Annotated in this window: 165 protein-coding genes, 6 tRNA genes, 5 pseudogenes and 1 riboswitch (1 of these 177 running past the window's edge); of the genes and pseudogenes, 84 read left to right on the top strand and 92 right to left on the bottom strand. The window is 41.9% G+C overall.

Annotated elements, in window-relative coordinates; all coding sequences use genetic code 11:
- On the bottom strand, positions 1-552 hold the beginning of the coding sequence (locus tag PR709_RS06000; protein ID WP_121874778.1) for a YbfB/YjiJ family MFS transporter. Its footprint begins 618 nt before the window's first position; only the first 552 of its 1,170 coding nucleotides appear in the window; its start codon is at positions 550-552; its stop codon lies beyond the left edge, outside the window.
- A 248-nt stretch (positions 553-800) separates the two neighbouring features.
- Here PR709_RS06000 and moeA point away from each other — a divergent pair, with 248 nt between their 5' ends.
- The 4 genes from moeA to PR709_RS06020 all read left to right on the top strand — a co-directional run bounded on the left by moeA (position 801) and on the right by PR709_RS06020 (position 3,862).
- Entirely contained in the window at positions 801-2,042 is a 1,242-nt protein-coding gene (gene moeA, locus PR709_RS06005) for a molybdopterin molybdotransferase MoeA (protein WP_272570824.1), read from the top strand.
- Positions 2,042-2,800 (top strand): molybdopterin-synthase adenylyltransferase MoeB, encoded by a 759-nt coding sequence (gene moeB, locus PR709_RS06010; RefSeq protein WP_163885428.1) that lies wholly within the window; start codon positions 2,042-2,044, stop codon positions 2,798-2,800. The genes moeA and moeB overlap by 1 nt, the downstream gene beginning before the upstream one ends.
- Before the next feature lie 162 nt (positions 2,801-2,962).
- On the top strand, positions 2,963-3,298 hold the full coding sequence (locus tag PR709_RS06015; protein WP_004917906.1) for a zinc ribbon domain-containing protein YjdM: 336 nt from the start codon (positions 2,963-2,965) through the stop codon (positions 3,296-3,298).
- A gap of 216 nt (positions 3,299-3,514) precedes the next feature.
- Positions 3,515-3,862 carry a hypothetical protein gene (locus PR709_RS06020; RefSeq protein WP_169342108.1) on the top strand — a complete coding sequence of 116 codons (348 nt, stop codon included), beginning with the start codon at positions 3,515-3,517 and terminating at the stop codon, positions 3,860-3,862.
- Between the two features lie 386 nt (positions 3,863-4,248).
- Here PR709_RS06020 and PR709_RS06025 read toward each other — a convergent pair whose 3' ends face one another.
- The 13 genes from PR709_RS06025 to PR709_RS06085 all read right to left on the bottom strand — a co-directional run bounded on the left by PR709_RS06025 (position 4,249) and on the right by PR709_RS06085 (position 16,479).
- A complete protein-coding gene (locus PR709_RS06025; RefSeq protein ID WP_014657791.1) occupies positions 4,249-5,259 on the bottom strand; it encodes an MrpH family fimbial adhesin in 1,011 nt (336 codons plus the stop codon).
- A gap of 54 nt (positions 5,260-5,313) precedes the next feature.
- Positions 5,314-5,859, bottom strand: coding sequence for a fimbrial protein (locus PR709_RS06030; protein WP_014657790.1), 546 nt, complete (start codon positions 5,857-5,859; stop codon positions 5,314-5,316).
- Positions 5,860-5,868: 9 nt separating this feature from the next.
- Positions 5,869-6,411 carry a fimbrial protein gene (locus PR709_RS06035; RefSeq protein ID WP_121874776.1) on the bottom strand — a complete coding sequence of 181 codons (543 nt, stop codon included), beginning with the start codon at positions 6,409-6,411 and terminating at the stop codon, positions 5,869-5,871.
- Entirely contained in the window at positions 6,408-6,911 is a 504-nt protein-coding gene (locus PR709_RS06040; protein ID WP_014657788.1) for a fimbrial protein, read from the bottom strand. The genes PR709_RS06035 and PR709_RS06040 overlap by 4 nt, the downstream gene beginning before the upstream one ends.
- Positions 6,912-6,922: 11 nt before the next feature.
- Entirely contained in the window at positions 6,923-7,534 is a 612-nt protein-coding gene (locus PR709_RS06045; RefSeq protein WP_004917893.1) for a fimbrial protein, read from the bottom strand.
- 32 nt (positions 7,535-7,566) lie between these two features.
- Positions 7,567-8,316 (bottom strand): fimbria/pilus periplasmic chaperone, encoded by a 750-nt coding sequence (locus PR709_RS06050; protein WP_004917891.1) that lies wholly within the window; start codon positions 8,314-8,316, stop codon positions 7,567-7,569.
- A 79-nt stretch (positions 8,317-8,395) separates the two neighbouring features.
- The gene (locus PR709_RS06055) at positions 8,396-10,894 is read right to left on the bottom strand and encodes an outer membrane usher protein (protein ID WP_272570825.1); all 2,499 of its coding nucleotides are present in this window, start codon (positions 10,892-10,894) and stop codon (positions 8,396-8,398) included.
- A gap of 37 nt (positions 10,895-10,931) precedes the next feature.
- Positions 10,932-11,462 carry a fimbrial protein gene (locus PR709_RS06060; RefSeq protein WP_004917888.1) on the bottom strand — a complete coding sequence of 177 codons (531 nt, stop codon included), beginning with the start codon at positions 11,460-11,462 and terminating at the stop codon, positions 10,932-10,934.
- A gap of 45 nt (positions 11,463-11,507) precedes the next feature.
- Positions 11,508-12,023 carry a fimbrial protein gene (locus PR709_RS06065; RefSeq protein ID WP_014657784.1) on the bottom strand — a complete coding sequence of 172 codons (516 nt, stop codon included), beginning with the start codon at positions 12,021-12,023 and terminating at the stop codon, positions 11,508-11,510.
- A gap of 141 nt (positions 12,024-12,164) precedes the next feature.
- A complete protein-coding gene (locus PR709_RS06070) occupies positions 12,165-12,491 on the bottom strand; it encodes a helix-turn-helix domain-containing protein (RefSeq protein ID WP_004917882.1) in 327 nt (108 codons plus the stop codon).
- Between the two features lie 982 nt (positions 12,492-13,473).
- On the bottom strand, positions 13,474-15,072 hold the full coding sequence (locus tag PR709_RS06075) for an ABC-F family ATPase (RefSeq protein ID WP_014657783.1): 1,599 nt from the start codon (positions 15,070-15,072) through the stop codon (positions 13,474-13,476).
- A 355-nt stretch (positions 15,073-15,427) separates the two neighbouring features.
- On the bottom strand, positions 15,428-15,886 hold the full coding sequence (locus tag PR709_RS06080; RefSeq protein WP_004917876.1) for a GNAT family N-acetyltransferase: 459 nt from the start codon (positions 15,884-15,886) through the stop codon (positions 15,428-15,430).
- A gap of 17 nt (positions 15,887-15,903) precedes the next feature.
- Entirely contained in the window at positions 15,904-16,479 is a 576-nt protein-coding gene (locus tag PR709_RS06085) for a TIGR00730 family Rossman fold protein (RefSeq protein ID WP_004917874.1), read from the bottom strand.
- A gap of 363 nt (positions 16,480-16,842) precedes the next feature.
- Here PR709_RS06085 and rhtA point away from each other — a divergent pair, with 363 nt between their 5' ends.
- Entirely contained in the window at positions 16,843-17,730 is an 888-nt protein-coding gene (gene rhtA, locus PR709_RS06090; protein WP_004917873.1) for a threonine/homoserine exporter RhtA, read from the top strand.
- Between the two features lie 289 nt (positions 17,731-18,019).
- Positions 18,020-18,523: a DNA starvation/stationary phase protection protein Dps gene (dps, locus tag PR709_RS06095; protein ID WP_004917871.1), complete on the top strand. Its 504-nt coding sequence runs from the start codon at positions 18,020-18,022 to the stop codon at positions 18,521-18,523.
- 90 nt (positions 18,524-18,613) lie between these two features.
- Here dps and dinG read toward each other — a convergent pair whose 3' ends face one another.
- Positions 18,614-20,722 (bottom strand): ATP-dependent DNA helicase DinG, encoded by a 2,109-nt coding sequence (gene dinG / locus PR709_RS06100; protein ID WP_014657781.1) that lies wholly within the window; start codon positions 20,720-20,722, stop codon positions 18,614-18,616.
- A 241-nt stretch (positions 20,723-20,963) separates the two neighbouring features.
- Between dinG and PR709_RS06105 the strand changes: the two genes are divergently transcribed.
- Together PR709_RS06105 and sseA are read left to right on the top strand one after the other, a co-directional pair.
- Entirely contained in the window at positions 20,964-21,125 is a 162-nt protein-coding gene (locus PR709_RS06105; RefSeq protein WP_014657780.1) for a hypothetical protein, read from the top strand.
- Between the two features lie 27 nt (positions 21,126-21,152).
- Positions 21,153-21,992 (top strand): 3-mercaptopyruvate sulfurtransferase, encoded by an 840-nt coding sequence (gene sseA / locus PR709_RS06110; RefSeq protein WP_004917864.1) that lies wholly within the window; start codon positions 21,153-21,155, stop codon positions 21,990-21,992.
- Between the two features lie 137 nt (positions 21,993-22,129).
- Here the strand turns inward: sseA and PR709_RS06115 are convergent, their stop codons facing one another.
- The 3 genes from PR709_RS06115 to rhlE all read right to left on the bottom strand — a co-directional run bounded on the left by PR709_RS06115 (position 22,130) and on the right by rhlE (position 24,843).
- Complete coding sequence (locus PR709_RS06115; protein WP_014657779.1) at positions 22,130-22,378, bottom strand: GlsB/YeaQ/YmgE family stress response membrane protein; 249 nt, start codon at positions 22,376-22,378, stop codon at positions 22,130-22,132.
- A gap of 165 nt (positions 22,379-22,543) precedes the next feature.
- On the bottom strand, positions 22,544-23,506 hold the full coding sequence (gene dusC / locus PR709_RS06120) for a tRNA dihydrouridine(16) synthase DusC (protein WP_004917859.1): 963 nt from the start codon (positions 23,504-23,506) through the stop codon (positions 22,544-22,546).
- The gene (gene rhlE / locus PR709_RS06125; protein WP_036943538.1) at positions 23,506-24,843 is read right to left on the bottom strand and encodes an ATP-dependent RNA helicase RhlE; all 1,338 of its coding nucleotides are present in this window, start codon (positions 24,841-24,843) and stop codon (positions 23,506-23,508) included. The genes dusC and rhlE overlap by 1 nt, the downstream gene beginning before the upstream one ends.
- Before the next feature lie 291 nt (positions 24,844-25,134).
- Between rhlE and cecR the strand changes: the two genes are divergently transcribed.
- The 5 genes from cecR (at position 25,135) to PR709_RS06150 (ending at position 30,908) form a co-directional block, all read left to right on the top strand.
- Complete coding sequence (gene cecR / locus PR709_RS06130; RefSeq protein WP_004917856.1) at positions 25,135-25,821, top strand: transcriptional regulator CecR; 687 nt, start codon at positions 25,135-25,137, stop codon at positions 25,819-25,821.
- Positions 25,822-25,905: 84 nt separating this feature from the next.
- Positions 25,906-26,898 (top strand): secretion protein HlyD, encoded by a 993-nt coding sequence (gene hlyD / locus PR709_RS06135; protein ID WP_004917855.1) that lies wholly within the window; start codon positions 25,906-25,908, stop codon positions 26,896-26,898.
- 12 nt (positions 26,899-26,910) lie between these two features.
- Positions 26,911-28,653, top strand: a complete 1,743-nt coding sequence (locus PR709_RS06140; RefSeq protein WP_042116411.1) for an ATP-binding cassette domain-containing protein — start codon at positions 26,911-26,913, stop codon at positions 28,651-28,653.
- Positions 28,650-29,789: an ABC transporter permease gene (locus PR709_RS06145; RefSeq protein ID WP_004917851.1), complete on the top strand. Its 1,140-nt coding sequence runs from the start codon at positions 28,650-28,652 to the stop codon at positions 29,787-29,789. Before PR709_RS06140 ends, PR709_RS06145 begins: the two co-directional genes overlap by 4 nt.
- 12 nt (positions 29,790-29,801) lie before the next feature.
- Positions 29,802-30,908, top strand: coding sequence for an ABC transporter permease (locus tag PR709_RS06150; protein ID WP_014657773.1), 1,107 nt, complete (start codon positions 29,802-29,804; stop codon positions 30,906-30,908).
- A gap of 126 nt (positions 30,909-31,034) precedes the next feature.
- Here PR709_RS06150 and PR709_RS06155 read toward each other — a convergent pair whose 3' ends face one another.
- From PR709_RS06155 to moaA, 5 genes are all read right to left on the bottom strand, one after another.
- The gene (locus PR709_RS06155; protein ID WP_004917846.1) at positions 31,035-31,742 is read right to left on the bottom strand and encodes a Bax inhibitor-1/YccA family protein; all 708 of its coding nucleotides are present in this window, start codon (positions 31,740-31,742) and stop codon (positions 31,035-31,037) included.
- 200 nt (positions 31,743-31,942) lie between these two features.
- On the bottom strand, positions 31,943-32,395 hold the full coding sequence (moaE, locus tag PR709_RS06160) for a molybdopterin synthase catalytic subunit MoaE (protein WP_004917845.1): 453 nt from the start codon (positions 32,393-32,395) through the stop codon (positions 31,943-31,945).
- A 1-nt stretch (position 32,396) separates the two neighbouring features.
- Positions 32,397-32,642, bottom strand: a complete 246-nt coding sequence (moaD, locus tag PR709_RS06165; protein ID WP_004917843.1) for a molybdopterin synthase sulfur carrier subunit — start codon at positions 32,640-32,642, stop codon at positions 32,397-32,399.
- Positions 32,639-33,118: a cyclic pyranopterin monophosphate synthase MoaC gene (moaC, locus tag PR709_RS06170; protein ID WP_004917841.1), complete on the bottom strand. Its 480-nt coding sequence runs from the start codon at positions 33,116-33,118 to the stop codon at positions 32,639-32,641. The genes moaD and moaC overlap by 4 nt, the downstream gene beginning before the upstream one ends.
- Before the next feature lie 27 nt (positions 33,119-33,145).
- Positions 33,146-34,126 carry a GTP 3',8-cyclase MoaA gene (gene moaA / locus PR709_RS06175; protein WP_014657771.1) on the bottom strand — a complete coding sequence of 327 codons (981 nt, stop codon included), beginning with the start codon at positions 34,124-34,126 and terminating at the stop codon, positions 33,146-33,148.
- Positions 34,116-34,256: riboswitch (molybdenum cofactor riboswitch) on the bottom strand. (Overlaps the previous gene by 11 nt.)
- A 529-nt stretch (positions 34,257-34,785) precedes the next feature.
- On the opposite strand from moaA, the gene yvcK reads away from it, so the two are divergent.
- Positions 34,786-35,694 carry a uridine diphosphate-N-acetylglucosamine-binding protein YvcK gene (yvcK, locus tag PR709_RS06180; RefSeq protein WP_004917836.1) on the top strand — a complete coding sequence of 303 codons (909 nt, stop codon included), beginning with the start codon at positions 34,786-34,788 and terminating at the stop codon, positions 35,692-35,694.
- A gap of 76 nt (positions 35,695-35,770) precedes the next feature.
- Here the strand turns inward: yvcK and uvrB are convergent, their stop codons facing one another.
- Entirely contained in the window at positions 35,771-37,789 is a 2,019-nt protein-coding gene (gene uvrB, locus PR709_RS06185; RefSeq protein WP_004917833.1) for an excinuclease ABC subunit UvrB, read from the bottom strand.
- Positions 37,790-38,649: 860 nt separating this feature from the next.
- Between uvrB and PR709_RS19550 the strand changes: the two genes are divergently transcribed.
- The gene (locus tag PR709_RS19550; RefSeq protein WP_115113655.1) at positions 38,650-38,769 is read left to right on the top strand and encodes a contact-dependent growth inhibition system immunity protein; all 120 of its coding nucleotides are present in this window, start codon (positions 38,650-38,652) and stop codon (positions 38,767-38,769) included.
- Positions 38,770-38,869: 100 nt separating this feature from the next.
- On the opposite strand, the gene bioD is transcribed toward PR709_RS19550, so the two are convergent.
- The 4 genes from bioD to bioB are packed head-to-tail and all read right to left on the bottom strand — an operon-like array spanning position 38,870 to position 42,485.
- Positions 38,870-39,544: a dethiobiotin synthase gene (gene bioD / locus PR709_RS06190; RefSeq protein ID WP_004917829.1), complete on the bottom strand. Its 675-nt coding sequence runs from the start codon at positions 39,542-39,544 to the stop codon at positions 38,870-38,872.
- Positions 39,537-40,313: a malonyl-ACP O-methyltransferase BioC gene (bioC, locus tag PR709_RS06195; protein ID WP_071599662.1), complete on the bottom strand. Its 777-nt coding sequence runs from the start codon at positions 40,311-40,313 to the stop codon at positions 39,537-39,539. Before bioC ends, bioD begins: the two co-directional genes overlap by 8 nt.
- On the bottom strand, positions 40,294-41,448 hold the full coding sequence (gene bioF / locus PR709_RS06200; protein ID WP_004917826.1) for an 8-amino-7-oxononanoate synthase: 1,155 nt from the start codon (positions 41,446-41,448) through the stop codon (positions 40,294-40,296). Before bioF ends, bioC begins: the two co-directional genes overlap by 20 nt.
- Positions 41,448-42,485, bottom strand: coding sequence for a biotin synthase BioB (bioB, locus tag PR709_RS06205; RefSeq protein ID WP_004917825.1), 1,038 nt, complete (start codon positions 42,483-42,485; stop codon positions 41,448-41,450). Before bioB ends, bioF begins: the two co-directional genes overlap by 1 nt.
- A gap of 93 nt (positions 42,486-42,578) precedes the next feature.
- Here bioB and bioA point away from each other — a divergent pair, with 93 nt between their 5' ends.
- Positions 42,579-43,850, top strand: coding sequence for an adenosylmethionine--8-amino-7-oxononanoate transaminase (bioA, locus tag PR709_RS06210; RefSeq protein ID WP_004917823.1), 1,272 nt, complete (start codon positions 42,579-42,581; stop codon positions 43,848-43,850).
- 39 nt (positions 43,851-43,889) lie between these two features.
- Here the strand turns inward: bioA and pgl are convergent, their stop codons facing one another.
- Positions 43,890-44,876 carry a 6-phosphogluconolactonase gene (gene pgl / locus PR709_RS06215; RefSeq protein WP_004917821.1) on the bottom strand — a complete coding sequence of 329 codons (987 nt, stop codon included), beginning with the start codon at positions 44,874-44,876 and terminating at the stop codon, positions 43,890-43,892.
- Between the two features lie 335 nt (positions 44,877-45,211).
- Between pgl and PR709_RS06220 the strand changes: the two genes are divergently transcribed.
- Positions 45,212-46,030 (top strand): pyridoxal phosphatase, encoded by an 819-nt coding sequence (locus tag PR709_RS06220; RefSeq protein ID WP_004917819.1) that lies wholly within the window; start codon positions 45,212-45,214, stop codon positions 46,028-46,030.
- Between the two features lie 104 nt (positions 46,031-46,134).
- Here the strand turns inward: PR709_RS06220 and modC are convergent, their stop codons facing one another.
- The 4 genes from modC to PR709_RS06240 form a co-directional block, all read right to left on the bottom strand.
- Entirely contained in the window at positions 46,135-47,208 is a 1,074-nt protein-coding gene (gene modC / locus PR709_RS06225; RefSeq protein WP_004917817.1) for a molybdenum ABC transporter ATP-binding protein ModC, read from the bottom strand.
- Between the two features lies 1 nt (position 47,209).
- Positions 47,210-47,899 carry a molybdate ABC transporter permease subunit gene (modB, locus tag PR709_RS06230; RefSeq protein WP_004917815.1) on the bottom strand — a complete coding sequence of 230 codons (690 nt, stop codon included), beginning with the start codon at positions 47,897-47,899 and terminating at the stop codon, positions 47,210-47,212.
- An 18-nt stretch (positions 47,900-47,917) separates the two neighbouring features.
- Entirely contained in the window at positions 47,918-48,688 is a 771-nt protein-coding gene (modA, locus tag PR709_RS06235) for a molybdate ABC transporter substrate-binding protein (RefSeq protein WP_004917813.1), read from the bottom strand.
- Positions 48,689-48,924: 236 nt separating this feature from the next.
- Entirely contained in the window at positions 48,925-49,074 is a 150-nt protein-coding gene (locus tag PR709_RS06240; RefSeq protein WP_014657766.1) for an AcrZ family multidrug efflux pump-associated protein, read from the bottom strand.
- 246 nt (positions 49,075-49,320) lie between these two features.
- Between PR709_RS06240 and modE the strand changes: the two genes are divergently transcribed.
- From modE to gpmA, 4 genes are all read left to right on the top strand, one after another.
- Positions 49,321-50,112, top strand: coding sequence for a molybdenum-dependent transcriptional regulator (gene modE / locus PR709_RS06245; protein WP_042116407.1), 792 nt, complete (start codon positions 49,321-49,323; stop codon positions 50,110-50,112).
- Between the two features lie 167 nt (positions 50,113-50,279).
- Positions 50,280-51,764: a molybdate ABC transporter ATP-binding protein ModF gene (gene modF / locus PR709_RS06250; RefSeq protein ID WP_004917805.1), complete on the top strand. Its 1,485-nt coding sequence runs from the start codon at positions 50,280-50,282 to the stop codon at positions 51,762-51,764.
- 212 nt (positions 51,765-51,976) lie between these two features.
- Positions 51,977-52,807 (top strand): CPBP family intramembrane glutamic endopeptidase, encoded by an 831-nt coding sequence (locus PR709_RS06255; RefSeq protein ID WP_004917804.1) that lies wholly within the window; start codon positions 51,977-51,979, stop codon positions 52,805-52,807.
- A gap of 171 nt (positions 52,808-52,978) precedes the next feature.
- A complete protein-coding gene (gene gpmA, locus PR709_RS06260; protein ID WP_004917803.1) occupies positions 52,979-53,731 on the top strand; it encodes a 2,3-diphosphoglycerate-dependent phosphoglycerate mutase in 753 nt (250 codons plus the stop codon).
- An 83-nt stretch (positions 53,732-53,814) separates the two neighbouring features.
- Here the strand turns inward: gpmA and PR709_RS06265 are convergent, their stop codons facing one another.
- From PR709_RS06265 to nadA, 4 genes are all read right to left on the bottom strand, one after another.
- Positions 53,815-54,501 carry an outer membrane protein gene (locus PR709_RS06265; RefSeq protein ID WP_004917800.1) on the bottom strand — a complete coding sequence of 229 codons (687 nt, stop codon included), beginning with the start codon at positions 54,499-54,501 and terminating at the stop codon, positions 53,815-53,817.
- Positions 54,502-55,051: 550 nt separating this feature from the next.
- Entirely contained in the window at positions 55,052-56,107 is a 1,056-nt protein-coding gene (aroG, locus tag PR709_RS06270; protein ID WP_014657762.1) for a 3-deoxy-7-phosphoheptulonate synthase AroG, read from the bottom strand.
- Positions 56,108-56,474: 367 nt separating this feature from the next.
- Complete coding sequence (gene pnuC, locus PR709_RS06275; protein WP_004917797.1) at positions 56,475-57,191, bottom strand: nicotinamide riboside transporter PnuC; 717 nt, start codon at positions 57,189-57,191, stop codon at positions 56,475-56,477.
- Between the two features lie 77 nt (positions 57,192-57,268).
- Positions 57,269-58,309 carry a quinolinate synthase NadA gene (gene nadA, locus PR709_RS06280; RefSeq protein ID WP_004917794.1) on the bottom strand — a complete coding sequence of 347 codons (1,041 nt, stop codon included), beginning with the start codon at positions 58,307-58,309 and terminating at the stop codon, positions 57,269-57,271.
- A gap of 249 nt (positions 58,310-58,558) precedes the next feature.
- Between nadA and PR709_RS06285 the strand changes: the two genes are divergently transcribed.
- Entirely contained in the window at positions 58,559-59,434 is an 876-nt protein-coding gene (locus PR709_RS06285) for an aminoglycoside 6-adenylyltransferase (protein WP_004917792.1), read from the top strand.
- A gap of 79 nt (positions 59,435-59,513) precedes the next feature.
- On the opposite strand, the gene phoC is transcribed toward PR709_RS06285, so the two are convergent.
- From phoC to sdhC, 23 genes are all read right to left on the bottom strand, one after another.
- Entirely contained in the window at positions 59,514-60,260 is a 747-nt protein-coding gene (phoC, locus tag PR709_RS06290) for an acid phosphatase PhoC (RefSeq protein ID WP_004917790.1), read from the bottom strand.
- A gap of 465 nt (positions 60,261-60,725) precedes the next feature.
- Positions 60,726-60,801 (bottom strand) — tRNA-Lys (locus PR709_RS06295).
- A 32-nt stretch (positions 60,802-60,833) separates the two neighbouring features.
- Positions 60,834-60,909: transfer RNA gene (locus PR709_RS06300), tRNA-Lys, on the bottom strand.
- A gap of 158 nt (positions 60,910-61,067) precedes the next feature.
- Positions 61,068-61,143, bottom strand: a tRNA-Lys gene (locus PR709_RS06305).
- A 154-nt stretch (positions 61,144-61,297) separates the two neighbouring features.
- Positions 61,298-62,065: a cell division protein CpoB gene (cpoB, locus tag PR709_RS06310; protein WP_004917784.1), complete on the bottom strand. Its 768-nt coding sequence runs from the start codon at positions 62,063-62,065 to the stop codon at positions 61,298-61,300.
- A 22-nt stretch (positions 62,066-62,087) separates the two neighbouring features.
- Positions 62,088-62,585 (bottom strand): peptidoglycan-associated lipoprotein Pal, encoded by a 498-nt coding sequence (pal, locus tag PR709_RS06315; protein WP_014657760.1) that lies wholly within the window; start codon positions 62,583-62,585, stop codon positions 62,088-62,090.
- A gap of 42 nt (positions 62,586-62,627) precedes the next feature.
- The gene (gene tolB, locus PR709_RS06320) at positions 62,628-63,920 is read right to left on the bottom strand and encodes a Tol-Pal system beta propeller repeat protein TolB (RefSeq protein ID WP_004917780.1); all 1,293 of its coding nucleotides are present in this window, start codon (positions 63,918-63,920) and stop codon (positions 62,628-62,630) included.
- A 139-nt stretch (positions 63,921-64,059) separates the two neighbouring features.
- Positions 64,060-65,178, bottom strand: coding sequence for a cell envelope integrity protein TolA (tolA, locus tag PR709_RS06325; RefSeq protein ID WP_004917777.1), 1,119 nt, complete (start codon positions 65,176-65,178; stop codon positions 64,060-64,062).
- 36 nt (positions 65,179-65,214) lie between these two features.
- A complete protein-coding gene (tolR, locus tag PR709_RS06330; RefSeq protein WP_004917775.1) occupies positions 65,215-65,637 on the bottom strand; it encodes a colicin uptake protein TolR in 423 nt (140 codons plus the stop codon).
- 17 nt (positions 65,638-65,654) lie between these two features.
- Positions 65,655-66,338: a Tol-Pal system protein TolQ gene (gene tolQ / locus PR709_RS06335; protein ID WP_004917773.1), complete on the bottom strand. Its 684-nt coding sequence runs from the start codon at positions 66,336-66,338 to the stop codon at positions 65,655-65,657.
- Positions 66,335-66,730, bottom strand: a complete 396-nt coding sequence (gene ybgC / locus PR709_RS06340) for a tol-pal system-associated acyl-CoA thioesterase (RefSeq protein ID WP_004917771.1) — start codon at positions 66,728-66,730, stop codon at positions 66,335-66,337. Before ybgC ends, tolQ begins: the two co-directional genes overlap by 4 nt.
- Before the next feature lie 133 nt (positions 66,731-66,863).
- Positions 66,864-67,151: a cyd operon protein YbgE gene (gene ybgE / locus PR709_RS06345; RefSeq protein ID WP_004917770.1), complete on the bottom strand. Its 288-nt coding sequence runs from the start codon at positions 67,149-67,151 to the stop codon at positions 66,864-66,866.
- Positions 67,152-67,157: 6 nt separating this feature from the next.
- The gene (cydX, locus tag PR709_RS06350; RefSeq protein WP_008912071.1) at positions 67,158-67,271 is read right to left on the bottom strand and encodes a cytochrome bd-I oxidase subunit CydX; all 114 of its coding nucleotides are present in this window, start codon (positions 67,269-67,271) and stop codon (positions 67,158-67,160) included.
- A gap of 12 nt (positions 67,272-67,283) precedes the next feature.
- Positions 67,284-68,423 carry a cytochrome d ubiquinol oxidase subunit II gene (gene cydB, locus PR709_RS06355; protein ID WP_004917768.1) on the bottom strand — a complete coding sequence of 380 codons (1,140 nt, stop codon included), beginning with the start codon at positions 68,421-68,423 and terminating at the stop codon, positions 67,284-67,286.
- 14 nt (positions 68,424-68,437) lie between these two features.
- Positions 68,438-70,006: a cytochrome ubiquinol oxidase subunit I gene (cydA, locus tag PR709_RS06360; protein ID WP_004917765.1), complete on the bottom strand. Its 1,569-nt coding sequence runs from the start codon at positions 70,004-70,006 to the stop codon at positions 68,438-68,440.
- Positions 70,007-70,931: 925 nt separating this feature from the next.
- Positions 70,932-71,804, bottom strand: a complete 873-nt coding sequence (sucD, locus tag PR709_RS06365) for a succinate--CoA ligase subunit alpha (RefSeq protein WP_004917763.1) — start codon at positions 71,802-71,804, stop codon at positions 70,932-70,934.
- A complete protein-coding gene (gene sucC / locus PR709_RS06370; RefSeq protein ID WP_004917759.1) occupies positions 71,804-72,970 on the bottom strand; it encodes an ADP-forming succinate--CoA ligase subunit beta in 1,167 nt (388 codons plus the stop codon). Before sucC ends, sucD begins: the two co-directional genes overlap by 1 nt.
- Positions 72,971-73,104: 134 nt before the next feature.
- Positions 73,105-74,319, bottom strand: coding sequence for a 2-oxoglutarate dehydrogenase complex dihydrolipoyllysine-residue succinyltransferase (gene odhB / locus PR709_RS06375; RefSeq protein WP_004917758.1), 1,215 nt, complete (start codon positions 74,317-74,319; stop codon positions 73,105-73,107).
- A 14-nt stretch (positions 74,320-74,333) separates the two neighbouring features.
- Positions 74,334-77,141, bottom strand: coding sequence for a 2-oxoglutarate dehydrogenase E1 component (sucA, locus tag PR709_RS06380; RefSeq protein WP_004917756.1), 2,808 nt, complete (start codon positions 77,139-77,141; stop codon positions 74,334-74,336).
- 302 nt (positions 77,142-77,443) lie between these two features.
- Positions 77,444-78,160, bottom strand: a complete 717-nt coding sequence (locus PR709_RS06385) for a succinate dehydrogenase iron-sulfur subunit (protein ID WP_004917754.1) — start codon at positions 78,158-78,160, stop codon at positions 77,444-77,446.
- 35 nt (positions 78,161-78,195) lie between these two features.
- Complete coding sequence (gene sdhA, locus PR709_RS06390; protein ID WP_004917753.1) at positions 78,196-79,962, bottom strand: succinate dehydrogenase flavoprotein subunit; 1,767 nt, start codon at positions 79,960-79,962, stop codon at positions 78,196-78,198.
- Entirely contained in the window at positions 79,963-80,307 is a 345-nt protein-coding gene (gene sdhD, locus PR709_RS06395; RefSeq protein WP_004917752.1) for a succinate dehydrogenase membrane anchor subunit, read from the bottom strand.
- Positions 80,301-80,690: a succinate dehydrogenase cytochrome b556 subunit gene (sdhC, locus tag PR709_RS06400; protein WP_004917750.1), complete on the bottom strand. Its 390-nt coding sequence runs from the start codon at positions 80,688-80,690 to the stop codon at positions 80,301-80,303. The genes sdhD and sdhC overlap by 7 nt, the downstream gene beginning before the upstream one ends.
- Positions 80,691-81,305: 615 nt before the next feature.
- Here sdhC and PR709_RS06405 point away from each other — a divergent pair.
- On the top strand, positions 81,306-82,592 hold the full coding sequence (locus PR709_RS06405; RefSeq protein ID WP_004917748.1) for a citrate synthase: 1,287 nt from the start codon (positions 81,306-81,308) through the stop codon (positions 82,590-82,592).
- 71 nt (positions 82,593-82,663) lie between these two features.
- Here the strand turns inward: PR709_RS06405 and PR709_RS06410 are convergent, their stop codons facing one another.
- Positions 82,664-83,428 carry an AraC family transcriptional regulator gene (locus PR709_RS06410; RefSeq protein WP_272570829.1) on the bottom strand — a complete coding sequence of 255 codons (765 nt, stop codon included), beginning with the start codon at positions 83,426-83,428 and terminating at the stop codon, positions 82,664-82,666.
- A 102-nt stretch (positions 83,429-83,530) separates the two neighbouring features.
- Here PR709_RS06410 and PR709_RS06415 point away from each other — a divergent pair, with 102 nt between their 5' ends.
- On the top strand, positions 83,531-84,658 hold the full coding sequence (locus PR709_RS06415; RefSeq protein WP_272570830.1) for a multidrug effflux MFS transporter: 1,128 nt from the start codon (positions 83,531-83,533) through the stop codon (positions 84,656-84,658).
- 67 nt (positions 84,659-84,725) lie between these two features.
- On the opposite strand, the gene PR709_RS06420 is transcribed toward PR709_RS06415, so the two are convergent.
- Complete coding sequence (locus PR709_RS06420) at positions 84,726-85,469, bottom strand: type 2 GTP cyclohydrolase I (protein WP_004917742.1); 744 nt, start codon at positions 85,467-85,469, stop codon at positions 84,726-84,728.
- A gap of 488 nt (positions 85,470-85,957) precedes the next feature.
- Entirely contained in the window at positions 85,958-86,164 is a 207-nt protein-coding gene (locus PR709_RS06425; protein ID WP_014657758.1) for a YbfA family protein, read from the bottom strand.
- Between the two features lie 410 nt (positions 86,165-86,574).
- Here PR709_RS06425 and kdpF point away from each other — a divergent pair, with 410 nt between their 5' ends.
- The 7 genes from kdpF to PR709_RS06455 all read left to right on the top strand — a co-directional run bounded on the left by kdpF (position 86,575) and on the right by PR709_RS06455 (position 94,914).
- Positions 86,575-86,664, top strand: a complete 90-nt coding sequence (gene kdpF, locus PR709_RS19555; protein ID WP_071243399.1) for a K(+)-transporting ATPase subunit F — start codon at positions 86,575-86,577, stop codon at positions 86,662-86,664.
- 1 nt (position 86,665) lies between these two features.
- Positions 86,666-88,369 carry a potassium-transporting ATPase subunit KdpA gene (kdpA, locus tag PR709_RS06430; protein ID WP_004917735.1) on the top strand — a complete coding sequence of 568 codons (1,704 nt, stop codon included), beginning with the start codon at positions 86,666-86,668 and terminating at the stop codon, positions 88,367-88,369.
- A gap of 13 nt (positions 88,370-88,382) precedes the next feature.
- Complete coding sequence (kdpB, locus tag PR709_RS06435; RefSeq protein ID WP_004917733.1) at positions 88,383-90,446, top strand: potassium-transporting ATPase subunit KdpB; 2,064 nt, start codon at positions 88,383-88,385, stop codon at positions 90,444-90,446.
- Positions 90,447-90,456: 10 nt separating this feature from the next.
- Positions 90,457-91,050, top strand: a complete 594-nt coding sequence (gene kdpC, locus PR709_RS06440; RefSeq protein WP_014657757.1) for a potassium-transporting ATPase subunit KdpC — start codon at positions 90,457-90,459, stop codon at positions 91,048-91,050.
- Between the two features lie 8 nt (positions 91,051-91,058).
- Positions 91,059-93,779, top strand: coding sequence for a two-component system sensor histidine kinase KdpD (gene kdpD / locus PR709_RS06445; protein ID WP_036943513.1), 2,721 nt, complete (start codon positions 91,059-91,061; stop codon positions 93,777-93,779).
- Complete coding sequence (gene kdpE / locus PR709_RS06450; RefSeq protein WP_004917729.1) at positions 93,751-94,434, top strand: two-component system response regulator KdpE; 684 nt, start codon at positions 93,751-93,753, stop codon at positions 94,432-94,434. Before kdpD ends, kdpE begins: the two co-directional genes overlap by 29 nt.
- Before the next feature lie 84 nt (positions 94,435-94,518).
- The gene (locus tag PR709_RS06455) at positions 94,519-94,914 is read left to right on the top strand and encodes a DUF5329 family protein (protein WP_223854703.1); all 396 of its coding nucleotides are present in this window, start codon (positions 94,519-94,521) and stop codon (positions 94,912-94,914) included.
- A gap of 135 nt (positions 94,915-95,049) precedes the next feature.
- Here the strand turns inward: PR709_RS06455 and glnS are convergent, their stop codons facing one another.
- Positions 95,050-96,717, bottom strand: a complete 1,668-nt coding sequence (gene glnS / locus PR709_RS06460; RefSeq protein ID WP_014657755.1) for a glutamine--tRNA ligase — start codon at positions 96,715-96,717, stop codon at positions 95,050-95,052.
- 149 nt (positions 96,718-96,866) lie between these two features.
- On the bottom strand, positions 96,867-97,682 hold the full coding sequence (locus PR709_RS06465; RefSeq protein WP_042116401.1) for a sulfite exporter TauE/SafE family protein: 816 nt from the start codon (positions 97,680-97,682) through the stop codon (positions 96,867-96,869).
- A 218-nt stretch (positions 97,683-97,900) separates the two neighbouring features.
- Here PR709_RS06465 and PR709_RS06470 point away from each other — a divergent pair.
- Positions 97,901-98,116, top strand: a pseudogene (locus PR709_RS06470) (transposase domain-containing protein); the annotation flags it as partial.
- Positions 98,117-98,238: 122 nt separating this feature from the next.
- Positions 98,239-98,874 (top strand): annotated as a pseudogene (locus PR709_RS06475) (IS3 family transposase); the annotation flags it as partial.
- Positions 98,875-99,643: 769 nt separating this feature from the next.
- Here PR709_RS06475 and PR709_RS06480 read toward each other — a convergent pair.
- From PR709_RS06480 to nagE, 11 genes and pseudogenes are all read right to left on the bottom strand, one after another.
- Complete coding sequence (locus PR709_RS06480; protein ID WP_148493735.1) at positions 99,644-100,930, bottom strand: DUF2235 domain-containing protein; 1,287 nt, start codon at positions 100,928-100,930, stop codon at positions 99,644-99,646.
- A 69-nt stretch (positions 100,931-100,999) separates the two neighbouring features.
- On the bottom strand, positions 101,000-101,560 hold the full coding sequence (locus PR709_RS06485) for a DUF2235 domain-containing protein (protein WP_004917712.1): 561 nt from the start codon (positions 101,558-101,560) through the stop codon (positions 101,000-101,002).
- Entirely contained in the window at positions 101,553-102,065 is a 513-nt protein-coding gene (locus PR709_RS06490; RefSeq protein WP_004917710.1) for a DUF3304 domain-containing protein, read from the bottom strand. Before PR709_RS06490 ends, PR709_RS06485 begins: the two co-directional genes overlap by 8 nt.
- A 123-nt stretch (positions 102,066-102,188) precedes the next feature.
- Positions 102,189-102,344 (bottom strand): hypothetical protein, encoded by a 156-nt coding sequence (locus PR709_RS06495; RefSeq protein WP_004917708.1) that lies wholly within the window; start codon positions 102,342-102,344, stop codon positions 102,189-102,191.
- Position 102,345: 1 nt separating this feature from the next.
- Positions 102,346-102,608 (bottom strand): annotated as a pseudogene (locus PR709_RS06500) (PAAR domain-containing protein).
- 563 nt (positions 102,609-103,171) lie between these two features.
- Entirely contained in the window at positions 103,172-103,615 is a 444-nt protein-coding gene (locus tag PR709_RS06505; protein ID WP_004917703.1) for a hypothetical protein, read from the bottom strand.
- 60 nt (positions 103,616-103,675) lie between these two features.
- The gene (locus PR709_RS06510) at positions 103,676-104,038 is read right to left on the bottom strand and encodes a DUF4087 domain-containing protein (RefSeq protein ID WP_004917701.1); all 363 of its coding nucleotides are present in this window, start codon (positions 104,036-104,038) and stop codon (positions 103,676-103,678) included.
- Positions 104,035-104,700: a glycoside hydrolase family 19 protein gene (locus tag PR709_RS06515; protein WP_004917699.1), complete on the bottom strand. Its 666-nt coding sequence runs from the start codon at positions 104,698-104,700 to the stop codon at positions 104,035-104,037. Before PR709_RS06515 ends, PR709_RS06510 begins: the two co-directional genes overlap by 4 nt.
- A gap of 2 nt (positions 104,701-104,702) precedes the next feature.
- Entirely contained in the window at positions 104,703-104,915 is a 213-nt protein-coding gene (locus tag PR709_RS06520; protein WP_042116398.1) for a hypothetical protein, read from the bottom strand.
- 707 nt (positions 104,916-105,622) lie between these two features.
- A pseudogene (tssK, locus tag PR709_RS06530) lies at positions 105,623-106,557 on the bottom strand (type VI secretion system baseplate subunit TssK); the annotation flags it as partial.
- A gap of 1,041 nt (positions 106,558-107,598) precedes the next feature.
- On the bottom strand, positions 107,599-109,626 hold the full coding sequence (gene nagE / locus PR709_RS06535; protein ID WP_272570831.1) for an N-acetylglucosamine-specific PTS transporter subunit IIBC: 2,028 nt from the start codon (positions 109,624-109,626) through the stop codon (positions 107,599-107,601).
- Between the two features lie 458 nt (positions 109,627-110,084).
- Here nagE and nagB point away from each other — a divergent pair, with 458 nt between their 5' ends.
- The 6 genes from nagB (at position 110,085) to PR709_RS06565 (ending at position 114,001) form a co-directional block, all read left to right on the top strand.
- Positions 110,085-110,891, top strand: coding sequence for a glucosamine-6-phosphate deaminase (gene nagB / locus PR709_RS06540; protein ID WP_004917685.1), 807 nt, complete (start codon positions 110,085-110,087; stop codon positions 110,889-110,891).
- A 77-nt stretch (positions 110,892-110,968) separates the two neighbouring features.
- Positions 110,969-112,132, top strand: coding sequence for an N-acetylglucosamine-6-phosphate deacetylase (nagA, locus tag PR709_RS06545; RefSeq protein WP_036943497.1), 1,164 nt, complete (start codon positions 110,969-110,971; stop codon positions 112,130-112,132).
- A gap of 11 nt (positions 112,133-112,143) precedes the next feature.
- Positions 112,144-113,367, top strand: a complete 1,224-nt coding sequence (gene nagC / locus PR709_RS06550; RefSeq protein WP_004917681.1) for a DNA-binding transcriptional regulator NagC — start codon at positions 112,144-112,146, stop codon at positions 113,365-113,367.
- 361 nt (positions 113,368-113,728) lie between these two features.
- Positions 113,729-113,805 (top strand) — tRNA-Met (locus PR709_RS06555).
- 5 nt (positions 113,806-113,810) lie between these two features.
- A tRNA-Leu gene (locus PR709_RS06560) sits at positions 113,811-113,895 on the top strand.
- 31 nt (positions 113,896-113,926) lie between these two features.
- Positions 113,927-114,001, top strand: a tRNA-Gln gene (locus PR709_RS06565).
- 1,175 nt (positions 114,002-115,176) lie between these two features.
- Here the strand turns inward: PR709_RS06565 and PR709_RS06570 are convergent.
- The gene (locus PR709_RS06570; RefSeq protein ID WP_004917671.1) at positions 115,177-116,292 is read right to left on the bottom strand and encodes a DUF3829 domain-containing protein; all 1,116 of its coding nucleotides are present in this window, start codon (positions 116,290-116,292) and stop codon (positions 115,177-115,179) included.
- A gap of 770 nt (positions 116,293-117,062) precedes the next feature.
- Between PR709_RS06570 and PR709_RS06575 the strand changes: the two genes are divergently transcribed.
- The 5 genes from PR709_RS06575 to PR709_RS06595 all read left to right on the top strand — a co-directional run bounded on the left by PR709_RS06575 (position 117,063) and on the right by PR709_RS06595 (position 124,831).
- Positions 117,063-118,295 (top strand): lipase/acyltransferase domain-containing protein, encoded by a 1,233-nt coding sequence (locus PR709_RS06575; protein WP_072502904.1) that lies wholly within the window; start codon positions 117,063-117,065, stop codon positions 118,293-118,295.
- Between the two features lie 195 nt (positions 118,296-118,490).
- Positions 118,491-119,567, top strand: a complete 1,077-nt coding sequence (locus PR709_RS06580) for a lysophospholipid acyltransferase family protein (RefSeq protein WP_272570832.1) — start codon at positions 118,491-118,493, stop codon at positions 119,565-119,567.
- Positions 119,561-120,439, top strand: coding sequence for a phosphatase PAP2 family protein (locus PR709_RS06585; RefSeq protein ID WP_040132906.1), 879 nt, complete (start codon positions 119,561-119,563; stop codon positions 120,437-120,439). The genes PR709_RS06580 and PR709_RS06585 overlap by 7 nt, the downstream gene beginning before the upstream one ends.
- On the top strand, positions 120,423-122,933 hold the full coding sequence (locus PR709_RS06590) for a PEP/pyruvate-binding domain-containing protein (protein WP_004917664.1): 2,511 nt from the start codon (positions 120,423-120,425) through the stop codon (positions 122,931-122,933). The genes PR709_RS06585 and PR709_RS06590 overlap by 17 nt, the downstream gene beginning before the upstream one ends.
- Before the next feature lie 548 nt (positions 122,934-123,481).
- Positions 123,482-124,831 carry a dicarboxylate/amino acid:cation symporter gene (locus PR709_RS06595; protein ID WP_004917663.1) on the top strand — a complete coding sequence of 450 codons (1,350 nt, stop codon included), beginning with the start codon at positions 123,482-123,484 and terminating at the stop codon, positions 124,829-124,831.
- Positions 124,832-124,843: 12 nt separating this feature from the next.
- Here the strand turns inward: PR709_RS06595 and PR709_RS19560 are convergent, their stop codons facing one another.
- Complete coding sequence (locus tag PR709_RS19560) at positions 124,844-124,945, bottom strand: DUF3289 family protein (RefSeq protein WP_071599641.1); 102 nt, start codon at positions 124,943-124,945, stop codon at positions 124,844-124,846.
- Between the two features lie 107 nt (positions 124,946-125,052).
- Positions 125,053-126,240 carry a 3-demethoxyubiquinol 3-hydroxylase gene (ubiF, locus tag PR709_RS06600; protein WP_004917659.1) on the bottom strand — a complete coding sequence of 396 codons (1,188 nt, stop codon included), beginning with the start codon at positions 126,238-126,240 and terminating at the stop codon, positions 125,053-125,055.
- Positions 126,241-126,635: 395 nt separating this feature from the next.
- Between ubiF and miaB the strand changes: the two genes are divergently transcribed.
- From miaB to lnt, 5 genes are all read left to right on the top strand, one after another.
- Positions 126,636-128,066 (top strand): tRNA (N6-isopentenyl adenosine(37)-C2)-methylthiotransferase MiaB, encoded by a 1,431-nt coding sequence (gene miaB, locus PR709_RS06605; protein WP_004917657.1) that lies wholly within the window; start codon positions 126,636-126,638, stop codon positions 128,064-128,066.
- 86 nt (positions 128,067-128,152) lie between these two features.
- Positions 128,153-129,154: a PhoH family protein gene (locus PR709_RS06610; RefSeq protein ID WP_223854883.1), complete on the top strand. Its 1,002-nt coding sequence runs from the start codon at positions 128,153-128,155 to the stop codon at positions 129,152-129,154.
- Positions 129,151-129,618, top strand: coding sequence for an rRNA maturation RNase YbeY (gene ybeY / locus PR709_RS06615; RefSeq protein WP_004917654.1), 468 nt, complete (start codon positions 129,151-129,153; stop codon positions 129,616-129,618). The genes PR709_RS06610 and ybeY overlap by 4 nt, the downstream gene beginning before the upstream one ends.
- A gap of 181 nt (positions 129,619-129,799) precedes the next feature.
- Complete coding sequence (gene corC, locus PR709_RS06620) at positions 129,800-130,684, top strand: CNNM family magnesium/cobalt transport protein CorC (RefSeq protein ID WP_004917652.1); 885 nt, start codon at positions 129,800-129,802, stop codon at positions 130,682-130,684.
- Positions 130,684-132,228, top strand: a complete 1,545-nt coding sequence (lnt, locus tag PR709_RS06625) for an apolipoprotein N-acyltransferase (RefSeq protein ID WP_004917650.1) — start codon at positions 130,684-130,686, stop codon at positions 132,226-132,228. Before corC ends, lnt begins: the two co-directional genes overlap by 1 nt.
- 70 nt (positions 132,229-132,298) lie before the next feature.
- On the opposite strand, the gene PR709_RS06630 is transcribed toward lnt, so the two are convergent.
- Both PR709_RS06630 and PR709_RS06635 read right to left on the bottom strand, forming a co-directional pair.
- Positions 132,299-133,222 (bottom strand): hypothetical protein, encoded by a 924-nt coding sequence (locus PR709_RS06630; protein ID WP_004917648.1) that lies wholly within the window; start codon positions 133,220-133,222, stop codon positions 132,299-132,301.
- On the bottom strand, positions 133,219-134,241 hold the full coding sequence (locus tag PR709_RS06635; protein ID WP_004917647.1) for an SPFH domain-containing protein: 1,023 nt from the start codon (positions 134,239-134,241) through the stop codon (positions 133,219-133,221). The genes PR709_RS06630 and PR709_RS06635 overlap by 4 nt, the downstream gene beginning before the upstream one ends.
- Before the next feature lie 150 nt (positions 134,242-134,391).
- Here PR709_RS06635 and PR709_RS06640 point away from each other — a divergent pair, with 150 nt between their 5' ends.
- Positions 134,392-135,105 carry an NUDIX hydrolase gene (locus PR709_RS06640; RefSeq protein WP_004917646.1) on the top strand — a complete coding sequence of 238 codons (714 nt, stop codon included), beginning with the start codon at positions 134,392-134,394 and terminating at the stop codon, positions 135,103-135,105.
- A 74-nt stretch (positions 135,106-135,179) separates the two neighbouring features.
- Here PR709_RS06640 and PR709_RS06645 read toward each other — a convergent pair whose 3' ends face one another.
- From PR709_RS06645 to PR709_RS06660, 4 genes are read right to left on the bottom strand one after another with little or no spacing between them, the layout of a single operon-like run.
- Complete coding sequence (locus tag PR709_RS06645; protein WP_004917645.1) at positions 135,180-135,680, bottom strand: protein disulfide oxidoreductase; 501 nt, start codon at positions 135,678-135,680, stop codon at positions 135,180-135,182.
- Between the two features lie 7 nt (positions 135,681-135,687).
- Positions 135,688-136,416 carry a DsbA family protein gene (locus PR709_RS06650; protein WP_004917644.1) on the bottom strand — a complete coding sequence of 243 codons (729 nt, stop codon included), beginning with the start codon at positions 136,414-136,416 and terminating at the stop codon, positions 135,688-135,690.
- Positions 136,413-138,470, bottom strand: a complete 2,058-nt coding sequence (locus PR709_RS06655; protein ID WP_004917643.1) for a protein-disulfide reductase DsbD family protein — start codon at positions 138,468-138,470, stop codon at positions 136,413-136,415. Before PR709_RS06655 ends, PR709_RS06650 begins: the two co-directional genes overlap by 4 nt.
- Before the next feature lie 47 nt (positions 138,471-138,517).
- The gene (locus tag PR709_RS06660) at positions 138,518-138,913 is read right to left on the bottom strand and encodes a hypothetical protein (RefSeq protein ID WP_004917642.1); all 396 of its coding nucleotides are present in this window, start codon (positions 138,911-138,913) and stop codon (positions 138,518-138,520) included.
- A gap of 482 nt (positions 138,914-139,395) precedes the next feature.
- Between PR709_RS06660 and PR709_RS06665 the strand changes: the two genes are divergently transcribed.
- The 5 genes from PR709_RS06665 to PR709_RS06685 all read left to right on the top strand — a co-directional run bounded on the left by PR709_RS06665 (position 139,396) and on the right by PR709_RS06685 (position 143,242).
- Complete coding sequence (locus tag PR709_RS06665) at positions 139,396-140,289, top strand: amino acid ABC transporter substrate-binding protein (protein ID WP_014657717.1); 894 nt, start codon at positions 139,396-139,398, stop codon at positions 140,287-140,289.
- Positions 140,290-140,403: 114 nt separating this feature from the next.
- Positions 140,404-141,144 (top strand): amino acid ABC transporter permease, encoded by a 741-nt coding sequence (locus PR709_RS06670; RefSeq protein WP_004917640.1) that lies wholly within the window; start codon positions 140,404-140,406, stop codon positions 141,142-141,144.
- A gap of 1 nt (position 141,145) precedes the next feature.
- Positions 141,146-141,826: a glutamate/aspartate ABC transporter permease GltK gene (gene gltK / locus PR709_RS06675; RefSeq protein WP_004917639.1), complete on the top strand. Its 681-nt coding sequence runs from the start codon at positions 141,146-141,148 to the stop codon at positions 141,824-141,826.
- Positions 141,823-142,548 (top strand): amino acid ABC transporter ATP-binding protein, encoded by a 726-nt coding sequence (locus PR709_RS06680; RefSeq protein WP_004917638.1) that lies wholly within the window; start codon positions 141,823-141,825, stop codon positions 142,546-142,548. The genes gltK and PR709_RS06680 overlap by 4 nt, the downstream gene beginning before the upstream one ends.
- A 160-nt stretch (positions 142,549-142,708) precedes the next feature.
- On the top strand, positions 142,709-143,242 hold the full coding sequence (locus PR709_RS06685) for a GNAT family N-acetyltransferase (protein WP_004917637.1): 534 nt from the start codon (positions 142,709-142,711) through the stop codon (positions 143,240-143,242).
- Positions 143,243-143,252: 10 nt separating this feature from the next.
- Here the strand turns inward: PR709_RS06685 and PR709_RS06690 are convergent.
- A pseudogene (locus PR709_RS06690) lies at positions 143,253-143,653 on the bottom strand (GFA family protein).
- A gap of 431 nt (positions 143,654-144,084) precedes the next feature.
- On the opposite strand from PR709_RS06690, the gene leuS reads away from it, so the two are divergent.
- From leuS to nadD, 4 genes are read left to right on the top strand one after another with little or no spacing between them, the layout of a single operon-like run.
- Positions 144,085-146,667 (top strand): leucine--tRNA ligase, encoded by a 2,583-nt coding sequence (leuS, locus tag PR709_RS06695; RefSeq protein ID WP_004917635.1) that lies wholly within the window; start codon positions 144,085-144,087, stop codon positions 146,665-146,667.
- A 12-nt stretch (positions 146,668-146,679) separates the two neighbouring features.
- On the top strand, positions 146,680-147,219 hold the full coding sequence (lptE, locus tag PR709_RS06700; protein ID WP_014657715.1) for an LPS assembly lipoprotein LptE: 540 nt from the start codon (positions 146,680-146,682) through the stop codon (positions 147,217-147,219).
- Entirely contained in the window at positions 147,219-148,253 is a 1,035-nt protein-coding gene (holA, locus tag PR709_RS06705; protein ID WP_004917631.1) for a DNA polymerase III subunit delta, read from the top strand. The genes lptE and holA overlap by 1 nt, the downstream gene beginning before the upstream one ends.
- Positions 148,243-148,899 carry a nicotinate-nucleotide adenylyltransferase gene (gene nadD, locus PR709_RS06710; RefSeq protein WP_004917630.1) on the top strand — a complete coding sequence of 219 codons (657 nt, stop codon included), beginning with the start codon at positions 148,243-148,245 and terminating at the stop codon, positions 148,897-148,899. Before holA ends, nadD begins: the two co-directional genes overlap by 11 nt.
- Here nadD and PR709_RS06715 read toward each other — a convergent pair.
- Complete coding sequence (locus PR709_RS06715) at positions 148,890-149,612, bottom strand: YbgA family protein (RefSeq protein WP_225829595.1); 723 nt, start codon at positions 149,610-149,612, stop codon at positions 148,890-148,892. The genes nadD and PR709_RS06715 overlap by 10 nt on opposite strands.
- Positions 149,613-149,927: 315 nt before the next feature.
- Between PR709_RS06715 and rsfS the strand changes: the two genes are divergently transcribed.
- The 9 genes from rsfS to lipA all read left to right on the top strand — a co-directional run bounded on the left by rsfS (position 149,928) and on the right by lipA (position 158,546).
- Entirely contained in the window at positions 149,928-150,254 is a 327-nt protein-coding gene (gene rsfS, locus PR709_RS06720) for a ribosome silencing factor (protein WP_004917626.1), read from the top strand.
- Between the two features lie 2 nt (positions 150,255-150,256).
- On the top strand, positions 150,257-150,727 hold the full coding sequence (gene rlmH / locus PR709_RS06725; protein ID WP_004917624.1) for a 23S rRNA (pseudouridine(1915)-N(3))-methyltransferase RlmH: 471 nt from the start codon (positions 150,257-150,259) through the stop codon (positions 150,725-150,727).
- A gap of 32 nt (positions 150,728-150,759) precedes the next feature.
- Positions 150,760-152,649 carry a peptidoglycan DD-transpeptidase MrdA gene (gene mrdA, locus PR709_RS06730; RefSeq protein ID WP_004917620.1) on the top strand — a complete coding sequence of 630 codons (1,890 nt, stop codon included), beginning with the start codon at positions 150,760-150,762 and terminating at the stop codon, positions 152,647-152,649.
- 4 nt (positions 152,650-152,653) lie between these two features.
- The gene (gene mrdB / locus PR709_RS06735; RefSeq protein ID WP_004917618.1) at positions 152,654-153,766 is read left to right on the top strand and encodes a peptidoglycan glycosyltransferase MrdB; all 1,113 of its coding nucleotides are present in this window, start codon (positions 152,654-152,656) and stop codon (positions 153,764-153,766) included.
- A 12-nt stretch (positions 153,767-153,778) separates the two neighbouring features.
- Positions 153,779-154,756 carry an endolytic peptidoglycan transglycosylase RlpA gene (gene rlpA / locus PR709_RS06740; RefSeq protein WP_004917617.1) on the top strand — a complete coding sequence of 326 codons (978 nt, stop codon included), beginning with the start codon at positions 153,779-153,781 and terminating at the stop codon, positions 154,754-154,756.
- Positions 154,757-154,982: 226 nt separating this feature from the next.
- Entirely contained in the window at positions 154,983-156,191 is a 1,209-nt protein-coding gene (gene dacA / locus PR709_RS06745; protein ID WP_004917615.1) for a D-alanyl-D-alanine carboxypeptidase DacA, read from the top strand.
- Positions 156,192-156,290: 99 nt separating this feature from the next.
- On the top strand, positions 156,291-156,554 hold the full coding sequence (gene ybeD / locus PR709_RS06750; RefSeq protein ID WP_004917614.1) for a DUF493 family protein YbeD: 264 nt from the start codon (positions 156,291-156,293) through the stop codon (positions 156,552-156,554).
- A 258-nt stretch (positions 156,555-156,812) separates the two neighbouring features.
- The gene (gene lipB / locus PR709_RS06755) at positions 156,813-157,457 is read left to right on the top strand and encodes a lipoyl(octanoyl) transferase LipB (protein WP_014657709.1); all 645 of its coding nucleotides are present in this window, start codon (positions 156,813-156,815) and stop codon (positions 157,455-157,457) included.
- A gap of 123 nt (positions 157,458-157,580) precedes the next feature.
- Positions 157,581-158,546 (top strand): lipoyl synthase, encoded by a 966-nt coding sequence (lipA, locus tag PR709_RS06760; protein WP_004917612.1) that lies wholly within the window; start codon positions 157,581-157,583, stop codon positions 158,544-158,546.
- Positions 158,547-158,688: 142 nt separating this feature from the next.
- Here the strand turns inward: lipA and cspE are convergent, their stop codons facing one another.
- Positions 158,689-158,898 (bottom strand): transcription antiterminator/RNA stability regulator CspE, encoded by a 210-nt coding sequence (cspE, locus tag PR709_RS06765; RefSeq protein WP_014657708.1) that lies wholly within the window; start codon positions 158,896-158,898, stop codon positions 158,689-158,691.
- A 206-nt stretch (positions 158,899-159,104) separates the two neighbouring features.
- Positions 159,105-159,575 carry a methylated-DNA--[protein]-cysteine S-methyltransferase gene (locus PR709_RS06770; protein WP_004917609.1) on the bottom strand — a complete coding sequence of 157 codons (471 nt, stop codon included), beginning with the start codon at positions 159,573-159,575 and terminating at the stop codon, positions 159,105-159,107.
- Positions 159,576-159,865: 290 nt separating this feature from the next.
- On the opposite strand from PR709_RS06770, the gene nrdH reads away from it, so the two are divergent.
- From nrdH to PR709_RS06830, 12 genes are all read left to right on the top strand, one after another.
- Complete coding sequence (gene nrdH, locus PR709_RS06775; RefSeq protein ID WP_014657707.1) at positions 159,866-160,093, top strand: glutaredoxin-like protein NrdH; 228 nt, start codon at positions 159,866-159,868, stop codon at positions 160,091-160,093.
- 9 nt (positions 160,094-160,102) lie between these two features.
- Positions 160,103-160,516, top strand: a complete 414-nt coding sequence (gene nrdI / locus PR709_RS06780; protein ID WP_004917606.1) for a class Ib ribonucleoside-diphosphate reductase assembly flavoprotein NrdI — start codon at positions 160,103-160,105, stop codon at positions 160,514-160,516.
- A 10-nt stretch (positions 160,517-160,526) separates the two neighbouring features.
- A complete protein-coding gene (gene nrdE, locus PR709_RS06785) occupies positions 160,527-162,659 on the top strand; it encodes a class 1b ribonucleoside-diphosphate reductase subunit alpha (RefSeq protein WP_272570833.1) in 2,133 nt (710 codons plus the stop codon).
- A gap of 13 nt (positions 162,660-162,672) precedes the next feature.
- Complete coding sequence (gene nrdF / locus PR709_RS06790; protein ID WP_004917602.1) at positions 162,673-163,644, top strand: class 1b ribonucleoside-diphosphate reductase subunit beta; 972 nt, start codon at positions 162,673-162,675, stop codon at positions 163,642-163,644.
- A 726-nt stretch (positions 163,645-164,370) separates the two neighbouring features.
- Positions 164,371-165,573, top strand: coding sequence for a glycine betaine/L-proline ABC transporter ATP-binding protein ProV (gene proV / locus PR709_RS06795; protein WP_004917599.1), 1,203 nt, complete (start codon positions 164,371-164,373; stop codon positions 165,571-165,573).
- Positions 165,563-166,741, top strand: a complete 1,179-nt coding sequence (proW, locus tag PR709_RS06800) for a glycine betaine/L-proline ABC transporter permease ProW (RefSeq protein ID WP_014657705.1) — start codon at positions 165,563-165,565, stop codon at positions 166,739-166,741. Before proV ends, proW begins: the two co-directional genes overlap by 11 nt.
- Before the next feature lie 86 nt (positions 166,742-166,827).
- Complete coding sequence (gene proX, locus PR709_RS06805; protein ID WP_053110342.1) at positions 166,828-167,826, top strand: glycine betaine/L-proline ABC transporter substrate-binding protein ProX; 999 nt, start codon at positions 166,828-166,830, stop codon at positions 167,824-167,826.
- A 157-nt stretch (positions 167,827-167,983) separates the two neighbouring features.
- Entirely contained in the window at positions 167,984-169,183 is a 1,200-nt protein-coding gene (locus tag PR709_RS06810) for an MFS transporter (RefSeq protein WP_004917593.1), read from the top strand.
- A 656-nt stretch (positions 169,184-169,839) separates the two neighbouring features.
- Positions 169,840-170,364, top strand: coding sequence for a transcriptional repressor MprA (gene mprA / locus PR709_RS06815; protein ID WP_004917591.1), 525 nt, complete (start codon positions 169,840-169,842; stop codon positions 170,362-170,364).
- Between the two features lie 218 nt (positions 170,365-170,582).
- Positions 170,583-171,764 (top strand): multidrug efflux MFS transporter periplasmic adaptor subunit EmrA, encoded by a 1,182-nt coding sequence (gene emrA / locus PR709_RS06820; protein WP_004917588.1) that lies wholly within the window; start codon positions 170,583-170,585, stop codon positions 171,762-171,764.
- 14 nt (positions 171,765-171,778) lie between these two features.
- Positions 171,779-173,314 carry a multidrug efflux MFS transporter permease subunit EmrB gene (gene emrB, locus PR709_RS06825; RefSeq protein WP_036943452.1) on the top strand — a complete coding sequence of 512 codons (1,536 nt, stop codon included), beginning with the start codon at positions 171,779-171,781 and terminating at the stop codon, positions 173,312-173,314.
- Positions 173,315-173,404: 90 nt separating this feature from the next.
- Positions 173,405-173,833, top strand: coding sequence for a hypothetical protein (locus PR709_RS06830; protein ID WP_004917584.1), 429 nt, complete (start codon positions 173,405-173,407; stop codon positions 173,831-173,833).
- On the opposite strand, the gene PR709_RS06835 is transcribed toward PR709_RS06830, so the two are convergent.
- Both PR709_RS06835 and PR709_RS06840 read right to left on the bottom strand, forming a co-directional pair.
- Complete coding sequence (locus PR709_RS06835) at positions 173,819-174,355, bottom strand: hypothetical protein (protein ID WP_272570834.1); 537 nt, start codon at positions 174,353-174,355, stop codon at positions 173,819-173,821. The genes PR709_RS06830 and PR709_RS06835 overlap by 15 nt on opposite strands.
- A gap of 122 nt (positions 174,356-174,477) precedes the next feature.
- Positions 174,478-175,521: a tRNA/rRNA methyltransferase gene (locus PR709_RS06840; protein WP_272570835.1), complete on the bottom strand. Its 1,044-nt coding sequence runs from the start codon at positions 175,519-175,521 to the stop codon at positions 174,478-174,480.
- A gap of 180 nt (positions 175,522-175,701) precedes the next feature.
- Between PR709_RS06840 and PR709_RS06845 the strand changes: the two genes are divergently transcribed.
- From PR709_RS06845 to PR709_RS06860, 4 genes are all read left to right on the top strand, one after another.
- Positions 175,702-176,415, top strand: coding sequence for a tRNA-uridine aminocarboxypropyltransferase (locus PR709_RS06845; RefSeq protein ID WP_014657699.1), 714 nt, complete (start codon positions 175,702-175,704; stop codon positions 176,413-176,415).
- A gap of 205 nt (positions 176,416-176,620) precedes the next feature.
- Entirely contained in the window at positions 176,621-179,266 is a 2,646-nt protein-coding gene (locus PR709_RS06850) for a bifunctional acetate--CoA ligase family protein/GNAT family N-acetyltransferase (protein ID WP_272570836.1), read from the top strand.
- Between the two features lie 168 nt (positions 179,267-179,434).
- Positions 179,435-180,790: a CDP-diacylglycerol--serine O-phosphatidyltransferase gene (pssA, locus tag PR709_RS06855; protein WP_004917572.1), complete on the top strand. Its 1,356-nt coding sequence runs from the start codon at positions 179,435-179,437 to the stop codon at positions 180,788-180,790.
- A gap of 73 nt (positions 180,791-180,863) precedes the next feature.
- Positions 180,864-181,211 (top strand): YfiM family lipoprotein, encoded by a 348-nt coding sequence (locus PR709_RS06860; RefSeq protein WP_014657697.1) that lies wholly within the window; start codon positions 180,864-180,866, stop codon positions 181,209-181,211.
- A gap of 34 nt (positions 181,212-181,245) precedes the next feature.
- Here the strand turns inward: PR709_RS06860 and PR709_RS06865 are convergent, their stop codons facing one another.
- Complete coding sequence (locus PR709_RS06865) at positions 181,246-182,382, bottom strand: immunity 26/phosphotriesterase HocA family protein (RefSeq protein ID WP_272570837.1); 1,137 nt, start codon at positions 182,380-182,382, stop codon at positions 181,246-181,248.
- Positions 182,383-182,842: the final 460 nt, after the last annotated feature.

Here is a 182,842-nt window from a genome sequence, read left to right on the forward strand (position 1 = left end):
AATTAGTGCTAACCCACCGTAGATTAACCAACCTTGGCTGGCAGATAATTGCCAATCTTGGATGGCTACCGCAAACAGACCGCTAAGAAATATTCCAGCTCCGGTTCCAGCAAATACCGCCACACTTAATGCAGGTCGATTTAATTTTGCTAAATTCTCATTAGCCCAAGCAACCACGAGTACCAGTGCCATGCCACTCGCCCAGCCAATAAAAAAACGGGCAATACTATGTAAAAGAGGGCCATCAAGAAGTGCGGAAATCAAGGTTATCGCAACGGCTCCCCATATTCCCAACCACATGCGTCTTTCAACGTGTTGACGCGCACGCATTGCATCAAAGGAGCCCAACAAATACCCTAAATAATTAAAAGCAGCGACCACACTGGCTGTAGAGAGTGTAAGTTGATGCTCTTCAATCATTAAAGGGACTTGGGGAGTTAGCGTAAAGCGCCCTATCCCCATAACAACAACGAGCGAAAGAAATCCACTAAAAGCAATATGGAAGGCGGCTGCACTACGGCTAGGGTGCGCCTGTTCATTGGCGGAAACCATAAATTCCTTAGTTTCATTTAGAATGCAATAATTAATCAGATTACTGTTTAACATAACATTAACAAAAATACAATTTATGTCCGTAAGGCTATCTAAGGCATTTATTCGCGCGAGACTTCTCGTAAAATCCAACGAAAAGCTATTCTTAATCAATTTCTATTCATTCACCCCTCGCGATATCTCTGCCATAATAAGCAGCACGACAAAATCTTAAGCCTCAATGGCAAAGCAGAATAATAGGGGTACTAATGGACATGTGTCATACCGCTGGGTTGATCTCACTTGAGCAAGCACTCGATAAAATACTCACTCAAACACAAACAGTGACTCACTCAGAGCGCATTCCGCTCACAGAATCAGCCCAACGCATCACCGCAGCCGACATCATCTCGCCAATGAATGTTCCCCCATTTGATAACTCTGCAATGGATGGATATGGTTTTCGTTTCGCTGAGTGGGATGGGAAAACCCCTATGCCTGTAGCAGGAAAATCATTCGCAGGTCAACCAATGCAAGGGGAGCTTCCGCACGGTAGCTGTGTGCGCATTATGACTGGCGCCCCTATTCCACAAGGTGTCGATACTGTCGTCATGCAAGAGGAAACGGAAGAGACAGCTCAAGGGGTCGTGTTTACAGGTACAGTTAAAAAAGGCAGCAATATCCGCCGTGCTGGGGAAGATATCGCAAAAGGTAGTAGTGTGATCCCCGCGGGTACTCTGCTATCCACGGCTCAATTGCCTCTTATTGCTTCTTTGGGTATTTCAACGGTTGATGTACACCGCCGTCTAAAAGTTGTGGTATTTTCTACGGGAGATGAGTTGCAAGCGGTGGGTCAACCACTCAAAGAGGGGCAGATCTACGACACTAACCGTTTTACTGTTCGCCTAATGCTCGAAAAACTTAACTGTGAGGTTATCGACCTTGGTGTTATTCCTGATTCCCCTGAAAAGCTCAAGCAGACCTTTATTGATGCAGATAACCAAGCTGATTTAGTGATTAGTAGTGGTGGCGTCTCCGTGGGTGAAGCGGATTACACCAAACAAATTTTAGAGGAGCTAGGAGAAATCGGCTTCTGGAAGCTAGCAATCAAACCCGGTAAACCATTTGCTTTTGGTAAACTCCATTCAGCGTGGTTTTGTGGATTACCGGGTAACCCAGTTTCCGCGGCACTCACCTTTTATCAACTCGTGCAGCCGTTGATTGCTCGCCTTTCTGGGAATAGCCAATGGAAAGCGCCAATGAAATTTAAAGTTCCTGTTACCACACCGTTGAAAAAAAGCCCCGGTCGTCTGGATTTTCAACGCGGGATCCTAAGCGTCAATGAAGATGGGCAACTGCAAGTTGCAACAACTGGCCACCAAGGCTCACATGTATTTAGCTCCTTTAGCTTAGCCAACTGCTTTATCGTCTTAGAAAGGGAGCGTGGGCATGTCGCGGTAGGCGAAACCGTTGATGTCGAAATGTTTAATGACTTACTCAAAAGCGAATAATGACCGTGCAAGAGCTTACCGATCAAGAGATGTTGCGTTATAACCGCCAAATCATTTTACGTGGATTTGATTTTGACGGGCAAGAGAAACTCAAGGCCAGCAAAGTGCTGGTCATTGGCCTTGGTGGTTTAGGTTGCGCAGCCACACAATACTTAGCTGCCGCTGGTGTAGGTCAACTCACTTTAGTCGATTTCGATACTGTTTCACTGTCTAATCTACAGCGACAAACCTTGCACCGTGATGCGACGATTGGTCAACCTAAAGTTGATTCAGCTAAAGCACAGTTAGCCGCAATCAATCCACATATTTGTATTGAAACGGTCAATGCACAGTTGGACGATGCGCAACTGAATGAACGGATAATGGCCCATGATGTTATCCTTGATTGCACTGATAATGTGGCTATTAGAGAGCAGTTAAATCGCTTATGTTTCCAGCATAAGAAACCACTTGTTTCCGGTGCCGCTATCCGTATGGAAGGGCAGCTATCTGTTTTCACCTATCAAGAAGGAGAGCCTTGTTACCACTGCTTGAGCCGCTTGTTTGGTGAAAATAGTCTAACCTGTGTAGAAGCCGGCGTAATGGCGCCTTTGGTTGGTACGATAGGTACACTCGAAGCAATGGAAACCCTCAAATTGCTCACCCAATATGGCAAGGTCAATACTGGTAACGTGTTGTTTTTTGATGCGATGACGATGGAATTCCGCCAATTCAAACTGACCAAAGACCCCCATTGTGAAGTGTGCGCACACCAATAATTTCTTCCATTAGGGCGGTGACAAATGCACCGCTCCATTAAGAATATTCCTAAAAAATAAATTATTTTTGCTTTAACCTTATACTATCCCCTTTCGTGTTGGCTGACATCAATAAGCAGTCATCACTTTACATTTTTAAATAAGTTACTGAGAGTATTTAATATGCAATTCCCTCCTTGCCCGAAATGTCAGTCTGAATACACCTATACTGATAACGATATGTATATCTGCCCTGAGTGTGCGCATGAATGGAATGATGCCGAGCCTGTAGAAGAAAGCGATGAGTTGATCGTTAAAGATGCTAACGGGAACCTATTAGCGGATGGCGATACCGTCACTGTCATTAAAGATTTAAAAGTGAAAGGTAGCTCATCAATGTTGAAAATTGGTACTCGAGTAAAAGGCATTCGCTTAGTCGAAGGCGACCACAATATTGATTGTAAAATTGATGGTTTCGGCCAAATGAAGCTGAAATCTGAGTTTGTGAAAAAGAATTAATTAACTTGTTCAGTTAAATACTAAGACCTAGCTCAGCTAGGTCTCAAAGTGCGAATAAAGTCCTCATTTTTTATTGAGGCGTTTGATCTAAAAAGGTTCCAGTATCCCCACCTCGTCAGCTGACAAAATTCCCCCCATGAAACTATGATTAACTTTGATCTCAATCGGATGTTTGTATAGGCTGTACCGTAAGATATTATTAGTCTGGTAAATTAAGTGATCGATAAGAGCCAATTTAAAAATCTGAAGTTTTTTGAAAATGAACCATTGGTTCACCATTTGAATTACCCTCTGTCGGAAACAGCCGAAAGAAACATACTGAATGGCTGGCTTCCTTCATGCATGGAAGATAAATGGCTATCATACAGTGAGGATGGCTGTGTTTTCGTTCACAGAAGCTGGACTGGGCATTTGATGTATAAATTCACGATCCGTGATGGAAAGATACAACGCGTAGAGATTGCGATGGATGATTTTGTGAATATGACTGTCGAGCGAAAAATCGAGGTCTTTTTATCACTTTTACCGCATTTATCAAAAGAGCATTCGAACGGTTGGGAGTAGCGTAGCCTCTCTGTATGATCAGGGCGCTACGTTCATCTCTATATGCTTGTTGTCGAATTAATTTCTTAGAAAGAATGATGTCTAGATTAGTCATCACCTTTGAGAACTCATTTAACGATAACAGTCTGTTGGCCTAGCTCAGCTAGGTTTCAGAGCGTTCACAAACTTAATGAGGCTTAGATTCGGTCTCGAAACATAATAAATGATGATTAGAAAAATCATTTTTTGACCGACAATACACATTGGGAAACCACACTGTTCCCGATGTTATCAATACATAATCTGCTAAATAATTTTTAGAAACGTGCTTAAAAGGATTGGTCAGTCAATAAAGCAAACGGCTCACAATAACGAAAGCGAGCCGTTTAAAGTCTATATAATACTCTTTAAAACATACTCGTTACTAATACCACAGTTCCCTGATATTCCCCAGCAGCAATACTTCCTGAACTATGTAATGTCGATTCCACATTAAAAGGCGTTTTTACATTCATAGCCGTATCAATCGTGTATTGTTCATTACCTGAAGAGCAAGTGTTGCGTGCACAGACCTTTGCTTCTGAATATAAGCCTGGTGCAAGAATGGTATTGCTGGTAGTGCCGTTACCGAGTAACTGTGTGGTCACTTTGGTATTCCCTGTACAGGTTACATACCCTGTGGCCGTTGCCTTATGTCCATTGAGCTGATTAGAATCTACCGTTCCATGATCCAGTAATGTCGACATCTCAAATGTACAAGCAATCGGTACTTGGGGTGTAGAACGTGTACAGTCCGCTTCATCGATGCCACTACCTGCAACTAAAGAAGATGATGTGTTATTCGCACCATATACATTCACCCGCCAACATATTTGTCTAAAATCGTTCGGATTCGCCACACTAGATATAATTATTGGAGCCGCTTGGCCTACCCCTCTAGTACCTGACATTTGAAACAGCGATAGATCATTTAAGACACTTTCACAACTCCGATTTGCGGTATACCTATAATATGAATGGTTTAATCGTCCAGATGAATTGATGTAGCGTGTTCCTGTCGGTGGTGGAGTTAAGAGAAAAGCGCCATACCTATCATAAACAACGCTTCTTAGTAACAAAATTATTTCAATTTCCACAGTACACTGGTTGACTGTTCTCATCCATGGAAACTGATTCACTGGCGCATAGTGGAAAAGACGGTATGAAGAAATATTGACATTAGAACAACTCCCATTCGTTAAATTTTGGGGGTTATAACAGCGCCCTGAACTCGAAGGGATCCTCACTTCATAACTGTTAACACCGATCCACTGCGAATTTATCCAAGGTGTTGATGCAAAACTTTTAGTGCCTAACAATAACAATACACTAAATAACAGATAATTTTTAAATAAACGTTGACCCCATATGTTTTTCATATGATCCTCGATTTAAACTGAATTATTGGCCCGTTGAAGACATATTTCAGCCACTTATTGGTAGCTTAGGGTGTATGTCATGGTGGCAGAAAAATTACCGGGTTTGATGCTGTTATTGGCAATCGCTCCCGCTTTTCCTTGAAGATAAGCACGTAATCGGATCGTCATGGCACCATTTTTTATCGGCTGTGATGGATAAGATACTCCACTCGTCGGATTCAATGGGAGTTTCACACCACTTAACGTTTCAATACCGATTGCGGCTCCCGATGCCTCACTATTGGCATCAAACTCTAAAAGCCCATCCGGCGTGGCGTTGCCATTAAAAATAGTCGTTACTGAATTTGCAATTGAAGCGTCACAATCTTTCAATTGAAGCTCAAATTCCTTACTTAAGATCCTGCTGTTTGAGTACAACTCTTTCGTTGAGATACTATTGAACTCAACAGAAAAGTTCTCAAATTCAGGCACAATTTCGCAGGGTTCTGCTACCAATGTGCCGCCATATGTCACTTGGCTACTATTTGTGGCAGCATATAAATTTGCAGAAAGCGCCCCCACCAACGAACTTACCCCTAAAAAAATACCCATATGCTTCATTTTTCCTCCTTAGGGGTACTGCAATGCAATGGTTGCAATCGCTTCAAAAGGGCCTTCCTGTAAGTTCACTTGTGGATCCTTTACAGGTACGGCATAGAAATTCAGCGCCGTAAAGCCATTACTAGGCAAATTAAAGGTGAAGTGGCTATTTGGTGCCACAACACTTCCATTTTCATTTCGATATAAACGTACACCGAGACCTGTTACATCGGCTTGTAACGCATTGGCATCAAAACCATTCGCAGCATCACCGCTATAAGACAGTGCTAAAGATGAAGGTCGTGACGTATAACTTCGACAATCTATATTTACGGTAAAAGGCCGTTGATGGTCGATACCGTTAATTTTATTGATACCTATGTCTTGGAAATCAATCTGTATTGATTGATTAATTCCTTTATCGCTATAAACATCACAAGGGGGATTTTCAAGTAATGTTCCTTTAAATTTCACATCCACGGTATTGGCTAATGCAGGCGACATATAAGCGCCTATCATAAAGGCAAACATGGGCTTTATTAGACCTAGTCGCCTGTTTTGTTTGCTCATCATAGGTACTCCACACTTAATGTGCCTGATGCATTGAATACCCCAGCATTCACCGAACCCCCATTTTTTAATACAGGGACTGCGGTTAATTTAGGTAATGTGTTAAAGTAGAAATCAACCCAACGTCCTGGCTCAGTTGCCGTGCCATCAACGCGAATTTCTAACCCCAAATCACTCTCTGATGTTTCAAGATACTGGGTGTTAAAACTGGCTGGCGTTCCACTAAATTTGAGTTTCAATGCTGGATTATTCGCAGAGCCATCACAAGCTAATGTGTAAGGGATCGACGTTTCATAACGCTGTCCATCAATATCCTTAATAACCATGTCAGGGAAATCAACAGTGATAATTTGGTTTTGATTAACGGTACAGGTTTGCTGTAATACTTTGACTTTAATCCTTAAAGTATAAATATCCGCACTAGTATTGGTACTCACTAATAAAATGCTACTGAGCACTAGGCTACGCAAACACCTCACCCGATGAATAAACGATTTTTTCATTATCACTGCTCCTATTCATAGAGCATCTGGAATGAGATCACCGCATGGTATGCTCCAGCGATTAAGAGTGATCCCGTCCTAACCGGTGTAATCGTGTAGGTCAGTTGACGTTGGCCAGAGGGTAATAACACAGGGTGACTCTCTTCCCCTAAAGACAGAACCGTACCTGACGCGTTACTTAGCTGTAACCCAAACCCTTTTGCCCCCTCGACTAAAGCCAAGTTAGGCATTTCATTTGTTGATGGTGCTACAAAGCGTATTTTTACCGCTGGCTGAGAGTGACTCCACGCTGTTTGTCCTGTTTTTTCATCAAGTAATGATGTTGGATGAGAAATACAATCTAATAGCTCTATTTGAAAAGGAACCGCCCGCCCTTTTGCCCCAATACGATTAAGTTGCGCAGTTTCAAAATTACCCATATCAATAGATTGGTATTCAGATGTCATCGCTAAGCGGCACGGACTTTCCGATAAAGAACCACGAACATACAACACGCCTTGTTGACCATCGACATCCCAATTATTCGCTGAATTATATAGCTGAGTATTTTCATTCATTGCCCATCCCAATGGCGCCCCTATTAGCAGCGTCCAAAAGATAGCCAATCGCTTATGTAAAGTCATTTATCTACCCTCTTTCATAGGCACCATTAGCCTTATTTCTCTGCTGCATCTGGATCAACATGGCACGTACTTCCTTGACAACTGAAAGTGAGATTAGGGCGACCACCATAGTCATTAACATAAGTCAGCACTGGCGTATTACCGAGTTGATGACTATTCACGCCAAGATTTTGCTCACTAAAAGGGGCTAGCATAATCGGCTTAAAATCTTTAATTGGTGCAGACTGATTACTTTCACCAGCTTCAATAACGGTGACATAATAAGGCGTTGGATTATTTATCGTTACGCTATTCCCCTCTTTTAATAAGGTTAATTTTTGTTGCCAAGGAACGGTATTTAGTCCGCTAATAATGGCTTTTGGCCTATAAAAAAGTTTGACCCGTGTTTGTAGTGCAATTTGTAATGTATTGGGTTTATCACTTTTAGGCGGAATTTCCCGTAAATTGAAATAAAACAACGACTCTCTATCTTGTGGTAATGAATTGATAGCGGGTAATGCTTCAATTTTTACTTGGCTTGATTTCGCAGGCTCAATACGTTGAATAGGCGGTAACACAATTAATGGAGAGGTGATTTTTTCTCCTTTTTCATTTTCTATCCAACCTTGAGCTAAATACGGAAGTTGTTTGTTATTATTAGCGACATTTAACGATACCGATTTCTGCATTCCCTCAAAAATGATACGCGTTCGGTCCATTGAAATAGCCGCTAATACATTGGTGCTGGATAACACGCAACTGGCTAACCCAACCCCTGCAATAAATTTGGTGTTTAGTTTCATTTAATCGTTACCTTCCTATGTAGTACCTAATGTGGTTTATCAATGATTGTTCTGGGCATTTAAGCTATATGCATGACAGCTATACACGGCACGGCAATAACAATGCGTGTTCACTATTTTGAAGTGGCTCAGGGAAGGTGATTTGACATTGAGCATCACCCCCCCACTGCACACTCATCACTTCATTTGCGTTGATCCCACTAACATAAGCGCTTCCTGAATCACCGACGATGCCGACTTCTTGCCCTTTTTGATTAAAGATTTGAGCCCCAAATGGTGGGAAAGAATGATCTGCCAAACGGATCTCCACCATTCTCTTTTGCCCTGATATGACAGAGAATTTGCGGTAACCAACAGCACCTTCTGTCAAAGTGGCTTGAACAACAGATTGTTGAGCGTCAACATCATTAGGCAACGCATTGAGATCGATACTGGCTTTATTGCGATAATAGCTACTGAGCTCAGTCACTACCGCTTTACCAAATCGGTTTGACGTTATCGGGCTGCCATAACCTTTGATAGGAACATCAGAAATACCATCAGTATCAACTAATAGACGCGTTCCTCCCATCGAACTCATACGATGGAAAGCACCGCCATTTGGTGTTAGTGTTAAACCACCATTAAAAGAAGCTCCCACTGCGCTATATTGCCCACGCATATAGCTAGCATTAGCTGTAATGCGCGAAAGATCGCCTTGATGAGTCACGAACGCACTACTTGATAGCCCCTTACGCGTATTCCCTACACTCAATTGATAGCTATTACGTTCATCAGTGCTGTTGTAATACGTCATACGATTGGTTGTATCGTGACGGTTAGTATCGAGCGAGTAGCCGATTTGTACCCCACTGCCCCATGGAATATTCACCGATAAATAACCGCTATCGTCATGGCTCTCTTGGTAAATACTACGATTTGCCGAAACCGTTAGACTGACGTTTTTAATCGTTCCAATATCAAAATATTTGGAAAACATAACGCTGTAATAATCATTATCAGGACGATCCCAGAAGGTTTGATGATTATAATTGAGGTAAACAGATGCGCCTGCGTCACTAAAATTCTTGCTCATCGATACGGTGTATTGCTCCTTACTACTGCCGTAACGTTCACCATATTGCCTAGCACTTAGATAGTCAGACATAGTCATATAGTTGCGATCAGAAAAACGGTAGCCCGCAAATTGAATTTGACTGTCGATCGCTTCGAAACGTTTTGAGTAATTCACACGATATGAGCCACCATGTATGCGCTCTTCACTCGGTAATTTAGAAATCGAGTGCGTAATATCTCCTGAAATAGCCCCCCAACTGAGCAAATCACGTCCTAGGCCTAATGAGAGTGCATTATAATTTTGGCTATTTAGCGTTCCACTGAACAAAGACCAGCCATTAGTCACCCCCCATGAAAACTCCCCTGTGGCAAAGCTATCACCTTGGCTATGTCGATCGATATCCGTTGGCTGCCCTAAAGCTAACTTATATTGCACTTGTCCCGGACGCGTTAAGAAAGGTAGACTTGCCGTATCTACTTGGAACTGTTGCGTCGAACCATCTTGCTCTTTTACAGTGACATCAAGCTTGCCGGAAACCGCATCACTCAAATCTTGAATACGAAATGGGCCAGGTGCGACCTGTGTCTCGTAAATAGTGCGTCCTTGTTGGCTAATCATCACTGTCGCGTTGGTTTGTGCGATCCCTGTTACCTCTGGCGCATAACCACGTAAGATCGGTGGCATCATATTGATATCCGAGCGCAAGCTACCACCAATAAAGCGGAAACTATCAAAAATATTTGACTGTAAGTAATCCTCACCCAGTGTTAGTTTTGACTGTAATGATGGAATTGCACGATAGGTATAAAAGCGGTTCCAACGAAAATCGTTATTCGTTTTTACGTATGACTGAGTATTATAATCTAAACGGCTTTGCCACTCTGCACGCCAGCGCCAAGCACCTGTATTGATGCCGACAAGCCCGTTACCATTTAGTGCATAAATATCGTTACCATCATTGTAAGAATGATTGGCTGTCGCGTTTAAATTGTAATCCAACATTATTGCTGGAATACCTTCATCCCAACGAGAAGGTGGATCCCAATTAGGTGCACTATATTCTAAATAAGCCTGAGGAACGCTTACATTTAAAGAAGATGTTGAAAAATCCCCAGTAATTGACATCCCTGCTAAGCTATTAGGATCCACACATTGATTATCGTTCCACCATGCCAGTGAATTATAAGCGTCTTTCGTTAGCCCCAACTTTTGTGTTTCTACGGGTGAAAGACAGGGTTCACTTCCTTTTGGATCATTTTTAGGCGTAATAAATTTAACGGGTATTTCTGATAATTCATCGCCATTCACTCTGAGAGTCAAAGAATAGCTACCCGGTATAATATAGTTGGCGCGGGAAAAATGATTTAAATTAATATTTTTTTTATCTTCGACATCTAACACATCCGTGTTAAATTCAATATCATTATGAGCAATAGAGTTTATTGGGTATATATTTAACGCAACTGAAATATATAAATAAACCATATTTGGCCGATAGGAAACCAATTTACATGAATACATATAAGCATCCCTAATTAAATAATTTCATCAATGATTTTTAATAATATTCAAGTTTGAATCGAATCGCAGAGTAATAAGACCCTGATTGTAATGGTTTGGTATTGGAGACTAATCTCACATGATAATCCAATCTCATTGATGGTGGAGTAATATCTATTTTTGATACTGGCCTACCGGGAATAATATTTATATCGCTCGAATTTCTTAAAGATAACCCCACACCCTGAGCATCGCCAAAAATTGAAAAAATATTATCTTCAGATGGACCATCAAAAGTTAATTCAACTGCATTCCATAATTGATTCTGGCTGTTATGTCTTATTAAATTGCAATTAATAAGATGAATTGAAAAACTTTTTTCCGGACCTTTTCCATCTTGTTTAATTAAACTTATAGGAATCGTTCCTAAATCAATAGATTGTTCTTTCGAGCCTGTTGCGATTGCACATGCTGCATCTGTAATTTCTCCTTGAATAGTTAACAACCCTGTTTCTTCATCAGCATGTGCAAATGAAAGGACTCCAGAAATCAAGAAGGCCATAGTGGTATAATACATATTTTCTTTCATACTGAAGTCCTATGTTCAAAATTAAATATCAATACTTTTCAAGTATTATTTGTACTCTAATAAGAAATTAGATACTGCGGTAAAATCACCAGGAACAATCGCTTGGCCACTTAATCCTTGTAAATAAGCAGAAAAGTTCAGTGTATTTCGACCTGTTAGTAGGTTTTGGTTAGTGACCGATGAGCCATCGAATTTCACTTTTTCACCATTCATGCCTATAACCACAACACCTGCACCTGATGCTGAACCTTGTATCGCTAACATATCGCTATCAGTACCAATTGCACCGCCAGTAAAAGAAACATCAACTGTTTTCAGTGTGCTAACATCACAATCAACTAATTGAATATTAAAATTTTGTGCAGTAGATTTACCACCATCCGCTAATGAAGCATTGGAGATTTTACCCATTGGTACAATTTGGCTAGCAGTGTCAGCACTGATACCGCATGGAGCATCAATGATTTCACCTTGAAAAGATACCGTGCCACTTCCTGCGGCAAAAACGGATGAACTCATTACCCCGGAAATTAATGCTGCTAAAATAATTTTTTTACTCATAACTGCCTCTATAAAATAAGATAATAGATACCCATTATAATAAGGGGTATTGTTTCGTTTTATTTCCCATTGAGAAAATAAACATAATATCCAATATGGATATTATGTTTATTCTTACATATGATTTTAAATAAAAAGAATTTATATAACTAAAAAGTCATTCCTACTGGCATTGTTAATATCTAATATATAAATATCACTTAACTTCATTTCTTCTAATATATATTGAATTAAGATTTCATAACTAATATCTAGCGCTAATATAAAATTAAATAGCGTATCGACACTAATATGATTAATTCCCCTTTCATATCTCGAGATTTGTTGTTGAGAGATATTTAATTTAACTGCAATTTCATATCCAGATAATCCCTTTTCTCTTCTTGCTCTTTTCATGGAGGCACCAACTATCTTTGTAATAGACTTACCATCATTGGTGCTAGAATAATTAAATTTTTCTATATGCATATAGCGTCTCCACTCCTGATATTTAAGACTAATACTTACTACTTCCTTTTGTCGCGATAATTATACGAATTTAATTTATTATTTAAATACCTGTGAAAATCTCACTTTATCTAAATATAAAAAAAACCATCAATACAAAAAAATAATCTCATTTGATTACAATGAGTTATGATGATCTAATTTTGATGATCTTTATTGGAAGATGATAATCACCACAATTACTCACTTCTGGTGATTTTATGACGATATATATTATAAAAATAAGGCATATTTTTGGTCATTTAAGTTATGACTGCTCAACAATTAACCATCAAATTATGAGTAAAAAGTCAATTGTAAATCATGTACATCTATTTACTCATTTTTTAACTACTCCTTATTAAAATACAATAACATGTTAATATCGACTTAATTTATAGGGATATAAGACATTGAAAAGATATTTTATACAAATAAATTAAATTAATAAATTAATGACAATGGCTCTGAGGCTATTTCCTAATACAGCACATGTTTTATATTGAGATCACCATATATCGCTTAATATTGAGTTATATAAACTTAATGATATCTCTCAGAGGAGCCACTACCTCTAGCACTCGCTACCAAAGTAGAAAGTTACATTATGTGGTCACAGGCCATTAAAACTGCTCGCGGGAAATGTTTAGTGAAAACGATATTGTCAGTTGAGTTAAGCTGAATGCGTATTACTTGAGGAAATGCGTTTTTGAGTATTTCGTAATGGTGAGCCGAAAATAACCCTAGCGGCACTGAATGTCATTTTCGGTTGACGAAACCACATGAAGACGCCAAAACGGGTCGAGGGCTTGCTGCAAATTTCACTAATTTTTTAATATTACCTACTTTATTGGGTAATTTAACCTATCTAAAACAGGTAACGATGCCATTTAAATTGCAGGTTCAGTCATCTCAGACCTAGCTTAAAGCTAGGTCTTCCATTGACTATCTGACGCCAGTAAACTTATTCAATCACACCTTGGCTCTTCAAATATTCATCATAAGTTCCTTTGAAATCAATGACTTTATCTTCTTTGATTTCTAAGATACGACTTGCTAATGAACTGACAAATTCACGGTCGTGAGAGACAAAAATCAATGTGCCTTTATAAAGCTCTAAGGCTAGGTTTAAGGACTCAATAGATTCCATATCCAAGTGGTTGGTAGGTTCATCCATAATTAAGATATTTGGTTGTTGCATCATTAGCTTACCAAATAACATGCGACCCTGCTCACCCCCCGACAGTACTGATACTTTTTTCTTGATGTCATCTTGAGTGAAGAGTAAGCGTCCTAAAACACTGCGAACCGCTTGTTCATCATCGCCTTCACTTTTCCACTGACTCATCCAGTCAAAAACGGTCAGATCTGTTTCGAAGTCTTCTGCATGATCTTGTGCATAATAACCAATAGCACTATTTTCAGACCACTTAACCGTACCACTCTTAGGAGGAAGTTCGCCAACGAGTGTTTTCAAAAATGTGGTTTTACCGATACCGTTCGCACCGATAACCGCCATTTTTTCCCCTACTTCAAGTAATAAATTTAAGTTTTTAAACAGCGGAGCTTGATCATAACCATTCGTCACCCCTTCCAACTCAAGGGCATTACGGAATAATTTTTTCTCTTGTTCAAAACGAATGAATGGGTTTTGACGGCTAGAAGCTTTAACTTCCTCAAGCTGAATTTTATCAATTTGACGTGCTCGAGAAGTGGCCTGTTTTGATTTTGAAGCATTCGCACTAAAGCGACTCACAAAGGATTGCAATTCGGCAATTTGCGCTTTTTTCTTCGCATTATCTGCAAGTAGGCGCTCTCTGGCTTGTGTTGCAGCAATCATATACTCATCATAGTTACCCGTGAACAAACGCAATTCACCGTAATCTAAGTCAGCCATATGCGTGCAAACCGTATTCAGGAAGTGCCTATCATGGGAAATAATGACCATAGTGCAATTACGATCGTTCAACACTTGCTCTAACCAACGAATAGTATCAATATCCAAGTTGTTGGTTGGTTCATCGAGTAACAAAATATCGGGATCTGAGAACAGTGCTTGAGCCAACAGTACCCGTAATTTCCAACCTGGAGCGACTTCACTCATCGGGCCGTAATGCTGCTCGACAGGAATGCCCACACCGAGTAACAGTTCACCCGCACGAGCTTCCGCACTGTAGCCATCCATTTCACCGTAAGCGACTTCAAGATCAGCAACGCGGTAGCCATCTTCCTCACTCATTTCAGGAAGTGCGTAAATACGGTCGCGCTCTTGTTTTACATTCCATAGCTCAACATGCCCCATAATGACAGTATCGAGCACTGTGTATTCTTCGAAGGCAAATTGATCCTGACGGAGTTTACCAATGCGCTCATTAGGGTCAGTGGTACTCACATTCCCCGCAGTTGGTATAAGATCGCCCCCTAATATCTTCATAAATGTCGATTTACCGGCGCCATTTGCCCCGATTAAACCATAACGGTTCCCTGTTCCGAATTTAACGGAAATATTTTCAAACAGCGGCTTACTGCCAAACTGCATAGTGATATTGCTTGTCTGTAACACTTCTATGCCTTTAATTTACGATGTCGAGGATACCCAACCAAATAGCGGCGCATTATGCCACAATCATTCGCTTAGATCTTGTACTGATTGCATCTCCCTAGATGAATAGTAATCCATCCAGCCCTGTATATAATCAAACGAGGTAAGCATTTATCGGTTATGCCACAATATACCAATACTTATTATTGCTATTATGGCAATATAATAAATGGAATTAAAAAGTCGTATGATGAACTTTAAGTTCTAAATAAAAATATTGTTCGCTAAGGCAACTTAATATCGCGATAATAAAAGATAGAATTTATTTATAATGTCGTGATGGCCTAATATTTATTATTAGACCATCAATGGTATTTTATAACTTAATTCCCATGGTACGCGTGATTTCTGTTAACCCCTCTCTCTCATAAAACTTAATTGCCTTATGGTTTTGTGCTAACACAGTAAGCTCTAAATGGCTTAATTGATTGTCTTTTGCCCATGTTTTCATTTGCTCAATTAATTGATGCCCCACTTTTTGGCCTCTCAACTCGGGAGATACGACAAGGTCAAAAATATAGGCAAATTGCCGAGGAACCATACAATTATAAGGCGGTGCCGTTTGCTTTTGAGCAATGCAAAAGCCTTTAACTTGCCCATCATATTCCGCCACGAGCAAATGAAAGTTTTCATCACTGATGGTATTTTCAACAAAATCTCTCATCTGTTTAGCAGGCTGCATTCTTTCACTATCAAGCGCTGCCATTTCAGTAAATAACAGCTCATAGAGAGACAGCACAGCTTCAATATCGTGTTTTACTGCACAGCGGATCATAAATACCTCACCGAAGTTTAATCATAAGTTTTAACCGATGGCGCAAGATAGGTTTCAAAACGATCGAGTAGTGCTGCTGGATCATTTTCAACTATCGCCATATGGCGATATTTTTCCTGTAAAAAAGCCTCATCAGCCATTTTGTTCGTCATATCAATTAGTGGCTGCCAATAGTTATTAATATTAAATAGCCCACAAGGCTTAGTGTGTAGCCCTATTTGACTCCAAGTGAACACCTCACTAAATTCCTCAAGAGTGCCGTAACCTCCAGGTAGAGCAACAAAGCCATCGGCAAGCTCAATCATCTTACTTTTACGTTGATGCATCGTGTCAACTTTATACAATTTAGTCAGATTTTTATGAGAAATTTCACGCTCTTCAAGTAGTGAAGGAATAACTCCAATTGCTTGACCACCTTGAGATAAAATAGTGTCGGCCACCGTGCCCATAATACCAACGCTTGCCCCACCATAAACTAAAGTAATATTGCGCTTGACCATTTCTTCTGCAAATTTAATCGCCTGTTGCTTATAAACTTCATTAGCTCCCATGCTGGAACCACAATAAACGGCAATACTGTTAATTTTTCTCATTTTTTCCTCGTTTTTATCGTGTTTTTATGGAAAATAATTATACGTTACATAAGGATAAGCTCAACACACATTCTCATCCCGCCCTCATCGACATATAAAACTCTGTCTAAAATTAATTAAAGCGCCTACACATGGGGTATATAGTCAACAAAATAAATATTAAATGCTATGTTTTATCGTGCTCTCTATTTTATAAATACATATTATCCATGTTAAATTTATGTCATAATCACCGCTTATGTTATGTACCTGAGTTGTTAATAGTCAGCACGTACATTTTCTTTGTCAAAATTTTCTTTTATTGAAGAATAATCAGCCATTTTTTTGCTGATTTTATTACGTATTTCTGAGGTTCAACGATCCATGTCTGCCGATACTAAAAAGAGTGCCTTTCCTCTATTACCCGTGGGATTGCTATTACTGGCAATGACCTCAATTCAGAGCGGAGCATCTCTAGCTAAAACACTGTTTCCTGTTATCGGTGCACCAGGAGTGACTGGGCTACGCTTATTGCTTGCGACCATTATTTTATTTGTCATTTTTAAACCTTGGCGATTAAAGTTTAGGCGAAACTCTCTTATTCCCCTGTTAACTTATGGTCTTTCTTTGGGGACCATGAACTATTTGTTTTATTTATCCTTAGAACGAATTCCACTTGGGATCGCGGTAGCACTTGAGTTTACAGGGCCACTGGCTGTTGCAATGTTTTCATCCCGCCGCCCCATTGACTTTTTATGGATAGCGTTGGTCATCGTTGGGCTGCTCTTTTTATTGCCTATCGGTGATGATATTAATGGCCTAGATCTTGTCGGTGCCTTATATGCCCTTGGTGCGGGCGTTTGTTGGGGGATCTATATTATTTTTGGCCAACGGGCTGGCGCAGGTTATGGTGCCGCAACCGTAGCAATAGGCTCCTTTATTTCAACCCTGATCTTTTTCCCTATTGGGTTAATGCAGACAGGTGCTGAAGTTATGTTTGACCCTGCTATTTTGCCGTTGGCGTTGGCTGTTGCTGTTCTCTCTACAGCCTTTCCTTATACCTTAGAGATGATAGCGCTTACCCGACTTCCAGCAAAAACCTTCGGGACTTTGATGAGCCTTGAGCCTTGTATGGGGGCATTCCTTGGAATTGTCTTCCTCCAAGAGCATTTAACCGTTACTCAATGGTTAGCACTATTATGTATTGTTTGTGCCTCAATAGGCTCAACATCCACAGCACGCCCTAAAACAAAAATAGAAGAGGTTTCTTAAATAAATAGAGGAAGAAATTTCTTTATTATTTAATTTGTATAAAGGTTAATAAAGTTAACAACATTTTCTTTATTAACCTTATTTATTGTAAACTTTCTTTAATATCATTGAAATATTAGCTTATTAATCCTATAGTAATATTTATTAAGCGTTTATTTAATTATAAGCCGTTATCAATTTTACCTATCAAAGTAATAGAATATTGCATTATGACAAGTTGGTTCTGTTGTTTTATATTAATTAACAGAAACAGATTATTGAATAATTAATTACTTATAAGGGGAAGATTATGAGTACAGCTAAATTAGTAAAAGCACCTCAAGCAAATCTTTTATATACCCGCAATGATGTTGAGGATAGCGTTAAATTAGAGTCTATCAATATTTTGAATGTTATGGTCATCCATTTTACTGATCTTTCTTTAATGACCAAACAAGCACATTGGAATATGCGCGGTCGTAACTTTATTGCCGTACATGAAATGCTAGATGGCTTCCGTACCACTTTAGTTGAGCACCTTGATGAATTTGCTGAGCGTGCTGTACAACTTGGTGGAGTTGCAATTGGTACGACTCAGCAAGTCAATAAATTTACATCGTTAGAAGCTTATCCAATTGATATCCACGATGTTCAAGATCACCTAAAAGCATTAGCTGACCGTTATGCGGTTGTGGCTAACGATATTCGTAAAGCTATCGATGAAGTCGAAGATGAGGATACCGCGGATATGTTTACTGCGGCATCACGCGACCTCGATAAGTTCTTATGGTTCTTAGAAGCTAATATTGAGTAATGTCGATAAAAATAGTCAACGTTGATTGACCCCTTGGCCACACTAATGTGTGGCCTTATTGTTATTATACTATTAAGAAAGACGTTAACGTTACGTACCGCTTGGCATAGCCGGCCGTTCAATCGGGAACACGGGTAATGCGTTCAGCAACCGCTTACCATAATTTTTGGTGATCAATCGATTATCATAGATAACAATCTCACCATAGCATTCATGGCTACGGATCAACCTTCCTGCTTGTTGAATCAAATTAAATGATGCACTTGGTAAACTTTGTACTTCAAACGGATAACGTTTAAGCGATTTTAACCATTCACCTTCAGTAATAATCACGGGGTTAGTCACCGGTGGAAAAGCGATTTTATGGATATGTACCTGTGTTAAATACTCACCTTTTAAATCAAGCCCCTCCGCAAATGACTGCAACCCTATCAGTACACTGGTTAACCCTTTATTGATCCTGTCACAATGGGTTTCAACTAACCGATAACGCGGCTGATCCCCTTGCACTAACAATTGTAGGCGTAAATCTTTTACATGTTCCAGAAACCCTTCCATCGCTCGCTGGCTACTAAACAACACTAGCATACCTCGATGAGTACCTTTTTCTAATTGATGCCGGAAATACGTTGCCATCTCCGCTAAATGTAGCTCTTCATTCGAGATAGTTGGTTCGTACTTCATTTGAGGAATAATCAGTTTACCCTGTTCAATATGATTAAAGGGTGAAGACAGCGTCACAAAACGGTCATCACTTTTTTCTGATAACCCACTCAATTCTTGAAAACGAGAGTAGCTATTAAGTGAGCGTAACGTCGCTGATGTGATCACGATGTGTGGCACATTGCGCCATAATAGCTGCTGTAATTGCTCACTAACCCGTATCCCAGCACAGTGCAGAAATAAACGAGACTGGTTTTTCTCATAACGACGGCTAAGCCATTTCGAAATTGGCGCTCCTGATGTTTGGTCAATTGACGCTAACCGCCATAATTTCGCCATATTTTCAAAATAGCCCATTGCTCGGCTAGTTAATAGAATAGAGCGATGTAAGCGAACAATATCCTGTTTAGCCGTTTGCTCGGTTAAATCATTGAGAATTGATTCCGCTAACCCTCTTAGCCCGTCGGTCAGTTTGAAAAGTTCTTGGCAACATAGCTGCATTGCCTCAGGCAACAGCCCCATCGGAAATAAGTACTCATTATCCTTTGAGGTTTCTGGTAATAATGCGTTGGTTAGTAGCGAAAAATCACGAAATGCTTCTCTTAACTTTTCCGCGTGCTGCTGTAACCGCTCTGGGTTCGCTAATTTTGGTGGCTTGGCTGGCCTAAACTGAGCGAGATATTGCCCCACATGATGAAGAAAATTATCCACCTGTGCTGTTAATTGAACGAGTGTGATCTCGCCTTCCACTTCCAACGCATCCCTTGCTACGTCAGGCACATGATGCCCCTCATCCAGTACTAAAAGGAGTTTTTTAGGATCTGGTAATACCGATTCGCTTTCCATTGCCGCCATCACCAGCGCATGGTTTGCAACCACCACATCCGCATCTTCAATTTCCCGCCGAGCAATAAAAAAGGGACAACGCTGATAAAATTGGCAATTACGGCCTAAGCAGTTCATTTTGTCAGTGCTGACCTTACGCCATAAGCTATCGCTAAAAGCACGCTTATGGTGATCCCGTAAGCCATCCCATGCAAAACTATGAAAATCATTACGTAGCTGCTGGCAAATCGCTCTCTCTTCACTGTTTGCGATTTCGGTTTTATCTTCCACCAGCAACATTAAGTCAATTTGTTCGCCTTCTGCGGCACAGATTGCTTCCAGATTGCGTGGACACACATAGCGTGCTCGCCCAAAAGCCCCTGTATATTTAAGATCAGGAATAATTTTACTGAGTAAGGGCAGATCCTTACTGAATATTTGATCTTGTAATGCAACATTCGCAGTACTGACAACCAATGTTTTGCCTTCTTCTCGGCCAACAGCAATACCCGGTATCAAATAAGATAATGTTTTACCAACCCCTGTAGGAGCCTCAATAACCAAATGCCGCCCTTCTTCGTCCGCCAAATTTTTAGCAACTTCAGCAATCATTTGGCGCTGAGGCGCGCGGGATACGAACCCGTCAATGTGCTGTGATAACCCTTTGTACCATTGGGTTATATGTTCTTTCATTTTATTTGACAGGGACATAGGCTCACTGCTGTTCACATTAGAAGATATAGGATAACCAAGTAGGTCAATAACATCGAATTAAACAATATATGCTTACGAAGGCGCTCGCAAAAACTACTGTTTAAAAAACCATTATGCCATAAAATTGGGAACAGGTTGGCAAATTCCGGATCCATCCGCACAAAAAAGAGTATTTAACTTGTCTGCAACAAACATCGGGTTATACTTTGGGTTTATTTCTTCAATTCAGGCTATAAAAATGAAAAAGGTTGTTATCGCGCTTTGCGCACTCTGCGCATTCGGCTCCATCGGTGGAATTGTCTTAGCTGGCATGAATATTTATACACGCTCAACGACACCTATTGAGCAGAGTCAGGCACAGCAACCCTCAATTATACCTTCAGCGGGTCAGGTTCAATAATATTTACATTCAGGATGAAGATAATTTATGTATGACGCTTATTTTGTAACACCCGAATGGTTACATGACCATTTGTCTGACTCTAACCTTATCGTACTAGATGCTTCATCTCCGCCCCCAACAGCACCCTATGATTGCCGACAACGTTGGTTAGAAGAGCATATTCCAAGCGCACAGTTTTTTGATCAAGATAAGGTTGCTGATACTCGAACACCCCTACCTCATATGCTGCCTGACGCTGAAACTTTTAGCCGTGCGGTCGGTGAAATGGGAATTAACAATAACACTCAGGTTATTATTTACGCCCAGAATAATTTATTCTCAGCACCACGTGCGTGGTGGACATTCACCACAATGGGCCATAAAAATGTCAAAATTCTCGCGGGTGGCATTGAAGCATGGAAAGCACTCGGTTTCCAAACTGAATCCGGTGAGGTCACGCCGCCAGCCCCACAGCACTATACCGCTCAGCGCCACGGTGACAACGCATTAAATCAAACACAAATGCTTAACCTCGTAGAACAGGGAAAAGTACAAATTATTGATGCTCGTGCCGCGGCACGTTTCTTAGCGCAAGCACCTGAGCCTCGCCCAGGGCTACGTATGGGCCATATCCCCGGTAGTAAAAACATGCCTTGGGATCAATTAGTTGAAAATGGTGAATTTAAATCACCGGCCCAACTTAAAGCCCTATTTGCAGAGCAAGGTATTGATATTCATGCCCCTTCCGTCACAACGTGTGGCTCTGGTATGACGGCGGCTGTGGTGCTCATGGCTCTGACTCTATTAGGCAACACAAATGTTAAGCTATATGATGGCTCTTGGGCAGAATGGGGCCAAGACAATGGGTTACCTATAGAGTCTTAATTATTCATCTAATCAAAAGATTAATTGAACTAAAAATCGGATTAATACTTAATCAACATTAAATAGTATTCAAAAAAATAACCCTCTATTCACGGAGAGGGTTATTTCTTTCAAATCGAGATAAGTTTAGTCAATCGCTATTTGGCAAATATCCCAGCTAAAAATAGCACGACGATCGCACCGATAACCGCAACAACAAAACTACCGAAATTGAAGCCGTCTACTTTACCTTTACCGAAGAAGGTACTGATGTAGCCACCCACAACAGACCCAACAATTCCGAGTACAATAGTCATGATAAAACCAATATGGTAAGTGCCTGGCATAATCCATTTAGCCAATACCCCTGCAATCAGACCAAAAATGACCCAAGAAATGACTCCCATCATCGACCTCCAAACGAATTAATACGGTAAAAATAGATTTTAACCATGTTAGTTTGCCATCTTATGACATACGATTTAAGTCAATTTAGCATGATTAAAAAAGCCATTAGCCCTTTAAGTTAAGAACTAATACTCTATTTTAGCAAATCATAAACAACCGAATGATTAAAATTCCATCATTTTTGCTGGCTTTTTTACTTCAGATTCGATCACTTCGGCGATCTGGCGAGCACTCTTTAGCGCTCGGATCAGAGAAAATAGTCTGTCTGCTTGCTGATATTCTTTACGTAAATAACCTAACCATTGCTTGATACGTGCGGCATGGTAATTCCCCGTATCTCCTTGTTTTTCAAGCTCTGTATATTTTAATAGCAAGCTGCCGACGTGCTCCCAAGCCATTTTGGGCTGATTGCTTTTTATGACATGACTTAAATTAGGCGTATGCAGAGCGCCCCGCCCAATCATAATCGCATCACATCCCGTTATTGCTAGGCAGTGCTGAGCACTTTCATAATCCCACACCTCACCATTGGCAATTACAGGGATGGATAAGCGGCGGCGAATATCGCCAATAGCTTGCCAATTAATCTTTTCAGCTCGATAGCCATCTTCTTTGGTACGGCCATGCACCGTCAATTCCGTCGCTCCAGCCTGCTCCACGGCATCTGCGATTTCATGACAAAATTGGCTATTATCCCACCCTAACCTGACTTTAACAGAAACAGGTAATTCCTCTGGAACAGCCTCTCGCATCGCCTTTGCGGCACGATAAATAAGCTCTGGTTGCTTTAGTAAAGTTGCACCACCCCCATGGCCATTCACGGTTTTAGAGGGGCATCCACAATTCAGATCTACCCCCCATGAACCCAGCGAAACTGCCCTATAGGCGTTTTCAGCTAACCACTGAGGGTGCTGCCCCAATAACTGAACGCGTACTAACGTACCTGATGGTGTCCGACTGCCATGACGCAATTCCGGACATAACCGATAAAACGTTTTTGCCGGTAAAAGGGTATCGACAACTCGTACAAACTCAGTAATACAGAGATCGTAATCATTGACCTCACTGAGTAAGGAGCGCACAAGCGAGTCAAGTACCCCCTCCATCGGGGCAAGTAACACACGCATTAGCCTTCACCGCGTCCCTGACGCACTTTTTTTTGTGCGCTTTTCCATGGTGAGGCTGATGCCGATTTATCTTTTGAGCTATCAGCACCAGTACGTTCGCGGCGCGGCTTCACAGACGTATTATGGCGTTTATTTGCACTACGCCTTTCATTATTACGCTGCGGCGCTTTTTGGATAGGTTCAGGTTTAATGGAAGGATCAGGCTCATAACCTTCTATCGCCATAACAGGAACCGGTTTTTTTAGTAGCTTTTCAATATCTTTTAGCAGCTTTAACTCATCAACACATACCAGTGAAACAGCCATTCCTGTTGCGTCTGCTCGCCCTGTACGACCAATACGGTGAACATAATCTTCCGCTACATTAGGCAGTTCAAAGTTAACAACATACGGCAATTGTTCGATATCTAAACCACGTGCCGCAATATCTGTCGCCACCAGTACTCGAACATCACCTGATTTAAAATCTGCTAATGCACGTGTACGCGCGCCTTGGCTCTTATTACCATGAATTGCCGCCGCTTTTACGCCATCTTTATTTAGATGTTCAGCAAGGCGGTTCGCACCATGTTTTGTGCGTGTAAAAACAAGAACTTGCTGCCAGTTTTCACGGCCTATCATGTAAGATAACAGCTCTGCTTTACGTTTCTTATCGACATGATGGACAAACTGGGTGACTTGCTCAGAAGCCGAGTTACGAGGAGCGACTTCGATCGTCACAGGGTTATCCAGTAATTTATTCGCTAATTGTTTAATTTCATTAGAGAATGTAGCTGAAAACAGCAGGTTTTGACGTTTTTTAGGTAACTTACTGATCACACGGCGAATATCATGAATAAACCCCATATCAAGCATACGATCGGCTTCGTCCAAAACAAGGATCTCAACTTGAGATAAATTGACCGCATTTTGATGCTCTAGGTCGAGTAATCGCCCCGGCGTCGCAATCAAAATATCAACACCACCACGTAACTTCATCATTTGTGGGTTGATGCTGACACCACCAAACACGACAAATGAGCGGATCCTTAAATGACGGCTATATTCCTTAACATTCTCAGCGACTTGCGCAGCCAATTCACGTGTCGGCGTTAAGATCAATGCCCTAATCGGTTTGCGATCTTTTCCAATTCTAGGAGTCGAAATTAATTTTTGTAAAATGGGTAAGGTAAAACCCGCCGTTTTCCCTGTTCCTGTTTGAGCACTCGCTAAGAGGTCGTGACCATCAAGGACTGCTGGGATAGCTTGCTGTTGGATAGGCGTAGGGGCTTCGTAGCCTAACTCATTAATGGCGAGCAAAATTTCCTCGTTTAATGCGAGGTCTGAAAAACTAGTCAAATTAAATTACTCCGGACTTCACCACTCTGAATGATCAGAGGCAGTTCGAGGGGAAGGATTGTAGATGAAGAAAAGATGCAAACTGCCGTGCAATTGCGGGAAGTCTAACATTATTTGGCTCTAATAAGTATATTAATTTAGTTTAGAAAATAAATTAATACAAAATTACTCAAATATAGTATATATAACTATTACAAACTAGAATATGTCGTTTTCCGTCACTGAATTATGCAAAAAGCCGTGTAGAGCTTGTTAGGTTGATATTTAGTTTTGAATGTTTAAGGAAATTTCATGATTACAAACACACCGTCAACACATCGAGGAGAAAACGCCAGAGTGCAGTTGCTATGCTCAGCTGCAGATGTCTATGGTGAATTAGGTCTCGACGGAGCAACAACCCGCAAAATTGCTCAAGTTTCGGGGCAAAATATTGCCGCCATTTCCTATTATTTTGGTTCGAAAGAGGGGCTGTATCTCGCTGTAGCCCAATTGATTGCGAACACAATAAAAGAAAACTTTAGCGAGACAACCGCGGAAATTGATACATATCTTCGTCAAACCAATCCCCCTCCTGATGAGGCCATCAAACTCTTGCAAAAAGCATTAGTCGGTTATAATTACTTTCAGCTAGAAAAAAAGAACCTGAGTTTTTCTCGAATACTCGCTAGAGAGCAACTCAACCCAACCGAAGCCTATACCATTATTCATGAGCAGGCTCTCGGACCTATTTACACCAAATTAAACCGTCTTATTGCCATTTATATAGGCTCCGATCCCAACAGCCTAACCACCTTAATCCAAACCCATGCCATCTTAGGGGAAACGCTCTCGTTTCGTATCGCAAGAGAGACGTTACTTCGGCAAACTGGCTGGAAACATATCAATGAAGAGGAATATAAAATCATTAACCAAGTACTGATAGAGCACACCAATATCTTGTTGGAAGGATTGCGTCATCGCAAAGAGGCACAAAAGTGATATCATTAATCCATAAAAAACGGTTATAGATTATCGAACTATCTATTTTTAGACATGTAATCTACACGAAGAATAAGGTTAATTATGAACAATAAACGTCGTTCAATCTTTTTAATTCTTATTGTCATAGTAATCGGTCTCGCTGCGGGTGGTTATTATTGGTATCAATCACAGCAAGATAAAACATTAACCTTATATGGTAATGTTGATGTACGAACCGTCAACCTTGGTTTTCGTGTTGGTGGGAAGCTCGCGTCTTTGAATGTTGATGAAGGCGCGCGCGTTACCCCCGGTCAAGCTTTAGGCCAGCTTGACCAAGCGCCTTATATCAACGCATTAAACAAAGCAAAGGGCGTTAGAGACAGTGCAAAAGCCCAGCTAGCTATGAAAGAAAAAGGCTATCGCACTCAAGAAATTGCACAAGTTGAAGCAGAGGTTGCCCAAAAACAAGCGGCATGGAAATACGCTGAAAGTTTTTACCAGCGCCAAAAAGGACTCGCAGCCTCCCATGTGATTTCTGCCAATGAGCTAGACAATGCAAAGACAAATCGAAATCAAGCACTTGCCGCATTAAAAGCCGCACAAGATAAACTAAACCAGTATCAAAGCGGTTTCCGTCAAGAAGAGATAGCGGCTGCACGAGGCGAATGGCTACAAGCTGAAGCGGCTGTTGCACAGGCAGAATTAGACTTAAAAGATACCGTATTAACAGCCCCCTCAGATGGAACCATCCTAACGCGAGCCATTGAGCCTGGCAGCATTGTCGGTGCTGGTAATACTGTATTTAGTGTCACTCTCACGACGCCTGTTTGGGTAAGGGCTTATGTCGATGAGCCTAATTTAGGGATGGCCGTTCCTGGTCGAGAAGTTTTGCTCTACACCGATAGCCGTCCAGATAACCCTTATCACGGTACCATTGGTTTTGTATCACCAACCGCTGAATTCACGCCAAAAAGCGTACAAACTCCGCAATTACGTACTGATCTTGTATATCGGCTACGCATCGTTGTCAGCGATCCTGATGAGGCACTACGCCAAGGCATGCCAGTTACCATCCGCTTTGCTGAAATTCAGTGATAAGAGTGCATGATGAGTAAGCACGATGACTGCATTCGTCTTCAAGGGGTTGAAAAAACATTTCAGGGTTTAGACTCCCCCGCAGTAGAGAGCTTAACGGCCGAGATCTATGGTGGCTCGGTAACGGGTTTAGTCGGCCCAGACGGTGCAGGCAAAACGACGTTAATGAGAATGCTTGCCGGTTTATTAAAACCTGATTCAGGCACAATCAGTCTAATGGGATTAGATCCGATTAAAGACAGCGTACAAGTGCATGCTAATTTAGGATATATGCCACAAAAATTTGGCTTATATGAAGATCTGACCGTCCAAGAAAATCTTGATTTATATGCTGATTTACGTGGCGTCCTCGGTGAAGAGAGAGAGAAAATTTATCGTCAGTTGCTCACCTTTACTGATTTAACAAATTTTACAGGTCGGCTTGCCGGTAAATTATCCGGCGGTATGAAACAAAAGCTAGGGTTAGCTTGCACACTGATTGGCAGACCAAAGGTGCTACTTTTAGACGAGCCTGGGGTTGGGGTTGATCCCATCGCACGACGCGAATTATGGCGAATGGTACACACTTTAGCCGATGAGGGGATGCTGATCCTTTGGAGTACCTCCTATCTTGATGAGGCCCAACAGTGCAAACATGTTTTGCTCCTTAACCAAGGCCAATTGCTTTTTTCAGGGAAACCTCAAGATCTGACCCAAACTATGGTTGGTCGCTCCTATTTATTAGATGTTCCGGCCGCCAATAAACGTACAATATTGCAAAATGCCCTCGTTCTTCCGGAAACCAGCGATGGCGTGATCCAAGGGCGTTACATCCGCTTAATATTAAAGCCTGATGCGTCTAAAACGTCGCTACTTCACCGTTTGCATATGCCTGATGGGAAGCTGATTGAGGCAGAGCCACGTTTTGAAGATGCTTTTATTGATCTCTTAGGTGGGGGGCCTTCCCATCGCTCAGAATTGGCGGCTATCATGCCGCAAATCCCTGCTAATCCAAGTGAAACCGTTATTGAAGCGCGTGATCTAACGAAAAAATTTGGTGATTTTGCCGCGACGGATAGCGTCAATTTTCAAGTAAAACGCGGTGAAATTTTTGGCTTACTCGGCCCCAATGGTGCGGGGAAGTCAACCACCTTTAAAATGATGTGTGGATTGATGAGACCAACCGAAGGTCACGCCTTAGTGTTAGGAATGGATTTAAAGACCAGCTCAGATAAAGCACGGCAACACCTCGGCTATATGGCGCAAAAATTCTCGCTCTATAGCAATTTAAAGGTTGGGCAAAATCTCAAATTCTTTTCTGGTGTTTATGGTCTGCATGGTAAGCATCAAACACATAAAATAGCTGAAATGGTTGAGGCCTTTAATTTTAAGCCAATTATTAATCAAATAACTGATTCACTCCCTCTTGGCTTTAAACAACGCCTTGCCCTTGCCTGCTCCCTTATGCATGAGCCAGATATTTTATTTCTTGATGAACCGACATCGGGGGTCGACCCTCTCACTCGACGTGAGTTTTGGCTACATATCAACGGCATGGTCGATAGAGGCGTAACCGTCATGGTGACAACTCACTTTATGGATGAAGCAGAGTATTGTGATCGCATAGGATTAGTGTATCACGGCAAGATCATTGCCGCAGGTACGCCAGATGAGCTAAAACAGCAAGTCGCTAGTGAAAGTCATCCAAATCCATCAATGGAAGATGCTTTTATTGGGTTGATACTTGATTATGATAAACAGCGGGAGGAACAATGACCGCCAACGCGTCTCATTTTTCTTGGCGTAGACTCCGTGCATTATGCATTAAAGAAAGCAAACAAATCGTACGCGATCCCAGTAGTGCATTGATTGCCGTTGTGATCCCCCTAATGCTGTTATTTATTTTTGGTTATGGGATCAATTTGGATTCCAGTCAATTACGTGTTGGCATCTTGATGGATCAACAAAGCCATGAAGCACGCCAACTCGTCGATACATTTACAGGCTCCCCTTTTATTGACGCTACGGTTAGCGATAATCGGCAACAATTAATTGCAAAAATGCAAGCGGGCAAAATTCGCGGCATTATCGTTATCCCCGTGAACTTCTCAGCCCAATTGCTACGTCCTGAAGGGCATGCCGCCATACAAGTGATTACCGACGGCAGTGAGCCTAATACTGCGAACTTTGTACAAGCCTACACCAAAGGGATCTGGTATACGTGGTTGATACAACAAGGTGAAAATCGAGGCTATCCCACAGATCCCCTCATTGAGTTAAATATGCGTTATTGGTTCAATGAAGCTGCAATTAGTCAGCATTTCATTATACCCGGTGCCATTAGTATCATAATGACGGTAGTTGGAGCTATTTTGACATCACTGGTTGTTGCTCGTGAATGGGAGCGCGGCACAATGGAAGCCCTTCTCTCGACACAGATTACACGCACCGAATTGCTTTTATCCAAATTATTACCCTATCAAGTCTTAGGCTCCTTTGTGATGATCTTGTGTATGATTGTCACGACATCACTATTAAATATACCTTATCGAGGCTCACTCTTAGTGCTGTTTTTGATCACTAGCCTCTATTTAGCGACCGCTCTCGGAATGGGGCTATTGATTTCCACCATCACTCGCAATCAATTTAATGCCGCAATGGTCGCATTAAATGCGGCATTTTTGCCAGCAATTATGCTATCAGGCTTTATTTTTGAAATCTCAAGCATGCCAATATTTGTCCAAATCGTGACTTATTTCATTCCGGCGCGCTATTTTGTCAGCAGCTTACAAACGCTATTTCTGGCAGGCGATATCTATATTGTTTTGTTCACCAATCTGCTGTTACTTATCGCCTCCGCTATTTTATTTATTGGCTTAACGGCATGGAAAACACGCCGTCGTCTTGATTGATAAGGATGAAATATGTTTTACCGCCTATATACCTTGATCATGAAAGAACTACAGACGTTATTGCAGGAGAAGCAAACGCGGATCATTTTGCTCATGCCTGTTATTTTCCAAATGATCTTGTTTCCTTTGGCTGCAACCCTTGAGGTTACCAACACCACGATCGCCATTTTCGATCAAGATGGCGGGAAGCACTCTATCGAATTAACTCAACGATTAGCAAAAGCAGAAGCCTTTTCTCAAGTACGATTACTCAAAAATGAGCACGAGATCCGAGAAACACTGGATAACCGAGAAAGCTTATTAGTCGTACGCTTCGGGCAAAATTTTAGCGCTGACATCGATAGCCAGCACACCGCGAAGATGATGTTATTACTTGATGGACGTAACTCTAACAGCGCGCAAATTGCCGCTAACTATATTGAACAAATCGTATTACAATATCAAAGCGAGCTAACGGCAGGCCGCCCTTTAGCCAATAATAGCGAGTTAGTGGTTCGTAACTGGTATAACCCTAATCTGGAATATAAATGGTTTATCGTGCCATCACTGGTGGCATTAATCACGACCATTGGCGTACTGATTGTCACTTCCCTGTCGATTGCCCGAGAGGCCGAACAGGGAACCCTTGACCAATTACTTGTATCGCCGCTCACGACTTGGCAAATTTTTATCGGTAAAGCCGTACCCGCATTGATTATTGCCACCGCGCAAGCGACTTTAGTCTTAGTCATTGGTATCTTCTGTTACCAAATCCCCTTTGCAGGCTCCCTCACGCTATTTTATGCAACTATGGTGGTTTATGGCCTTTCACTAGTGGGTTTTGGATTATTAATATCGGCTTTGTGTTCAACCCAACAACAAGCATTTATCGGTGTATTTGTTTTTGTGATGCCCGCTATTTTGCTCTCAGGCTATATTTCTCCCGTTGAGAATATGCCCATTTGGTTGCAAGAAATTACCTTGATCAATCCAATCCGCCATTTCACTGAAATCACCAAACAGATTTACTTAAAAGATGCTGATTTTAGTGTTATTTGGCCGAGCCTATGGCCACTGCTCGTAATATCAGTCATTACCAGTACCTTTGCTTACTACCTTTTTCGGCAGAAAACAGCGTAGCAATTACCTATTAGTCACGACTATATTTTTTACTAAACAATAAAAAACCCTTGTCTGTTTGACCATGACAAGGGTTGATATTCTTTAAAATCTATTGTGTATCTTAAATACACAATTTATACATGATTAACGGCGGTCGCCGAAAATACGTAGCAGCATTAAGAACAGGTTGATAAAGTCCAGATACAGGTTTAATGCACCTAGGATAGCGAGTTTACGCATGCTTTCTTTATCTTCCACGTCAATTTGTGCACCCATCTCTTTCAGTTTCTGAGTATCATATGCGGTCAGGCCTGCAAAAATCAGAACACCTGCATAGGTAATCACCCAGTATAATGCTGAGCTTTTCATGAAAATATTGACAATAGAAGCGATAATTAGGCCAATAAGCGCCATAAACAGGAAGTTACCGATACCACTTAGGCTACGCTTTGTGGTGTAACCATAAACACTTAGTGCACCAAACATTGCCGCCGTGATAAAAAATGTTCCTGCTACCGATTCCATTGTATAAGCAGCTAAAACCACAGAAATTGTTAGCCCAGTAAGTACTGAGTAGAGCATAAACATGCCCGTTGCCATCATACCACTCATTCTTGGCAGTAAAAATGACAAACCAAGTACAAGTCCAAACTCAACAATGATTAAACCAAAAAACAGAACATTATTAGTCGCTATGGTATAAAATAAGCCACTATTCAGTGTGGACCAAGCAACAAAAGCAGTCAGTAACAGACCAACAGTCATCCAGCCATAAACCTGTGACATAAATGTCTGAATGCCGGCACTGCTGCGCTGGACAAGAGAATCATTACGTTGATCGAATCGATCCATGATGGTTACCCTTCATACATTAGTAAGAAACGACCACAGCAACGTGCCGTAGCCAGACAAATTCCTACAAAGTTTATCATAAATTATTGACAATACCATTCAACAAACTTAAAACCATTGATTAGAATTTATGCCATGCCGCTGCTGACGGGCGTCTAAATACGCTAAAAATTATTTTAAATATAAATGAAATTTACTGATCACCAACGGTTTGCAGAAGCTTCATCGCTCTCTTTTGCCTCGACCCAACGTTCATTATCAGGCAATGTCTCTTTCTTCCAAAATGGTGCTTTGGTTTTTAAATAGTCCATAATAAATTCAGCCGCTTGAAAAGCAGCGCCACGATGAGCACTGGTCACACCCACAAAAACAATCTCTTCGCCCGGCTGTAAAGTACCTACTCGGTGGATCACACTAACTCGCTGTAGTGCCCAGCGTTGACGCGCTTCGACCACAATAGCGGCCAGCGCTTTCTCCGTCATTCCGGGATAATGTTCTAACGTTAATGCTGCAACGCTATCGCCTAAATTATGATTTCGGACTTTGCCTGTAAACGTTACGACCGCGCCATCGCTATCACATTCAGCAAGCCATTGATACTGCTCGCCTACACTAAAATTTTCTGTTTGTACCGCAATATGCGTATTTTCCATCTTAGCCCCCGGTCACCGGTGGGAAAAAGGCCACTTCGTCGCCATCTTCCAATGGATGATCTGTTGCTACAAAAGATTGGTTAACTGCCGCTAACAACTTGCCATCTTCTAAAGCTAAAGCCCACCGGTCACCACGTTGTGCCAATGCTTGACGCAATGCTTCAACATTTGAGTAATGTTCTGATAATTCGAGACGAGCTGTTCCCACCAATTCACGTACTTGAGCAAAAAAAAGTACCGTAATCATGCGTCCACCTTAAAATGACCAGATTTGCCACCTGTTTTTTCTAATAAGCGAACAGGCCCAATTACCATATCTTTTTGCACCGCTTTACACATATCATAAATGGTTAAAGCAGCTACTGAAGCGGCAGTTAATGCTTCCATTTCAACCCCTGTTTTTCCTGTCAATCGACAGCAGGACTCAATACGGACTTGATTTTGCTCCGGCAATGCTTGCAACGTCACTTCAACTTTTGTTAGCAGCAACGGATGACATAACGGGATCAGCTCCCATGTTTTTTTCGCTGCTTGAATACCAGCAATACGTGCGGTCGCAAATACATCGCCTTTATGATGGCTCCCCTCAACAATCATCGCTAAGGTCTCTTTATTCATCGTGACAAATGCTTCGGCTCTCGCTTCACGGACTGTTTCAGCTTTTGCAGAAACATCCACCATATGCGCTTCACCCGACGCATTAATATGAGTCAGTTGGGACATATTTTCTCCTGAAAAATCAAAAATTCATTAACCGCCAATAACGGATAAATTCGGGGTGATGCCACTGTCGCCCATATGTAAAAAGTGCGTCTCTCGCTTAAATTGTAGACCACTTTGAATACGTGCTTTTAATGCTTCGTTTTGATTATCGTCACTTAACAAGTCACGTAGTGGGATACCATTTTCACCGAATAGGCACAGATGAAGATTCCCCAAAGAAGAAACGCGTAGTCGGTTACAACTTTGGCAGAAATCTTTTTCATAAGGCATGATAAGACCAATTTCCCCTTGGTAATCAGGGTGGCTAAAGACTTGGGCGGGGCCATCGCTACGAGAGCGTGGCACACTGTACCACCCCTCTTCAATAAGACGGTCGCGGATCGTTTCTCCCGAAATATGGAAACGATTAAAAAGGTCACTCCCTTCCCCCGTTTCCATTAATTCGATAAAGCGGAGTTGGATTGGACGATGTTTGATCCAATTTAAAAAGGATTTTAAAGCAATATCATTGACGTTTTTCATCAATACTGCGTTGACTTTGACCTTGTCGAATCCCGCTTCAAAGGCAGCATCAATGCCTTGCATCACTTGATAAAACTTGTCTTGCCCAGTAATTGCCGCAAATTGACGCGGGTCTAGGCTATCAACACTGACATTAATCGCTCCGAGTCCCGCCTCTTTCCATTTTTGTACATCACGAGCCATACGATAACCATTTGTCGTCACCGCAATTTTTTTGATCGCTTGATTTTCATGGATAGCGGCAATGATATCGGTAAAATCTTTACGCATGGTCGGCTCGCCGCCTGTGATGCGTACCTTTTCTGTGCCCAATTCTGCGAAAGCACGGCTAATGCGCTGAATTTCACTCAGTGAAAGGAATTCGTGACGACCACTTGGTTTATAACCATCGGGAAGGCAGTATGTGCAACGAAAGTTGCAAACATCTGTAATAGATAAACGGAGATAATAAAATTTCCGAGCAAATTGATCGACAAGCTGCTGCATAATGACACCTTTCCAAATACGGGAGATGCAGACATTTCTATCTTGCACCCTGGTGGCTCAGAGGCCACGGCCAAAGCATCATATTCGTTATCGCGAACTTAGACACAAAGGCTAGGAGTGATATTTATCAACAAGCCCACAAAGCCAGCATAGGTTAACAATCAAATTGCTCACTTTGTTCACTTAGTTTATGTGGGGATTTTAGCGTAAAAGAAAGGAAAAAGCGAATTTGAATTTCGATATATAATATATTATACAACGACTTAGGGTTTAGTTATGCGTTTGTTAATTCAGTATAAATTTAATGTTCTAATTTGTATTATGTCACCTATTAAACCCAATATTAAGCGCATGTACAAAAAACATCCAGCCCCTATTTTTAATCGTTAATTAAGAGCAATCTTAGATTAGGTTTGCCCCAAATTTTGATCTTTTTTGGATAGTAAAAAACAGCCCTATGAGATAATTGCTGTTTAAACTGCCATCATTTTCAATTTTTATCTGTCAATGATGACGGTAAATGACCCCCAAACGGTGTTTTATGATAAATTAGCGCCGTTTTGTGATAGACGTGATAATCGCGTTTTAAATTGCATTTAACTGGCAATAACACTGTATAATAGCCTTGGCGCTGAAAAAATAACTGATATAGGAACACTATGCCGAATAGTAGTTTGACTGATTTTAGGCATGTTGTCGCCCTTGGCGGCGGACATGGGCTTGGTCGCGTAATGTCTTCGCTTTCCTCTTTAGGCTCTCGATTAACTGGAATTGTCACCACGACGGATAATGGTGGTTCTACTGGTCGTATTCGTCGAGCGGAAGGTGGGATTGCTTGGGGAGATATGCGCAACTGCCTCAATCAATTAATTACTGAGCCATCAATCGCATCGGCGATGTTTGAATACCGTTTTAGTGGCAACGGCGAACTTTCAGGCCATAATTTAGGTAATCTGATGCTAAAGTCATTAGATCACCTCAGTGTACGCCCTCTTGATGCCATTAATTTGATCCGCAATATGCTCAAAGTGGATGCCAAACTCATTCCTATGTCAGAATCTCCCGTCGACTTAATGGCGATTGATGAGATGGGTAATGAAGTGTATGGCGAGGTCAATGTTGATGCTCTGATTGAATTACCGAAAGAGTTACGACTCTACCCAACCGTAAAAGCCACAGCAGAAGCGATTGAAGCAATTCATCAAGCGGATTTAATTTTAATTGGCCCGGGTAGTTTCTTCACCAGCCTGATGCCACTGCTACTGTTGGAAGATATCACGGATGCTTTGCGCGAATGTAAAGCCCCGATGATCTATATCGGTAACCTAGGTAAAGAGCTAAGTACATCCGCAGCTAGCCTCACGTTACAAGAAAAGTTAACCATGATGGAGCAGCATATCGGCTGCAAAAAAATTGATGCCGTGATTGTTGGCCCTAGAACGAATATCGCGCCTATTCGCCATGAGCGGTTAGTCACTCAACGGGTGTTAGAGGCCGATGATATTCCTTATCGTCATGACCGTAAGCTACTCTTGCAAGCTATCGAAGAAACCGTGCGTTTGTTTTAAACCACCACGGGATATCACCACCAATCACGCCAAAGGTTAACAGCAAAAACTCATAGAGCCGTTAACCTTTGTAGCATCATGAATTAGCAATAAAACGCTCCCTTAGCTCTTGCAATTGATCCCTTACATTTGCCGCCGCTTCAAACTCTAAATCCTGAGCATGTTTATACATCTGCGCTTCAAGTTGCGAAATACGTTGCTCCAACTCTTTTGTTGATAATAATTGGATATCTTCACGTTTATCGATTTTGGCACTCTCTTTATTGCGACCTTTCGATTTGCCACCCACTTTGTGACCAATTTGCAAGATATCGCCAATTTTTTTGTTCAGGCCTTGCGGCACAATACCGTGTTGCTCATTAAAGGCTATCTGCTTAGCACGGCGGCGTTCCGTTTCTTTGATGGCCTTTTCCATTGAATTGGTGATTCTATCGCCATATAAAATTGCTTTACCATTAAGGTTACGCGCCGCACGACCAATTGTCTGAATGAGTGAACGTTCAGAGCGTAAAAAGCCTTCTTTATCGGCATCGAGAATAGCCACCAATGACACTTCTGGCATATCGAGACCCTCTCTCAGCAAGTTGATCCCCACCAGCACATCAAACTCACCTAAACGTAGGTCACGAATGATTTCAACCCGTTCTACCGTATCAATATCAGAGTGTAAATAACGAACCCGTTCACCATGCTCTTCAAGGTATTCCGTTAAATCTTCTGCCATTCGTTTTGTTAACGTTGTCACCAACACACGCTCGTTTTTCTGCGAACGAATACGAATTTCAGAAAGCAAATCATCAACTTGAGTGGCAACAGGCCGCACTTCAATCACAGGATCTAGCAAGCCTGTTGGTCGCACAACCTGCTCTATCACCTCTGAACCTGATTTTTCTATTTCATAATTACCCGGCGTCGCGGAAACATAGATAGTTTGTGGCGCAAGCGCCTCAAACTCTTCAAAACGTAATGGTCGATTATCAAGCGCAGACGGTAAACGGAATCCATACTCTACCAGTGTTTCTTTACGAGAGCGGTCACCTTTATACATCGCTCCGATCTGCGGGATAGTAACGTGCGACTCATCCACCACCAATAAACCATCAGCAGGTAGGTAATCAAACAGCGTCGGTGGCGGCTCTCCTGGCGCGCGACCAGACAAATAACGTGAATAGTTCTCAATACCTGAGCAATAACCCAGCTCATTCATCATTTCGAGATCAAATTGAGTACGTTGGGTGATACGTTGTTCTTCTAGCAATTTATTATTTTCGAGGAGCACCTTACGCCTATCCGCCAGTTCAACCTTAATTTGTTCCATCGCTTCTAAGATCCGCTCTCTCGGCGTCACATAGTGGGTTTTCGGATAAACTGTAAAGCGAGGAACACGATGCTGAATTTGCCCCGTTAATGGGTCGAACAAAGACAACCGTTCCACTTCTTCATCAAATAATTCGACACGTAACGCATATTCATCTGATTCTGCGGGGAAAATATCAATCACCTCGCCCCGTACGCGGAACGTACCTCGGGTAAAAGCTTGGTCGTTACGTGTATATTGCAGATCGGCTAAGCGCCGCAAAATAGCCCGCTGATCGATAATCATCCCATCGGTCAAATGCAGCATCATTTTTAAATAGCTATCAGGATCACCAAGACCATAAATAGCCGAAACAGAAGCCACAACTATCACATCACGCCGTTCAAGTAGTGCTTTTGTCGCTGACAGACGCATTTGCTCAATATGCTCGTTAACAGACGCATCTTTTTCGATAAAGGTATCTGAACTAGGCACATAGGCTTCTGGCTGATAATAATCATAATAAGAGACAAAGTATTCAACGGCATTGTCAGGGAAGAAGGCTTTCATCTCACTGTACAATTGTGCTGCCAACGTCTTATTGTGTGCCATTAACATGGTTGGGCGATTTTCTTTGGCGATGACATTGGCAATCGTAAAGGTTTTACCTGAGCCTGTTACCCCGAGTAAGGTTTGATGAGCAAGTCCATCTTCTAACCCTTCAGAAAGCTGACGAATTGCCTCGGGTTGATCCCCACCAGGCTGAAAATCAGAATACAATTTAAATACTTTACTCATTACCCACGCCTCTTAACCGATCTCCCCCCTATGATACTGGATAAAAAACCAGCTTCAAGTGCTGAGTTTAAAAATTCTCCAGCAATTTTTTATTGTGGTTAAAACAAGGTTATCCCCAAAAATTTTTCTTGACCTAAAGTGATTTATATATTTTATGCTGATGCGACTTCTAGTCTTATCTCAAATAACAACCCATGTCTTGATTTTATTTAACTTATTGTATTTTAAAATTATTATTTATAAGTCTGAAATCACATCAAATAAAGGCAAAGCCGCTTGTCACCTTGGATTCGGTTGTTTTTTTAGATCTAATTCACAAGGTTATCCACAGAAATAGTGGATAACTCTGCAATCCCTTTCAGATAGTGCGTTTCCGTTCCACTCTAAAAACCACATAGCGCATATACATGACAAAAAAATGGCAATTCAGTGAAAATATTTTTACTCAGAATTTATCATAAAAACAGTATTTACTCTTTTTTAACGGATCCGAGTTGACAAAAATGACGGATTAACGATCCAAAATAGCCTTTTACACAGAATAAACAGGAACATAAAAAATTATCTAGTAAGATCCACTAGATAGGCACACTTATCCGATCATAAATAACCAAACATTACACTCAATGTACCATGACTACGCCATCGTCCTTATCATTCGGTGTTAAAGGATAATTTTGCTGTTTAACAACGCTCAAGTTATAGCATCTACTTCAGGATATAAGATTATTGAATGCGCTCAGCCAGACGAGTCTGATAGTTATCGATACTCCCTACCTATCTCCGTTTATTACCTATCTGAATATTGAATTATTTAGAATATAAAAATTTAATATAGGGGCTTTACACACAAGCCCCTAATTAAGCCAAGTCACCCTGAAAAATGGGAAGGATGGCGTGAACTTGATGAATCAAGACATGTCATTTTATCGCTTGATAATTCAACGGAAGAGATAGGCGCAGGGTTACGTTTAGACTGAGCCGTTGCACAACAAAAGAGTTTTCGTTCAATACACCAGAGAGCGTGTTTATATTGAAAAACAAGCTCTCTGATAAAATAGACAATTAACCACTAAAAAATTAAATCGCTGTCACATCAACATACTGCCCTACATCGGCAAATTGTTCGGCATCTTGATGAGGAATGATACCAAGGCAAGGCGCATTGATCGAACGGTGCAATGTCTCTAAATATTCGGCCTGATAGGTTCCTGCTGGCTCGACTTCATTCGCCACCCACCCCACCAATTTTAGCCCTGATTGGTTAATCGCTTGTGCGGTTAATAAGGCATGATTAATACAACCCAGTTTGATGCCAACCACCATAATCACTGGCAATTGTTGCTCAACCACCCAATCTGCATAACTTTGTTGTGCTGATAATGGCGTATACCAGCCGCCAGCACCTTCAACCAACACCCACTGCGCTTTTGACTGCAAATGTTTTAATCCGTTTGTCATCACTGAAAAATCAATTGGCAGCCCAACTTTTTCGCTAATAATATGTGGAGATGTTGGCGCTTCGAATACAATTGGATTCACTTCTTGGTAAGTTAACGGCAATGTGCTGTTTGTTTGTAAAAAAAGTGCATCACTGTTACGTAGCCCTTGTGCTGTTTGTTCGCTGCCTGAAGCAACCGGTTTATACCCCGCGGTTTGATAACCCAATTGTTTAGCCGCTTGCAGTAATGCGCAACTGACTACTGTTTTACCGACCTCAGTATCAGTGCCGGTCACAAAATAAGTTTTAGTCACGATAAATTATTCCAAATACAGTTTGATAAGTGAGCTCAAGACCGTTTGCTGACGTGGGATAAGCGCTCTCAAGTAGATGTAATCGCTGCCTTGTCATCAATCCACCAGGTCGCCCTGCGGTGAGATGGGTCGCGCCAATGCCTTTCAATGAATTCAATAATCGAGCTAAATCCGGAAAATGTAGTGTATCGGTCTGAAGCAGCAATTGATGCTGCCATGGTTGGCAACTCGCGCTTATCTGTTCAAAACTTAAAAATTCATTCACATGCGAATAGCCATCTAACCTAGCCCAAGCTTGCGATAGCTCCGATAGAGAGCCTTTAGCAAGCGTGGTAAATACAATCACCCCACCATTTTTAGTCACTCGATGTAGTTCAGTCAGGGCCAGTGATAAGTCAGAGCACCATTGGATAGCCAAATTAGAAAAAACCACATTAAAAGTTTGATCGGCAAAAGGCAGTGCTTCCATATCCGCACAGATATACTGTTCAGCCGCATTTTTTTGACGTGCAACCTCCAACATGCCGGACGATAAATCTAATGCGGTCACTTCAGCCCCTTGTGCTTTAATTATTTGGCTGAAAAAACCAGTGCCACAGCCAACATCAATCACTTTTTTAGCCGGTAAATTGACCCGTGCTGAAGCTAATAAATCCAGCAGTTGATGACCACTATTTTGTTGATAATAAGCTATCGAATCATAGCGTTTTGCTGCTTTACCAAAAGCCGAAGCGATTTTTTGTTTTTCATCACTTAATGGTAAAACCATTTAACGCCTCCAACAGTTGATCGATATCTTGTTGGTGATGAGCTGCACTCAAGGTAATGCGTAGCCGTGCACTGCCTGGTGGGACAGTCGGTGGACGTATCGCTTGTACCCATAGCCCTTTTTGTCGTAAATAATCAGAAAGCTGTAAGCTCACCTCATTATCACCCACAATGACGGGTTGAATTGCCATCTGTGAATCAGCTAATTGCAGATCACTAAATTGACTATTTTTTCTGAAATATTCAATATGTTGATTAAGCCGTTCCCTTGCATCATCGGCTGTACGGATCTGCTGTAACGCTGCTGATAGCGCAACTGCCTGAGCTGGTGGCATTGAGGTACTATAAATAAGGTGGCGAGCCGCTTGAATAAAGTAATCTGCGGTTGCTTCATCACACAGAACGGCAGCGCCACTCAAACCAAATGCTTTACCGAAGGTGACAATCAGTAATTCAGGTTTAATACCATGCACATCACAACTACCACGCCCTTCTCGCCCTCTCACGCCAATACCATGGGCATCATCGACCATTAACCAAGCGTGATGTTGTTCCGCGAGCTGTTTTAATTCCGCTAAAGGCGCACTGTCACCATCCATGCTAAACACCCCTTCACTAATCACGAGTGTTTTTGCATCTAAAGTGCTGGTGAGCAATTTTTGTAATGATGCAGGGCTATTGTGAGCAAATCGCCGTAAATTAGCTTTTGAAAGCATTGATGCCTCTAAAATCGAAGCATGACTAAGTTTATCGGCTAAAATGCGATCCCCTTGCCCCATTAAAGCGGTGATCACCGCTTGATTCGCCGCAAAACCTGAAATAAATAATAGTGCCCTTGGATATCCCAACCATGCAGATAGCGCGTTTTCCAAATCATAATGGGCGCGAGTAAAACCAGTAATGTGCCCTGAACCGCCACTGCCGGTGCCATATAATGCAGCGCCTTGCCGCCAAGCCTCGACGACCTTGGGGTGATGGCTTAACCCTAAGTAATCATTTCCTGAAAAATTCAGGTAATTTTCCCCGTTAATTCGCAACTCACGACCTGTGCTGTAATCAATACAGGTTCTTTTACGCCAAGCCGCATTTTGTTTACGCTGCTCGAGTTGCGTTTGAATAAATGTTTGCCAACTCATTAGACAGCCGCGTTATAGAACTGTGAATTATCGGCTGTCAAAATAGACTCCGCTAATTGTGCCGCTTGTTGATTATCCCCTTCGCTCACTTCAATACGCTCTGGGTTAATATTCAATTTTTTAAACAAGGAGATATCTTTATTTTCATTCGGATTAGGAGCGGTTAACAGCTTACAACCATAAAATACGGAATTAGCGCCTGCCATAAAACAGAGTGCTTGGGTTTGTTCGTTCATATATTCGCGACCCGCCGATAAACGGACGTAAGAGGTCGGCATCATAATACGTGCTACTGCAATAGTTCGAATGAAATCAAAAGGATCGACATCTTCATTATCCGCCATCGGGGTGCCTTCCATTTTCATCAGCATATTGATCGGTACACTTTCTGGCGGTTTAGGTAAATTCGCAAGTTGAACCAACAGCGCTGCTCGATCGCTGATTTTTTCCCCTAAACCAAGAATCCCTCCAGAGCACACTTTGATACCCGCATTACGTACATTATCCAATGTGTCTAAGCGGTCTTGATAAGTTCTGGTGGTAATGATGTTGCCATAGTATTCAGGGGAGGTATCAAGATTATGGTTGTAGTAATCAAGCCCCGCTTCGGCAAGGCGCTGAGCTTGGCTATCGTCAATCATTCCCAGTGTCATGCAGGTTTCCATGCCTAGCGATTTCACCTCTCGCACCATCATTTCGAGATAAGGCATATCGCGCTCACGAGGATTACGCCAAGCGGCTCCCATACAAAAACGCGTTGAACCTGCTTGCTTCGCTTTTTTTGCAGATTCAAGAACTTGCTGAACTTCCATTAAACGTTCAGTTTCTAATCCGGTTTTATAACGAGCACTTTGTGCACAATATTTGCAATCTTCTGGGCATGCCCCTGTTTTGATTGAAAGCAAGGTGCTGACCTGTACTTGCTGTGGGTCAAAATGCTGTCGATGAACTTGCTGAGCTTGGAACAAAAGCTCAAAGAAAGGCATAGAGAACAATTCATTAGCCTGTTTAGTTGTCCACTTTTTTAATTCGCTCACGGCAGATCTCCATCATAAAAAGTCGTTGCCAGTTTAAATATTGTGGTTATCATGTCAACCAAATTCATTTAAATAAGTTGACGACAAAGTAAAATGGACAGTTCTGATATTGCATTCGATGCCAAGCATATCTGGCATCCCTACACCTCGATGAGCCACCCGATCCCCGCCTATCCCATCGTTGAGGCTAAAGGCGCAGAGTTGATTATGGCTGATGGAAAAACACTTGTTGATGGAATGTCTTCTTGGTGGGCGGCGATCCACGGCTACAATCATCCCGTTCTCAATCAAGCTGCTACTGAGCAGCTACAAAAAATGTCTCATGTCATGTTTGGTGGCATCACTCACCCTTCCGCAGTGAATTTGTGCCGTCAACTCGTTGAGATCACTCCAGCGCCTTTAGAGTGTATTTTTCTTGCCGATTCAGGGTCGGTGGCTGTGGAAGTGTCACTAAAGATGGCACTCCAGTATTGGCAGGCCAGAGGGGAAAAGCGCCAACGTATTTTAACTTTACGCCATGGTTATCATGGGGATACTTTTGGTGCGATGGCAGTATGTGATCCTGATAATTCAATGCATGGCCTATACAAAGGTTATCTACCTCCTCATATTTTTGTTGAGGCTCCACAATGTGGTTTTCATGATGAATGGAACAGTGATGATTTATTACCAATTAAGCAGGAACTTGCAGCAAAACATCGCGAAATTGCAGCAATTATACTCGAACCTATCGTACAAGGTGCGGGTGGAATGCGTATTTATCACCCCGAGTACCTAAAAGGCGTTCGTGAGCTTTGTGATCACTATGGCATATTACTGATAGCCGATGAAATCGCGACAGGATTTGGGCGCACAGGCCAATTATTTGCTTGTGACCATGCGGCTATTTCACCGGATATTATGTGCTTAGGCAAAGCCCTCACGGGGGGATATATGACACTATCAGCCACCTTAACAACGCGTCATGTTGCCGAAACGATTAGTAATGGCGAAGCGGGCTGTTTCATGCATGGGCCAACCTTTATGGGGAACCCATTAGCGTGCGCCGTCGCCAACGCAAGCCTAAAATTATTGCTTGAAAGCCCATGGCAGCATACTGTCGCCAAGATTGAGCAGCAGCTCTTAGCTGAATTAGCACCTTTGTCCTCCCACACAAGCGTCAAGCAGGTGCGCGTTTTAGGGGCGATTGGCGTGATTGAGATGCAGCAGCCAGTCAATACCGCTGAATTACAAAAAAAGTTTGTTGAACAAGGGGTTTGGGTAAGGCCATTTGGTCGGCTGATTTATGTTATGCCACCTTACATTATTTCACCGGAACAACTGAGTAAAGTGACAAGTGCAATGAGAAACGTGATTGAGGGGTAAAGATCCCCTCAGTGCTTTGAGGAGATCTTAGTTTAGCAATTAACGCGCTAATACCGTCACCCACATTGGACCTTTGCCCACTGGGTAGCGACCAATCTGGGTGAGTTTACCTGTAATCGGGTCAATTTCTGAAACAGAAATACTGTCAGATTTTTGCCCGCTAGAAATCAAGAAGCGCCCTGTTGCATCAAGGTTAAAGCCCCTAGGCTGAGCTTCTGTTGGATAAATCCCTTCTAGGGTCAACTCGCGGCCATCATCAGATACTCGGAAATGGCTAATATAGCTATCTGAACGCTCACTCGCATACAGATGACGTCCATCAGGCGTGATATGAATATCTGCCGCCCAACGTTGGCTTTCACGACCTTCCGGGTATACGTTAATATGCTGAACTTGGCGATAGCGAGTAAATTTATGGTAAACGTTAATGGTTGAATCCAACTCATTAACACAATAAATAACTTTGTGCTGTGGATGGAATGCAAGGTGGCGAGGGCCTGCGCCTTTTGCTGAACTGATTTGATCAGCAGAAGCTTCGGTTAAATGACCATCGTCATGCAGATCAAATAAGCGAATATGATCTTCCCCCAAACACGGCACCCATAATTGTTGATTGTCAGCATCAACATGTGAAGAGTGTGGGTTTCGTAGCCCTTCGATCACTTGGATCGCGGTTTGTGGTACACCTTCTTGGTTGATAGGTAAGACAGCCAAATTATGTTGATGGTATGACGGCACAAACAAATACTTACCAGTGTTATCTAATGATAAATGTACCGGTGTACTTGGAATTGCCGTCTCAGCTTTTAGTCTGAGAGTGCCCTTATCTTCAATTTGATAAGTGATTACTCGAAAATTGGGTCGGACACCAATATAAAGGTGCTTTTTATCATGGCTTAATACCATTGGCTGTACTTGGCCTGGTGTTGTCACCGTCTGTAATAACGTCAGTTCACCGGCTTCGTTCATAGACCAAACGTGGATCTGATGGCTTTCGGGGCTAGCAATATAGACAACCTGATTCATCCTGTCTCCTTATGATTCATGATAAAAATATCTTCTTCCATTATGACGGTTAATCTCAGGATAGACTAGCGAATAACAAGCAATCCCCCTCTTTTCAATACATCGCGCCACTAAATTATCTCAAAATGATTAAAACAACAGATTACCAATAACCTGACTCGATTCATTCTGCGCCACTTTAGTTAATCTGCAATATCCGCTAAGATGATAAAATTATTTTAGCACTGGATTATTATCAGGCTAACAGATCCCTTTCTGTTTAGCTGACAACGACAAAAACCATCATATGGCCACTCATTAAGGCATATGTAACCTCAAATCACGTGGAGCCGTTTATGTCATACCGCGTTATTGCGCTCGATCTTGATGGAACACTGCTTGATCCTCAAAAGAAAATTTTGCCCGAATCACTTGCTGCATTAAATGAAGCACGTCGCCAAGGCGTTAAAGTGTTGATTGTGACAGGGCGCCATCATGTTGCCATTCATCCTTTCTACCAAGAGCTTAACCTTGATACCCCTGCAATTTGCTGCAATGGTACTTATCTTTATGATTATTTAGGTAAAAAAGTTCTTTCTTCAGACCCTATGACACTCGAATCAGCAACACAAATGATTGAAAGGCTGCGTGGCACCGATATTCAACATTTAATGTATGTTGATGATGCCATGCTATACAACGCACCGACAGAAGGGATCAAAAGGACGCTAAGTTGGGCAGAAACCCTGCCAGTGGCTCAACGTCCTAATATTCAGTTTGTCGAAAACTATGCTGATGTCTTACATGATTATCAATCTATTTGGAAATTTGCCGTCAGTTCAGAAAATATCGATCAGCTCAAAGAGGTTGTTCGCGGTATTGAAGATGATTTTGGCTTGGAATGTGAATGGTCATGGGCTGATCAAGTCGACGTCGGCCGCAAAGGAAACAGCAAAGGCCAACGACTAAAACAGTGGGTTGAATCACAGGGTATGACCATGAATGATGTGGTTGCTTTTGGTGATAACTTTAACGATTTAAGCATGTTAACAACGGCTGGACTAGGTGTTGCTATGGGCCAAGCGGTCGATGAAATCAAACAACAAGCAAAACTGGTTACACGTGATAACACCCAACCGGGTATCGCTGAAGTGATCCATAAATACGTATTGTAATTTTATCTATTAGGGGGCCAATAATAAGCCCCCTAATTAACTCATTTTGCCACTTTATGCTGTTCACTCAAGCGGCATGACTTTAGATATCAGCTAACGTACTGTTATGATGTGTAATGGCGGCTTAATGAAACACTTTTAACCTGTGCATAAACTCGACGACCTTTGCGAATAGACAATTCGTCACGCGCCCAACGTGTGATACGCGCCCATAAATAATGCTGTTCGCCTAAATCAAGCTTCACATCCACCTGCTCGCCATCTTCAATCCATTCAACCACTTCCGCTGATAAAATATTACGGATACTGCTGACCTGTGGCTTTTCTAATACTAAAGACACATCAGAGGCATCAATGCGTAAACGCAACTGCCCGCCTCTTTCTGTATCAATACGCGGGATCCATAATTTTTGACTGCCCACAATCACCGCAGTCATCTCATAGTCAGGGTGGTGACCATGACATATCACATTTAACACGCTACTTAATGTCTCTTGTTGGAGCCAAGGACGCAATGCACTGCTTGCCCACACCTCCTCTAATGCTCCAAAAGCTTTAACTTTACCTTGTGCCATCACAATCACTTTATCGGCAAGGCGTAAAATCTCATCTAAGCTATGGCTGACATATAAAATAGGGATTTTGACATCTTGAGACAGTTTTTCTAAATACGGTAGTAGCTCACGTTTACGCGGTAAATCAAGAGAAGCTAATGGCTCATCCATCAATAAAATTTCAGGTGCGGTTAACAGTGCGCGGCCAATAGCGACACGCTGTTTTTCCCCACCTGATAATGTAATAGGAAAACGATTTAGAAGTTTTTCAATGCCTAACAACGTCACAATTTCATCGAAGCGCCCTTTCATTTCGGGAGCCATACCATAACGTAAATTATTCTTGACTCGATAATGGGGAAATAGCCGTGCATCTTGGAAGACATAGCCAATATGGCGCTTTTCGGGCGGCAAGCAGATGCCTTTTTCGATATCGACCAGCGTCCGTCCATTGAGCACAATGCGCCCTCGATTAGGCTTGGTTAGCCCCCCTATCACATTAATTAATGAGGTCTTCCCTGCTCCAGATAACCCAAATATGGCAGTAATGCTCTCTGTCGGTAGCGAGGTATTCACTTCAAGCGCTAACTCACCAAGCTGCTGTGAAAAATCCAGCTCTAACATATCAGGCTACCCCCAATCGCTTTTTGCCCCAACGGGTCAGCCATTCTGAAACTAATAGTGAAATTAATGCCAAGATAATAGCAATCACACACAAGCGGGCTGCATCCACTTCCGCCCCCGGTGTTTCAATTAAGGTATACATCGCAAGTGGGATGGTTTGTGTTTCTCCGGGAATATTCGATACAAAGGTGATAGTCGCCCCAAACTCCCCTAATGAGCGTGCAAATGCTAATACCGTTCCCACAATAATACCGGGCAGTGATAATGGGATAGTTATCGTAAAAAAGACACGTAATGGCGTCGCGCCTAATGTTCGAGCCGCTTGCTCAAGTTTACGATCAACGGCTTCGAGCGCTAAACGGATCGCCCGCACCATCAATGGAAAAGCCACCACGGCGGAGGCCAATGCGGCACCGCGCCAGCTAAACGTAAAGCTAAACCCAAACCAGCTATACAGCCATTCCCCAATAAAACCGCGGCGTCCCATACTGATCAATAATAAATACCCCACTACCACTGGCGGTAACACCAATGGTAGATGGATAATACTATCCAGCAGTGTTTTGCCGGGGAAATGACAACGCACCAATACCCATGCAACCAAAATACCTAGTGGCAAACTAAACATGACTGCCACACTTGAAACTTTTAAGCTCAGGTAGATGGCTTCCCATTCATAAGCACTTAACATCTGCAATACTAAAATCCCTTAACGTGGGGTGAAACCGTAACGTTTGAATACTTCTGAAGCGGCTGGCGTTTTCAAATATTCATAAAAGTCACGAGTTGCTTGATTATCTTGGTCTTTCACAATAGCCATTGGATATTCAACGGGTTTGTGCGAGTCTGCTGGAAAAATACCAACGACTTTGACTTTTTGGCTAGCAACGGCATCGGAGCCATACACTATCCCTAAAGGCGCTTCATCGCGTTCAACCAAGGCCATACCACTACGCACATTATTGGTACGTGCTAATAACGGATTGACCGTATCCCATGCCCCTAAATAGCTCAATGCTTCTTTCGCATAAATCCCAACAGGAACATGCTCCGGATCGCCTACCGCCAGACGGCCGCCATCAAGCAGCTTTTTCCAATCCGTTTGTTTATTGATCTCCACCTTTTCAATTTTGGAATCTTTGGGTGCGATCAATACCAACTCATTACCTAATAAAGTGTAGCGCGTGTTTTCAACCATCAAATGCTTATCAATAGCATAATTCATCCATTGCTGATCGGCAGAAATAAATAGATTTGCAGGCGCTCCTTGCTCAATTTGACGAGCAAGTGTCGATGATGATGCATATGATGAGACAACTTCTACTTTGTTTTCTTTCTGATATTGTTCAGAAATTTCATTCATCGCATTTGTCAAAGAGGCGGCAGCAAAAACAGTTATTTTCTCTGCTGCAACCGTATGGCTTGCCATAGAGAGTGTCATCGTGACACCCGCCAACAACGTGATCAAATTTTTTTTCATTTCAGTCCACCCTAATATTAGTTATCACGCTATATATAACAGGATATAACGATAACTTAAAGTCATCGCGTGCAGAAAAGTGTGCTAGCGCAATGAATTGCATCAAAACTTATACCAGAAGCAGAAAAGTGAGGGGAGACTTGCTTTAAAAGCGTATCAACCAAAGACAAATAGATAGAGTTGCCTGTTTCTCAGTGTACCACTAAAAAACAGGCGAACTTAAATAGGGAGGAGGGTTATTCCTTCTCTGTATGATGGTGCGGAACGTGAGCTTTAGATAGCAGATTAAAGAAAGCCCCGAGGCCGTAAATTAGCCCCATAATCAAAAACATCACAACGGGAACCATCAACAGGGCAAAGCCCATGCTTTTTAAAATTTCTAACATTAAAGCCTCTTCAGTGATACTGTGCCCACCAGCCAACTGATGCGCTGACGAGGGAAAATAAAGCTGAATTTAAATAATAACGTATATAATAGCGGGATAGCTGTCACTATTGTAGACAAATTCTATTTCTAACGACACACTAAACGTGCTTTTTTATTAAGCGTCGCGATGACAGTTTATTTATATACTCTCACTAATACAAAGTACAACTTGAGTATATTCAATCTGATAGGAAGGGTTATATTTATGCAAGCAGAAATCTTACTGACACTAAAGCTACAAGGGAGTTTATTTGCAGACCCTCGCCGAATTTCATTGCTCAAGCAAATCAAAGCAACAGGCTCTATTAGCCAAGGTGCTAAATTGGCTGGGATCAGCTATAAAAGTGCCTGGGATGCTATCAATGAAATGAACCAGCTTGCTGACGATATTTTAGTGGATAGAGCCACTGGCGGTAAAGGTGGTGGTGGCACAACATTGACCCACTATGGGGAAAGACTGCTACAGCTATACGACTTACTGGCACAAATTCAGCAAAAAGCATTTGATGTTCTCAAAGAAGACACATTACCTCTTGATAGTCTTCTAGCCGCGATTTCCCGTTTTTCATTGCAAACCAGCGCGCGTAATCAGTTTTTTGGTACTCTGATTGCTCGTGACCATAACCAAGTTCAACAACATGTCCAAGTGTTATTGGCCGACAATAAAACCATCATTAATGCCGCTCTTACAGAACAGAGTGCCAACCGTCTACGCCTTACTGAAGGTAAGGAAGTACTCGCTCTGATTAAAGCACCTTGGATAAAATTGACGAAGCAACCAATAAAAAATAGTGAATTTGACAATCAACTCGCTGGGAAGATAACCGCACTTGAACGTGGTCAAGAAAACAGTGAAGTGATCGTGACCCTATTAGGTGGTGAGAGCCTATGCTCTACCCTCAGTAACCAAGAAGTCGATAGCCAACAATTGCAGCTCAACGATAATGTCACAGCGCTATTTAATGCCGATCAAGTGATTATTGCCACACTATGCTAACCACGTGCACTTATCTAAATACGCCATTTCCTCACCAATAGATAAGTGCAAGCTTGTTTTTTGTGCGCCTTTCTCCAGTGAATGATTGACTTTATCTGTAATCATGATTATTTGTTGAGGTGACAGGTAAATAACGACAAAAATAATGACAAAAATAAGGAAGTGGCATGAAAGCAATCACCCTTCGTCACAGCAGCTTTAAGCTCAGTGACACACAAACACTGGATATTCCTGAATTAGCCATTAATCAGCATGAAAGTTGGGCGTTTATTGGGGCCAATGGTAGTGGTAAGTCATCACTTGCAAAAGCGTTATCAGGGGAACTAAAACCACTCTCAGGTATTGTGGAAAATAGCTTTGTATCTCCCGTTCGCCTCTCTTTCGAACAACTGCAAAACATGATTAATGAAGAGTGGCAGCGTAATAACACGGATCTGCTTAGTGAAGATGAAGACGATACCGGATATACCGCCGCTGAAATTATCCAACTCCACCACCGAGACAATGAATACTGTCTTGAACTGGCCACAAAATTTGGCATTCACGATCTGCTTTCTAGACGCTTTAAATATCTGTCAACAGGGGAAACACGCAAAGTTTTACTCTGCCAAACCCTTATGGGGGAACCTGATTTATTAGTGCTTGATGAGCCTTTTGATGGCCTTGATGTCTATTCACGAAATAATCTGAGCGAGTTACTTAGCAGCTTATCTGAAAAAGGGTTAACAATTGTATTGATCCTGAACCGATTTGATGAGTTACCCGACTTTATTGACAATATGGGCGTATTAGCCGACTGCAAACTGACTTTATCAGGCAGCCGTGAGTCAGTACTTGCTAACACGTTAATCACCCAGCTTCAACATAGCGAAAGCTTAAAACATCTCACTATCCCTGAAATGGAAGATCCAACGGCTGAAGCCCCACTTCCTAGCGATATTCCACGGGTTATTTTGAAAAACGGCGTGGTCAGCTATAACGACAAACCGATTTTGCATGGTTTGAACTGGCAGGTTAATCCCAATGAGCATTGGCAAATTATCGGCGAAAACGGTGCAGGGAAATCCACGCTATTAAGCCTAATTACCGGAGATCATCCTCAAGGCTATAGTAATGATTTAACGCTATTTGGTCGTCGCAGAGGCACAGGTGAGACGATTTGGGATATCAAACGCCATATTGGTTATGTTAGTAACAGCATTCATCAAGAGTACCGCGTCGCGACTAGCGTGATTAATGTGATCATCTCTGGGTTCCACGACTCAATTGGTTTATATCAGACACCTTCTGATCGCCAAATTCAACTGGCTTATGAGTGGCTAGCCCTACTCGGTTTTCCCTCACAAACAGCACAACAACCTTTCCATAGCTTATCATGGGGTCAGCAACGACTTGTGCTTATCGCACGCGCCTTAGTCAAACATCCGGCTGTTTTGATTTTAGATGAGCCACTTCAAGGGCTAGATGGTTTAAACCGTTTATTAGTCCTACGTTTTATTGATGTAATGCTCAGCCAAGGCACGACTCAGCTTCTTTTTGTTACTCACCATCAAGAAGATGCGCCAACTTGCATTACCCATCGATTGAAGTTTGTTCCTGATAACGGCAAATATCGTTATGACATAGAAACTGTCGAGCAACAAACGGTCTAACCGTGCCATCATTGGGGTCGATAATGTTCGATTATCGACCTAAATTAATCTAATGATTAGTTCGCACACTTAATACTCAGCTATATAACCTGTTTATTTATATTAATTTTTTATCATTCCAGACCAATAGCTGTGCTTTTTCCTCGGAAAATAACTGAAAACAATTACACTGTGCCGCTTTAAATAATTCGAATAGATTTTAGGAACAACGTATGGCCAGTTGGTTTATTTTGGCGGCTTCACTCACAACACTTGCAACGCATCGATTTATTGCCACATTTTTACTCTTACTTGCGACAACAATAGCACTATTTACGGGTGTACTAAGTTGGCAAGCAATTCTCTTATTTGTCGCTATTACTGTCATTGGCGTGATAGGTTGGCGCTTTCAATATCATGTCTGGGTCAAAGTTATTAGCGAGGTCACGCTTGTTATCTGCGCTGTAGGCCTATTGATTCATTTTTTCCCAGGATTTCATAACCTCAAATACCTCGATAGCGTGATTGTTGGCGAGCAAAGCAGACCATTTACCATGTACTTTAACTTTGATAAGGCCTTGGTTCCTTTTGTTTTGTTATTTTGTCTCCCCAGCCTATTTTCAGCTCAAGCCCCCAAAACAGCAAAACCTTGGCAATGGTGGTTACTGATCATTGCCGTTCCTATGTTATTGGTTGTTGCTGCCATTGCGGGAGGACTAGGTTTTGAGTGGCATTTGCCGACTTGGTTACCTGCATTCATTATTTGCAATTTATTATTTGTCTCATTAGCCGAAGAAGCATTATTTCGTGGCTATCTCCAGCAGCGCCTCACTCAATGGTTTGGCTCCCCTTATCTTGCATTAATCGTGTGTGCCTTAGTGTTTGGGGCTGTGCATTTCGCGGGAGGCCCGTTGCTGATCCTTTTTGCGACCCTTGCAGGGATTATTTATGGACTAGCATGGATGTGGAGTGGCAAATTATGGCTTGCTGTATCGTTTCACTTCGGGTTAAATCTATTGCATCTGTTATTTTTTACTTACCCAGTCAAAATGGTTGCTGGATAAAAAACAAGCTGATTAAGGTACGATTTTTATCCAAATAACCGACTGACTATCACTTTTTTGATTTGGTTTGGGTAAAACATCAGTTGTGACTAGCGTTCGGATTGACTATCCCTATAATGTAAGTCAGCAATGATTCATTTTAATTTGAATGTACTGATAGGAGTTTAAGCTATGGCTGTAACTAAACTGGTTTTGGTAAGACACGGTGAGAGCGAGTGGAACAAAGAGAACCGTTTCACTGGCTGGACTGATGTTGAGCTGTCAGACAAAGGCCGTGAAGAAGCAAAAAATGCAGGCCAACTGCTGAAAGATGAAGGCTTTGTCTTTGATTTCGCCTATACCTCAGTTCTGAAACGTGCTATCCATACCTTATGGAACATCCTTGATCAGGTTGATCAGCAATGGCTGCCTGTTGAAAAGAGCTGGAAACTAAATGAGCGTCACTATGGTGCACTGCAAGGTCTAGATAAATCAGAAACTGCGGCTAAATATGGTGATGAGCAAGTTAAACTCTGGCGCCGTGGTTTTGCCATCACGCCACCTGAGCTAACAAAAGATGACGAACGTTTCCCAGGCCACGATCCACGCTATGCAAAACTGTCTAGCGAGGAACTGCCAGTAACAGAAAGCTTAGCAACAACCATTGAGCGTGTTGTGCCTTACTGGGAACAAGAGATCAAACCACGTGTTGCGGCGGGTGAAAAAGTGATTATTGCAGCTCACGGTAACTCACTGCGTGCGCTGGTAAAATACTTGGATAACATGGGCGAAGAAGAAATTCTTAACCTCAATATCCCAACAGCAGTGCCACTGGTTTATGAGTTTGATGAAAACATGAAACCAATCAAACATTACTATCTTGGCAACCAAGATGAAATCGCTGCAAAACAAGCAGCGGTTGCCAACCAAGGCAAAGCAAAATAATTAAAGTTAAATAAAGTAAAGGGTTGGCTAATCGCCAACCCTTTTTGTATGACATATTCCAATGAATAATAATACGTTAAAAATTAAAATAGATATCTAACGCCTAACACAAGCTCTTGTGACTTAAGGTGCGCTTTCATCTGCTCATCCTGTATGCCACGCGCATTGGCAAAACGATTCATACCGCTTTCGATTTTCCCTAAATCAATATAACGATATCCCAAGTCAAAATTTAATTTATCAATAGGCTCGTAACTTACACCAGCGCCAATCGAGTACGCTAAGTTAGTGTCAGTATTGCTACCATATTGACGTGCGGCATTACCTTGCCATCCCGATGATTTCACTTTTGCAACACCCAATCCCACGGTGCCATACACTGAAATCCCTTGGTAGATATCATAATCACGATAAACATTCAGCATTAAACGCTGCGATTCCGTTTTGTGATGATTAAAGCTGGTTGAAAAAGCGGTTGAGCCACTGGTGTACTCCGCTTTTTTATTAAAACTATACTCCCCTTCGGTACGCCAGCCATTACCATACTGATAACCCGCTGCAAGAGAAGCATTGTAGAAATCATCTTTATCATCACCAGAAACAAACTGGCCAATCCCTGGGCGGAGACTCGTATCCATACTATCCGCTTTTTGCCACACTTTAGAAAGTCGTGCGGAACCGTAATATCCCTCTTGGTTAGTTGACGCAAAAGCACTTCCCATCGTGCTGATTAATGCAAATGTTAACGATGCAAGTTGTAACTTCCTCATTAATATTTCCCTTTAGTTATAATATCGAAAAGGGATTATTTACTTTAGCGACTATTAAAGAAAGAGAAGTTTTTTGAATGATTTGTTCATTTTTACTGAAAACAAAAAATATAAAACTAAGATAATAAAAATAAACAAACTATAATAACGAGTAAATACAGTGAATAGCTCGACAAGAAAAATCTTAAATATTGATTTTTCCTTGCATTATTTATTCATGAGCAGAAAGGCCACAAAAACCCCTTTTACAGGTATTTTTAGCGGATCGTGATTTAAGGTATTTTGGCGTTTTATTTTTGGTAGTGCGATTATGTTCATCATGAACTCATCCGAAAATAGCTCAACACAACCAAAAAGTAAGTTTAGATTGCTCTATCGCTATCCACACCATATCGGTCAATAGCTTTAGAGATTCTAATCTCATAATAAGTAATAGGAGAGTGGTATGCTGCCTGTCGGTTTACCAATCTAAAGAGTACGACTCTCCTATCTAATAACGTAAAAAAGCCAGAGCAACAAGACTCTGGCTTCCTATATGAAATACTATCGATTACTTCTGGCGACGAGCAATCACCGCATCAGACAATTGGCGCAATACTTTTTCTGTATCATCCCATCCGATACATGCGTCAGTGACACTTTTCCCATAAACCAGAGGCTCACCTGACTCTAGGCTTTGATTGCCTTCAACAAGGTGGCTTTCGATCATGACACCTGTAATAGAGCGATCACCTTGGCGTAATTGCTCACTGACGTCATCAGCAACTATCATTTGTCTTTCAAATTTCTTGTTACTGTTTGCGTGGCTAAAGTCAATCATAATGCTGGGGGTTAGACCTGCATTCACTAGCCCTTCGCGCACCGCCTTAACGTGTTCCGCACTATAGTTTGGCTCTTTACCACCACGTAAAATAATGTGGCAATCTGGGTTCCCGCTAGTATTGACGATTGCAGAATGCCCCCATTTGGTGACCGATAAGAAACAATGCGGTGAACGTGCTGAATTAATCGCATCAATAGCGATCTTAATCGTGCCATCTGTTCCATTTTTAAAGCCAACTGGGCAAGAGAGACCAGAAGCCAATTCACGATGTACTTGCGATTCTGTTGTGCGTGCACCAATCGCCCCCCAGCTCATTAGGTCAGCGACATATTGAGGGCTGATCATATCGAGAAATTCACCCGCGGTCGGCAGGCCTTGGTCATTAATTTTCACCAATAGTTCACGGGCAATACGTAGCCCTTCATTGATATTAAAGCTATTGTCCATATTAGGGTCATTAATTAGCCCTTTCCAACCTACTGTGGTACGCGGTTTTTCAAAATACACACGCATCACAATTTCTAGCGAATCTTTGAGTTCTTCTCGTAACTTATTAAGGCGCTCGGCATATTCCAGAGCAGCTTTAGTATCATGAATAGAGCAAGGACCAATCACAACCACAAGGCGATCATCTTCGCCTGACAGTATATTATGGATGGCGAGACGTGCTTCATGAACGGTAAACGCCGCTTTGTCCGTCGCTGGAAACTTCTCCAACAACGCAATTGGTGGCAATAATTCTTTTATTTGTTTAATTCTGACGTCATCGTTCTGATAATTCATACCCGTTAATCCAATGTTTATTTTTTTATATAGATGATTTACATACCCTATGGATTCCAATAGCAGGCCGATGGTAAACACTTACTTTTAAGCGAAGAGAGATTCTCTTACCACTCACAATGCTGCAACTTGAAAGACGACAGGTATCGAAATTTTAATCTAACCGTTCAGCCGCCTTCTGTAAACAGGCAAGCTTAGTATGAAATAGTTAGTTTTAAGCTTTCAGATTATAAAATGAGGCTAAAGGCGATTAAACAGCACAATAGCCCCATATTTAGGGGGAATTTTAGAGTAAAAAACAATAAAAACGGCAAAACATCGATAATGTTACTTTAGCCGTTTTATTGTTAATTTTCGTCACCGTGGTTTATGAGAGGGGCACAGAGCCGTTTTGTTTTGCCGATTTCACCCAAAGCCTTGAACCATTCAGCGCGATACCTAGCAAAATGAGGTACTCTAATGACATCGCATATACCCCTTGCTTATAGAATACGATAATACTAATTACGTTGATGATCACCCATAAAAGCCAATTTTCAACGTACTTACGCGTCATCAGGATCATTGCAACCACAGATAATACTGTCATGGTCGAATCCCAGAATGGAAATGCATCGGGTTCTAACACAGGCATTGTTAGGTTAGCGCCAAACAGATTCAAAATGTTAATTGCCCATTCCGCCAATACCCCAAAGACCCAATCAATATTGTATGTTAGGTAAATGATCACAAATAAAGAGATGATCACTGTTATCGTCGCCTTAGGCAGGCTTAACCAACGAATTTTCAGTTCCGTTTGTTGCTGGTTATCCACTCGGCTCCACGCATACCAACCATAAATATTGGCGATAAAGAAAAATACCTGTAAAAGCAAATTAGCATACAGTTGGATTTGAAAAAAAATCACCCCAAACAGCGTCACATTGATTAAACCAAACAAGTAATTAATGGTTTTTTCAAGACTAGCTAGCAAAATACATAACAAACCAGCCACTGTTCCTACTGCTTCGATGTATGACAATTCATACACACTATCCCATAGAGGAATATTCACTAATACATTACTTGTGCTAAAGAAATCCATCCCAAAATCCTTCTCTCAACCCTATGTCATGCCACATTATGATTCCGCGTGGCCTCGATATAAACAATAGTGCTCTTTTATTTTAGACTCTCTGCAAAATCTAGCATTCTATTTAAAGGTAACATCGCTTTTTGACGTAGCGCTTCGCTCACATAAATTTGATGTTGCTCCCCGTGACTCTCTAAGGCTTGTGCTATTGCTTTTAAACCATTCATCGCCATCCAAGGGCAATGGGCACAAGTACGGCATGTCGCACCTTCCCCCGCGGTCGGCGCGATATACAAAGACTTATCAGGGCACGCTTGCTGCATTTTATAAAAAATGCCTTTATCGGTCGCGACTATCATTGATGGATGAGGCAACGTTTGCGCCGCTTTGATTAATTGGCTTGTCGAGCCGACAGCATCAGCAAGCTCGACAACAGCTTGAGGAGACTCAGGGTGAACCAGCACCGCCGCTTCTGGATACAGCGCTTTCATTTTGCTCAGAGACTGGGTTTTAAATTCATCATGAACAATACAAGCGCCCTGCCAACACAAAATATCAGCCCCTGTTTGTTGTTGAACATAACGGCCAAGATGGCGGTCAGGCGCCCAAATAATTTTCTCGCCTAGGCTATCAAGATGCTCGATTAATTCTACCGCAATACTGGATGTCACCACCCAATCTGCTCGTGCTTTCACCGCCGCAGAGGTATTCGCATAAACCACCACTGTACGATCAGGGTGCTGATCGCAAAAACGCGCAAAATCCGCCTCTGGGCAGCCTAAATCAAGTGAACATTCGGCATCTAATGTTGGCATTAAAACGGTTTTTTCAGGGCTTAAGATTTTTGCGGTTTCCCCCATAAAACGTACCCCCGCGACTAGCAGGGTTGATGCACTATGACGGGCGCCAAAACGAGCCATTTCCAGAGAGTCAGCAACACATCCACCTGTTTCCTCAGCCAATGCTTGGATTTCAGGATCGGTATAATAATGTGCAACTATCACCGCATTTTTTTCCAGCAATAACGCTTTGATGCGCTCACGATAAAATGCTTTCTCTTCTGAGCTTAGCAATGCAGGTCTAGCAGGGAACGGATAAACCGACTGGTTAAAATCAATAAACTCGCTCATCTTGTGCCTCTGTTTAGCATAATGCAATTTTACATCTAAAATCGCCTATAAAATGGGTCGAAAACCACATTTTTGTTTTATATACTAAACAAGATACCCCAATTCATTGAGGAAGTCTTCTCGATTTTTGGTGATGATGGCGTGATTTCTCACTATTTCACTAAATAATCATGATAATTATCGAGTTTTTTAGCATTTTAGTCATTTTACAGGTATCTTAGCCACATCAATAAATTCGATGGGTTAGCTATGGAATCACCTGCATCTTTAATCAATAAAATTATTTCCGTTTCTTTGCTCGATCCTAGAATTGATGCCGTCATTTTGACTGGCTCAAGAGGTAGAGAACAACAAATTGATCATTATTCAGACATTGATATTGAATTAGTCGGTTCAGGTGTAACAGCACTTTTTCATGACCAACAATGGATACACCAATTTGGTCAGCCTCTAGTGGCTCTACATCTTACAAATGGTGGTGAAAATGAGCCTGAATGCCCGACTTGTTTAGCGATTTACGAGCAAGGAAGAAAAGTTGATTTTACCTTTGCTGAACCAAGTCGATTGCAAAAGATGAAACAGTATGGGCTTGATAATACTTATGCCCGTGGCTACACCATTTTACTCGATAAAAGCGGTATCACGGATAACCTTCCCGACAGTGATCAGGTACAACTTCCTCCTAAGCAACTCAGTCAAAACAAATTCACGTTTATTGTGAACGAATTTTGGTATGAATCACATCAAGTTGCGATTGCCCTTTCGCGTAATGAACTCTGGAGCGCTTGGTCAAGAGACGTTGATATGAAAAATGCCCTACTGACGATGTTAGAGTGCTATGTCTCAAACAAAAGTAAAGGGCAGCAAGATGTTTGGTATCACGGCAGAGCATATCAACAATGGATGCCAGAGCACATTATCCAAGCAATGGAAACCTTGTTTGATTACCGTAATGCGCAACAAGCTGCATACAGCTTACATCTGTTGATGAAATGCTTTGATGAAATCACGGTGGAAGTCGCCCAGCAGCTCAATTATACCATCGACCACACTCTTGGCCAGCGCATGCAAACACTGGTAGTTGGCATGTTGCAAGATAACAGTCTATTGCCTGAAGGGATCTGACGCGATTTTACCATATAAAGCACAATAAAAAACCGCCCCTCTCGTTGTCGCTGATGGGGCGGTATCGTTTTAAGTAAAGCTATTTTTTCAGTTTAGCAAATTCGTCTTTGGCTTTTTGTAACTGTTTTTGGAATTCAGGGTTGGAGTGTAAAGTTGCTACCGCACCCGATGCAACGATACGAGCTGCATCAACATCACTTTGCCAATGGTAACCACAGATGACTCGGCTTTGACCAAGTTCATAACCACGTTTTAAAATTTTATCTTGGTTTTCTGGGTTAATTTCTGACAATACGAGTGCAGATGCCCAGCCAATTGCGGTGTGTCCAGAAGGATAAGAGCCATTCTTAGATAATTTGTCCTGATCTTTCGTGTTACAGGTAGCAACACCGTAGAACGCAAATGGACGAATGCGCATGTATTTCTCTTTGGCTGAGCGAGTTGCTAAATCCCCCGCATCTTCAATCATATTCGTCAGCAATTTATGAATTTCAGGCGCATCCTTTTCGGTAATGGGATAACCAAAAGCTTCAGAAAATGCGTTCGCAACACCGCCCGCAGCCAGATCAGCATCCTTAGCGGCTTGTTCTCCACGCTCAGTATTTCGCAATAAACGGCCTTTTTCATACATTGCTTGGTCGTTTAAAAATAAGATGCTGCCCACTTCAGGTGGTGGCGGCAATAACGCTAAACTATCAATAGCCTGTGAGTTTTTTAAATAATAAAGATCGGGTTTAGTTGTCACATCATTGCCGGGAGGGATCGCCGCAAATACACTGGTTGAAACAAAAGCCCCTGCGCAGAATACTGCTAATAGTTTTTTCATCCGCTAGTCCTTTCCTAGTCTTTGCCATAGATAAAATAATTTATATTTTACAAGGTGATCAGTTATTGATGTTTTATTTAGACTAGTCCAAGTAGGTCAGTAATACCTTGCGTAAGTTCTCAAAAAAAGAAGTCAATACCCACACAATAACTCAGGCTGAATGGTTTTTGCTCAAGAGTTAGGTGATGATAGCCACAAGATCGCGACTAAATATCGACTTACTCATACGAAGAGGTTTGAAAATCGGCATCTACACGGGTCCATTCCCAATGCCGCCCCTTACCCTAATACCGGTATAATTAATCGATTAGGAGAGGATACAGGCGCATTTCTGGAAATCATCGACACATACGAGCCATTGTGGCCAATATAGCGCTATTTTGCTTGATGGGCTTTTAGATTGAATAACACAATTTAACTACGCTAGAAAATGGAAGGATTTGAAGATAATGGTATTTCTATAGATGGTGGGTCGTGCAGGATTCGAACCTGCGACCAATTGATTAAAAGTCAACTGCTCTACCGACTGAGCTAACGACCCATCTAATATGACTGGATTTTGTTATCTTAAGATGGTGGGTCGTGCAGGATTCGAACCTGCGACCAATTGATTAAAAGTCAACTGCTCTACCGACTGAGCTAACGACCCATCTGATATAACTGATTTTTTTATTTTAAGATGGCGGTCGTGCAGGGTGACTCATTGTGTTTGAGGCCTAATACGAACAAGCGTTCAATGAGCTCTTGTTCTACCGACTAAATTAACTCACACATCTTAAAGCACATTAACGAAATAGAGGCTGTTAATGGTGGGTCGTGCAGGATTCGAACCTGCGACCAATTGATTAAAAGTCAACTGCTCTACCGACTGAGCTAACGACCCATTAAACTTAACAACTTATTCTTGCGTCAACGGCGGCTTATATTACTCATTTCTGACGATGGTGCAATGATTTTTTTGAAAAAAACGATTGAATGCACACTTATCATACGGTTAACCCCGAAATATTCGGTAATTACTTCTTCGGGGTTAATCATTAAAGTGAGCTAAGCTTTTTCTCTGCAAGTTTAGCACCAGCGCTATTCGGATACTGTTTCAGCACCTGTTGATAAACCGCTTTTGCTTTATCCTTCTGCCCTTTGTCTTGCATGATCAGGCCGACTTTATACAGGGCCTCACTGCTTTTTTGGGATTTAGGATATTCTTTCACAACAGTTGCAAAGTAGAATGCCGCATCATCTTTGCTACCTTTATTATAGTTAAGTTGCCCTAACCAATAGTTAGCATTAGATTGATAGCTGGATTTGGGATAGCTTTTAATAAAGCTTTGTAATGCACCGATGGCCTCATCGATTTGCGCTTTAGATTTGCTTTTCATCGCAAGCGCAACTGCAGCATTATAATCTTCCTTTTCGCCACCACCAGAAGCTTCTGGTGCAGGTGCTGAAGTGGAGGAGTCCGCTGCTGCCGATGAATTTGATGATTCTGTAGTACCGCCACTCACCTGACCTAATTGCATATACAAATCTTTTTGGCGCTCAACAATTTGATTCAGTTTATATTGATTTTCCTGAATCTGACCACGCAATGTATCGATATCGCGTTGGTTGTCAGCAATCTGTTGCTGGATTTGATATAAGATCTGGCCTTGAGAGTTAACTGCCGTCTCAAGCTGAGTAAGACGATCACCGGATGAACCGGATCCGACATTAATGATTGGCGCTTGGGCAATAGCGGCCCAAGGGGCCGCTACGCCAACCAATAACGACAGACCTACAAATAAATGTCTGAAGTTACTGTTCATAAGAGATAATTTCGCTTATCGATTAGTATGCAATAACTGCACGACGGTTTTTAGCGTAATCAGCTTCTGTGTGACCTAACACAGCTGGTTTTTCTTTACCGTAAGAAACCAGAGAAACTTGATCACCCGCTACACCTTTGCTTTGCAGGTACATTTTAACTGCATTAGCACGACGTTCACCCAGTGCGATGTTGTACTCAGGAGTACCACGCTCATCCGCATGACCTTCAACAACAACTTTAACAGATGGGTTGTTACGTAGGAAAGCTGCATGAGCATCTAACATATCAGCGTATTCTGGAGATACGTTGTATTTATCGAAACCGAAGTAAACGATATTGTTATTTTGCAGTTCTTGCATTTGCTGACGTGCCAGCTCTTCCGCAGACAGACCGCTGTTAGTTTGGTTCATTGAAGAATCCGCGCCATTTTGGTCATTGTTTTTGTTAGAGCTACAAGCTGCGACAGCCATGATTGGTAATGCGATCATCAGCCCTTTAAGCACTTTATTCAGTTGCATCGTTTTGATCCTTAATAGTTTGCCACACATTATTATTATGCATCACAGATACGGCGACCAAGCAGGAAATTTAACCTGTCCATCGGTTGCCGGAAGACGCGCTTTGAAACGCCCGTCGGTCGAAACTAGCTGCAATATAGTCCCCAAGCCTTGAGAGGAGCTATAAATAACCATAGTGCCGTTAGGTGCGATACTCGGCGTTTCATCTAGAAACGTTTTCGTTAAATATTCAACGTTACCCGTCGCCAGATCCTGTTTGGCGATATGCTGCTGACCACCGCCGGAGCTGACCATTACAATGAAAGATCCATCCGGGCTAACATCAGCGTCCTGATTTTGTGTACCTTCCCAGGTCACACGTTCAGGGCTACCGCCATTAATATTAATCTTGTAAATTTGCGGACGACCCGCTTGGTCAGATGTATAGACCAATGTTTGACTATCTGGCATCCAGCTTGGCTCTGTATTATTACTACGACCATCAGTCACTTGACGAATTTGGCCGCTCGCTAAATCCATAATATAAAGATTTAAGCTACCTGTTTTTGACAAAGCAAAAGCCAGTTTAGTCCCATCTGGAGAAAACGCTGGAGCACCATTATGACGAGGGAATGATGCAACCTGACGAACGGCGCCAGTCGATAGCGTCTGAATCACCAGTGCTGAACTGCCACTTTCAAACGTCACATACGCCAAACGCTCACCATCAGGTGACCAAGTTGGCGACATCAAAGGTTCCGGAGAACGATGAACCGTAAATTGGTTATAGCCATCGTAATCAGAAACACGTAATTCATAAGGGTATTGACCCCCTTTATTAGTCACAACATAGGCGATACGTGTACGGAATGCACCACGAATACCAGTCAGCTTTTCAAAAACTTCATCGCTTGCGGTATGGGCGGCATAACGTAACCACTCTTTAGTGACCTTATACTGGTTTTGAGATAAGACCGTGCCTGGGCTACCAGCAACATCAACTAATTGGTAGCTAACCACATAGCTGCCATCAGCCGCGGGTTGGATTTGACCGACAACAACGGCATTAATCCCCAATGCTGTCCAAGCCTCAGGAACTACTTCAGAAGCGGTCGCAGGTTGTTGAGGCATACGACTAGGCTCAATAGGGTTAAATTTGCCACTATTGCGTAAATCAGCACCAACAATTTGCCCGATTTCTTGTGGAGGTGTACCTGAGCCAGACCATTTAAAAGGAACAACCCCTATTGGCTGAGCACTATTAACACCTTCCGTGATCTCAATACGGATTTCAGCCTGAGCAACTGTTGCCCATAACATGAGGAACCCGAGAACTACTTTAAAAGCCTGCTTCATCCTTATCTCCCTTACTGTGGTATTCACTGCCACAATAATTCGCTGAATTTTAACAAAGGTATACTAACAAAACTAGATATTGTAAGAACTATTTATGCTATAGCAGACATAAATTCAATACAGACAGCTCCGACTTATCTTATTTTGGGCTAAATACAACTGTACTTCCTTGTTTTTTAAATGCTTCATACACATCCGCCGGTGGGCGTGGTAACGTTGCAAGGTTTGCAGCTCTGATTGCTGCACTACACAATGCTGGGTCATTAGAAGCATTATTTTTAGGGGTAATACTTACTAATAAGCCATCAGGTGCAATTTGTAACTTAAGTTCACACGTACGTCCACGGTAAGTATCTGAATCATAAAACTTACTCTGAATCGCGGCTTTTATTTTACTTGCATAATTTTCAACGTCTGCATTGGATGCCCCAGAACGTTTACCGCCACCTTGGCCTGCGGAAGCCGCTCCACCTTCACGACTTGGCCCTGTAGAGGTCAAATCACCGAGTAGATTATCAATCTCAGCGGAATTTTTTGCAGCCTCTGCTTTCTCTTTAGCTGCTTTGGCTTTTGCTTCCTTATCGGCTTTGGCCTTAGCTTCTTTAGCTGCTTTAGCTTTCGCTTCTTTCTCCGCTTTCTCTTTCGCCTCTTTTTCCGCTTTAGCTTTCGCTTCTTTCTCCGCTTTCGCCTTAGCATCAGCCGCTGCTTTCGCTTTTATCGCTTCAGCTTCTTTTTTCGCTTCAGCCTCTGCTTTTTCCTTCGCGGCAGCTTGTTCTTTAATCAAGCGTTCTTTTTCTGCTTTGGCTTTTGCCGCCGCTTCTTCCGCTATTTTTTGCTCTTCCTTCGCTTTTCTTGCCGCTTCAGCTGCTTGTTTTTGTTGCTGCTCAACTTGTTTTTGCCGCTCCTGCGCTTCTCGTTCACTTTGAATACGCTCTTGCTCAAGCTGTTGCAGACGTTTTTGTTCCTGCTCTTGCTTTTCCCTTAGCTCAGCTTCTTGTTTACGCTCTTTCTCTTTACGCTCTTTAGCTGCTTGTTTAGCGCTATTTTCTTGTTGTTGCATTTGGTTATATTGCTGAACAACCGCGCCGGGATCGACCATCACCGCATCGATGACAGTCCCCTCCTCCCCTCCGCCGCCAAGTTTGACAACGGAAACTAAGGAACCAATTATAATTAGGCCTATCAATAAAACGTGCAACGCAAGCGACGTTAGAAGAGAAAGCCTTAAATTATCTTTTTTCTCTTTTGTCTTTCCCACAATTGGTTTCCAAAAAAAGAATCATTACTCACTCAATTACATGGGTTGAGTCATTAAACCGACCGATTTGATCCCAGCTTGATGCAAAATATTCAATGCCTTAATCACTTCATCATAGGGCACTTCTTTTGCACCACCGATAAGGAAAATCGCCTTTGGATTTTTATCTAGCTGAGCTTTCGCTTCAGCCGCAATCTGTTCTGGTGGTAGTAGCTCTAAGCGCTCACCATCAATTAACATATTGTATTGACCAACTCCCGCAACCTCTAAAATAATCGGTGGATTATCGCTTGATGATACGGTCTGGCTTTCAGCGGCATCCGGCAGATCAACCTCCACGCTTTGTGAAATAATCGGTGCTGTCGCCATAAAAATTAGCAACAGTACCAACAAAACATCCAGCAATGGAACAATGTTGATTTCGGATTTTAGCTCACGTCTGCGACTATTGCGCGCCATTCGCTTATCTCCCCGTATTATTTCTTATCAGCAGAGAATGCTTGGCGATGTAAGATAGCCAGAAACTCTTCCATAAAGTTATCGTAGCTCTGTTCTAGCTTATTGACTCGCTGATTTAATCGGTTATATGCCATTACCGCTGGGATTGCTGCAAATAAACCAATTGCTGTTGCAATCAACGCTTCAGCGATACCCGGCGCTACCATTTGTAGTGTTGCTTGTTTAACCGCACCTAATGCAATAAAGGCATGCATAATTCCCCATACCGTACCAAAAAGACCAATATAAGGGCTAATAGAACCAACCGTCCCTAAAAATGGGATGTGCGCTTCTACGGATTCAAGCTCACGGTTCATCGAAATGCGCATAGCACGAGATGCCCCGGTGACAACAGCATCCGGTGCATGAATATTCGCTTGGTGTAAACGAACAAACTCTTTGAAACCTGCATGGAAAATTTGTTCTGCTCCACTTAGCGAGTCACGGCGAGCCTGACTTTCTTTGTATAAGCGAGATAACTCAATACCAGACCAAAACTTATCTTCAAACGCTTCCGCTTCTCGAGCTGCCGCATTTAAAATTTTTGTTCTCTGAATAATGATGGCCCAAGAAGCAATAGAGAAACCAATCAAAACGAACATAATGATCTGAACCAATAGGCTCGCTTTTAGGAATAAATCCACGATATTCATGTCAGTCACTGTTTAAACTCCGCGACAATAGACTTAGGAAGCGCTGTCGGCTTCATTTTTGATGTGTCCACACAAGCAATCAGGGCCGTAGCCCCGCAAAGCAGGTTACCTTGTGAATCAATTAACCTTTGTTGAAAGGTTAAAGAGGCACGCTTCATCTCAATGATTTGTGTCTCAATTTCCAATAAATCGTCCAGCCGAGCCGCTCTGACAAAGTCCGTTGTCATACTCCTGACAACAAACCCGATATTCTCAGCCAGTAAACTTTGTTGATTGATACCTTTATCCCGTAGCATCTCGGTCCTAGCCCGTTCAAAAAAAGCGAGATAACGTGCATGATAAACCACACCGCCCGCATCCGTATCTTCATAATAGACGCGAACAGGCCAACGAAATAACATAACAATCACTCCATCCTAGGTTAAATTAATTAACGGTGCCACTATACTCAAGACGGTGGCGCTTTGGAATGACCTAGGGGTAAAGTTATCAAAAAAAAATTATGGATCCGCAGACCCATAATTGACAATTAGATTAGCTGAAGACTTTAACCAAGCCCCAGATAAGGATAATGATGGCAGGTAAAGGATGGAAAAGTAGTCGCCAAATCAATTTATTAGGTCGAAATCCGACACCAAAAATCATGCCACTACAGGTTGCCCAAATAAGTAATAACCCTTGCCAGATAAGAAATGAGCTGGTTTTAGCCGCAAATTGGGTTGGATCCCACATGACACTCCCAGCAATCCCTAACGCTAATATAAGGATAAGGATCCGTACCGGACCCTTATCCAATAGCTGATAGCTTTTATCCACCAGCATTATTTATTACTCGCCATCTTTAGCAGCAGCTTTATCTTCCGCATGCTCTAAAGCTAGAGCTGCAATCACTGCAAAACTACAAGCTAACAGCGTGCCAAGAATCCAGGCAAAATACCACATATGTTATGCTCCTTAATACAGTGAATGCTTGTTGCCTTCGATGAAGTTTTTGTCCAAACGGCCAAACATTTTGTAGTAACACCACGCAGTGTAAGCCAATACAATTGGAACAAAAATAATCGCAACAACCGTCATAACTTGCAGAGTAAACAGGCTAGATGTTGCATCCCACATGGTCAAACTTGCATTTGGCATGATGTTTGATGGCATGATGAATGGGAACATTGCAACACCACAAGTTAAAATGATACAAGCGATAGTGAGAGATGAACTCACAAACGCTAACGCATTTTTGTCTGCTTTACTAAACAGCATAGTCAACAGTGGCAATACCACACCTAGAGCAGGTAATGCCCACAGCACAGGATAGTTGTTGAAATTAGTCAACCACGCACCTGAAGCAACTTCGACAGTTTTGTTCAGTGGGTTAGATACGCTTAATGTATCGATAGTTGAAGTCACAACGTAGCCATCGATACCCATAACCAACCAAGCACCTGCACCTGCGAAAGCCAGCAGAGTTAATAATGCTGTTACATAAGTTGCTTTACGAACACGTAGGTGTAGTTCACCGGTCGTACGCATTTGTAAGTATGTTGCACCTTGAGTCACAATCATCATTAAGCTAACAACACCAGCTAACAGACCATATGGGTTCAGTAGGCCGAACAAGTTACCTGTATAAGTCAGATATTGTTGGCTATCGATTTGGAATGGAACACCTAAAAGCAGGTTACCAAACGCAACACCGATAACTAATGGTGGAACGAAACCACCGATAAATAGACCCCAGTCCCACATGTTGCGCCATTTTGGATTCTCCAACTTAGAACGGTAGTCAAAACCGACTGGGCGGAAGAACAGTGCTGCAAGCACTAAAATCATCGCGACATAGAAACCTGAGAATGCCGCAGCATACACTTGTGGCCATGCTGCAAACATCGCACCACCTGCGGTGATCAACCAAACTTGGTTACCATCCCAGTGCGGCGCAACTGAGTTAATCATGATACGGCGATCAGTATCTGTTTTACCTAGAATTGGTAATAAGAAGCCGACGCCCATGTCAAAGCCATCCGTGACAGCGAAGCCAATCAGCAGAACGCCGATTAGAATCCACCACACAAATCGAAGAACTTCATAATCAAACATAAGTGGACTCCTGTTTACTGAACGTCTTGTGCAGAGTTGTTTTTCTGTTCAAAGTGGTAGCGGCCAGTTTTCAGGCTGCTTGGCCCTTTACGAGCGAATTTGAACATCAGGAACAATTCAGCAATTAAGAACAGTGTATACAGACCACAGATCAGAGCTAGAGAGAAAATCAGATCATGGGTTGTCAAGTTTGAGTGTGCAACGGAAACAGGGAGAACCTCACCGATAGCCCACGGCTGACGACCATATTCTGCAACGAACCAGCCTGATTCAATCGCAATCCACGGTAATGGAATACCGAACAATGCGGTACGTAGTAACCATTTGTTTTGACCAATACGGTTGCGTACCACTGACAGGAAGGATAGACCGATGATAATCAGCAGCAGGAAGCCTACGCCAACCATGATACGGAATGCCCAGAACAATGGACCTACATTCGGGATACTATCTTTAACCGCTTTTTGGATCTGTGCTTCTGTTGCATCAACAATATTTGGTGCGTATTGTTTCAGCAGAAGACCATAACCTAAATCTTTCTTGTTCGCTTCGAAAGATTTACGCAACTCAGGGTCTTTATTACCCGCAAGAAGTTGTTGTAACTCACCGTATGCAATCATACCGTTACGAATACGAACTTCGTGTTGCTTCATCAGATCTTTCAGACCTAGAACTGGTGTATCCAGTGAACGCGTTGTGATAAGACCCATCACCCATGGAATTTCAATTGCAAATTTGTTTTCCATTTTTTCGGTGTCAGGCCAAGCGATCAGGTTAAACGCTGCAGGTGGAGCATGCGTTTCCCACTCAGCTTCTACCGCGGCTAACTTGGTCTTCTGCACGTCACCCATTTCGTAGCCTGATTCATCACCAAGAACGATAACAGATAGTACAGCGGCAATACCGAAGCTTGCAGCGATTGCAAATGAACGTTTAGCAAACGCAAGGTCACGGCCCTTAAGCATATAGTAAGAGCTGATACCCAGAACAAACATCGCACCAGTACAATAACCAGCAGCAACTGTGTGAACGAATTTAACTTGTGCAACAGGGTTCAGGACCAGCTCAGAGAAGCTGACCATTTCCATACGCATTGTTTCGAAGTTAAAGTCTGCAGCGATAGGGTTTTGCATCCAACCGTTCGCAACGAGGATCCACAGCGCAGAGAAGTTAGAACCTAAAGCAACTAACCAAGTCACCGCAAGGTGTTGAGTTTTGCTTAAGCGATCCCAACCAAAGAAGAACAAACCAACAAACGTTGATTCAAGGAAGAATGCCATCAAACCTTCGATTGCCAGTGGTGCACCGAAGATATCTCCAACATAGTGGGCATAGTAAGACCAGTTAGTCCCGAATTGGAACTCCATAGTCAAACCAGTGGCAACACCTAGAGCAAAGTTAATACCAAATAACTTGCCCCAGAATTTAGTCATATCTTTATAAATTTGCTTACCAGACAGCACATATACCGTTTCCATGATCGCAAGCAAAAACGCCATACCAAGCGTTAGTGGTACGAACAGGAAGTGATACATCGCAGTTAAGGCAAACTGTAATCTTGACAGTTCGACAATATCAAACATCTTGACTCCTTGCTCCTAGCAGGAAGACACCGACTTGCGGCAACCCAGCTTCCAATACAATTAAAGAAAGCCTCTTAACTACCAGCAAAAAATGCCTCAAAACAACAAATAATTAACAAAATCAAAAACTCTAACGACACTATAATAATAGTACGCTTATCTTCACATACAATAAACTTCTTTTGCGTGATTCAGATTTGAATTCTGAATATATATCAATAATTATACCCTATAATAGAAAAATGAGTATTTGATCGCACACCAATTTAAGCAAATTATAAAAATAATGCTAGTACTAATGAATTGATTTGCGTCAACTTTTTTGATTGTTGTTAAGCGATTATCCTTATCATCAATTAATGGTTATTTAAATGTTAATTGTCTGTTATTGATAATAGTACAAATATTCTTAATTTTCTAAAAGAGAGCCTAAAAAATTAACTTTTTATTTAAAACTTCATAAAAAGATAATTTAATTTATAATATTAGCCTATTTGGTTTTTATTATGAATTTTATTAATTACTAAATAATCTCTGCTTATTTGACTATTTTAGATTTATTAATTAAGACTAAGCATCCGTTATTAAAAATGGCACTTTAGTAGTATATTTAATCACGTTGAGTGAAAAACACCCAATTTAAGACTAGAGTACAACACTTAAGCAGTATAAATAACCGTCAAACGGCGATAATTGGAACCCGTTAAAGGGTAGTTGCATAGTACAATTAAATCTAAAAAAACTAGGCCGCTAAAAAGAGTACGACACTCCATCTCACGTATCCACACTGCGATAATCCGCTAATTTATCGATAACAGCACCTGTGTTATCCCTCTGTGTCTAGCGCGCCACGCACAACAAAAAAGGCCCGTATTCTTTTGGAATACGAGCCTCACTGTTTTAAATGTTTATGCTAAGCGAGAGCTTATTTTGCCAACATTGATTTCACAGCATCGCCAATGTCTGCCAAGCTACGTACTGTTTTCACGCCCGCAGCTTCTAATGCAGCAAATTTCTCGTCAGCTGTACCTTTACCGCCAGCGATAATCGCACCAGCGTGGCCCATACGCTTACCTTTAGGCGCTGTTACACCTGCAATGTAACCAACAACTGGCTTAGTTACGTGCTCTTTGATGTAAGCAGCCGCTTCTTCTTCTGCGTTACCACCGATTTCACCGATCATGACGATTGCTTCGGTTTGTGGGTCTTCTTGGAACATCTTCAGGATGTCAATGAAGTTTGAACCTGGGATTGGGTCACCACCGATACCAACACAAGTTGATTGGCCAAGACCTGCATCTGTCGTTTGTTTTACCGCTTCATAAGTCAGCGTACCTGAACGTGAAACGATACCGACTTTACCTGGCATATGGATATGGCCTGGTTGGATACCAATTTTACATTCACCCGGCGTGATAACACCTGGGCAGTTTGGACCGATCATGCGTACGCCAGCTTCATCTAATTTCACTTTCACAGTCAGCATATCCAGCGTTGGGATACCTTCAGTAATAGTGATAATCAGTTTAATGCCTGCATCAATTGCTTCTAAGATAGAATCTTTACAAAATGGTGCTGGAACATAGATAACAGAAGCGGTTGCGCCTGTCGCTTCTACAGCTTCACGAACAGTATTAAATACAGGTAGGCCTAAGTGAGTTGTGCCACCTTTACCCGGAGTCACACCACCAACCATTTTAGTACCGTAAGCAATCGCTTGTTCGGAGTGGAAAGTACCTTGACCGCCAGTGAAACCTTGGCAAATTACTTTGGTGTTTTTATCGATTAAAATAGACATTATTTGGCCTCCGCCGCTGCTACTGCTTTCTTAGCTGCATCCGTCAGGCTGTTTGCTGCGATAATATTCAGACCGCTATCAGCCAGTTTCTTCGCACCTAACTCTGCATTGTTACCTTCTAAACGAACCACTACTGGTACATTCACGCCAACTTCTTCTACTGCACCAATGATGCCGTCTGCAATCAGGTCACAGCGAACGATACCACCAAAAATGTTAACGAAAACAGCTTTAACGCTCTTATCTGAAAGGATAATTTTAAATGCTTCAGTTACGCGTTCTTTAGTTGCGCCACCACCAACGTCTAAGAAGTTAGCTGGTGCACCGCCGTGCAGTTTAACGATATCCATGGTTCCCATTGCAAGACCTGCACCGTTAACCATACAACCGATGTTGCCATCAAGTGCAACATAGTTCAGTTCCCACTGTGCAGCTTGTGCTTCGCGCGCATCTTCTTGAGATGGGTCATGCATTTCACGCATTTCTGCTTGGCGATATAGTGCGTTGCTATCAACACCTAATTTACCATCCAAACAAACTAGGTCGCCTTCAGTATTGATAACTAATGGGTTGACTTCGATTAGAGCAAGGTCACGCTCTAAGAACATAGTCGCTAGGCCCATGAAGATCTTAGCGAATTGGCTAACTTGTTTACCCGTTAAGCCTAATTTAAATGCTAATTCACGGCCTTGGAAAGGCATAGGACCTGTTAATGGGTCGATAACTGCTTTGTGGATCAGTTCTGGCGTTTCTTCAGCAACTTTCTCAATCTCAACACCACCTTCGGTAGAAGCCATAAACACAACACGACGTGTGCCACGGTCAACTACTGCACCCAAATACAGCTCTTTAGCAATATCTGTCGCATGTTCAACAAGGATTTGGTTAACAGGCTGACCATTTGCATCTGTTTGGTAAGTAACAAGGTTTTTACCTAACCATTTTTCAGCAAATTCTTTGATATCGTTGATATTGCTTGTGACTTTAACGCCGCCAGCTTTACCACGTCCACCTGCGTGAACTTGGCATTTAACAACCCATGGGCCGTTTCCGATTTTTTTAGCCGCTTCTACAGCTTCATCTGCTGATGAGCAGGCATAACCCGTTGGTGCTGGCAAACCGTAGCGTGTAAAAAGCTGTTTTGCCTGATACTCGTGTAAATTCATGATGTTCTATCCATAATTGAGTCTGAAGAGGCGTTTATTCGCCTCCTGCAATTGTTACTGATTTAGCAACCGGCGGGAGCCGGTTGCATCGGTTACTTCAGACCGGACAGGTATGCCCCTGCCCTGTTATGTTGCTATACGTCCAGCAGTAAACGAGTTGGATCTTCCAGCATATCTTTGATAGCCACTAAGAAGCCAACTGACTCTTTACCATCAATTAGGCGGTGGTCATAAGATAATGCAAGGTACATCATTGGAAGAATTTCGACCTTACCATTAACCGCCATAGGGCGATCTTTAATAGCATGCATGCCTAAGATTGCACTTTGTGGTGGGTTAATGATAGGTGTGGACATGAGAGAACCAAATACGCCGCCATTAGTGATAGTGAAGTTACCACCAGTTAAGTCTTCAACCGTTAATTTACCGTCGCGACCTTTAACAGCCAGTTCTTTAATTGTCTTCTCGATATCAGCCATGCTCATCGCATCAACGTCACGCAATACTGGTGTTACCAGACCACGAGGTGTCGATACCGCAATACTGATGTCGAAATAGTTGTGGTAAACCACATCTGTACCGTCAATAGAAGCATTCACTTCTGGATAACGTTTCAGTGCTTCGACCGCTGCTTTAATGTAGAAAGACATAAAGCCTAAACGCACACCGTGACGTTTTTCGAACGCTTCACCATATTGCTTACGCAGATCTTTGATTGGCTGCATGTTAACTTCGTTAAAGGTTGTTAACATCGCAGTGCTGTTTTTCGCTTCCAACAGACGCTCAGCAATACGTTTACGCAGACGTGTCATTGGTACACGTTTTTCGCTACGATGTGCCAGTGGCGCTTGTGGAGCAGCAGGTGCTTGTGCTTTAGCAGCAGGCGCTGATTTGTTCGCTGCTAAATGTTTTTCAACATCTTCGCGAGTCAGACGACCACCAACACCCGTGCCTTTAATATCTGCTGGGTTAAGATCATGCTCTGCAACTAAGCGACGGATCGCTGGAGACAGTGCATCATTGCTCTCTTCTTCCAAGCTCGCCGTTTGACGTTGTGCAGGTGCAGCTTCTTGAGCAGGTTTCACATCCGCTGGCATGCCAGTGCTATCACCCAAACGAATACGGCCTAACAGTTGTTTAGATAACACTGTTGCACCTTCGTCTTCAACGATAGCTTCTAGTACACCCGCTTCACTTGCAGGAACTTCTAGTACAACTTTATCCGTTTCGATTTCAACCAGCACTTCGTCACGTTCAACGCTATCACCTGGTTTTTTATGCCATGTGGCAACCGTAGCATCAGCAACGGATTCAGGAAGATCTGGAACAAGAATTTCTACACTACTCATTTTCTATCCTTTAATTATTCAATGTTCAACGCGTCATTAACCAGAGCTTGTTGCTGCTCTTGGTGAACGGACGTATAACCAACTGCTGGAGATGAAGAAGCAGCACGACCTGCATAACGTAAAGTCGCCCCTGCTGGGATAGCTTCACGGAAGTTGTGTTGGCTGCAATACCAAGCGCCTTGGTTCAATGGCTCTTCTTGACACCATACGAAATCCTTAACATGCGCATATTGCGCCAGCGCTTGCTGAATATCTTCGTGTGGGAACGGATATAGCTGCTCAATACGCACGATAGCAACATCTGTTTGTTCATTCTTACGACGCTGTTCTAACAGATCGTAATAAACTTTACCTGAACACAGAATGACGCGTTTCACGTTTTTCGGATTGATTTCATCTATTTCACCGATTACTGGCAGGAATTTACCATTCGCCAGCTCTTCCATGCTTGATACCGCTAATGGATGACGCAGCAGTGATTTAGGTGACATCACAATCAGAGGACGACGCATATCGCGTAGTGCCTGACGGCGTAACATGTGATAAACCTGAGCAGGCGTTGACGGCACACACACTTGCATGTTTTGGTCTGCGCACAGTTGCAGATAACGCTCTAAACGTGCAGAGGAGTGCTCTGGGCCTTGGCCTTCATAACCGTGTGGTAAAAGCATTACCAAGCCACACATACGACCCCATTTTTGCTCACCTGAGCTAATAAATTGGTCGATAACCACTTGCGCACAGTTTGCGAAGTCACCAAATTGAGCTTCCCAAATCGTCAGAGCGCGTGGTTCTGTCGTCGCGTAGCCATATTCGAATGCCAACACCGCGTTTTCTGTCAGAACTGAGTCCCAAACATTAAACACGCCTTGCCCGTTATGGATATTTTGCAGCGGTACATATACTGAACCGTTCGTTTGATTATGAACAACAGCATGACGGTGGAAGAACGTACCACGGCCAGCATCTTCACCAGATAGACGAACAGGAATACCTTCATCAACCAAGGTTGCATATGCCAATGTTTCTGCTGCACCCCAATCAAGAGGTTTTTCGCCTTTTGCCATTTCAGCACGGTCAGAGTAAATTTTCTCAACACGAGACTGAGTGACAACTTCAGCAGGGATAGTACTGGTTTTAACCGCAAGCTCTTGCAAGCGTTTTAAATCAAATGTGGATTTGTATTCTTCATTCCATTCATGGTTCAGGTACGGTTCCCATGTATAAGAATGTAGCCCCATTTCACGCCACTCTTCAACGACACAGTCGCCTCTATCTAGCGCGTCACGGTACAAATTAACCATCTCAGTGACTTCATCAGCAGTCACAACACCACTTTCAATTAGACGGTCAGCATAGATTTTACGTGGGGTCGGATGTTTTTTGATTTTTTGATACATAATTGGCTGAGTTGCATTTGGCTCATCAGCTTCGTTATGACCATGACGACGATAACAAACGAGGTCAATCATCACATCACGTTTAAAGGTATTACGGAAATCCAGTGCTAAGCGAGTGACAAATGCTACCGCTTCTGGATCATCAGCGTTCACGTGGAAGATAGGTGCTTGGACCATCTTCGCGATGTCGGTGCAATACTCTGTTGAACGAGTATCTTTCGGGTTAGACGTTGTGAAACCGATTTGGTTGTTAATGACGATACGTACAGTACCACCAACTTCATAACCACGCGCTTGAGACATGTTCAGTGTTTCTTGAACAACGCCTTGGCCTGCTACCGCAGAGTCACCATGGATGGTGATTGGTAGCACCATATTGCTACGGCCTTCATCAAGACGGTCACGACGAGCACGGACAGAGCCAATAACAACTGGGCTAACTATCTCAAGGTGAGATGGGTTAAATGCCAATGCTAAGTGAACACGTGAGCCTTCGGTTTGGAAATCAGAAGAGAAGCCTTGGTGATATTTAACGTCACCAGCACTTGAGTGGTCTTTGTGTTTACCTGCGAACTCATCGAATAGTTCAGCCGGTTTTTTACCTAAAATGTTGATAAGAACGTTAAGGCGACCACGGTGAGCCATACCTAGTACAACTTCACGCGTATCTTGTTTACCCGCATGGTGAATCAAATCTTTCAGCATTGGGATCAGTGAATCACCACCTTCCAATGAGAAACGTTTTGCACCTGGGAATTTAGCGCCTAAATAACGCTCTAGTCCTTCTGCTGCTGTTAATTCAGCTAAGAAGCGACGTTTTTCTTCTTTCGTAAATTGCTCAGCGACATTCACAGACTCGAGGCGTTGCTGGATCCAGCGTTTTTCCTCAGTATTTGTGATATGCATGTATTCAGCACCAATAGAACCGCAATAAATACGTTTCAGTGCATCATACAGGTCGCTAAGTTTCATGGTCTCTTTGCCAATCGCAAAAGAACCCACATTGAATGTTTCGTCGAAATCTTCTTTCGTTAGATTATGGAATGCTGGATCTAAATCGGGAACAGATTCACGTTTCCATAAACCTAATGGGTCAAGATTTGCATTTTGATGCCCGCGGAAGCGGAATGCGTTAATCAACTGCAAAACTTTTACTTGTTTTGCGTCGATTGCAGGATCGCTAACAGAGGTATGATAACGAGTCGAGTCTTTTGCTAAGCGACGGAAATATTCGCGTGCTTGTGAGTGGAATTGCTCAGCGTTGGTGCCTGCTCCAGGCAGTTGCTGGAAGATTTCTCTCCAGCCAGCATCAACAGAATTGGGGTCAGTTAGATAATCTTCATAGAGTTGTTCTATGTAAGTCTGGTTCGCGCCTGCCAGAAAGCTCGAATCCAGCCAGTCCTTCATTACGCCGTTCTGCATTGTGATCCCTTAAGCTTTTACAGCTTTAGTTTTCGCCGTGGTTAACTAATTGCCGCGTTTAAGCGGCCTCGATAAAGGTTCTTCTGGACGTGCTTTATGCATGTTCTCACTTTGGGTTTCCCTTTATCACTCCGGGCTCCCCTTTTAAGGAACCTTTAAAAACTGACTGCAGTTTTTAAAGGTTCCTCGAGTTTGCTCGCGTCTTCATCATTTGCAGTTTGGCTTATTACTTTCACTTTTTTGCTTTTACTTTTTACTATTTAATAACCTACGGTACTTTCGTACCGCAGGTTAAATCGGTTTTATGCACTATGTTTTAGTAACATAGATTTAATATGCCCGATAGCTTTCGTTGGATTTAGTCCTTTAGGACATACATTGACACAATTCATGATGCTATGACAGCGGAAAACACTAAAAGCGTCGTTCAGATCATCTAATCGAGCATCCGTTTCAGTATCTCTACTATCAATTAGGAACCTGTATGCAGCTAAAAGACCTGCTGGACCAATAAATTTGTCCGGGTTCCACCAGAACGATGGGCAAGAAGTTGAGCAACATGCACACAAAATACACTCATATAATCCATCGAGTTTTTCACGCTGTGCCGGTGACTGTAAATTCTCACGCGCCGGTGGGTTCTTATTATCATTAATAAGATACGGACGAATTTTTTCGTATTGAGTATAGAACTGGCTCATGTCGATAATCAGGTCACGAATAACAGGCAGACCTGGTAATGGACGGATCACAATTTTCTTTCCGCTACGAGTCAACGCAGACAGGGGTGTGATACAAGCCAGACCATTTTTACCATTCATGTTAACGCCGTCAGAGCCACATACACCTTCACGGCAAGAACGACGGAATGATAATGTTGGATCTTTCTCTTTCAGTTGGATCAACGCATCCAGCAACATCATGTCACGCCCTTCAGGCACTTCGAGCGTGTAATCTTGCATACGTGGCGCGTTATCTACGTCCGGATTATAGCGATAAATCGAAAATTCAAGTTTCATAGTTCATTTCTCCGCAACTGGATTAACACCACGCATTAATAAGTACGTACTTTCGGCGGGAAGGGTTCACGCAACTTAGGTTGCATGTTCACTTCACGACGCGTCATCGTTTCAGATTGCGGTAAATACAATGAGTGACACAGCCAATTAACGTCATCACGATCTGGATAGTCGAAACGGCTATGCGCTCCGCGACTTTCAGTACGGAAGTTTGCAGCTTGTGCTGTTGCATAAGCTGTTTCCATCAAGTTATCCAGCTCTAAACATTCAATACGTTGAGTGTTGAACTCGGTCGATGTGTCATCAAGACGTGCATTTTTCAAACGCTCGCGGATGACTTTCAGCTCTTCTAAACCTTTCGCCATTGCATCACCTTCACGGAATACCGAGAAGTTATGTTGCATGCAGGTTTGCAGCGCTTTACGGATTTCAACAGGATCTTCACCCGTACGTGCATTTTCCCAGCGGTTAAAGCGAGCCATTGCAGCATCGATGTCAGATTCAGATGCTTCACGCATTGAACCTTGCTCCATCAGTGACTCTTTCAGGTGTAGACCCGCAGAACGACCAAATACCACTAAGTCGAGCAATGAGTTACCACCAAGGCGGTTAGCACCGTGTACAGATACACACGCAATTTCACCCACAGCGAACAGACCTGGAATGACTTCATCCTCGCCTTTTTCGTTATAACGAATCGCTTGACCTGTAACCTTAGTTGGGATACCGCCCATCATATAGTGACACGTTGGGATAACTGGGATTGGCTCTTTGATTGGGTCAACGTGAGCAAAGGTACGAGATAACTCAAGAATACCCGGTAGGCGTGATTCCAGAACTTCTTTACCCAAGTGGTCCAATTTCAATTTCGCGTGAGGTCCCCAAGGGCCATCACAGCCACGGCCTTCACGAATTTCAATCATAATTGAACGAGCAACAACGTCACGACCAGCAAGGTCTTTCGCGTTAGGCGCATAACGCTCCATGAAACGCTCGCCGTCTTTATTCAATAGGTATCCACCTTCACCACGGCAGCCTTCTGTTACCAGAACCCCTGCACCTGCGATACCTGTTGGGTGGAATTGCCACATTTCCATATCTTGTAGTGGCACACCCGCACGGGCAGCCATACCAACACCGTCACCCGTATTGATGTGAGCGTTTGTTGTGGATTGATAGATGCGGCCTGCACCACCTGTTGCAAGGATCGTTGCTTTAGCTTTGAAGTAAACTAGCTCGCCAGTTTCCATACAAATTGCCGTACAACCAACGATATCGCCATCTTGGTTTTTAACTAAATCAAGGGCATACCACTCAGAAAAAATAGTGGTGTGGTTTTTCAGGTTTTGTTGATACAACGTATGCAACAGAGCATGACCAGTACGGTCAGCAGCAGCAGCGGTACGAGCCGCTTGCTCACCACCGAAGTTTTTAGACTGACCACCGAATGGACGCTGATAAATACGACCGTCGTCCAAACGAGAGAATGGTAAGCCCATATGTTCTAATTCAAGAATCGCTTCTGGACCCGTTTTACACATGTATTCGATGGCATCTTGGTCACCGATATAGTCAGACCCTTTTACGGTGTCATACATGTGCCACTCCCAGTTATCTGGGTGAGTGTTACCTAGTGCAACAGTGATACCACCTTGCGCTGATACCGTATGAGAACGGGTTGGAAAAACTTTTGACAACAAGGCGCAAGATAAGCCAAGTTGCGAAATTTGCAATGCAGCGCGCATACCTGCGCCACCTGCACCGATAACGATAGCGTCAAATTCTCTTATTGGCAGATTCATTTATGCACCCCACACCACAATTGTTCCGTAAATTAAGTAAGCCAGCAGCGCAACAACAATAACAAGCTGCAACACTAAACGTAGTGCCAATGGCTTAACATAGTCAGTGAGCACCTGCCATAAACCAATCCAGGCATGCACTAAAATCGAGAACAATGTGAGGATAGTAAATACTTTCGTCACAGAAGATGCGAAGAAACCACGCCATGTTTCATAAGTGATATCGTTGATGGCAATAAAGCCAACAAGATACAGTACATAGAGTACGATAACGATCGCTGAACCACGGATTAACAGCCAGTCCTGAATACCAGTGCGGCCTAAAGCTGAAGCATTACTTACCATACTAATATCCCCGCCAGAATTGCCAGAACGACAGTAATAACAAACGTGATTTTTGCAGATGAGTTACCTGCGGCTAGTGTTTCATCAACCCAGCCGAAGTCCATCAGCATATGACGAATACCACCACAAATGTGGTAAGCCAATGCTGTTAGAATTCCCCAAAGAATGAACTTAGCAAAAAAGCCGGTCATTATTTCGGATACGTATTGAAAGCCTTCTGGAGAGGAGAGAGATGTCCCTAACAACCAAAGCAGAATACCAACTGCGATGAAAGTAATGACGCCAGAGACACGGTGCAAGATCGAAGAGATTGCAGTGATCGGGAAGTGGATCGTCTGCAGATCAAGATTGACAGGTCTTTGTTTTTTCACAATTTTGCCCACACAGCTCTTTATTATTTTCCTTCCTCCGGACCTGGGGCGGAAATGGACAGCGACAGGGGTACAAAATGCAACTTAAGCTAAACGTTAGTCCATCATGTTCAAGTAGAGTTGCATACTGATTACGCTGGAACTCCTACATCAGGGTAATCCGGAGACCTGCTGCCAGTATAAAGTCTTCACATTGCTATTACAATTCCCACACAAAATGTTTGGTGACATTTAGCCCGAACAGTGAGAGGGATCACGATTTAAACATTTTATATAAATGTGCTTATCTTATTTGACAATGATTCAACATTTATCTTACATATATGGCTGGTAGAATTATCTGAACGTCGCCAATATCTCAATCGGCGTGAAAGAAAACTGAAAAGTTATGAAACTAGTTTCCCTTACTAAAAATAATGATATTGTAGGGAAAACAACAAAAAGAACATAACATCTACACACTCGTAAACAACCTAAAAGACATTGTCATCGGTAGTCAGATTTCAGGATTTAATGTGATAGCTAGCTGATTTCCACAACACACCGGTAGAACAATGTGTAAAGACGCAGTATAACGCTGAGTTCTGGTTGTTGGGTGTTGATTATCAAGCGCTAAGGAGACCGTAAATGGCTGATAACAAAGCTAAGCTAACGACTGAGAGTGCAAGTACAATTGAACTAGACATTCTAACCCCAACTCTCGGTCAAGACGTTATCGATGTCCGAACTTTAGGTTCAAAAGGGTATTTCACCTACGACCCTGGATTTACCTCTACTGCTTCATGTGAATCAAAAATCACTTACATTGATGGTGATAAAGGCATTCTGCTGCACCGCGGTTTTCCAATTGACCAATTGGCAACCGAAGCCTCTTACTTAGAGGTTTGCTACATCCTGTTATACGGCGAAGCGCCAACGCAAGAACAATACAATACCTTTAAGAATACGGTAACTCGCCATACCATGATCCATGAGCAAATTACCCGTATGCTTACAGGCTTCCGCCGCGACTCACACCCTATGGCAGTATTGTGTGGTGTGACAGGTGCGCTAGCAGCCTTCTATCACGATGCGCTGGATGTTAACAACCCTCGCCACCGTGAAATCACTGCGTATCGTCTGCTGTCTAAGATGCCAACGGTTGCGGCGATGTGCTACAAGTACTCCATCGGTCAACCTTTCGTCTACCCTCGTAATGACCTGTCTTATGCAGGTAATTTCTTGTACATGATGTTCTCTACACCATGTGAAGAGTATGTGGTTAACCCAGTGCTTGAGCGCGCAATGGATCGTATTTTAATCCTACACGCCGACCACGAACAAAACGCTTCAACGTCAACCGTACGTACTGCTGGCTCTTCCGGTGCAAACCCATTTGCATGTATTGCTGCGGGTATCGCTTCGCTATGGGGACCTGCTCATGGTGGTGCTAACGAAGCTTGTCTACGTATGTTGGAAGAGATCCAAACTGTTGAACACATTCCAGCATTTATTGAGCGTGCGAAAGATAAAAATGACTCTTTCCGTCTGATGGGCTTTGGTCACCGTGTTTATAAAAACCATGACCCACGCGCGACTGTTATGCGTGAAACCTGCCATGAAGTTCTAAATGAGCTTGGCCTGAACGATAGCCTACTCGAAGTGGCGATGGAACTGGAGCGTATTGCACTAAACGACCCATACTTCATTGAGAAAAAACTGTATCCTAACGTTGACTTCTATTCAGGTATCATCCTGAAAGCAATGGGTATTCCATCATCTATGTTTACCGTGATCTTTGCTATTGCACGGACTATCGGCTGGATTGCACACTGGAACGAAATGCATGATGATGGTCTGAAAATCGCACGTCCTCGCCAGCTATATACTGGCTACGGGAAACGTGAGTTTAACTCTAACCTATCAAAAAAATAATATTCTCACTAAAACGATTCGATTCCCTACATACCAAAGCCCCGAAAATCGGGGCTTTTCTATCGCATGATTTAGCTAGTTGATTGGTATTCTTTTGGTGTAACACCACTCATTTTTTTAAAAAAACTAATAAATGCGCTATCACTCGTTAGCCCTAATTCTTGAGTGATAAAATGGTAGGGCTTCCCTTGAGCAAGAAGCTCTACAGCCTTTATAAAACGCCATTGTTGGCGCCAAACCTGATAACTCATGCCTGTTTCACGCAAAAAAATACGTGTAATCGTTTTTTCACTTGCTCCAACAGTTTGGGCCAGCGCGACTAATGGTGGAGGAAGCTGCTCCATATTGACATGTTTCAGTCTGCGATCTTGCGGTATAGCGATAAACATCGGCTCTTTACTCGCATTTTGCAATTCATCGATAAACACAGGTAATAAATTGGCTAACCGCCCTGTTTGCCACTGGCTATCAAAAGGTGCAATAGCAATACGTTCAAGAAGCTCTCTCAATAGCGGTGTTACCGTTAACACCATGACTTCACTACCTATTTGCTGAGCAAACTGTTGGCTTAGATAAACGGAGCGATAGCCAACAGACGCCCGCATTTGCGCACGATGAACAACCTGTGCGGGGATCCAAGCCACTCTACCAGGAGGGAGTAATGATAAGTGGTTTTCCAATGAAATACGGATACAACCTTGCTGCGTAAACAGTAATTGCCCCATATCGTGAGCATGAAAGCCTGAGTCGTGTTGCCCCATCTCCGCTGCAATCCCTAATATCGGAGCTTGATACCAATGTGTCTCAAACTTATCTTGCTGATTAAGCCATGCCATAACATGTCCTATTTTTGATGTTTATTGTCTTTATTATTGTAATAAGACAGTAAAAATACAACTAAACTGCTCGCCATCAGTGACAGATATAGGATTATTAATATGAAACGCCCTCTTTCATTATGGCTGGCTGTTGCCTTAATGATGTTTCCACAAATCGTTGAAACCATATACAGCCCAGCATTAACGGGGATTGCTATCGCTTTCCATGTTAATGCAGAACAAGCTTCACAGACGCTTTCACTCTATTTCTTTGCATTTGCATTCGGCGTCGTATTTTGGGGAAGAATGTGTGACACACTAGGCCGCCGTCCAACAATACTTGCAGGGCTTTTATTGTATGGAGTTGCCTCGATTGGAGCCTTATTTGTAACGCATTTTTATTTATTATTGCTTATGCGCATGTTATCCGCTTTTGGTGCAGCTGTAGGCTCTATTGGCACCCAAACAGCCATGCGTGATTGTTATCAAGGCCATGAATTATCTAAAGTATTCTCTATTATGGGGATCGCTCTAGCTATTAGCCCAGCAATGGGTATGTTAGCAGGTTCATTATTAGTCAGTAGTGGCGGTTATCAAGCCGTTTTTATTGGCTTAGCGGTTTTAGCTATTGGGTTATTGTTGTGGTCTTGTTATCGACTTCCAGAAACTCGACCAGCAAATGTGATACACAGCCCATTTTTAACCACTTTATTCACCATGATTAGGGATAAAGAAATTGTCAGAAATGTGATGTTGATAGCATTTTTCAACATTAATTTATTCAGTTATTACCAACTGGCGCCCTTTCATTTTGAACAATTAGGGCTATCTCAACAACAATTTGGGCTAACTGGGATCTTATTAGCGTTAGGTGTAGGAATTGGTTCGACGTTAAATCGCCATTTATTGGGTAAAAATTGGTCACCAGAAAAATTAGTTAAGCTATCAAGCTTTGTTTCACTAATAAGTGGTTGCCTAGTTTTTATCCTAATGCATTCAGTGTGGTTTATCGCGCCTGTAATAGGGGTCGTCATTGGCTATGGTATTGCAATCCCTAATATTCTAGCTCATGCACTTAGCCGCTATTCCGACAATAAAGGCACTGCTGGTGCCATTTTAGGGCTATTTTATTATATAGGACTTGCGGTAGGTTTGATGGTGGCAGGCTGGAGCCAACATTTAGGTGGGGTTTTGGTAATAGGCAGCATTATTCTCAGCCTATCATCCCTTCGCTATCGCACACAGTAAATTCAACTCACTGTCTATGTGCAGCGCCAATATTGATTGGGCTGCACATGTTTATTTTAAATAACGCTTAAGCAGGATTATCAATATCAATGAATACCGCATCTAGCCCGTGGTTATCTACCAGCCACTGAGTAAGTGCTTTGATCCCATAACGCTCAGTCGCATGATGCCCCGCTGAGTAAAAATGGATCCCCATTTCTCTTGCAATGTGGATCGTCTGCTCAGATACTTCCCCTGTTACAAAAGCATCTACACCAAATTCCGCGGCTTGCAAAATAAAGCCTTGTCCCCCCCCTGTGCACCATGCAATTTGGCGAATTTCTTGTTTCCCCGTATCACCACAATGGAGTGCTTTACGCCCAAGGTGCGTTTCCAGTCGTTCAGTTAATTCAGCAGGCGTAATCGGCTGATCAAAGTAACCAAATGGCATTAATGGCTCAATATGACCATCAATTTTAACCCCCATGATATGCGCCAACTGGGTATTATTTCCTAAGTGAGGATGTGCGTCTAAAGGCAAATGATAGCCATATAAGTTAATATCGTTTTCGAGGAGCGTTTTTAGACGCTTTCTTTTCATCCCTTTGATCACAACGGGTTCATTTTTCCAAAAGTAACCATGATGAACAATGACAGCATCCGCATTCATTTCAACGGCTTTATCAAGTAATGCTTGGCAGGCAGTGACTCCCGTTACAATTTTTTGTACATGTGAACGCCCTTCGACTTGTAAACCGTTCGGCGCATAGTCTTGGAATTCGCTGACTTTCAGCTCATTATTAATAAGTTCTTCCAACGCTAAGTTACGCATAATATTGTCCTTTTACTGCATCGGTTTTGCCTGTTCTAGCAAAAATGGTTGGTTTTGTGACAAGCTATCTAGAGTGTCTAGCTTTTGACATCCTCCCCGCCCTAAAGGGTAAGATCCCTACTATATTCATAATGGTCGTGAGGATCAGCCATGAAGCCATTTTTGTATACAGGATATCGTTTTTCCTGCCTCATGGTTTTCATTTTGGAGCGCTAAGGAGGCGTGGTTGAAAAAAGCAAGAAGCCCTGCAAAGTGCGCTATGTCATGCCATTACTGACTATTGAGTCTTAATTGAAATTTAAAGGCGCGCCGTCGCTTCATAGTCGGCATTATACTTTGGTCCATGAAAAAGGAAAAGTGATGCGCTAATGAGCGCCTCATCGGCATAGAAAAAGAGGGAATGGTGGAGATAGGTCAGGTTAAATAATCTAGCATTTGAAATTAATATTCCCCCCACAACCTAGTGTTGCGGGGAGCAGGATCACCAATTAGCGATGAGTATTCATGGTCATTTCTGAGCGCTCAAGCCAAACGGGTTTATCACTTGTTTTAGCCCACACTTTATAAAGGTAGCTATAAAACTTTGCGCGTTGTGGATGAAAAACCATAACCGGAAATGCAAGTATGCCAGCGGTTAACGCTGCTGTGCGGCGTAAAAGCACCTGATTCCGGGAGTATTCGTGATATGCGGACATCGATATCCTCCTGTCAGTAGCCACATTATTTGCCGATTTTAGTTTGCCCCTAACTTACACATAGTACCCATTCAAGAGTGACCAAAATCGTACAGATAGTATGAAAGATAAATTAACTGCCTTAATAATACTCTTCTATTGGTAATTTTACTACTGATCTGACCACTTAAAAGATAAAAAAATCGTCAATTTTGAGAAAAAATGTAGGTTTATTACAATAATTAACAGCAAAATGAATAAAAACAACAAAACGATCACAATAAATTAACAACATCGATTAACAAAGCGTCGCACTGCCGCTTTTTATCGCGATTTTTATACTTTTTTTACACCCCTAACTGACTTTTTATCAGCTTCTTTACAACGTAATCCTTACCCTACTCCTATGGAAATAATAAGGAGAAACGACTGTGTCATTACTTTCCATTATTGGGGCAGTTTTCGTTGTTTTACTGCTGGTTTATCTCATTTATGCCCTGCTTAACGCGGAGGATTTCTAAGATGGCCACAAGTGCATTACTACTTATTGCCAGTTTTTTACTGGTGCTATTTGTACTCGCGAAACCACTCGGACTATTTATTGCCCGATTAATAGAAGGCGATATGCCACACTTTATCGCCAAAACTGAGACGATCATTTGGCGTTTCAGTGGGCTAAAACAGCCAGGTCGAGAAATGGCAGAGATGAATTGGTCACGTTACGCATTCGCCATTTTGCTGTTTAACGCATTGGGCTTTGCGTTACTTTTTATTCTGCTGCTATTTCAAGGCAACCTCCCTCTTAACCCACAAAAATTTCAAGGGATGAATTGGGATCTCGCTTTTAATACTGCAATTAGTTTTGTAACCAATACCAACTGGCAATCTTACAGTGGTGAAAGCAGCTTAAGTTACCTGAGCCAAATGGCTGGATTAACCGTACAAAACTTCTTATCCGCAGCAACAGGCATCGCAGTCGTGTTCGCTCTGATCCGTGCTTTTGCACGCCACAGCAGTAAGACGCTGGGTAATGCTTGGGTGGATCTCACGCGTATTACGCTCTATTTACTCTTACCGTTAGCGGTTATTTTTGCGCTCTTTTTTGTTAGCCAAGGTGTGATCCAGAATTTCTCGCCTTATGTCTTAAGCAATAATCTAGATAGTTCAGCTCAACTCATTCCAATGGGGCCTGTGGCATCTCAAGAAGCGATAAAACTCTTGGGCACAAATGGAGGCGGATTTTTCGCCGCAAACTCTTCTCATCCCTTTGAGAATCCAACGGCGTTGACTAACTTCGTACAGATGTTAGCGATCTTTTTGATCCCAACAGCCTTATGTTTTGCCTTTGGTCGCTCCGTGGGAGATAACAAACAAGGAAATGCCCTGTTATGGGTCATGGCGATTATTTTTGTCATCGCGGCTACAACGGTGATTTATGCCGAGTATGTTGGCAACCCTTTTTTAGCTGATTTTGCGGCAAATAGCTCAATCAATATGGAAGGAAAAGAGAGCCGATTTGGGATCCTTGGCTCAGCATTATACGCCGTTGTGACTACCGCAGCGTCATGCGGTGCCGTCAATGCCATGCATGACTCTTTTACTGCGTTAGGCGGTATGGTGCCAATGTGGCTAATGCAGATTGGTGAAGTGGTATTTGGTGGCGTCGGCTCCGGTCTGTATGGCATGTTGCTCTTTGTTTTACTTGCCGTATTTATTGCCGGTTTAATGATTGGCCGTACTCCCGAATATTTGGGTAAAAAAATTGAAGTGAGAGAAATGAAAATGGTGGCTATTGCTATTTTAGTTACACCGACATTAGTACTTTGCGGTACTACACTCGCTTTAATGACAGATGTGGGCCGCGCTGCCATTTTTAACCCTGGTGCTCATGGTTTTAGTGAAGTGCTATACGCTTTCTCTTCTGCTGCCAACAACAACGGAAGTGCTTTTGCAGGGCTTAGTGCAAACACACCGTTCTACAATGTTGCACTGGCAATCACCATGTTCTTAGGCCGCTTTGGTGTCATCTTCCCTGTTCTTGCTATCGCGGGTTCATTAGCAATGAAAAAACCTCAAATGGCAAGTACCGCCAGTTTACCGACGTATGGGCCTGTTTTTATTGGCTTATTAATTTTAACCATTTTACTCATCGGTGCTCTAACTTTCGTGCCCGCACTTGCGCTGGGTCCGATAGCAGAACATTTGCAAATTGGGTTAGCAGCATAATGAGGGAAATAAAATGAACAGTAAAAAAACTCAGCTTTTTGACCGTAAACTCGTTCGTCAATCGATTATTGATGCGATAAAAAAATGTACACCGCAAGCTCAATGGCGAAACCCCGTCATGTTTGTGGTCTATATCGGTAGTCTTATTACCACGCTGTTATGGCTAGCGATGCTCACCCATTATAGTACTGGGGATGCTTGGTTTAGTGGCATGATAACCTTATGGTTATGGTTTACTGTCTTATTTGCTAATTTTGCTGAAGCGCTCGCAGAAGGGCGCAGCAAAGCACAAGCGGCTAGTCTCAAAGGGGTTAAGAAACTCAGCAGTGCGGTACGTCTTGCTAACCCTAGCTTGGATGCCCCGCAAGAAACCGTCAATTCAGACCAGCTACGCAAAGGTGATATCGTTTTGATCCGTGCGGGTGAAACCATTCCTTGTGACGGTGAAGTGCTTGAAGGCGGTGCCTCCGTCGATGAAAGTGCAATTACGGGGGAATCAGCACCCGTGATCCGTGAATCTGGTGGGGATTTCTCCTCAGTGACGGGGGGCACCCGTGTATTGTCAGACTGGCTGATCGTTGAGTGTACCGTTAATCCCGGTGAAACTTTTCTTGACCGAATGATCTCCATGGTTGAGGGAGCGCAACGTCGCAAAACACCTAATGAAATCGCACTGACTATTCTATTGACCGCGCTTACCATTATTTTCTTGCTCGCCTGCGCAACCCTGTATCCCTTTACTCTCTTTGCAGCAGAATATGCAGGTGCTGGCAATGCAGTTTCTATTTTAGTGCTGATTGCGCTATTAATTTGTTTGATCCCAACCACCATTGGTGGATTACTCTCCTCTATTGGTGTTGCAGGGATGAGCCGCATGTTAGGTGCGAATGTCATCGCCACCAGCGGGCGTGCGGTTGAAGCTGCTGGGGATGTTGATGTGCTATTACTGGATAAAACAGGCACAATCACATTAGGTAATCGCCAAGCCTCTGCCTTTTTACCGTTATCAGGTGTCACTGAACAACAATTAGCTGACGCAGCTCAACTCTCATCGTTAGCCGATGAAACACCTGAAGGTCGCAGCATTGTAGTACTCGCGAAACAAAAATTTAATTTACGTGAAAGAGATATTCACGCCTTAAATGCCACTTTTGTTCCTTTTTCGGCAATGACCCGTATGAGCGGCGTCAATGTTGGTGACAGGATGATCCGCAAAGGTTCAGCCGATGCCATTCGCCGTTATGTTGAAGCTAATCATGGCAAATTCCCACTCGAAGCAGACAAGTTAGTCGAACAAGTTGCTCATCAAGGGGGAACTCCATTGGTCGTCGTAGATAACCAAACTGTTCTTGGTGTCGTTGCCTTAAAAGATATTGTAAAAGGTGGCATCAAAGAGCGTTTTGCTCAAATGCGTAGCATGGGGATCAAAACGGTAATGATCACTGGGGATAACCACCTAACGGCAGCCGCTATCGCTGCAGAAGCGGGTGTTGATGATTTCTTAGCAGAAGCGACGCCAGAAGCCAAATTAGCCTTAATTCGACAATATCAATCGGAAGGCCGTTTGGTTGCCATGACAGGCGACGGCACCAATGATGCCCCTGCCCTTGCACAAGCCGATGTCGCCGTTGCCATGAACTCTGGTACACAGGCCGCGAAAGAAGCGGGTAACATGGTGGATTTAGATTCAAACCCAACCAAACTGATTGAAGTGGTGCACATAGGCAAACAGATGTTGATGACTCGGGGATCGCTCACCACATTTAGTATTGCAAACGACATTGCCAAATATTTTGCCATTATTCCAGCCGCCTTTGCGGTAACTTGGCCACAACTTAATGCCCTCAACGTCATGCAGCTCCATTCACCAGCTTCCGCATTATTATCGGCGGTGATCTTTAATGCCTTGATCATTGTGTTTCTGATCCCATTGGCATTAAAAGGGGTCAATTATCGCCCTATGAGCTCACAATCGTTATTACAACGCAACCTTGGTATTTACGGCCTTGGCGGTCTGATCGTTCCTTTTGTTGGCATCAAACTTATTGACATGGTCATTAGCCTCTTTGGTTTATAAGGAATCAATTATGAACACGATCCGTTCATCCATTGTGGTATTAATTTTATTGGCGATTATAACGGGTGTCGCTTATCCTCTATTGGTTACTGGGCTCGCGAATGTTCTATTTCCTTGGCAAGCCCAAGGTTCGCTCATCCAGCAAGAAGAGCGTGTTATTGGATCTACTTTGATTGGTCAAAATTACCAATCTGACCGCTATTTTTTCGGCCGACCTTCAGCGACGGCTGATTATCCTTACAATGCGTTAGCCTCAAGTGGGAGTAATCTTGCAATAAGTAACCCACTTTTAAACGAAGATTTCGCACAGCGTAGTCAACAGTTGAGGATGCAAAATCCAGATGCGGGACAAGCTATCCCTGTCGATCTACTCACCGCCTCTGCCAGTGGCTTAGATCCGCAAATTTCTGTTGCGGCAGCACTCTATCAAGCACCGCGTATCGCAAAGAACAGACAGATCCCACTAAAAGCAGTAGAATCATTGATAGCGGCACAAACAGAAAAGCCACTCCTTGCCTTTATGGGGGAACCCGTTGTGAACGTGTTGCAACTGAACGTGGCATTGGATGAGTTTAAGCAGCAGGCCAATCTCCCTACTTACTGAGGTTAGTTATGGACAATCAAGATCCTGTACGTCCAAATCCAGATGAATTGCTGGCAAAAGCCAATGAAAGTGGTCGTGGCAAACTCAAAATATTTTTCGGCGCCTGTGCAGGCGTCGGAAAAACTTATGCGATGCTACAGGAGGCACAGCGCCTGCGGGCGCAAGGCCTAGATGTCTTAGTGGGGGTCGTCGAAACCCATGAAAGGGAAGAAACCGCCGCGCTCCTTGATGGTTTATCTCAGTTACCGCCGCGCCGCTTAAACCATCGAGGCCGTCGTATGAGTGCTTTTGATATTGATGCTGCTATTGCAAGGCACCCTGCTATCATTTTGATGGATGAGTTGGCATTTAGTAACCCAGCAGGTAGCCGCCATCCGAAACGGTGGCAAGACGTTGAAGAGCTTCTTGATGCGGGTATTGATGTTTTAACGACTATCAATGTGCAACATATTGAAAGTTTGAATGATATTGTGGGTAGCATTACAGGGATCCACGTACGTGAAACGGTTCCCGATCACATATTCGATGCCGCCGATGAAATCGTTTTAGTCGACCTTCCCCCAGACGATCTCCGCCAGCGCCTAAAAGAAGGTAAGGTCTATATCCCCGCACAAGCCGAGCGTGCGATCGAACATTTTTTCCGTAAAGGTAATTTGATAGCCCTTAGAGAGTTGGCTTTACGCCGTACTGCCGACCGAGTCGATGACCAAATGCGAGAGTTTCGCGACGGTAAAGGGCACGTTCCTGTTTGGCATACTCGAGATGGTTTACTGTTATGTATTGGTCACCATAATGGCAACGAAAAACTGGTGCGAGCGGCGGCAAGGTTAGCGGCAAAACTAGGCTCTGTTTGGCACGCCATTTATGTCGAAACACCAAAGTTACATCGCCTTCCTGAAGGGCACCGTAGGGCTATCCTTAAAGCGCTCCGCTTGGCTCAGGACTTGGGAGCCGAGACAGCAACGTTATCCGATCCTTACGAAGAAAAAGCGGTTTTACGCTATGCGCGCGAACACAATCTAGGCAAAATATTGGTAGGTCGGCGCACGAAGCGTCGCCGCTGGCTAGACTTTGGTACTCATACAAACTTTGCTGAACGTTTAGGCGCATTAGGCCCAGATCTTGATTTAGTTATTGTTGCACTCGAGGAGAGAAATGATTGGGTCAAGGAGCCTGAACGTAAGCCTTTTTCTGAAAAATGGCGGAGTGATGTTAATGGGTTTTTAGTGGCTATCGCTATCTGTACGGTGATTACCCTGTTTTCACGTACCTTTTTGCTGGCCCTCGATAAAGCCAACCTTGTTACGCTGTATTTACTGGGTGTTGTATTAGTCGCGCTTTTTTATGGACGTCGCCCATCCATCTTTGCTGCGCTAATCAATGTAATTAGCTTTGACCTCTTTTTTGTACAACCCCATTTTTCACTCGCCATTATGGATATGCAGTACTTGGTCACCTTTACCGTCATGCTAATTGTCGGTGTCGTGGTCGGGAATCTAACTGCGGGTATGCGATATCAAGCGAGGATCGCGCGCTACCGTGAGCAACGAACTCGTCATCTATATGAAATGACAAAAGAATTAAGCCGAGCACTCACAGAGCAAGATATTGGTAAAACTGGCTATCACTTTATCAATAATGCCTTTCAAGCAAAAACCTGTTTATTGTTACCAGATGAAAACAATCAGCTCTCCCCTTTGTTATGTGAAGGTCATAGCCCTATGCAAATTGATCAGGCTATTGCTAAATGGAGTTTCGAGAAGCGGCAACCTGCTGGTGCGGGGACAGATACCCTACCAAGTGTACCTTATCAATTACAACCCATTACAACCGCCGATCAAACACTGGCTGTACTCGCCATTGAACCCAACAATCTCCGTCAGTTGCTGATCCCTGAACAGCAGCGCATGTTGCAAACTTTTACAGGGCTGATTGCTAGCGCTTTAGCGCGTTTGCAATTGTCAAAGCAAGCGGAAAGTGCAAAATTAGATATTGAGCGTGAGCAGTTACGAAATTCGTTATTAGCCGCATTATCTCATGATCTTAAAACCCCCTTGACGGTGTTGTTTGGCCAGGCGGAAATTTTGACCTTGAATCTGAGCGCTGAAAATTCTCCTTATACTGAGCAAGTGAATCAAATGCGCCAGCAGATACTGAGCACCTCACGTTTAGTTAACAATTTATTAGATATGGCACGGCTGCAATCCGGCAGTATTCAACCTAATTTTGAGTGGCAATCACTGCAAGAGATCACAGGCAGTGCGGTTAGAACCCTTGATTACACCTTGCATAGCCACCCTCTATCTATTGATATTCCTGCCAACTTATTGCTCTATTGCGATGGCAATTTAATCGAGCGCGTATTAATTAACTTACTGGAGAATGCGACTAAATACAGTGATAAAGATACCCCGATGGGAATTTGTGCTCAAATAGAGGATAATCAAGTACATATTGAAGTTTGGGATGCGAGCAACGCTATCCCTGATGGGCAGGAAAAAATCATTTTCGATAAATTTTCTCGCGCCCAAAAAGAGTCGGCTATTCCCGGTGTAGGCCTTGGGTTAGCAATTTGTCGAGCCATTATTCAATTGCATGATGGCAACATTTGGGCCGAAAATAATAAAAAAGGTGGAGCTAGCTTCCACTTTGTTCTACCTTTTAAACAACTTCCAGATATTGAAGAGCTAGATAATTATTGTGAATCCCCATCAAATACTGATCATTGAAGATGAAAAAGAGATCCGTCGCTTTGTCCGATTAGCTTTGGAGGGGGAAGGCTGGAAAGTTTTTGAGGCGGAAAACCGTCATCGGGGGTTAATTGAAGCGGGAACTCGCCAACCTGATCTGTTAATACTGGATCTTGGCTTACCGGATGGTGATGGCTTAGATCTGATCCGTGATCTGCGCCAATGGAGTAGTATCCCGATCATCGTTCTCTCCGCTCGCGAAGAGGAGTCACAGAAAGTCGCGGCATTAGATGCCGGAGCAGATGATTACCTGACTAAACCTTTTGGTGTTAGCGAATTACTTGCAAGGGTCAGAGTCGCTTTACGTCGCTTCGGTAAAGTCACTCAAGAAAACGCAATATTCCAATTTGGTGATGTCACAATTGATTTTATCAATCGTCTCGTCACCAAACAAAATGAAGAGTTACATCTCACCCCTATTGAATTTCGCTTGCTCAGTGAACTCGTAGCAAACAGTGGCAAAGTTCTAACGCAACGCCACCTATTATTACAAGTTTGGGGGCCTAATTATGTTGAACATAATCATTACTTACGTATTTATATGGGGCATTTACGCCAAAAACTGGAAAATGATCCCGCTCGCCCTATTCATTTATTAACGGAAACGGGGATTGGCTACCGATTTATGCCATAACCTCTTATTCTCAGATTATTTCCTCTAGCTGCTGTAAAGTGACTCGCTATAATCTTCCTTATATCAAATTAAGGAGAGCAAATTTTGCAATCAAACATGACTTATCTAGTCCGCCGTTTTTCTACTGTTTTCGTTTTATTATTAGGTCTGTTTGTGGCCACACAAGCACTGGCACTAAGCCCTGAAGAACGCACGCGCACAGAAGCACTGTTAACCGAACTAGGTAAACAGCAGAATTTAACCTTTACCCGTAATGGCTCTGAGCACAGTGCAACCGATGCGGAGTCTCATCTACGCTTAAAGTTAAGCAAAACACACAAACGCTTGAGCACCACTGAACAATTTATTGATAACGTCGCGTCCAAATCCTCTATCACAGGTGAAGAGTATCAGGTCAAAGACAGCGAAGGGAAAGTCACTTCCGCGAATCAATATTTACATCAATTACTAAAAGAAAAAGTGGATACCCAAAAGCCTTAGTCTTGGTGATATCGGCTATTCTCCCATAAAAAAAGCTTCAGTGGCTGAATATAGCCCTGAAGCTTTTTTATTATACCTAACGTGTGCATCGAGCCATAGGAAAACCCTATAGACTCGACACACACAAGGGGGCAATTATTGTTTCTCTATCTTCGCCCAAGTATCGCGCAAGCCTACCGTACGGTTAAACACCAGTTTATCTGCGCTGCTTAAACGGTTATCTGCACAGAAATAGCCTTCTCGTTCAAACTGATATGGCTTATCTGTTGCAGCTTCACGCAAGCTCGGCTCAACAAACCCGTGTCGAATAACCAATGATTCTGGGTTAATGACCGATAAGAAATCTTCTTCCGCCGCTGGGTTTGGTACGGTGAATAAACGGTCATATAAACGAATTTCAGCAGGTAGTGCGTGCGCTGCGCTAACCCAATGAATAACGCCTTTCACCTTACGACCATCGGCAGGGTCTTTATTTAGGGTTTGTGGATCATAGGTGCAGTAAATCGTTGTGATGTTCCCTTCTGCATCTTTTTCCACGCGCTCTGCTTTAATAATATAAGCATTACGTAGGCGAACTTCTTTACCTAACACTAAACGTTTGTATTGACGGTTAGCCTCTTCGCGAAAATCTGCGCGATCAATATATAACTCGTTGCTAAACGGCACTTCACGAGTTCCCATCTCAGGTTTATTTGGATGGTTAGGTGCGGTCAAGATCTCTTCGCCTTCTGGCATATTTTCAATGACTAGGCGTACAGGATCGATCACCGCCATCGCACGCGGCGCGTTTTCGTTAAGATCATCACGAATACATGATTCCAGCGACGCCATTTCCACGTTATTGTCTTGCTTAGTCACGCCAATACGCTGACAGAATTCGCGAATAGATGCAGCGGTGTAACCACGGCGACGCAAACCCGAAATTGTCGGCATACGCGGGTCATCCCAACCATCAACTAATTTATCTGTCACTAATTGGTTCAACTTACGCTTAGACATGACCGTATATTCAAGGTTTAAGCGTGAAAACTCATATTGACGTGGATGGCAGTCAATCGTGATGTTATCAAGCACCCAATCATATAAACGGCGGTTGTCTTGGAATTCCAATGTACACAGTGAATGTGTAATGCCTTCTAATGCATCGGAAATACAATGCGTGAAGTCATACATTGGGTAAATACACCATTTATTACCTGACTGATGGTGCTCTGCAAATTTAATACGATACAAAACGGGATCACGCATAACGATAAAAGGTGATGCCATATCGATTTTTGCACGTAAGCAAGCTTTACCTTCTTCAAAGCCACCCGCACGCATTTTTTCAAATAGCGCTAAGTTCTCTTCAATACTACGGTCACGATAAGGGCTATTTTTACCCGGCTCTTTTAGAGTGCCACGATATTCACGAATTTGCTCTGGGCTCAGTTCATCCACATACGCTAAGCCTTTGTTAATAAGCTCAATAGCGTATTGATATAGAATATCGAAATAATCAGAAGAGTAGTGAACCTTACCGCTCCATTGGAAACCTAGCCACTGAACGTCTTCTTGAATCGAGTTGACATATTCAACATCTTCTTTGACTGGGTTGGTGTCGTCAAAACGTAAGTTACACTGACCCTGATAATCCTGCGCTATACCAAAATTCAGGCAAATTGATTTTGCATGACCAATGTGTAAATAGCCATTCGGTTCAGGTGGGAAACGTGTATGCACCGAAGTGTGTTTCCCGCTCGCCAGATCTTCATCAATGATCTGACGGATAAAATTTGTTGGGCGAGTCTCTGCCTCATTCATTGTCATCATTCCTCAATGCCAAAAGCGCGTAATAGCAAAATATATTCTACCATAATCTGTCAAGAAACAACCGTTTGATCAACTATGTATTGATTAAACACATATTGCCTTGTATTTCGCACCTGAAACAATGATATTAAAGCAATACATTAGGTTAATAGCATAACACTTAACACAATAAGAAGGAGCAGTGGATAACTTTGAGCATGGCGCTTATCGCTCAAGTATGGCATCAATAAACTGGCAAAACGAATTCCTAGCCATGATGTCACAATCAGAATTAATGCCCCCTTGATATAAACCATCCCAATAAAGCCAGCACCTAATTGAACATGTTCCGTTAACGCAAAATAAAAGTAGGTCAACGTTCCTGTTATCGCCATCGGTAATGTTAGTGGGTTTGCAAGCGCAGCAGCTTGGATCATCGTCGCCCCACGACGTCGCATTAGTGGCACCGTCATCACACTCCCCCCCACACCGAGAAATGCAGCAACCGCCCCTATGACTAAACCAATAGGTATATCAGCAAAAACACCGCCGCCTGAAGGCGTTATGCCCTCAGTGTGTGTTTTCATAAACCCGGGTCTTATCAGGCAATCTAAAATCGTAATAACAAGATAGCCAATAAAGAGCCAACGGATCCATTCACTATCAACAGAGAGCGCAATAAAAGCCCCCAAAATACCGCCTAAAGAGATAGGAATAATAAACGGGCGAATAATGCTCCAATTTAAATGACCTTTCCGATAATGCGCCCTACTTGATAGTGAGGCAGAGAAAATCATCACGCAGGTTGAAGTTGCGACGGCAATTTGCATCGCAACTGCACTTGCTTCGCTCTCTGGCCCCCACACCAAGGTAATGAGTGCGTAGAGTAGAGGAACCGTAATAAAGCCCCCACCGAAACCAAAAAGTGCCGTCGTGATCCCAGAAATAAAACCAAAAAGACAAAGTAGTAGAGTCACCAATACATCTCCATTCAAGATAACGTTGTTATCTTATTGTGAAGAGCCGTGATTAACTTACGCATAACGGACAATGTGTTTTGAAATTTCGCCAAATTTAAGGGAATAAAAAAGGGAGGCTTACGCCTTAATGTTGATCAGTTAAGAACTAAATAATGGATTGAATGATCCTACAGTTCTGCAAAAATACGTAATCATCCGAAGATTACAGATTTTTTATGTTACTTAGCCAAGCTTTCGAGACTGTTCTGGCTTTCTCGCCAAAAGAATTTACAGCCCTTTCTGACCTCCTTTCCGCTGAACTCATTGACGAATGTCTCTTTTTCGTTCTCTTTCCATGGCTCAACTCGTTTTTCATCTCGATATTGTTTTACCGAGCAACCGACCTTACGTTGCACCAAGCGCCGTTGTTCAGGCTCGGCAACGGTTAGGGGAAGATGCCGTTCGCAAAGTGTTTGAAAAAACAAGCCAGCTCTGGCTTGATAAACTGCCATTATCACACTGGAACGGATTAACTTTGATGGCTGTCGATGGCACATTATGGCGGATACCAGATCCCCGCTATGGGTATCTGATGCTGCATGGTTTGCTCAGAGGTGAAGGCCGAGTCCAGAACCGTAAACGTACATATCGCCTCTACATCGAGGAAGGCTTGCAGGTCAGGACGAAGAAGCGCAAGAAGCTAACCCAGTCAAAGCAGCCCATGGAAGTACCAACGGCTCCCAATTAACGTTGGTCTATGGCCTTTGTTTCAGACCAACTCAGCAATGGTCGGTGCTTTCGGGTACTGAATGTCGTGGATGATTATTCGCGGGAAATGGTCGGTCAATTAGTCTCTGTGGCCATCAGTGGCAGGCAGGTCGCCAGATCCTTGGACCAATTGATGGAAGAACGAGGCAAACCCAACAAGGTTACCTGCGATAATGGGACCGAATTTACCAGCAAAGCGATGTTTTTTTGGAGCAAGGAAACCGGTATAACATTGGGCTTTATCCAGCCAGAAAACCCCACGCAAAACGCCTTTGTGGAAAGCCTGAATGGTAAATTCAGAAATAAATGTCTGAACCCGCATGGGTTCAGAACTTTAGACGAAGCCAGATACGAAATCGAGCTATGGCGTGAACACTACAACCATGTTCGCCCACATAGTTCACTGAACGATATGCCGCCTGTTGCGTATGCCAAGCAAGTCACTTCACAAGCTTATTCGCGGTTGGGATATATTTATCAAGAAGGAATTGGCGTAAAGCGTAACCTCGGAATATCAGGACAATATTTTATTCAGGCAAATGTAGCGAATACGCTTAATTCATTAAAAGGAAATAAATTTGACTGTGATATTTACAAAAATTGAGAATTCACAATAATTTGAATACTTCTAAATGTTTTTATGTGAGTCCAAAATCCTCAATGGTTTTAGATTCAGACTCACACTATTCACACTATGGCTTCGTTACATTGGTTTTCTGGTTTATATACATTTCCTTTTCTGAAAGAAAGATCAATACAATAAAATAAATGAATGAAATAACACCGATAACAATCGAAATCCAATTTAATCCAACTAGTGTATAAAAGTAATTAGATACTCTATTCAGTAAGAACATAATGAAACAGATAGCGATAGGATACCGATAGCCAATACTGCGCAATCGCTGGATTTCCAGTAATGAAAAAGTACAATAAGCGAGACCATAAATGATCAGAATAACCAAACCATAGGCAAATGAAATAGAAAACCCCAAATCCAAGTCAATACTTTTTGATAGGGCCTCATGAGTGTATCGATAATTAGCGCTTACAAATAAAGAATTAACCACCTTAATTGATAATGTCAATAAAATTGCAGTTAAAATATAATAACAAAAAAATGAAAGTGACTTTCTTTTAGTATATAAAAATGCGGTACCTATTTTTCCTTCAGTCATAACTTCCTTATAATATTGATTGAGTGTGAAATTTTAAAATTTAGGCCACCCAGTGAATATAAAATCATTACCAACATACAGTGGTGGCTCTGGAGGCGTATTTACTTCAGGTTCATCTGGCGGAAAATCCCCAGAGAGTGGTTCCATTAAACGAATATAAAAATAGTGATAATTTATTCCCTCTGCGCGCTGTATATCGTGGACAAACCAACTATAGAGCTCATTTGAAACAGGAACATATGATATCGGAAATGGCATATTATCATATCCCGCCGTGCCACAGTCGATATAGTATTGTGCCCGACGTTTAGCGGGCCAGTATATTTTATCAAAAATTTCAGGTGGAACAGGGCTAAGCTTTCGTGTTTTGACTTGCCATGCCATTTTTGCTACTTCAGATAACCACCCCCAATCTTTCTTCAATAACGCCATTTTTTCAGAAGCACCGAACGCAGCTTGTCTAGACTTAGCTGAAATATTAAAACCACCTTGATGTGAACCTGCGGATAATAATTCGGCTTTCTCTTGCTCCTCTAATTTTCGTAGCTCATTTTTATATTCATAATGCTTCTGGCCTAACCACGCAAAATAACTGTCGAGGTGAGCATTCAAGGCCGTAAATGTCAATTTTTTTAATGGAATGCCTGATTGATAATAATCTACCCACTCTGTTGCCTTTTTTCCTTCCACCTTTTGTTCATCTTGGAAATAAAGCCACGTATCAAAATCCATTTCGCGCAATGCATCGAGTTCAGGAAATGGAACTCCAGCATGAAATGCGGCTAAATGCATTTTATTTAAGGCGACTTTAGCGAGTTCTTCATTGGGCTTTTGTTCATTATTTCTTAATCCCCCGCCGATATCCTCACTGCAACCGGGTAATAGCTCTTCCTGATGATGTTCCCCACTTCTGCCCGTTAAATAGAGACAACGCCATTTGCGTTTTTCATGGGCAGCTACCAAATGTAAAGACTTTTTAACTATTGTAGGCAGCGGTGTCATATGGTCAATATATTTACGCCCTGCAACCATAGTAATTAATGAGTCAATAGCAACTTCCGTTACCTTATTACTTTTTGCCGGAAGTGTTAGTATATTTAATCCATAATCTAATCCGTTATCCTCACTTTCAGGCGTGTCACAAGAGCAATCGAATAGTCCCACAAAAGGAATGTCAACCCAAGCACCACCGTGAACGCCCCCGTAAAAATAGAGACCGGTATCATAATTTTTTTGGCAAATTTGGTTAACTAACACACCGATAAAGTATCGGGCTAGTGTCGCTCCCATATCAAAGCCAAACACAGAAACAGAGATCAAATTAAGGGGAATTTCTCCTTTTTGAGCTTCATTACACGCTCGGGAAAATCGCTCTTTTAAGTCATTAATTCACGTTTCTACCCCTGTTACAAAATTATAGGCAATAAATTCGTTATCTCTTAAAAATGGTGTTGCTTCAATACCTATTTTCGCAGCAGCATCAAATCCGGCCTCGGCAAACATTTTAACCTGACCTTTCGGAGACACTAATTCTTCAATTTTTTTAAAGCCATCTTTTCCTATCGCGTAATCAAACCCCGCCTCTAAGCTCGTATCTCTTATCGAGTCTTGAATATTACTTTGAAATTCATCATTAAGATTTGTATTAATATAATTTCGCTCACTGTTATTCACTTCATTATAAGGTGTACCAAGGCCTGATATGTAAAATTTCCAATAATCATTATTCACTGTAATTTCTTCTGCATTTTTATACGCATAAAATAATTTAGCAATATTACTTAATTTGCCATTGGGTTCATCTAAGTCTTTATTTCGGCCAACACCATCAAAAAACAAGCCTATGTGTAAAGTACGTGAGCAATTACCTAATTTACATTCTTGTGCTTGCTTTGCTTTGTTTGTTGCTGCAATGTTCGAATCAGTACTAGCTCGTTTATCATTATTCATTATGTGTACCCTCAATTTCTTTACTTGAGCTAAAAGGGTTATATGAAGATGAGTTTTTATTATTCCATTCTAGTTTAATTGTATTTTCTGGTAAAAAATGAACATGTAATGTATCGTCCCCTTCTTTACGCTCAGGTAATGGTACCTTAATTTGATAATTTTCAGAACGCATTCCTGCGTCATATTGTGAACCTTTGACACCTAATCGCCACTTTATTACAGCTATTTTTCCTTTTATTATTCCGCAGCATGTCATTGTACCTGAACCATAGGCATAGGGATTGTATTTATAAGCGGGTGCATTCCCCCCCATAATGTTATTTAAACTAAACCATGAAATGGGCCTGTTTTGCCAATTATGAGTAACTAAAGCGACCTCTTTATTATCTAATGCATCATTTGCACTTGACTTTGATGCAAACAAAACAGATAGCCCAATTAAAAATGCAAATAAATACAACTTGAACCTCAGTAGCCTTTCGTGATTTTGTTGAATCCATGTCATGTTTTTCTCCTATATTTAATTTTATTGCAATATGCTTGTTAGTTAAATCAATAATTTCATATTGAGCTAAATAATAAATATTTGCTTTTTCATTCAGTGAAAACCCTTACTCGCCCAGCTCCATCAAAAAATAAACCCCGTTCTGTCTTTTGTCCAAAACCATAAAGTCAGCGCAAACCCCATAAACAAGATAATCAATAACACCACTAACCAGCGACGCGTATTGGGACGTGGCACTTTTGCGGCAGCAGGCGGAATCGTATTGAGCCAAACAGGCATGTCAGCCTACCTTGGCGGGCGAAAAGGAGCTGATTAAGGTACAGCCACAACCGCATTTATGCCCCTGAAAAGCGACAGGGATACCGTTATCGAGGTAGTTAGGATTACCTTCAATGATGGTGGTCGGACCGTGTCTTTTTTTGGGCAAGAAACCTGATCGCCTTTACGTGCCACCCCAATGCCCCCGAATTTCATGGTATCAAAGCCTGTCAGCACGGTGCCACCGTGGGTGGTTTTATCGCCTTTACGAATAATTTGTTGCATGGTTTTAGTCCTTTAAGATTTCAGCTGGTTAATAGCCCGTTTCTTCAATAAGTAATAAGTGCGTTTGTATCTTCATTTCTTCAAATAAATAGGTTGATGACTCCATCTCTTTTTCCGCAACTATTTTAACTCTCTTATCAGTCATCCATTGATAATCAAAGGTTTCATCGCCTTTCGTTTTACTCTCGATTTAGATAGCTTAGATTTTTAGTGGGCAATTTATTTTTAAGTCTAGCATGTCGATAATCATCGAGGCTTATTAATGTGTTATAAGCTTGTGATAGGGTTTGGCTAGGAAAATAATAGGTATATTCTAAAGTACCGTCATATTCCTTTCCTTCGTCTAACTGTCGGCAATAGGATGAAAATGTTGCACTCTTTGATTGAAGTTGCTTTGTTTCAACATTATGATTACTGGCAAATGCTTGTAGTGGAAATTTAATATAAAAAGGATTTGGATAAATTTTATTAGTAAAAATTTTAATGGTAGCGCAATTACATTGTTCATGTTAGTTCTCTGGTTATAATAATTCGATTTATCGTTCCCCTTCAAAATAAATGAGTTAATGCATACAGCCTAACGCGCTTTCTTTATCACAATCAAGAATGTTGAATAATTCATCTAATTTATCGACCTTTATTTTATTGCAATCAAAATTATATTCTTTATTAACACTCAAGTCTGTCACTTGTAACCCGCTATTATATTGGCCATCTTCGTAATTTTTATATATTGCGTAACCCATATTGTTATTTGAGTAAGTAACCCTGTAATACTCAGTATTATACCTAGAATAATAATTATATGAGAAGCCCTTACTCTCCAATAATTTAGAAGACTGCTCAATAAAAATAGAATCGTTATTTTTCATTGTTAACTTTAAATTTTCACCAACTAACGCCAAGTTAATTGAGCCATTTTCAGTTGCACATTGAAAGAATATTTTATTATTTGAGAAAGCACTTAAAGGCAGCAACATCATAAGAAACATTTTTTTAAATTTCATGACTATTATCACTTAGTTTTCTACTAAGTCAGTAATATCAAAGCATAATCACCATTAAGTTTAATTGATAAAATGTTGTATTTTTTTATCATCACGGCATTGTTTGATTTTAAGCAGATCAAAAGAGTATATCTTTATAATTGTTTTTGATTTATTATCAACCTCTACAGATAAACAGGCACACCTGACACCATAGTTACCGTTAGTGTAAATTATTTCTGAAGGGTCAATAGAATTATCAATAATTTTTTCAATTCCTTCCGATTCACGCCCTCCTTGCTGAGATATACTCCACTCAGCATCACGATCGATAAGCCAAAGATTTCCTGGTGTAGGATTATCTAACCAGCCACAACGAATTTCTTGCCCATGTACAGAAAATTGTATAAATAGAAGGAGACATATAAAATAATTTTTTTTCATGCTAATAAGCCATTATTTAGTTTTTCCAAGTAATCCTCTGCAAAGCCTTTTATTTGATCTGCTTGATCTAATCCATTGATACACTTTCTTGCATTATAAAAATCAGTTTTAGACTCATTAATATAATCGGTTATTTTCTTACCTGTAAATTCACCATATTTAAAACCATCAATTAAAATAAACAATGAATACTCTGGATTTAATGCTAAATCTGGTTCATTAACCATGTCGACATTTAGTTTTTGTGAGTATTTCTCATAATTGTATTTCCATGTTATCTGTACATAACCTCTACCATAATATGGGTAATACCTGAATTTTTTCTTTCTATATTCATCACTAACCGTTCTTCCTCCGTAATTTCCTTCTCGTACAGGCTGAAATGCATCCCCCGTCTCTCTTTTTACAGTTGCTAAAATGTATGCTATTTGTGTGTTTAAAGAAATTCCCTGATTTTTACACTCACTAATAATTGCATGGATCGTGCCTTCTTTAGTTGAAAAATCATACTTTTTACTATGGAATGAATCCAAAAACACCAGCGGATGCATATGCCACACTTCAGGACCAATTTTTTCGTTAGTCACATCCTGCATCCAAACCATACTATCGAGAAACTCTTCGCTGTAAGAACGCCATAAGGGAGCCTCTTCACTCAGCATGTTTAGAAAATTTTGCCATACACTATCGTTTTTTTGTAATACCAATCACTAGGGTGTTTGACAATAGTTTTATTCACGATATGGGAAAACATGGGGTTATGGAAAGCGTGACGGTATTCTTCAGGATTGTAGTGCTCCGTTGCACTGCCTTTAATCTTATTGATTAAACGTTGATAATTATGGGCAATAATTCCTTTTTCAGGACGGGGTGACACTTTAGCTTCCGCCAAAATAGTATCAAATATCGCACTGATATAAGTGGCTTTGGGTTGAATGTACCCGTTTAAATAATCAAACGTTTTTGTTTCACTGGTTAAGGTCCTAAAGCCTATTTTCTCTAAATCATAACGCGACAGAAAAAGCGCATGTTGGGTAATATTTTGGTATTCCGCTTGTTTTGTTTCATCGGCTTGAATTTCTTCAACACGCTTTATCAGTGAGCCGATTTTATCTTTATCTGTGTCACTGATATCAATCTGTTTTGGAAAATACCCTAAATGCTCGGGTAAAAAATAGTATTTTTGCTGTTGTTTGTCCGTTTCGACTTTTATCCACTTTTGAATCTTCTTAAATTTTCAGATGCGACTCTATCCGCTTCACTATTTAATAAGATTATTGATTTTTCTAAATCGACCATTTAACTCACCACTTTATTTATATAAATTTTCTTTTAAAAAGATTCTACTGAGTCAATTTTCCAGCCATTTAAATCTTTCGATAAAGTAATGAAATATAGTGAGCTACAGTTTTTTTCACCTAAAATAAGCTTTAGCTTTGCTTTATCATTTGACACTTCGATATATTTTACATTTATATTTTCCAACCAGTCCTCACAGATGGCTTGGGCGTCAATATAATAGTCCCGATCTATATCACTTGCGTTTATTTCACGTCTTAATCGTAGTGTCACATAAGTATTGGTACTGAGCAAGTCAAACAACGGTGGAAACGTATTTTCGAGGTCGTCATGGACATAGGCAGGAATGGTCGCGAGATCATGCTCTAACGAAAAGGTTAATAAACTCCCCGCCAAACGGGTCAATTCAGCCCAAATGATTTCAGGGTGGCGCTGTGGATAGCTTTCATAATTCATGAGAACATTAGCATGGGAGTTTAAGGCGTTTAACAACCAAAATAAGGAAACATCAGCGACGGCAAAATCAGCTAAACGTTCATTGCTCTCACGGCGCATGGACATCAGTCGTTGGCAACGGGAGCGTATTTGGCGATTCAGCAAGGCTAATCGCTCTTATAATTCTCGGCTTGCTGAAAATTGCGTCATGGAGGGGAATAAATGTTCTATCTATTGCCCAGCCACCTTGACCATCACGAGTTAGGCGTGCAATAGGACACGTTTGCCACGCATCATTATTTTCATGCTGAAAACGGACAGCAATATTAAAACGGGCAACTGCCATGGATTCATCATCCTGACCAAACACATCCGGCACATTCACCCACTCTTCCTGATAACGAAGGGAACGTTCAGAAAAGCCCCCTTTTTTCTGAACATTGATGATCCCTTGTTGAAGGAGTGGCAAGGCCAGCACCAGCACCAGCACAATGCTGTCAGTTTGAGATAACGCGGTGGAATTTAACTCTCGGGGCTCTGGAGTGATATCACTGACTTGGGTATCTATTAACGCCCCATCCGGCAACCATGCCCTTAGTTGATGAACTTGTAAACGACCGGACGACAAAAATGACTCATCCAGTTCAACTTTTCACTCCCCAGTTAAAGGGAGAGAATAAACCGGAAACACCTTGGTTAGTGAAAGCCTCCCATTGCGCTTGCTGTTGAAATTGTTGCGGAGAGAGCAATGCGCCTTCATTCCATAATGGGCGGTAAATTTTCATTCGATGAGCCTTTTATTTAAGCAAAGGCAATTGGCATTATGATTCATTTTCCCGAAACAATTCGGCGGCGAGGTGATGTATTCACTCAAATTTGGAAAGTAAAGCATTTCTGATGTTTTGATACGCTACCGCCCTTAGCCGTCACCCAAGGCTCATAAGGTTAAAATACGCTAATACTGTCCTGACAAATCAATCCAAATTAATAAAAAATGGCACTTAAAAATAACCCGTGGCCCATCAAATGATGAATGCAATTGATGGACCGCTTGAATCCAAACGTCCATATCCTAAATATAGCGCTCAAATTATAGGAATTAAGGATTAAGTCAGCAATTATTTTTATCAATTTCTCTTATGTAGTCACAAATACGCATAGCGAGCATTATTCACTAGCCGAATTAGACATAAAATGTATTGTAAGGTAACAGAATGAAATAATCTGGAGTGAAGACGGACTTAAGAAGCCATGCTGGCGCATTCAAGGCTGTGTTGTATGTTATCAATTAGAAAGGTAACGTAAGGAAATTTAATGATTAATACCTATTTTATGTGTGAAAAATGTTTCTTTCCGGTTTGTCACTACGATGCTGACTGTCATGAGTAGTCTCATTGTCACGTGAAGAGCATAAGAATAGTTGGGATATTATTCTTATGCCAAATCAAGCCGCCAATTTGCAGTATGGTTTCGGCTATACTTTATTGTTATAGATAAATTAGTTGTTAATTATCCATAACTTAGTGATTTTATCTTGAATTAATGACCATAAGGCCACTTTGCGATGATGTTTTGCATGGAGCATTGAAAAATAGCTCAATGCTTCTGTTATCGATTCTTCTGTGTTTATTGCGATACTGTAATCAAAACTTTTCTTTAAATCCGAAATCGCATACGCATAATAGCGACTTTGCGCGGTGAGTATCGCCCCTTCAGTAAGGCAACGACGAAGTATAATGGCAACTCTTATATAGCCCTGAGTATATAAATAAAAAAGGGAGGCTTACGCCTCCCTTTGACTCTGTCAATAACTGATTAGCAAACCACTATTTTAGCACGTTGTAGATCACGGTTTCACCCGCGGTCACATTTCCGTTAGCTAAAATTTCAACACCAGCAAAATCATCGATATTGCTGATAATAACAGGGCTGATCATCGATTTAGCGTTAGCTTCTAGGAAAGCGATATCCAACTTCAGAATTGGTGTACCGGCTTTCACTTCACTACCTTCTTCCACTAAACGCGCACAACCTTCACCTTTTAGAGCAACAGTATCGATACCCATGTGAACAATTAACTCAACACCATTTTCTGTTTCTAAACAGAACGCATGGTTAGTTTCGAAAATTTTCACGACGGTTCCTGATGCTGGTGCAAGCACCTCATCACTGGTTGGTTTAATGGCAATACCATCGCCAACGATACGACTAGAAAAAGCTTCATCTGGCACATCATCAAGGGAGTACACTTCACCACTGACAGGTGCTACCAGTGAAAGAATTGTTTCACCTTTTGTTTTCACAGGCTCGGCTATCTTGGCTTTTTCAGTTTCTGTTGCTGAAGCAGAAGCTGCAATTGGGCCTTTCGCAATCACTTCTTTCATCGCCGATGCGACCAGTTCAGCACGTGTACCTACAATGACTTGCACGCTTTGTTTATTCAAACGAATAACCCCTGAGGCACCAAGGCGTTTAGCCATCGCATCATTAACAATACTGGAATCTTTCACATTCAAGCGAAGACGTGTAATACATGCGTCGATACCTGTAATATTGTCACTTCCGCCGACAGCTGCGACATATTGACGGGCTTCTTTCTGAATATCGCTATCTGTGCTATCAGCTGAGCTCAAGTTTTCATCATAACCGTCAATTGTTTCATCACCTGCACTCACTTCACGACCTGGCGTTAACAGTTTGAACTTGGTGATCATAAAACGGAAAACAACATAGTAAATACAGAAGAAAACGAGACCTTGAACAACCAACATCCACCATTGCAGCGCAAGAGGGTTACGTGATTGCAGTAACATATCCACTAAACCTGCACTAAAGCCGAATCCTGAGATCCACTCCATTGTGGCAGAGATATAGATAGAAATACCGGTTAATAAGGCGTGGATCACATACAGTACAGGCGCCACAAACATGAATGAGAATTCAAGTGGCTCTGTAATACCTGTAAAGAAGGCAGCAAAAGCACCCGCAAGCATAATACCTGCAACTTTGGCTTTATTTTCAGGACGAGCGCAATGGTAGATAGCCAAAGCAGCGCCTGGTAGACCAAACATCATAATAGGGAAGAAACCAGCTTGATAACGTCCTGTGATGCCTGGCGTCGCTAAACCTTCTTCAATTGACTTCGCGCCACCGAGGAAGTTAGGAATATCGTTAATACCTGCAACGTCAAACCAGAATACAGAGTTCAAGGCATGGTGCAGACCAACTGGGATTAATAAACGGTTAAAGAAGGCATAGATACCTGCGCCCACTGAACCTAAATCTTTGATACTTTCACCGAATGAGACTAATGCATTATAAACGACTGGCCATACGTACATTAGAATGAAAGCAAGGATAATCATTAAGAAAGAAGTCAGGATTGGAACCAGACGACGTCCACTAAAGAATGATAACGCTTTAGGTAATTCCACCCCGCTATAACGGTTATACAGCTCAGCCGAGAGCACACCGACCAGAATACCCACAAACTGGTTATTAATCTTATTGAAGGCAGCAGGAACGTTTTCAAGCGGAACATTCATAATCATGGAGTAAGAAGCTGGTGAACACAGCGTTGTCACCACTAAGAACCCCACAAACCCTGTCAGCGCCGCTGCACCATCTTTATCTTTCGACATACCATAGGCAATACCAATGGCAAACAGCACAGACATATTATCAATAATAGCTGCGCCTGATTTAATAAGTAACGCTGCGATTGCACTATTGGCGCCCCACCCATCTGGGTCAATCCAATATCCAATCCCCATAAGGATTGCGGCGGCTGGCAGTACAGCCACAGGCACCATCAATGCCCTGCCGATCCGCTGTAAGTAGCTAAGAATATTCACGAACTCCCCCTTTAAAGCCCTATTATTGCCCCATTCACAGGATCTTATTGTTCATACACCATAATAATAATTTAGGTGTCTGAGTGTAGCAATTTCATAGTCTAGATGAATTTTTTCGCGATACAAAATAAATAGGTTCGATTTGTGATAAATGTCAATGATAATTTTCATTATCCACCTAAATTAGTGGCTATTATTGAAAACTTATTTTATGATTAAAAATAACTTATCTACTGGATTTAGCTGTATAGCTAATAGAGAATCGATACTCCCTGAAATTTCCTATAGTTAGTTAATAAAAAGTCAGGGGCATAGCAACTCAAAATAGCAAAGTTACATGCTGGCGATTGAGTACAATCGCTGATTTGCAACAAATGTCATGTAACTTAAGCCATAAAGAGTATGGCGTTCTTTCAGATTTCATAGAATTAACAGACTGTTACTAGAGGTAAAGTATCATGAGGCTTCTCCCACTAAAAACTGCTCACGACGTTGGGATTTGGTCTGCACAATATATTGCAGATAAAATCAACGCTTTTAACCCAACAGCCGAGCGCCCTTTTGTTTTAGGTTTGCCGACCGGTGGAACTCCGCTTGCGACATACAAAGCGCTTATCGCGTTGTATCAAGCAGGCAAAGTGAGCTTTAAACATGTTGTAACGTTCAACATGGACGAATATGTGGGTATCCCAGAAGATCATCCGCAAAGTTACCATACTTTTATGCATGAAAACTTCTTTAACCATATTGATATTCAAAAAGAAAATATCAATTTGCTAAATGGTAACGCATCGGATGTGGATGCTGAATGCCAACGCTACGAAGATAAAATTAAGTCTTATGGCAAAATTAATCTATTTATGGGTGGTGTCGGTAATGATGGTCATATTGCCTTTAATGAACCCGGCTCATCATTACGCTCTCGTACTCGTATCAAAACATTAACCCCCGAGACGCGCATCGCTAACTCACGTTTCTTTGATAATGATGTCAATCAAGTACCGAAGTTTGCCCTTACTGTAGGTGTCGCAACATTAATGGATGCGGAAGAGCTGATGGTATTGGCAACGGGTGCCAACAAAGCCAACGCCGTTCAAGCTGCGGTTGAAGGTTCAGTCAATCATTTATGGACTATCAGTTGTGTGCAAATGCACCAAAAAGCATTGATCGTCTGTGATGAACCCGCAACGCTTGAGCTAAAAGTAAAAACACTCAAATATTTTACGCAGCTAGAATCTGACATTATCGAAAAATTTAACTCATAATCATTCGATCACCCGACCTGTGGAAGCAGGTCGGTGACCCGATGTTTTATCTCTCCAGAAGTCAGGAGCCAAATACCATGTACGCATTAACCCATTGTATTATTTATACAGGTCATGAAAGATTAGATAACCATGCTGTCATCATAGATGGTGCTCTTATTAAAGATATCTGCCCATTAGATGAACTTCCCTCTGATATCGAGCAGCACGATTTACAAGGTGCTATTCTTTCTCCCGGCTTTATTGATTTACAAGTCAATGGCTGTGGTGGCGTCCAATTCAATGATAACAAAGAAAATGTGACATTGAAGCATCTGGAGATAATGCAAAAAGCCAATGAGCGTTCTGGGTGCACAAGTTTTCTACCAACCTTAATTACCTGTTCCGATGAACTGATGAAGCATGGTGTAGAAGTGATGACGGAGTACTTAAAAACACATCGTCATCAAGCGCTCGGCCTACACTTAGAAGGCCCTTATATCAACATCGTGAAAAAAGGCACGCATAATCCTGAATTCATTCGTCAGCCTTCTGCGCAAATGATTGATTATTTAGCCGCTCATGCAGATGCGATTACCAAGGTCACCTTAGCACCGGAAATCGTGGGTGAGTCTTATATTCGCCAATTGACCAATGCTGGCATTATCGTTTCTGCGGGCCATTCAAATTCAACTTACGAAGAAGCGCGCCTCGGCTTTAAAGCGGGTATCCGTTTCTCAACCCATCTCTTTAATGCCATGCCATATATTTCAGGTCGCGGACCTGGTTTAGTAGGGGCAATTTATGATACTCCAGAAGTGTACGCTGGCATTATCGCAGATGGTCTTCATGTACAATGGGCAAATATTCGTAACAGTAAACGGTTGAAAGGTGATAAATTAGTTTTAGTTACGGACGCTACCGCGCCTGCTGGTATTGATCCTCAAACTGGTGAAATGGATCATTTTATCTTTGCAGGCAAAACCATATACTACCGGAATGGATTATGTGTTGATGAGAACGGAACCCTCAGTGGATCGTCACTAACCATGATTGAAGCAGTTAAAAATACGGTAGAACATGTCGGTATCGCATTAGATGAAACATTAAGAATGGCAACACTTTACCCCGCTAGAGCGATTGGCGTCGAATCCCACTTAGGGTCTATCGCGCCGGGTAAAGTTGCGAACTTAACTGCGTTTAACCACGACTTCCAAATCCTTTCAACCTATGTCAACGGAGAGGAAGTCTACAAAAAATGAGTATATAGCTGATGAACCATAGTCACTCGCTAAAGCAAATTGGTAATATTGATCTGGTAAAACAACTCAACGGTGCCGTGGTATATAGCCTCATTGACCAACATGGTCCTATATCTCGCATCCAAATTGCAGAGCAGAGCCAACTTGCCCCCGCAAGTGTCACTAAAATTACTCGTCAGCTACTCGAGCGCGGCCTCATTAAAGAAGTCGACCAGCAAGCCTCTACAGGGGGGCGACGTGCCATATCTATCGTATCAGAGCATAAAAACTTTCATACGATAGGTGTGCGCTTAGGTCGTTATGATGCCACTATCGCCCTTTATGATTTAAGCGGCAAGCTACTTGTCGATGCCCACTATCCAATCTCAGCGCCTTCTCAGCAAGCAGTAGAGCAAAAACTGATTGAAGCGATAGAAGACTTTATTGCGCTCAATCAACGCCGTCTTAAAGAGCTTATAGCCATCTCAGTCATTTTACCCGGCCTCGTTAGCCCACACAGCGGCATTGTTCACTATATGCCACACATTAAAGTGGATAACTGGCACCTTATTGATAATTTGCAGGCTCATTTCAAAATTACCTGCTATGTTGGGCACGACATCCGTAGCCTTGCCTTAGCAGAAAGCTACTTTGGAGCCACAAAAGATTGCAAAGACTCGCTACTTGTTCGGATCCACCGCGGTGCAGGTGCTGGACTGGTCATTGATAATGAAATCTTACTAAATCACCGTGGTAACCTCGGTGAAATCGGTCATATCCAAGTGGACCCTCTAGGTGATTTGTGCCATTGCGGTAATTTTGGTTGCCTCGAAACTATCGCCTCAAATCAAGCTATTGAAAACCGTGTTCAACAGCGCCTAGAACAAGGTTTTACTAGCTCACTCACACTAGAACGTTGCTCTATACAGCATATCTGCCAAGCTGCAAATAAAAATGACCCTCTGGCGACAGAGGTGATACAGCATGTCGGCCGCCAAATCGGTAAAGCCATTGCTATCGCAATCAACCTGTTTAACCCTGAAAAGGTGGTTATTGCAGGTGATATTACGGAAGCCGAGCAAGTCCTACTGCCAGCTATCCAAAGTTGTATCGATACCCAAACACTCAAAGAGTTCCGTGAAAACTTACCGGTAGTTACCTCACAATTAGTGCATACCTCGGCAATCGGCGCCTTCGCCTTAACAAAACGCGCTATGCTCAATGGGGAATTGCTCCAAAAACTCCTTGATAACTGATCTCACAATCCCACCAGCAAAAACCAGAAACTGTTGCTCCATTTCTGGTTTTTGCTCTGGATTAGATTCTTTTTCCTTAACGCCAAAAACAGGCAAATCGTGCGTTGATAGATCTTTTGGATCACCATTTCACTGTTAGTTTGGCATCCCAACATATTAAGATGGATACAATTACTCTCATGTGACATGTCACAGTTTTTTCGATGAATGACTTGTTTTTTGCTGTCTTTATCGACAAAATGATTATTCATCAAACAAACGGACGCATTTTCACAAAAATAGTGAAAAAAGCAGTTGACTGTCTTAGCTGTAATTAGCATAATGCGCCCCGCAACGCCGATGAAGGTAATGCAAAAAAGATGGCTATGTAGCTCAGCTGGTTAGAGCACAACACTCATAATGTTGGGGTCACAGGTTCGAATCCCGTCATAGCCACCATGTTTGCGGGAGTGGCGAAATTGGTAGACGCACCAGATTTAGGTTCTGGCGCCGCAAGGTGTGCGAGTTCAAGTCTCGCCTCCCGCACCATCCCTAACTAGGGATAAAAAATCTGATATATTGGGGTATCGCCAAGCGGTAAGGCACCAGGTTTTGATCCTGGCATTCCCAGGTTCGAATCCTGGTACCCCAGCCATCTCTCCCCCTACTCCACTTCAAAGTAAAATTTTCACCTAATATACCTTTGGGCTATCCCTTATACTTTCTCAAAAGAGACAACTTCATTTATCACTCAAGCTCAGTTAAAGGTTTGCATCATCTATTTTTCTGAGCCTTAAGTAGACCAATGTACAGCCATTTCAAGATACTATTTTCGTTCCGTATACCCACTTAGTGTTCGTCAGCGGCAAAACGATGAACAGCACCTATCGTATAGATGACCTTGAGATATTCTCAGAGAAACAAAAATCATCAGACAGTGTATCCATTACAGTGTCATCCCTGTAACCAAATCTTATTGCCTGATTTATTCTCCTGTTCATCTAGCTCAATAAACAGGTTTCAAACCTACCATAAACACATCGTAGTGTTTTAAGCGGCATAGTGCTTTGCTTGAGGATAGAGGCTATTTGATGCTCCAAGAAAGCCCATTAGCCCATCGACACGAGCAATAAGGAGATCGCTTACCCCGAGAATTTGCCGTTTAATCACCACAGAAAGCCATAAATTACCACTCCACTTTCATAGAGGTAGAGCTGCTTATCTTTTAAATTTGAAACGAGAGCAATTTAAGCAGCCTTCTTCACATCGCCGACGTCTTCTTTCACTTTATATAGGATGGGGCGTATAAAGCGTTTCTTGTGGCTTCTGTTGCCACTGCTTTGGCGCACGCGGATAGTCGCGGCTGAGTCGCTTATTCTTAGAGCAAAAAGATGCTTAATTTTGTTTGATAGCCCTCAGCGCTTATTGGCTAGCTAAGCTAACTAGGGAGCCATTGATTCACCAGACTATTAGGTACAATAGTTTTGACTTACTCTAACGCCTTTTGCTGTATATCAAACACCAGAGAGAAATCATCTAACAGCAAAACCCTGTAGCCATTCCCTTTGGTATGTCAGCATTTTTCGCAGAAAACAAAAATATCTATATTTTATCCGCATACCTATCAGGTAATAACAAGGTAGCATTATTGACACGTTTTAATGAGAAATCATTGACTCATTACAAAATTGTTTCTCCCGTGATATCTCACGACCTTTGATTTATCTTAATAATTTTCCGTTAAGAATTAACACTGATGATATTAATACTTAGTTCGTTGGGCTAGCTCAAAACTGAGTTAGCCCAATTAACATTTCTATTAAAAATTTATTATTTTGTTATTAATGAATTATAATCCTTTATCAAGGATTCATAGTTTATAAAAATCGTATCAATATCATTCGACACATTCTTGCCTTCCTTAGCTTTTTTCTCTAATACTTTTAATTCGATAACAATTTGTTGATATTTTCTTAAATATTCTTTAACTGCATAATCTGAGCTTTTTATGTTTTCTTTATTGAGTAACACTTCATTGCCGAATAATTTTTCTAACTCGACTGACTCAGCTTCAATTTTAGCAATTTCATCAGAAAGTACTTTCAAATCAATTTTCTCTGGCTCCATTGACTCAATAGTATTAGACAGTAGATCCAATGAGTTCATAATTTGAAAACGAATAATTAAGCCTTTTTCCTTCACTAATTTAAGCTCTTCAACATGCATATCTTGATAATAATTTTCATATGCATTTTCTAATTTTTCTTTTTCATCAATAAGTTTGATGTAGGCTTTTTTAGCATCGTCGTATAACACTTGCATTTGCGCATAATCATCTAAACGATATGTTTTTTTGATAATGGCATAATCACCTAATTTTATCATTTTTTCATATAAATCAACATAACTTTTACCATAAGCAATACCTGCAGCGTCTAATTCAGGGATCTCTGGGGAAAGCGTCGCCATATAATCAAATGCTTCTTTGATATTATTTAGTTCTGAATTATTGAAATGCATTGAAAAAGTAATGTCCAATGACAGTAAGCTTCCACTTATTTCTGCCCTATTTTTTAGATCCGTTTTGTTATCAATTGCTTTAAAAGCCGGAAGGTTAAGTGTCATATTTTTATCAGAACTGAATGAATCTAATACACTTTTTGTATTATTTAAAATATTAGGATTTAAACCACCTGATATCACTGATGTTTTTTTCCTTATTATATTGCCAAATTCCTCCTCAATGGCATATGTCCATAAATTACCTTTTTCAATCTTTTGGGCCAATTTAGCTTCATTGAAGTTAGTGTTTTTCTGTTTTGACTCAGATTGTTCTGCTTTATTTTTCTGAGATGGAGTGGTATTTGAGCTTTCATTAGAATCATTACACCCCGTAACTGATATTAATAAAAGGCTTAATATCGAAACTAATATTTTCTTTTTCATAATCCCTCTGCATATTATTAGTTTTTTACTTCCAAGTAATTATCATAACTCTTTTTTACGAGTAAAAAAACAATGAGCTTAACACTATCCTTCACACTCCTATTTTTTAATAACAAAGAAGATTAACATTTACGGTATTACATTTGACAATATTTCACAGTAATACATTAAAGATAAAAAAGAGCCGATCAGTATTCTCAATTTTTCAGTAACTATTTGAATGGCTTGTGCCGAAAATAAAAGAAGTGTGTGCTCGTAGTCAATTTTATTCAATATCTTAGTTTGGTGCTTTCTCACTTGTTGAGACTCGAAAGCAGCCTTATGTCACATGAGGTCTTTACTCCAACATTCCCCATATGAGCTTCACTAGGCTTGTTATTCGAGGGGTTCCGCAGATAATGTGGCGTCATTGCGTTATTTAATCAATGAAGTCAAAATACTATCCTCTTAAAATACTTTTAGGATTTTACCGAAAATGAAAGATTGTGCCATGCATCATTCCTTTTTAATGTGTTTACTGAAATGACACAAAATATCTATCACACCTGAAAAAAGTATATTATAAAAGATATTTCAAATTGCTCGAACGGTATGCCCGAGCAGCTCTACAACTTCTTAGTGATACCAATCCAGTTTCGCGCATAGGTAAACGAACAAGTAGAAGAGAAAAACGAATATTACAATCTGGAAAAGTGCAATTAACTTTTATTTTACTCTCATTCTAATTAGCACTTTTCTCATTTTCATGTTTTCAATAAGAGATGTGAATTATGCCGTTAAATCGGGCTTATTACGCGATTAAGATAGCAGCCATTGCAAAACAACTGCGTCATGCTGGATTAATTAACCATACACTGAATTTGCCCATTATTTACCTACCAGGTATTTTAGGAAGTCAGTTATACGATAGGCAAAAAAAAACCTTAATTTGGGGAGACTATCGTAGCTTAATTCGACAGAATCATTATCAATATACGGACTCCGCTGCTCATATTGGTGTCCAACAACTACACAGCTTCTCAGTTATTCCTGGTTTAATCGAGAATTTAATCACCGCACCGTTAAAGCAGCTCTTAGAAAAAGCATTAGGCTATCGCGATGGTATTGACCTATTTTTCCTTGCATATGATTGGCGCGCAGATCACCGCCATTTAGCCGCTCAACTTGACGCCAAAATCCATCAAGTAAAACAACGTTATGGGGAGCAGCAAAAAATATTACTGATTGCTCATTCATCATCAAACTGTGCGATCCGCTACTATCTACAACAATCGGCAACACAAAAAAATCGCGACAGTATTGCTAAATGGTATGCTTTTGGTCCTCCTTGGGTTGGAACATTTCAATCTTTAGCCTTGATTCAATCGGGGTATTACCCAGCAGGGAAACTCTTTCATGGGTTTTCTGCTGATGATATTGCCAGTTGCCCTAGTGCCTACCAGCTGCTTCCTAGCTCTCCTCAAGTCATAGATAAAAAAGGTAATCTAGTCGAAGAATTTGATATTTATGATGAAGAATGCTGGAAAAGCTTCTCTCTCGGCCCTTATCGCTCACCCACAGCCAATATCTCTGCCTCCACGGAACACCTACGTGAAGAGCTAGCAAATAACCTAATGAGTGCAAAAGCCTTTAGTCAATGTGTGTCTGTACGCCATGCCGCCGAACAGTCAGTTTCTCAAACCTGGTTTTTGAGTGATAACCATCAAACAGTCAAATGCGCCGTCTATGACCAAGGGCAACTATTTTTGAACGCAAAAGCGATACAAAAGCACTACCCTAATTTAGTTGAACAGGCGCTCACCAAAGGCGATGACCACCTTCCGATCGATGGTTTACTTAAAGGATGGGAGCACCCCATTTTATGTGAAACAGAAACACCGCCATTAGGTGAAAATTATGTGTTTATTAATCAAGCTCGTACTCACCGAGGATTAGTTGGACATATTCCTAATTTACGCACGCTCGCTTTTGATATTGCGACATTAAATCAAAAAGCGTGCTGATTAAGATGGCTTTCCGTTCGGACTTATCTCAAATATGTATTAAGTGAGCTCATATATAACTTTATCCGTAGATAAACATACATAATGATAAACAGCTAAACACTTATGATGTCGCAATTTAATGTGACACTGGCAAGATTGATTATTCGAATTTTATGTGTGTTTTTCAGGTATACACAAAGGTAAAAAAGTCTCATGGGTCAAAATAAAGAAGTACCTTTAGTTCTTGCAGGGAAGCCATTGCCCCTTTATTACCGCATAGTTTCATCAACTATTCGTCGCATATACTACCCAAATTGTTCCCTTGTCGGTCATGTGCCACTACAGCAAACTAATAAACCAACTCTCTTTTTGTGTAGTCATCGCAACAGTGCCTTTGATGGCTATTTAACCCTAAAAGTCTCTCCACTGGGGCAAGCACTCGCATCCATCCAACTGCTCAATAGCTTTATCATGCGCCTTTATTTCACGGGTATTCCCGTCGTACGCAAAAAAGATAAAGAACGCTTAGGGATCAGTGCAAGCAGCTTCGAAAACCCGGTTGATGCAGGTGTTGAGCATCTCAAAGCAGGAGGCTCACTGTTTCTCTTCCCAGAGGGAAGTAGTGAATGGGGCCACAGACCATTGCCTTATCAACGTGGTGCAGCACGGATCATTCGCACTTTACTCTCTCAACAGATTGAATTTAATATCGTGCCATTAGGGCTGTTTTATGCCATGCCCGACCGCTTTGCGAGTCATGCCGAAATCTATGTTGGCAAACCAATCCAGATTACTGCCCAAGAAAATGAAGAGTCCGATCGCGAATGGGAAAAACGCATCCATACTCAAATCTCACAATCTCTGGATGATGTTTCCGTTAATTGCCCTAATGAAGAAACCTTTAAACACGCTGAACAGTATGCTAGCCACGCTTTCATGCAAGGCGATTCCTATGCAGAGGCATTTTTACGTTACCAACACAACCCAACACCCCAATTACTTCCCGACGCTCGCCCCTCAACTCACAGTACAACTTGGCGTTGGCTTGGCTTCTTTTTAATGTTTATCTTTATTCCTATTTTACTGGCCTCTCGGTTTGCAGCGACTTATGCCGATGCACGTAACACCATCACTTTTTTTAAAATATTAGGAGGAGGATTAGCCAGTTTAGTTTGGTTACCCTTACTTGCTTGTTTTACCTTCATCTGGCCTACGGTACTTATTCCGAGTTTTATCAGTGCCTTTATTGGTTATAAAATTATTCAATACAAAGGCTCTGCTCCATGCTAAAAACACACTATCTACATTTATTTAATCGGCTATTTGCCATTCAATTATTTATTATCTGGCTTTTAGGGTGCATTGGGGTTTTTGGCTCAGATCTGACAGAGACTCTTTGGCCATCGGTACTCACTGGCGGCATCTTTTGGATCCTATTAGTCGCCTGTAGCAAACTTCCCAAATGGCAATCCCCGCGTTTCTATTGGGTAGGTTTATTACAACTTATCGCTTGCTGGTCCATCTTCCCACTGTTTAAAGCCATTCGAATTCATTTTTATTCATGGAGCGCGGATCATCTCTTATACACCATAGACAGTTATCTTTGGCTTAATAAAAGCCTTCCAGAGCATATGATCGCTCTTCAAGCCCCATGGTTCAGTGAGTTAATTGCTTTTTGTTATTTCAGCTTTTACTTTTTAGTTATTGGTAGTGCTCTATTTTTCTTTTTACAACGCAAAAAAAACACCTCTGAGCATTACTTTTTGGGCTTAATGTTGATGTATTTTTTTGGATTTATTGGCTATTTCATTTTGCCTGCTGTCGGGCCATACGGTGCTTTCCCAACATTATTTACTTACCCTGTCCACAATGGTGCAATGACCCTTTTTCTGACGGGTATGGTGGAAAAAGGGATCACTGGAATGGATGTTTTCCCAAGCTTACACACAGGGATCACCCTGTATATCGTTGGTTTTTTATTCAAAACAGGCTACCGAAAAATCGCATGGTGCCTAACCCCTTTAGCAGCAGGTCTCATTGTTGCAACGGTTTATCTTCACTACCACTACGGTATCGACGTCATTGTTGGTGCTTTGTTGGCATTACTTGTACTGCATTTCCTATTTAAGAAAAAGAAGGTGGAAAATGGAACTCATCTATAGTCTAAATGATACTCAAGCGGCAGATATTGCTATCAGTGGTGGTAAAGGGGCTAGTTTGGCAAAAACAATCCAAGCCCTCCCTGTTCCTGACGGCTTAATCCTCTCTTGCGAAGCCTACAAGCAATTCATTTCCCCTTTATTTGGACAAATTAGTTCACTCCTTGCTCAACACCCTGACAATGAACAAAATGCCAGCGAATCTATCCGACAACTCATACTCTCGGCGCCATTGCCTGATAGCCTGACCACCCTGTTATCAACCCGCTTACATGATAGTCAATTAACTCATGTTCCTCTGGCTGTGCGCTCTTCAGGGACACTAGAGGATATGCCAGGAGCCGCATTTGCAGGCCAACACGATACTATTTTAGGCGTACGCGATCTCCCGTCGCTTCATGATGCGATCCGCCAATGCTATGCTTCCCTTTGGCATACCCATGTCATGCTTTATCGACAACATTTACAGTTACCCCATCAACATGCCGCGATGGCGGTTGTATTACAGCGTATGGTAGACGTACGTGAAAATGAAGCCGCCGGGGTTGCCTTCTCAATTGATCCTGTACGGGGTAATTTATCATCTGTACTGATTAACGCTGCCTTTGGATTAGGAGAAACCGTTGTTGGTGGTGAAGAGCCTATTGATGAATACCAAGTTGATCGCGATTCCTTGCAAATCGTTCACCAAGAAATCGCCGAGAAGCAGCGTGCAATTGTTATGACTGATAAGGGAACGGACATACTCCCTTTAGTGAGCCCTGCCAAAAATCAAACAACACTAACTTCTGAACAGTGCCAAGCAGTCGCCGAGCTCGCCATTCGTGCAGAGCAATATTTTCAGTTCCCTCAAGATATTGAGTGGGCATTTCATGACCAACAATTATGGTTATTACAATCACGTAATGTGACTCAAATTGCCCCAATTTGGACACGCGACGAGTCGGCAGAACGTTTCCCTAATCCAATCACACCTTTGACATGGGATATGTGTGAAGCGGGTTTCCATGCCTCTTTGAACTACAGTTTAAATTTAATGGGGCTACCTTCCTTTAATGGTAAATGGTTCACGATGAAAGATTATTATATTTATGGTAACCAAAACGCCGTTGCGCTTTACCATAACCGTCTTCCTACATCAATGATGAATGATTTACCCACTCTCTTATCTTCATTGCCTGAAATTGCCCGCAAATTTGCATGGGTACAAGAGCTACCTATTACTTGGATGCGAGACCTCGACCGATATTTGATTGGAATTGGCGCCCTTAACCAAGAGCCTCTCCAAGAGAAAAAATTGAGTGAACTGTGGGATTACATACAAAGGATCAATAAATTAGGCTCTGATTACTTTTTACCGAACATTGCGATTTCACTTACTCAACGCTCATTATACGCAGCCTTAATCGCCTTACTGAAAATGCTTTATCAAGGGGATGAACAGTTAGCTCATAAGACACTTGATAGTCTAATTGCAATGTCAGAGACCAAAACAGGGCAAGTGAATAACGAATTATGGAGCTTATCACGCCTTGTTCGCCATGATGCGAAATTATTTGCGCTATTAAAAGCTATCGATGCAGGTTCAATTATGGATACATTGAAGCAAGCGCATCCCGACTTTTTCACTGAATTTACCGCATTTTTAACTAACCATGGTCATCGTGAAATGGACTTTGATGCCTACCACCCTACATGGCTAGATGCCCCTCATATTGTTCTTACACAAATAAGCGCAATGGCGGATTTAGAAAATGATGGACAAACCAGCGATGCGTTAAGTAAAAAAATTGCTCAGTCAAAAACCGAATTTGAGATCATTTCGCAAACGCCAGAAGAGTTGCGTTATTTTATGCAAGAGTTAATTAGGTTGGCACGGGTATACACTGCATTAGATGATTTAGAGCATTACCAAACCACTCGCCTGGCTTTACCTATGCGCCGGGGCTTACATGCCCTAGGTGAGCGCTTGGTGATCCGCGGTGTCATTGATCAAGCCTCGGATATCTATTTTGCGAAAGAACAGCAGTTAGCAGACGCTATTAACGCTGAAACTACTCAAGCATTTAGCGAATTACGCCAACATATAAGCAGCAACAAAGCAGGCTATGAACAGGCTAGAAGTACAACACCACAATGGGTTTATGGCGAAATATCAGAAGAAACCGAAGACGATGGGTCATCCCTAAAAGGGTTAGCTGGCAGCGCTGGCACCGTTGAAGGTGAAGTCTTTTTAGTTCATGGGCCTGAAGATTTTGCCCAATTCCCTCAAGGCGCGATTTTGGTTGCTCGTACCACTAATCCTGCATGGACAGCACTTTTTTATCGAGCAAGTGGCGTTATCACCGAAAGTGGTGGCCCGCTTTCTCACGGCGCAGTAACCGCTCGCGAATTAGGATTACCGGCGGTTATGGGTATCCGTCGTGTGATGAATACGCTTAAAAATGGTCAGCGTGTTAAAGTCGACGGTCAAAAAGGTATTGTTGAGCTGCTATAATCACGTATTCAATTCACTGGATAAGCTATGTTTATGATGACCTTATAGACGATGGCTTTATTCAGTGAATTGAACTTTTTGTTATAACTAATAACTACAAAGAATAACGAGCCGAATGGCCTAAATGGATATCTTTTCTCTTTTCCGCTTATCAGTACAGAAAAGTATCTCAAGATTAGGCTACGCCTGCTCTGGACGCTTGCTATTCCCTGTTTGACCTCTTTGTATCATCTCATCTTACTTCTCTATTTTTGACTTTCGAATAGTTATCTACACTTATCATTTAGCTTCGAAAAGTAACACTTAGTTAATTTTATTTACCTTTAGATAACTTCATTATCGAATATGTGACTTTAATCATTTTATCGTAACTAATAATAGTGATAATCTCCGCGTGAATTTTGGTTAGACTCGGTTAATGGCGTCAGGAGCACTCTGCCTTCTGCCATGACTCAAATTTCATCCAACCTATCATTCCCAAAATAAAAACGTTCTCAAATCCTAATAATTATAATTTGCAGTGATGCAATATTTTACAGAGAAGATTTATGCAAAACATTATAAAACAACCACTCTATAAGATCCTTTATGTCCAAGTTATTGTTGCCATTTTATTTGGTATCGCACTTGGTCACTTTTTCCCTGATATTGGAGAATCCTTAAAACCACTCGGTGATGCTTTCATTAAAATTGTTAAGATGATCATCGCACCTGTTATTTTCTTAACCGTTGTTACTGGTATAGCCGGTATGAGCAATATGAAGGCGGTTGGTAGCGTTGCAGGGAAAGCGATGCTTTATTTCATCACTTTCTCGACTATCGCACTGATTATCGGCCTAATTGTCGCGAATATCATTCGTCCCGGTGCGGGGCTTAACATTGACCCAGCAACACTCGATAGCAGTAAAGTGGCAGGATATGTAGAAAAAGCCCATGAATCCTCTATTGTTGGCTTTTTAATGAATATCATTCCTGATACCGTTATTAGCCCGCTCGTTAACGGTAATATTCTGCAAGTACTGTTTATTGCCGTCATTTTTGGTCTGGCTCTTGCTGCAACGGGTAAGCATGGCGAGCCTATCGTTAAATTACTGCAAAACTTCTCAGAGCCTGTCTTTAAGATGGTTGCCATGCTGATGAAACTTGCTCCTATTGGTGCATTCGGAGCCATGGCATTTACTATAGGTAAGTACGGTATTTCTTCAATCGGCAACTTAATGATGCTGATTATGACCTTCTATATCACATCATTACTGTTCGTTTTGATAGTGCTTGGTGCTGTCGCTAAATATAATGGCTTTTCGATCATTCAACTGATCAAATACATTAAAGATGAACTATGGCTAGTATTAGGTACCTCATCGTCTGAAGCCGCATTGCCTAGCTTAATGAGAAAAATGGAACATGCAGGATGTGAAAAATCCGTAGTTGGCTTGGTTATCCCAACAGGTTACTCATTTAACCTTGATGGAACCAACATCTACATGACCATGGCCGCACTGTTTATTGCTCAAGCGACAAATATTGATCTGACTATTTGGGAACAAATCTCACTGTTACTGGTTGCAATGATCAGTTCTAAAGGCGCAGCAGGTGTGACAGGCGCTGGCTTTATTACCTTGGCAGCGACTCTAATGGTGGTGCCAAGCATTCCTGTTGCAGGCATGGCTTTGATTCTAGGTATCGACCGTTTCATGTCTGAGTGTCGTGCACTAACTAACTTAGTGGGTAATGCTTGTGCTTGTATCGTCGTTGCCCGTTGGGAAAAAGAGTTAGATACTGAAAAATTAGCCAATGCGTTTGCCGCAAAAGGCGAAAGCATTGATTCAATTATTACTGAAGAAAATTTTGATGTTGTAGCTGACCAACCAAAACCGGTGGATATTAGCAAAAAATAAACAGCGTATTTGTTAACTGCAAATAAGTTGGTTACTGCTCAAGTCATTACAGCGCATATCATCTGCGCTGTAATCATCCATACGACTTTGAGTCGGTGTGTATTTTTTCAACATTAATCATTGCCCAAGTTGCGATTATTGAGGTTCTCGTCAAACTTTCTAATCGCAACTTGGGCATTAATGCAATTTCTATCCGCAACTTAGGTTATTTAGGATGAAATTTATAATCCTAATGCGTATTTTAATGCGATTTTCTTCGCTTCACCGGCACGTTGAGCAGCCATAAGACCAAGGTTTCTTAACATTTTCAAGCCGGGTAGCGTTTCACTAAATGCCATATAAAATGCATCCATCCCCGCTTGCATGACTAAGTTATCTGGCAAGCGTCGACGTTGATAGCGTTTTAATACCTCTACGGAAGACCAAGGTTCAAGGTACTCTTTTGCCTGTGTAACCACTTTCAGCAAAACATCAACATCTCGATAGCCTAGGTTAACCCCCTGTCCTGCCAGTGGGTTTATGGTATGTGCGGCGTCGCCAACCAACGCAAGCCCCTCAATCACATAACGATTCGCATGGTGGCGTGTCAACGGAAATGCGCCGGAAGCATATGCGGTGACTTTCCCTAAACGCTCAGGAAAAGCTTCCGTAATCGCCCCAGTCAGTTGCTCCATCGACATTGATTGTAATCGGCGGATTTTGGCTGGGCTGTCATACCACACCAGCGAGGCCCAATGATCATAAAGCGGTAAAAATGCCCGAGGGCCTGACGGGAAAAATTGCTGCCATGTCTTATCTTGCTGCGCCCCTGCTGTTTGGACGGTGATCAACATGCAAGACTGGCGATACTGCCAACCACGGCTGCCAATTCCTGCTAATTTACGTACTTGGGAGTTTGCGCCATCCGCACCGATGACTAATTTCGCTTGTAGCTCACGCCCATCATCCAGAGAGACTACCCACTCTTTTTGGCCTTTAGGTTGATAAAGATACAGTAATTGAGCGGGGCAAATACGTTCAAGATTGGCGTATTTTTCACACTCCTGCCACAGAGCCAGCTGCAATATTCGGTTTTCTACCATAAAACCAAGTTCAGGCAACCCTAAATCATGGGCGTCAAAAACAACGTTGCTCCCTTCTTCTTCCCATGTTTCAAGTTGTCGATAAGGCGCACTGCGCATTGCTTCAACATGTTGCCAAGCACCTAACTGTTTAAGTAAATCGACAGAGGAACGGCTAATGGCAGAAATACGGACATCAGGAGCACTATTGACGTCAAAAGCGGTTGGCTCTGCTTTTTCCAGTAATGCAACACGCATCCCTTCTTGAGCAAACCCAAGAGCCGCGGCGGCACCAGTCATACCCGCACCAACGACGACAACATCATAATATTCTGTTAATTTATTCATTACATTAGCTACTATTAACTATTTGATTTACGTAGTGTACCGAAAAATTGTTACGCTGACAGGGAATATCTCTTTCAGAGACTCTGGTCACTGATGCTGCAAATGAATACAATACAGGTTAATCTTGAAAAAAATAGGCGATAACCTGTCTTTGAGACCGCGTATTACATAGCCTTTGGGTACTAACTCAGGCTATTTTGGCATTTTTCATATCATAGAGTGATGTTTATGATCAAAAATGCGTGCGCCTTCCCAAAACGGGACAGGACTTTGGATTTATATCCATTATATTTCGAGCAACTACGCATAAAGGCTCTATGCTCAAAGTATAACGGGTATACAACGCGTTTCGGAGTCCATTATACTAAGCCACTTCGAAAACACCGGATATAGACATGTCGACGAATAAAAAGTTATATATTAAAACATGGGGCTGCCAAATGAATGAGTATGACTCATCAAAAATGGCTTCATTATTAGAAAGCACCCATGGTTATCAGATCACTGAGATTCCAGAAGAAGCAGATTTACTGCTGCTGAACACGTGTTCAATCCGTGAAAAAGCACAGGAAAAAGTTTTCCATCAGCTTGGTCGCTGGAAATCGTTCAAAGATAGCAACCCTGATATCATTATTGGTGTCGGCGGCTGTGTTGCGTCTCAAGAAGGTGATTTTATCCGCCAGCGCGCACCAAGCGTCGATATTGTTTTCGGTCCACAAACGCTACACCGCCTCCCTGAAATGATTAATCAGGTTAAAGGAAGCCGTAGCCCTGTTATCGATATCAGTTTCCCTGAAATTGAGAAATTTGACCGTCTGCCAGAACCACGCGCGGAAGGCCCTACCGCTTTTGTCTCCATCATGGAAGGCTGCAATAAATATTGCACATTCTGCGTTGTTCCTTATACACGCGGTGAAGAAGTTAGCCGTCCTTGTGATGATATCCTGTTTGAAATTGCTCAATTAGCGGCGCAGGGTGTACGTGAAGTAAACCTATTGGGTCAAAACGTTAACGCTTATCGTGGCGCAACATTTGATGGTGAAATCTGTACTTTTGCTGAATTAATTCGTTTGGTTGCCGCGATTGACGGTATCGACAGAATTCGTTTCACGACTAGCCATCCAATTGAATTTACTGATGACATCATTGAAGTCTATGAAGATACGCCTGAGCTAGTTAGCTTCCTACATTTGCCAGTGCAAAGCGGTTCAGATCGTATTTTGACATTAATGAAACGCGCACACACCGCACTTGAATACAAGGCTATCATCCGTAAATTACGTAAAGCACGTCCGGATATTCTCATTAGCTCTGACTTTATTGTTGGCTTCCCTGGTGAAACCAATGATGATTTTGAAAAAACCATGAAACTGATCGCTGATGTGAACTTCGATATGAGCTTTAGCTTTATCTACTCACCACGCCCAGGTACACCAGCCGCTGATCTACCCGATGACGTGAGCGAAGATGAGAAGAAACAGCGTCTCTATCTCCTTCAACAGCGCATAAACCAACAAGCAATGAGCTACAGCCGTGCTATGTTAGGTACGGTACAACGTATTTTAGTCGAAGGCCCTTCACGTAAAAACGTTATGGAGCTTTCAGGTCGTACAGAGAGCAACCGTGTTGTGAACTTTGAAGGTTCACCTGATATGATTGGCAAGTTTGTTGATGTAGAGATCGTTGACGTTTATGCCAATTCACTACGCGGTAAAGTGATTCGCACAGAAGACCAAATGGGCTTGCGCGTTCACGAATCACCCGCTTCTGTCATCGCACGTACTCGTAAAGAAGATGAGCTTGGTGTTGGTAGTTACCAACCCTAACGATAGGATACTCAGTGACCGATAAAAAACCGTTGCAAATCGCAACACAAGAAATCTTTCTAGAGCCCGCAGATAACCAACGCTTAATGAGCCTTTGCGGGCCATTTGATGATAATATCAAGCAACTTGAGCGTAGACTTGCGATTGAAATTAATCGTCGTGATAACCGTTTCAAGCTATCAGGCAAACCACTCAATATCCAAGCGGCCAGTAAAATCTTACGCCAATTGTATGTTGATACCGCTCCAATACGCGGTGTGATCCCCGATATTGACCCTGAGCAAATCCACCTTGCTATCTCTGAAAGCCGCGTATTAGAGCAGGCTGCCGATAGTATTCCAGATTATGGTAAAGCCGTTAATATCAAGACCAAACGTGGTGTTATCAAGCCTCGCACACCAAACCAAGCGCAATATATAGCGAATATTTTAGATCACGATATTACGTTTGGCATTGGCCCTGCGGGTACAGGTAAAACATACCTTGCCGTTGCAGCCGCCGTAGATGCTTTAGAGCGCCAAGAAGTACGGCGTATTTTGCTGACTCGCCCTGCTGTTGAAGCGGGGGAAAAACTTGGCTTTTTACCCGGTGACCTCAGTCAAAAAGTAGATCCTTATTTGCGCCCACTGTATGACGCATTATTTGAAATGCTAGGGTTCGAAAAAGTTGAAAAATTGATTGAACGTAATGTTATTGAGGTAGCACCACTGGCTTATATGCGCGGTCGCACCCTCAATGATGCTTTCATTATTTTAGATGAAAGCCAGAACACCACCATTGAGCAGATGAAAATGTTCCTGACCCGTATCGGTTTTAATTCAAAAGCCGTCATCACGGGGGATATTACTCAGGTCGACTTGCCTCGCGGTAATAAATCAGGCTTACGTCATGCCATTGAAGTGCTTTCTGATGTTGATGAACTTAGCTTTAATTTCTTCCACAGCGAAGACGTTGTTCGTCACCCTGTTGTCGCAAAAGTTGTTATTGCCTATGAAAAATGGGAAGAACAAGACAACAAACGCCGTCAACAAATTAGAGAAGAAAAAGAACAGCAAAAAGCGTTAGAAAAGCAGGAAATAATTAAATGAGTGAAGTCATTCTTGATTTACAGCTCGCTTGCGAAGAAACAACAGGGCTACCTGATGAAGCACTGTTTCAACGTTGGTTAGAAGCCGTACTCCCTAAGTTTCAACCACAAAGTGAAGTGACAATCCGCATCGTTGATGAAGAAGAAAGTCACCATTTAAACCTGACTTATCGGGGGAAAGATAAACCAACAAATGTGTTATCTTTTCCTTTTGAAGCGCCACCAGAGGTAGAATTACCTCTACTTGGCGATCTGATTATTTGTCGTCAAGTGGTTGAACAGGAAGCCATCGAACAGCAAAAAAGTGCTGAGGAGCATTGGGCGCACATGGTTGTACATGGCTGTCTGCATCTGCTTGGTTATGATCATATCGAAGACGATGAAGCAGAAGAAATGGAGAGCCTAGAAACGGAAATTTTAGCTGAATTGGGCTATGCTGATCCTTATCTTGCAGAAAAAGAATGACCCACGGTCTATTTTTATGTTAAATATTAGCTGAATAAGTCTAATCGCGTTTTTTGGGAGTAAATACCATAGTTATCTCACGCCGTTGAATGTATATTTGGCAGAGTTAAAAACCTAAGTAATTGACTTATTTAGCTAAATTAACCATTATCATCAATTGAGGAATAATTAATAAAACGCCATGAGCGACGATAACTCTTCGAGTAGTGACAACCCTGGTCCTAAGAAAGGGTTCTTTGCACTATTAAACCAACTCTTCCACGCTGAACCTAAAAACCGTGGTGACTTGGTCGAGCTGATCCGTGATTCCGAGCAGAACGACCTTATCGACCCTGATACCCGTGACATGTTAGAAGGCGTCATGGATATTGCCGATCAGCGGGTACGTGACATTATGATCCCGCGCTCCCAGATTGTAACCTTAAAACGTAATCAAACTCTGGATGAGTGCCTTGATGTTATTATCGAATCCGCACACTCACGTTTCCCTGTCATCAGCGAAGATAAAGATCACATTGAAGGGCTACTAATGGCAAAAGATTTGCTGCCATTTATGCGTACAGACGCTGAGCCATTCAGTATTGATAAAGTGTTGCGCCAAGCGGTTGTTGTACCTGAAAGCAAACGGGTCGACCGGTTGTTAAAAGAGTTCCGTTCACTACGCTATCATATGGCTATTGTCATTGATGAGTTTGGCGGTGTCTCTGGTCTTGTTACCATTGAAGATATTTTAGAGCTTATTGTTGGCGAAATTGAAGATGAGTACGATGATGAAGATGATGTCGATATTCGTCAGCTAAGTCAGCACTCCTACTCAGTTAGAGCCTTAACCCAAATTGAAGACTTCAATGATGCGTTTGAGACTCACTTTAGTGACGAAGAAGTGGATACTGTCGGTGGCCTTGTTATGCAAGCCTTTGGTCATCTACCCTCTCGAGGTGAATCCATCACTATAGATGGCTATCAATTTAAAGTTGCCATGTCGGATAGCCGCCGAATTATTTTACTTCACGTAAAAATTCCAGATGGCGCGCCTACACCAAACTTAGATGAAGAAAAGAGTTAATGAACTTAACGTTATACTATCAAAGTCAGTGGTTAAGACTACTACTGGCTTTCATTTTCGGAGCCAGTGGTACACTGGCTTTTTCGCCATTTGACCTCTGGCCTGCAGCTCTCCTTTCCATCCTATTTCTCCAACTACTGACCCTACAACGCTCCCCTAAACAAGCTTTTTCGATTGCTTTTGCATGGGGCTTTGGGCTATTTGGCTCGGGCGTTAATTGGGTGTATGTCAGCATTGCTGACTTTGGTGGAATGCCAGAGGTTGTTAATGTCCTATTGGTGATCCTGCTTGCAGCTTACCTTTCCCTCTACACTGGGTTATTTGGTTATCTACTCAGCAAATTCTTTCCCCAATCAACAATATGGCGATTAGTCTTTGCCGCTCCAGCCATTTGGCAGCTCACCGAGTTTTTACGAGGTTGGGTTCTTACAGGCTTCCCATGGCTTCAATTCGGTTACAGCCAAATTGATGGCCCAATGAAAGGCCTTGCCCCCATCTTTGGTGTAGAACTGATAACTCTAATATTATTTAGTATTAGTGGGTTACTCGTGCTTGCGTTGGTACGTCGCCGTATTACGCCGTTAGTCGCCGCTGCCGTACTACTTTTCGCCCCTTTAATCATCAAGAGCTATCAGTGGTATACCCCTCTGGAGTCAAAAACTACGGAAGTGGCGCTTGTACAAGGCAATATTCCCCAATCCATGAAGTGGGAAACAAGCTACTTACAAAAAATCAAAGATACTTATATCAAGCTTTCTAGCCCTTATATTGGCAAAGCTTCCTTAATTGTTTGGCCTGAATCCGCAGTGCCGTCAGTCGAATTAGATAACCAAGCATGGCTAAAATCACTGGACAAAATATTAGCTGAATCCCAGACCAAACTGATCACGGGTATTGTTGATGCCCGTCCTATTGACGGTGACTATCAGTTTTATAACACCATCATTGTATTAGGGGATACAACTCCCTATCTGTACCCATCAAAAAATCGCTATAACAAGCACCATTTAGTGCCTTTTGGTGAGTTTGTACCGCTAGAGGATATTTTACGCCCTATCGCACCATTATTTAATTTACCAATGTCAGGATTTAGCCGGGGCGATTATCAACAAGCTCAGCTTGCTGTAGGCAATATGCATCTAACAGCCGCCATCTGCTATGAAATTATCCTTGGAACACAGGTTCGCGATAATTTCCAACCTAATAGCGATTACCTCTTAACCATTTCTAACGATGCGTGGTTTGGTAAGTCGATTGGGCCATGGCAACATTTCCAAATGGCGCGCATGAGAGCGCTGGAGCTTGGTCGCCCACTACTTAGAGCTACCAATAATGGCGTCACCGCAATTATTCGAGCAGATGGTACCGTCCAAGCTAAGTTGCCTCAATTTACCGCTGCTACACTATCTGCATCTATTACCCCAACAACGGGGTTAACACCTTATGCACGCTGGAGTAATTGGCCAATGTGGGGCGTTGTTATCATATTTATGCTGATAGCCATATCACGAGGCCGCAGGTCAAAAACAAGTTCAGATAAATAACAAAAATCCCAGTCTTTGCATTAATTGCACACGACTGGGATTTTATTTTACATCGCCTAAATTTTATCATTTAACCAATCAATTGCCCTTGTACATCCGCAACGCTAATAGAAGCGATGCAACCTGCATTAAAATTTAAATAATCATCTTCAATGCCATCGGAAAAAATCACGCCATTTTCTGGCATCAATGATTCAAGTTGCAACGGTGAATTCTCCTCAATCGCACCGAAAACAAATGAAGTTCCTGTTGTCTTACTAGGAAAAGGCTCCCTAACACTAAATTGAAGTCGCCTTTCTTGCCAAGAAAATCCTTGAGACAACGGGTGATGAGCTCCCCCCATAACGGCTTGAGCACCCGCTAAAATCGATTGAAACCACCCTGTTGACCCTAAGCCTGTTGAAATAATGATCCCCGAGGAGGATTGGAATTCTTGTTCCCCATTCCATCTCATAATATAGCGTGCCGATGTGTGGGTTTTAGGGCCAATAAATAGATCATTAACCGCAAGTAATGTTTGCCCATCATTAGTTATCGCCTGAGCAAAAGTCACCGTTTTACTTGGCATCTTTTCCTTTAACGTATTCAAAACGACTTCACGCAGTTGGCCTATTTCAAAAGGTAATAATTTGCCATCCCATCTTGCAGGATCAGGATTAATTGCGATAACAGGCTGACCATTTAAATATTTCAATGTATTTGCCACTAAGCCGTCTTGTCCTATCACAATCACAATATCACGAGCCGTAAATTGGTAGCTAGGCAGTAAAGAACGTTCTAACAATTGAAATCGCCCCATTGATTTCAGAACCGCCTCTGCTTGTACTAATTGTTTTTGATAGTGATCGTGCTCTTCAAGATAATCGTTTACCTCAACATGATTATGCTCTAAATAAAATTTGGCTTGTGGCCAAGTATTAAAACGTTCAATCAGTGCCTGTAACCGCGTTTTACGCATAATTAAAACAAAACGGACATCCTCTCCTCTTTTCATGCTTTAGCTCCTTTTTTAAATATTTGGCTAAAGAGATCGGGGGATATATTCAACTCACCAATTTTCCCTGCATTTAGCGCTAATGATTCAAACGCCATAGCCATTAACTGCTCCGGTGCCATTTTTGCCAATGCCATCGCTTTTAAATTCTCGACAGGCAGTTCTCGATAAGCACGCATTTTCACCTCAATAGCGTAAGCATCCGCATCCGATTGAATTCGTTGGTTTTCAACGCTTAATGCCACAAGCTCATTACGTTTAGCTTCGGCATTGACTTGAGCGGCTAACTTTTCCTGCTCAATTTCAGCCTGTTCACGCAATAAATGACGTTCATTTTCTAAACGTGCTTCTTCAATTTGTTGCTGCTTATTTTGAACGGATAAATCGGTTTCCAGCTCGGCTTCCTTAAGCATACGCTCTTGTTCGACAGAAAACTTACGTCTCGCATAAATCGCATCATCGGCCTCTTTTAGAATCGATTCTCTCGCTTCTGCTTCAAGAGCTTTCAATGTTTCAGGTGATGGTGTAATGGCTGCAATCGAAACATCAAGAATATCGATGCCTAATGCTTGTAGCGCCGAATGTATCGATAACTGATTGGCGACCTCTGTGATCAATGTTTGACTTATCAACAATGCATCACGCATCGCAGTGCGTTGGATTTTTGCCTGAATTAAAGTCTGTGCACTACGCACAACCCTATCGCTTAATTTTAATGGGTCCTCAGACGCATACGAGCTGCCATCTTGAGTCAGGTTATAATTCAATACCTCTGCTGTTTTTTCCGGTTGGCTAATTCGAAATGAGATTTGCCCTTGAATACGCAAGCTTTGAAAGTCCGCCGTTTGTAAATTAAAAATAAACGGCGCTTCAAGCGCATTTAATGGTAGTGCTGCAATAGATGTTGTTGCTGAGTTATACCAAAAACTTAATCCCTTCCCTTGCTTAATCACTTTTCCGTTGACGGATTTAATAATGAAAGTCGAAGAGTCTGCTTTGAAATAATTAATATTAAACATAGTTAACCTCATTAGTGTCCTTGTGACAATAATTAATTATTGTCTTATAGACACCAAAGTGTCAAGCATTAAGTGTCTTAATGACACAAATATTTTTTTAACGTATCATCGCCCTATTAACCATGAAATAGCTTAGTGGGTTGTCATCTCATGAATGAACAAGAATATTTATCTAAATACGATAGGAATGCATATCTTTCGCCGCTAGTGACGGTAGATGCGGTGCTATTTACTTACCATGAAGAGACGTTAAAGGTTCTCCTTGTTGAGCGTGCAAATCATCCAGATAAAGGGATGTGGGGGCTACCTGGCGGGTTTATCGATGAAGAGCAAGATAGCACTCTTGAGCAAGCTATCTTGAGAAAGCTAAAAGAAAAAACGGGCGTCATTCCCCCCTACATTGAACAGCTTTGTACTGTCGGTAACCATTTTCGTGATAAACGAGGTTGGTCTGTCACCGTTTGTTATACAGCCCTTATCGCCTATCAGGCATGTCAGCACTACATTGATAGTGTCGGATCAGCAAAATGGGTCGCTATCAGCGACATTGAAAACATGTCATTAGCCTTTGACCACTCGATGCTTTATCAGCAAGCACGAGAGCGATTAAAACAAAAATCACTTTATTCTATTGTTCCCGGCTTTGCCTTACCTGAAGTCTTTACTTTGACAGAGCTGCAACATGTGCATGAAGTATTAATCGGCAAAACATTGCAAAAAAAATCTTTTCGCCGTCGCTTAGAGCAGGCTGATTTACTGATTGATACAGGAGAAAAACGGCAAGAAACAGGCCGACCAGCTAATTTATATCGTCTGAAACCTGAGTCAGCTGATTACCGTTTTATTCGTAATTTAGAATTTTAACCCTGATGGGTAAAACAAAGGCCCCCTTGAAACATATCTTCAAGAGGGCCTGAAATAGCCTAGCGAGAAATTAACTAAAAAGAAGCCATCCACATACGTGTTTTTATTCCCCAATAGCTTGTATAACCACTGGTAAAACTGACCATTTTACCGTTATCGATGATCATAAAGGTCGGTGTGGCACTAATGCCAACCTGATTCGCAAGCGAGCCTTGTGTATCATTGATTACTGGGAAATTTAGCTCTTTTTTCTCCATCCCTGATAACAGACGTTCACTATTGCCAGAACGTATTGCCACAGAAACAACGGGAACACCGGCCTTAGCTAAGTCGGCTACCGTTGGAGAGGTTATTTTGCAAACCCCACACCATGTCGCCCAAAAATAGACTAAAACAGGTTGTTCTTTACTCAACTCTGCTAATGATACGGTTTCACCCGTCGCAAGTAATTGCGGCTCAAGCAAAATAGGTGCTAGGCTTTCAGGTTTACGCCAAAAATCCATTACGGTAAAGACGACGAACAAGATCACCACCAACCCAATAATTTCTTTTGACCACTTTTTCAGTCTAGCCATATTTACCTTATTTCACTTTTGCTAATTGCTCTTTAACAATCATTTCTAATTGTTGAGCATCTACAGCCCCTGGGATCATTTCTTCACCAATGAGTGTTGCAGGTGTACCATTAACCCCTAATTTTTCAGCTAACATCATGTTAGTGCGAATAGTTTCTTCGCTCTTATCGTTAGCGACTAATTTTTCATTACCTGTCGCTTTCAACGCCTGTTTGATGTTTTCCTCAGTTAACATCCCTTGCTTTTGCATAAATTTTTGATGCAGTGCTTGGAATGCTTTTGGATCTTTTTCCCACAATGTCAGAACCAGTTGAGAAGACTCCAGCGATGTTTTGCCTTTAAATGGCAGAGGTTTTATCACCACAGCAACATCAGGGTATTTCTTCACAATCTCTTCAAGCTGTGGATCAAAACGCTTACAGAATGGGCAGTTATAATCGGTGAAGTTAACCAACACCAGTTTTGCATCTTTGGCACCCAGTCGTGGGCTTGCTGGATCATTAAACAGCTTATCGTGCTCGGCTTTAATTGTTGCCTTCATTTGAGCTTGCTGTTTTTCACCTTGCTTAGCCTGTAGTGCAACAATCGCTTCTTCTAAAATTTCAGGGTTTTCAACCAAGGTATCACGTACCAACTTACGCACTTGTGCTTCTTGGTCAGACGTTAATGGAGCCGCATGAGCAGTTGCACCTAGCATTAGCGACGAGAACAGAACAGCTACAATTGTTTTTTTCATTTTTCGGCTCCTTTGGCCTCATTCATAATTGATAATAAAACTTCACGATCAAGTATCGTTGACAGTATTTCACCCTCAGCCAACCTAGGGCCATAAATTTGATTAAATGGCACAGCCACCTGCCCACGTTTTTGTAAAAATGCGGTAATTTCTGGTGATGGCTTAGTCCAGTCACCTCTTAATGCGACCACATCTGGTTCATTCAAGAGTTGCTGAACATCATCTCTTAGCAATACATTATATTTATTTGCTTTACAGGTTACACACCAATCTGCCGTAACATCAATAAACACTCGCTTATTTTCTGACAGAGCCTGTGTAATCGCTTCCTCACTCAGAGGTTGCCAATCCACATTATCCTGAACAAGGGTTCGACTTCCTGTCGTTTGCTCCATCGTTGCCCAAACAAAGCCACCTGTTAATAATGCAAACAGGACAAACGAAATTGCCGCAGTGCGTAAACTGAATTTTTTGCCAATGAAAACCACCAGCAAAAGCAAAAAGACGATCACAATAGCTAAGGCAGCCATTTCACCAAAATGAGGGATCAATAAACTAATTAACCATAGACATGACAATAGCATCATCACACCTAAAACCACTCTCAGTTTACTCATCCAAGCCCCAGGTTTTGGTAACAGCCGAGAAATAGCAGGGAAAGCGGCGATTAATAGCCACGGTAAACTCATTCCGATACCCAGTGCCGTAAAGACTAACCAGAGTTCTCCTATCGGAGCCGCTAGTGCAAACGCCACTGCTGTGCCCAAAAATGGTGCAGAACAAGGGGTTGCCAATAAGGTTGCAAACACACCTTGCCAGAAATGCCCACTGTTACCTTGGCCACCCGCAGTCGCTAAACGAGTGCTCGCTTTACTTCCTAGATGGATCTCAAACAAACCAAATAGGTTAGCCGTAAATAATGCCGTCACTAATACCATAAACCCAATAAACCATGGGTTTTGGAACTGGATCCCCCATCCAACAGCTTGTTGCCCAACGCGCAACAGGGTCATTAATAACGCTAATAGCCAGAAAGAGACTAAGATCCCTGAAGAAGAAAGCAAAAATTGCCGACGGATGGTTTTCTGCTCCCCTTGCGGTACCATCAAGACCGAGCCTAACTTCATCGCGAGAACCGGCAAAACACAAGGCATAAGGTTTAAAATCAAACCACCTAGTAACGCAAAGGCCAAAATCTGCCAAAGAGGTATCGCACCGCCAGCATTATCCTGCTGAGTAGCGCCAGTAAAAGATGTGATTTGCGCTGTTACCTGTTGTGAAAGCGCGCCATCCGTCACCACAAAAGAGAACGGTTTTCCTGTCAGGTCTGGCGCTTTATCTCCCCAATCATCACTCACCGCAACGGTCGCCGTCAGCTTGTCACCCGATAAACGAATATTTGGCACACCTAGCGTGGTTCCTTCTGGTGTATCAGTAAAAATCCCTGCTTTTTGGCTCCACGGCTCGCCAGCCACTTTTTGTAATTCAAGAACGAGTTTGTCACCATCAAACCCGACATTATGGTTTTGCACTAGCCCCGCTGTAGGAGGAATACGCCCCATCGCTTGATTAAATGCCCACTCAAAATTCTCAGGCTCAGGTTCAGTCAAATCGAGCTCGAAAGGATAATCCGTTAAAATACAGACATTGCTACAGGTGGAAAGTGTTAAAACTCCCGAAAGTTTATCTAGTTTTTCATCGGCATTAACGACGATAGGAAAAACAACGTCTCCCATATAACCTTGAGTTGAAATACCTGCAACATCAAAACGACCAGGGGCTGGCCACTGCCAATCCATATCTGTTACTGGTGATTTCCAATTGATTTCCGGCGCAATACCGCCTTCTCCTGGAGAACGCCAATAGGTTTTCCAACCATCTTGTAGTTGTACATCCAACAATAAAGCAACCTTCCCATCTTTTTGGGAAGCACTTAACAATCTTACTTGAGCATGGTCATTATGTTTATCTGTTAGCCAGCCAGTATCAGCTGCCTGTAGCACTCCCGAAAATAAGGCAGATAAAATAATTAACGCATTAATTAAAAAACGCATAATTCCTCCAGAATAAAATACACCAACAAGCTGAACGTGATGGTGTTCTAATCTCGAAGATTGCAATATTGTAAATGGAGCCTAACTCTTGGTGGGGGATGTTTATCCTCACGCTTAGCTCTGCGTGAAAATAAATTAGAGTAAAAAATACCTAACGCAGTGATAGAAAGGAAAACAAAAAAGAGAGGTTCAATAGCAGCAGGGCTTAATGTCAGTAGTGATTTAGCACTCAATTCACAAGAAGACAATTGCGCGCTTTTTTCACTCGAAACAGCCGTTTTAAACACCATAGACTGACCATTGGATTGCATTTGCACGACAGGGTCTTGAGGCGAAAAATGGGCGAAAAGACGCTCTCCAACGGCTCTTTGATTAATACAAAGTAAAACCATCAGACAGGCGAGTACTACTAATCCTTTGCCTAATTTGAGTTGCCTGTTCATGCGTGTCTCTATTTCTTCGTCCTGAAATCACACTGTTAAATAATGATAAGTTAATTCAATATTTAAATTTAACCAATTTAATCAAGGTTACATCTTACACAGCAAACGACTCGGTACAAGTAGCATGAGCTAACTTTACAAACCCAATCCTATTTACACCTCTAAAGATAAAAATTGGCATACAAGATGCATTATACCCACTAGCAACAGGAAAATGAGATTATTTTTCACACTAGTGGTGCATAAATACCCTTTTTAGGAAAGTTTTCCCAGTAATAGTGCAACAAATTAGGAACTGCCCAAATAATATGCGAGATAGCTCCCGATTTTGAAACAATTCATTTTCATTGTTTAACATTTTTCTTTAATTTTTAACAATATTAAAACATACAGCAGGTGATCGTGGTATTGATAGCATCCACGAAACATCAGCAAGCACAACAAACGAGATAAATCTCCGATCTTAGAAAGGAGCTGTAAATATGCGTATGAGCAAGATTGTATTATCGATGATGGTGCTAGGAGCAACTTGTGCCGTTCAAGCAGAAGAACTAACAGGTACTCTAAAAAAAATTAACGACAATGGTGTGATTGTTGTTGGCCACCGTGAGTCATCCGTTCCATTTTCTTACTATGACAACAACCAAAAAGTGGTCGGCTACTCTCAAGACTACTCCAATGAAATCGTTGATGCGGTTAAAAAGAAACTCAACAAACCTAATCTCGAAGTTAAGCTTATCCCTATTACATCACAAAACCGTATACCGCTATTACAAAATGGTACCTATGATTTTGAGTGTGGTTCAACGACCAATAACTTAGAAAGACAAAAACAAGCTGCGTTTTCAAATACGATTTTCGTAGTAGGTACTCGTCTACTTACTAAAAATGACTCTGGAGTCAAAGACTTCGCCGACCTCGCGGGTAAAAACGTCGTTGTTACCTCTGGAACAACGTCTGAAATTTTGCTCAATAAACTTAACGACGAAAAAAATATGAAAATGCGCATTATCAGTGCAAAAGATCATGGTGACTCATTCCGTACCCTTGAATCTGGCCGCGCTGTCGCCTTTATGATGGATGATGCGTTGTTAGCAGGTGAACGTGCAAAAGCGAAAAAACCAGATATTTGGGAGATTGTAGGCAAACCGCAAACAGAAGAAGCTTATGGCTGTATGCTACGCAAAGATGATCCTCAGTTTAAGGCGTTAGTCGATGAAACTATCGCGAAAGCACAAACTTCTGGTACGGCTGAGAAATCATTTGACCGTTGGTTTAACCAACCTATCCCACCAAAAAATCTTAACTTGAAATTCACGTTATCAGATGAAATGAAAGAGTTGTTCAAATCACCTAATGACAAAGCACTTAACTAAATAAAAAGACAAACAGGGTGTTACTGAAGTGGGATTTGCAAGGCGGTCGTTCCCCGCCTTGCACTTTCTCACCAGTAGTAGGGTCAATCTAAATTGCCCACAGGAAGTAGAATTATGTCAATCAATTGGAATTGGGGGATTTTCCTACAGGAAGCCCCTTTTGGGAATACCACCTATTTAGGTTGGTTATTATCTGGCTTAGAAGTCACTGTCGCACTTTCTATCTGTGCTTGGATCATTGCTTTTCTGGTCGGCTCGTTCTTTGGTATTTTACGTACCGTGCCTAATCGCTTTTTAGCGATGATAGGAACCGTTTATGTCGAGCTATTTCGTAATGTCCCTTTAATTGTTCAATTTTTTACTTGGTATTTAGTGATCCCAGAGCTGTTGCCCCGTTCTATCGGCGACTGGTTCAAAATGGACTTAGATCCTAACTATCAATTTTTTATCTCTTCAACACTGTGCCTTGGTTTATTTACCGCCGCCCGTATGACTGAACAGGTAAGAGCGGCAATACAATCATTACCAAGAGGGCAAAAAAACGCTGGTCTCGCTATGGGGCTGACCTTGCCACAAACTTATCGCTATGTGCTTTTACCCAATGCGTATCGTGTCATTTTGCCACCAATGACATCCGAGATGCTTAACTTAGTGAAAAACTCGGCGATAGCTTCCACTATCGGCCTCGTTGATATGGCAGCCCAAGCAGGTAAGTTGCTTGATTATTCTGCCCATGCTTGGGAATCATTCACTGCGATCACGCTTGCCTATGTCGGCATCAATTTGATCATTATGCTGTTAATGAATTTGTTAGAACGTAAAGTTCGCTTACCCGGCACATTAGGAGGGCGATAATATGTTCTATGAATTTGATTGGAGCTCCATCGCCCCAAGTTGGCCATTTCTTCTTGATGGGTTAGTCGTCACCGCTAAAATTACCATTACGGCTATTGTCGTGGGGATATTGTGGGGAACGGTTCTCGCCGTGATGCGTCTATCTACTTTTAAACCTATCAGTTGGTTCGCTGCACTGTACGTAAATACGTTCCGCTCTATCCCATTAGTCATGGTATTGTTGTGGTTCTATCTGATTGTGCCTAACTTAGTCCAAAATGTTCTAGGCATATCACCAAAAAGTGATATCCGTTTAATTTCAGCAATGGTAGCCTTCTCGCTTTTTGAAGCCGCCTACTACTCTGAGATTATTCGAGCAGGTATTCAGAGTATTTCACGAGGCCAAGCATCTGCCGCACTTGCACTGGGCATGACGCATATGCAAACAATGAGGTTAGTCATCTTGCCTCAAGCCTTTAAAGCGATGATCCCTCTGTTATTAACACAAGGCATTGTGCTATTTCAGGATTCATCATTAGTTTATGTACTGAGTTTGACGGATTTCTTCCGTACGGCAACCAATATTGGTGAGCGTGATGGTACACAAGTAGAAATGATATTGTTTGCAGGTTTCGTGTACTTTATTATCAGTTTCGGCGCTTCAATGCTGGTGAATTATCTTAAGAAAAGGACTGTTACATGATTACCCTGAAAAATATCTCTAAATGGTATGGCCAGTTTCAGGTACTCACAGACTGTACAACTGAAGTCAAAAAAGGCGAAGTCGTGGTTGTCTGTGGACCATCAGGCTCTGGTAAATCCACATTAATAAAAACAGTGAATGGCCTTGAGCCAGTTCAACAGGGTGAAATTTTTGTAAATGGTATCCAAGTCAATGATAAAAAAACTGATTTGGCAAAACTTCGCTCTAAAGTTGGCATGGTATTCCAACACTTTGAGCTATTCCCGCATCTTTCTATTATAGAAAATTTAACACTGGCCCAAGTAAAGGTGCTAAATAGAAATAAAAAAGAGGCTGAAGCAAAAGGGTTGAAATTACTCGAACGCGTTGGGCTAGCAAGCCATGCAAATAAGTTTCCTTCCCAGCTTTCGGGTGGGCAGCAGCAGCGTGTGGCAATTGCTCGAGCCTTGTGTATGGATCCCGTTGCAATGTTATTTGACGAGCCAACATCAGCACTTGACCCTGAAATGATCAATGAAGTGCTTGATGTTATGGTCGAATTAGCAAACGAGGGTATGACTATGATGGTCGTTACCCACGAAATGGGTTTCGCTAAGAAAGTCGCTAACCGTGTGATTTTTATGGATGAAGGAAAGATTGTTGAAGACAGTAAAAAAGAAGACTTTTTTGCTAATCCGCAATCTGATAGAGCTAAAGATTTCCTCGCGAAAATACTGCATTAATTATTGCAAGCCATAGGGAGAGACTACCTCTCTATGGCTTCCCCCCTGCACGACACTCTTATACCTTTCTATTTTGTTTTATCTAAATATTTGTTGCCCGACAATACATACAGATATAGATTAAAAACCTAATTAATATCAATCTAATAATCTAAGCCTCATGATGAAAAATGATCAACAAATAACAATTATCCCTTTACAAGACGATACTATTCTGGATGTTTCTGCCTGTAATTTTAATGTGATGATAACCGATGAGTTACTCCATCCCTATGACGATATAAACAGGAAAAAAGCAATTAAACCCTACCTAAAGGATTATCATTTCTCTCCTGAGCAGTGGTTGAATGAACAAGAAAGTTTAGGTGTTTTATATGTTGCGAAATTGGGGGATAAAACGATTGGCTATGCCTGTGCAAGTCTTTGCTGGAATGGAATGGCTCAACTTGATGAATTGGCCATCGATGAGCCATATAGAGGTAAAGGTATCGCCAAACAATTACTAGAAAAAATTGAAGCTTGGGCAACCGACAATGGTTTACTTCACATCAGATTAGAATCTCAATCCACGAATACCACAGCCGCTAAGTTCTATCACAAACACGGTTTTCGCATTCATGGTTATGATAAAGCGCTCTATTTATGCACGGAAAATGCCCATGAAGTCGCATTATTTTGGTATAAAACATTATAAACATTAGCGTTCAATGTTTACTTTTATAAATAAGTTGACCAACAACACCTCCCTCTCTTTCGGAAGATGTCTTCCATCCATCACATTGACCGATGCAAAATCAAAGGGAGAGACACCTTCAATGCAAGCAACCTTTACTCCATACTCTTGTGGGGGTGAGCGTCTTTGATGAAAAGTATAAATTCCGTAGATTGAATAAAAAGAGGGCGGCTTGCTTTGTGTTAAAACGATATTCCGTTAGTTTATCTTTTCCTTCTAAAATAGTGTCTCTGACAAGGGCGCAAAGGTTGCGATTACCCCACACATTCGGCAAAAAGAGCAGTGACATCTTCTTGCTGTGTTATATCTATCAGTCAACGCAACCTTAAATTTCACTGTACCACAATGGCACTGAGTTCGTTTTTCAATCACAACGCCCTCCCTAATAGCATAGGCAAAAACGAAATCAGTGGATTAAGGTACTCAAACAACTCAAATAGGTTTTGTTAATTGATATAATTTATTGATGCTTTTTTATGTTTCTAGGGGATCTTTGCACTTTAGTGCTAATAAAATAGAGTGAATAAATACCCCTCCCTATGTATTGCCCAATATTTGCTGGCTTTTTGAGTTTTTTTGCGTGAAACACTACCAATCTTACTGTTTTTTAGTTAAGTTTGATGCTCATCGGAATAAAATATTCTGACACCGCCCCCCAAAAACAATATCCAGCTTTCCCCGTCGGTTCAGCTAATCAACTATTGTTGTTTTAGGGTAGGATCCGCTATGCTATGCGGATCTAACTTATAGAAAGACATTAACGCTACTGAGTAGCATTTATTCACCATAGGATTATCGGTGCCATGCAAGAACAATATCGTCCAGAAGATATAGAGCCAAAAGTACAGCGTCACTGGGATGAAAAAGCCACATTTAAAGTGACAGAAGACAACAGCAAAGAAAAATACTACTGCCTGTCCATGCTACCTTACCCTTCTGGTCGACTACACATGGGCCATGTGCGCAACTACACTATGGGTGATGTGATCTCCCGTTATCAACGCCTATTAGGTAAAAATGTTTTACAACCAATCGGTTGGGATGCATTTGGCTTACCTGCTGAAGGCGCGGCTGTCAAAAATAAAACAGCACCTGCACCATGGACCTATGCCAATATCGATTACATGAAAGGCCAGTTAAAAATGCTGGGCTTTGGCTACGATTGGGATCGCGAAGTTACCACTTGTACGCCTGAATACTATCGTTGGGAACAATGGTTCTTTACTAAGCTCTATGAAAAAGGCTTAGTCTACAAAAAAACCTCTGCTGTAAACTGGTGTCCACATGATTTAACCGTACTCGCCAACGAACAGGTTATCGATGGCTGCTGCTGGCGCTGTGATACGCCCGTCGAGCGTAAAGAAATTCCTCAATGGTTTATTAAAATCACCGATTATGCTGAAGAGTTACTAAACGATCTTGATAAGCTTGATGATTGGCCTGAGCAAGTCAAAACCATGCAACGTAACTGGATTGGGCGCTCTGAGGGTGTCGAAATCACCTTTAACGTTGCCGATCGTGATGACAAATTAACCGTATATACCACTCGCCCTGATACTTTCATGGGTGCAACTTATGTGGCGGTTGCTGCGGGTCACCCATTAGCACTCGAAGCCGCAGAAAAAAATGCCGAATTAGCCAACTTTATCGATGAATGCCGTAATACCAAAACAGCCGAAGCTGATATGGCGACCATGGATAAAAAAGGGATGCCAACTGGCCTTTATGTTATTCATCCACTCACCCAAGAAAAATTACCTATCTGGGTAGCCAACTTTGTGTTGATGGAATATGGCACCGGTGCGGTGATGGCTGTACCTGCTCACGACCAACGTGATTGGGAGTTTGCCCATAAATATAACCTGCCACTAAAAGTGGTTATTGCCGACGCTGAAGGCAATGAGCCTGATATTTCTCAAGAAGCGATGACTGAAAAATTTGCACTGATCAACTCAGGCGAATTTAGCGGCTTAGATAATACCGCTGGCTTCAATGCTATCGCAGACAAATTAGTCGCTATCGGCGTGGGTCAACGTAAAGTGAACTACCGTTTACGTGACTGGGGTGTTTCTCGCCAACGCTACTGGGGCGCACCAATTCCAATGGCAACATTAGAAGATGGCACAGTTGTTCCTGTTCCTGAAGATCAACTGCCAGTGATTTTGCCAGAAGATGTCGAAATGGACGGTATCACCAGCCCAATTAAAGCGGATCCAGAATGGGCGAAAACCACCATCAATGGTCAGCCAGCTTTACGTGAAACCGATACCTTTGACACCTTTATGGAGTCATCTTGGTACTATGCTCGTTACACTTGCCCACAATTTGATGAAGGCATGTTGGATCCGGCTGCTGCGAATTACTGGTTACCAGTGGACCAATACATTGGTGGTATTGAACACGCCATCATGCACTTAATGTATTTCCGTTTCTTCCACAAATTGATGCGTGATGCAGGTCTAGTCAACTCAGATGAACCAGCAAAACGCCTATTATGTCAAGGTATGGTACTGGCAGATGCCTTCTACTATACCGGCAGTGATGGTCAGCGTGTTTGGGTTTCGCCAAGTGATGTCACTGTAGAGCGTGACGACAAAAACCGTATTATCAAAGCCGTTGATACCGAAGGACATGAGCTGGTTTATACTGGCATGAGCAAAATGTCTAAGTCGAAAAACAATGGTATTGACCCACAGTTGATGGTTGAAAAATACGGTGCCGATACTGTGCGCCTATTTATGATGTTTGCGGCACCACCAGAGCTAACCCTTGAATGGCAAGAGTCTAGCGTCGAAGGGGCAAACCGTTTTGTCCGTCGTGTATGGCGTATCGTTCATGAGCACTCACAAAAAGGGGCAACTCAGCCGCTTGATGTCAGCACATTAACGACAGAGCAGAAAGACTTACGTCGCGACTTACATAAAACCATTGCTAAAGTGACCGATGATTTTGACCGTCGCTATGCGTTTAACACCGCGATTGCCGCTATCATGGAGTTCATGAACAAATTAGTTCGTGCACCACAAGAGACCGAACAAGATCGTGCATTGATGCAAGAGTCACTTGAAGCGATCACCTTGATGCTGTCACCTATTATTCCACATGCATGTTTCGAAATGTGGAAAGCATTAGGTCACACCGATGATGTCGATTTTGCAAGCTGGCCTGTCGCTGACGAAAAAGCCATGGTTGATGACACTAAATTAGTCGTTATCCAAGTTAATGGTAAAGTGCGTGGTCGTATCACTGTACCTGCTGATGCAGTGCAAGACTTTGTGTTAGATATGGCAACAAAAGAGTATAGCGTCTCGAAATACCTCGAAGGCGTTACTATTCGTAAAGTAATTTATGTACCAGGTAAATTACTAAACTTGGTTGTTGGCTGATAAGGAGGCCAGGTGCGCTATCTGATAACTTTATTACTGAGCCTGTCGGTGCTAGTCACCGCAGGTTGCGGTTTTCGCCTTCAAGGAACGACACAGATCCCTGAGGAACTGAAGACGTTACAGTTAAGTTCTAATGCACCTTATAGCTCTCTAACCAGAGCCGTTAGGGAGCAACTCAGACTCAATAATGTGACGCTTGTTGAAAATGGCAGCGCTGATATCCCAATTTTAAAAATTACGGGATCGTCAGAAAAAACAGAAACCGTATCGATTTACCAAGATGGTAAAGCGGCAGAGAAACAATTGACCTTTGTGCTCAATGCTCAAGTCATGATGCCAAATGGTTCGGTTTACCCGTTACAAAGCCAAGTTGAGCGTACTTTCTTTGATAACCCATTAGAAGCTCTTGCAAAAGATGCTGAAAATGAATTGGTTAAACAAGAGATGCGGGAACAAGCAGCGCGGATATTAGTCCGTAAACTGTTAATTGTTCATACTGCCGAACTTGAGAAAGCTAACGCTAAAGCTGTTGTTCCTGTTGTTGAACCATAATGATCCGTATCTATCCTGAACAGTTGGCCTCTCAGTTACAAGAGTCTCTGAAAGGCCGCTATTTAATCTGGGGCAATGAGCCCCTATTAATTCAAGAAAGCCAAGATGCCATCCGAAAAACGGCTCAAACTCAAGGGTTTGAAGAGCATTTCACCTTTTCACTTGAACAGCACACTGATTGGGACGAAATATTCAGCCTCTGCCAAGCCCTGAGCCTATTTACAAGCCGTCAATCACTGACGTTGATCCTGCCAGAAAATGGCCCTAGTGCTGCTATGGCGGAAAAGCTGATTCAATTATCTCAACTTCTTCACCCGGATATCCTGCTATTGCTTCGCGGGCAAAAACTCACCAAAGCACAAGAAAACAGTGCTTGGTTTAAAGCTATCAGCCATGAAGCTGTCTATATCAGTTGTCTAACGCCTGAATATCAGCGCCTACCTCAGTGGGTTGCAAAACGGGCGCACAATATGCAGCTCTCTTTAGAAACAGAGGCCAACCAACTCCTTTGCTACTGTTATGAAGGGAATTTACTCGCGTTGGCACAAGCACTTGAGCGATTATCGCTACTCTACCCCGATGGTAAATTAACCTTGCCACGTGTCGAAACTGCCGTGAATGATGCTGCACATTTTACGCCGTATCATTGGGTTGATGCCTTATTAGCCGGCAAATCACGGCGCGCTTGGCATATTCTCGAACAGCTTCAACGTGAAGATACTGAAACGGTCATCCTCTTACGGGCTATCCAACGTGAATTAATGCTACTACTGACATTAAAACGCCAATCGGTTACCACGCCATTAAAAACCTTGTTTGATCAGCATAAGATTTGGCAAAGCCGCCGACCATTATTGAGCGCAGCATTACAACGTCTAAGCTTACATCAATTACAATCCGCACTTTTGTTGCTAACACAAGCAGAGCTACATGCCAAACAAGACTTTAGCCACTCGGTGTGGCCTGACCTACAATCCTTGTCTATGTTAGTATGTACCAAAGCCTTACCAGAGAGTTTTATCCATGACCTTTAAGACCAAAGGCCTTCAAGCGTTATTTGGTGGGACATTTGACCCGATACATTATGGCCATCTACGCCCAGTAGAAGCATTAGCCAAGCAAGTTGGCTTACAAAAAGTGATTTTGTTGCCAAATCATGTGCCGCCGCACCGACCTCAACCAGAAGCTAGCCCAGCTCAACGATTAGACATGGTACGTCTAGCGATACAAGATAACCCGCTGTTTACCATCGATACCAGAGAGCTTGAGCGTAATAGCCCATCCTACACGATAGAAACCTTAACCTCATTACGTACTGAGATGGGGCCAGAACAGCCGTTAGCATTCATTATTGGTCAAGATTCGTTATTGTCGATCCATACATGGAATGGTTGGGAACAGCTGTTGGATAAATGCCATTTATTAGTTTGCTCACGCCCCGGTTATGCGACCAATTTCAGTGAGCCGCAAATGCAAGCATGGTTAAAAAAACACAGAACAGAGGATACCAATAAGCTGAGCCAAGCACCGAACGGTTATATTTTCCTTGGTGATACGCCACTCATTGATATTTCAGCCACCGAAATCCGTCATAGCTTAAGTGCCGGCCATCTAAATGATGATTTGATCCCCGCTTCTGTCATGGCTTATATCAAACAGCAGCACCTCTATCAAAATTGAAGTAATGCTCTGATTTTTTCACATCCCGGATATGGTGATAAGTAAAGTTGCTCACTGATATAACTATCAGGGTATTGAGTGAGCAACTGCAATATCATCGATAACGGATTATTAATAGAAAGATAACCCGCTTGATAATCATTGATTAGCCACCCCAAACGGACTTTTTCATCTCTTGTCGCTTTATATTTAAAATAGCCTTGTATATGTTGAAGCGCATTGACTTGTAACTTGCGAGCTGGTGTTGTGGCTAAAATATCCAGTAGTTGATGACGATATTGGGTGTAAACCTCAGTGAGTTCGCTATTTTTTTGAATACCCGCCACAAATTTACCTGTTGCTTTATATCCCTTCGGGGAATAAGCCATCAATAAATATTTATGACGACTGTGAAAACAAATAATTTGGTGGTGCGTTAAATTCTTAGCTAATTGCGTTAATCGATATCCGGTATACAGTTGAATAAGAAACCGATCGAGATGCTCTGGACATGACCATTCCTGCGTGGTTAACAGTGGTGTTTTTTCAGGAAGTTGTTCAAGGAGTTGCTGACGAGCTCCCTCATCACAAATTACCCCTTGATATGCAAACTTTATCTCTGTCAGGGCCGTAATGGGAATCAACTTAATATGTGACTCCGTTAATGAGGTGATATCCTCGGCAGGAAATTCAACATCCCCAAACAGAACAACATTAAACATTATTGATTCCACGCATGACTCCTTTGCTTTGTGAGATAAAACTCACGATAGCTGATTATTGATTTATCACTTTGTAAAGTTTGTACAAATTTCTTGCCCTGAACGCCAGTTATCCATATAAATCACACACCTTAAGGAATATAAAATAATTTAGCCGATTTTTCTGAAAATCTAGGGTAAAATGTCCCTGCCTTAACAGGTATATTACAAACAGTGTTTAACGTTATACCCGTCATACTTCGAGTTGTCTCCTAATTAGTGGCGCCAATAGCTTCTAAGGGATAGCTACTGGCATTATGTATTGGCTGAGTATAATTAGAATAAAAGGTGAACCTTTTGCAAGGAACTGAACTCCAACAATTTATTATCAATCAGCTTGACGATGCAAAAGCTGAAGATATCATCTCGATCGATGTTCATGGTAAATCAAGTATCACTGATCAAATGATCATCTGCACTGGGACATCAAGTCGTCACTTAATGTCTGTTGCAGACCGGTTAATTGAAGCTTGCCGTAAAAATGGCTTGCACCCACTCGGTGTTGAAGGCCAAGGGGTTTCTGACTGGATTGTGGTTGATCTTGGTGAAGCTATTGTTCATATCATGCAAGACGAAAGCCGTCGTATGTATGAACTTGAGAAACTCTGGAGCTGAGTTTGAAATTACAACTCATTGCTGTAGGTACAAAAATGCCGGACTGGGTTCAGACCGGCTTTATGGATTATCTCCATCGTTTCCCTAAAGATATGCCTTTCGAACTGATTGAGATCCCAGCAGGGAAACGCGGGAAAAACGCAGATATTAAACGCATTCTCGAGAAAGAAGGTGAACTGATGCTGGCAGCCGTCGGCAAAGGTAATCGGATTGTCACATTGGATATACCCGGTGAGAAGTGGGATACCCCAAAACTTGCTAACCAACTTGAAAACTGGAAACAAGATGGTCGCAATGTTAGCCTGCTCATCGGTGGCCCTGAAGGACTTGCACCTGCTTGTAAAGAAGCCGCCATGCAAAGTTGGTCATTATCTCCACTGACACTGCCCCACCCTCTTGTTAGAGTACTTGTTGCAGAAAGTCTTTATCGTGCGTGGAGTATTACGACTAACCACCCTTATCATCGGGAATAGTCAGTTTTTAATATGTTCAATATGGCAGTGGGATGAAAAATCAACGCACCCCTTTTCGCGACCATACAGCAGAATCAATGTTATTTATTCGCCGAGCATTAATTGCATTCGGCGTCATTGTGCTATTAACTGCTGTTCTTGTTACTAATCTCTATCATATACAAGTTGTTCGCCACGAGGATTATCAAACAAGATCGAATGATAACCGGATAAAACTCGTTCCCATTGCCCCTAGCCGCGGGATTATTTATGACCGCAATGGCAGACAATTAGCCTTAAATAGCACCTTTTACCAATTAGAAATTGTGCCTGAAAAAGTGGCCGATCTCCAAGACACGCTGGATAAACTGCGTGATGTCATCGGTCTAACCGATGAGGATATTGCTAACTTTGAAAAAGAGCGTAAACGCTCCCGCCGTTTTACCTCTATCCCCCTAAAAACACAGCTAAACGAAGTACAGGTAGCGCGCTTTGCCGTTAACCAATACCGTTTCCCTGGGCTTGAAGTAAAAAGCTACCAACGTCGCTCCTATCCTTATGGCTCGGCATTGACCCATGTCATTGGTTATGTTGCTAAGATCAACGATAAAGACGTAGAGCGCCTTGATAAAGAAGGAAAACTGCCTAACTATGCCGCCAGCCATGATATCGGTAAATTAGGCATCGAGCGCTACTATGAAGATGTGTTGCATGGGAAAACAGGCTATGAAGAGGTTGAAGTGAATAGCCGCGGGCGTGTTATCCGCCAGCTACATGAGCAACCGCCGCAAGCAGGCCGAGATATCTACTTAACTATCGATCTTGAACTGCAAATTTATATTGAAAAACTGCTGACAACGAGTCGTGCCGCGGTGGTTGTCACTGACCCGCGCAATGGTGAAATATTGGCATTGGTCTCTAACCCAAGCTATGACCCGAACTTATTTGTTAACGGTATATCAAACAAAGACTATCAAGCACTCTTAAACAACCCTGATAGGCCGTTAATTAACCGAACAACTCAAGGCCTTTATCCTCCTGCTTCAACCGTAAAACCTTTTATTTCGGTTGCGGCGTTAAGCGAAAAGGTGATTACCCCTTCAACGACTATCTTTGACCCAGGTTGGTGGCAGCTTCCAGGCTCTGAAAAACGCTATCGTGACTGGAAGCGTTGGGGGCATGGCAAATTAAATGTGGTGAAGTCAATCATTGAGTCTGCGGATACGTTCTTCTATCAAGTCGCCTATGATATGGGGATTGATAGAATATCCGATTGGATGAAGAAATTTGGCTTTGGCGATTATACTGGTATCGACCTTGCCGAAGAGCGAGCAGGTATTATGCCGACTCGAGAATGGAAGCAAAAACGCTATAAAAAACCTTGGTATCAAGGGGATACTATACCTGTCGGCATTGGACAAGGCTACTGGACCGCAACGCCAATTCAAATGTCAAAAGCCTTGATGACACTCATCAATGACGGTCAAGTGAAAACTCCTCATTTATTGTATGGCACCAAGCTCGGCAATGCGATGGTACCTTACGAAGATAAAGAGACGGCTCAGATTGGTGATATCCATTCAGGTTATTGGGAGCTCGCGAAGCAAGGAATGTACGGTGTCGCCAATGCACCAAACGGTACAGGAAGACGTAGTTTTATCGGCACGCCATATAAGGCAGCAGCGAAATCAGGAACTGCTCAGGTGTTTAGTTACGAAACCTATAACGCCAGCAAATTAGCCGAGCATTTACGCGATCATAAACTAATGATTGCCTATGCCCCCTACGATAAACCAACCGTTGCGGTCGCCATTATTTTAGAAAATGGTGGCGCTGGCCCTTCTGTTGGCGATATCGTTAGGCAAATATTTGACCATGTTTTATTAGGTGATAATAAAATAGAGGTTAATAGCGTACCAACAGGCACTGAGGAAGACCGTTAACACTATGACAGACGATAAGAAAAAATTATCACTCTCAGCGCGCCTGCACATCGATGTGCCTATGCTGTTAATTATTTTAGCGTTACTTGCTTACAGTGCGTTTATTATGTGGAGTGCTAGCGGGCAAGACCCTGAAATGATGGAAAGAAAATTGGGGCAAATCGCTTCAGGATTTATCGTCATGATCATCATGGCACAAATTCCTCCGCGCCTATATGAAAACCTTGCCCCTCATTTATATATCTTTTGCGTTATTTTGCTAATTTTTGTCGATGTTTTCGGGCAAATCAGTAAAGGGGCACAACGGTGGCTCGATCTGGGGATTATCCGCTTCCAGCCTTCCGAAATTGCTAAAATAGCGGTTCCTTTGATGGTGGCACGCTTTATGAACCGAGACCTCTGTCCGCCATCACTAAAAAATACCATGATAGCGCTCGTGCTTATTTTTACGCCTACCTTGTTAGTTGCCGCCCAACCCGACCTTGGTACCTCTATCTTAGTTGCCGCATCGGGGATATTTGTGCTCTTTTTAGCAGGAATGAGCTGGCGTTTAATCACTATCGCCGCAACCGCCCTTGCCGCTTTTATTCCGCTATTGTGGTTTTTCTTGATGCATGATTACCAACGAACCCGCGTCATGATGCTACTCGACCCTGAAACCGACCCATTAGGGGCTGGCTATCATATTATCCAATCAAAAATCGCGATTGGTTCTGGGGGGCTGATGGGTAAAGGCTGGCTACATGGAACACAATCACAGCTTGAGTTTCTACCTGAGCGCCATACTGACTTTATTTTTGCCGTATTAGCGGAGGAGCTTGGCTTAATTGGTGTATTGGTCTTACTCGGCTTATATCTGTTACTGATCATGCGTGGGCTTTATATCGCTGCGAACGCACAAAACACCTTTGGTCGCGTCATGGCTGGTGGCTTAATGTTGATCCTCTTTGTTTATGTATTCGTTAATATTGGCATGGTTAGTGGTATCTTACCCGTGGTTGGAGTACCTCTACCGCTCGTCAGTTATGGGGGATCGGCACTGATTGTTTTAATGGCCGGATTCGGTATTATCATGTCTATTCATACACACAGAAAATTTCTTTCCAAGAGTTTATAAAAGAGGCTTAGTATGCGTTTTCAATGGATTATGCTTGGCATTACGACTGCATTGCTTAGTGGTTGTGTCACAGAAGAGAACATTAAGCAGCCTAGTAATGTACCGGCTGTACCTGCTCAAGACGTGCTTGGCGCAGAGCCTCATTATGAGCCTTTTCATCCAACAGCCAACAGTGACTATCAGCGTAACGGCCAGCAATACCAAATTGTTCGCGACGCATCGCAATTTTCACAAGTAGGTTATGCCTCTATCTTTGGTTCAGAGTCAGCAGGGAATATGACAGCAATTGGTGAGCGAGTTAACCCTATTGAATTAACAGCAGCCCACCCGACTTTACCTATTCCAAGCTATGTGCGTATCACTAACATGATGAATGGCCGAATGATGGTTGTTCGTGTGAATGATAGAGGCCCTTATACACAAGGCAAAAGCATCGCTGTTTCTCGCGCCGTTGCTGATCGCCTCAATTTAATGCCAACCACACGCATCAAAATTGATGCTATCCAAGTCGCTCAAGATGGCTCTCTATCAGGACCAGGTACGATTGGCTCAAACTTTGTTAAACAAAGTTATGCCCTGCCAGGGCGCCCTCAGCTAGGCTCCGGCCCAATGGGAACGCCTGTAATGGAAAATTTACCAACCCCTGAAAATGTGCTCCCCGTGAAACAGCCAACAGCCCCAATGGAGCCCGTTGTGCCTGAAAGCAGCTTAAAAACCCCTGAGCCAGAAGCCCCTCAAGCGACGCCAAGTACTCCTGCCGTTCCTGAAAGAGGTTATTTAGTTCAAGTTGGTGCTATCGGAAATCAAAGCAACGCCAAAACTATGTTGGAAAAATTGAAAAGTCAGTTTGGTGTTCCCGGTCGCTTACAGCCCTACAACAATATTTATCGTGTTCAATTAGGGCCATTTGCAGATAGGCAACAGGCTGTGGATCTACAAGGCCGAATTCAGGCTGAACTAAATCAAACGTCGATGGTTGTCGCTCCATAAGGTAGGTATTCATCACTATTCAAATTATCAGTACCAACAATAATGACGCCTCTTAACCTAAACATATCAAGGGGCTTTTTTATTTGCTCGATAACCGACTAGTAACTTGAAGTGTGATCTGTATAAAATATTGTAAAAACATTGGCGCAAGCATTAATCAATCCTTGTACTTTTGCTAAACTGCGCCTCCTTGTGTTAACCGAATTCCGGATGTAACAATACAAACATGAAAAATTTTGCCCCATCACGCACCCTTCGTCATACCTTGCTAGGTGCATCGCTACTTTTCACTATGACACAGGCAAATGCTAACGAGCCATTCCCAAATAGCCCTGTTCCAGCAGTACCTGAAATTGATGCAGAAGCCTATATCTTGATTGATTACAACTCAGGTAAAGTGCTTGCTGAAAAGAATGCGGATCAACGCCGTGACCCTGCGAGTTTGACTAAAATGATGACCAGCTATGTTATTGGTCAAGCGATCAAGTCAGGCAAAATCGGTGCAGAGGATATTGTCACTGTCAACGAAGATGCATGGGCAACAGGTAACCCAATATTTAAGGGTTCCTCATTAATGTTCCTGAAACCCGGCGACCGCGTGAGTGTTTCTCAATTAACTCGTGGAATTAACTTACAATCAGGTAACGATGCTTGTGTTGCCATGGCGGACTATGTCGCGGGTGACCAAGCGAATTTCATCCAATTGATGAATGGCTACGTCAGCAAACTGGGCTTACAAAATACCCATTTTCAAACCGTTCATGGTTTAGATGCTGAAGGCCAATATAGCTCAGCACGTGACATGGCATTACTCGGGCAGGCTCTGATACGTGATGTTCCCGATGAATATGCTATCTACAAAGAAAAAGAGTTCACTTTTAACAATATTCGCCAAACTAACCGTAATGGTTTGTTATGGGATAAAAGTCTCTCAGTTGATGGCATTAAAACAGGCCACACTAATGCTGCGGGGTATAATTTAGTTGCCTCCGCAACAGAGGGCCAAATGCGCCTTATTTCCGTCGTAATGGGCGGTAAAAGTATGAAAGGCCGTGATGCAGAAAGTAAAAAACTGCTCACGTATGGCTTCCGCTTTTATGAAACTGTCAAGCCGCTACAAGCGGGGGTTGAGTTTGCCTCCGAGCCTGTTTGGTTTGGTGATGAAAATAACGTTAAACTTGGGGTAACAGAAGATCTGTTCTTAACTATCCCTCGTGGACGTTTAAAAGATCTTAAAGCAAGCTATGATATCTCAACATCCGAGCTAGAAGCACCACTGAAAAAAGGGCAAGCAGTTGGAACTATTAATTTCCAACTTGATGGTAAAACCATCGAACAACGCCCTCTGGTCGTGCTGAAAGATGTGGAAGAAGGTGGCTTTTTCAGTCGTTTAATTGACTATATTAAGTTACTGTTCCATCGCTGGTTTGGCTAACCCTTGAATCAGATATATATCATCCCCATATAGTGTATATCTGAAAGTTTGAAGGGGGGAATCCCCCTTCAAACACTATTATTGTTATTAGGAGCGCCCATGAAAACGAAATTAAACGAACTACTTGAGTTCCCCTGCTCATTCACTTACAAAGTGATGGGATTAGCGGAGCCGGAGCTGGTTGATCAGGTCGTTGAAGTGGTTCAGCGCCATGCTCCGGGCGACTATTCTCCAGAAGTGAAGCCGAGTAGCAAAGGCAATTACCACTCCGTTTCGATTACCATTAATGCAACGCATATTGAGCAAATCGAAAAATTATATGAAGAGCTTGGTGCATTAGAGCGCGTTAGAATGGTTCTGTAATTCACTTTGTGTCTTATCAAAAATCGGGTGGCTTAAACCCACTCGGTTTTTTCCTAACATCTTTTATATTACTCCCCCTATATAAAAACTTTCACCGTTTCTGGGTCCAAATACCTGCCTTTTTTCCCGCTAGATAGCGTTACAGGTTACTTTGCATAACACAAATAGATTGCGTCAACCCTCAATATAACATTTTCATAACATGACAAAACTGGCGATAACCCGCTACCAGCGTTATACTACTGGCACATTTCTAATGTGGATGTTAAAACATTGTCAGCACGAACCATTATTGTACGTCAATTAGGGCTTGCCCCTTATCAACGCGTTTCTGATGCGATGCACCAGTTCACTGAAAACCGCGACAAAGAGACCGCCGATGAGCTATGGCTTGTCGAACATCCTCGCGTCTTTACCCAAGGCCAAGCAGGTAAGGCTGAACATCTGCTCGCTCCCGGAGAGATCCCCGTGATCCAAAGTGATAGGGGCGGCCAAGTCACTTATCATGGCCCTGGTCAGCAAGTGATGTATGTCATGCTTGATCTCAAACGTAACAAGTTAGGCGTTCGCGATTTAGTCACGGCCCTTGAAACGACGGTTGTGAAGACACTTGCACATTACCAAATTGAAGCTTATCCACGCCCTGATGCCCCCGGCGTGTATATCAATGGTGATAAAGTTTGTTCGCTAGGTCTACGCATTCGAAAAGGTTGCTCTTTCCATGGATTAGCGCTCAATATCAATATGGATCTAGAACCTTTCAACCGCATCAACCCTTGTGGTTATTCGCAATTAAAGATGACACAGATGTGTCATTTCATTCCCAACCTGACATTACCAGATGTTCAACCCGTGCTAATTGAACAGTTCTGTGACACACTGGGATTTCATATTGTTCAATAATGATGCTATAATTTTTTAACATTTTTAAAAAAAATTTTAATGGATAAGTCACGGCTCCCATACTTTTATTCCTAGTATCAACTTATCCAATAACTCAAAAAGATAACTGGAACCGGTATAATTATGAGTAAACCAATTCAGATAGAACGCGGAATTAAATATCGTGACGCCGATAAAATGGCGCTGATCCCTGTTAAAAACGTTGTTACAGAACGTGAAGAGATTCTACGTAAGCCTGATTGGATGAAAATTAGGTTACCGGCTGACTCGACCCGTATTCAGGGGATCAAAGCCGCTATGCGCAAAAATGGCCTGCACTCTGTTTGTGAAGAGGCCTCTTGCCCTAACCTATCTGAATGTTTTAATCACGGTACAGCCACTTTTATGATCCTCGGTGCTATCTGTACACGCCGTTGCCCATTCTGTGATGTTGCCCATGGCCGCCCAAATGCACCCGATGCTAACGAGCCAGTTAAACTTGCTCAAACCATTAAAGATATGGGGCTTCGCTATGTCGTGATCACCTCGGTGGATCGTGACGATTTACGAGACGGCGGAGCACAGCACTTTGCAGATTGTATTAGCGCTATTCGTGAAAAAAGCCCCTCGATTAAAATCGAAACATTAGTGCCAGATTTTAGAGGCAGAATGGATCGTGCTTTAGAGATCTTGACCGAAACACCACCGGATGTATTTAACCATAACCTTGAGAATGTGCCGCGTCTTTATCGTCAAGTACGTCCCGGCGCAAATTATGATTGGTCATTAAAGCTACTTGAAAGGTTCAAAGAAGCGCATCCAGACATCCCAACCAAATCAGGTTTGATGGTTGGCTTAGGTGAAACTAACGAAGAAATTATTGAAGTAATGCGCGATTTGCGCCGTCATGGCGTTACCATGCTAACGCTTGGTCAGTACCTCCAACCAAGCCGCCATCACCTTCCGGTTAAGCGCTATGTTAGCCCTGCTGAATTTGATGAAATGAAAGAAGAGGCTATGGCGATGGGCTTTACCCACGCGGCTTGTGGTCCGTTCGTACGCTCATCTTACCATGCAGACCTACAAGCCAAAGGCGAAGAAGTTAAATAGTCACGACGTTTATCACCCTGTCTATCAAGCCTCGAAAATTCGAGGCTTTTTTATTTGTGACCCCAAAATCTAAGAGGCAAATAAAACTCGCCCCAGATGAACTGGGGCGAGTTTAGAGGCTGTTCGTTTCTATTTGTTTAAATTACAGAGAGACAACGTTTACAGCAGATGGGCCTTTAGCACCTTCAGTGATTTCAAATTCAACTTTCTGACCTTCTGCTAGGGTTTTGAAACCTTCGCTCGCAATAGCAGAAAAGTGAACAAACACATCTTTGCTGCCATCTTCTGGAGTGATAAAACCGAAACCTTTAGACTCGTTGAACCACTTAACGTTACCTTTAACTTTAGACATCAAATTATTACCTTTAAATAAAAATAGACACACCATCAGTGTCAGGTTCAGTACAACAGATATACAAGTAACTTGTCTACAACCTAGATCACGAAAATTGACAAAATATATAAAAAAATATTATTTATTGGGATAAATTTCTCATTTAACATGAATTATTCTTTATAATAGTAATTAATCCCAATAATAATATTAAACTCACTGAACTAATTAGCATATTCCTTTTCATGCGCTAATAACCAATCCTTGATATCTAACCCTCCGGTATAGCCGACCAGCTTACCGTCATGACCTAATACGCGATGGCAAGGAACAATCAACGAAATCGGATTACGTGAGTTTGCCATCCCCACCGCGCGGCAATAATTCACAGAACCGAGTTTTAAAGCCAGATCCTTATAGCTCCAACGCTCACCAAAAGGAATACTACAAAGGTGCCCCCATACTTTCTTTTGAAATTCAGTGCCTTGTGGATTTAACTTTACCGTGAATTCTTTACGTTGATGGTTAAAATATTCTGTCAGTTGTTTAACACACAACTCAGAATGCGTATTTTTCTGTTCTGGATAACTCTTTTGCTCAACAAAATAGATACTGGTTACCCCCTCGTCATCCGCCGTGATTTGTACCCACGGTTTAGGAAATTTTTCCGGTGCAGCCAAATATTGACAATACATAATATCCCCTTAAGAGAGTGCGATTATCTGATCGTATATACAGTTATAAACTGTATTATTTCTACTTGGCAATAATATTTTTTCTCAGACTTGATAACAGAACTATTCAAATCCTCAAAATTTAATTTTCCAATATAAATAACTACCTAGCCATTAATTAGAATAATTATCATTCAATATTTCCATACCACTATATATTGTGTGGTTGAAAAAAATTAGATCTATATATAGTCTTTAAATACCAATCATCACACTACTGATAGTATTCAGTACACCTAAAGGTACTTAATATGGCCATTATTACGATTTACAGTAAACCCGACTGCGTTCAATGTCATGCCACTTACCAAGCCCTAGAACGTAAAAGCATTCCATATCAGGTCATCGACCTCACTCAAGATGATGAAGCTCTACAGTTTGTTCGCAAATTGGGTTACCAGCAAGTTCCTGTTGTCGTTGCTGATCAAGAGCATTGGTCCGGCTTTCGCCCTGATATGATCAGCCGCCTTTCAGCTTAGGAGCGGATTATGCAAACGGAATCACTCATCTATTTTTCGAGCCGTTCTGGCAACTGTCACCGTTTTGTTGAAAAGGTTGGGCTGCCAGCAACGCGTTTGCCTATCGGTGAACAACAAAGCAGCATCATTGCCACCACACCATTTGTCCTGCTCCTTCCGACCTATGGGGGAGGAGGCAGCCGAGGTGCAGTTCCGAAAGAAGTGATCCGTTTTTTGAATATTGAATCAAATCGACGATTAATTCGTGGGGTTATTGCCGCTGGTAACACTAATTTTGGCGAAGCTTATGCGATTGCGGGCGATATCATCGCCACAAAGTGCCAAGTTCCCTACTTATATCGATTTGAATTATTAGGCACGGAGCGCGATGTGCAACGTGTCCGTGATGGACTAAATGCCTTTTGGCAACAAAGACATAATTAGAGCTAATTCAATGGAAAACACCAAAAACAAGACCACTGTTGATTATCATGCACTTAATGCCATGTTGAATTTGTACAACAGTGCGGGCGAGATCCAGTTTGAGAAAGATAAAGAAGCGGCTCACCACTATTTTCGCCAACATGTAAATCAAAATACTGTCTTTTTTCATGACTTAAAAGAGAAGCTCGATTTCTTAGTTAATGAAAATTATTATGAACCACAAGTCATTGAACAATATGATTTTGCCTTTATCAAGAAGCTTTTTAAGCAAGCCTATGCACATAAATTCCGTTTTCAAACTTTTTTAGGTGCATTCAAATACTACACCAGCTACACCTTAAAAACCTTTGATGGCAAACGTTACCTTGAACGCTATGAAGATCGTGTTTGCATGGTCGCGCTAACACTCGCTCAAGGTAATCAAGCACTTGCTAGCTATTTAGTCGACGAAATTATCAGTGGACGCTTTCAACCGGCCACCCCTACTTTCCTTAACTGTGGGAAAAAACAACGCGGAGAGCTGGTTTCCTGCTTCTTACTGCGTATTGAAGACAACATGGAATCAATTGGTCGTTCCGTCAATTCAGCGCTACAGCTATCAAAACGTGGTGGTGGTGTTGCTTTTCTGATGACCAACCTGCGGGAACAAGGCGCGCCGATCAAGCTGATCGAAAACCAATCCTCTGGCGTCGTTCCGGTCATGAAAATGTTAGAGGATGCCTTTTCCTACGCAAATCAATTAGGGGCGCGACAAGGTGCAGGCGCTGTCTATCTGCATGCTCACCACCCTGACATCATACGTTTTCTGGATACTAAGCGGGAAAATGCCGATGAAAAAATTCGCATTAAAACATTATCGCTTGGTGTAGTGATCCCTGATATTACTTTCCAATTGGCGAAAGAAAACAAAGAGATGTATCTGTTTTCACCTTATGATATTGAACGTGAATATGGCGTTCCCATGTCAGAAATCAGCGTGACTGAAAAATATCATGAGATGGTCAATAATAAGGCCATAAAAAAATACAAAATCAACGCACGCGAATTCTTCCAAACCCTCGCCGAAATCCAATTTGAGTCTGGTTATCCTTATATTTTATTTGAAGATACGGCGAATCGTGCGAACCCAATAGCGGGACGCATTAATATGAGTAACTTGTGCTCAGAAATTCTGCAAGTTAATCGCCCTAGCTTCTATGAAGACGATTTAAGTTACCGCGAAGTCGGGAAAGATATCAGTTGTAACTTAGGCTCCATGAATATAGCCAAAATGATGGATGCTCCCGATTTTGCCCAATCCGTTGCCATTGCGATCAGAGCGCTAACGGCGGTCTCCGATATGAGCCATATTCGCTCAGTGCCTTCTATCGAACAAGGTAACCATCAATCCCACGCCATTGGGCTTGGGCAAATGAACTTACATGGCTATCTTGCAAGAGAGCGTATCCACTATGGTTCAGAAGAAGCGCTTGATTTCACTAATATCTATTTTTATACCATCACTTATCATGCTTTAAAAACTTCAAATCAATTGGCAATTGAACGCAAAGCCACTTTTAAAGGTTTCGAGCATTCTGAGTATGCCAATGGTCGTTATTTTGATAAATATATCAACCAAAGCTGGCTACCAAAAACACAAACCGTTCAGGAATTATTCCGACGTTCGGGCATCGAAATTCCAACTCAGGCGGATTGGCTATCATTGAAACAATCAGTGATGGAGCACGGTATTTATAACCAAAACTTACAGGCAATTCCGCCTACTGGTTCAATATCTTATATCAATAACTCAACATCGAGTATTCACCCGATAGTTGCCCGGATAGAGATCCGTAAAGAGGGGAAAATAGGTCGCGTCTACTACCCTGCCCCATTTATGAATAATGATAACCTTGAATATTATCAAGATGCTTATCAAATTGGCCCTGAAAAAATCATCGATACCTATGCCGTTGCCACACAACATGTCGACCAAGGGCTATCTCTAACCTTGTTCTTCAAAGACGATGCAACAACTCGCGATATCAACCGCGCTCAGATCTACGCGTGGCGTAAAGGTATAAAAACCTTGTATTACATTAGGCTTCGCCAAACCGCCCTAGAAGGCACAGAAATTGACGGTTGTGTTTCATGTACGCTTTAAAAGGAAAATCAGTATGACAACGCACATTTCATCTGCACCAGTTAAAGCGATCAACTGGAATCGAATCGAAGATGATAAAGATTTGGAGGTCTGGAACCGCTTAACCACTAACTTTTGGTTACCAGAGAAAATACCTCTATCAAACGATATCTCTTCATGGAATACATTAACGGCTGCCGAGCAACAGTTAACTATTCGAGTCTTTACTGGGTTAACGCTGCTCGACACAATTCAAAATACCGTTGGCGCACCGAGCCTCATGTCCGATGCCCTTACACCACATGAAGAAGCGGTATTATCAAATATCAGTTTTATGGAAGCAGTACACGCTCGCTCTTATAGTTCTATATTTTCAACGCTTTGCTCAACTAGCGATGTTGATGATGCTTATCGTTGGAGTGAAGAAAATTCTGCGCTACAAAATAAGGCAAAAATCATTATGTCTTATTACTGTGATTCACATCCATTAAAGAAAAAAGTCGCAAGTGTTTTTTTAGAATCATTTTTATTTTATTCGGGATTCTATTTACCTATGTATTGGTCCAGTCGAGGCAAGTTAACCAATACTGCTGACCTCATTCGTTTAATTATTCGTGATGAGGCAATTCACGGCTATTATATTGGTTATAAATTTCAGAAATCCTTATTAAAATATGATGAAAAAACACAGAAGGAAATTAAAGATTTTACTTTCAGTTTACTTTTTGATTTATATGAAAATGAAGTGAATTATACACAAGAATTATATGACACTGTTGGTTGGACAGAGGATGTTAAAAAGTTCCTTCATTATAATGCCAATAAGGCATTAATGAATTTAGGTTATGAAGCCCTATTTCCCGATGTGGTTACTGATGTTAGCCCAGCAATATTATCGGCACTTTCACCGGATGCAAATGAGAATCATGACTTCTTTTCGGGTTCAGGATCTTCATATGTCATTGGCAAAGCAGTAAGCACCGAAGATGATGACTGGGATTTTTAATCAATCAATTTAGTTAACTGATCGTTTTAAACATCCTAAATAAGCATATCCCGCTGAATAATAATAACTTTATTTAGCGGGATATCTTTTAGTATAAAAAACCATCATGACAACTCGAGATTTACATGTTTTACTGTTAAATAATTCATTTTTAATATGCATATCAGGCAATAATTTTTAAGAATAAGTATTTTCGCTTAAAAATTAATTAATATAACTAATCAATAAGGCCTTATATTGAAATTATTTTCAATTTTATTTGCTAATTGACCTAACCGTTATAATCTCTATTCTTTTTAATTTGTTATGGTTAGTTTTCAAATGCACAATAGTAAAATAAATGTATATACAACAAAACGTTAACCTATTTATTTTGAAAATAAATCACCTTAATGTTGAATCCCATAAAAACAACACTTTCCTAATTTGTATTCTATTTTTACTCGCTATTTTTTTGATTAATACTCCTTAACCAAGGGTTGTCAGCTCAATTTATTATGCTAGGTTATATTACTTGTTTATTTTTCTAATAATTTTAAGTGGAGCCGTTGAATTCAAATCATAATTATTAAATTCACCTTAAGCGAAATAGGAATATCTACCCTAAATATTTTCAACCAATAGTCTAAAGCTGATAATCGAGTTTTTGGCCAATTGATAAAAAGACCAGTTTCATTCGATAAGTGCTTTGAACAATTTATTAATTGAAAAATGGGTAATTACTGTATGCCAATAAAATTAGAAGTTAAAAATTTATATAAAATTTTTGGGGAACACCCTGATCAAGCCTTCAAACTTTTAGAATCAGGAATGAGCAAAGATGATATCTTTGAAAAAACAGGCCAAACGGTTGGTGTTCAAGATGCAAATTTAGCCATTAATGAGGGTGAAATCTTTGTTGTGATGGGGCTTTCGGGATCTGGGAAATCAACATTGGTACGGCTTCTCAATCGCCTAATTGAACCCACCAGCGGACAAGTGCTGATTGATGGTGAAGATATCTCGAATATTTCAGAAAAAGCGCTACGTCAGGTCAGACGCACAAAAATCAGTATGGTGTTCCAATCCTTTGCGCTCATGCCCCATATGAATGTTCTCGATAACACCGCTTTTGGTATGGAACTCTCGGGGATCTCAAAAGAGCAACGTCATCAAAAAGCCATGGATGCCCTTCGACAAGTTAACCTTGAAAAATGGGCTTACTCTTATCCTGATGAATTATCCGGCGGTATGAGGCAGCGTATTGGTCTTGCACGAGCCTTGGCAAATGATCCCGATATCTTGTTAATGGATGAAGCCTTTTCTGCGTTAGATCCCTTGATCCGAACCGAAATGCAAGATGAGTTGCTCTCTCTTCAAGGTGATAAACAACGCACCATTGTGTTTATCTCCCACGACCTTGATGAAGCCATGCGCATAGGAGACCGAATTGCCATCATGCAAGGTGGTGTCGTTGTGCAAATAGGCACTCCCGATGAGATACTCAATAATCCCGCGAATGATTACGTCAAAACCTTCTTCCGTGGTGTTGATATTAGTCAGGTCTTTAGTGCCAAAGATATTGCGCGACGAAGAGCCGATGCCCTATTGCATATTGCGCCTGGTTTTGGCCCACGTTCCGCATTGAAAGTGCTTAATGATGATGACCGATACTATGGTTATCTCATCTCTCGAGGACACACATTTGCAGGTGTCGTATCTGTTGAATCACTCGAAAAAGCGCTACAAAACAACCAAGGCATTGAATCAGCGGTGATTTCTAGCATAGAACCAATTCAGGGAGAAACCCCACTCAATGAGGTCATCTCAACCGTTGCACAAGCTCCCTGCGCCGTTCCCGTTATTAATGAAAAAAATCGCTATCTTGGTGTGATATCGAAGGGAATGCTACTACAGGCGCTGGATAAGGAGACTTCTAATGAGCAATAACACGAATGAGCGTAAAGCTGACTATCAGGATCCGTGGGCAGAAACCCAAGCAGATGAGACATCGCAACAAAATAATGCGACGGATACCACTTCAGGCAGCGACCCTTGGTCAACGAGTTCCGAAAGCCAAACATCAACAGAGAGTGATCCGTGGGGAAGTACAGCAGATACTTCAACACCGTCAGATACCGGCGGAAGCGATTGGCTGGATGCGGCTCCCACTGAGGGAATAAATACAGAACATTTTGATATTATGGATCCTTTTCAACATACTCTGATCCCGCTTGACTCTTGGGTCACTCAGGCTATTGATTGGATCGTGTTGCATTTCCGTCCTGTTTTTCAGGGGATCCGTATTCCTATTGATTTTATCCTTAGCGGCTTTGAGCAGCTTTTAACCTCACTACCGTCACCGATTGCGATTATTTTATTTGCGTTGATAGCATGGCAACTGGCAGGCCGTGTCATGGGCATTGCAACATTTGTGTCGATGATTGTGATTGGTGCTATCGGGGCTTGGTCAGAAGCGATGGTAACACTCTCTCTGGTGCTAACCTCGTTACTCTTTTGCTTAATTATTGGCTTACCACTCGGCATATGGCTAGCCCGTAGTGATAAAGCCGCCAGCATTGTTAGGCCGATCCTTGATGCGATGCAAACAACACCAGCATTCGTGTATTTAGTACCGATTGTTATGCTTTTTGGTATTGGCAATGTGCCCGGTGTTGTCGTCACCATCATCTTTGCGCTACCGCCTATTATCCGTTTGACTATTTTAGGTATCAAACAAGTTCCCGCAGACTTGATTGAAGCAGCAGAATCCTTCGGCGCCAGCCCTCGTCAGCTACTCTTTAAAGTCCAACTGCCTTTGGCGATGCCAACCATTATGGCTGGTGTTAACCAAACCTTGATGTTAGCACTTTCCATGGTCGTTATCGCCTCCATGATTGCCGTCGGTGGCTTAGGTCAAATGGTATTACGTGGTATCGGTCGTCTCGATATGGGACTCGCGTCCGTCGGTGGTGTGGGCATTGTTATCCTCGCGATTGTGCTTGACCGATTAACGCAGTCACTTGGCAAAAATTCGCGTAGTAAAGCCTCAACTCGCTGGTATCAACAAGGCCCCATCGGCCTTATCACGCGCCCATTTAGCCGAAAATCACATTAAGTTTTTGCTCTTCTATTCACGATAGAGCCGACAATCGGCTCTTCGCTTGCCAAGGCAAGCCAAAACGACAAACAGAGGTATCAATAATGAAAAAACCAATGATATTGGCAACTGCCCTGACAGCCTTACTTGCCGTTCCATTTGCTCATGCAGAAGATCTTCCCGGTAAAGGGGTAAAAATCACCCCGGTACAAAGTACCATCAGCGAAGAAACGTTCCAAACGCTGTTAGTGGCAAAAGCCCTTGAGAAACTCGGTTATGAAGTCGAGCCGATTAAAGAGGTCGACTACAATGTGGCTTATGCTTCCATTGCCAATGGGGATGCAACCTATTTGGCGGTAAGCTGGGTGCCATTACATGATGCACAATATAACGCGGCAGGGGGTGATAAGGTCTTTTACCGCCAAGGTGATTATGTCGTGAATGCGGCACAAGGTTATCTCATCGATAAGAAAACCGCCGAAAAATACAAAATCACCAATATTGATCAGTTAAAAGATCCAAAAATAGCCAAATTATTCGATACCGATGGTAATGGTAAAGCAGACCTAACGGGTTGTAACCCAGGCTGGGGCTGTGAAGCGGCGATTAACAACCATCTAAAAGCTTATGGTTTAGAAAAAACCGTTGAGCACAATCAAGGCAACTACGCCGCTATGATGGCAGACACCATCACTCGTTACAAAGAAGGTAAACCTATCCTGTACTACACATGGACGCCTTACTGGATCAGTGATGTGCTCAAACCAGGTCGTGATGTGGTTTGGTTAGAAGTACCGTTCTCATCAATGCCAAATGGTGACAAAACCGACACCGCATTACCGAACGGTAAAAATTACGGCTTCCCACCAAACACAATGCATATCGTCGCCAATAAAAAATGGGCCGAAAAGAACCCTGCGGCAGCTAAGTTATTCGAGATCATGAAACTCCCTATTGCAGATATCAACGCTCAAAACTTGAGAATGCATAATGGAGAAGCTTCGCAATCGGATATTCGCCGTCACACCGATGCGTGGATCAAAGCCCATCAATCCACTTTTGATGGTTGGGTAGAGCAAGCACGCAAAGCTGCTGAAAAATAATATCTGCCAGTGATGAGTCTTCTAAGCCACCTTTTTAGGTGGCTTCTTTGCACGCTCTCCAACTTATAGAATTATTTTATTAATAGATAAAATGTTCCCATTCATAACTCAAAATTGTTTTATAGTAGAGGCCTTATGAATGATGAGTAGATATTGAATGAATAAGGCACCACAAGCAGAACTCACTCCGGGTTTAGTCATATTAATGGCCATCGCAACAGGCCTCGTCGTTGCTAGTAACTACTACGCGCAACCCCTTCTAGACACTATCGCCACTCAATTTAACCTGACCACAAATATGGCGGGGTTTATTGTGACTGTCGCCCAATTAGGCTATGCAGTAGGTCTACTTTTTTTAGTTCCCCTAGGTGATATCTTTGAGCGTAAAGGCCTGATATTAACAATGACATCCTTGTCAGCTATCGGCTTACTTATCACCGCGCTCTCAAATAATATCTGGCAAATTCTTGTTGGAACGGCACTCACAGGGCTATTTTCAGTTGTTGCTCAAGTGCTCATCCCAATGGCAGCCTCGCTGGCAAAACCTCATCAAAGAGGGAAATCTGTCGGTATCATCATGAGTGGATTGCTATTAGGAATCTTACTTGCTAGAACAATTTCCGGCGCCGTCGCTATGGTAGGAGGATGGCGAACCATTTATTGGGTCGCTTTTGCCCTACTTATTATCTTAATTATTGTGCTTGCGATTAAACTGCCTCGTTATCATCAAAAAGCAAACCTAAATTACTTCCAGTTGCTGTTTTCAATAGGTCGACTCTTTTTTGGAACCCCTGTGTTGGCCGTTCGTGCGCTATTGGGCGCCCTATCCTTCGCCAATTTCGCATTACTTTGGACTGCCATGGCTTTTCTACTTGCCAGCCCACCTTTTAGTTTTTCAGAAGGAACTATCGGCCTTTTTGGCTTAGTTGGTGCTGCCGGAGCATTCATGGCTTCCCAAGCCGGTCATCTCGTCGATAAAGGTAAAGGAAAACGAGTGACAACCATCGGCTTAATTTTATTGCTTCTGTCATGGATCCCAATTGGATTTGCAAAGGATTCACTGATTGCTTTTATTATTGGCGTCTTAATACTTGACCTGGCTATTCAAGCTGTCCATGTCACTAACCAAAGTACTCTATACCGTATTTTACCTGATGCGCGTAATCGTATTACCGCAGGCTATATGACGAGCTATTTTATTGGTGGTGCACTTGGCTCTTTATTATCTGGCTATGCTTACGAAAAAGCAGGTTGGGAAGGCGTTGCTATCGCTGGCGGCATATTATGTGTGATCAGTTTGATTATTTGGGCAATAGGTATTCGCTTTGACCCCACCATATACCCATCCGATGAATAAAATATACTCGCGAGGAGTGTCTTTTTTTAGGCACTCTTTATAAACCCTGCCATAAATCTATCAGAAAATATAATGCATCGGTAAAAATACTTAATTTATACTTAATATCTCATTCTCCGCTTCCTCTCTTTATAATCACAAATTTTTGCCAATGATTTTATTTTGCAATAATTACATAGGCAAAAATCATCAAATGACACAGTTAAACAAAAAATATACCTTTCTATAAAGTTATAATGTAATTTATATAAATTACTATTTCTTGTAGTTATTGTAATCAATATGTTAGTTGTCACCTAACAATACTAAGTAACAGAGGAAAGGTTTACAAATGTCATGAAATCATGACAGTAAGGAGAGTGCAGCAGTATAATTACGTGATTTTATTTTGTTTTACTCGGTTATTATCATGATGAAAAATAAAGCAAAATGATGATTTTATTATACGTAAATAATTTAAAAGGCAGAAGAGTATAATTAAGCTATACTAAATTTAGCAAATTACATTCATAAAATTTATGAATTATGTATCATTATCAAAATAAATTTGATGGTATCAATTAACTACAATTGCTAATTTTAGCTTTTGATATACCATTTAGATGGTTGATGACAGTTGTAATCTTACCAACTGAAACTAATAAGGTATCTAAATAATGGAAAGTTCATTTACTCCGACTGAAGAGTTACTTAATGCTCGCGTCGCACAGCAAAGTTCACACAGCAATCCCATTCCCTATCAGGAGATCCTCCTAACACGCCTTTGTATGCATGTTCATGGCAAGCTCCTTGAGTCTCGTAATAATATGCTCAAAGCTCAAGGGATTAATGAAACACTGTTTATGGCGTTAATGATCCTAGATACAAAAGATTCCCGCAGTATTCAACCTTCTGAGCTAAGCGCTGCTTTGGGATCCTCACGCACTAATGCAACCCGTATTGCCGATGAACTGGAAAAAAATGGTTGGATTGAACGTAAAGAAAGTCACAATGACCGTCGTTGTTTGCATCTTCACCTAACTGAAAAAGGCTCTGAATTTTTAGCAGGGTTATTGCCTCCTCAGCATGCAGCCTTAAAAGATATTTGGTCAGTATTAGATGCTGAAGAACAACAACAACTGAATAAGTTGATGCGTAAGTTGCTAATAAAGCTAGATACTGTTAAAGATTATAGTAAATAATTAACCATTGTATTTTTGTGGGTAATGTATTTGAGGCATTTATAAGCAAAAAGGCGAAAAAAGACTTTTCTGTCTGAAAGATTTCGTTATCCTTTCTAACTTGTGCTTACGATATCCCATCAAGCAAATATTTCAATTGTTGTCTTAGTTTCCAGTGGTTAATGTTAACTGCTGGGAACATTCGTGATCTAAAATGCCGATGAGCGGAGAAACACCCAATGAGTGCCCATGAGGAAATGCAACCAACCCAAAATCCACAACCAAATAAAAAAAGAAAACGCAGAAATGCTTTAATGTTTCTCACATTCCTTTTTATTGCTATTGGCGTTGGCTGGGCAATATACTGGTTCCTTGTTTTACGCCATTATGAAACGACTGATAACGCTTACGTTGCAGGTAACCAAGTTCAAATTCAATCTCAAATTTCTGGCAGTGTTATGACGGTGAATGTCGATAACACCGATTTCGTCAAAAGCGGTACAGTATTAGTAGAGCTTGACCCTCGAGATGCTCAACTTGCATTAGAAAAAGCCAAAACCACTTTAGCAAACAGCGTTCGTCAAACCCACCAGCAGATAGTGAATAGCCGCCAATATCAAGCGAATATTGATATGAAGCGCTCTGAGCTAATTAGTCTACAAAACGATTTAAAACGCCGTGAAGTCCTTGGCAGCAGTAACCTAATCGGGAAAGAAGAACTGCAACACGCTCGCGAAGCCGTTGTCAGCGCTAAAGCAGCGCTCGAAGTGGCTATTGAGCAACTCAATGCAAACAAAGCGATCATTCTAGATACTCCCCTCGAAAAACAGCCGGCTGTCGAAGCTGCCGCAACAGAAGTTAGGAACACATGGTTAGCATTGCAGAGAACTAAAATTGTCAGCCCTGTGGATGGTTATGTCTCACGCCGTAGCGTACAAGTCGGCTCACAAATTACGACTTCAACACCGTTGATGGCTATCGTTCCTTCTGAAGGTATGTGGATTGATGCCAATTTCAAAGAAACCCAACTTGCCGATATGCGCATTGGACAGCCCGTTAAAGTAACGACTGATTTTTATGGTAAAAATATTGTTTTCAATGGCACCGTAGCAGGGTTAGATATGGGAACAGGTAGCGCATTTTCATTACTGCCTGCTCAAAACGCTACAGGGAATTGGATCAAAGTAGTTCAACGCTTACCCGTCCGTATCGTATTAGACCCGGCTCAATTGGAGCAATATCCATTACGTATTGGCTTATCGACAGAAGTGACGGTAGACACGCTTAATAAAGATGGCAAAGTGCTATCAAAAGGTATGCGTGAAGCGCCTGCATATCACACCTCTGCACTTGCCATAGATATGTCTCCTGCAGACAAAATAGTTACTGAGATTATTAACAATAACTCAGGCAACAAATAATCCGAGGTGTAATTGTGACAAATACACCGTTAACAGGATCAAAACTCGCGTGGATGACCATTGCTCTGTCATTGGCCACATTTATGCAAGTACTTGATTCAACAATTGCTAACGTTGCCATTCCAACGATTGCAGGTAATCTTGGCGCCTCTAACTCGCAGGGAACGTGGGTAATTACCTCTTTTGGTGTGGCAAATGCGATTTCAATTCCTATTACCGGATGGTTAGCCCGCAGGATTGGTGAAGTTAGGCTATTTTTATGGTCGACAGGCCTATTTGCACTAACTTCATGGTTATGTGGTATCTCTGGCAGCCTTGAAATGCTGATTTTATTCCGTGTGTTACAAGGGCTGGTTGCGGGGCCATTAATTCCCCTATCCCAAAGTTTATTGCTCAATAACTACCCCCCTGCCAAACGGAATATGGCCTTGGCGCTTTGGTCAATGACCATCGTTATCGCGCCAATTTGTGGGCCAATATTGGGTGGCTACATCAGTGATAATTATCATTGGGGTTGGATATTCTTTATCAACGTTCCATTTAGTATCGCAATTATTTTTGCCATTATGCAGACACTAAAAGGGCGTGAAACCAAAATTTCTATTCAACCCATTGATACTATCGGGCTAGTACTGCTAGTTATCGGTATTGGTGCCCTGCAAATCATGCTAGACCAAGGGAAAGAGCTAGATTGGTTTAATTCCACTGAAATTATTGTGCTGACCGTCATTGCTGTTGTTGCGATATCGTTCTTAATTGTTTGGGAACTCACTGACGATCACCCTGTCATTGATCTTTCGTTATTTAAGGAGCGCAACTTCACCATCGGTTGTTTATCGCTTAGTCTTGCATATATGCTCTACTTCGGAACAATCGTACTACTTCCCCAACTCCTACAGGAAGTTTATGGTTATACAGCAACCTGGGCGGGTCTTGCTTCCGCCCCAGTAGGCTTATTGCCCTTGTTGATCACACCAATTATTGGACGTTTCGGTAATCGCATTGATATGCGTTATATCGTAACCTTTAGCTTTATTGTTTATGCTGTTTGTTACTATTGGCGTGCTTATACATTTGAGCCGGATATGGGATTTGCCGCCGCGGCATGGCCACAATTTGTGCAGGGGCTAGCGATTGCCTGTTTCTTTATGCCATTGACGACCATTACTTTATCAGGGCTTCCTCCTGAAAAAATGGCCTCAGCATCAAGTTTATCTAACTTCACACGGACATTAGCGGGTGCGATTGGTACATCCATTACAACCACAATGTGGACACAACGCGAAGCGATGCACCATGAGAATCTGACGGAGTTTATTAACCCGTACAATCCAAATTCTCAACATATGTACAGTGAATTAGCCCAAATTGGTATGAATGAGCAGCAAAGTGCCGCCTATTTAGCGAAAACAATTACCGACCAAGGGCTGATCTTATCTGCAAATGAGATTTTCTGGTTATCTGCTGGGATCTTTATTTTGCTCATGGTCATTGTTTGGTTCGCCAAACCACCTTTTGGCGCAGGCTCTAAAGGTGGCGGAGCACACTAAACTCTAATTAATAAGGTCTCATAGATTCAATATGAGACCTTATTTTATTCACCAACATGACAGTATTTATACACTATAACGAGGAAAAAAATGTTGAAATCATGGATTGAAAATAGCGAGTTACTTGCCCTAATTAACTCAATCAGCGAAGGAGAAGCAGAGCAATATCGCCGTAAACTTATTACCTATGTTAATCGCTATCAAGAAGAACATTCCTTTGATATTCTTGAAGATGTTTTCACTTATATGCAGCTAAAACTTGAAGAAGATGATCTCGATTTTACTACTTTACCCCAACAAATTAGCGACGCCATTCAGGTAGGCTACTATGAATATTGTCTAAGTTTAAATGAGATTTCAGCTGCTTATAAAATTATCAGCAAGCCCACGCCTCTCACGCGTTTAGATATCAAATCTTTTATCAATCATATATTGGAAGCATTTTCCTGCAATTACCCTAAAGAAGAGTTTTTAGACCGTGAACTAAATTATCTCACTGAATTATTAAGCGAGTTCTAAATTCACAATTTCATGCTCTATACCTTGCGTATCAATCACAGAAAGTGCAAAGGCATCAAAACCGTCACATTTGACTTGCTCCCATGGCATACTCAGCCCATTCAATAGCATAACATTTCCCATTGCATCAAACTCATAGCTCTCTTTTTCATCTTCATAATCAATATTATAAAAAAAGGAGAGCTTCAAAATCGCTGGGGGAAAGTCATATTTTATTGGTGATAACTGCTCAAGAGGCTCATCATAAGGTTGATCACAAAACATCGCATCATACCCATGAATTGTGCCATCAAACAGCAAGAATGTTTGACCTGATACAGAGTGTTTAGCAATTATTGTTAGGGGATGACTATCAGTTTCCATGATATAAGGCTGTGCTTCCTCATCGACAGAAACCACCTCACCCGTGAACCAAATTTCAAACGTATCCTCTGTCGATTGTGAGCCAAAATAAACCTCGGTCAATTCTCCGTTACCCTGTATTGAGCGGAAATCATGGGTTAAGTACGACGGAATTTTCATTCCTATCTCTCCATCAAATAATGTTGTACGCACATTGCTTAGAGCCTAATAATAAAAAAACTGCATATTAATTGGCGATAATTTCACCTTTCATATGCAGTTTTATTTATTAATTAAAATAACTAGTTAGCTTTATTCTGTTGCCACCATTGTGCCAACATAATCCCCGTCGCAACGGAAACATTGAGGCTCTCAACTTTACCTGTACCACCAATATACAGGCTCATATCCCCCTCGTTCCATACGCTGTCGCTCAAGCCATCACGCTCTTGGCCTAAGACTAACACCATTTTTGCAGGCAACTTAGCCTTCGAAATATCTTGGCTACCTTTATGGCTTGATGTCGTTACAATCGTATAACCAGCTTGGCGGAATTGGCTTAACGTGTTACTCAGACCATCAGCATCAATCGCTTTGATATGTTCAGCGCCACCTTCAGCCGTTCGAATCGCAGCACCAGACTCCACAACGCCTGCATCTTGTAAAATCACACCTTGCACGCCAAAGTGCGCACAACTACGCATGATGCCACCTAAGTTATGTGGATTACCGACATCTTCTAACGCCAAAACACAATCTTTTGTGGGTGCTTGTTGCAGATAAGTTTCCACACTCATACCACCGCGTTTTTTAATCAGAAAACAGACGCCGCCGTGGTGCTCTGTTCCAGATGCTTTCGTTAATTCTTCATCATCAACCACATGGTATGCTTTACGGTTAGCAGCCATCCACTTTAGCGCATCACGAAAACGAGGTGTGACTGATTGTAGGAACCATGCACGAACAATCGCTTCTGGGCGATTTTTAAACATCGCCTGACACGCATTTTCACCATAAATACGCGTTTCTTCTAAACGCTGTTTACGCAATTGCTCAGGGTCAATCTGGCTTTTACCGGCAATCCCACCATGATCATGGATTAACTCATCACTATTTGGCTTCGATACGGTGCGCCAAGCGGAGTGCTCACGAGGTGGTTGGCTTTTTCTATCATCAAAACGACCTGAACGCTCATTGCGACGTCCGCCGCCACCTCTTCTATCATTCGTGCGCTTATTATCTTGTTGACGCTTGCCTTTGCTATGACCAGCATCTTGGCCTTCGCTACGGACATACATCACTTTTACTTTACCATTCTTACCATTAAAATCATTCGAGTCGTTCATTGCTATCCCCTACAAAGCTATGGCGCGAAGGTTACATGATGTTGCCGAGCTACGCCACTGATTCACGCTATTATTGCATCTAAAAGATGCCGAATATACTTCTATCGTCATTTAACGGATTTACGTACAATACGTGCTTTGTTTTATCAAAACCGTACAATATCAAAAGCTGCACCCAACATGACTAAAAATGCCGTTTATACATTACGCCAAGAACGCCTGACCGCCTCAACGAAACCCTTTAAAGCACGAGGGTGTCGCGTTAAACGCTGTCATTATTGCCTACTTCCCGTTCCACAATGCCTGTGCCAAGAAATTGTTCCGGTCCACGCTAAGAGCCAATTCTGTTTAATCATGTATGAGGGAGAGGTCTTTAAACCAAGTAATACAGGAAAACTGATCGCAGATATTTTACCGAATACGCTGGCTTTCCAGTGGTCAAGAACCGATCCAGACCCACAACTCCTTGCTGCGATTCAAGACCCAACACGGCAGCCTTATATTATTTTCCCTGAAAGTTATGCTCAAAGTGGAAGAACGGTAGTCAACCAGCCAACCGTTTCAGATAAACCTGCATTATTTATTTTATTAGACGGTACATGGCCAGAAGCACGCAAAATGTTCCGTAAAAGCCCTTATCTTGACCAGATCCCTGTATTATCAATCAATACAAAAGCACGAACAGATTATTTATTGCGTACCCCTTCAAAAGAGGATCAACACTGCACAGCAGAAGTTGCAGCAACACTCCTTGAGCTAGCAGGAGATACTTCCGCTTCTAAACAGCTCTTCAACCATTTTAACCTATTTAGAGACAAATACTTGGAAGGCAAGCCGCATCATCCACTCGCACAAATGCGCCAAGCAGAAAAGCAGCTAACTCAAAGTGAGTAGAAAAAATAAGCGATTGTTTATCTACAAAGATGAACGTCATGCAACTTTAGGATAGTTAGCAGTTTAAAACGTGAACATCATTAGATAATTCCATTAAATAAACAGGATAAACTAGCACTAATTATCAGATACGGCATAGTATTACTTGGCTTCTCAATATTCTTTGAACGGTATTTTCGCTCACTAAAGCAAAAGGTTATCTGCCATGGGTTTACTGAGTCAGTTAGAATCGTTATTTAGACCAAAATCGATCGCTGTGATTGGTGCTTCTGAAAATCCGAATCGTGCAGGTTCGGTAATGATGAAAAACTTATTAACTAATGGTTTTAAGGGGCCTATTCTCCCTGTCAACCCTAACCGAAGCTCTATTCTTGGCGTGCTGGCTTACCCATCCATCGATAAATTGCCTTTAAAACCAGATCTTGCGGTCATCTGTACTCACCATTCGAAAAACCCTGAATGTTTAAAACAGCTCGGTGAATATGGCTGTAATGTGGTTATTATTTTATCATCTCCTTCAATTCAATTTGCTGAACTCAAGAAAATCGCCCAACAATATCAAATAAGGCTACTCGGTCCAAATAGCCTCGGTATACTGGCTCCATGGCAAGGGCTTAATGCGAGTTTTTCACCGATCCCAATCCTAAAAGGGAAATTAGCCTTTATCTCTCAATCCGCTGCCGTTTCTAATACCGTACTGGATTGGGCACGCCACCGAGACATTGGATTTTCTTACTTTATCGCCTTGGGTGATAGCATTGATATCGATATTGATGATTTACTGGATTATCTGGCTCGCGACAGTAAAACGAGTGCTATTTTGCTCTATCTTGAAAATATTAGCGATGCACGTCGTTTTCTTTCCGCCTCACGTAGCGCATCACGGAATAAGCCAATTCTAGTAATAAAAAGCGGTCGTACCCGAAAAGCTCAACAACTACTCGGTGAAAAACCAAGTCTTGATGCGGCATACGATGCGGCCATCCAGCGTGCAGGGCTGCTTCGAGTACAAGATACTCATGAAATGTTTTCTGCGGTTGAAACCCTAAGCTATATGACGCCTCTACGGGGAGAACGACTATCTATCATTAGTAATGGTGCTGCCCCTGCGGCAATGGCTTTAGATGAGCTACTGCAACGAAACGGTAAGCTCGCTACCTTAAGTCAAGAAACAGAAAATGAACTTAGTTCACTCCTTCCCCTTGACCTCTCAACCCAAAATCCTATCGACCTAGGTGATGATGCCACCGTTGATCGCTATATTAACGTATTGAACAAAATGCTCGATAGCCATGACCATGATGCACTGTTATTGATCTATACACCTAGCGCCATAACAGAAAGCAAGACAATGGCAGAAAAAGTCATCAAAACCATTAAGCAGCATCCAAGAGGTAAGTGGTTAACCATACTAACTAACTGGTGTGGCGAATACTCATCACAAACCTCACGTCGGCTCTTTAGTGAAGCAGGGATACCAACATATCGTACACCTGAAGGCGCGATAACCGCATACATGCATATGGTCGAGTACCGACGCAACCAAAAACAGTTAAAAGAAACGCCAGCGCTTCCAATTGGTATCACAACCAACACTCAGCAAGCACATGAATATATTCAACAGGCTCTACAAAATAACAACTTACACTTAGACACACATGAAGTTCAGCCTATTTTACAGGCTTATGGTTTAAACAGCCTACCGACTTGGATAGCTCATTCTAGTGATGAGGCAATTGAAATTGCAGAGAAAATTGGCTACCCCGTCGCATTAAAGTTACGTTCACCAGATATTGTGCATAAATCAGAAGTACAAGGGGTAATGCTCTACTTACGTAATGCTAAAGAAGTGGGAGATGCTGCTAAAGCCATTATGGAGCGTGTATCCACCAATTTCCCCAATGCACGTATCGAAGGTTTACTGGTGCAAAGTATGGCGAACCGTGCTGGCGCCCAAGAGTTGCGTATTGCCGTTGAACTTGATCCCGTCTTCGGCCCATTAATTATGCTAGGGGAAGGCGGTATTGAATGGCAACAAGAGAGCCAAGCTGCGGTCGCTTTACCACCATTGAATTTGGCCCTAGCGCGATACTTAGTTATTCAAGCCATTAAAGGCTATAAAATCAAAGCGCGCAGTGCACTGGCACCACTCAATATCCCAGGGCTGGCGAGTTTGCTGGTGAGGGTTTCAAACCTAATTATTGATTGCCCAAATATTGCACGACTAGATATTCATCCGTTACTCGCCTCTGGAGATGAATTCACTTTACTTGATGTCTCAATGACATTAATTCCAGAGCAAGAGAACCAAAAATCAAGGTTAGCGATCCGCCCTTATCCAAGCGAACTAGAAGAAACTATCTCACTCAAAGATGATCTCACTTGTTTGCTAAGACCAATATTGCCGGAAGATGAACCACTATTAAAATCATTTATTGAGCAAGTGACTAAAGAGGATCTTTATTATCGTTATTTTAGTGAAATCAGTGAGTTTACGCATGATGATCTCGCCAATATGACGCAAATTGATTATGACCGCGAAATGGCATTCGTGGCTGTTAGGGATCCTGATTCAAACCCTGAAATTATAGGGGTGACTCGCGCAATGGCAGATCCTGATAACCAAGAGGCAGAATTTGCGGTTCTCGTCAGATCGGATATGAAAGGGCTAACTCTTGGCTATCAATTAATGACTAAATTACTGAGCTACACCCGTTCACATGGTATAAAAAAATTGACAGCAATCACGATGCCCGAAAACCGTAATATGATCAGCCTAGCGAAAAAGTTAGGTTTCGAGATTGACGTTCAATTTGAAGATGGGGTTGTAAACTTAACATTACATTTATAACCCGATAGCCTAAATAAACCTGTACAACAATTAAACAGGTTTTTAATTTATTCTAAATGGTTTGGCTAAGTATGCTATCATCGACAGATCATTCGCTTACCAATACCTGAGAGTATATTTATACAAGCGATTTGCTATTAGACTAATTAAGAGAAAATTTACACTGTGATGTTGTCAAAATTAAAACAAGCAAAACATCAACAATATTTAGCGAGTTTACCTAAACTGGCTCAGTCTATTGCTGATGTTAAAACGCTATATAAGACAGAAGATTTTCGTGATGCTCTACTTGAACAAATATCTATTGCTCAACATTGCATCTACATCACTGCGTTATATTTAGAGCAAGATGATGCAGGTAAAGATATTCTTCATGCACTGTATGCCGCTAAGCAAGCGAATCCATCATTAGAGATTAAAATACTTGTTGATTGGCACCGTGCGCAACGAGGAAGAATTGGTGCAGCCGCTAATTCAACGAATGCAGACTGGTACTATGATGTTTCGCAACAATACCCGGACATTGATATCCCTATTTATGGTATTCCTGTGAATACACGGGAAGCCTTAGGTGTCTTGCATCTAAAAGGTTTTATCTTTGATGATACTTTATTGTACAGTGGCGCTAGTATTAATGATGTCTATCTACAGCGCCATGAAAGATATCGCTACGACCGGTATCAGCTGATCAAAAATAAGGCATTAACGACATCAATGAAGACTTATATTGATGATGCCTTACTAAAATCGGATGCGATTCAGCTATTGAATAAGGCAAACAGACCCAAAACCGCCGAATTCAAAAATATCATCAAACAATTCCGTCTTTCACTTAGAGGAAGCTCATATCAATTTAAGGGTAATGCAACTAATGGTGAATTAGCCGTCACGCCTCTAGTTGGTTTAGGCAAAAAAAATGACCTAAACCGAACAATTACCCATCTAATGAGCTCAACACAAAATAAACTCACAATCTGTACCCCTTATTTCAATCTTCCAGCCGTATTAGTTAGGATTATTAGCCGACTATTACGTGAAGGTAAGCAGGTGGAAATTATTATTGGTGATAAAACTGCTAATGATTTCTATATTCCCCCTGAAGAGCCATTTAAAATTATTGGGGCTTTGCCGTACCTCTATGAGATTAATCTACGGCGGTTTGTTAGCCGCTTACAAAAATTTGTTGATAGTAAGCAATTAACAATTCGCCTGTGGAAAGATGGTGATAATACTTATCACTTAAAAGGGATGTGGGTTGATAGCCAATGGCAACTTATTACAGGTAATAATCTTAACCCACGAGCGTGGGGATTGGATCTTGAAAATGCGGTTTTAATTCACGACCCAAATCAAGAGATGCAAGAGCAGCGTCAGCATGAACTTGACTGTATTCGCACTCATACAAAAATTGTGAGTCATTATCGTGAATTAGATAGTATCCAAACCTATCCAATCAAAGTGAAAAAACTCATTCGCCGCTTAAGACGAATTAGAGTAGACCGCTTAATCAGTCGTATTTTGTAATTTATCCGTATCTTGTATCTATAAAAAGCGCCACGACTGTGGTGCTTTTTATATTAGACCCGTTGATAAACAAATGAATCTGCTAAAAACATTATTATCTTATTTACTTATTGGCTTAATTTTTACGATAACAGGCTGTTCAGGGGCCCACTGGGCAAATGATAATTGGCAAGGTAAGGATAAGGCACAGCATTTTGCTTTTTCAGCCGCAATGGCGATGGCCGGCAATGCTTATGCTGATAGGCAAAATTGGCAACATCGAGATGCTGCGCAATTTGGCGTTTTATTTTCCATTACCCTAGGAGCGGCAAAAGAGCTGTATGACAGTCGACCTAATGGTACGGGATGGAGCTGGCATGACTTTGCTTATGATGTCGCTGGAGCCGTTGCTGGGTATAGTTTATATCAAAGTTTAAAATAAGAACCAGTAATGATTTAGCAAATTTATTTGCTCCCTACTTTTTATTCGCATATAGCGCGTATTCTTCACGAGTCATACCGCCGAATTGCCGATTAAAATCATCAAATGTTATATCTTCAGATATACCAAAATGAGCAAAAGCCAGTTTTTCCAACGGTGTTTTACGACTTTCTACTGTTTTTATTTCTGAAAAACTGACACCAAAATTAACACCATGTCTCAACAATTCCATATCTTGAATACCACTAGGTAGCATTGATGCGTGTTCATTTGGATGGCTTTTTATTCCAACTCCCCAACATAATCGAGTAAAAGAGTCATTAGATAGTGATCTTCCCGCTTGAATGGGAAAATCAATATCATCGGCAGTTAAAAGTTTATTTCCAATAATCTCGTATACACCTCTCATAACATAGTCATCCATCATGAAAAATGAATCCGATAAGCTGTGCTGTATAATTTCTTCAATAGGCATATTTTTTTCTTGGCTTTTGAACTGATACGTTCGAACAATTAAGGGAACCGTCATGAGATCATTCCAAATATGCTCTTGCTTCAGCACGCCTGCTTTTTTTATCTTAGTGATCTGACCTATAATCAGAGCAAATCCATAATATTCTAGGTCTATTTCATAACAAAAAATATCGCCATTCTTATATTTAACATTTTTTCGTGGGGCATTTTTCATACGTTCCACTTTAGAGAAATAACGTTCATCTCTTGAAGACACAAATGTGGCTAACCATTGGCGAAACGCATCAACAGTTCCAATTTGCTGAGGAAATGGAATAGGTAAACGAAGGCTATTTTGGCTATTCGTCACATTTAACGTCGCACCAATTCCTGAAGTGCTTAAAGTTAAACTAAAACGACAACCCGTACTTTTCATTCCATTAATCGATGTATAATTTAATTTTTTCTCTTTGCCTTTTGCTGTTCTAGGCAAAACAAACTCTCTATTTCTCGTTTTAATCAAATTATCTTCTTCAATATATAGGGTATTGATAAAACCCTCACCACTATGCTCATAGTTATAAATAATTTTACAGATAGCATCACCATCAAAATAAACAACCATCCCTTTTTTGATTTCAACTCTATCCCATTTAGCGGATATCAATTCCAAGCCAAAAAGCTCTCTTTCATCATTGGTGAGGATGATATTTTCCATGTATTGACTACCCATAACCTATACCTCTATAAATCTGAATATTTGAACTGTAAAAATACCTAAAATGTAGGTAATCAATATCATCCATTCCCCCTATCAATACCAGAAAGTTTTTTTATTTTTGCTAGTTATTTACCTATAAGTAGATAAAATTGATATCGAGTACTCTGTATGATAAAGCGATCTAAACCATTATGTTATTTAGATACAGATTGCTATCCATAAAAAATAAATACCAGTCATTCCATATAAAATGGTATCAAACATTAAAATAATGTCTAATGGTGAGTCATTCCTTTATCTCTACTCAATATATTTGCTACCAATATGCAGTTCGCTGGCACAGGATTGGCGAGAAAGAGCCATCAATGGGGTTAGTGGTGACAGTGGAGGTAAAAGGATTACAGTATGACGTGCTCCAAACGCAAAAAAGCCACCCATTGGGTGGCTTTCTCACTGA

Origin of the sequence: Providencia sp. PROV267 (assembly GCF_028477825.1) — a bacterium.
GTDB classification, from domain to species: Bacteria; Pseudomonadota; Gammaproteobacteria; order Enterobacterales; family Enterobacteriaceae; genus Providencia; species Providencia stuartii.

Excerpts from the sequence above, each read along its gene's own strand:
- moeA (WP_272570824.1), top strand. The coding sequence starts at position 801 with ATGGACATGTGTCATACCGCTGGGTTGATCTCACTTGAGCAAGCACTC.
- moeB (WP_163885428.1), top strand. The coding sequence starts at position 2,042 with ATGACCGTGCAAGAGCTTACCGATCAAGAGATGTTGCGTTATAACCGC.
- PR709_RS06015 (WP_004917906.1), top strand. The coding sequence starts at position 2,963 with ATGCAATTCCCTCCTTGCCCGAAATGTCAGTCTGAATACACCTATACT.
- PR709_RS06025 (WP_014657791.1), bottom strand. The coding sequence starts at position 5,259 with ATGAAAAACATATGGGGTCAACGTTTATTTAAAAATTATCTGTTATTT.
- PR709_RS06030 (WP_014657790.1), bottom strand. The coding sequence starts at position 5,859 with ATGAAGCATATGGGTATTTTTTTAGGGGTAAGTTCGTTGGTGGGGGCG.
- PR709_RS06035 (WP_121874776.1), bottom strand. The coding sequence starts at position 6,411 with ATGATGAGCAAACAAAACAGGCGACTAGGTCTAATAAAGCCCATGTTT.
- PR709_RS06040 (WP_014657788.1), bottom strand. The coding sequence starts at position 6,911 with ATGAAAAAATCGTTTATTCATCGGGTGAGGTGTTTGCGTAGCCTAGTG.
- PR709_RS06045 (WP_004917893.1), bottom strand. The coding sequence starts at position 7,534 with ATGACTTTACATAAGCGATTGGCTATCTTTTGGACGCTGCTAATAGGG.
- PR709_RS06050 (WP_004917891.1), bottom strand. The coding sequence starts at position 8,316 with ATGAAACTAAACACCAAATTTATTGCAGGGGTTGGGTTAGCCAGTTGC.
- PR709_RS06055 (WP_272570825.1), bottom strand. The coding sequence starts at position 10,894 with ATGTATTCATGTAAATTGGTTTCCTATCGGCCAAATATGGTTTATTTA.
- PR709_RS06060 (WP_004917888.1), bottom strand. The coding sequence starts at position 11,462 with ATGAAAGAAAATATGTATTATACCACTATGGCCTTCTTGATTTCTGGA.
- PR709_RS06065 (WP_014657784.1), bottom strand. The coding sequence starts at position 12,023 with ATGAGTAAAAAAATTATTTTAGCAGCATTAATTTCCGGGGTAATGAGT.
- PR709_RS06070 (WP_004917882.1), bottom strand. The coding sequence starts at position 12,491 with ATGCATATAGAAAAATTTAATTATTCTAGCACCAATGATGGTAAGTCT.
- PR709_RS06080 (WP_004917876.1), bottom strand. The coding sequence starts at position 15,886 with ATGATCCGCTGTGCAGTAAAACACGATATTGAAGCTGTGCTGTCTCTC.
- PR709_RS06085 (WP_004917874.1), bottom strand. The coding sequence starts at position 16,479 with ATGAGAAAAATTAACAGTATTGCCGTTTATTGTGGTTCCAGCATGGGA.
- rhtA (WP_004917873.1), top strand. The coding sequence starts at position 16,843 with ATGTCTGCCGATACTAAAAAGAGTGCCTTTCCTCTATTACCCGTGGGA.
- dps (WP_004917871.1), top strand. The coding sequence starts at position 18,020 with ATGAGTACAGCTAAATTAGTAAAAGCACCTCAAGCAAATCTTTTATAT.
- dinG (WP_014657781.1), bottom strand. The coding sequence starts at position 20,722 with ATGTCCCTGTCAAATAAAATGAAAGAACATATAACCCAATGGTACAAA.
- PR709_RS06105 (WP_014657780.1), top strand. The coding sequence starts at position 20,964 with ATGAAAAAGGTTGTTATCGCGCTTTGCGCACTCTGCGCATTCGGCTCC.
- sseA (WP_004917864.1), top strand. The coding sequence starts at position 21,153 with ATGTATGACGCTTATTTTGTAACACCCGAATGGTTACATGACCATTTG.
- PR709_RS06115 (WP_014657779.1), bottom strand. The coding sequence starts at position 22,378 with ATGGGAGTCATTTCTTGGGTCATTTTTGGTCTGATTGCAGGGGTATTG.
- dusC (WP_004917859.1), bottom strand. The coding sequence starts at position 23,506 with ATGCGTGTGTTACTTGCCCCGATGGAGGGGGTACTTGACTCGCTTGTG.
- cecR (WP_004917856.1), top strand. The coding sequence starts at position 25,135 with ATGATTACAAACACACCGTCAACACATCGAGGAGAAAACGCCAGAGTG.
- hlyD (WP_004917855.1), top strand. The coding sequence starts at position 25,906 with ATGAACAATAAACGTCGTTCAATCTTTTTAATTCTTATTGTCATAGTA.
- PR709_RS06140 (WP_042116411.1), top strand. The coding sequence starts at position 26,911 with ATGAGTAAGCACGATGACTGCATTCGTCTTCAAGGGGTTGAAAAAACA.
- PR709_RS06145 (WP_004917851.1), top strand. The coding sequence starts at position 28,650 with ATGACCGCCAACGCGTCTCATTTTTCTTGGCGTAGACTCCGTGCATTA.
- PR709_RS06150 (WP_014657773.1), top strand. The coding sequence starts at position 29,802 with ATGTTTTACCGCCTATATACCTTGATCATGAAAGAACTACAGACGTTA.
- PR709_RS06155 (WP_004917846.1), bottom strand. The coding sequence starts at position 31,742 with ATGGATCGATTCGATCAACGTAATGATTCTCTTGTCCAGCGCAGCAGT.
- moaE (WP_004917845.1), bottom strand. The coding sequence starts at position 32,395 with ATGGAAAATACGCATATTGCGGTACAAACAGAAAATTTTAGTGTAGGC.
- moaD (WP_004917843.1), bottom strand. The coding sequence starts at position 32,642 with ATGATTACGGTACTTTTTTTTGCTCAAGTACGTGAATTGGTGGGAACA.
- moaC (WP_004917841.1), bottom strand. The coding sequence starts at position 33,118 with ATGTCCCAACTGACTCATATTAATGCGTCGGGTGAAGCGCATATGGTG.
- moaA (WP_014657771.1), bottom strand. The coding sequence starts at position 34,126 with ATGCAGCAGCTTGTCGATCAATTTGCTCGGAAATTTTATTATCTCCGT.
- yvcK (WP_004917836.1), top strand. The coding sequence starts at position 34,786 with ATGCCGAATAGTAGTTTGACTGATTTTAGGCATGTTGTCGCCCTTGGC.
- uvrB (WP_004917833.1), bottom strand. The coding sequence starts at position 37,789 with ATGAGTAAAGTATTTAAATTGTATTCTGATTTTCAGCCTGGTGGGGAT.
- bioC (WP_071599662.1), bottom strand. The coding sequence starts at position 40,313 with ATGGTTTTACCATTAAGTGATGAAAAACAAAAAATCGCTTCGGCTTTT.
- bioF (WP_004917826.1), bottom strand. The coding sequence starts at position 41,448 with ATGAGTTGGCAAACATTTATTCAAACGCAACTCGAGCAGCGTAAACAA.
- bioA (WP_004917823.1), top strand. The coding sequence starts at position 42,579 with ATGGACAGTTCTGATATTGCATTCGATGCCAAGCATATCTGGCATCCC.
- pgl (WP_004917821.1), bottom strand. The coding sequence starts at position 44,876 with ATGAATCAGGTTGTCTATATTGCTAGCCCCGAAAGCCATCAGATCCAC.
- PR709_RS06220 (WP_004917819.1), top strand. The coding sequence starts at position 45,212 with ATGTCATACCGCGTTATTGCGCTCGATCTTGATGGAACACTGCTTGAT.
- modC (WP_004917817.1), bottom strand. The coding sequence starts at position 47,208 with ATGTTAGAGCTGGATTTTTCACAGCAGCTTGGTGAGTTAGCGCTTGAA.
- modB (WP_004917815.1), bottom strand. The coding sequence starts at position 47,899 with ATGTTAAGTGCTTATGAATGGGAAGCCATCTACCTGAGCTTAAAAGTT.
- modA (WP_004917813.1), bottom strand. The coding sequence starts at position 48,688 with ATGAAAAAAAATTTGATCACGTTGTTGGCGGGTGTCACGATGACACTC.
- PR709_RS06240 (WP_014657766.1), bottom strand. The coding sequence starts at position 49,074 with ATGTTAGAAATTTTAAAAAGCATGGGCTTTGCCCTGTTGATGGTTCCC.
- modE (WP_042116407.1), top strand. The coding sequence starts at position 49,321 with ATGCAAGCAGAAATCTTACTGACACTAAAGCTACAAGGGAGTTTATTT.
- modF (WP_004917805.1), top strand. The coding sequence starts at position 50,280 with ATGAAAGCAATCACCCTTCGTCACAGCAGCTTTAAGCTCAGTGACACA.
- PR709_RS06255 (WP_004917804.1), top strand. The coding sequence starts at position 51,977 with ATGGCCAGTTGGTTTATTTTGGCGGCTTCACTCACAACACTTGCAACG.
- gpmA (WP_004917803.1), top strand. The coding sequence starts at position 52,979 with ATGGCTGTAACTAAACTGGTTTTGGTAAGACACGGTGAGAGCGAGTGG.
- PR709_RS06265 (WP_004917800.1), bottom strand. The coding sequence starts at position 54,501 with ATGAGGAAGTTACAACTTGCATCGTTAACATTTGCATTAATCAGCACG.
- aroG (WP_014657762.1), bottom strand. The coding sequence starts at position 56,107 with ATGAATTATCAGAACGATGACGTCAGAATTAAACAAATAAAAGAATTA.
- pnuC (WP_004917797.1), bottom strand. The coding sequence starts at position 57,191 with ATGGATTTCTTTAGCACAAGTAATGTATTAGTGAATATTCCTCTATGG.
- nadA (WP_004917794.1), bottom strand. The coding sequence starts at position 58,309 with ATGAGCGAGTTTATTGATTTTAACCAGTCGGTTTATCCGTTCCCTGCT.
- PR709_RS06285 (WP_004917792.1), top strand. The coding sequence starts at position 58,559 with ATGGAATCACCTGCATCTTTAATCAATAAAATTATTTCCGTTTCTTTG.
- phoC (WP_004917790.1), bottom strand. The coding sequence starts at position 60,260 with ATGAAAAAACTATTAGCAGTATTCTGCGCAGGGGCTTTTGTTTCAACC.
- cpoB (WP_004917784.1), bottom strand. The coding sequence starts at position 62,065 with ATGAACAGTAACTTCAGACATTTATTTGTAGGTCTGTCGTTATTGGTT.
- pal (WP_014657760.1), bottom strand. The coding sequence starts at position 62,585 with ATGCAACTGAATAAAGTGCTTAAAGGGCTGATGATCGCATTACCAATC.
- tolB (WP_004917780.1), bottom strand. The coding sequence starts at position 63,920 with ATGAAGCAGGCTTTTAAAGTAGTTCTCGGGTTCCTCATGTTATGGGCA.
- tolR (WP_004917775.1), bottom strand. The coding sequence starts at position 65,637 with ATGGCGCGCAATAGTCGCAGACGTGAGCTAAAATCCGAAATCAACATT.
- ybgC (WP_004917771.1), bottom strand. The coding sequence starts at position 66,730 with ATGTTATTTCGTTGGCCTGTTCGCGTCTATTATGAAGATACGGATGCG.
- ybgE (WP_004917770.1), bottom strand. The coding sequence starts at position 67,151 with ATGCTGGTGGATAAAAGCTATCAGCTATTGGATAAGGGTCCGGTACGG.
- cydX (WP_008912071.1), bottom strand. The coding sequence starts at position 67,271 with ATGTGGTATTTTGCCTGGATTCTTGGCACGCTGTTAGCTTGTAGTTTT.
- cydB (WP_004917768.1), bottom strand. The coding sequence starts at position 68,423 with ATGTTTGATTATGAAGTTCTTCGATTTGTGTGGTGGATTCTAATCGGC.
- cydA (WP_004917765.1), bottom strand. The coding sequence starts at position 70,006 with ATGTTTGATATTGTCGAACTGTCAAGATTACAGTTTGCCTTAACTGCG.
- sucD (WP_004917763.1), bottom strand. The coding sequence starts at position 71,804 with ATGTCTATTTTAATCGATAAAAACACCAAAGTAATTTGCCAAGGTTTC.
- sucC (WP_004917759.1), bottom strand. The coding sequence starts at position 72,970 with ATGAATTTACACGAGTATCAGGCAAAACAGCTTTTTACACGCTACGGT.
- odhB (WP_004917758.1), bottom strand. The coding sequence starts at position 74,319 with ATGAGTAGTGTAGAAATTCTTGTTCCAGATCTTCCTGAATCCGTTGCT.
- sucA (WP_004917756.1), bottom strand. The coding sequence starts at position 77,141 with ATGCAGAACGGCGTAATGAAGGACTGGCTGGATTCGAGCTTTCTGGCA.
- PR709_RS06385 (WP_004917754.1), bottom strand. The coding sequence starts at position 78,160 with ATGAAACTTGAATTTTCGATTTATCGCTATAATCCGGACGTAGATAAC.
- sdhA (WP_004917753.1), bottom strand. The coding sequence starts at position 79,962 with ATGAATCTGCCAATAAGAGAATTTGACGCTATCGTTATCGGTGCAGGT.
- sdhD (WP_004917752.1), bottom strand. The coding sequence starts at position 80,307 with ATGGTAAGTAATGCTTCAGCTTTAGGCCGCACTGGTATTCAGGACTGG.
- PR709_RS06405 (WP_004917748.1), top strand. The coding sequence starts at position 81,306 with ATGGCTGATAACAAAGCTAAGCTAACGACTGAGAGTGCAAGTACAATT.
- PR709_RS06410 (WP_272570829.1), bottom strand. The coding sequence starts at position 83,428 with ATGGCATGGCTTAATCAGCAAGATAAGTTTGAGACACATTGGTATCAA.
- PR709_RS06415 (WP_272570830.1), top strand. The coding sequence starts at position 83,531 with ATGAAACGCCCTCTTTCATTATGGCTGGCTGTTGCCTTAATGATGTTT.
- PR709_RS06420 (WP_004917742.1), bottom strand. The coding sequence starts at position 85,469 with ATGCGTAACTTAGCGTTGGAAGAACTTATTAATAATGAGCTGAAAGTC.
- PR709_RS06425 (WP_014657758.1), bottom strand. The coding sequence starts at position 86,164 with ATGTCCGCATATCACGAATACTCCCGGAATCAGGTGCTTTTACGCCGC.
- kdpA (WP_004917735.1), top strand. The coding sequence starts at position 86,666 with ATGGCCACAAGTGCATTACTACTTATTGCCAGTTTTTTACTGGTGCTA.
- kdpB (WP_004917733.1), top strand. The coding sequence starts at position 88,383 with ATGAACAGTAAAAAAACTCAGCTTTTTGACCGTAAACTCGTTCGTCAA.
- kdpC (WP_014657757.1), top strand. The coding sequence starts at position 90,457 with ATGAACACGATCCGTTCATCCATTGTGGTATTAATTTTATTGGCGATT.
- kdpD (WP_036943513.1), top strand. The coding sequence starts at position 91,059 with ATGGACAATCAAGATCCTGTACGTCCAAATCCAGATGAATTGCTGGCA.
- glnS (WP_014657755.1), bottom strand. The coding sequence starts at position 96,717 with ATGAATGAGGCAGAGACTCGCCCAACAAATTTTATCCGTCAGATCATT.
- PR709_RS06485 (WP_004917712.1), bottom strand. The coding sequence starts at position 101,560 with ATGAATAATGATAAACGAGCTAGTACTGATTCGAACATTGCAGCAACA.
- PR709_RS06490 (WP_004917710.1), bottom strand. The coding sequence starts at position 102,065 with ATGACATGGATTCAACAAAATCACGAAAGGCTACTGAGGTTCAAGTTG.
- PR709_RS06495 (WP_004917708.1), bottom strand. The coding sequence starts at position 102,344 with ATGCCTGTTTGGCTCAATACGATTCCGCCTGCTGCCGCAAAAGTGCCA.
- PR709_RS06505 (WP_004917703.1), bottom strand. The coding sequence starts at position 103,615 with ATGAAATTTAAAAAAATGTTTCTTATGATGTTGCTGCCTTTAAGTGCT.
- PR709_RS06510 (WP_004917701.1), bottom strand. The coding sequence starts at position 104,038 with ATGAAAAAAAATTATTTTATATGTCTCCTTCTATTTATACAATTTTCT.
- PR709_RS06515 (WP_004917699.1), bottom strand. The coding sequence starts at position 104,700 with ATGCTGAGTGAAGAGGCTCCCTTATGGCGTTCTTACAGCGAAGAGTTT.
- nagB (WP_004917685.1), top strand. The coding sequence starts at position 110,085 with ATGAGGCTTCTCCCACTAAAAACTGCTCACGACGTTGGGATTTGGTCT.
- nagA (WP_036943497.1), top strand. The coding sequence starts at position 110,969 with ATGTACGCATTAACCCATTGTATTATTTATACAGGTCATGAAAGATTA.
- nagC (WP_004917681.1), top strand. The coding sequence starts at position 112,144 with ATGAACCATAGTCACTCGCTAAAGCAAATTGGTAATATTGATCTGGTA.
- PR709_RS06570 (WP_004917671.1), bottom strand. The coding sequence starts at position 116,292 with ATGAAAAAGAAAATATTAGTTTCGATATTAAGCCTTTTATTAATATCA.
- PR709_RS06575 (WP_072502904.1), top strand. The coding sequence starts at position 117,063 with ATGCCGTTAAATCGGGCTTATTACGCGATTAAGATAGCAGCCATTGCA.
- PR709_RS06580 (WP_272570832.1), top strand. The coding sequence starts at position 118,491 with ATGGGTCAAAATAAAGAAGTACCTTTAGTTCTTGCAGGGAAGCCATTG.
- PR709_RS06585 (WP_040132906.1), top strand. The coding sequence starts at position 119,561 with ATGCTAAAAACACACTATCTACATTTATTTAATCGGCTATTTGCCATT.
- PR709_RS06590 (WP_004917664.1), top strand. The coding sequence starts at position 120,423 with ATGGAACTCATCTATAGTCTAAATGATACTCAAGCGGCAGATATTGCT.
- PR709_RS06595 (WP_004917663.1), top strand. The coding sequence starts at position 123,482 with ATGCAAAACATTATAAAACAACCACTCTATAAGATCCTTTATGTCCAA.
- PR709_RS19560 (WP_071599641.1), bottom strand. The coding sequence starts at position 124,945 with ATGTTGAAAAAATACACACCGACTCAAAGTCGTATGGATGATTACAGC.
- ubiF (WP_004917659.1), bottom strand. The coding sequence starts at position 126,240 with ATGAATAAATTAACAGAATATTATGATGTTGTCGTCGTTGGTGCGGGT.
- miaB (WP_004917657.1), top strand. The coding sequence starts at position 126,636 with ATGTCGACGAATAAAAAGTTATATATTAAAACATGGGGCTGCCAAATG.
- PR709_RS06610 (WP_223854883.1), top strand. The coding sequence starts at position 128,153 with ATGAGCCTTTGCGGGCCATTTGATGATAATATCAAGCAACTTGAGCGT.
- ybeY (WP_004917654.1), top strand. The coding sequence starts at position 129,151 with ATGAGTGAAGTCATTCTTGATTTACAGCTCGCTTGCGAAGAAACAACA.
- corC (WP_004917652.1), top strand. The coding sequence starts at position 129,800 with ATGAGCGACGATAACTCTTCGAGTAGTGACAACCCTGGTCCTAAGAAA.
- lnt (WP_004917650.1), top strand. The coding sequence starts at position 130,684 with ATGAACTTAACGTTATACTATCAAAGTCAGTGGTTAAGACTACTACTG.
- PR709_RS06630 (WP_004917648.1), bottom strand. The coding sequence starts at position 133,222 with ATGAAAAGAGGAGAGGATGTCCGTTTTGTTTTAATTATGCGTAAAACG.
- PR709_RS06635 (WP_004917647.1), bottom strand. The coding sequence starts at position 134,241 with ATGTTTAATATTAATTATTTCAAAGCAGACTCTTCGACTTTCATTATT.
- PR709_RS06640 (WP_004917646.1), top strand. The coding sequence starts at position 134,392 with ATGAATGAACAAGAATATTTATCTAAATACGATAGGAATGCATATCTT.
- PR709_RS06645 (WP_004917645.1), bottom strand. The coding sequence starts at position 135,680 with ATGGCTAGACTGAAAAAGTGGTCAAAAGAAATTATTGGGTTGGTGGTG.
- PR709_RS06650 (WP_004917644.1), bottom strand. The coding sequence starts at position 136,416 with ATGAAAAAAACAATTGTAGCTGTTCTGTTCTCGTCGCTAATGCTAGGT.
- PR709_RS06655 (WP_004917643.1), bottom strand. The coding sequence starts at position 138,470 with ATGCGTTTTTTAATTAATGCGTTAATTATTTTATCTGCCTTATTTTCG.
- PR709_RS06660 (WP_004917642.1), bottom strand. The coding sequence starts at position 138,913 with ATGAACAGGCAACTCAAATTAGGCAAAGGATTAGTAGTACTCGCCTGT.
- PR709_RS06665 (WP_014657717.1), top strand. The coding sequence starts at position 139,396 with ATGCGTATGAGCAAGATTGTATTATCGATGATGGTGCTAGGAGCAACT.
- PR709_RS06670 (WP_004917640.1), top strand. The coding sequence starts at position 140,404 with ATGTCAATCAATTGGAATTGGGGGATTTTCCTACAGGAAGCCCCTTTT.
- gltK (WP_004917639.1), top strand. The coding sequence starts at position 141,146 with ATGTTCTATGAATTTGATTGGAGCTCCATCGCCCCAAGTTGGCCATTT.
- PR709_RS06680 (WP_004917638.1), top strand. The coding sequence starts at position 141,823 with ATGATTACCCTGAAAAATATCTCTAAATGGTATGGCCAGTTTCAGGTA.
- PR709_RS06685 (WP_004917637.1), top strand. The coding sequence starts at position 142,709 with ATGATGAAAAATGATCAACAAATAACAATTATCCCTTTACAAGACGAT.
- leuS (WP_004917635.1), top strand. The coding sequence starts at position 144,085 with ATGCAAGAACAATATCGTCCAGAAGATATAGAGCCAAAAGTACAGCGT.
- holA (WP_004917631.1), top strand. The coding sequence starts at position 147,219 with ATGATCCGTATCTATCCTGAACAGTTGGCCTCTCAGTTACAAGAGTCT.
- nadD (WP_004917630.1), top strand. The coding sequence starts at position 148,243 with ATGACCTTTAAGACCAAAGGCCTTCAAGCGTTATTTGGTGGGACATTT.
- mrdA (WP_004917620.1), top strand. The coding sequence starts at position 150,760 with ATGAAAAATCAACGCACCCCTTTTCGCGACCATACAGCAGAATCAATG.
- mrdB (WP_004917618.1), top strand. The coding sequence starts at position 152,654 with ATGACAGACGATAAGAAAAAATTATCACTCTCAGCGCGCCTGCACATC.
- rlpA (WP_004917617.1), top strand. The coding sequence starts at position 153,779 with ATGCGTTTTCAATGGATTATGCTTGGCATTACGACTGCATTGCTTAGT.
- dacA (WP_004917615.1), top strand. The coding sequence starts at position 154,983 with ATGAAAAATTTTGCCCCATCACGCACCCTTCGTCATACCTTGCTAGGT.
- ybeD (WP_004917614.1), top strand. The coding sequence starts at position 156,291 with ATGAAAACGAAATTAAACGAACTACTTGAGTTCCCCTGCTCATTCACT.
- lipA (WP_004917612.1), top strand. The coding sequence starts at position 157,581 with ATGAGTAAACCAATTCAGATAGAACGCGGAATTAAATATCGTGACGCC.
- cspE (WP_014657708.1), bottom strand. The coding sequence starts at position 158,898 with ATGTCTAAAGTTAAAGGTAACGTTAAGTGGTTCAACGAGTCTAAAGGT.
- PR709_RS06770 (WP_004917609.1), bottom strand. The coding sequence starts at position 159,575 with ATGTATTGTCAATATTTGGCTGCACCGGAAAAATTTCCTAAACCGTGG.
- nrdH (WP_014657707.1), top strand. The coding sequence starts at position 159,866 with ATGGCCATTATTACGATTTACAGTAAACCCGACTGCGTTCAATGTCAT.
- nrdI (WP_004917606.1), top strand. The coding sequence starts at position 160,103 with ATGCAAACGGAATCACTCATCTATTTTTCGAGCCGTTCTGGCAACTGT.
- nrdE (WP_272570833.1), top strand. The coding sequence starts at position 160,527 with ATGGAAAACACCAAAAACAAGACCACTGTTGATTATCATGCACTTAAT.
- nrdF (WP_004917602.1), top strand. The coding sequence starts at position 162,673 with ATGACAACGCACATTTCATCTGCACCAGTTAAAGCGATCAACTGGAAT.
- proV (WP_004917599.1), top strand. The coding sequence starts at position 164,371 with ATGCCAATAAAATTAGAAGTTAAAAATTTATATAAAATTTTTGGGGAA.
- proW (WP_014657705.1), top strand. The coding sequence starts at position 165,563 with ATGAGCAATAACACGAATGAGCGTAAAGCTGACTATCAGGATCCGTGG.
- proX (WP_053110342.1), top strand. The coding sequence starts at position 166,828 with ATGAAAAAACCAATGATATTGGCAACTGCCCTGACAGCCTTACTTGCC.
- PR709_RS06810 (WP_004917593.1), top strand. The coding sequence starts at position 167,984 with ATGAATAAGGCACCACAAGCAGAACTCACTCCGGGTTTAGTCATATTA.
- mprA (WP_004917591.1), top strand. The coding sequence starts at position 169,840 with ATGGAAAGTTCATTTACTCCGACTGAAGAGTTACTTAATGCTCGCGTC.
- emrA (WP_004917588.1), top strand. The coding sequence starts at position 170,583 with ATGAGTGCCCATGAGGAAATGCAACCAACCCAAAATCCACAACCAAAT.
- PR709_RS06830 (WP_004917584.1), top strand. The coding sequence starts at position 173,405 with ATGTTGAAATCATGGATTGAAAATAGCGAGTTACTTGCCCTAATTAAC.
- PR709_RS06835 (WP_272570834.1), bottom strand. The coding sequence starts at position 174,355 with ATGAAAATTCCGTCGTACTTAACCCATGATTTCCGCTCAATACAGGGT.
- PR709_RS06840 (WP_272570835.1), bottom strand. The coding sequence starts at position 175,521 with ATGAACGACTCGAATGATTTTAATGGTAAGAATGGTAAAGTAAAAGTG.
- PR709_RS06845 (WP_014657699.1), top strand. The coding sequence starts at position 175,702 with ATGACTAAAAATGCCGTTTATACATTACGCCAAGAACGCCTGACCGCC.
- PR709_RS06850 (WP_272570836.1), top strand. The coding sequence starts at position 176,621 with ATGGGTTTACTGAGTCAGTTAGAATCGTTATTTAGACCAAAATCGATC.
- pssA (WP_004917572.1), top strand. The coding sequence starts at position 179,435 with ATGTTGTCAAAATTAAAACAAGCAAAACATCAACAATATTTAGCGAGT.
- PR709_RS06860 (WP_014657697.1), top strand. The coding sequence starts at position 180,864 with ATGAATCTGCTAAAAACATTATTATCTTATTTACTTATTGGCTTAATT.
- PR709_RS06865 (WP_272570837.1), bottom strand. The coding sequence starts at position 182,382 with ATGGAAAATATCATCCTCACCAATGATGAAAGAGAGCTTTTTGGCTTG.